The organism is Sphingopyxis sp. C-1 (genome assembly GCF_001047015.1).
GTDB lineage: Bacteria > Pseudomonadota > Alphaproteobacteria > Sphingomonadales > Sphingomonadaceae > Sphingopyxis.
This window is the reverse complement of record NZ_BBRO01000001.1, coordinates 1,047,264-1,277,949: the sequence shown is the minus strand read 5'-3', so window position 1 is coordinate 1,277,949 and position 230,686 is coordinate 1,047,264. Positions and strand designations below refer to the sequence as shown.

The window sequence follows — 230,686 nt, the reverse complement described above, 5'->3', positions numbered from 1 at the left end:
CGGTATTGGATCGGCCGCGCCGGGCGGATCGAGCCTTGTGGTCTTTGCCGGGACAGCGGACAGCGATGCGGCGTGGGGCGTGCTGACGCGCCTCCTCGCTCCCGCTGCGCAATTGCGGTTCCACGAACTGACCGGCAGCCTGCCCGCACGGCGGTCGGTATGGCGCGAAGCGGGTCTGGCCACAAATCCGCTCGTTGCGCCCTTCGCGACGCAGCTCGATCGCGCGACGGCGTTGCCGAAGGTGCCTGAGTGGGAACGCATCGTTACCGAGATGCAGGTCGTCGCCGAACGCATGGTGCGCGGGCAATATAGCATCGACGCCGCAGCAGCCGAGATCGACCGGCGTGCCGACCGATTGCTCGAAAAGCGGCGCTGGATGCTCGGCAAGGGGAAGGCGCTATGAGCGCGGCGTGGCGCCCCGGCGAAGCGCGTGCCGGCTGGGCGATGAGCGCGCCCGCGCTAGTCGCCATAACGGTATTTTTCGCCCTCCCGGCCGCCGCATCCCTGTTTCTGAGCTTCACCGATTTCGATATCTATGCGCTCGCCGATATCGGTAATCTGCGCTTCGTCGGATTCGAAAATTACGAAAGACTGGTCGACAACCCTCTGTTCTGGAAAGCGATGACGAATACGTTGCTGTTCGTCGCGGTCGGCACGCCCTTCATCGTCATGCTGTCGCTGTTCGCGGCCATGCTGGTCAACTCGCGCTGGCTGGCGTGGCGCCCCGTCTGGCGCGTCGCGCTGTTCGCGCCCTATGTGACGACGCTTGTCGCGACCGCCGTGGTATGGCGCTATCTGCTCGATACGCGTTACGGGCTCGTCAATTATCTCCTCTCGCTCTTTGGGATGGCGCCGATCGACTGGCTCGGCAGCCCGCACGCGTCGCTGCCCGCGATCCTGATATTCGTCGGCTGGAAGACCTTCGGCTATAATATGATCATCTTCCTCGCGGCTTTGCAGACGGTGCCGCGCGAACTCGATGAGGCCGCACGGATCGACGGCGCGAGCTGGCTCACGCGGCTGCGCCATGTAACCTTGCCCGCCATCGCGCCGACGGTGCTGCTCGTCTCGGTCCTGACCGTGGCGGCGATGTTCCAGCTGTTCGCCGAACCCTATGTGATGACGCAGGGCGGCCCCGCGCAGTCGACCGTCACCATCCTCTATTTCATGTATGAGGAGGGTTTCAAATGGTGGAACCTCGGGTCGGGCGCGGCTGTCGCCTTTCTGCTGTTCCTCTGCATCCTTGCCGTCACGCTGGTGCAGCTGCGACTGGCGCGGCGGAGCGGCGCGATATGAGCCTGCGCCGCTGGCCCGTCACCCTGCTGGCCGCGCTCGTCGCGCTGCTGACGATCATGCCGCTGTTGTGGATGGTCTCGGTCAGTTTCATGGCGCGGGGCGAGGCGTCGCAATTTCCGCCGCCGTTGCTACCCAGCGATCCCAGCCTCGACAATTACCGCATGTTGTTCGGCACCTTCGGCATCGGAAAGTTCCTCGCCAACAGCCTGCTCGTCTCGACACTCGCAACCGCGCTCGCGCTCCTTTTTACGATTCCAGCGGGCTATGCCTTTGCCAAGCTGCGCTTCCGGGGACGCGACGCGACCTTCGGCCTGCTCGTCGCGGCGCTGGTCGTTCCGGGGCAGATCGGAATGCTGCCGCTGTTCCTCGAACTGAAGGCGCTGGGACTGGTCAACAGCTATGCGGGCGCTCTCGTGCCCTGGCTCGCAGGCATTTTCGGCATCTTCCTCGTCCGACAATATTGCCTGTCGATCCCCGACGAGATGCTTGAGGCGGCGCGCATCGACGGCGCGAGCGAGGGGCAGATATTGCGCCACGTCGTTCTGCCGATCCTGACCCCCATCATCGTCACGCTTGCGCTGTTCGTCTTCCTCGGCAGCTGGAACGATTTCATGTGGCCGCTGATCATTTTCGCCGATCAGGACCTCTACACGCTGCCCGTCGCGCTCGCCGCGATGAGCCGCGAACATGTGCAGGACAATGAGTTGATGATGGCCGGCGCCGTCGTCACCACCCTCCCCGTTCTCATCCTTTTCCTCGCGCTCCAACGCTTTTACCTGAGCGGGCTTCTGGCGGGGAGCGTCAAGGGATGAACCCATCCAGCAAGGACAGACGAATGACATATTGGACCGCGGCGCTGCTCGGGCTTGCACTCGCCGCATCGCCCGTCGCCGCAAAGACGAAAACCCTCGCTCCCGTCGAAGGACAGACACCGCAGCAGCCGATCGAGGCGGGCAATTATCCTTATCAGCTATTCGTGCCCAAAGGCTATTTGGCCGACACCACGAAACAATATCCGCTGCTCATCTTTCTCCACGGGTCGGGCGAGCGCGGCGACGATCTCGCGAAAGTGAAGGTCCATGGTCCGCCGAAGATCGCCGATCGCGACCCTTCTTTTCCTTTCCTGACTGTCTCGCCCCTGCTCGGCGCCGATCAGGACTGGGATATCGACAGGCTCGACCGGCTGGTCGACCATGTTGCGAAGACCTACCGCGTCGATCCTGCGCGCATCTACCTCACCGGCCTTAGCCGCGGCGGCCATGCGAGCTGGCGCTGGGCGATCGCCGAGCCGAAACGCTTCGCCGCGGTCGCGGCAGTCGCGGGGCGCGGCAATCCCGGCGAGGCGTGCCGCCTGATGGACCTGCCCGTCTGGGCCTTTCACGGTGACCGCGACGATGTGGTCGTGCCCGAAGGCAGCTTTAACATGGCGCGTTCGATCCGCGCCTGCGGCGGGCGCAAAGTGCGCCTGACCATCTATCCCGATCTTGGCCATAATGCCTGGGATCCCGCCTATGACGATCCGGCGCTTTACGCCTGGTTGCTCGAACAGAAACTTTCCTCCCCAACGATTGCCGACAAGGACAAAAAATGACGCAGACTGTTTTCCCCGACGATTTCCTGTGGGGCGCCGCGACGGCCGCCTATCAGGTCGAAGGGTCGCCACTCGCCGACGGCGCGGGCGCGAGCATCTGGCAGCGGTTCAGCCACGATCCGCGGCTGATGGCGGTAAAGGGCGACACGGGCGACGTCGCGTGCGACCATTATAACCGCATGCCGGCCGACGTCGCGCTCATGAAGGAGCTGGGGCTCAAGGCTTATCGCTTCAGCGTCAACTGGGGCCGTGTGTTGCCCGAGGGGATCGGGCGCGTGAACGAGCCGGGGCTCGATTTCTACGAGCGGCTGGTCGACGAACTGCTGAAGAATGATATCGAACCCTTGCTCACATTGCATCACTGGGACCTGCCCGCGGCGCTCGACGACAAGGGCGGCTGGCTCAACCGGGACATCGCCGACTGGTTCGCCGACTATGGTTCGGTGATGTACCGCCGCCTCGACGGGCGCGTGAAGAAGTGGGTAACGCTAAACGAGCCGTGGGTAATCACCGACGGCGGCTATCTCCATGGCGCGCTGGCCCCCGGACATCGCAACCTGTTCGAGACGCCGATCGCGAGCCACAATCTGATGCGCGCGCACGGTGCGGCCGTGCAGGCCTATCGCGGCGAGGGCGCGCACGAAATCGGCCTCGTCGTCAACATCGAGCCCAAATATCCTGCGAGCGACAGCCCCGAAGACGTCGCCGCGACCGCGCGCGCGCACGCTTACATGAATCGCCAGTATCTCGATCCGGCGCTGAAGGGCAGCTATCCCGCCGAACTCGCCGAAGTGTTCGGCGAGGCTTGGCCCGAATGGTCAGCCCAGGATTTACGGGACATCTGCCAGCCCGTCGACTTCATCGGGATCAACTATTACACGCGCAACGTCGTAAAGAACGACCCGAACCAGTGGCCCGTCGGCGCGTCACCGGTGCGGCAGAACGCAACGCATACGACGACCGACTGGGAGGTCTATCCGCCCGCGCTCACCGACATGCTCGTCTGGTTCCGCGACACTTATGGCAATATCCCCGTCTATATCACCGAGAATGGCGCCGCCTTCTACGACCCGCCGACGGCCGGCCCCGACGGAATCGACGATCCCCTGCGCTGCGATTATCTGCGCACGCACATCTCCGCGATCGGCGACGCGATCAAGCAGGGCGTCGACGTGCGCGGCTATATGGCCTGGTCGCTGCTCGACAATCTCGAATGGTCGCTGGGCTTCTCGAAGCGTTTCGGGATCGTCCATGTCGACTATGAGACGCAGGTCCGCACGCCGAAACGAAGCGCACGCTTCTACAGCAGCGTGATCGCGTCGAACGGAGGCAACCTCGGATGAAAAGGATCCTGATCCTCGCCGCCGCAGCGCTGCTTGCTCTTCCCGCGGCAGCGAAAGAACGCGCCGACCACTATCAGGCGATGACCTACAATATCCGGCTCGACCTCGCGTCGGACGGCGACAATGCCTGGCCGCACCGGCGGCAGGCGCTGACCGCGCTGGTCGCTTATCAGGCACCCGATTTCGTCGGGATGCAGGAGGTGTTGCAGCATCAGAAGCAGGCGGTCGAAGCCGACTTGCCCGGTTATCAATTCGTCGGCGTCGCACGCGACGATGGCAAGGAAAAGGGCGAATATTCGACGCTCGGCTTCCGCCGCGACCGCTTCACGCTGGTCGAATCGGGCACGTTCTGGCTGTCGCCGACCCCGGCACTTCCAAGCAAGGGCTGGGATGCCGCGCTGCCGCGGATTGCGACTTGGGCGCGGCTGCGCGATCGCGCGGCGAAGCGCATCCTGCTCGTCGTGAACACCCATTTCGACCATATCGGAGAGGTTGCGCGGCAGGAAAGCGCCCGCCTGATCCGCCACTGGATCGACGGCCAGCGTAAAGCCGGCGAGACCGCCGTGCTGATGGGCGATTTCAACAGTCCTGCGACCAGCAATGCCTATGCGGCGATCGTCGAGCCCGGCAAGGGCGCGCTCAAGGACAGTCGCATCATCAGCCACACGCCGCATTACGGCCCGCTCGGTACATTTACCGGCTTCAAGATCGCGCAGATGGAGCCGAGCCCGATCGACCATATCTTCGTCAGCGACGATGTGATCATTCTGCGCCACGCGACGCTGACCGACCAAAATGGCGGCAAGCTGCCATCCGATCATTATCCCGTGCTCGCCGATCTGTGCATCGGCAAGGGTTGCTAAAAGCGCTAACGGCCATCCCGGCAAGGGCCGGGGTGGCCCGAGGCTTATTCCGATTTTGCCTTGTCCAGCCAGCCGCCGGTGAAGCCGATGCGTTTAAGCCCGCGCGCGATATGCGGGTTCTTCCGCATCACCTTCCACACGAAGCCGCTGCGGTGATTTTCCATCATCGCAAGGATGGGGCCCTGATCGATGCCAAGATAGTCGTTCGCGACCCAGCCGTGAACGGGATCGACCTCGCCCGAGTGCGAACCCACATCAGTGAAGGTGAAGCTGGGGTTGAAGGCGTCCTTGAAGCCGTAGCGGGCATAAAGCCGCGTTCCATATTGCTTGCGCATCGCCATCAGCGCGGGAATGGCGACTTCGGGTGCGAAGGCGACCGAACCGCCCGCCGCGGTCGGCACGACGGTGCCGTCGTCGACGACGCGGATCGCGCTGACGCCGCGCGCCATGTACGTATTGAAGTTCCGCGGCGTGCCGTTCACGACGAGCTTACCCTCGGAATAGGTTGGCCCGTCCGATGCGGTCCAGCCCCAGATATCGGCGCTGTAGCCCGTCCATTTGTTCGGATTGTCGGCGCCATAGGCGCGCTGCGCCAGCGTCGCGCGGCGGCTGTTCTCGAAATAGTCGATGCCCTTGCCGCGCATGAAATCATCCCGGATACCGCGGAAATCGACCCAGACATGGCTATATTGGTGCCCGAACATCGGTTCGAACTGCAGGTGCTGCTGTCCGTAGAAGCTGCCCCAATCCTTTTCGAGATCGGCGGCCCAGCCCTTGTCCCAAGCGTCCTTCCCGACAGGATGCGTCGGCGAACCCAGCGCGAGGATATAGACGAGCATGCCTTCGTTATAGCCCACCCAGTCGTGCGTCTCGAAGCCCTTCTCCGGCTTCCATCCCATCGTGATGCCGTGCGAGCCCGGCAGGTTCTGCGCCTCGGTCCCGGTGTTGGTGCGCTGAACGAAGGTCCAGTCGACGCGTGTGTAGATCTTCTCGGCAAGCTCGCGAATCTCGGCCTCGATCGGATCGTTCCGGTCATAATAGCTTTGCGCGAACAGCGCGCCGCCAAGGAACAGGCTGGTGTCGACGGTCGAAAGCTCGTTCGTCCTGTACCGCGTGCCGTCGTCATTCTTCAGAAAGTGATAGAAAAAGCCCTTGTAGCCGGTGGTGCCCGCCGCTGCGGGCCCCTGCGGCGCGTTCCAGTAGAAACGCAGGCAATCGCGCGTGCGCATCGCCGCCTCGGCGCGCGTCACATAGCCGCGCTCTGCACCGATGCCATAGGCGGTGAGCGCAAAACCCGTCGCCGCGATCGACGAGAAGGGCTTGCTCGGCCAGCGATCGGGCGCAAGGCAGCGCTCGGTGTCCGTCGTATCCCAAAAATAGCGGAAGGTGCGTTCGGTCAGCTCTTCCGAAAAGGCCGCCTCGGTGATCGGCGGCAGGCTGGTCGTCGCGGGAGTAGCGGTGGACGGCGCCGGGTTGGCGGCACAAGCGGCGGTCAGCGCGACCAGGGGCAGAATAAAAGCCCCGCTGCGGAACGACATTTTATACTCCAAAAGTGAGGCGCCCGGCCCGCGGGAGGGGGGTGCAGGCCGGGCGCCTTGTCAGCCGGTCAGAATTGGAAACCGGCCGATAGCTTAATCGTCCGCGGAGGACCATCCAAACCCAGATCATTCTGGTTACGCAGCCCGGTGATGGCGCTGAAGCCGCTGTAGTTGCGATCGTTGAACAGGTTGATGATGTCGACGCGGAAGCGCAGCCGCGATTCCTCGGTCAGGAAACGCAACGGGACATATTTGGTGATCGACAGGTCCATCTGGCGATAGCCCCAGCGATCTCCGTTGCCCTCGGTCTCGATCGAGGTCACCGTCCGGCTGGGCGGGACGCCGCCGACACCCGGCGTGCCGACGAGCTGCGCGAGATATTTCGGCGACGCGATCTGGAACTTGCCCGACAGCGTGATGCCGAACGGAACGTCGACCGAACCCGCCATCACGAAGCGGTGCTTGCGCGTACCGGTCGCGGCGATGAATGGATAGTCTTCGATGCCAGGGAAATCGAGCGCGAACACTTCGCCGAGCTGCCGGTTCTCCTCGGCATCGGTGAAGGTGTATGTTGCGTCGAGGCTCCACGGCGAGAATTGGGTATAGCGCTTCGTCAGCTTGAAATAGGCCGTGTTCGCGCGCGTTTCGATCCCGTTGGTGCCGAGAATGATGCTGCCGAACGGCGCCGGTGCGAAACCGAAGGGCGAATCCGGATTTCCACTCGGCGGGAAGAAGCTGCCGTCGGGACGGCGGTTGCCGAGCACATAGGCGAAACCGTCGTGGCTTTCGACATAGCTGTAGCCCGCTTCAAGATCGAGCAGATTGAAGCGGCCACGAACCCCCAGGCTGAACTGGTCCGAATAGGGGGTCTTGAGATCATTCTTGATGAACCGCAATTCGCGCCCGGCCCCAGCCGGCAGACCCGCAATCAGCGCGTCGCGGCCCGCCTGCGTCAGATAGACCGGATTCCACGCGATACAGGTTGCGCTGGGCGCGCAAACATTGGTCGTGTCGCCGGGATTATTGAAATTGAAGGTGCGGCCCGCGAACAGGCCCTGCGCCAGTTCCTGCTGGATGAAATCGAACTGGGTGCGGTCATAGGAGCGGCCGTAACCGCCGAAGATCGAGAAGCGCTTCTCGTCATCGAGCGCATATGTGAAGCCGAGCCGCGGCTGCCATGCGCCCTTGAATGCCTTCCGTTCGTTGCCCGTCGAGATGAAGTCGTCGATGTCGAAATTTGCGTTGCGCAGGTTCGCATAGGGCGGCGTGACCGTCCCGTTGGCAGCAGTGTAGGATGCACGACCCGCGACGAATTCCGCAATCGCCGGGTCATGCTTATAATTGAGGAACGCAGGCGTCCGTTCATAATCCCAACGGAGGCCGATATTGAGCGTCAAACGATCGTCGATTTCCCAATCGTCCTGCGCATAGAGGCCGAGCTGAAAGTTTTTCGACCTGATGTCGGGATCACCCCCGTCCACCGGCGCACTGAACGTCATGCGGTAGGGAATCGTATCATTGAACGCGCCACCAGGTGCATATAGCGCGTTATAGGTGAAGACCGGATTCACGCCATTTTGCGTGTTGGTGTTAAGTTCGATCCACTTCGCCTTCACGCCAACCTTGAACGTATGGCTGTCGAGCCCGGTCCAGGTGAAATCGTTCGAGACCTGCCAACCCTTCTGACCCTTGTCCTGGAAATTGGTGCCCGCACCGACGCGGAGAATATCGCCGCGACGGGTTCCCGTAACCGGCGGTGTGTTCGGCACCGTCACGTTGAACAGCGACACATTGCCGAAGTTGAGCGGACGAGGATTCCAGGTCACATCCTCATAGGCAACTTTGAAGTCGTTCACCCACGTGTCCGCTGTATGCTCCCAGCGAGCAAGGCCGCGCCATTCCTTGACCTTCGTTATCGTCGCCGTCTCTTCGGCGGCGAAACCATTGTTGAGTTCCTCGCCGCTCTCGTCGCGATATTTGAGCGAGAATTCGAACAGGTCGTTCGAGGTCGGGGTGAAATTGATCTTCCCGAAATAGAGGTCTTCGTTAAACGCCGAGGTCCGGGCGCCAAAAGCGCTCTGATATCGATCGGGGAAAAAGCTCGTCGGCAGGTCGAGACCTGGCTTGATCTCGCGCGGCTCAACCCGGCGCTTGCCCTCATAGGTCACGAAGAAGTGCAGCACGTCCTTGATGATCGGGCCGCCCAGCGCGCCACCGAATTGCGTGTCCTTGGTCCGCACCTTGGGAATATAGGTCGGGAAATTCTCGCGCGGCAGCCGGTCGCGAAGGCTCTGGTTGGTGAAGTCGTAGAAACCTTCGCCGTGGAATTCGTTGGTGCCCGATTTGGTCACCGCGGTGATGGCAACAGAGCTGACCTGGTCGAACTCCGCCTTATAGTTCGACGAGATGACGCGATATTCGCCGATCGCAAGCTGCGGGAACGGGTTGCCCTGCGTCGAATCCTGTCCGCTGATACCGCCCTTCAGCACATAGTCCTTCTGCCCGATGCCATCGATGAAGATGTTGATCGCATTGGCGCCCTGCGCACCGCCGCGCAGGCTTGTCTGGCCTGCACTGTTGGTGAGGAACTGAACGCCCGGGGCAAGGTCGGCAAAGGCAAGGAAGTTGCGATTGTTCTGCGGCAAAACTTCGATCAAGCGCTGCGAAATATTGCTGCCGACTTCGCCGCCTTCCATCGAACGGAGACGGCTGCCCGTGACGATGATCGCATCGTCGCCGCCTTCGGCGATGTCGGGCTGCGAGAAGTCGAAGTCGAGCACCGCATTCTGCGCGACATTCAGCGCGAACTCGTCGGTCTGACGCTTGCCCTGTGGGGTCGTCAGTTCGAGGCGATACGTGCCGACGGGCAGCGAGGAAAAGCTGTAGCCGCCGCTTGCCGTAACGGTCGAGGTGCGCGTCAGCCCGGTGTTGACGTTGACGGCGGTGACTTCCGACACGCCGCCCTCGGCCTTGACCGTGCCGCGAAGCGATGCGCCGGCGACCTGTGCATGCGCGGGGGCAGCGACGGCAACCGCCAGCGCCGCAGCGGCACTGCTCCATGCGAGCGCAGCCGCAAGCGAACGGGCGCGCGACTGGCGCGCGGAAACGGTCTGAAAATCACGCGAAAACTTCACAGCATCCTCCCTAATTGCGAACCCCGACATTTTCCGCGCTCGCCTCATCCGCTGACCGGCCTTGCCTCCGGTGCAGCGACGAGTCGCGGGAAACCGCGCCGTTGTTTTTTTGATTTGTAACCGGTTTCACGATCACTGTATAGGGGGAAGCGACACAGACGGATGCGATCGGGGACCAGCCCGTTTTTGGCCGAAATTCGGCCAATCCGCGTGACAATGTATAAGCAGACCCGACCGGGAAGGACGAATCATGCCGCCGATGACGCGCAACCTCACACGCCTGACGCTGGCCACCTTGATGGTGGCTGGAACACTCACCTCCGCCCCGCTCTTCGCGAAGCCCACAGCGAGCACGAGCGAGAAAGTCGCCGCGGATTCAGCAGGCTGGATGCGCCCCGATCCGAAGATGGATCGCTTCATCGCCGACCTGATGGCGAAGATGACCCTCGACGAGAAAGTCGGGCAGTTGTCGCTGCTGACGAGTGACTGGGATTCGACCGGCCCGACGATCCGCCAAGGCTATCAGGACGATATTCGCAAGGGGCGGATCGGTTCGATCTTCAACGCCTTCACCGCCAAATATACGCGCGAACTGCAGCGGCTGGCGGTCGAAGAGACGCGACTGAAAATCCCACTGCTTTTCGGTTATGACGTCGTCCACGGCCACCGCACCATCTTTCCGATCTCGCTCGGCGAATCGGCTAGTTGGGACTTGAAAGCCATTGAAAAAGCAGCACGAATCTCTGCCACCGAGGCGTCTGCAGAGGGCATTCACTGGACCTTCGCACCTATGGTCGACGTTGCTCGCGATCCGCGATGGGGCCGCATGTCGGAAGGCGCTGGCGAGGATGTCTACCTCGGCAGCAAGATCGCGGTTGCGCGCGTGCGCGGATTTCAGGGCGACGATCTGAAGCGCGTCGATACGGTGCTCGCGACCGCCAAGCATTTCGCCGCCTATGGTGCAGCACAGGCAGGCCGCGATTATCATACGGTCGACATCTCCGAACGCACGCTTCGCGATATCTATTTGCCGCCATTCAAGGCGGCGGCCGACGCCGGCGCGGCGACTTTCATGACCTCGTTCAACGAATATGATGGCGTACCTGCTTCGGGCAGCCATTATCTGCTGACCGACGTGCTGCGGAAGAAATGGGGATTCAAGGGCTTTGTCGTAACCGATTACACGTCGATCAACGAAATGGTCCCTCACGGCTATTCGCGCGACCTGAAACAGGCGGGCGAACAGGCGATCAACGCCGGGGTCGACATGGATTTGCAAGGCGCGGTGTTCATGGATCACCTCGCGAAATCGGTCGCCGAGGGCAAGGTCGACGTCAAACGCGTCGACGAGGCCGTGAAAGCGATCCTCGAAATGAAATATCGCCTCGGGCTGTTCGACGACCCCTATCGCTATTCTGACGAAGCGCGAGAAAAAGCGACCATCTATCGTCCCGACTTCCTCGAAGCGGCACGCGACGTCGCGCGCAAGTCGATCGTATTGCTGAAGAACAAGAGCAATGCCCTGCCCCTTGCCGCGACGGCGAAATCGATCGCGGTGATCGGCCCGCTCGGCAACAGCAAGGAAGATATGATCGGCAGTTGGTCCGCCGCAGGCGACCGCAAGGAACGGCCGGTAACCCTGCTCGAAGGCATGCAGAAGCGCGCGCCCAAGGGCACGACCGTCGCTTATGCAAAGGGCGCCGGCTATGAGTTCGCAGATGCGGGTAAAAGCGACGGTTTCGCCGAGGCGATTGCGCTCGCGCAGAAATCGGACGTCATCGTCGCCGCTATGGGCGAGCATTGGAATATGACCGGCGAAGCAGCGAGCCGCACCTCGCTCGACCTGCCGGGGAACCAGCAGGCCCTACTCGAAGAGCTGAAGAAGACCGGAAAGCCGATCATCCTCGTGCTGATGAGCGGCCGTCCGAACAGCATCGAGTGGGCCGACGCCAATGTCGATGCGATCCTTGAGGCTTGGTATCCGGGCACGATGGGCGGGCATGCGATCGCCGATGTCCTCTATGGCGACTATAACCCGTCGGGCAAATTGCCCGTCACCTTCCCGCGCAACGTCGGGCAGGTACCGATCTATTACGACATGAAAAACACCGGGCGGCCGATCAAGCCCGAGGACCCGAACGCGAAATATGTCTCACGCTATCTCGATACGCCGAACACGCCGCTCTATCCCTTCGGCTACGGGCTCAGCTACACAAGCTTCGCCTATTCGCCGGTGACGCTGGACAAGGCGAAAATCCGGCCAGGCGAGACGCTGACCGCAACGGTGACGGTCACCAACAGCGGCGCGCGTGACGGCGAAGAGGTGGTGCAGCTTTATGTTCGCGATCTCGTCGGGTCGGTGACGCGGCCGGTCAAGGAGCTGAAAGGCTTCGAGAAGATCAGTCTCAAAAGGGGCGAGAAGCGGACGGTGCGCTTCACGCTGACCGACGCCGACCTCGCCTTTACGCGGCAGGACATGAGCTGGGGTAGCGAGCCCGGCCAGTTCACGCTGTGGGTCGGCCCCTCTTCGGCGGAGGGATCCGAGGCATCGTTCGAGCTGACCGACTAGCCGGCCTTGCCGAGGGTGGCGAGGCGGGTTACCCGCATCTGAGTGAGTCCCGACACACCGCCCCCACCCTCCGCGCTCGCGCCGTTCCGCTATCCGGCGTTTCGCGCGATCTGGATCGCGAACCTTGCGTCGAACATGGGGTCGATGATCCAGTCGGTCGCCGCCGCCTGGCTGATGACCGAGCTGACCCAATCGCACTTGCTGATCGCGCTGGTGCAGGCGGGCGCGACGATCCCGATCATGCTGCTCGGCATCTTTGCGGGAGCGATCGCCGACAATTTCGACCGGCGGCGCGTCATGTTGGCGGCGCAGACCGGGATGCTGGTGGTATCGGCATTGCTGACGCTGACCACATATCTCGATGCGATCTCGCCGTTGACCTTGCTCTTCTTCACCCTTGCGGTCGGATGCGGGACTGCGCTCAACGGTCCCGCCTGGCAGGCATCGGTACGGTTGCAGGTCGGGCCCAAGGATCTGCCGCAGGCCATCGCGCTCAACACCATCGCCTTCAACCTCGCGCGTAGCGCCGGCCCCGCGCTTGGCGGGATGCTCGTCGCGATTGTCGGCACCGCCGCGGCCTTTGGCCTCAACGCGCTGAGCTATCTCGCGCTGATCGTCGTGCTGCTGCGCTGGCATCCCGAAACCGTTCCGCCGCGCCGAACGCCGATGCTGACGGCGATTGCCGCAGGCCTCCGTTTCTGCGCACAATCGGACCCGGTACGACGTGTGCTGATCCGTGGTTTTGCTTTCGGGTTCGGCGCGGCGGGGTTTCAGGCGCTGTTACCATCGCTCGTCCGCGACCGGCTGCACGGAACCGAGATTATCTATGGCCTGTGCCTAGCCGCGTTCGGCGCGGGGTCGATCTTTGGCGCATTATGGGTGGGTGCAGCGCGCCGCCGCTGGGGCAGCGACCGCGTGGTCACCGCTGCATCGCTCGTCTTCGCTGCTGCCATGCTCCCCGTGGCCCTGACCACCAGCCTGACGCCTGTGATGATGGCGGCATTCGTCGCGGGCGCCGCATGGGTGTCGACGCTGACGACGCTCAACGTCGCGATGCAGCTCCGCTCGCCCGAGGAAATCCTGGGCCGCTGTCTATCGATCTATCAGGCGGTCACGTTCGGCGCGATGGCGCTCGGCGCCTATACGCTGGGCCTGGTCGCGGACCTCAGTTCGCTGCCTGCGGCGATCCTCGGGTCGGCGGGCTGGCTTTTGCTGTCGGCGATCGTCCTGCGCTTCATCGCGCCGATGCCGCACCGCGACGAAGGCCGGCTGCTGCCCTGATCGTCAACCGGCATCGTCGATCGTGAAGCGGCTGTTCGACAGTTGCAGTTCGTCGCCGCAATGGCTGCAAGCCGCAACCATTTCGAGGTCGTGACCGCAAGGGCGATGGGTGAGCAGCAACGGCGGTCCCCGCTCGTCCGAAAACCATTTGTCGCCCCACTGCAGCAACGCGAGCAGCACTGGATAGAGGTCGCGTCCCTTTGCGGTCAGGCGATATTCGACGCGGTCGGCGTGGGCGGAATAGGGAACCGTCTTCAATATCCCCTGCCGCACCAGCCGCTCAAGCCGCCCCGTCAGGATATTCGTCGCCATCAGCGTGTCGCGCTGGATATCGTCGAAGCGGTTGATGCTCGTGAACATCGCGCGGACGACGAGCGTCGCCCAGCGGTCGCCGAACAACTCGATCATCGTGTCGACAAGCGGACGGCCACCGGGCCGGCGCGCGCCGACCTCACCGTTGAAGCGGCGGCGTTCGTAATGCGGGACGACCTGCGCCAGTCCCGGCCCTTCGCGCCAGTCGACGTCGCGCGGATCGATTTCGGCGTGGCAATGCTGGCACGCGGGCACCGGCTCGGTCGCATGGCCGCAGGTCGCGTGATGGAGCTGCACACGAAAATCGCGGCTGTCGGCTTCCCAGCGATGCTGCCAGCGCAGCATCATCAGTGCGTTGGGAAATTGGTCGCGGCCCTTTTGGGTCAGCACATAATGAAAGCCGCGGCCGCTCTTCTTCGGGACTTTGGCGAGGCAATCTTCTTCGACGAGTTTCTTGAGGCGGCCGTTGACGACCGAGCGTGCGAGGCCGGTGCGCGCGACAAATTCATCGAAACTATGGGTGCCGAGGAACGCCTGTTCCATGAGCAGCAGCACCGGGACGTCGCCGACGACGTCGAGCGCGCGCCAGATCGAACAGGCCCTGATCGTGCGGTCATGTTTCAAATCAGCCGTCCTCACCTCTCCCCGCCCCTAAACGAAGCCCGGATGACCGGCAAGGCTGGCACCTGCGACGGGAGGGCGGCTCAGAACCGCCCTCCCCCGCATCAGAAGCGCCCGGTCAGTTGCACCGCAATCGTGCGCGGGCGATCGACGATGCCATTATAGGCATTGCCGGCGTTGCGCGTGATCGTGGTGGCCAGCGGCATAGAGCTCGCAGTCTGCAGGATCCGCTGATTGGTAAGATTGCGGCCAATCAGCGCCACTTCCCAGCGGTCGTCGACCTGCGCCAGCGCAAGCCGCGCGCCGAGCTTCACATATCCGTCCTGATGCGTGCGGGGGTCGAGGTTTGCCGCGGCGATATAGGATGAGGAGAAGTCGGCATTCACGTTGAACGCCACCTTCATGCTGCTCGTCACCGGGGTCGTATAATCCAGGTTCAAATTGCCCGACCATTTGGGGCTGAGCGCATTGCGCTTGCCCGAATAATCGCAAAAGCCGTTCGCACCCGGCGTCTGCAGATAATAGCATTGCCCGTCGGTGAAATTGGTGAATTTAAAGTCGAGATAGGCAACCGCACCGCTGACCGTCAGCCCTTCGGCGAGCGCCGCGCGGAAGTCGGCCTCGACGCCTTGCGTGCGCGCTTCGGCTGCGTTGCGAACGTTGAAGTTCAGCGTACCGTCGAAGATATTGACCTGAAGATCCTTATAATCTGTGCGATAAACCGACAGGTTAAAGGCGATATTGCGCCCCTTGTATTTCAGGCCGGCTTCGAAATTATCTGCGCTTTCATCCTCGAACTCGAACGCGCCGGGCTTCGCGACGGTGGTCGAGGTCGGGAGCGAGTTCGACCGGATGTCAAAGCCCCCGGCCTTCGTTCCCTTGGCATAGGAAGCGTAGAGCATCAGATCGTCGGAGGCGTCGAACTGTACGTTGACCATCGGATTGAAACTGTCTTCGCTGATCTTGCCCGAGATGCTGTGAGCCTCGATATTGAGGGCGCGGAACACCGCCGCGACGACGGCGGCCGGCGCGGTACTAAGCGGCCCCTGTACCACGGCGAGTGTACGGCTGCCGCTCTTCTTCTCGTGATTGAAGCGCGCGCCCGCGGTGATGCGAAGCTGATCGGTGACCGCCAATTCGCCCTGCGCAAAGCCCGAGATCAGGTCCGACTTCTGCGCATAATCGCGGTCGTTGCGCGTGTCGCCCAGCGCATTGAACGGTGCGCCCAGAGCGAGGAAGGTCGGGTTGAACAGCGTGAAATCCTGCACGTCGAGTTTTGCATGCTGGTAATAGATGCCCGCAATATAGTTGAACGCCTCGCCCCCTGGCGAAGTCAGGCGGAGTTCCTGGCTGAACTGCCGATAATCCTCACGCAGATTTGTGCCGTCGAGGAAGCTGATGCCGGAGAAGTCGACGTCGACAATCTCTCGCGTCTTGTAGTCGAGCAGTGAACTGACAGAGGTCAACGTGTGATCGCCTAGTTCAAGATCGGCGTTAAGTGTCGCGCCGAACACCTTGTTCTTGCTTTCATAGCCATTGTCTTCGCGGACATAGTCGGGGTCGGTGCTGACGAAAAACGGCCCCTGGAACACCGTGTTGTAATTGCCGACCGCGCCGAACACATCGCGCGGCTGGCCCTTCATTTCGAAATCGGCATATTCAAGCTTCAATTCGGCAGCAAGCGGCCCGCCCTTGTCGAACTCCAGCTTGCCGCGGAAATAATATTCGTCGACGTTCGGTTCATCGCGATCGAGCTTTTGGTTATAGAAATAACCGTCCATCGAACGGTGGTAGCCGACGACGCGGGCCTCGATGCCCTCGGAGAGCGGGCCCGACAGCACGCCGGTAAGCTGGAATTCCTTGTGGTTGAATTCGTAGAGCCCGCTGACCGAGCCTTCGAACTCGTCGGTCGGGCTACGCGTCGTGATGTTCACCGCACCGGCGATCGCATTTTTCCCGAACAAGGTCGGCTGCGGCCCACGCAGCACCTCGACGCGCTCCATGTCGACGAGCGGCAGGCGCGAAAGCTGGTCGCGGCCGTAATAGACGCCGTCGACGAACATCGCGACCGACTGTTCAAAACCCTTGTTGTCGCCCGACGCGATGCCGCGGATCGCGATGCGATTGGCGATCGCCGTCTGCGTGATCTTGAGGTTCGGGACCGATGAAGAGATTTGCTCTAGGTTCGTCTGGCCATAGCTTTCGACCTGCTTGCCGCTGACCGCCGAGATCGAGATCGGCACGTCGGAAAGCCCCTCGGCGCGCTTCTGCGCAGTGACGATGATTTCCTCGAGACCGCCCTGCTCCTCTGCCGGAGCGGCGTCCTGCGCGAATGCGGTAACCGGGCTGGCGAGCGCCGATGCAGCGAGCAGCGCAACAAAATTTCTGTTCATAGGGTCCTCCCACGCGTCATCGTCTTGGCGACCACCGCCCGCGATGTTTTTCTTGCCTTGCGACTCATAACGGCTTTAAGTATCGTTATGCAAGTCAGATAATTTGAGAGAGGATTAGCCTTGCCGGGACACGGCCTTCCACCTGCACTGACGCGCAATTTGCGCCTGCCCGCAATCGCGGCTCCGATGTTTCTGGTGTCGGGTCCCGAGATGGTGATCGCCGCATCGCGATCGGGCGTGATTGGTAGCTTCCCTGCCCCCAATGCGCGCACTTCGGCCGATCTGGAGGATTGGGTCGGCCGGATCGATGCCGCGCTGTCGAACGATCCTGAAGCCGCGCCATGGGCGGTCAATCTGGTCGTCCATCCGTCGAACAGCCGGCTTCCCGAAGATCTGGCGTGCGTCGTGCGCCACAAGGTGCCGCTCGTCATCACCGCGCTCGGCAGTCCGGCGCGCGTGGTCGAGGATATCCATAGCTATGGCGGGCTGGTATTCGCCGATGTCAATTCGGTCGGCTTCGCCCGCAAGGCTGCTGCCGCCGGGGTCGACGGGCTCGTCCTTGTCGCCGCGGGTGCGGGCGGCCACACCGGCGCGACGGCCGGTTTCGCCTTTGTCGAGGAGGTTCGGCAATTCTGGGATGGTCCGCTCGTGCTTGGCGGGGCGATCTCGACCGGCCAAGCCATTCGCGCGGCCGAGATTCTCGGCGCCGACTTCGCCTATCTCGGCACCTCGCTGATCGCCTGCACCGAAAGCATGGCGGTTCCGGATTACAAGGATATGATCGTCGCCGCGGGCGCCGAGGATATCGTGCCTTCGAAGGGCATCACCGGTGTGACCGCCAACTGGTTGAAATCGAGCCTGATCGCTGCGGGCTATGACCCCGCCAACATGCCCGAGGACAAGCGCCCGAACTTCTCGGACGCCCAGGATGACGCAAAGGCGTGGAAGAATGTCTGGTCCGCCGGACAAGGCGTCGGCGCGGTGCGCGGCGTCGAACCGGTCGCCGATATCGTCGACCGCCTTGTGAAAGAATATGACGCGGCCGTAGCGCGCCCGCGCTTTGCACCTGCCGAAGGAGCCATCGCATGACTGCCGAGTTAGTCGAAACGATCCAGTCGACGATCCAGCCAAACGACCACCCCTATATGAAGGGCGCTTGGCGGCCGACGTTCAACGAATGGAATGCGATTTTCGCCAATGGCGATGCCGAAGTGATCGGGACGATCCCGACCGACATCGACGGGGTCTATGTGCGCACGGGCGAAAACCAGGTCCACGAGCCGATCGGCCGCTATCACCCCTTCGACGGTGACGGGTTCATCCATTCGATCAGCTTCAAGGACGGCCGCGCAAGCTATCGCAGCCGCTTCGTACGCACCAAGGGGTTCGAAGCCGAAAAGGAAGCCGGCCGCTCGCTGTGGGCCGGGCTGATGGAGCCGCCGCATAAATCGACGCGCCACGGCTGGGGCGCGCAGGAATGGCTGAAGGATTCATCCTCGACCGACGTCGCGATCCACGCGGGCAAGATCATTTCGACCTTCTATCAGTGCGGCGAGGCCTATCGGCTCGACCCGTTCACGCTCGAACAGTTTGGCACCGAAAGCTGGGTGCCGCTCGACGGCATATCGGCGCATTGCAAGGTCGACCTCGCGACGGGCGAGCTGATGTTCTTCAACTATTCGAAGCACGCGCCATTCATGCATTATGGCGTCGTCGGGGCGGACAATAAGCTCAAACATTATATCCCCGTCCCGCTCGCGGGGCCGCGCCTGCCGCACGATATGGCGTTCACGCAAAATTACACGATCCTCAATGACATGCCGCTCTATTGGAACGAGGAGTTGCTCGAAAAGCGGCTGCATGTCGTGCAATTCCACCCCGATGAGAAGACGCGCTTCGCGATCATTCCGCGGCACGGCCAGCCCGAAGATATCCGCTGGTTCGAAGCCGAGCCGACCTACACGCTCCACTGGCTGAACGCGTGGGAGGAAGGCGACGAGATCATCCTCGACGGCTATTATCAGGAAGAGCCGATGCCCAAATCCTATCCGAACGCGCCTGATGGGCTCGAACGGATGATGGCCTATCTCGATCAGGGCCTGCTCAAGCCGCGTCTCCACCGCTGGCGTTTCAACCTCGTCACCGGCGAAACGGTCGAGGAACGGCTCGACGATCGCGATCTTGAGTTTGGCATGTTCAACCACCGCTATGCAGGCAAGCCGTACCGCTATGCCTATAGCGCGATCCCCGAGCCCGGCTGGTTCCTGTTCCGCGGGCTGGTGAAGCATGACCTCAACGCGCGGACGAGCGAATCCTATGAATTCGGACCCGGCCGCTTCGGCAGCGAAGCCCCCTTCGCGCCGCGGATCAATGCGAAGGACGAGGACGACGGCTATCTCGTCTCCTTCATCGCCGACCTCGAAACCGATCGCTCCGAATGCGTGTTGATCGACGCCAAGAATATCGCGGCGGGTCCGGTGTGCCGGATCATTCTGCCCGAGCGTATCTGTTCGGGAACGCACACGGTCTGGGCGAGCGGTGACGATATCGGCATCGGCGAAAACAGCGTGCTGGCCGCCTGAGATGATCGCAGCGGGAGAGGATAAAAGGCAGCAGCACCGCGCCAGCGGCTGGTGGGGCGACAAGAGTTTCGCCGATCTGTTTTTCGCCAACGCCGTCGCGCATCCCGACCGGCTGGCATTGGTCGATGCGCCCAATCGCGCCGATTTCGCATTCGGCGCGCCGCAGCGGCTGACCTATGCCGCGCTGGAAGCCGAGGTCGACCGGCTTGCCGGCGCGCTCGTCGCGGCGGGGATCGCGAAGGACGATGTCCTGCTCGTCCAGCTTCCGAACATCAGCGAGTTTGTCGCGCTCTATTTCGCCGCCGCACAAATTGGTGCGATCGTCAGCCCGGCGGCGGTGCAATATCGCAGCCACGAATTGAAGGCGATGATCGGAGTCGTCGAACCCAAAGCCTTTGTCTGCGCGACGACGGTCAAGGGATGCGACCATGTCGAGGTCGCGGCACCGTTACTCGGCGGCATCCGGTTGATGACTTTCGGTCCCAATCCGCCCGAGGACGCGTTCGACCTGTCGACGGCCGCAGGCGACGAAGCCGCGCTCGCGGCGCATGTCGCGGCGAACCCGGTCGATGCCGACGACATCTTCACGATCTGCTGGACGTCGGGCACTACGGGCGTGCCCAAGGGCGTCCCGCGCAGCCACAATCACTGGATCGCGGTCGCGGGCGCCGGTTATGAGGCGATGAAGGTCGGTCCGGGCGACATATTGCTCAACCCCTTCCCGCTCATCAACATGGCGAGCATCGGCGGCATTACCATGTGCTGGCTCACCAGCGCGGGCACGATGATACTCCACCACCCGTTCGACCCCGCCATCTATCTGAAACAGATCGCAACCGAGCGCCCCAGCCTGACGATCGCGCCGCCCGCGGTGCTCAACATGCTGTTGCAGAATGACGCTTTGCTCGCGTCGGTCGACCTCTCCAGCCTGCGCGTCATCGCGTCGGGATCGGCGCCGCTGGCCCCCGCAATGGTGCGCGGTTTTCAGGAAAAGCTCGGCATCATCATCGTCAATGTCTTCGGGTCGAACGAGGGGATGAGCTTCATCACCGGCGAGGGCGACATGCCCGACCCCGACAAGCGCGCGAGCCTGTTCCCGCGACGCGGCACCTATCAGCGCCCCTATGGCGAGGGCCGCGCGCCCAATATCGAAAGCCGCCTCGTCCCGCCCGGCGGCGGCGATCCGATCGAGCAGGACGGCCTCTCGGGCGAGTTGCAGATCCGCGGCCCGACCTTGTTCGAAGGCTATCACAACGCCCCCGAACGCACCGCCGAAGCCTTCACCGACGACGGCTGGTTTCGCACCGGCGACCTGTTCGAAATCGCCGAGGGCGGCGACTTCTATCGCTTCGTCGGGCGCTGCAAGGATCTGATCATCCGCGGCGGCGTGAATATTTCGCCCGAGGAAATCGACCAGCTGCTCGGCGGCCATCCGCTGCTCGCCGAAGCTTGCGTTTTCTCGCTCCCCGACGCGACGATGGGCGAGCGGATCGGCCTCGCCTATGTCCCGCGTGGCCCCGATGATGTCGGGATCGGCGAAGTCACCGACTATCTCCGCGAAAAGGATCTCGCGGTGTTCAAGCTGCCCGAGCGACTTTTCCGCTTCGACGCGCTGCCGCGCAACGTCACGAACAAAGTGATGCGCAGCGAGGTCCGCGAAATGGCGCTCGCGACTTTGGAAAAGGAAGCCTGACATGGCAAAGGACGTCTTCATTCTCGGCGGCGCGCAGAGCGATTTCGCGCGCAATATGGAACGCGAGGGCGGCGGGCTGTTCGAGTTGTTCCGCGACGTTGCCGAGGCCGCCTTCGCGGCAACGGGCATCGAACCCAAAGAGGTCGAAACCGCGCATGTCGGCAATTTCGTCGGCGAACTGTTCGCGGGTCAGGGCCAGCTCGGCGGATTCTTCGGCCATGTCCATCCCGACCTCGCGGGCGTCCCCGCGTCGCGCCACGAAGCCGCCTGCGCCTCGGGCAGCATCGCGATCCTTGCCGCGGCGGCGGAGATCGAGGCCGAGCGTTACGGCCTCGCGCTCGTGCTCGGCATCGAATTGATGCGCAACGTCCCCGGCCAGCGCGCCGCCGAATATCTGGGCGCCGCCGCATGGGCGGGCCGCGAGGCGCAGGAAGCGCGCTATCTGTGGCCGTATATGTTCGCGCGCGTCGCCGAAGAATATGACGAGCGCTTCGGGCTCGACCGCGCGCATCTGCGCGGCATTTCGGCGAATAATTTCGCCAATGCCAAGAAGAACCCGAATTCGCAGACGCGCGGCTGGGCGGTCACCGACGATCATCTCGGCGAAAATGACGAGGTCAATCCGCTGATCGAGGGCAGCTTGCGCAAGTCCGATTGCGGGCAGGTCACCGATGGCGCTGCGGCGATTTTCCTCGCATCGCGCGAGGTCGCGGAGGCTTATGCGAAACGGCGCGGTATCTCGGTCGACAGCCTGCCACGGATCAAGGGCTGGGGTCATTCAACTGCACCGCTGCTCTACTCGACCAAGGTCGCGGGTAGCCGCGGCGAGCCCTATGTCTTCCCGAGCGTTCGCAAGGCGATGATGGACGCGCTGCGTCGCGCCGAGATGCCCGACGTCTATGCGTGCGACGGGGTCGAGGTGCATGATTGCTTCTCGATCACCGAATATATGGCGATCGATCATTTCGGTATCACGCCGCCGGGTGAAAGCTGGCGCGCGATCGAGGATGGCACGATCGCGCTCGGCGGCAAGCTGCCGGTCAATCCGTCGGGCGGGCTGATCGGTCTGGGTCATCCCGTGGGCGCGACTGGGGTTCGCATGCTGCTCGATAGCTGGCGGCAAGTGACCGGCAATGCGGGCGATTATCAGGTCGAGGGCGCGCGCAACTTCGCGACCTTCAACGTCGGCGGGAGCGCGACCACCGCGGTCAGCTTCGTCGTCGGCGTCTGACGCGTTGAACGTCTATCTGTACGACGCGGTTCGCACCCCGCGCGGCAAGGCGCGACCCGACGGCGGGCTCGCGGGGCTGAGCCCGCAGGAACTGGTCCGCCAGCAGGCCGCGGCGTTGGCCGAACGCTGCGGCGACGTCGCAGCATCCCCCGATGCGTTGCTGCTCGGCTGCGTCACGCAGAGCGGCGCGCAGGGCGGGCATATCGCAATGCTGGCGAAACTGCATGCGGGACTGCCCGACACGGTCGCGGCGCACAGCATCAACAATTATTGCGCATCAGGCCTGTCGGCGATCGGCCAGGCGGTCGCCAAGGTCGCGAGCGGCGAAGCCTCGCACATCCTTGCGGGCGGGGTCGAGTCGATGAGCGGCGCGCCATTCCTCGGCGACCGCGCGGCTTTCTACACCAATGACGAGCTGCCGCCCCGCGCGCGCTTCGTGCCCCCGGTGCTCGCGGCCGACCGCCTCGCCAATGCCGAAGGCCTGACCCGCACCGATCTCGACGCCGTCGCCCTCGCCTCGCAGCAAAAGGCGGCCGCGACGGAACAGGACATAGCGCTGCAAAAATCGCGCATCGCGACCGGGCCGCTGACGGGCGAGGAATGTATCCGGCCGCAAACGACGGCCGAATCGCTTGCCGCCGCATCGCCGGCCTTTGGCGAACTGCAGCAACATTATGCAGGCGCGCTCAAAGGCGCGACCTTCGAACCGCTGCACGGCATGGCGCACGCGCCGCCGATCTGCGACGGCGCGGGGCTCGCGCTCGTCGGCGGCGAAGGGCTCGGCCCCGCGCCGCGTGCGCGCGTGATCGCCTTTGCCGAAAGCGGCGGCGATCCGGCCGCGTCGCTGACCGCGGGTTTTGCCGCGATGGACAGTGTGCTGACGCGTGCGGGGCTGGCGCTTTGCGACATCGACCGCATCGAATTCATGGAGGCCTTTGCCGTCACGATCGCCAAATTCCTGCGCGACCGCGACCCTGACCCGGCGCGCGTCAATGTCAGCGGCGGGCATCTGGCGAAGGGGCATCCGATGGGCGCGAGCGGTGCGATCCTCACCTCGACGCTGCTCGATGCGCTCGATGCATGCGGCGGCCGATACGGGCTGGTCGTGCTGACCGGCGCGATGGGCGTCGGCGCCGCGATGATCGTCGAGCGGCAATAGGCATTGCGAAAAAGCGCGGCTGCGCTATGGGCGGCGCGTGCAGGGCTTGCCCTGCGCATGATCGCGCCGGTGCCCGAAAGGGCTTAAAATGGGAACGCGGTAACGGGGTTCGTCCTGAACCCCCGAAGCCGAGGCTGTCCCTGCAACTGTAAGCGGCGAGCGCGATGCACCGTTCGGATTTCGATCCGGACAGCCACTGGGGTCAACCTGGGAAGGCGTGCATCAAGCCCTGACCCGCGAGCCAGGAGACCTGCCGGCGTGGGTCGCTCAATGCCAAGGCCCAGGGAAAGGCCGCGGCACGGAGGTTTCCGTCGAGCGACGACCAAGCGGCTGGAGCCGCTTCGGTGCCGGGGCCGCAGGCTTTACGCCACTTGCGACGCCAGCGCCGGTCGATCGCGCCCCGCGTATCGGCAGGCTCCGCCTTCGTTGTCGGCGTTCGGGGGCTTCCCATGTTGAAATTCACGACCATTTCCCTGTTGGCTTTGACGGCGGCAACGCCCGCGCTTGCCGAAACCGCCGAGAGCGAGCGCCCCGGCGACGAGATTGTCGTGACGGCGTCGGGTATCGAGCAACCGCGCGACGAAGTCGGTCAGGCGATCACGATCATCGATGCCGCCACGATCGAAAAGCGCCAGACGGTCGATGTCGTCGACCTGCTCGCCACAACACCCGGGGTTAGATTCAGCCGGACCGGCAGCACCGGCTCGGTCGCCGGCATATCGCTGCGCGGCGCCGAAACGACGCAGACTTTGGTCCTGATCGACGGCGTGAAAGTGAATGATCCCAGCGGCATCGGCGATGCCTATGATTTCGGCCACCTGCTCACCGGCAACATCAGCCGGATCGAGATACTGCGCGGTTCGAACTCGGTGGTCCATGGCAGCCAGGCAATCGGCGGCGTCGTCAGCCTGACGACCGCGACCCCGGCCGATGGCTTTGCCGCGGGCGCCTCGGCCGAATATGGATATAGCGACACGCTCAACGCCAAAGCCGACGTGTCGGGCACCGCGGGCGCAATTTCGGGCGGAATTGGCGGCGCCTATTTTCGCACCGACGGTATCTCGTCGGCCGGGGTCGGCACCGAAAAGGACGGATACAAGAATTTTGCAGGAAATGCGCGGCTGAAGATCGCGTTCAGCGATGCGCTGAGTCTCGACCTGCGCGGCTATTACATCAACTCGGACCTCGATTATGACAGCTTCTTCGGCGCCCCCGCCGACAGCCCCGACGTCGCGAAGCTCGACCAATATGTCGGCTATGCAGGGCTGAACCTCGGCCTGTTCGGCGGCCGCTTCACCAGCCGTGCGGCGGTGACCTGGCTGCGCAACGATCGCGACTATTATTTCGTCCGCGGGACAGCCCCCGATTATGGCTATTCGGGCACCAATCTCCGCTTCGAATATCAGGGTGTCGTGACGCCGGTGGATCAGGCCAAGCTGATCTTCGGATATGAGCATGAGCGCCCCGATTATGATTTCTTCGGCTTCGGATCGACCGACAGCCAGCGCGCCAACATCGACAGCGTCTATGCGCTGGGGATCGTCCAGCCCTTCACGGGCCTGTCGGTAACGGGCGGCATCCGCCACGACGACCATAGCCAGTTCGGGGGCGCGACGACGCTGGGCGCCAACGCGAATTATTCGCCCAACGACGGCGCGACGAGTTTCCGGCTGAGCTATGGCGAAGGCTTCAAGGCGCCGTCGCTCTATCAGCTTTACGACAGCTTCAGCGGCAACAGCGCGTTGCGCCCCGAACGGTCGAAAAGCTATGATTTCGGGATCGATCAGAGCCTTGCCGAGGGGCGCGCGCAGATTTCGCTGACCGCCTTTCTGCGCAACACGACCAACCAGATCAACTATGACAACGCCACCTTCACCTATGGCAATATCGATCGCACGCGCGCCAAGGGTGTCGAAGCGACGCTCGCGCTGCGGCCGGTCGACGCGCTGAACGTCACCGCGTCGTACAGCTATATCGATGCCCGCGACCGGTCGGGACGCCCGGCGTTCGACGGCAACCGCCTGCCACGTCGAGCCGCGCACGCGGTCAGCCTGTCGGCCGACTATGACTGGTCGTTCGGCCTGTCGACCGGCGCGACGCTGACCATGGTCGGCGACAGCTTCGACGATGCCGCGAACGCTGTGCGGCTCGATGGCTATGCGCTCGCGGGCATCCGCGCATCGCTGCCCGTCGGCCGGAATTTCGAGGTTTACGGCCGCGTCGATAATCTGTTCGACGCCGATTATGCGACCGCCTCGGGCTATGGCGTCTATGGGCGCGCCGCCTATGGCGGCGTACGGGCGCGCTTCTGATGAAAGCCCGCACCGACGCCGAACATGCGGCGAAGATGAAGAAGATCCAGGCGGCGCAGAACAAGAAGGTCGCGGCAAAGACGGTCGAAAAGGGGCTGGTGATCGTCCACACCGGCCCCGGCAAGGGCAAGACGTCAGCCGCGCTCGGCATGGCGATCCGCGCGATTGGGCACGACATGAAAGTCGGGGTCGTGCAATTTGTGAAGGGCGCGATGACGACGGGCGAGAAAGCGGTGTTCGATCGCTTTCCCGACCTGATCGAATTCAAGCCAATGGGCGAAGGCTTTACCTGGGACACGCAGGACCGAACGCGTGACATCGCGGTCGCGCGCGAAGCGTGGGAGGAGGTCAAGCGCATGATCGCCGACCCCTCCTATGCCATGGTGATCGCCGACGAACTCAACATCGTGCTGCGCTATGATTATCTGCCGGTGGATGAGGTGCTGGAGGCGCTGGGTGCGAAACCGCATATGACCCATGTGATCATCACCGGGCGCAATGCGCCGCAGGAACTGATCGACGCCGCCGACCTCGTCACTGAAATGGCGCAGGTAAAGCACCCGTTCCGCGAGCAGAATGTGAAGGCGCAGAAAGGGATCGAGTTCTGATGCGTCGGGAATTCGCACTTTTCCGGCGTTTTTCCGTCATTGCGAGCGGAGCGAAACAATGACGATAGGCTTTCCGATGTGATGCCCTCGCGCGCTCCCTTTGTCTTCGCTGCCCTTATCGGCGGCGCCGGGCTGCTTTGGGCCGCCTCCCCCGCCCCGCGCGCCAAGGCGCCCGCCATCCCGCAGCGCATCGTTTCGATCAATCTCTGCGCCGACCAGCTCGTGCTCGCGCTCGCGGACCGGGCACAGATCGCAGGGCTGACGAAAAACGCGACCGATATCGAAATGTCGGGCGAGGCGTCCAAGGCCAGGGGCATTCCGCTGCTCAGCAATTCGGCCGAGCAGATATTGGCGATCGAGCCCGACCTGATCGTCGGCATGCCCGCAAGCCGCAGCGCGGCGCTCCGCGCATTGCCGCGGCAGGATTATCCGTTGCTCGACCTCGCGACCGCCAACACGCTGGGTGAAATCTACACCTCGATCCGCGAGACGGCGGCGGCTGTCGGCCATCCCGAACGGGGCAGCGCGCTGATCGCGCGGATGCAGGCCGAGCTGGCCGGGCTGCCCAAGCCAGGCAAGGGCCGCGTTGCCGCCTATTATCAGCGGCGCGGCTATATGACCGGAACGGGGACGCTCATCGACGAACTGATGGGGCGTGTCGGTCTGGTCAACCTCGCCGGCAAGCTCGGGAAGCCGCCGCTGTCGCAATTGAGCCTTGAGGAAATGGTCGCGGCGAAACCCGATTTCCTGATCGTCGAAAGCGCGACCGACGTGGTGACCGACCAGGGAAGCGAAATGCTGCACCATCCGGCAATCAAGGATATTCCGCGCATCAGCATTCCGCAGGCGTGGACCGTGTGCGGCAGCCCTGCCTACACACAGGCGGCACGCAGCATGACCGCGCAGATCGCGCGCATCGACGGGGACCGATCATGAACCGCTTTGCCCTGCCCCGCTGGTCACTGATCGCGGTGCTGCTCTTGCTTACGCTCGTCGCCGGGACCGGATCGCTGCTTTTCGGCGCGGTCGATCTGTCGGTCGCGCGGCTGATCGCTGCTGCGACGGGCGACGGCGACCGGGTGGCATCGGTCATCCTCTTCGACCTTCGCCTGCCGCGCACGATCCTCGCGCTTGGCGTCGGCGCGATACTCGGGCTCGCGGGTGCGGCGTTGCAGGGTTATCTGCGCAATCCGCTCGCCGAACCATCGGTGCTCGGCACCTCCAACGCCGCTGCGCTCGGCGGCGTCGCGGCGCTCTATTTCGGGATAGCCGAGCTGCATCCGGTGATGTTGCCCTTGCTCGCGACCGGCGGCGCGCTCCTCTCGCTGGTCCTTCTCTTCGTCCTGTCGGGCAAAGCCGAAAGCCCGCTGACCCTGATCCTCGCGGGGATCGCCGTCGGCACGCTCGCGATCGCCGGGACCAGTCTCGCACTTAACCTGTCGCCCAATCCGTTCGCGGCGATGGAAATCATGACCTGGCTGCTCGGCAGCCTGGAAAACCGGTCGTTCGATCATGTGTGGATCGCGCTGCCGTGCATCGCGATCGGCGGCGCGATGCTGCTGTGGAACGGCCGCGCGCTGGATGCGCTGACACTGGGCGAGGATGCCGCCCAGGCGCTTGGCACCGACCTTCGCCGTACCCGGCTGCGGCTGCTGATCGGTACCGCGATCGGCGTTGGCGGCGCGGTCGCGGTGTCGGGGGCGATCGGTTTCGTCGGGCTGATCGTGCCGCATCTGATCCGTCCGCTGACCGACCGCAGCCCGTCGGCTATCCTGCTGCCCTCGGCGATCGGTGGCGCGGCGCTGCTGACGCTTGCCGACCTTGGCGTGCGGATCATTCCGACGACGAACGAGCTGAAGCTGGGGGTCGTCACCGCCTTTCTGGGCGTGCCGATCTTCCTGCTCCACCTGATGCGGGAGCGACGGATATGGTGAGCATCACGCTGAACGAGATCGGTGTCACGCTTGGGCGGCGGACCGTCGTGCACGGCGTCACTGCGGCCTTCAGCCTGGGCACGCTGACCGGCATCGTCGGCCCCAATGGCGCGGGCAAATCGACGCTGGCGCGCGCGATGCTGGCGCTGGTGCCGGCCAGCGGGCGCGCCGAGATCGACGGCGTCGATGTGGCGGCGATGCCGCGCGGCGACCTTGCGCGGCGCATCGCTTATGTGCCGCAGGGGCAAACCTTGCATTGGCCGCTGACCGTCGAGCGCCTTGTCGGGCTTGGGCGCCTGCCGCACCTGGCGCCGATGTCGCGGATTTCCGATGCCGATACAGCCGCGATCGAACGCGCGATGGCGCGCGCCGACGTACTGGAACTTCGCGATCGGATCGCGACCGAGCTGTCGGGCGGCGAACGCGCGCGCGTACTGTTCGCACGGGCGCTGGCGGTCGAGGCGCCGGCGCTGATCGCCGACGAACCGCTCGCCAGCCTCGACCCCGGGCATCAGATCGACGTGATGGATATGCTACGCGCCGAGGCGGTGGGCGGCGGGCTCGTCATAGCGGTGCTGCACGACCTGACGCTTGCGGCGCGATATTGCGACCGGCTGATGCTGATCGACGAAGGGCGGATCGTCGCCGATGGCACGCCTGCCGACGTCCTGACCGCCGAGCGGCTGCGCGCGGTCTACGGAATTGACGCGGCAGTCGAGACCGGCGGCGAATGGCCGACGATCACGCTGTTCGGGCGCGCACGGTGAACGCCGCGACGCAGTTCGCCGAAAAAGGCTATGCGGCATTGCCGCTGTTCGATGCCGAACAGATCCGCGCCGCGGCGGACGACATCGCCGACCATATCGACCGCGTATCGCGGGCGCTCTACCTGCCCTTCGAGCAGAGCTGTCCCGGGGCACCGCTGAGCGAGCGGATCGACCAAGTCTATGCAAAGGAACGCAGCGTCGCCAACTTGCTGCGGGTCGCCGTCTGCACCGATGCGCATCGCGGCGCGCGGCTGCAGGAACTGGCGAATGATCCGCGACTGATCGGCGCTGCCGAAGAATTGAGCGGCCGCGCGCTGGCCGGAAAGATCGTGCGCGTGCGCGCCAGCATCGCCTGCTTTCCCGAACACCGCCACGCCTGGCACAGCGACGTCGCGCGCGACGACGGCACCGGATGCGGCAAGGTCCTAGTTACCGCATGGATTCCGCTCAGCGATGCGGGGCCCGCAAGCGGAGGGCTGGAGGTCGTGTCGGGGCGTCAGCCGGCGCCGTTGGCCAGCGAGGGCAATGAAGGGTTCGAAATCCCCGAATGGCGGCTCGCCGGATTGCCGCGCGTGCGGCCCGAATGCCCGGCGGGAACAGCCCTGTTCCTTGACCGTTTTACGCCGCACCGCACGCTTTCAGCGCGCGCGACGCGCTTCGCGCTCGTCGTCTGGATGAAGGCCGCCTAGCGGGCGGGCTCGACGCGGACGATGCGGCTGGCGCGCTTGCCATCGGCGGATCGGCTGCGCAGATCGGCCGCACCGCTAACGGCCACCGGCCCCGAATAGCGCGTCCAAGCGCCGCCTTCGATGCGATATTCGATGGCTGTTCCGGGGAACATGCTGTTCGCCTCCAGCCTGCCATTCACGATGCGCGCGCCCGGCGGGGCGACGCGATAGGCCACCCCCATACGCTCCAGCATAGGCCATTGCCTCGCCACCCGCCCCCCAAAGTCCCCCCAGCCCGCCTTCAGCTTCGCGGCGTCAACGCGCTTGTCGCCCCATTCATAGCTGACGCCGGCCTGATACGCCGGAGTCCACGGCGCGGGGCTCCACGCGCGTTCGGCCAGCGCGAGCAAGCGCGGGAAGAGCATATAGTCGACCTGCGCGTCGGTACGGATCGTCTCGCTCCACAATTGCGCCTGCAGCCCCGCGACGCGGTGCCCGGGTTGCAGCACAGGCTTGTCCTCGATCGCCTTACCCTCTGCCTGGATGTTGCGGATCGTCGCCGCGTTGGCGGGAAGATTGTCGGGCATGAAGCCGAAGACCTGATACGGATCCACGCCGCGCGACGCCCAATTGTAACCACCCTCTTCGGGATGCGGCGCGTACGGCATGTCGAAATAGCCAAGGTCGGGGATCGACAGCACCGCGTCCCAGCCGCGGTTCATCTGGTCATGCGCCTCGCGGATCGCACCCGCGTGCAGCACGCCCCAGATATTCGTTTGCACCTTTTGGGGCATCGCGGCGGTCTCAGTGTGCCCCATGCCGTCACTCCAGCCACCGACTTTTAGTCCCCGTGCGGCAAGGCTTTTGCTCACTCGCTCGATGAAACGCGGGGTAAGCTTACCCGCATCGCCGCCATTTTCGGCGATCATCGCCTTGCATACCGGCGATTTCACCCAGGCTCCCGCGGTTTCGTCGGCACCGAGGTGGAAGGTCTTGAGCGGCACGCCGGCTTGCCTGTGCATATCTGCAAGCGCGTCGACCACGGTATCGACGAAGTGGTAGGTTGCAGGAAGGCAGACGTTCAGTGTGTTGTCGCTGTAATTCTGGATGCTGCGATATTCGGTCGTGTCGGCGGGGTCGACAAGCCGGTACTCCCCGGCCTCCACCTTCTTTCCTTCCGCAGCGAGACGCGCATGGCGCGCTTCCATCGCCCTGATCGCGGCGCGCGAATGGCCGGGCATATCGATCGATGGGATCACTTCGATCTGCCGCGCCGCGGCCGCCTTCACGATCGCCACATAATCGGGGACGCTCAGATAACCATTGACGCTGCCCGCCCCGTCGGGCCCAGCGCCGAGTTGCGGCAGCAGGCAGATTTTCTCGTCAAGGTCATGGCAACGCCTCGATCCGATCACCGCCAGTTCGGGCAGCGCGGGAATCTCGATCCGCCACCCCTCATCGTCGGCAAGATGAAGGTGGAGCTTGTTGAGCTTATATGCCGCCATCGCTTCGACAAGCTTCAATATCTCGTCACGGCTGTGGAAGTTACGGCCGAGGTCGATGTGCAGACCGCGAAAGCCATATTCGGGCGCATCCTCGACATGGAGCGGTCTCAATTTGCCTTTGTCGAACATCGCCTGCTGCGCCAGCGAACGCAGCGCGTGACTTGCGCCCGCGGTATCATGCGCCGTGATGGCGATGCCAGACGCCTTCGCATCGAGGACATAGGCTTCGGGCTTGCCGACCGCCGCGGGATCGACGTCGATCGTCAGTGGCAGCGTGCCGCCCGCGGCGACACCCAGCGCGGCGAGTGCCGGCGCAATATCGCCGCGCTCGACACCTTTCAACGTCACCGCCAAACCGCGGCCAAGATCGATTGAGGCCCCCTCACCCTGCACCGCTTTCACGGGCTTCGGCAGAATTGCGATTCCCGTTGCTGCGGGCGCCTGCCGTTCAGCCTGCAAGACAAAGGCGCGTTCGGGGGTCAGCCAGCGTGTGCGGTCGACCCCACCCTTGGTCGCGAGTCTTGCCTCATCAGTCATCGGGCTGACGAAAGGCAGGGTTTCGAGCCCCGTTTCGGCGTCGATCACCGGCCGCGTCGCTGCGATCGTGCGCGGTTTCAGCCCGTCGGCGACCAGATAGGCGTTGGGCATTCCAAACGCCTTCGAGAAATTGGACCCAACACCCCACAGCCTGACTTCATGCTTTGCGCCAGGGCGCAGCCTGGCACCGGGCTTCAAAGTCAATTGCTGCACATCGCCGTTGATCAGCCGATGCGAAAAAATGTCGCTTTCGACCAGCGGCAGGCGATTGACGAAGCTGAAATAGAGAGCAAACCCTTCGGTCGGGACGTCGGCGGGCACATCATCGGGGACCGTCAATATGATCGTGGACAGGAAGCAGCCATCGATCCCCGCGGGGCATGCAGGCCCGTTGTCGACGACCCTATATTGGTAGTCCAGCGTATCGGCGAGACGGTCGAGCGCGGCCTGCGACGGCGCTTCGGCAGCCTGTGCGGCCGACGCTGCCAGCGCAACCATCGCGATTCCCGTCAACGCTTCGACCCGCATCCATAGTCTCCCATTCAAAATTTGTATCTAATTTGTCATGTACGATCGCGACGGTCAACGCTTATCAGATTTGGCTGTTTTGACGATAATCATCGACAATTTCCAGAAAAGATCGACGGACAGCCTCGACGCGAGATGCCGATTGGTTTCATATTAGTATTATATTCGGGGTCCGCCGACCAAGCACCCGCAGCGCGCGGATCAACCACCACCTCACGGCACTTAGGGGTCAGGGCGACCATCCTTCCGGACCCATGCTCTGCGCCGGGCGGTGCGAATAGCTCGCAGCAGGATTGACGCGACGATACCAATGCAACACATGGGACAGAGACACCGGCCCTGTCGGCCGTGTCCGTCGCAACGGTGGAGCAACATTCTTGTCACTGATCGCACGCGTGGGCCCGCTTCAGAAGGATGATCCGACTCCGCTGTACCTGCAATTGCAGAAGATCTTGCGCGACGCCATCGAAGGACAGGTGGTCAAAGCCGAAGAGGCGATCCCGACCGAACGCGACCTTGCCGAAGAATTCGAAGTGTCGCGCATCACCGTGCGCAAGGCGATCGACGGACTGGTCGCCGACGGGATAGTGACACGGCGCCGTGGTGCAGGAACCTTCGTCACCCGGCCGCGCGTCGAGAAAAGCTTTTCGAAGCTCACATCCTTTTCGGAAGACATGGTGTCTCGCGGGCGCAAACCGCACAGCAAATGGGTAAGCAAGACCACAGGAGCCGTGACGCCCGAGGAGGCGCTGTCGCTTGGTCTTTCGCCGGGGTCGCTCGTCTATCGCTTCCACCGCATCCGCTATGCCGACGACACATCGATGGCACTCGAATATGCGACGATCCCAGCCTATTGCCTGCCGTCGGTCGAGGCAGTGGGCACGTCGCTCTATGAAGCGCTCGAAGCCGCAGGCCATCTGCCCGTCCGCGCGCTCCAGCGGTTGCGCGCAGTCGCCTTCTCCGCCGAACAGGCCGAAGTGCTCGGGATCGAAACGGGCGCACCGGGACTGTTCATCGAACGGCGCGGTTTCCTGTCCGACGGTCGGACCGCCGAGTTCACGCAGAGCTATTATCGCGGCGACGCTTATGACGTCGTTGCAGAGCTTAACGGCTAGGCCTCAAAAAAACCTCCACGAGAGATACCGGCAAGCCGCGCCCGACGCGCGACCGAATCCGTTCTTCCTCCGGGATATTCACAAGACCAATACCGGCCGATTCTTATTACCAATACGCTACAGGCTTCCCCGTCGCTTGTCGCTAAGCGGCATCCGGGCCGCCCGTAATCAATCGCCGCTACTTAGCCAAAACGCCCACATAGCCTGGACTGGGCGCCCAAAATCCGCGCGTAGCAAACATATATCTTGCTGGAATGGATATAACCTATATAGTACCAATATATCGGATGGTCACACACCACCGGCCGGGAGACAGAATATTATGACGCCGAACGCCGCATCGGACGGACGACAGACGCTGATGGAGCAGGAAGCGGGCGAGGCAGCGGACGCCGTCGCAAATATGCTGGAAGCGAATCGCGATGCGTTCGGCGCGATCGGCCGGCGCCTTCGCGCCTCCCCCCCGGCCGCCGTCGTGACCTGCGCACGCGGATCTTCGGACCATGCCGCGACCTATGCCAAATATCTGATCGAGACGATGACGGGAACGCCGACCGCATCCGCAGCGCTGTCGATCGCATCGCTCTACGATGCGCCCGCGGTGGCCGGAAACCGGCTGTGCCTTGCGATATCACAGTCGGGCAAGAGCCCCGACCTGCTCGCCGCAGTCGAACAGCAGCGCGATGCGGGGGCGTTTGTCGTCGCGCTCGTCAATGCGGAAGACTCGCCGCTCGCAGCCCTTGCCGACGTCGTGATCCCGCTGTCCGCCGGGGTCGAACGGTCGGTGGCGGCGACAAAATCCTATATCGCCTCGCTTGCGGCGATCGCAGCGCTGGTGGCGGCATGGACCGAGGATGCCGCGCTCGAAAACGCGCTGACCGCCCTCCCCGGTCAGCTTGCAGAGGCGTTCGCGCTCGACTGGTCGCCCGCGATCGGCGCCTTTAAGGGCGCGACAAATCTGTTCGTTCTCGGGCGCGGTTATGGCCTGGGCGCCGCGCAGGAGGCAGCGCTCAAATTCAAGGAAACGTCGGGACTGCATGCCGAAAGCTTCAGCGCCGCCGAAGTGCGCCACGGCCCGATGGCGATCGTCGGCGATAGCTTTCATGTCCTCGCGCTGGGCGGCACCGACCGCGCCGCAGCCGGTGTTCGCAGTGTCGCCGACGAGTTCCGCGGGCGCGGTGCAACCGTCTTGCTGGCCGACCCCGCTGGCGGCGACCTCCCCGCGATCGCAGCGCACCCGGCGATCGAACCGATCCTGCTGATCCAGAGCTTTTACCGCATGGCGAGCGCGCTGGCGCTGACACGCGGGCGCAACCCCGACTCGCCTCCGCATCTCAACAAGGTTACCGAGACTTTATGATCTTTCGTTTCCATAACGGCCAGGTCGTGTTGCCAGGCGATGCCGTCGGCGCCGTGGACATCGCCGTCACCGACGGCACCGTCACCGCGGTCACCCCCGCCGCCGACGCGCCCGCGGACCGCGAGTTAGATTTGGGCGGCGGCTGGTTACTTCCCGGTTTCGTCGACACGCAGGTCAATGGCGGCGGCGGGGTGCTCTTCAACGACCAGGTCGATGTCGAGGCGATCGCAGCGATCGGCGCCGCGCATGCGCGTTTCGGCACGACTGCTTTTCTGCCGACGTTGATCAGCGACACACCCGCGCAGATCGCCGCGGCACTCGCGGCGGTCGACGCCTCGATTGAGCAAGGCGTTCCCGGTGTCGTCGGTATCCATATCGAAGGCCCTTTCATCAACGAGGTGAAGCGCGGCATTCACGAGGCGCACCGTATCCGCCGTCTCGACAACGATATTCTCGCGACGCTTACCGCGCCGCACCGCGGGCGCGTGATGCTGACGCTCGCGCCAGAGCTTTGCGACGAGGAGGACATCCGCACCCTCGTTCGTCATGGCGTGATCGTCAGCGCGGGGCACAGCGACGCGACCTATGACGAGGCGCAGCGCGCGGTCGGCGCGGGCCTCTCGGGCTTCACCCATTTGTTCAATGCGATGTCGCCGTTGCACCACCGTCATCCGGGCGCGGTTGGCGCGGCGTTTGATTCCGATGTTTATTGCGGACTCATCGTCGATGATGTCCATCTCCATCCTGCGGTCGTGCGACTGGCGGTTCATGCGAAAGGCATGGACCGCATCATGCTGGTCACCGACGCGATGCCGAGCGTCGGCACCGACGTCAGCGAATTCACGCTGCAGGGTAAGCGCATCGCCGTGAAGGATGGTGTTTGCATTTTCGAGGATGGCACGCTGGCGGGGACACATCTCGACATGGCGTCGGCGCTGCGCAAGACAGTCGAGGTGACCGGCTTGTCGGTACCCGACGTGTCGGCGATGGCGAGCGCAACTCCGGCGACCTTCCTATCGCTGCGGGACCGCATTGGTTTGATCGCGGCCGGACAGCGGGCAGACTGGGTCTGGCTGGACGCGGACCTGGCTCCGCGCGCGACATGGATCGGTGGGCGGCCCGTTTCCGAAACCGCCTAGATTCCTGTTCAAATACACAATGATAGAAGCCGTGCGACAACAAGCGGCGAAAGTTTTGGGGAATGAACCGATGAGCCTGATCATCACCTCTCCGCTCAGAGGATGGGCGACGACGCTGGACAGCGTTCCGGACCCGGTCTTTGCGCAGCGCATGATGGGCGACGGCGTTGCGATCCAGCCGCTCGGCGACACCGTCGTCGCGCCGTTCGACGGCGAGGTGGTGACGCTTCACGACGCGGGCCACGCCATTTCATTGCGCAGCGCCGAGGGCGCCGAAGTGCTGATCCATATCGGGCTCGATACGGTGATGCTGAAGGGCGAAGGCTTTACCCCGCTCGTTGCAATCGGCGACAAGGTGTCGCGCGGCGATCCGTTGATCCGCTTCGATCTGGACGCCGTCGCTCTCGCGGCCACCAGCCTGATCACCCCGGTCATCGTGACCAACGCCGACGCCTTTGCAATCAGCCGCCGCACCGTCGATTGTTCGGTCGGCGCATGCGAGGCGCTGATGACGCTCGTTCCGGTGCAGGCCGAGGCGAGGCGCCGGTCGGATGACGGAACCGTGGTCGAGCAGGCGGTGACGCTGTCGCTGCCGCACGGCATCCATGCCCGCCCTGCCGCGCGGATCGGCGAAACCGCGCGTGGCTTTGAAGCCGACATACATCTGCTGAACGGCGACAAGCGCGGCGATGCGCGGAGCACCGTGGCGCTGCTCGCACTTGGCACCCGTCTGGGCGACGAAGTCCTCGTGCAGGCGCGCGGCGCCGATGCCGAAGCGGCGCTTGCCGCCATCGTCGCGTTGCTGGCAACCGATATGGGTGAAAGCGCGCCTGCAGCCCTCGTCGCGACGGCCGGATCGGTTGAAGCATCGTTGCTGCGCGCAGGACAGATCGGCGGTGTGATCGCCTCGCCCGGCCTTGCCAAGGGGCCGGCGGCGCGGCTGCGGCAGGTCGCCATTGCCGTCGCGCGCGACGGCAATGGCGCCTCCGCGGAACGAAGCGCCCTGCGCGCCGCACGCGACGATGTCCGCGGCCGGATCGCCGCGCGAGCCGACGACGCGGAGGGCAGCGTCGCGGCGGTCATGCACGCGCATGTCGCGCTGCTTGACGATCCTGAACTGCTCGCGGGCGCGGAAAAGCGCATAGCTGAGGGACGTAGCGCGGGCTTCGCATGGCGCGGCGCAATCCACGATCAGATCGACGCGATCCGCGCCACGGGCAATGCGCATCTGATCGAACGCGCCGACGACCTTGTCGACATCGAGCGGCAATTGCTGGCGGCGCTGACCGGCACGTCGCTCGACGGTACTGCGGTTCCGGCCGGGGCGATCGTCGTTGCCGAGGATTTACTGCCGTCGCAGCTGCTCACTCTTGCCGCCGCGAAACCGGCGGGCCTGTGCCTCGTTCGCGGCGGCCCGACCTCGCATGTCGCAATCCTGTGCGCGGGGCTCGGCTTGCCCGCACTCGTCGCGATGGGCGATGCGCTGGACAATATCGAAGACGGCACGCCGTTGCTGCTCGATGCCGAACTCGGCCATCTGACTGCAAATCCGGGGACAGTGGACGACGAGGCCTTTACCTCACGGCTCGCAAAGCGCTATGCGAGGCGCGCGGCGGCGCAGGCGGCGGCAAGCGACGCCTGCCAGACTGCCGATGGCGCGCGCATCGAAATCTTCGCGAATATCGGCACGGTCGAGGACGCCGCGGTCGCCGCCGCGCAGGGCGCCGAGGGATCGGGGCTCGTCCGCAGCGAATTCCTGTTCCTGGACCGCGACACCGCGCCGTCGGAGGAGGAGCAATACGCCGCCTATCAGGGCATCGCGGACGCGCTCGCGGGCAAACCGGTGATCATCCGCCTGCTCGACATCGGCGGCGACAAGCCAGCCGGCTATATTCCGTTCGCCCACGAGGAGAACCCCGCGCTCGGCCAGCGCGGCATCCGCGTTGCGCTTGCGCAGCCCATACTGTTGGAAACGCAGCTCCGCGCGATCCTGCGCGTGGCGCCCGTCGGTCAGTGCAGGATCATGATCCCGATGGTCGCAAGCGTCGATGAACTGCGGCAGGTCCGGGCAATCGTCGACCGCCTCCGCGGCGAAATGGGAATCGCGTCGCCGGTCGAAGTGGGCGTGATGGTCGAAACCCCGGCCGCTGCGATGACCGCCGACCTGCTCGCCACCGAGGCCGACTTTCTGTCGATCGGCACCAACGACCTCACCCAATATGTGCTCGCGATGGATCGCGGCAATCCTGCGGTCGCTGCCGGGGTCGACGCGATGCACCCGGCGGTGCTGCGCATGATCGGCGAGACCTGTCGCCTCGCGGCCCCGCGCGGGCGCTGGGTCGGGGTGTGCGGCGGGCTCGCTTCCGATCCCGCGGCACTGCCGATCCTGATCGGGCTCGGCGTCACCGAATTGTCGGCCGTCCCCGGTTTCGTCGCAGAGGCGAAGCAGATTGTGCGCGGGCTGACCCGGATCGAAGCGCGTGCGCATGCCGAGCTCGCGTTGCAATGCAAGTCGGCAGCCGAGGTTCGTGCGCTCGCCCGCGCTTTCGAGGAGACACGTCGATGAGAAAGACGCTCGAAACGCTCCAGCCGCTTGGCCGCGCGCTGATGCTGCCGATCGCGGTGCTGCCGATCGCGGGTCTGCTGCTGCGCATCGGTCAGCCCGACCTGCTCGACATTGCCTTCATCTCGGCTGCGGGCGCCGCGATCTTCGAGAATCTGGGCATCCTCTTCGCGATCGGCGTGGCGGTCGGTTTCGCGCGCGACGGCAATGGCGCCGCAGCGCTTGCGGGCGTCGTCTGCTATCTGGTCACCACCACCGGCGCCCAAACCTTTCTGACCGCGCCGCTCGACGTGGGCGCAGGCTTGCCCGAGGCGGCAGCGGCCTTGGCCGCGAAAAATTGGGCGCTGACACAGATCGACAAGCTGGAGGTCCCGATCGGCATATTGTCGGGGCTGATCGGCGGCAATTTCTACAACCGCTTCGCGACCATTGCGCTGCCCGAATACCTCGCCTTCTTCGGCGGCCGGCGCTTCGTGCCGATCGCAAGCGGTGTCGCGGGGCTGCTGCTCGCGGCCGTGCTGGGCTATGGCTATGCGCATATCAGCGGCGCGATCGATGCCGCGAGCCGTACGGTCGTCGAAAGCGGCGGCGCCGGCCTGTTCGTCTATGGCGTGCTGAACCGGCTGCTCATCGTCACCGGTCTCCACCACATCATCAACAATGCCGCCTGGTTCGTCGTCGGCGATTTCCAGGGAGCGACTGGGGATTTGCGCCGCTTCTTCGCCGGCGACCCCAATGCCGGCGCGTTCATGTCGGGGTTTTTCCCGGTGATGATGTTTGGCCTGCCGGCCGCGTGCCTCGCGATGTATCATGAAGCGCGGCCCGAACGACGCAAGGCGGTTGGCGGCATGCTCTTCAGCCTTGCCTTTACCAGCTTTCTGACCGGCGTGACCGAACCGATCGAATTCACCTTCATGTTCGTCGCGCCGTTGCTCTACGCGATCCACGCGCTGCTGACCGGAGTCGCAATGGCGCTGATGAACGCGCTCGACGTAAAGCTCGGTTTCGGATTCTCGGCGGGGCTGTTCGACTATGTGCTGAACTTCAGCCTCGCGACGCGGCCGTGGATGCTGCTGCCGGTGGGGGCCGTATATGCAGTGCTTTATTACGGCCTGTTCCGCTTCTTCATCCGCCGTTTCGACCTCGCGACGCCCGGACGCGAAAAGGGCGTGGTCGCCGAAACCGCCACTGCATCGGCGGGCGGCGCGCGGGGCGAAGCCTTTGTCGCGGCGCTCGGCGGCGCGGCCAACCTGGTCAGCGTCGATGCCTGTACCACGCGCCTCCGCCTGATCGTCGCCGACCAACAAGCGATCGACGACGCCGCGCTGTCCTCGCTCGGCGCGCGCGGCATCATCCGCCCGTCGGAAAAGGCGGCGCAGGTGGTGCTCGGACCGATTGCCGACCTGGTCGCCGAAGAGATCCGCGGCGCGCTGGCGTGGAGCGGCGCCGCGGTCGCTGCCACACATCGGCCGGTGATCGCCGGCAGCACCGATGCTTCCGGGCTGCCCGCCGAAGTCGTTGGCGCGCTCGGCGGCGACGCCAACCTCCGCACCGTTCACGCGCTTCACGGCCGCTTCCGCGTCGAGCTCGCCGACCCCGCGCGCGTCGACGAGGGCGCTCTCGTACGGATCACGCACGGGATCGCCCGCCCGCAAACCGACGTCTGCCACATCCTGCTATGACTTAGCGCGGTCGCCTTCGGCCCTGGCTAGTCCCAATCGAGCGCGCCCTTTTTCCATTCGTAGATGAAACCTACCGTCAAGATGCCCAAAAAGACCATCATGGCGCCCCATGCTTCCCAGCCGAGATCGTCGACGACGATGGCCCAGGGAAAGAGGAAGGCAGCCTCAAGGTCGAAAATGATAAACAGGATCGCGACCAGATAGAAACGGACGTCGAACGGCTTGCGCGGTGCTTCGAAGGCGGGAAAGCCGCACTCATATTCGGAGAGTTTCTCACTGTCCGGCGCGTGAGCGCCGGTGACGCGCGACACCGCCATCGGCAAGAAGACGAACAGGAGCGACAGCGCCAGCGCGACGCCCATGAAGATCAGGATCGGAAGATAGTCGAGCAACAGCGTGGACGACGACGCCAGATTGGCGCCGGATACGGATTGGGACGGCATGGCGGCCTCCTTCGAAGTCGCCGGGCCGTCCCGGACCTGATGCCGACGCACCCGCCCATGCCAGAGCCGAACGCGCCGGGGAGGACGTGGCCTCGCTGATTTTGGTCAACGCCGGTCAGACGGACGATGAAAGCTTCATCATCACCAGTCCGCTGACGATCAGAAGCGCGGCGGCGATCCGCATCGCATTCGCCTGTTCACCGAGGACGAAGATGCCGACAAGAAACGCCCCGACCGCGCCGATCCCGGTCCAGATCGTGTAAGCGGTGCCGAGTGGCAGCGACTTCATGGATAAGGAGAGCAATGCGAAGCTTATAATCATCGCGCCGATCGTGATGGCGGTCGCGCCAGGGCGCGTGAAACCCTCGGACTGCTTCATCGAATAGGCCCACACGATTTCGAAAATTCCGGCGATCGTCAGATAAATCCAGGCCATGACAGCCTCCTTCAAAGGCTGCCGGGCCGTCCCGGACTTGGGAAACCCGCATCATGTGCAGGCGAGGACGTGGCCTCTGGAAGGCGGCCTGGCAGGGGCAGCAGGACTCGAACCCGCGACCCTCGGTTTTGGAGACCGATGCTCTACCAACTGAGCTATACCCCTAGGCCGGAGTGCGCCACTAGCCGGATTGCAGGGGCGGGGCAAGAGGGATGACGGGTTGCGCGTGCGGGCGGGGCTGATATGCGCAATTTTGCATGAGCGCAGCGCCGTCCCCCGCCCGGTCCCCGTCCCCGGCCCCCGCCCCGCCCGACGGGCCTCCGCAAAATTATCTGGGCGGAATCGGATTGCGCCTGCTCGCGATGGTCAGCCTGTCGCTGATGTTCGTGCTCGTCAAAATGATCGACGCTGCCGATATCCATATCGTCGAGAGCCTGTTCTGGCGCCAGGCGCTCGTCCTGCCCTTCCTGCTGGTCTGGGTACAGGCGACCGGTGGCCTGTCGTCACTGAAGACGCAGCGCATCGGCGCGCATGCACGGCGGATGCTGATGGGCCTGACCGGCATGGCTTGCAATTTCGGCGCCATGATCCTGCTGCCGATGGCGGAAGCGACGACGATCAGCCTGTCGGTGCCGATTTTCGCGGTGATCTTTGCGGCGATCCTGCTGGGCGAGGCGACAGGGTGGCAGCGATGGAGCGCGGTGATCATCGGCTTTGTCGGCGTCCTCGTCGTGCTCGACCCGATTTCGGGCTTTGCCGGCGGCTTCGGCGGAACGCATGGCGTCGGCACGCTGATTGCGCTCACCGGCGCGGTCATGACGGCGCTGATCACGATTGCGGTACGCGACCTTGGCCGAACAGAAAATGCGGGGACGATCGTTTTCTGGTTCAGCCTCTTGTCCATGATCCCGCTCGGGATCGCCCTGCCCTTTGTCTTCACGCCGCATGACGGCCGCGAATGGCTGCTCCTGGTCGGCCTCGGCTTTCTTGGCGCCGTCGTCCAGATGTCGCTGACCGGCGCGCTGCGCCTCGCCCCCGTGTCGGTCGTCATCCCCATGGATTATTCAAGCCTGCTATGGGCGATCGCCGCCGGCTGGTGGTTCTTTGGCACGCTGCCCGCCGACACGACCTGGGTCGGTGCCCCCTTGATCATCGCGTCGGGCCTGTTCATCGCCTGGCGCGAGCATCGCCGCCATATCGACCGGCCCAAGGAGGTTGCTGCATGACATTACCGATCCTCTATCACTGCCCCGACGCCCGCTCGCTGCGCTGCCTGTGGGCGGTCGAGGAAGCCGGGATCGACGTGGACCTGCGCCTGCTGAAATTCCCCCCGCGCGCGTTCGAGCCCGATTATCGCGCCGTCAATCCGTTGATGACGATCCCCGGCTGGGTCGAGAACGGCCAGTTGATGACCGAGTCCGCCGCGATCTGCGAACGCATCGCCGAAGGAACTCCGCTGGAGGTTCACCGCGACGAGAATGATTATTGGGCGTGGCGCAACTGGCTGCACCGCAGCGATGCGACGCTGACCTTCCCGCTCGCGATCATGATCCGCTACACGCGCGTCGAACCCGAGGAGCGCCGGCTTGCCCAGGCGGTCGAGGACTATAAGGCGTTCTTTGGCGGCCGCGCGAAGAGCATCGAGGCAGCGCTGGCCGACGGCCGCGAGTGGCTCGTCGCGGATCGCTTTACCATTGCCGACATCGTGATCGGCTATGCAGCCTTCCTCGCGACGACATTGCGTGCTGACGATGTACTTGGCGATGCGACGAAGGCGTGGCTCGGCCGCTGTATGGCGCGCGAGGGGTTTCAGCGCGCGCGGCAGCGCCAGAAAGCAGCCGAATAACGAAAAAGGGCTCCACCATTTGGTGGAGCCCTTCGTGCCCCCCGTGCATGGCAAAGCCAACGAGGAAAACGCATCGGCCTTTCGGGGTGTAGGTCGCGTGAAAGGCCGTATGTGGGGCCAATTTATGGTGCGCCGCAGAAGTTGGCTTTCACATTCTCCCGCGCTTAAAGCGACAAAAGATACGGACGTGCGCGTCGAAAATGTTTCCTTTGTCGCTTTAGGGGCGGATGGCGAAGGCCGACGATGTCTAAGAGCGTGCTGGCGGCTGGCACGACGGGACGATGTAGGACAGCGGCTTCTGGTATCGGGGTGGCGGCGACTTTGGGGTACCCTCTTTGGACATCGCCCGGCTGGATCCGGATCGGATCGGCGCAACAGCCGCGCAATATTCCAAAGTTCAGGAAAGTTCAGCCCTGTGAGCGCCCCGATTTGCAAGTCGCGGAATGCTGGATGTCCGCGGCACGTCCGATCATGGCTGCACTCGCAAGCGGGGCAGCGACCATCTTTTTGTTCACCGAATGAAAGAGCCGGATGAAGGCTGGCACAGCCGAATAATGTAGGAAAGACCTATTTGAAGGCGATGTCTGTTTTGGCGTGGGAGCAGGCGTTTGCTACTATGTTGTACCCCGGCGAAGGCCGGGGCCCAGGGCTTTCGAAAGCCGAGCTGTGCGGATTGCCGCCCTGGACCCCGGCCTTCGCCGGGGCACACATTACCGTCGTTAGTGTCCGGTCGTTTCTTCGCCTTGTCATCCCGGGCTTGACCCGGGATCCCGCTTTTTGACGCACTCACCGACTTCTAGCGGGACCCCGGATCAAGTCCGGGGTGACGAGGATGTGGAGGGCAGCTTAAGCCACTCTCTTTCTCCGTTCGTGTCGAGCGAAGTCGAGACATCCATCGACGTCGAGCCTGGCCCGAGGGGCATCTCGACTTCGCTCGATGCGAGCGGGCCGATAAGCCAGAGCGCAGCAATCGGTCGCTACCCGTCGCCTTGCTCCGATCCGCGTGCGCGTTGGAAACCGTCCGGGCGTGCCCGGCGCCAGCGTAGCCCGACCATCAGGACGAACGGCCAGAATATCGTATTGAGGACATCGAACGCGCTGTCGGGCATTCGCCAGGCACCATGTGCGATGCGATCGGCGACCTCCTTTGCGATGGCCGCAGCCAGGACGAACAGAAACGGCGTCCATGTCGCAAGCGAACGCCGTGTCACGATTCGCGCAAGAAACAGGACGACCATGCCGCCGTGGACGTGCAGCAGGCTGTCCGACGCACCGGTGCTCATGCCCAGCGCGGAGCTCAGCGGGCGGTAGAAATCGATGAGGTTTTCCATCGCGACGCGCTAAAGCATCAGGCAAATGAACCTGCCGTTACCGACGACATGTGCGCCAAAGAAACGTCAGGCGTTCAATTCACCATCCGCTCATAGCCCTCCCAATAGGGAGCGCGCAGGTCTTTTCTCAAAATCTTGCCGCTGGCGTTCCGGGGCAGCGCATCGATCACGTCGATGCTGCGCGGGCATTTGAAGGGAGCAATGCGTTCGCGCGCCCAGGCGATGATGTCGGCTTCTTCGACGCTCGTTCCGGGTTTGGCGACGACGACCGCCTTCACCGTCTCCCCCCACTTCTGGTCGGGAATGCCGATCACAGCGACTTCCTGCACCGCCGGATGGCCGAAGATCGCGCTTTCGACTTCGGCCGGATAGACATTCTCGCCGCCGGTGATGATCATGTCCTTCATCCGGTCGTGGATGAAGAGATAGCCGTCGGCGTCGAGATAGCCCGCATCGCCGGTACGGATCCAGCCCTCGTCCGTCATCGTATTTGCCGTCGCGTCGGGCAGATTCCAATATCCCAGCATATTGTTCGAAGAGCGGGTGACCACCTCACCCACTTCGCCCGTCGGAACGGATTGACCGTCGGGTCCGAGGATGACGATTTCGACGCCGGGAAGCGCCTTGCCCGCCGACCGCATCCGCACATTGCCTTCCGGGTCGTGATCCTCGGGCGGCAGCATCGAGATCGTGCCCGTCGTCTCGGTCATCCCATAAGCTTGGATGAACTGCGCGCCGAAGACCGCGATGCACTGGCGCAGCAGTTCGAGCGGGATCGGCGCGGCGCCATAGAGGATATATTTGAGGCGGCTGTAATCGACGCTGGCGCAGCGCGGGTGCATCAGCAGCATCTGGAGCGCCGCGGGAACCATGAAGAAGCGGGTGACGCCGTGCTGCTCGACCGCGTCGAACACCCCGTCGGGGTTGAACTCCGCGAGCACGACGCCCGGCAATCCAGCGGCAAGCGCCATGATGCCGAGCCCGGTGCCGCCGATATGCGCGCACGGCATCGCGACCAGCACCGCCTCATCATCTTCCCATTTCGTGTACGGCAGATCGAGCGTGTTCGAATGTTTGCGCAGCGCGAAGAGATTGCGGTTCGACAGCACCGCACCCTTGGGGTTGCCGGTGGTGCCCGAGGTATAGAGCTGAAGCACCGCGTCGTTGGTACCCGACGGATCGAAGGACAGGCGCTCGGCCCCGTCGATCATCGACCATGCGTCGGCGGCGCCGACGATCTTGGGATCGTTCTGAAGCTTTCCCGCTAGCTGTTCGGCGAGCGCATCGAACCCCGGGCCAGCAAAGACCATTTTCGCCTTCGTATCATTGACGATGAAGGCCCATTCGGTCGGCGAGAGGCGCCAGCCGATCGGTGCCATCACGATCCCCGCGCGCGCCGCGCCGTAGAAAAGGGTGAAATAGAGGTCGCTATTCTTGCCGATCCACGCGATGCGGTCGCCCTTCCGGAGCCCCGCCGCGATCAGCGCCGACGCCGCCCGCGCAGTGCGGTCATCGAGTTCGGCATAGGTATAGACGCGGTCCTCTTCGCGCAGCGCCACCCGATCGGGGCGCTCGCTGGCCCAATGGGTCAAGAATTCGTCAAATGTGAAAAGGTCCGAAACGTCGCGGCCCATCGCCTCTCTCTCCTCGAATCGCATCTCTTTCGTGCAATTGGTGAGAGGCTAGCGCCTGCGGGGGCCGCGTAAAGCGCCGATCGCCCATACTGTCAGGTCCGTCAGGTGCGGCGGAACAACAGCATCAGGTTATTTGCAGGCATCGCGCGGCGTTCAGCGAAGGCGAGACCGGCATCGACGGCGGCTGCTTTTACGGCGTCGGTATCGCGAAGCCCCCACGCAGGATTACGGCTGCGCAGGCTGGCATCGAAGGCTAGATTGCTCTCCGCCGTCGGGGCATCGGGCTCAAAATAGGGGCCGTAAAGGATCAACGGCGCGCCGCGGGCAAGCAGCCGGACTGCGCCAGCGAGCAGGCCCGTCGTCGCCTCCCACGGGCTGATATGCACCATATTGATGCAGAGGATCGCATCGGCGCGGTCCAACGGCCATACATCGGACGCCGCATCGAGGGCGATCGGCGGAGCAATATTCGCCAGCCCGGCGTCAACGCGATAGGCCGCGATCGACGTCAGCCCGGCGGGGTCGGGATCGGTTGGTTGCCAATCCAGATCCGGAAAAGCAGCGGCGAAATGCACCGCATGTTCGCCCGATCCGCTCGCGACTTCCAGCACTGACCCGGTCGCAGGGAGCCAATCGCGCAGAACCGCAACGATCGCGTCGCGATTGCGCAGCGTTGCCGGTGCATGGCGCTTGTCACCCGGCGCGCCCTCCCCCGGCGTCCAGGGTTGCGGCGTCACTTGGTCGCCTGTGCCCGCGCGCGGCGTTCACGCACGATCAGCCAGCCGAACAAGCCCACCGGGCCGGCCATCAGCGTCAGAAACAGGAAGGGAAATTGCACGATGCGGCTGAAGCCCTTCTGATCGGCGTCGCGCGCGATCCACATGCCGGTAAAAAGGTCGAAGGCCAGGTAATGGATCCACCCCATCGTCGCGCCGCCCGGGCTGTCGAACAGCTTCATCACGCCCTTCAGCGTGGTGAAGTCCGCCCCGCTCGCTCCGCCGGGGTCGATGCCGCCGGTCAGGAAACCGACGATCAATATCGTATAGGCAAGGCAGAGCAGGAAGACGCCCGCATAGAGGATCGCCGCGAGGATTTTCGGGCTGCGCGGCAGAAAGGCGAGTGCGATCCAGCCCGCGAAAGCCCAGTAATTGGCCAACAGAAAGATATTGTCCCAGCTCATCGCGCGCTCCCCCGCCCTGTCAGATCAGTCCGCCGAGCCCGAACAGCACGACGCCCGCCAGCAAAGCAATGGCGCCGGTGACGGTGATCAGCAAGGTCATTCGCGCGGCCGACGCGCGGCGCGAGATGAAGAAGGCCGTCGCGAGGCCGAGCCCGATCGCGAAAAGCGGTGCGTAGACGAACGCCCAGTCATAGCTGAACTCGCGGCGAACCCGGACCATCTCCCATTGCTCGACGACAAGACCATAGGCAGTGATCGCGATCAGCCAGCCGAGAAGCGCGACGATCGCGAACAACGCACCGGCCGCGATGCACCCCGCGCCGGAGCGCGGCTGGGGACGTTCGGGGCCGGGCGCCGGTTCGGTCATCAGCCCTCCCAGGCGAGGACGGGCTTGCGTGCCGCGAGCGTCTCGTCGAGGCGCGCGCGCGGTGCGAAGTGCGGCGCGGTCTTCAGCGCCGGGTCGCCGTTCTTCGCGCGCATTGCGATGCTGCGGAGGGCGCCGATGAACTGGTCGAGCACGGCCTTGCTCTCGGTCTCGGTCGGCTCGACGAGCATCGCGCCATGGACGACGAGCGGGAAATAGACCGTCATCGGGTGATAGCCCTCGTCGATCAGCCCCTTGGCGATGTCGAGCGTCGAGAAACCCTCGGCGAGGCCTTTATCGCTGAACAGTGCTTCGTGCATGCACGGCCCCGAGCGGCCGAAGGGCGCGTCGAGCACATCCTCGAGGCTGCGCAGCACATAGTTCGCGTTGAGCACCGCATCTTCGGCAACCTGCTTGAGGCCGTCGGCTCCGTGGCTGAGGATATAGGTCAGCGCACGGGTGAACATGCCCATCTGACCGTGGAAGGCGGTCATGCGGCCGAAGGTCTGCGGATGATCCTCGCCCGCATTTTCCTCTTCGATCAGGCGGAAGCTGTCGCCTTGCCGGGTCACGAAAGGCAGGGGTGCGAAGGGCGCGAGCGCCTCGGACAGCACGACCGGACCCGAGCCAGGACCGCCGCCGCCGTGCGGGGTCGAGAAGGTCTTGTGCAGGTTGATATGCATAGCATCGACGCCAAGGTCGCCGGGGCGCACGCGCCCGACGATGGCGTTGAAGTTCGCGCCGTCGCAATAGACATAGCCGCCCGCAGCATGGACCGCATCCGAGATCGCCTTCATGTCGCGCTCGAACAGGCCGCAGGTGTTAGGGTTGGTGATCATCACCCCGGCGACGTCGGGGCCAAGGCGTGCCTTCAACGCTTCAAGGTTGACGCGGCCGGCCTCGGTCGCCGGGATATCCTCGACGGTAAAGCCCGCAAAGGCCGCAGTCGCGGGGTTGGTGCCGTGCGCGCTTTCGGGGACGAGGATGACACGGCGGTCTTCGCCGCGCGCCTCGAGCGCCGCCTTGATGCAGAGGATACCGCAGAGTTCGCCATGCGCGCCGGCCTTGGGCGACATCGCGACGCTGTGCATGCCGGTGAGCGTGATCAGCCATTCGGCGAGCTCGTGGATCACCGCATAGGCACCCTGCACCGTTTCCTGCGGCTGCAGCGGGTGGACGTCGGCAAAGCCGGGCATCCGCGCCACCTTTTCGTTGAGGCGCGGGTTATGCTTCATCGTGCAGCTACCGAGCGGGAAGAGACCGAGATCGATCGCATAATTCTGGCGGCTGAGGCGCGTATAGTGACGCACCGTTTCGGACTCGCTGAGGCCCGGCAGGCCGATGGGCGCGGTGCGCGCAAGGCCGCCGAGGTCAAAGGCAGGTGCCGTTTCGTCGAAATCGACCCCGGTCGTCTCGCTGCCGCCAATCTCGAAGATCAGCGGTTCTTCGAGCATCAGCGCGCGGTTTCCTGTAAAGGTGACATTGTCGTCGGCACCGCCGGCAACATTCATTTCGGGGCGCCAGCCGGCGCGGTTGAGCGCGGTCATGCCAGCACCTCCTTCAGGGCAGCGGCGAAGGCGGCGATATCCGCCTCGGTCACGGTTTCGGTCACGGCGACGACGAGGCCGTTTTCAAGGCCTTCATTGTCGGGATAGAGGCGGCCGAGCGAGACGCCGCCGAGGATATCCCGCTCCGCAAGCTTGTGGATCACCGGGCGTGCCGCGGTGGGAAGCAGCAGCGTGAATTCGTTGAAGAAGCTGTTGTTCAGCACCGACACGCCCGGCAGCTTCGCGAGTTCGGCGGCAGCAGCCTGCGCGCGGCCGTGATTGATCGCGGCGAGTTGACGAAGGCCCGCTTCACCGAGCAACGTCATATGGATGCTGAAGGCCAGCGCACAGAGCCCTGAATTGGTGCAGATATTGCTCGTCGCCTTTTCGCGGCGAATATGCTGTTCGCGCGTCGAGAGCGTCAGCACGAAACCGCGCTTGCCATTGGCGTCGACGGTTTCGCCGCACAGGCGACCCGGCATCTGGCGGACATATTTGGTCTTGCACGCGAACAAGCCGACATAGGGTCCGCCGAACTGCAGCCCGACACCAAGCGATTGGCCCTCACCCACGACGATATCCGCGCCCATTTCGCCCGGCGACTTGATGAGACCGAGCGCGACGGGTTCGGTCACGACCGCGATCAACAGCGCACCCGCCGCCTGGCAGGCCTCGGCCAGCTTCGTCATATCATCGATGCGGCCAAGGATATCGGGATATTGGACGACGACGCAGCTTGTGTCCTTGTCGATCGCCGAGGCCAGCGCCGCCCAGTCGGTCCCAGCCTCGAGACTGGGGTCGCCGTCGACGAGCGTATCGCCGGTATATTTCGCCATCGTGCGCGCAACGCTGCGATAATGCGGGTGAAGCCCGGTCGAGAGCAAGGCCTTGGCGCGCTTGGTGATGCGGCGCGCCATGACGATTGCTTCCCAGCACGCGGTCGAGCCGTCGTACATCGACGCATTGGCAACGTCGGTGCCGAGCAGCCGCGCGACCTGCGACTGGAATTCGAACAGCATCTGCAGCGTGCCCTGCGCGATTTCGGGCTGATAGGGCGTGTAGGCGGTCAGGAACTCGCCGCGCTGGATCAGATGATCGACGCTTGCCGGCACATGATGGCGATAGGCGCCGGCGCCGAGGAAAAAGGGTCCCTCGCCCGCGGCGCGGCTGCGGCGTGCGAGCGCGCCCATATGACGTTCGACCGCAAGCTCGCTCGCATGGTTCGGCAGGCCGGCGATCGGGCCGTCCAGTCGCGCTTCGGCGGGGACGTCGACGAACAGATCGTCGATCGACGACGCGCCAACGCTGGCGAGCATCGCCGCGCGATCATCGGAAGTCAGAGGGAGATAACGCATGAACTACTCCGGGGAAGAGGCTGGATTGACGGAATAAAGCCGGGCGGTGTCGGCAAGTGTGCCGGTGAAAACGGTCGGTCCCGCATGGGTCGTATGGACCCATGGCGCGAGCCAGATACGAAAGCCGGCGTCGCGGACGCGGCGGCAGAAGGCATAGTCGTCCGAGAGCAAAGCCTGGCTTTCGGGGTCGATGAGCGGGCAGAAGAAAGCAGTCTCGGTTTCGCCAACGCGGTGCGCCTGCCGCTCCGCCGGGTCGGGACGGAAGACCAGGTCGGGAAGAGATGTGCGCAGCCCCTCCAGCACCTCGCGGCGGATGAGCATCATCGCGGTGCCGAGCCGCGACAGCTCGACCAGATCGGTCAGCTTGAAATTCTGCTCGGGATGCAGAAAGTGCAGCGCAAATTCGCCAGCATAACGTGCAAGCTCGGCCGGATTCTCCTTCGCGAGGCCAAGCTCTGCCGCGCGCGCGACATTGCTCCAGTTGACCATTCGCCGCGGATAGGCCGCGCCGAGGACGCCGACTTCCGGGTTGGCGTCCATCGCGCGGACCATCGAGAATATGTCGTCGGGCGAAAAATCAATATCCGCATCGATGAACAACATATGCGTGCAGTCGCTGGCGAGGAACATCGCCGCCAGCATGTTTCGCGCGCGCGAGATCGACGGCTGATAGAGGATGAATTCGAACCGGACCGGCACGCCCATCGCCTGCGCGCGGAGCGCAAGATCGAGCGCCGCGCGGACATAAGTGCCCTGCGCGCCCTCATAGATGGGCGTCGCCACCATCAGGCGGCAATTGGCTGGCGCGGCGTCGGTCATCTTGTCCCTCCCCCTCCCGCCCGCGGGAGGGGCTATCGGTTACAGGCCAGGTTTACAGGGCGTCGCAGAAGACCTTGTACGCAGCAGCGTCCATCAGGCCGTCGAGCTGGCTCTTGTCGCCGAGTGTCATGCGGAAGAACCAGCCTTCGCCTTCGGGATCCGAATTGACGAGCGAGGGATCTTCCTCGAGCTGGCCATTGCCTTCGGTCACGGTGCCGTCGACCGGCGCATAGACGTCGCTTGCCGCCTTCACCGACTCAACGACCGCGGCATCGCCGCCCTTGCTGAGTTCGGCGCCGGTGTCGGGAACTTCGACGAACACGATGTCGCCAAGCTGGCCCTGCGCGAAGTCGGTAATGCCGACGGTCGCGACATCGCCGTCGACATCGATCCACTCATGCTCTTCGGTAAAATAACGCGGCATCACTCAACCTCCTGTTTTACGAACATATCGATGCGGAACGAACGGCATCGCCGCGACCGTGCAATGGACGAGCTTGCCGCGCACCTCGGCGGCAACCGCGGTTCCGGGCACGGCATGGTCGCGCGGGACATAGCCCATCGCGATGGGCGCGCCGACGCTGGGGGCAAAGCCGCCCGACGTCACGACGCCGATCTCATCCTCGCCGTCGAAAAGCTTGGCACCCTCGCGCACCGGAAGCTTGCCGTCGACGAGCAGGCCGACGCGTTTGCGCGGTGGGCCATCCTCAAGATGACCGAGAATGCGCGCGGCGCCGGGAAAATTCTCTTCTTCGCGGCGGCGTTTGCTCACCGCAAAGCCAAGGTCGGCTTCGGCGGGATCGGTCGCGGGAGTCAGGTCGTGGCCGTAGAGCGGCAGGCCGGCTTCGAGCCGCAGCGAGTCGCGGGCGCCGAGACCTATCGGCTTCACTTCCTCCATTGCGCAGAGCGCATCGGCGAAGGCTTCAAGCGCTTCGTTCGGGAGCGAAATCTCGAAGCCATCTTCACCGGTATAGCCCGAGCGGCTGAGCGCGATCGCATGGCCCTGCCAGATTGTACGCGCCGCCTGCATGAAAACGAGATTTGCGGCCTCGGGGACCAACCGCGCGAGCGCATCGACTGCCTTTGGCCCTTGCAGCGCGAGGAGGCCATAATCCTCATTATGGTTGAGCGTGATGTCGTCGGGCAGATTTTCGCGGAGGTGGCCGATATCTTCCCATTTGACCGCGCCGTTGACGACGATGCCGAACTGGTCGCCTTCGTTGGTGATCATCAGATCGTCCAGAATGCCGCCATCTTCATCGAGCAGCAGCGAATAGCGCATCCGGCCGGGCTTGAGCCCCGAGATGTCGCCCGGAACAAGTGCCTCCAGCGCCTCGGCAACGCGATCGCCCGACAGCGATAGCTGGCCCATATGGCTTACGTCGAACAGGCCGGCGCTTTCGCGCGTCCAGAGATGTTCGGCCATAATGCCTTCATATTGGATCGGCATCCAGTAGCCGGCGAATTCGACCATTCGGCCGCCCTTCGCCCGGTGCCAGCCGTCGAGCGGCAGGGTGGCTGTTTCGATCGGAACTTCTTCATCTTCGCGCATGTCGCACTCCCGTCGTCGTTGACACGGCAAGGCGCGGCCCGGTGCCGCCCTGTTGCCATGCCCCCTCTGTCACGGGAACCTGAGAGTTTTCCTCCATATATTATGGAGTTACCCCTTCGGTGGTTCCGGCAATGAACAGCCGGAACGCTTTCCAGAGTGTCCGTTCCAGCCTGCGCGGTCCTGCTGACCTGAGAGTTTCCGGGGCGGTTGCTCCTTCGGTGGTGGGGTTTCCCCCACGCTCTCCCGCGCGGCCGGTCGAATCTCTTGCGAGGCCCGACAGACGTTGCGAGCCTTGGCGCTGCCCCTTTAAGGAGTCAATCGGCGAGCGCGCGGATTTCGTCGTTTTCGTGGATATGCACGCCCGAACCATCCTGCGCGGCAAGCGCCACGATCGCGGCGGCGACGCAATTGCCCGAAATCGAACGGTAGCGGCGGAAGCTGCCGTGCAGCAATGCGTCGGTGAACGGCGCGGCGATCGTCGCCAGCCCCTCGCCCAGACGCTGCGGCCCCGGCCGATCGCCGCGGAGCAGGCCCGGACGGATCAGGTCGAGCCGCGCGAAGCCGAGCGCTGCGAGATCATCCTCGGTCTCACCCTTGGTGCGGAGATAGAAGTTGGCGCTCTTCGCCGCGGCGCCGACCGAGCTGACCGCGATCATGTGCGGCGTGCCGCCCGCCCTTGCTCCGCGTGCGGCAACGAGGACAAGGTCGTGATCGACGGCACGGAATGCCTCTTGCGAGCCCGCGACCCGGATCGTCGTGCCGAGACAGGAAATGAGAAGCTTCGGTTTTTCGGCGGCGATGACATCGCCCCAGCGTTCTGATGGAGCAATAAGTGCCTTGTGCTGCAGTGCCAGCCCCTCCACCTCGCGTCGGGCCAGGACAGTGAGGGGCGCCGATCCGAAGCGTTCGATCACCGCGCGTCCGACGAGCCCCGTCGCGCCGACGATCAGCGCGTCAGGCATGCGCGAGAGCCTGTGGCACGGCGTCGCGCCCAAAGATTTCGGCATAGCGGTCGATGGCGAAGCGGTCGGTCATGCCGGCGATATAATCACCGATATGCCGGTTTGTCGCGCATTCTTCGCAGGGCAGACGCCCGGACCAGTCCTCGCCCATCAGTCGCGGGTCGCCAGCATAAGCGATGAAGAGGTCGCCGACGACCTTGTTCGCGGCCTCGGCGGCGGCGAGTTGTTCGGGATGGTGATAGAGGTTCGTGTACATGAACCGCTTGAGTTCGCGTTCCTGCACCGCGAGTTCGGGCGAAAAGCCGCCGAGCATCTGGCCTGCGGCGCGCACCTCTTCGACGCTCGCGACCCCGGCTGCGGCGACATTGGCGGCCGTCGCGGCGATCACGTCGTTGACCATCACGCCGATCTGGTCGCGGACGAGCTCGCGTAACAAACGGTCGCGCGGGGCGCCGGGGAAACGATCCTCCACTGCGCGGTAATTGGCGGCAACGAAGGGTTGCTCCATCAGCTGGTCGAGATCGAGCAGCCCGGCGCGCAGGCCATCGTCGATATCGTGATTGTCATAGGCGATATCGTCGGCGATCGCCGCAATCTGTGCCTCAAGGCTCGCGTGGCTTTCAAGTTCGAGCCCGAAATCGGCGTCAATCTCGGCAAGTGCCCAGCCGGGGTTCCTGACGGGGCCATTATGCTTGGCGAGCCCTTCGAGCGTTTCCCACGTCAGGTTGAGGCCGTCGAAGCGCGGATAAGGGCATTCGAGTCGCGCGAGCGTGCGCAGCGTATGGCCGTTATGGTCGAAACCGCCATGGCCGGCCATCGCCGCCTTCAACGCATCCTCGCCCGCATGGCCGAAAGGCGGATGACCGATGTCGTGCGCAAGACACAGCGCCTCGGTCAGATCTTCGTTGAGCCCGAGCGCGCGGGCGATGCCGCGGCCGATCTGCGCAACCTCGATGCTGTGGGTCAGGCGGACGCGATAATGGTCGCCGTCGGGGGCGACGAACACCTGCGTCTTGTGACGCAGGCGCCGGAAGGCGATCGAATGGATGATGCGGTCGCGGTCGCGCTGAAAGTCGTCGCGCGGGCCGCGGACGACGCGGCCAAGCTCCGCATGACGGCGCCCGCGGCTGGATGCGGGGTCGCTGGCGCAGGCTGCTACGCTCACTTGACCGGATCGACGGACTGGCCCGCCTCGCTGTTGAAAAGGAAGCCGTCGCCGCCGGCCTTTTTATAGTCGGCCAGCCAGTCCTGCGCCGCCTTGCGGTCCTTGAACGGGCCGACGAGCAGGCGGCGGGTCTTGCCCCATTCGGTCGTGGCGCCCGACTTGCCCTTGAACACTGCCGGGCTCTTTTTGGCGAACTTGCCAAAGTCGGTTGCAAGAGCCTTGGCATTTGCGCCGGTCGCGACCTGGATCCAGATGCGCGCGGGATTGGCCTTTTTCTCTGCGGCTTCTTCCTTTGCCTTGGCATCGGCCTCGGCCTTGGCTTTCGCGGCGGCCGCGTCTTTTTCGCGCTTCACCGCCTCGGCGGCTTCGGCCTTGCGCTTGTCATCCATCAATTTGGCGAGCGTGTCGGCGCCAACCGCATTTCCCGATTGCGCGAGTTCCTCGGCCGGAATCTCGATCGACCCGACGATATCGGCGAGCGAGGCGAGCGGCGCGGCCGAAGCGGGTGCCGGTGTAACGGTTGCCGCGGGTGCAATTGTGCTGGAAGGTGCCGACGCCGTAGCTTGGGGAACAGCGGCCGTCGAACGGCCCATTTCCGAGATTGAAAAGCCCGGACCGATCGGCCCCTTGTCGGCTTCGACGCTGGCGCCGATGGGCGCGGATGCCGCAGCCATCGCCGTGGGAACCGATGCTGGCGTTGCCGATTGCGACTGCGCCGCGACGGGTGCGGGCGATGATTCGACGGGCTGGCGAATGGTCTGCCGAAACGGCGACTGCAGCACGGGCGCACCCGTCGCCGGAGCGGCGGCCGGAGCGGACGTCGCTGGTGCCGCGGCCGACGGTGTCGCCGAAGCGGGCGGCGTCGCCACAGACGCAGATGCAAGTTTCCGCGGGGCTGGCGCGGGCGTCGGGGTCGAAGCGACAGACGTGCTCGGCTGGCGCTTGTCGCTGATCGGAGTGCGCTTCGCGGCCGGAGCCGCAGCCGGAAGGACCGGAGCAGGCGCCGCCGCGGCGACCTGTACCGGCTTGCGCTTGGGCCCGAGCTGACCATTCGGGAAACGACCGAAATGCGCGGCAGCCGCCTGCTGCGCGGGATTGAGCCGGTCCATCTGCGTCAGATAGGGCTGAATATTCTGCGCCATCGCGGGCGGCATCGTTGCATTGAGAATCTCGGTCGCTTCCTTGTCGCGCCCGTTCATTGCGAGGATCATCGCGCGCAGGCGCCATGCCCCGCGGTCCTGCGCCCGCAATTGCGGCGTGAGCAGTTGGATCGCGCGGTCGGCATCGCCGCTGATCCCGAGCGAGAGCGCATAGCGCCGCGTCAGTTCATCGTTCGGCGCGATCGACAGCGCGAGTTGATAGTCGCGCTGCGCCGCGTCCTGCTGGCCGAGAAGATCGCGCGCCAGACCGCGGTCGGCAAGGAACAAGCGTTCGGGCGCACCGAGCAACTGCGCCTCGCCGAAATAGTCGAGTGCGCGCGTCGGATTTTCGGAATGAACCATCGCCGAACCGAGCGCCGCCTTGACCGCGCCGTCGCGCGGGCTGGCCTGTTCGGCGCGGACGAGGAAACCGAGCGCGGCGCGATAATCCTCCAGCTCTATCGACGCACGGCCGGCGTCGAGCAGCGCGGAAGTGTCGCTGTTGTTCGAACCGATGCGGGCAAGCGCCGACGACAGGAGCGCGCGCGCGGTACTGCGCTTTTCCATCGCGGCCTTCGTCGCCGCATCGGGCGGCGTCACCTGTGCATATGCGGACGACAAAGCCGCCGTCCCAAGCAACAGCGCACCGAGCGCGCGAACATAATGATGCGCGCGCACCGGCTTCGCCGTCAATTTCACTTGCCGCATGGGCACAATCATCCCGATCTCCGGCCTGCCGTGCCCGGCGGGCGGCCGCGCGACAGCCCTGTTACTGGTTGTTCTGGCGTCCGAGGAAGCGCGGGATATCGACCCCGTCTTCCTTGCCGCCATCTTCGCTTTCGGGGGCGGAAGCCCCGCGCGAGAGACGCGACATCCGTTCGAACAAGGTGCCGCCGCCAACGGAGCGAGCCGGCGATTCGGCGGGAGCTTCGGCAGCAGTCGACGGGCGATATTCGGCCGGCGCTTCGGGCGCTTCGAGTATCAGCTCGTCGGCGGTATCGTCATAGGTCGCGGCGACCTGCGACAACTCCATCGGCTCTTCTTCGGCCGCTGCAGGCGCAGGTTCAGCGGTATCGCCGAGCGAGAAACCGGGCGCCGGGTCATTGTCCTGGCTGATTGGCGCTTCGACGACGGGCTCTTCCTGAACCACCGGCTCAACGACCTCTTCGGCAACCGGCGCAGGCGTCGCTGCGCGTGCCGGAGCGAAGGAGAAGCTGCGCGTCGCGGGTGCGGCCTGCGCCGCTTCGCCCGTGCCATCGATGCCGGTCGCGACGACCGAGACGCGGATCTTGCCGTCGAGGTTGTCGTTGAAGGCGCTGCCCCAGATGATGTTCGCGTCGGGATCGACCAGTTCGCGAATATGGTTCGCGGCCTCGTCGACTTCCATCAGGCGCATGTCTTCACCGCCGGTGATCGAGATGATGACGCCCTTCGCGCCCGCCATCGACACGCCGTCGAGCAGCGGATTGGCGATCGCTTTCTGAGCAGCTTCAAGCGCGCGGCCGTCGCCTTCGGCTTCGCCGGTGCCCATCATCGCCTTGCCCATCTCACGCATCACGCTGCGCACGTCGGCGAAGTCGAGGTTGATGAGGCCGGGCATGACCATCAGGTCGGTGATACCGCGCACGCCCTGTTGAAGCACTTCGTCGGCCATCGTGAACGCTTCCTTGAAGGTCGTGTTCGGATTGGCGACGAGGAAGAGATTCTGGTTCGGGATGACGATCAGGGTGTCGACATGATCCTGAAGCTCGGCAATGCCGGCCTCGGCCGAGCGCATGCGACGATTGCCTTCGAACGTGAAGGGCTTGGTCACGACGCCGACGGTCAGAATGCCACGGTCGCGCGCCGCCTTGGCGATCACCGGTGCCGCACCGGTGCCGGTGCCGCCGCCCATGCCCGCCGCAACGAAGCACATATGCGCACCGTTCAGCGCCTCTTCGACCTGCGCGATGCTTTCCTCGGCGGCTGCGCGTCCGACCTCGGGCCGCGAACCTGCGCCCAGCCCCTGGGTGATCTGCGTCCCCAGCTGGATGCGCCGTTCGGCCGGCGAAGCGTTCAGCGCCTGCGCATCGGTGTTGGCGACGACGAAATCGACACCCTCGACGCGCGCTGCGATCATGTTTGCGATGGCATTGCCGCCCGCGCCGCCGACGCCGATCACCGCGATGCGCGGCTTCAGCTCATCGACCTGCGGCGGGCCAATATTGATGCTCATCAAATAGTCTCCCTGCAGCGGCGGACAGGTGCCGCTTCCCCAACCTTGCGACCCGACCGGGCGGTAGTCCGACCGTCCGGTTTTCTGTTACCGCATTGCACTATTGTGACGTGGGAATCACCCAAAAAATTAACCTTTTCGACGCGTATCATTCAAAAACTGCTTTTCAGTGCCGCCATGAGGCGGTGGAGGATCGAAGTCCCCGCCGGCTTGTACACATCCTGTGCCATCATCGGCAGGTCGCGAAGATCGACGGGGTCCGATGCGGCATAGAGAACCAGACCCGCGAGCGTCGCGAAAGCGGGGCCACTATGCGCATCGGGCAGGCCGTGCAAGCCGCGCGGCCGCCCGACGCGCGCCGCACGCCCGAGCGCACTTTGCGTGTAGTCGGCGATGCCTTTCAGGTCGGCGCCGCCGCCGACGAGAACCACCTGACGGCCGATCGGGCCGACGAAATGCAGGTCCTTCAGCGTCCGGCCGATCTCGCCCATCATCGCATCGAGCCGCTGGCGGATCACCGTGACAAGCTGAGCGCGCGTGATGCGCGGGGAATCGCTGCCCGACGGGGCGCCGGGTTCGAGTTCGATGATCTCGTTATTATCGCGCGGACTGGCCGAAGCCGAACCGTAGAAGCTTTGCAGCCGCTGTGCCTGGCTGCGGCGAATGCCGAAGGCCGAGGCGATATCATCGGTGATGTCGCTCGCGCCGAAGGGCAGCGACACCATCTCGACGAGCATGCCGCCCGCGTAGAGCGACACCGTCGTAACCGCGGCGCCGAGTTCGACCAGCGCAACGCCGAGGTCGCGTTCCTCGTCGGACAGGCAGGCGAGCCCTGCAGCGATCGGCGACGCCACGACCGCGTTGACGTCGAGATGCGCCTGCCGCACCGCGGCTTCGAGGTTTCGTACCGGCGCACCGTCGGCCATGATGATGTGAATATCGACGCCGAGGCGATCGGCGTGGAGACCGATCGGGTTCTTGACCCCGGTGAGGCCGTCGAGCGTGTAGAGCGCGGGCTGCGCATGCAGGATCATGCGGCCCTCGGGATCGATGCCCGCGCGGCCTGCGGCGAGGAGGTCGTCGATATCTTCCTGCTCGATGCGGTGGCCGCCGAGTTCGCTTTCGATCGGCGCGACGTCGCTGAGCAGCCCGCCCGCCGAGAAACTGACCCAGACGTCGTCGATATTGAGCCCAGCGATGCGTTCGGCCTGTTCGATCGCCTCACGCACGATATGCTCGGTCTGTTCCATGTCGGCGACATAGCCACGCTGGACGCCACGGCTTTCGCGCTGGCCGGTGCCGAGCACATGGAGTTGGCCGTCGGCGGTCTGTCCCGCGATCAGCGCGCAGACTTTCCACGACCCGACATCGAGCGCGGTGATGATCTTTTCGATGCGCGGCGGCGCCATCGCCCTATCCTTCGTTCGACTGGGCGACGGCGACCGCGTCGACGGCTGCGCGCGCATCCTCTAGCTTCGCGGGAGCGACCTGCCCCTCGTGCGGCAGACGGAGCACGAAGCGCGCGGGGTCGCGCATGTCGAAACGCAATATGCCGCGACCGAGCAGACGGTTGGCGCCGTCCATATGTGCGAATTTCGCAAGCGCGGCCTTGGCCTCGGCCTCGCCCTCGGGAAGCGAAAGCGTCTCGCCGCTGCGGAAGCGCAGGTCCCATCGGCGGTTGCCGACCCATGTCGCGCCCGCGAGCAATTCCTTGAGGCTGCTCGCCTCCGAAAGCAGACGATCGAGGTCCTGCGAGCGCTGGTTCGCCCGCGGCCCGATGACCAGCGGCAGGTCAGGCATCGTCGCGACGGTGACGGGTTCGAGCACGACGCCCTTTTCGTCGATCAGCGACAGGCGATTATTATGCTGCCAGATCGCCGCGGGCGTACGCTCGACGATATCGACGACGAGCGTGTCCGGAAGGCGGCGGGATACGCGCGCATCCTTGATCCAGCCATATTTCATAAGGTCGCCGCGGACATCTTCCAGATCGACCGCCGCCATCGAGCGGTCCTTCTGCGCAAGCGCGATGTCATAGACTTTGAGCCGGTCGATGCGATCGGCGCCGACGACCTCGACCTTCTTGACCTGAAATCCCGCGCGGCCGACCAACTGCGCATATTCCTCATGAACCTTTGCGGTCACGCCTGTGGCATGGGCGGCGATGGCGGCAACCGCGCACAGGCTGAGCCCGACGGTCCAGTTGGCGATCTTCTGCAGCCGTTGCGGGCTGATCGGCAGCGCGTTGATAATCGCATTGAGGCGCGAGGTCTGTACCCTCCGCCGCTTTTTCGGCGCACGCGCCGGCCGGCGCGGCGGCGCCTTCCCCCGCTTGATCTGTGTCTTGCTCATGATAACGCTTCCCCCACGATGCGTTCGACGAGTTCGGCATAATCCATGCCGACGGCGCGCCCCTGTTCGGGCACAAGGCTGAGCGGCGTCATGCCGGGCTGGGTGTTGACCTCGAGCAGGAAAATCCCCGCAAGGCCATGTTCGTCGTCCCAGCGGAAATCCGAGCGGGATGCGCCCTTGCAGCCGAGCAGGCGGTGCGATTGCAACGCCAGATCTTTCATCCGCTGCGCGACGTCATCGGGGACGTCGGCGGGACAGACATGTTCGGTCAGGCCGTCGGTATATTTGGCGTCATAGTCGTAGAAGCCCGACTTGACGCGGAGTTCGGTGACCGCAAGCGGCGTGTCGCCGAGCACGGCGACGGTCAGTTCGCGACCCTTGATGAAGGGCTCGGCCAGCAGCCGTTCAAATTCCTGCCAAGGGCCCACGGCTTCGCGCGCGATCGGGTTGCCGTAATTGCTGTCGTCCTTGACGATCGCGACGCCGACCGACGAGCCCTCATTCACGGGTTTCAGGACATAGGGGCGCGGCAAGGGGTCGACTGTGAAGAGGCTTTCGCTGTCAACCATCGTCCCCGTCGGCATGGGGATACCATGCGGCACCAGCGCCTGTTTCGTCAATTCCTTGTCGATCGCGATGACCGAGGTGACGAGCCCGCTGTGGGTGTATTTGAGACCCATCAGGTCAAGCATGCCCTGCACCGTCCCGTCCTCGCCAGGGACGCCGTGGAGCGCGTTGAACACGACGTCGGGTTTTGCCTCGGCAAGCCGCTGCGCGACATTGCGGTCCATGTCGATGCGCGTGACCTTGTGCCCACGGCTTTCGAGCGCGTCGGCGACGCCATTGCCGCTCATCAGCGACACTTCGCGCTCGGCCGACCAGCCGCCCATCAGGACGGCGACATGCCACGGACCCCGGCTCACTTCATGACTCCCACGCGCTGTATTTCCCATTGCAATTCCACGCCGCTCTTCGCTTTCACGCGGCGGCGGACTTCCTCACCGAGCTCTTCGATATCGGCGCTGCTCGCCTCACCGGTGTTGATCAGGAAATTGGTGTGCTTTTCGCTGACCTGCGCCCCGCCGACCATGAAGCCACGGCAGCCGGCTTCGTCGACGAGCTGCCATGCCTTGTGTCCGTCGGGGTTCTTGAAGGTCGAACCGCCGGTTTTCGAACGCAGCGGCTGCGAGGCTTCGCGGCTTGCCGAGATGCGGTCCATTTCGGCCTGGATCGCGCCGGGTTCGCCGGGTCGGCCGCGAAAGGTCGCGCCGATCACGACCGCGCCCTCGGGCAACTCACTGTGCCGATAGGTGTAGCCGAGTTCGGCGAGCGGCAGGGTCTTGCGCTCGCCCGAGCGCAGCACGACGTCGCAATCGATCAATATGTCCTTGACCTCGCCGCCGTAGGCGCCGCCGTTCATGCGCACGAAACCTCCTACGGTGCCCGGGATCGAGCGCAGGAATTCCATGCCGGCGATGCCCGCGTCGCGCGCGGTCGAAGAAACAAGAATGCCCGACGCGCCGCCGCCGCAACGCAGCGTCGTCGCATCGACCGCTTCGACCTTCGCGAACGCCTTGCCAAGCCGGACGACGACGCCCGGGAAGCCGCCATCGCGGACGATGAGGTTCGACCCGAGGCCGAGCGCCATCACCGACACGGCAGGATCGAGATCGCGGAGGAAATCGGCGAGGTCGTCGGCGTCCTTCGGCTCGAAAAGCCAGTCGGCGGGGCCGCCCGACTTGAACCAGACGAGCGGCGCGAGCGGCGCCTTTGCCGTCAGTTTGCCGCGTACGGCAGGAAGCGTGTCGGCACTGCTCATGCCGCTTCCACCGCCGCGGCGAGGCCCGCAGCCATCTTGGTGATATCGCCCGCGCCGAGGCAGATGACCTTGTCGCCCGGCCCGAGATCGCCGGCAGCGATGCTGGCGGCGATAGCAGTGGCCAGCGCGCCGGCGTCGGCCACGACATTGGCCTGACGGTGACCCCGGTCGCGCAGACCCGCGACCAGGACATCCGACGACACGCCGTCGATCGGCGCTTCGCCCGCGGTATAGACGGGCAGCGCAAGCACGATGTCGGCGTCGTTAAACGCCTGCTGGAAATCGTCCATATGATCGCGCAGGCGCGTAAAGCGATGCGGCTGGACCACCGCGACAACGCGCCCCGCCCCCACGCCTTCGCGCGCAGCCGACAGCACGGCACGGATCTCGACGGGGTGATGGGCATAATCGTCGATCACAGTGACGACGCCCTCGCCCACCGCAATCTCGCCGACCTTGGTAAAGCGGCGCTTCACCCCGGCAAAACCGTTGAAGCCCGACACGATCTTGTCGTCCGAAACGCCCATGTGCAGCGCGACGGCAATCGCCGCGAGCGAATTCTGGACATTGTGGCGGCCCGACATTGGGAGGTGAATGCCCTCAATCGTCCGGCTGTTTCCGTCGCGGTCGCGCACGACGACGTCGAAGCGATTGCCGTCGGGGCCGGGCGTCACATTGGTGCCGCGAACGTCGGCTTGGGCAGAGAAGCCATAGGTCACGATCCGGCGGTCGCGGATGCGCGGGATGATCGCCTGGACCTCCGGATGGTCGAGGCAGAGCATCGCCGCGCCGTAAAAGGGTACATTCTCGATAAATTCGACGAAGGCGTCCTTGATCGCGTCAAAGCTGCCATAATGGTCGAGATGTTCGGGATCGATGTTGGTGACGACCGCGATCGTGCCGTCGAGGCGCAGGAAGCTGCCGTCGCTCTCGTCGGCCTCGACGACCATCCAGTCGCTGGCGCCGAGGCGCGCGTTCGAGCCATAGTTGTTGATGATTCCGCCGTTGATCACCGTCGGGTCGATCCCGCCCGCGTCGAGCAGCGCGGCGACGAGGCTGGTCGTCGTCGTCTTGCCATGCGTGCCTGCAATCGCGACGGTCGATTTCAGCCGCATCAGTTCGGCAAGCATTTCGGCGCGGCGGACGAGCGGGATGCGGTTCGCGAGCGCGGCCTCGACTTCGGGATTGCCGCGCTTGACTGCGGTCGATGTGACGACGACCGCCACCCCGTCGACGTTCGAGGCTTCGTGCCCGATCGCGACCTTGATCCCGCGTTTGCGCAATCCCTCGACGACGTAAGAGTCGGCGATGTCGCTGCCCTGCACCTGATAGCCCAGATTGTGCATGACCTCGGCGATGCCCGACATGCCGATGCCGCCGATGCCGATGAAATGGATGGTGCCGATATCCGTCGCAACGCCGCGCATCATTTATCTCCCGCGCGGGTGGCGGCAATGCCGCCGGCTACCGCAGCCGAGCGCGACGCGGCGCCGACGCGGATGACATCCATCATCGGCGGGGCTGCGAGCGATTCGACCAAATCGGCAAGATCGCGCGTCGCGTTCGGCAGGCCGCAGCTTGCCGCACGTTCGGCGGCTTCTTCGAGCGCGCCGGGTTCGAGCGCCATGCGCTGGATATGTTTGGCGACCTCGGCAGCGGTGAAGTCGGGCTGCTGGAACGAAATCGCACCGCCCGCCTGGACCAGGTCGACGACATTATAGGTCTGATGGTCGTCCATCGCGCTGGGATAGGGAACGAAGATCGCCGGGCGCCCGGCACAGGCGAGTTCGGCGACCGTCGATGCGCCCGCGCGCGCGATGACCATATGCGCCCAACGCAGCCGCTCGGGAAAGTCCTTGATGTAGGATGCGCATTCTGCGGCGACGCCGAGTTCGGCATATTTGGCGCGGACCGCTTCGATATCATCCTCGCGGCACTGCTGCACGACCTGCAAGCGGTCGAGCAGAGCACGCGGCAACATCGCAACAGCGGCAGGTACGACGTCGCTGAGCACCGTTGCACCCAAGCTTCCCCCAACCACGAGCAAGCGGAAAATGCCATCTTCGGGCAGCGGCGGGAAACCGTCGTCACGGATCGCGATGATCTCCTCGCGCACCGGATTGCCCGTGATATGGAGCTTCGCTTCCTGCCCCGCGGGATAGCGCTGGATATTATGATAGGCGACCGCCACCGCGTCGACGCGCGGCGCCATCATGCGGTTGACGCGGCCGAGCACGGCATTTTGTTCGTGGAGCACGCGCGGCCGCTTCGTGGCGCCGGCAGCGAGCAGACTGGGGAGCGAGGGATAGCCGCCGAAACCGACGACGACGGCGGGGTCGAATTCATCGATCAGGTCGATCGCCATGCGGCGCCCCTTGCGGATCGCGAGAGCAGCCTTGACCCAGCCGGCGGGGCCTCCCGATACGCGGCCCGCGGGCAGCACATGCGTGTCCATCTCCGCCGGAGCACCGGGAATTCTGAGGCCGCGGTCGTCGCTGACAAGCGCGACGCGGTGTCCGCGCGCGATCAGTTCGCCGGCGAGGGCGTAGGCGGGCAGCATATGTCCTCCCGTCCCGCCGGCGGCGAGAAGGAAGTGGCGGGTGGCAGTCATTTCTTGTTCCAGTTCCGGGTCATCGATACCCGAGCCGCATAGGGGTTTCGCCGGGTCAGCGACAAGAGCAAACCCATGCCGATCGACAGAGCGATGAAGGACGAGCCACCATAGGAGATGAAAGGCAAGGTCATCCCCTTCGACGGGAATATCTGCGTGTTCACGGCCATGTTGATCACTGCCTGCCCACCGAACTGCGCGATCAGGCCCGCGACGGCGAGAATCAGGAAGCTGTCTTCCTCATCGAGCAGGCGGACAAGAACACGCACGATGATCGCGAGATAGAGCACCGCGATCGCCATGCACGCGATCATCCCGAACTCCTCGCCGATTACCGAGAAGATATAGTCGGTATGCGCTTCGGGTAGCTGGAACTTGGCGAGTCCCGCGCCGGGGCCGGTGCCGATGAGGCCGCCCGCGGTCAGCGTCGCATGCGCCTTGTCGACCTGAAAACTGTCACCCTCGGCAAAGAGCCAGATGTTGATGCGCTGCTGCGCGACCGGATAGAAGAAATAGGCGAGCACGATGCCCACGACACCCGCACCCGCGAGTGCGCCCATAATCCGCATCGACAGCCCCGCAACGAGGACGAGGACGAACCAGGTCGCCGCAAAGATGATCGTCTGCCCAAGGTCGGGCTGGCCCATGAGCAGCAGCGCGATGACGCCGGTGAGCGCCGCCGCGAGCGGCACGACGGGCAGGCTCTGGTCGTGGAGGCGCAGCGACAGCACCCACGCGAGCGACACCGCGAAGAAGGGCTTCAGGAACTCCGACGGCTGCAGCCGGAACACACCGCTGCCGATCCAGCGCTGCGCGCCGTTCACCGAGGTGCCGATCAGCGGCACCATGAAGAGCAGGAAGAGAAAGGCGATGGTGCCATAGATGGCGAAGCGCCGCGCCTGCGGCTTTGGCAGCATCGACACCATCAGCATCACCGGCACGCCGACCATCACCCACATAAGCTGGCGATAGAAATAATAGAGCGGATCGAGCGACGCGGTCGAGGTCGAGAGTTTCTGTGCCGCAACAGGCGACGCCGCCGCAACTGCGACTAGCCCGACCGCGACGAGGATCGATACCAGCAGTAATAGAACCCGGTCGATTTCCCAAAACCAAAGGCCGAGCGGTGTGCGGTCGGCACGGCTGAGGCGCGGGCCGCGGCGTTTCGTCGTTCGCGTGGCGGCAATCACCGGGCGTTCGGTTGTGTCCAAATTATCCCCCCCGCTCATGCCCCGAGCGCCTGTACCGCAGCGCGGAACACATCGCCGCGCTGCTCATAATCCTTGAACTGGTCGAACGACGCGCAGGCGGGCGACAACAGCACGATATCGCCCGGCTTCGCCATGGCCGCCGCCTGCTTCACCGCCGCAGCCAGATCCCCCGACCGCTCGACCGGGATCGCGTCGCCAATCTCGTCCGCGAAGGGCTCCATCGCCTCGCCGATCAGATAGGCGCGTTGGACATGGCCGAACCAGGGACGGCACGCCGCCAGCCCGTCGCCCTTGGCCTTGCCGCCCGCAATCCAGTGCAAACGCTGGTCCGGCGCCGGCGGAAAAGCCGCCAGCGCCGGTGCAGCGGAAGCCGCGTTGGTAGCCTTGCTGTCATTGAACCAGCTGACCCCCCCGACTTCGCCGACCAATTCCATCCGGTGCGGCAGCGACTTGTAGGTCGCAAGGCCGCGTTCGATCTGTTCGTCGTTCAGCCCCAGCACGCGGCACACGGCGATCGCGCAGACGGCGTTCTGCGCGTTGTGCGGCCCCTGCAATGCGGGCCAGCGCGCCTGATCGACCGGATCGACATCCTTTGCCGACACGCGGTGGAGGCGGTGGTTGATGCGGCTTGCGATCATCTTCGACGGATCGTCATCGACCGCGACGATCGCCACCTGATCGCGATGTTGCAGGCCGAACAGCCGCGCCTTCGACGCCGCATAGCCGGCGAAGCCGTCGTAGCGGTCGAGATGATCGGGGCTGAGGTTGGTCAGCACCGCAACGTCGCAGGCAAGGCTGTGCGAAAGGTCGATCTGGTAGCTTGAAAGTTCGAGCACATAGACGCCGCCTTCGGCAAGCGGATCGCGGCTGAGGATCGGCAGCCCGATGTTGCCGCCCATCAGCGTCGGCACGCCAGCACTTTCGAGCATATGCGTGATCAGCGCTGTAACGGTCGATTTGCCGTTGGTGCCGGTGATGCCGACGACTTTATGCGCGGGCAGTTCGTCACGAGCCTCGGCAAAGAGTTCGATGTCGCCGATTACCGGCACATGCGCCTCGCGCGCGTGCGCCGCGATCGGATGGCGGTTAAGCGGGACGCCCGGCGACACGACGACGCCCGCGAAGCCGATGAGATCGATGTCGAGCGGATTGCCGATGTCGGCGCCAAGCGCCATCGCATCGTCGCGCGCTTCCTCGCGGTCGTCCCACGCGGTCACGCCCGCGCCACTGGCAACGAGCGCCTCAACCGTCGCGAGGCCCGAGCGCGCCAGTCCCAGCACCGCATAGCGGCGACCGGCAAAGACGCGCGAGGAGATCAACGGAGTTTCAAGGTCGCGAGCCCTGCGAGCGCGAGGACGATCGAGACGATCCAGAAACGGATGACGACGGTGGATTCGGGCCAGCCGAGCTGCTCGAAATGATGGTGGATCGGCGCCATGCGGAAGACGCGCTTGCCGGTGCGCTTGTACCAGAAGACCTGGATGATCACCGACAGCGCCTCGACCACGAACAGCCCGCCAACGAGGACGAGGACAAGCTCATGCTGCGCGGTTACAGCGATCGTCGCGAGCGCGCCACCAAGCGCGAGGCTGCCCGTGTCGCCCATGAACACTGCCGCGGGGGGCGCGTTGAACCACAGGAAAGCAAGGCAGGCGCCGATGATCCCCGCGGCAAAAACCGCGAGTTCGCCCGCACCGGGGACGTGCGGAATGCCGAGGTAGCCGGCGAACTTCACGTTGCCCGACAGATAGACGATGACGAGGAAAGTCAGGCTGGCGATGATCACCGGGAAGGTTGCGAGCCCGTCGAGACCGTCGGTGAGGTTCACAGCGTTGCCGAAACCGACAATCAGCACCATCGCAAAGACATAGTAGAGCGGGCCGAGTTCGAGCACGACGCCGCTGAAAAATGGCAGATACAGGTCGGTGCCGGTGCGCGACACGATCAGGAACACCGCAACGCCAGCGATCAAAAATTCGATCAACAGGCGCACGCGCCCCGGAATTCCGCGATGGCTGGCCTTGGTCACCTTGTCGAGATCATCGAGGAAGCCGACCGCTGCAAAGCCGCCGGTCACGAATATGCACGCCCAGACGAAGCGGTTGGAAAGGTCCATCCACAGGAGCGCCGAGATCATCAGCGAAATGAGTATCATCAGCCCGCCCATCGTCGGCGTGCCCTTTTTCGCCAGGTGGCTCTGCGGCCCGTCCTCGCGGATCGGCTGCCCCTTGCCCTGCCGCATCCGCAACATCAGGATGAAGCGAGGGCCGATCCACAGCCCGATGATCAGCGCGGTCGCGACCGCGGCCCCCGAACGAAAGCTCAGGTAGCGAATGAGGTTGAGAGCCCCCGGAAAGCCAAGCCATTCCGCCAGCCAATAAAGCATCAATAGTCCCCGTTGGTCAGAGCCGCCACGACATGCGACAACCCGACGCTGTTTGACCCCTTAACCAGCACGGCGTCGCCCGGACGGATCAGGTCCTTCAGCCGCCCTACCGCGGCCGAGTGGGCGGCCACATGCTCGAAATCGACGCGTCCCTCAAGCGCTTTGGCAAGCGGCGCCATCTCTTCGCCGACAAGCAGGGCGAATTGCACCCCCGCCGCGACGAGCGGAGCCGCCAGACCCGCGTGATATGCCTCTCCGCCCGGTCCAAGCTCCTTCATCGCGCCGAGAATCGCGAGCTTGCGATCGGCGGATTCGGTGCCGAACTGGTTGATCGTCGCGGCCATCGAGGCCGGATTGGCGTTATAGCTTTCGTCGATGACGAGGATGTGGCCGCCGGGCACCGCGACGCGGTGACGCGCGCCGCGTCCGACGAGACCGCCCATTTCGGCGAAGGCGAGGCCCGCGGCGGGCAGGTCGCCGCCGACGGCCTTGATCGCCGCCAGCACCGCAAGCGAATTGGCGACCCAATGTGCGCCAGCCTGCGCGATGTTGAAGCAGAGCAGCGAGTCCTGCACCTGCGCGGTGACGAGCGAACCGCCCTTCCCGTCCGACAGCCAGTCGACCGCGCGGACGTCGGCTCCTTCACCAAGCCCAAAGCTCACGACGTGCGCGGCGTGCTGCTCGGCTTTCGCACGAAGGCGCGCATAATGAGGGCTGTCGAACGGAACGATCGCCGTACCGCCGGGCTCCAGCCCCTCGAAAATCTCACCCTTTGCATCCGCAATCGCTTCCTCGCCGCTGAAGAATTCCATGTGGGCGGGGGCGATGGTGGTGACGATGGCGACATGCGGGCGGACCATCCGCGTCAGCTCGGCGAGTTCGCCCGCGTGGTTCATCCCCATTTCGAATACGCCGAAATCGGCGGTCGAGGGCATGCGCGCGAGGCTGAGTGGGACGCCTACGTGGTTGTTGTAGCTTTTAACCGAGCGATGTGCCCTTCCCGGGCGGAAACGGTCGAGTGCGGCGAACAATGCCTCTTTCGTCCCCGTCTTGCCCGCCGAGCCGGTGACGCCGATGATGCGGCCGTGGCTGCGCGCGCGCGACGTGGTTCCGAGCGCGTTCAAAGCCGCCGCGCTGTCGGCGACGCGGACATGCGGATGATCGATCGCGGTTTCGCAGACGATACCGGCGGCGCCCGCGGCGATCGCCTTGTCGATGAAGGCGTGGCCGTCGGCAAATTCGCCCTTCATGGCGACAAAGAGGTCGCCCGCCGTGACCTCACGCGAGTCGAAGGCCACGCCCTGCACGGTGAAATCGGCGCTGGCGGTACCGCCCGTAGCAGCGGCGATGGCGCGCGCGGTCCAGAGCGGATTCATGCCGCCACCTCGCGTGCGACGGTCACATCGTCGAAGGGAATGACACGCATGTCGTCACCGCGACCGACAATCTGGCCCTGCTCGTGCCCCTTGCCCGCGATGCAGACGATATCGTCGGAGCGCGCTTCGGCGATGGCGGCGGCAATCGCGGCACGGCGGTCGCCGATGACCCGCGCGTCGGGTGCCGCGGCCGCGATCGCATCGCGGATGACGGCGGGATCTTCGCCGCGTGGATTGTCGTCGGTGATGATCAGCACGTCGGCCTTGGCTGCGGCAACTTTGCCCATTTCCGGGCGCTTCGCCTGGTCGCGGTCGCCGCCGGCCCCGAAAACGAGGATCAGGCGGCCGTTCGCATGCGGGCGCAGCGCGTCGAGCGCCGCTTCGATCGCGTCGGGCGTGTGGGCATAGTCGACATAGACCGGGGCACCGGTTCGGGCGATCGCGGCGCGTTCGAGGCGGCCGCGCACCGGCTGGAGCCGGGCGAGATTGCCGAGCGTCTGCGCAGCGTCGCCGCCGGTCGCGATCACGAGGGCCGCCGACACGAGCGCGTTCGCAACCTGATAGGCTCCAATCAGCGGCAGATCGACCTTTTGCGTCAGATCGCCCGCCGCGATGACGAGCGCCTGGCCGAGCTGCGTCGGCTCGCGCGAGACAAGGCGAAGTGTTTCGCCCTTTGTACCGACGGTCAGCAGACGGACGCCGCGCGCTTTCGCAGCCGCGATCACCGGCGCCGAATATTCGTCGTCGGCCCACACCACCGCCGCACCACCGGGCTCGACGACTTCGGAGAAGAGCCGCAACTTGGCCGCGAGATAGGCGTCCATCGTGCCGTGATAGTCGAGATGGTCGTGGCTGAGGTTGGTGAAAGCAGCCGCCTTCACCGGCAGACCCTCGGTGCGATACTGGTCGAGACCGTGACTCGACGCCTCGAACGCGGCGTGGGTGACCCCCTCGACCGCGAGACCCGACATGTTCGAGAGGAAAGTGACGATGTCTGGGGTCGTCAGCCCGGTGGATGCGCTGTCCTGTGACGTCGTGATGCCAAGCGTGCCAATCGACGCGGCGTTGAACCCCGCCATCCGCCAGAGCTGGCGCGTCATCTCGACGGTCGAGGTCTTTCCGTTCGTGCCCGTCACCGCGACGCAGGTCGCGGGAAAACGATGGAAGAAGCGCGCCGCGATATGCGCGAAGGCCCGGCGCGGGTTGGCATCGGCGATATGCACCGCACCCTCGACCTGCGCCTCGGGACGACCAACGATTGCCACCGCCCCGGCGTCAACGGCGGCTGCAATAAAGTCCTCGCCATTGAATTTTTCGCCGACGAATGCGCCGAAGACCGTGCCCGGCGCGACCTTGCGATGGTCGATGGCGAGCCCCGTAACGACGGGATCGCTGCCCTCCAGCGACTGATCTTCGAGCAGCGCGGCGAGACGCATCAGTGCGCTTCCTCGCCTCTCCGCAGCAGCGGGGTCAGTTCGGAAACATCGACATCGCGGCTTTCGTCAGGAAACACGCCGAGCATCGGGCCAGCGCGCGTCACGACCTTGCGCACCACCGGTGCCGCGGTCCAGCCGGCGGTCCGCTGGCCGGAACTGAAGGCATTGCCCTTGGGCTCGTCGATCATCACCAGCACCACATAGCGCGGATTGTCCATCGGGAAAGCCGCCGCGAAGGTCGAGACGAGCGAATGCCGGCGATAGCCGCCTGCGCCAGGCTTTTCAGCCGAACCGGTCTTGCCGCCGACGCGGAAGCCCGGCGCCTCCGCCTGTTTGCCGGTGCCGTCGGAGACGATGAGACGGAGCAACTGGCGCATCCGCGCACTGGTCGACGCCTTGAACACGCGGCGCCCCTGCGGCGGCGCCTTGTCGCCGAGCTTGAGCATCGTCGCAGGGCGATAGATACCGCCGTTGACGAGCGCGGCATAGGCGCTGGCGAGATGGAGCGGGGTCACCGCGATGCCATGGCCATAGCTGGTCGTCATCGTCGTCAGGCGGCCCCAATCCTTGGGCCACAGCGGGAAAGCGCGCTCCTTGAGCTCGATCTGCGGTCGCTTGTCGAAATCGAGATTGCGGAACAATTTTTCCATATTCTCGCGGCCGAGTTCGTCGGCGATGCGCGCGGTTGCGATGTTCGAGCTTTCGATCAGCGTTTCGGGCACATTGTACCAGCGGCCGGGATGGCTGTCGCGGATACGGAAACCCGCGATCGCGAGCGGTGCCGAGGCATCGTAGCGGCGCGCCATATTGGTCACCACGCCATCGTCGATGGCAGCGCCGATCGACAGCGGCTTGAAGGTCGACCCCAGCTCATAAAGATTATAGGTCACCGCGTTGCGGCGTGTCGCCGGATCGCTGCCGGTCAGCTTGTTCGGGTTAAAGGTCGGGAGCGAAGTCATCGCCGCGACTTCGCCGGTGTGGACGTCGAGAATGATCCCCGCCCCGCCGATTGCCTCAAGGTTCGCGACCGCCGAACTCAGCTCGCTTTCGAGTACACCCTGTACGCGCGCGTCGATCGACAGCGCGAGCGGCTGCCCGCGCGTCGCCTTGTCGATTAGCCGCTGGTCGAAGGCACCTTCGACGCCGGTCACGCCATGCCCCTCGGCGTTGGTGAAGCCGAGGACGTGGGCAGCAAGCGTCAGCTGCGGATAAAGGCGTTCCTTTTCGCGCGGAAAGTCGAAGCCGACGTCGCCGATTGCGTTCACCGCCGCGACCTGATCGGGCAGCGCGCGGCGGCGAATGTAGGTCGGCCGCGACCCGCTGACCTTTGCCAGCAATTCCTCGCGCGGCGTGTCCGGGAATATCTTGTGGAGCTCGTCGGCGAGATATTGCCGGTTGTTGAGCAGCTTCGACGGAACGACGCGGATCGAATAGCCGTCGATGGTACGCGCCAACGGCACGCCGTTGCGGTCGACGATGTCGGCGCGCGCCGGAACAAAGGCCGTCGCCGCGCCGCGGTTCGACGCGGTATCGAACAGCGCGAAATAAAGGAGCCGCACCGATACAACCAAAAATGCCGCCATGAACAGCAGCATCAGGATCATCAAACGCTGTTGTGCGGTCAGCAATATCTGCTGCCGCACCCCAGCGGTTCGGACCCGGGTCGGACGGACGACCAGCGTGTTCATCGGCCGGACTTACCCCCTGCAGCCTCGACCGCCGCCGCACGCTTGAGGTCTGCGAGCGTCGATTCGGCGAGGAGTTGGTCCTCGATCATCTTAAGCTGTTCACGGCGACGTGTCGGCGCCATCCGCGGCGTCACGTCGCTGCGGATGGCCGTTTCAGCCTGCGCGAGCACCACAGGCTTGATCGCCGCCGGCTTGGCTGCGACCGGGCTTTCCTTCGTGGCCGTATTGGCCGAAGCGGGCGGCGTCCCGACGGGCGAAACCATCGCCATCAGCACAGGCGCGACTTCGTTGGCGCCGCGCGCGCGCGGCAAGCGGTCGAGCGAAGCGAGCTGGCGCTCACTTTCCAGATACTGACCCGCATCGGGCGCCGAATAGCCGAAGGTATCGGCGTTCCACTGTTCGAGCTGGCGCATCGAGGCCCGCACCGCGAGTTCGGATTCAAGGTAGCGGATATTGTCGCGCGTGCGGTCGATCTGCCGCTCTATCCGCGTCAATTCGCTGCGCGTCGCCGCAACCTTCAGCGACACGGGATAGAGCATCATCGCGAAGATGAGCACGAGCAGAACCAGGCCAATCCCCTGGACCTTGCGGGCCGCCATCAGCATGACATCGCCTCCTTCCCTGAATTTCCCTGGACCGAATGCGCCGGAGCGGCCGTCCGGATCGCGCTGCGCAATGTCGCCGAACGAGCACGCGGATTGCGTGCCTCTTCGGCCTTGCCCGGACGCACTTTGCGCGCCGGGGTTTCGAAAGTTGCGGCCCGCGCCAGAGGGATCGGCGCGGGCCGGTGGCGCGAACCCGCGGCATCGCCACCGCTGCGTTCGCGCAGGAAGTTCTTCACGATCCGGTCTTCGGTGCTGTGAAAGCTGACGACCGCGAGCCGGCCACCGGGGCGCAGCAGACGCTCGGCCGCGTTGAGGCCGGCCATCAACTCGTCGAGCTCGCCGTTCACATGGATGCGGATCGCCTGAAAGCTCTTGGTCGACGGATCCTTGGGCGCGCCGGGCGGATGGCGCAGCGCTTTACGGATCACCGTCGCAAGCTCGCCGGTACGGGTCAGCGGGCGCGCCGCGACGATCGCGCGCGCTACGCGGCGCGACTGACGTTCATCGCCATAATGGAAAAGCACGTCGGCGATTTCGCCCTCGTCGGCGCTGTTCAGCCAATCGGCCGCGCTTTCGCCTTCCTGCGCCATACGCATGTCGAGCGGCCCATCCTTCTGGAACGAAAACCCGCGCTCATCGCGGTCGAGCTGCATCGAGGAAACGCCGATATCGAAAGTGATGCCGTCGACCGCCTCGATCCCGCGCTCGGCGAGCAATCGGTCGATCTCGCCGAAGCGGCCGTGGATCAGCGTCAGCTTGCCGCCGGCTTCCTCGACCAGCGCCTGCCCTTCGGCAATCGCATCGGGATCGCGGTCGCAAGCGATGACCTCGGCACCCGCGGCGAGCATCGCGCGGGTGTAGCCGCCGGCGCCGAAGGTCGCATCGACATGGCGCTCACCGGGGGCGATGGCGAGTGCTGCGAGGACTTCTTCACGGAGGACCGGATCGTGGCGAGGATCCCTGGGGAGCTCGGGAAGGACGTCGGTCACTTGCGCCCCTTCCCTTTGGTCGCATCCCACGACGCCGCGAGCCGCTGAAGCACCGGATCGGCCTCGGCACATTCGGCCAAGGTCGGCAGCCACCAGATTTCCAGACGGCGGCCCGAGCCCACAAAAGCCGTCGCGCCGGCATCGCCGACGCGGTCGCGGTGGATGAAGCTGGGAAGGAAGCGACCGCTGTCGTCGAGCGTATATGGCTCGGTATAGCTGAAGCGCTTCTTGAACTCGCTGTCTTCGTCGAAGTCGAGGTCGCGCAGCCGCGCTGTTTCGCGGTCGCGCTCGATCTCGCCGTTCAGTCGGTCATACTGGTCCTGGCCATAGGCGACGAGGCACGGCAGCTTTTCATGAAAGCCGACCCAGAGCACGCGCTGACCGTCCGCAGTGAGGGGCACATTGTTGCGGAACTGTGAGGGGACAGCGATGCGCCCCTTGCCATCGATCGCGGCGAAATTGGTGCCCGCATACTGGCCGGGCGTCACAATCGCCATCGCTCTGCCCCCCGTATTCGCGCCACCGGGCAAAACTTCCCCGTCTCCGAAATCACGCGATTTCAGCTGGTTCGGCACGGGTGGAGAATGCCCCTCTCCGATTGCTTGAGTACCAACTATAGATCGGGGTGAAAAGGGGTAATTTAGGGTGAAATAGGGAATCTAAGCCCTATTCGCCGCAAAAAGCGCTCCAAATTGGGTAAATACCGGTGCCACGGCGCGCGAAGGCACCGGGCATGTTGTTTCGATACGGGTGAAAAGGGGCGAAAACCCCGACTCAATCGGGGCGGCTGCGAATCCAGAGCGGATGCAATGCGGCACGTCCGGCGCCCGGCCAAAGGCGGGCCGAAAGCCATTCCATCGTGTCGGCTTGCCGCAGATGGTCGGCGCCCGGCACAAGCGGCTGCCATAGCGGCGCAAACAGCAGGTCGGCATCGCCCACCAGCCATATCTCGCCCCGCCCTATCCGGCAGCGCGCGGCGCGGCGATCGGCAAAGGCGCGGCAAGTTCCGGGCAGACGCTCCAGCCGCCCCGCGCTGAACAAGCGAAGCCGAGCCCCCTCGACATCAGCAGCCAGCGCCCTGCCCCCGTGCTCGGGGGCAGCACCCAGAGTCACGCCCCAATGGTCCAGCAGCGGCGTGAGCAGGCTCGTTACCGGCGGATTGCGCGGATCGCCGAGCGGGTGGCGCGCCGGCCAGCCCGACAGCGCATCGGCGAGCACGACTGCGTGTCCGCCGCCGCGCACGAACGCATCGATCGCGACCAACTCCCGCGGTGCCAGTGCGCGCGTGTGGGCTATGAGAAGCGTTCCGCTTGGTGGCGGGACATGGTCGGCGATACTGTCGACCAGCAAGAGTGGTCCGGTCGCGGTCAGCCGTGCGAGCGCCGGATCGTCATTTGCGCCTTCGGCGATCATCGCGGCGATGTCGCCGCCGCCTGACCATCGCAGCGGCAGGCCAGTGAGCATGGTGACGGCCGGCGCCCCCGCCGCTGCCGGTGTCGGGCGATAGAGCGCGGCCAGCAACATATGCCCTGCCCCGAACCAAGCGGCCGCGAGCAACAGTGCCGCAGCCCATGGCAAGAGCCGGAATCGCGGGCGCCAGCGAACGAGCGCGTCGGCGATCAGAGCCGCGAGTCCACCCGCCAGGATCACGAGAAGGAGCTGCCACGGGCCGGAAGACCCGGCGAGGGTCAAGCCAAGCAACGCTTGCCCGGCGACCAGAAACAACAGCGAGAGGAACAGCGTCTGCAGCCGGTCCCGGGTGGGCTTGCCGCGCTCGCTCCAGGCGAGAAGCATCATCGGCGGCGCAAGCAACGGAACGGCAAGCGCGGGGTCGATACGGCCGAGCGCCGACTGCCCGCCCGCAACCCACGTCAGCGCGGTGATCGCGATGGCGGCGACAAGGGCGCGCAGCATCGAGCCGCGCGAGACCGCCGTCACTGTTTCGACTGGCGCGCGCGCTGGAGGGCGGGGTCGGGTTCTAGGTCGGGGACGGTCGACGGCGGCGCCGCCTGCGGCACCTTTACCGGCGTAGCGGCATTTTCGTCCTTCGACGAAGGCTGAACCGCCTGAACCCCCAGTTCCTCGAGCGGAGCGCCGCTGGTCTTCTGTTCATCGCCAGGCATCTTAACTTCGGCGGTGGCGGTCACATCGTCCCCTGCGCGCTCGCGCGCTCGTTCGCCGATCAGCCCGGCCATTCCCACGAGCAGCAATACCGTGAGCACGCCCGCTATGCCGATCTGCAAGCGGCGTACCGTATCGTTGATCGGCGCGGGCGGCGGCGGCACGGGTTGCGGCTTGGGCGTCGACGGGATTTCGATGCGGACGCTCATGCCGCAGCCTCCTGTGGTGTCTCCAGTCCTTTGCTCGCCAGCCATTCGGGGTTGTAGAGCGTCGAGAGATAGCGAAACCCGCTGTCACACAGCATGGTTGCAATGCGCTTCCCCGGCCCGAGGTGCCGCGCGAGCGCCATCGCCCCAGCGACGTTGATCCCCGATGAGAGGCCGAGGCACAGCCCCTCTTCGTCGAGCAGTTGGCGGACCACCGCGAGCCCCTCGGCATCCGAGATGCGGAACTGCGTGTCGATCGGCGCACCGTCGAGGTTTGCGGTGATGCGGTTCTGGCCGATCCCCTCGGCAACGCTGCTGCCTTCGGCCTTCAACTCGCCGCACTGGTAATAATTATAGAGCCCCGCACCATGCGGGTCGGTGAGTGCGATGACGATGTCGGCACTCTTCGCCTTTAGGCCCAGCCCGGTGCCCGCGATCGTGCCGCCGGTCCCCGCCGCGCAGGTAAAGCCGTCGATACGCCCGTCCATCTGCTCCCAGATTTCCTCGGCGGTACCGAAGATGTGCGATTTGCGGTTGGCGATATTGTCGAACTGGTTCGCCCAGATCGCATTGTCGGTCTCCTCGGCGATGCGGCGCGAGGTGTGGACGAAATGGCCGGGGTTGGCGAAAGGCGCGGGCGGGACAAGCACAAGTTCGGCGCCGAGTGCGCGAATCGTCGCCATCTTCTCGGCACTCTGGTTATCAGGCATGACGATGATCGTCTTGTAGCCGAGCGCATTGCCCACCAGCGCGAGGCCGATACCGGTGTTGCCCGCCGTCCCCTCGACGATCGTGCCGCCGGGTTTCAGGCTGCCGTTCGCCTCTGCATCACGGACGATATAGAGCGCGGCGCGGTCCTTCACCGACCCGCCGGGATTGGCATATTCGCACTTGCCCCAGATTTCGCAGCCGGTGGCTTCGCTCGGCCCTTTGAGCAGCACCAGCGGAGTGTTGCCGATGAGGTCGAGGCTGTTTGCAGCAATAGTCATGCACATGATCTAGGGCGCCGCCCGCGGCCTCGCAAGACAGCTTCGCTTGCCCCGCCAATCTTCGGGCTTTGTCGACCAACGGGCAATGAGGTCCGACGAACGACAGTCCCGGCGAACCTCAGGGGTTGCGATTGTAACAGTATATCATTACTGCCGCGCCGACAGGTCGCCATAAAACAGGACTCTCCCCTTATGCGTTTGCTTTGCTCTGCCGGTTTCACTTTTGCCATGTTCCTCGCCGCTCCGGCTTTTGCGCAGGACCGCGCCGCCACGGGCAGCGAGGACGATGTGCACGCAGGCGGGCCGATCGTCGTCACCGCACCCTATGTCCGCAGCCTGGACATCCTTGGCAATGTATCGGTGCTTGAGGGCGACGAGCTGGCGCGCGACATTCGCGGGCAGATCGGCGACACGCTCACGCGCCAGCCGGGTGTATCGGCGACCAGCTTTTCCCCCGGCGCATCGCGTCCCGTCCTTCGCGGTTTTTCGGGCGAGCGCGTACGCGTGCTGACCGACGGCATCGGGTCGATCGACGCCTCGAACACATCCGCCGACCACGCGGTCACCATCGACCCGCTGACCGTCGAACGCATCGAAATCCTGCGCGGCCCCGCGGTGCTGCTGTTCGGCAGCCAGGCGATCGGCGGCGCGGTGAATATGTTCGACCGCCGGATTCCCCGGAAAGTCCCCGCCGACCATGTCCATATCGACGCGATCGGTGGCTATGCGACCGCGGCGAACGACCGCAACATCGGCAGCTCGATCGACGTCGCGCTGAGCCCGCAGATCGTCGCGCACCTCGACGGTAGCTGGCGCAAGACGGGCGACACGCGCAGCGGCGGCTTTGTCTATGCACCCAACATCCGCGGCGACCTGCTCCATCTTGCCGAGCATGAAACCGAAGAGGGGCACCTCGACGAAGCGGCCGAATTGACCGCGCAGGCGGGCAAGCGCGGCAAGATCGACAATACGCAAAGCGAGACCTGGACCGCAGGCGGCGGGATTTCGCTGATCAACGACGGCGGACAGCTCGGCATTTCGGTCGGCTATTTCGACACCAACTATGGCGTCCCCGACCGTCCCGACACCGCGCACGACCATGGCGGCGAGGAAGGTGAAGGCGGTCATGATCATGGCGAAGGCCCCGTTACCATCGGCATGAAGCAATGGCGCGCGGACCTGCGCGGCGAGGTGGAACTGGGCGACGGCTTTTTCGACAAGCTGCGCATCCGTGCCGGCTTTGCCGATTACAAGCACACCGAGTTCGAGGGCGACGAGGTGGGCACCGTCTTTACCAACCAGGGCGTCGAAGGCCGGATCGAACTGGCGCAGAACGACCGTGGCGGCTGGCGCGGCGCGAGCGGCGTGCAGTATAGCCACCGCGATTTCGACGCGATCGGTGCCGAGGCATTCGTACCGCGCAACCTGACCGATCAGTTCGCGCTTTTCACGCTGCAGGAATATACGATGGGCCCGCTCGGCCTGGAAGCCGCGGCGCGCTACGAAAAGACCAATGTGCGCGCGCAGACGCTTGGCTTTGACCGCAGCTTCGACAGCTTCTCGGGCGCGCTCGGCGCGACCTATGATCTGTTCGAGGGCGCGAAGTTCGGCATCTCCGTGTCGCGCGCGGTCCGTGCGCCGTCGGCCGAGGAATTGCTGTCGAACGGCCCGCATATCGCGACGCAGAGCTTCGAGCTGGGCGATCCGAATTTGAAGCGCGAATCCAACTGGGGTGCCGAGGCATCTTTCAAGATCAAGACCGACGCCTTCAACCTCAGCCTGACCGGCTATTCGAACTGGTTCGACAATTTCATCTATTCGGCGGCGACCGGCGCGGAAGAGGATGAGCTTCCCGTCTTCCAATATTTCCAGCGCGACGCGCGCGTCTATGGCTTCGAAGCCGAGGCGAGTGCCCGGCTGGCGCAAATCGGCGGGTTCAACATCGTCGGCGACGTCACCGCCGACATGACCCGAGCGAAGATCAAGAATGCCGGGCTCGACCGCAATGTGCCGCGCATCCCGCCGCTGCGCATCCTCAGCGGGCTCGAAGCGCAGGGCGAACGCGTCGATGCGCGCGTGGAAGTCGAATGGACCGACGACCAGACGCGCACCGCGCAGTTCGAGACGCCGACCGACGGCTTCACGCTGGTCAACGCCTCGCTGAGCTGGCGCCCGCTGCCCGACACGAAAAATCTGACGCTGAGCCTGTCGGCGAACAATATCTTCGACGTCGAAGCGCGCCGTCACGCCAGCTTTACCAAGGATTATGTGCCGCTGGCCGGACGCGATTTCCGTCTGACGGCGCGGGCGAGCTTCTAAGAAATTCGTCGCCCCCGCCATTGCGGGGGCGACGGATCTTAATCAGAAGGCGAGCTGCTTGCGCTTGTTCCAGTAGATTGAGGTCGCAGCGGCATAGGCGCCCACCTTTTCCCAGACTGCACCGTCGATCTTTTCGATATCGACGCCCGCATCGATATAGGCCTGGACGATCTTCATGATCTGCTCCTCGGTCATATCGCCCGACAGATCGGGGTTCGCGCCATTGGGACCGAAATCGAGCGCCTTGTCGACGGTCACGTTCGACAGCCCCAGCGCCGCGATATCGCCGATCAGCCATTCGCGCGAAATGCGCGCAAGGCTGTAGTCGAAATAGGTCGGCTTTTGTTCATCCGTGATGCCGTGACGCGTCACGCAATCGTCGGTGACAGCGCCAAGCTGCTTGAACAACGCCTCGCGCGATGCCGCGTCGCCGCCGCCGGCCATTGCGGAACCGATCGAACTTTTGGTGCCGGCCGGAATCGACGTGACGACGCAATCGAACTTCTCGCCCTCCTGCGCCAGGGCCACGCCCGGCAACACGGCCAATGCAAGCATCGCGCTTGCCATCAAACCCTTCGACATCGGCGAATCCTTCATACGCAAGAGAGATCGACCCTCAGGACAGCATGGCCATCCCGCCGTTCACATGCAACGTCTGCCCGGTGACGTAGCCCGCCTCTTTCGACGCGAGATAGACGACCGCTGCGGCGATATCGCTCCCCTCGCCCATCCGGCCGGCGGGGATACGCTGGTTCAGCGCCTCCTTCTGCGCATCGGGCAGATCGGCGGTCATCGCCGTGGCGATAAAGCCGGGCGCGACGCAATTCGCGGTGACGCCGCGGCTCGCGAGTTCCTGTGCCAGCGCCTTGGTCATGCCGGTGACGCCTGCTTTCGAAGCGGCATAATTGGCCTGCCCCGGATTGCCGGTCGCGCCGACGACGCTGGTAATCGAAATGATGCGGCCGAAGCGCGCCTTCATCATCGGCTTCGCGGCAGCACGCGCCAGGCGGAAATTGGCCTCGAGATTGATGCGAATGACGTCCATCCACTCGTCGTCCTTCATGCGCATGATCAGGTTGTCGCGCGTCACACCGGCATTATTGACGAGGATGTCGAGCTGGCCGAGCGCATCGACCGCCGACGGGACGAGCGCGTCGACCGCAGCCGCATCGCCGAGATTGCAGGGCAATGCGATATGATCGCCGCCGAGCGTATCGCGAAAGGCATTGAGCTTGTCGGCGTTGGAACCCGACACCGCGAGCCGAGCCCCCTGCGCGGCAAGCGCCTGCGCGACGGCCGAACCGATGCCGCCCGAGGCGCCGGTGACAAGGGCGGTCATGCCGGTGAGATCGAACATTTTATTCTCCTGATGATTGCCGGTTCACGCGGAGACGCGGAGACGCGGAGGGTTTATGATCGTTGACGATGCGACGCACACCTTCCTTGAGTGTAGCGCCGCCAAAATTGATAAGGAGACCAACAGACTGGCCAGTAAGACGAAGATAGGTCAGCAACTGTTTGCCATGCGCCGGGTTCAGCCGTTCAACCGATTTAATCTCCACCAGCAAACGGTTGTCGACGAGCAAATCAATACGAAAAGCAGCATCGAAGCGAGAGCCTTCGAAATATATATCGATCGGCATTTGCCGATCGACGCGATAGCCCAGCGCCACCAGTTTTCCGGCAAGAACGGTTTCATAGACGCTTTCCAATAGCCCCGGCCCCAGTTCCCGATGCAAGCGAAGGGACAAGTCGAGCACATCGCCGCTCACCACGTCTATGTCCCGCACAATCCCTCCGCGCCTCCGCGTCTCCGCGTGAACTTCTTTCGTCGCTACCTCTGCGCCTCTGCGCGAATCTTCTAAAGCGTTTTCAACAGCGCTTCGATGTCGTCCATTGAAATCACGCTCATCGTCTCGACTTCGCCCGATGCGCTGCGCTTGACCATCGGTGAGAGGACTTTGCCGCCGAATTCGACGAAGTGCGTCACACCGATATCCTCCATCGACGCGACGCTTTCGCGCCAACGGACGCGGCCGGTCACCTGCTGGACGAGGAGGTCGCGGATCGTGTCAGGGTCGCTCACAGGGCTCGCGGTGACATTGGCGACGACCGGGATGAGCGGCGCGACGGGCGGGTTGGCGCCCAGGGCCTCGGCCATCGCGTCGGCAGCGGGCTGCATCAGCGGGCAGTGGAAGGGCGCCGAGACGGGCAGCAGCACGCCGCGCTTGATTCCATAATCCTTGACCAGCGCGACCGCGCGTTCGACGGCGCCCTTGTGGCCCGAGATCACGACTTGCGACGGGTCATTGTCGTTGGCGACGGTGCACACTTCGCCCTCTGCCGCTGCGTCGGCGAGCTTCTGTGCCGTCTCGATATCAGCCCCGAGCAGCGCCGCCATCGCGCCGACGCCGACGGGCACCGCTGCCTGCATCGCCTGCCCGCGCGTCTTCAAAAGCCGCGCAGTGGTCGCGAGGTCGAACGCGCCGGCGGCGCAAAGCGCGCTATATTCGCCGAGGCTGTGGCCCGCGACATAGTCGGCCTTGGCTGACAGCGTCACGCCACCTTCCTTTTCGAGCACGCGCAACGTGGCAATTGCGTTGGCCATGATCGCCGGCTGGGCGTTTTCGGTGAGGGTGAGCTGGTCCTCGGGACCTTCGCTCATCAACTGGAACAGCTTCTGGCCGAGCGCGTCATCGACCTCCTGAAACACTTCGCGCGCGACTGGCGACGCTTCGGAAAGCGCCTTGCCCATGCCGACCGCCTGGCTGCCCTGACCCGGAAAAATAAATGCACGCATGATGCGTCCCTTCGCATGTTCTTGAATGGGCTCGCGCCTATTCCTTCACCCCGCGCGATGCAAGCCGAAGGGCACGACCTTGTTCGCCGCGTCGTGGCCGATGTCCGCCCGGCCGAGCCACGAGATCCCGGTGCGCGCGCACCAGCCCTGCGCGATCTCCTCGGCCTCCATGCCGAACGGGCGGTCGTTTTCAGGGACGTCGCTGACACGCCCCAACCGCAACCCGGCAAGCCCGCGCGGGCCCAGATAGCTCGCGATATGGAAGAAGGCGCGGTCGAAGGCGTAGAGATATTCGCTGACTTCTTCGACGAGCAGGACATGCCCGGAAAGGTCAGGTTCGAGCGGGGTGCCGAGCAGCATCGACAGCGTCATCAGGTTGAACGCCGCGTGCCGCGCGCCGTGCTGGAGGCCGGGCTCGCACGCAGCCGGGTCACGCGCAACGAGCCAATCGAGAGCGCGCAGCACCGCGGCATCGCCCCCGTCGCGGCGGATATCGGCGACCATAGGACCGTGCGCGACATGGTCGAAGCCGTCCCGATACAGCGCGCCGAGCAGATTGCCCTGATCCGAATAGCCGAGGAATGCCTTGCCGCGCGCGACATCGGTCATCGCCGCGACCGCATCCTCGGCGATGCGGCATGCGCCATAGCCCCCGCGCGCAAACCAGACCGCGTCGATATCGGGCCGGTTCGCCATCTCGACCAACGCGGCGAAGCGGTGGCCGTCCTCGCCCGCAAAATGGCCGTGGGTGGCAAAGCATTGCGGGTCGAAGACGAGTTCGACGTCGGGGTAACCAAGGCTTGCCAGCGCGCGCACCGCCTCGGCATCGTCGGGCAGGATCGGGGTGGATGGGGCAACAATTCCGATGCGCATGGAGCGACCTATAAATCCGTTCGTGTCGAGCGAAGTCGAGACACCCATCGTCGACGCACAAGGTCGAGGGGTATCTCGACTTCGCTCGATGCGAACGGGAAAGAGTATGCCGCTCTGGTTGCAAACCCTTCGTCAAAGCCATATCGCGCCGCGATGGCCGAAAACAAATCCTATTTCTTCTGCGGCATCGGCGGGTCGGGAATGCTGCCGCTGGCGATGATAGTCGCAGCGCGCGGCGCGGCGGTCTCGGGATCGGACCGCAGCCGCGATCAGGGCCGGACGCCCCAGAAATTCACTTGGCTCGAAAGCCAGGGCATCGCCTTTTATCCGCAGGACGGCAGCGGGCCACGCGCGGGACAAATTCTGGTCGCGTCGGCGGCGATCGAGGATAGCGTTCCCGATATCGCCGCCGCCAATGCGCTCGGCCTTGCGCGGATGACGCGCGCCGACCTCAACGCCGCGCTGTTCAACGACGCCGACACCGCGATCGGTGTCGGCGGGACGAGCGGCAAATCGACCGTCACCGGGATGATCGGCTGGATCCTCGAAAATACGGGTCGCAAGCCGACGGTCATGAACGGGGCCGTGATGCGCAATTTCTCGGGCGACGACCGCCCCTTTGCCAGCGCACTCGTGGGCGAAGCCGCCATTTACGTCAGCGAGGTCGATGAAAGCGACGGTTCGATCGCGCTCTATCGCCCCGACGTCGCGGTCGTCACCAACATCAGCCTCGATCACAAGAGCCTTGAAGAGTTGCACCGTTTGTTCGGCGATTTTGCCGCAAAGGCGCGCGTCGCGGTGGTCAATGCCGACGACCCCGAATCCGCGCCCCTCATCGGCGGCGACAATGTCCTGAGCTTTGGCTTCAGCGACGCTGCAACAGTGCGCGGCGGCGATTTCGAGGCATTGCCCGACGGGTGCCGCTTTTCGGCGAATGTCGACGGTTACCCGTATAAGGTCCATCTTCGCATGCCGGGGCGCCACAATGCCGCCAACGCCCTGGCCGCGATCGCCGCGGCACGCGCGGCCGATATCCCGGTTGCCGAGGCCGTCAACGCACTGGCGAGCTTCGCGGGCCTCGCGCGGCGATACGAGGTCCTCGGACAAGCAAGCGGCGTCACCGTCATCGACGATTTCGCGCACAATCCCGACAAGGTGGCCGCGACGCTGGCGGCGGTCGCCGAGCTGCCGGGCCGCGCCTTGCTCTTCTTCCAGCCGCATGGCTATGGCCCGCTGCGCCAGATGGGCAAGGAACTCGCCGCAAGTTTCGCCGCGGGAATGCGCCCCGACGACAGGCTGTTCGTGTGCGACCCCGTCTATTTCGGCGGCACCGTCGACCGCAGCATCGGCAGCGAGGCGCTGGTCGCGGACATCGTCGCGGGAGGGGCCGACGCGGTGCATATGACGACCCGTGCGGCTTGCGGGGCGGCGATGCTGGATGAAGCGAAGGCGGGCGACCGTATCCTGATCCTTGGCGCGCGCGATGATACGCTTACGGAATTCGGCCGCGAACTGCTGGAAAAGCTGGCCATCCGCGCTTGATTTCTCCCCGCGAATCTGTATAGGCGCGCTCATTCGGGGCGAGGCCACGTTGCCATCGCCCCGTTTGCTTTGCACTTATTCGCAGAGCGAGACGACAGCCGGAGGGGTTTCGCGATTGGCGCGAAATCAGCGATCGGCCAAATCGAAGGAAGCGCGACCATGCCGTTTTACGAGCATGTCTTTATCGCGCGTCAGGACCTGAGCCAGGCTCAGGTCGACGCGCTGGCGGAAACCGTCACCAACGTCATTGGCGAGTATAAGGGCACGGTCCACAAGACCGAGACCTGGGGCCTCAAGCAGCTCGCTTACAAGATCCAGAAGAACCGCAAGGGTCACTATGTGATGCTGTCGGCCGAAGTGTCGGGCGAAGCGATCGCAGAGATCGAGCGTCAGGCTGCGATCAACGAAGATATCATCCGCTGGCTCACCATCAAGGTCGACGAACTCGAAAAGGGTCCGTCGGTGATGATGCGCAAGCAGGAACGCCGCGGCGGCCGTGGCCGTGACCGCGACGGCGAAGAATAAGGAACAGTAGCATGGCACGACCCTTTTTCCGCCGCCGCAAGACCTGCCCCTTCAGCCAGAAGGACGCACCGGTCATCGATTATAAGGACGTCCGTCTGCTCCAGGGTTACCTGTCGGAGCGTGGCAAGATCGTCCCGTCGCGGATCACCGCGGTGTCCACCAAGAAGCAGCGTGAGCTGGCAAAAGCGATCAAGCGCTCGCGCCACATCGGCCTGCTCCCCTACATTGTGAAGTAAGGAGGGCGGACCGATGGAAATCATCCTGCTCGAACGCATCGAGAAACTGGGCGGTATCGGCGACGTCGTCACCGTCAAGAACGGCTTTGCCCGTAACTACCTGTTGCCGAACAACAAGGCGCTTCGTGCAAACGACGCCAACCGCAAGCTGTTCGAAGCCAATCGTTCGAAGATCGAGGCCGACAACGCCGAGCGTCGCACCGACGCCGAAGGTCGCGCCAAGGACATCGACGGCAAGCAGATCGTCCTGATCCGTCAGGCATCGAACACCGGCCAGCTTTACGGTTCGGTTTCGGTTCGCGACATCGTCGACGCGCTGATCGAAGACGGCGTCGAGGGCGTTACCAAGTCGATGGTCGAACTCGAGCGTCCGATCAAGTCGCTCGGCTTGGTCGACGTCAAGGTCAAGCTGCACCCCGAAGTCGCCCTGACCGTCGGCGTCAACGTCGCGCGTTCGCCGGACGAAGCCGAAATGCAGAAGCAGGGCATCGACGTCATCGCGGCGATGTTCGAGGAAGAACAGGCCGAAGCCGTCGCTTCGGCGCTGGAACCCGACAGCGAAGACGAATTCGAAGACGTGGGCGCCGCTCCTTCGGAACTCGCTGCCGAAGCTCCGGCTGCAGACGAGGAAGAAGAGGCCTAAGCCCCTTCGATCTCGCACGAGACAGAAAAGGCTCCGGAACCCAGCGTTCCGGAGCCTTTTTCTTTTGGTTTGATCCGACGTCTGTTTTGGGGTGGTGAGCGGGCGTTTGCTACTAGGTTGTACCCCGGCGAAGGCCGGGGCCCAGGGCTTTAGAAAGCCGAGTTATGCGGATTGCCGCCCTGGACCCCGGCCTTCGCCGGGGAACTCATTACCCGCGTTAGTGTCCGGTCGTTTCTTCGCTCTCGTCATCCCGGGTTTGACCCGGGATCCCGCTTTTTGACGGCACCGGCACGCTTCACGAAATAGCGGGACCCCGGATCAAGTCCGGGGTGACGATATGGAGAGTCCGCACTCGGTCGTTAGCCGATGACTTCGTCATTCCCGCGAAAGCGGGAACCCAGCGAGGCGGCGTTGTCATTGGGTTCCCGTTTTCGCGGGAATGACGAAATGTGGGGATGGCAACTTCCGGCCGAAAGCCCCTTCTCAATAACCCATCAAACTCAGCACTTCCTTGCGGCTGCTCTGGTCGTTGAGGAAGCAGCCGAGCAGGCGGCTCGTTACCATGCCTACGCCCGGGGTGCGTACGCCGCGCCCCGTCATACAGCCGTGCTGCGCATCGATGACCACCGCGACGCCTTGCGGTTGGAGATTATCCCAAATGCACTTAGCGACCTCGGCCGTCAGACGTTCCTGCACCTGCAGCCGCCGCGCATAACCGTTGAGCACGCGCGCAAGCTTGGAAATGCCAACGACGCGGTCGCGCGGCAGATAGGCGATCGACGCCTTGCCGGTGATCGGCGCCATATGATGTTCGCAGTGCGACTGGAACGGGATGTCGCGCAGCAGCACGATCTCGTCATAGCCGCCCACTTCCTGGAACGTGCGCGACAGATGGGTCGACGGATCCTCGTTATAGCCCTGGCAATATTCCTTCCACGCGCGCGCAACGCGGCGCGGCGTATCGAGCAGCCCCTCGCGCTCCGGATCGTCGCCCGCCCACTCGATCAGCGTGCGCACGGCCTCTGCGACATGGTCGGGGACAACCACCTTGCCGTCGGGTCCCAATTCGGTCTTGCTGTCGCTCATCGCCGCGCTTTCACTGTTGCCATCATGTCGCACATTTCGGCTCCCAAGAGCCGATAAGCAAGGCCCGGACAAGAAGAATTTATGCCAGCCGTGCAAGTTTACGTTGCGGAATCTTGGCTTTTTACCTGTTCGAAGAGGCGCGGTTTCGCGTCCTTTTTTGGGCCAAACAAGTTACTTGACGCTTTCGTCAACTCGGCGCACCTTTGTGCCCATACAGAACTCGCTCAAGCGGGTCGTATTCCGGAGAGGCCGGCGTTTTCCCCGACGCCGGCGGGAGAGGACGATGACCAGCACAGCTGGCAGGTGGGATTTACAAGGGCACATGGCCGCTTTGGCCCGGTGCCCTTTGCCATGTCTGGTCGTTTCCCCTCCCCTTACAACAATTTGACGTTGGGCGGCCCCGCATCGCGCGGGATCGAAAAAGGGAGGCTATAGATGAAGTTCAAGGCACTGATCGGAACCTCGATCCTTGCGATGTCGGTGGCGACACCCGCATTTGCGCAGGATGCGGCGGATGAAGTGGAACGCGATGCTTTCGGCGGCGAAATCGTCGTCACGGCGCAGCGCCAATCGGAACGCCTGCAGGACGTGCCGATCGCGGTCAGCGCCTTCTCGACCGAGGCGCTGGAAGCACAGCAGATCAAGACACCGTCGGATCTTCAGCTAACCCTGCCCAACGTCACCTTTACCAAAACCAACTTTACCGGCGCGAGCTTCACGATCCGCGGCATCGGCGACCTTTGCGTCGGTACGACCTGCGACAGCGCGACCGCGATCCACCTGAACGGCGACCCGCTGTTTTCGACGCGCCTGTTCGAAACCGAATTCTTCGACCTTGAGCGCATCGAAGTGCTGCGCGGGCCGCAGGGCACATTGTTCGGCCGCAACGCAACCTCCGGCGTGGTCAATGTGATCACCGCCAAGCCGAAGCTTGGAGCGTTCGAAGCAGCCGCCGAAGCCGAATATGGAAATTATGATTCCATGAAGGGCAAGGCGATGGTCAACATCCCGCTCGGTGACACCGCGGGCATCCGTGTCGCCGGCATTTACCTCAACCGCGACGGCTATACGAAGAACGAGTTCCTCGACACGCGCATCGATGACCGCGACCTTTATTCGGTCCGCGGCTCGTTCCGCTGGGAACCGTCGCCCGACACGACGATCGACCTGCTCGCGTCCTATTTCCGTGAAAAGGATCAGCGTACGCGCATCCAAAAGCAGCTCTGCCAACGCGACCCGACCGGCATTCTCGGCTGCTTGAACAGCCGCCTCGACAATTCGCCTTTCAACGGCAATGCGACCTTCACCGCCGCGCTGACATCACGCGAATTCCTGGCGACGCAGGGAATTCCGACCGCCTTCGCCCTGGGCAGCCTCTATGGCCCCGACGTCTATGCCAATACGACCATTCCGTCGGACCCGCGCACGGTGAATACGGCTTATACGCCGAGCTATTTCACCAGCGAACTGACACTGCAGGGCCAGATCGAACATAATTTCGGCCCCGTGGCTTTGCAGGTTTCGGGCCAATATCAGAAGGTCAAGCTCGACGCGTCGCAGGACTATAACAGCAATGTCGGCAACCGCGCGCTCTATGCCGGCGGTCTTGCCACGCTGGCGGCGGCAGCAGGCGGCGCGCTTGGTCCGGCACTCCAGGGTTATTTCGCGCCTGTTGCCGCGGCGCTGATCCCCAACGGCCCGACCGGCCAGCTCTGCACCTCGCTGGCCGAGGAAAGCGGCACCGGATCCTTTGGCGGCAACAAGATCTGTAGCGACCAGTCGCTGCAGTTCGACCGGTCGAACCAGTATAACAGCAGCTGGTCGGCGGAAGCGATCCTGACCAGCGACTTCGACGGTCCGTTCAACTTCCTCGTCGGCGGCATCTATGCCGACTATCATCTGACCGAGAACAGCTATTATGTGAACGCCTTCCCGATCGACTATCTGACGGGCGTTCTCGGGGCTTTTTCGTCCGTCGCGAACGTGAACAAGACTCCGGCGGGCGTGATCACAGGAGCAAATCCGCTGGCCCCGGGCTATCTCGGAACGCCCTTCTTCCGCAACAACACGGCCGACCTCTCGATTAAATCCTATGGCCTGTTCGGCGAAGCCTATTTTGAAATCAGCGACCGGCTGAAACTGACCGCTGGCCTGCGCTACAACAACGACAAGAAGAGCGTGGTCGCCCGTTCGACGCTGGCAAGCTTCCTTGTCCCGCACGGTTCGACCGACGCGTTCGCTTCGCCGACGGCGGCCGGCTTCGACGCCGACCCGGGTACGCCCTGCCCCGTCCACAGCAGCGAGACGTCAAGCACGGTGGGGCCGATCGGATCGATCGCGGGCTGCGAAGCCTTTCAGGAGCGTTCGGTCAAGTTCAACAAGCTGACCGGCCGTTTCGTGATCGACTTCAAGGTCACCGACGACAACCTGATCTATGCCTCTTATTCGCGTGGCTATAAATCGGGCGGTATCAATCCGCCGCTGCAGCCGATCTTCGAAGTGCCCGAAAGCTTCCGTCCCGAACAGGTCGATGCGTTCGAAATCGGTTCGAAGAACAGCTTTGACAATGGCGCGCTGCAGCTCAACCTCACGGCCTTCTATTACAAATATAAGGACCTGCAGCTCAGCAAGATCGTCGCCCGCACCGCGGTCAACGACAATGTCAGCGCCGACGTCTATGGGTTTGAGGCCGAAGCGATCGTCCGCCCCGACCCGGCTGTCGTCATCAACCTGGGCTTCAGCTACCTGCACAGCAAGGTCACCGATGACAAGCTGACCAGCAACCCGCGCGACTTCGGCGGCGGCCGCAGCGATGCGGTGATCATCAAGGACATCACGAACGCCGCCAACTGCGCCGTTGCCTCGCGCTCGGGTAATGTCGCAGGGGTCAACGCCTTCGTGAACGGGGTCCAGCAGGTCATCAACGGGGGCTTCGTCCCCGGTGTGGCTGCCGGCGCCGGCCTGCGGCCGACAACGACGTTCCCGGCAGATGGCGGCATCGCTTCGACCGGCGCCTTTAGCATCTGCGCCGTCATGAGCGCGGCGGCATCCGGCGCTTTCGCAGCGGCGGGGCTGAATCCGACGGCGTTCGGCGGGATCGAATATTTCTCCGCCGGCGTTCCGGTCAACCTGAAGGGCAACCAACTGCCGCAGGCGCCGAATTACAAGTTCAGCGCAGGCGTGCAATATACGGCGCAGATGGGTGAAATGTCGCTCGTTCCGCGCGTTGACGTCGCTTATACCGGCGAAAGCTATGGCAGCATCTTCAACGGCAATGTGAACCGCATCAAGGGCTATGCCCAGGTCAATGCCCAGCTGCAGCTGAACGGCCGCGACGACAAATGGTATGTGAAGGGGTTCATCCAGAACGTCTTCGACGCCAACAGCGTCACCGGCCTGTACATTACCGACCAGTCGTCGGGGAACTACACCAACATCTTCACCCTCGAACCGCGCCGCTATGGCATCGCGGCTGGCGTGAAGTTCTAAACATAACGGCGGCAACGCCAAAAAAGCCCCGGCCTCTCAAACGAGAGGCCGGGGTTTCTTTTTGACCGGGACGAAAGAAAAAGGCCGGACCATCATCGATGGCCCGGCCCTTTCTATTGATCCGGCGGATCAGTGCCGAAATCAGAATTTCGCGCGCAGCTTCACCCCATAGAGACGCGGCGGAGCGGGATAGACCGCAAAGCTCGCGCTCTGTTCGGGGATCGGGAACGAGGTGATGTTGTAATATTTGTTGAACAGGTTCTCGACGTAGAATTCGATGGCGTAATTCTGGTCGGGGCCGAAGTTGAGGCCGGCCCGGGCGTTGACGATCGAATGGCCGTCATTCGCCGTGAACGGCACCGCGACGGGGTCGTTGATCGTGTTGGCGTCGCTGTTCATCCGCCAATCGACATGCACGAGACCGCCGACATTGCTGCTGATCTGCGGGGTCCAGGTGACCGCGCCGGTGACGACATGCTTCGGCGAATTGGTGAGCGGCAGTCCGTTATCGTCGCCAGCCGCCACGTCCTTCACCTCGGTATCGATATAGGAATAGCCGAGCGTGAAGTTGAGGTTCGGGGCCGGACGGATGACCGATTCAAGCTCGACGCCCTGCGCCACGACCTTGTCGAAGTTCTGGACGACGAAGTTATTCCCCATGAACGCAAGGTTCTGATAGCCCTTGAGTTCGGTGTAGAAAACGTTCGCGTTGAACTGGAACGCCGAGCTGAAGTCGGTCTTCACGCCGACTTCAAACGAGTCGACGTCTTCGTTGCCGAATTCGAGATCGGATGCCTGCGCGCCGTTGCCACCAAGGAAGGCGGTGTCGAACGAGCCACGATCGAGGTTGTAGCCGCCCGATTTGTAGCCGCGGTCATAACCACCATAGACCATGATGCGGTCGTCGAGCTTGATCGACAGCTTGGCCGTGCCGGTCAGCTTGCTCTCACTGCGCTTGTCGCGATAAATCCCGTTGAATTCGGGATTGACCACGGGGTTGCAGACGAGGTTGAAGATCGCGTTGCCGAGGCCAGACGGCAGTCCCTGCAGAGCCTGGCGATAGAGCGCGTAGCGGGGACCCTGCAGCGTCGAGCAACCGGGCAGGTTCGACTGCAGGTTGGCGTTGAGCTTCTTCGATTCATGATTGTAGCGCAGACCGAGGGTCAGCGAGACATTGTCGTTGAAGTCGATGATGTTGTGCGTGAACAACGCAAAGGCTTCGGTGTTGACGCGGTACGCATCGCCGATCTGTCCCTGCCCTGCCTGCGGCGCCGGAAGCGGCGTCAGGAAGGTGTCGAGCACACCCGCCTGCGCGGCCGCAGCCGCGAGCTGCGGGTTCGATGCGAGCAGCACCTGGCCCACCAGCGGCGAATTCGGGATCGACTGGAAAATCTGGAAGCCGGTCGGTCCGGGCACCGCGGCATCGGTCAGCGCGTTGATGAAGGCGTCGACATATTGCGCGCCCTGCGTGCCGAAACGGGTCCGTTCGGTATATTTCAGCTTCTCGTTCAAATAGAAGCCGCCGATCAGCCAGTCGACATGATCGTCGAAGGCCGTGCCCTTGAGCCGGATTTCCTGCGTGAAGTCGCGCATGCCGATCGGCATATTCTCACGATAGGCGCGGTCGATTCCGGAGAAATCGACGTCCATGCCACGCGTCGCTTTCCAGTCGCGCCATGCGGTGATCGAGGTCAGTTCGACGCCGCCCAGATCCCAGTCAAGCTGGCCCGAGACGCCCCATTCGCGCATCTTTTCGGTGAGGTCGCGATTGGGCGAATAGGCAACTTCGCGATCCTTGGGGTTATAGGGCCGCACGATGCCGGTCAGGCCATTGGCGGCGGCCAGCCCCTGAATCACCGAGCTTGCGGCAAAGGCAGGCGTGCCCGGCTGCGCAAAGCCCGAATTGGTATTGAGCGCGCCGCAGCATTGTTCATCGGTCTTGGCATAGTCCGCGATCAGGCGGAACGAGACGTCGTCCTTCTCGAACAAGGCCTGTCCGCGCACCGACCAGCGGTCGAGGTTGTTGAAGCGGCGGTCGCTGTTCACGTCTTTGATATAGCCGTCACGCTTGTGATATCCGCCGTCGAGGCGCAGCGCGATCGTTTCGGAAACCGGCCCCGTAATCCCTGCCTTCAGCTCGATTTCGTCGAGATTGCCATAGCTTGCCTCGGCATAGCCACCAAGTTTGAAGCTCGGCTTTTGCGTGACGATGTTGAGCGCACCCGCCGACGTGTTGCGGCCGAACAGCGTACCTTGCGGCCCGCGCAGCACTTCGACGCGATCGATCGGCGGCAGGTCGGCAAGGGCAAGGCCCGCACGCGCACGGAAAACGCCGTCGACGAACACGCCGACCGACGGTTCGAAACCGGGGTTGTCGCCCGCCGTGCCGATGCCGCGGATGCGAAGCACGACGCCGGTAGCCGACGACTGGCCGGTCGTTGCCTGAAAGCTCGGCGCAATCTGGCGAAGACCGCGGATATCGCTGATGCCCGAATTTTCGAGCTGTTCACCGCCCACGACGTTGACCGCGATCGGAATATCCTGCGAACGCTGCGCACGGCCCGTCGCGGTGACGATGATGTCATTGCCATAGTCGGTATCGTCGGCCGCGGTTGCCGCATCGCCGGCGGGCGCGGTGTCCTGGGCGAAGGCGATGGTGGGGGTGGTTGCGGCGCACAACATGGTGGCGCCCAACAAAATGTTGCGCAAAGTCATGGTTCTCTCTCTCCAAACCCACCGAAGCGCAGCCAAAGGCTTATCGGGAGATGCCCGGTGGTAGGTTTCCGGTCTAACGCGCCGCCCGTCCGCGTCAACGCGCGCGCGATCCAAACGGCCGATTTTCCGCAAATTCGTGACTAAATAGCAACAGTTTACGTTACGGCAGACAGTTGCGTCCGTTGCAGAATAAAATTAGCACCGTTGTGGAGCAGACGCGGCGCCGATTTGCCAAAAATTCAGAAAGGCGCATTATCGGCGCTGGATGCTCCGGTCCTTGCCTTATTGGCCCGGTGCCGAATTTCCGGTCGTGAAGGATGGTTGATGCGGGCGCAGAGTTTGCCGAGCCCAGGAACGTTGACCAAGACAATCCTGCTCGTCATCGGCCTGGCCTTCGAACTTCCCGACATTGCCGCTCGTGTGGCCACGCTGGGGCTCTCGTTCTCGCTCCTGCTCTACGCAAGCCTTTATTGCGGGCTTGCCGCCTGCCTATGGGGTGCGGCCTTTATCCGCCGACCGATATTGCGTTGGGGCTGGGCCCTGCTGTTCGCTCTCGCCGCTATTCTCATCGGCAGCTTTCAAGGCGCCATCGGCGATGCGATGAGCTATGATGCGTTCGTCACCATGATCTATTCGGCGGGCTTCGCCGATGATGCCGCAGCGCAATACAGCGCGGCGATCGCCTGGTCTTCCGCTGCTGCATTCTTCCTGTTGCTTGGCGTCGGACTGAAGCCCCGCGGGCGGGCGCCCATACCGGGCATCGTCGCCATGCTTGCGCCCGTTCTGGGGCTGGCAATGCTGACCCTCCTGCTCTTCGTCCGGGGCGGCGAAGGCGGCCGCGGCCTGCCGAACGCATGGGTCGGGATGGCCTATTCGGCGCTTGCGGCCTTCGAAGCCGCGACCCAGCCATCGGCGGCACGTCAGTCCGTGACGATCGCGCATGGGCCGAGCAAGCAGCAAGGCGATATCGTCCTGATCATCGACGAGAGCATCGCCGGCCGCTACCTCGATATCAACGATCCCGCAGGCGTCCGGTCGGGCCTTTTGTCGCCGCCGACGGGCGTCACCGTCAGCAATTTCGGTCTCGCGGCGTCGATCACCCATTGCAGCTTCGGAAGCAATCTGACGCTCCGGCACGGGGGCACACGAGACGCCTATCACCGGATTAATGCGACGATGCCGTCGATCTTCGCTTATGCGAAGCAAGCGGGGTTCGCGACCACCTATATCGACGCGCAGCGGACCGGCGGCGCCTATCAGAACGGCATGGATGATAGCGAGCGGCGACAGATCGATCACTTCGTGCAGTTCGGCGACACGGCCGTCGTCGATCGCGATATGGCCGCGGCGGATGCGCTGATCGCGGCGCTGGGCAATGAACGGCGTGACTTCGTCCTGATAAACAAGATGGGCGCGCATTTTCCCGTCGCCGACAAATACCCCGACAGCGCCCGCATTTTCGCGCCGACGCTGCCACGCAACGAAGCCGCGGCCGTGACCGAAACACAGCTTCCGGAAAATCTGTACAGCGGCGCCGAAAGCTGGCGGCTTTATCGCAACAGCTATCGCAACACGGTGGCGTGGACGGTGGGCGATTTCTTCGACCGCCTGTTCGCCCGCGCGCGGCTCGATGGAGCGCTGATCATCTACACGTCCGACCATGGACAAAATCTGCACGAACGCGGCGATGCGGGAACGACCACGCATTGCAGCCCGTCGCCGGCCAGCGAAGAGGGATCGGTCCCGCTAGCGATCATCGACACATCGGGACGCTGGGATGATGCCGCAAGGCGAAGCTTCGATGCGTCGAGCCACTATCGCATCTTCCCGACCCTGCTGAACGCGATGGGCTATGATCCAGCGGCGGTGCGCCGTCAGTATGGCGAAGCACTCGATTCCCCGCTGGCCGACCCGGCGACGTTCAACAGCCTTTTCAACGCGCGGCTGGGACGCAAGCCGATATGGATCGAGGTGAAACGCAGTAAGGTTTCCCGACCTCCGGCCAGCGACTATGCGCCGCGCAAATATGGCATTGCACCACGATGACGCGCGCGTGCAATGCTTTGCCAACGAATAGTTGCTAGGCTGCTCGCCATGTCAGGTCGCGCACTGCCCCCGGAAACCACGCTTGGCCCCGACAGCCCGATTGCGCCCGATTTCGGCCAGCAAGTACGCCGTGCGGTCATCTGGCGTTCGGGGTCGCAAATCGCAGGGCAAATCGTCGCCTGGGCCTCCACTTTCCTCGTCATCCGCATCCTGACGCCCGAAGATTATGGCCTGTTCGCACTGACGCAGGTGATGCTGATGCTCTTCACCCTGCTCAATGGCTATGGTCTTGCGAGCGCGGCGATCCAGCGGGACGAGATCGCCCCGCACGAGCTGCGACAGATTTTCGGATTGATGCTGCTGCTCAACGGCGCGCTCGCGATCGCGCAAATCCTCTGCGCCCCGCTTGCCGCCGCTTATTATCGCCAGCCGATGGTTGCCGACCTGCTGCGGGTACAGTCGCTGATCTACCTTACCATCCCCTTCTCCGCGCTCGCCTATGCGCAATTGGCGCGTTCGATGGAGTTCCAGCGTCAGGCGCAGGTCAATCTGGTCTCCGCACTGATCGGTGCAGGCGTCGCGCTCGGCGGCGCGCTGGCGGGATGGGGGGTGTGGGCACTGGTCTGGGCGCCGATCGCCATGTTCGCGGCGCGCGCGCTTGGCCTAACGATCGCGGCGCGCAGCTGGATGTGGCCAAGCTTCGATTTCCGCGGCGCGGGTTCGATCGCACGTTACGGCGGGCTGATGGCGGTCGGGCAATTGTTCGGCTTTGTCCAAAGCCAGGCGGACATATTGGTCGCCGGTCGCTGGTTCGATGCGCATCTGGTCGGCATCTATACGACAGCGTTGCTGTTGACGCAGATCTTCAACAACAAGGTCGTCCCGCCGCTCAACGAAGTGGCCTTTGCCGCCTATGCCCGGATGCAGAACGACCGGCCCGCGCTGGCCGCCGGTTTCACTCGCTCCACGCGCGCGATCATGGTCGCTGCGATGCCTTTCTTCTTCGGGCTCGCCGCAGTCGCGGAACCCCTCGTTCTCACTTTGCTCGGCGAAAAATGGCGCGAGATTGTGCCGTTGCTCCTGCCGCTGGCGCTCGCCATGCCCTTCTGGACGCTGTTCACGCTGCTTCGACCCGCGACCGATGCCCTCGGCCGCCCTGGCATTGCTTCGGGCAACGCCATCGCCGGCGCGCTGCTGATGCCCGTCGTGTTTCTTGTCGGCGCACAGTGGGGCATCATCGGCATCGCATGGGCATGGCTGATCGCCTATCCCTTGCTCCTCGCCTTTGCCGCTACCCGGTCGCTGCCCGTCATCGGAGTCGGGGCAAGCGAATTGCTCCGCGCGGTCGCGACGCCAGTGCTCGCCGCCGCTGCGATGGCGGCAGTGGTGCTATTGGTCGACCGCCTGCTGCCAGCAATGCCCGAACCGCTTCGGCTCGCGATACTCGTCGCGACCGGAGGACCGATTTATTGCCTGTGGCTGATATTGTTCGCGCGCGAGACGGTGCGCGACCTCATCGGGATGGTCCGAGGCCGGCGTATGCCGACAAGCCCCGACACTGCCGTCTAGGCTTGGCCCAAAGCCGCTACGGCCGCGCGCGTGGCGTCGATATAGGCGGTACCGCTGAAACGATAGCTGCCGATGAAATGGACGAAGCGCGCGTCGTCCGGCACGCCTTCGTCCCAGAAATTGAGATAATGGTCATATGGCAGCAGCAACGCATCGGGCTCGTTCGCGATGACCATGTTCGAGGTCACCTGTTCGCTCCCCCAGCGCGCCCAGCGCTCGGCGCCGAGCAACCGTTCCGCTTCGCGGGAAAAGGCTTCGGCAAGCATGCGCCCATTGCCGCCCCGCGCGAACCCGGCAAATCCCGAGCATCCCCGCACATAGAGCGGGTGGGCAAGCATCGGCAGTTCTACGCGATCGAGGCCACTCTCGATCGCGCCCTGCACATGCGCGTCGGGATTGAACAGGAAGGCGTCGTCATCGGTGCGGCTCGCCAACTCGGCAAAGGACAAAAGCTGCGAATCAGGATCGCCGCGCAAGGTGAAGCTGCGATTCCCGGCGATCGCTTCCGCGATCTCGGGCACGGCGCCCAGCGTCACCGTGTCGGAATCGAGCTGGATCACATAATCACCGGCACGAATGTCGAGGATGGTGAGCAGCCGTTCCCACGTTCCGCCGCGCGGGCACGGGCCGGTATCGACATCGGCAATCGAAATGACGCGCGGATTTCCAAGATGTGCGGCGAGTATCGCGCGGTCGGTGTCGGTCAACGTGCCATCGTCGAGGATTGCGATACGACCCCGGCGAAGCTGCGCGTGCAGCGATTTGACCGCTACCAGATAAGGCAGCAGCACGCGCGTGCCGATCATCGAAAACAGGACCACGCCATCGTCGGCCGGCACCACCGCGGGCGTATCCAGCACCGCGCGGGCGGCGGCGCGATGCGTGCGCTCTTTCCACAAACGGTTGAGTTTGTTTACGATCCTGTTCATCGCGCGGCCGTAACACGCGCGACCACCCTTGGGTAGAGGCGATAATCCCAGCATTTGCGCCCTTTCAGGACGTTTTGTGCCACAGATATCCGGGGCGCTCGCGGGCGCCGATGACCTTGCATCACCGAACCTTCAACGCGCGCGGTTGCACACGCAAGGCCCGGCATGGTTTTCGGTGAAGGAAGTGGTGCCTGGGGACGGGATCGAACCGCCGACACTGCGATTTTCAATCGCATGCTCTACCAACTGAGCTACCCAGGCGAGCCGCTGCGGCCGGTCGGCCGCGCTGGCGAGCGGCGGCTATAGGCAGGGCTTTGCGTCCTGTCCAGCACCTTTCTTCGCGATTTATCCCTCGTCGAAACGATCCTCGTCGGCGGTGCCGTCGGGCGCCTGATCGACCGGAACGCGATAGCCTTCGCCGAACCAGTTCAGCAGGTCGCGATCGCGGCAACCACGACTGCAAAAGGGTTTGAATTCGGGATCACGCGGCTTGCCGCAGAGCGGACAGCGCGGGGGTTTACTGGGCATGGCCCACTCCTTTCACGGCGGAATCCGCGGCAAGGCGGACAGTGCGCCCGGTACGATTCTGCAGCGCCTCCACCCAATGATGATGCGCGGCAATATGATCGATCACGGCGCCCCGCGCGGTCAGCGTCAAAACGCCGGTTCCGACGGTGCGTTCCGCCTGCCGCAGCAGGAGCGCGGCATCGGTCGCGACGGGATCGAGCCGGACCTGTTCGATCAGCGAGGGACGGTCGCGGCGGCGGATGATCTGCATGAAGCCGAAGCCGTTGACCGCAGTCCGCTCGAACGGCTGCGGAAGTGCGGCATCGACCGCGGCGTCGATCGCCTGTCGTCCGGCGCGATCGGGCAGCGACGGAAAGTCGATCCCGATCGATCCTCCAACATCGCAGCGACGGATCACCGACGCCGCCGCCCCCGCGCCAGCCTTGGCGAGCGCCAGTGCCTCGCCCTCGCCGTCGATATCGATCAGCAGCATCGCAGGCGTGGCATCGACCCAGAGCGCACCGCCCGCGAACGGCCAATGGCCGGTGCGGACGCAGTCGATCAGTTCGGACCAACCCGCCTGCTCAAGTCGGTCGCCGTCGGTGGGACGCAGGTCGACGACGGGAAGGCCGCTGGCCGCGATACGCGCGCGCAGATCGGGTCCGTCGGCAAGGGCTGCGCCTGCCTCGGCAATCCGCGCGCGTGCCGGTTTGTCGCGGCCGCGTTCGCGCAGCGCCATTCGCGTGATTTCGACGGTCAGCCGGGCGCCCACAGAGGTCGACGGCGGCAAGCCGGCAAGCGTCGCCGGCGGTTCGCCGGGCAAGTCCAGCGCGACGAGTGCGCCCTTGGCGCCCCTGCCCGCCTCGATCAGTTTCGCGCCGACGACCGCACCAAGGCGCGGCCCTTCGTCCTCGCGCTCGATCCGGGCTTCGACGATTTCGCCATTCTCGATCAGCGCCGCGCGCGCCTCGCCGATGCCGGCTTCATATATCCACTCAGCCAAGCGGGATACCGACGCTGGTCAGAAGGGCCCGCGTCTCGAAGAGCGGCAGGCCGACGACGTTCGAGTGGCTGCCCGACAGGAAACGCACGAACGTCTCGGCGCGTCCCTGGATCGCATAGCCGCCCGCTTTGCCCATCCCCTCGCCCGATTCGACATAGGCATCGATCTCGGTGGCACTCAGCGCCTTGAACGCGACGATCGTGTCGACGACGCGCACGCGCGCCTTTCCGTCGGTACCGACGACGCAGATCCCCGAATAGACATGGTGCCGCCGCCCGGACAGCAGACCCAGCATGCGGCGCAGATCGGCCTCGTCGGCCGGCTTTTCGAGGATGCGGCGTCCGACCGCCACCGTCGTGTCGCCCGCGAGCACGACCTCTTCCGCCGCGCGTTCGACGGCGAGCGCCTTGCCCTTCGCAAGCCGCGCGACATAATCGCGCGGCAGCTCTGCCTTCAGCGGCGTTTCATCGATTTCTGGCGCGGCAATGCGCGCCGGCACAAGCCCGATCCGCGCCAGCAATTCGCGCCGACGCGGTGAGGTCGAAGCCAGTACAAGTGCCGGCATTGGCGCGGGGGAGTTCGCCGCGCCGCTCACTTGAAGCGATAGGTGATCCGACCCTTGGTCAGGTCATAGGGGGTAAGTTCGACGAGCACTTCGTCGCCCACGAGAACGCGGATGCGGTTCTTGCGCATCTTGCCGGCCGTGTGACCCAGAATTTCGTGGTCGTTTTCCAGTTTGACGCGAAACATCGCGTTGGGCAGCAGTTCGACCACTTGGCCGCGCATTTCCAGAAGTTCTTCTTTCGCCATCAGTCCTCTATGGGTCGAAAATTCAAGGATGCGCGCCCATAACCGCAATTTGCGCCAATTGAAAGCAATCTGTCATCTGTGTTTTGAGAAGGCGTCGGCCCGCTCTGGCCAAGCCGATTTCAGGAGACGAGTTTCAGCCTGCGCGCGATGCGCCAGCCGATTGTTTTCGCCCAGGCATAGCTCGGCCAGCGCGGCGGCATCGCCGGGTCGAGGCCCATGCGGCGGAGCGTCGCATTGGCGGCATGCGCCTCGGACTCGCGATAGCTCCATTCGCTGCGCCAGGTGATCGACAGAGAGATCGACGGCGCATCGCCATTGGCGACGAAATGCGGGGCCATCACCGGCATCAGCACCGCATCACCGGGCCCGAGCGGCACTTGCTGGGCGTCGCCATGATATTCGTCCTGCCAGGGCAGATTCCGGTGACCGCCGGTGTGATAGCGTTCATGCTCGCGGCGATGCGCAAAGCGCTCATCACCGGCGGGCCAGACGTTCATCACCTTCCTGCCGCGCAGTTGCAGCAGGATATTATGTTCGGGGTCGAAGTGGAACGGCGTGATCGAACCGGGCGACGAGATGAAGATAAAGCCCTGCGGCGTCAGCATCGCGCCGGTGCGCGGTTCGACCACCGCTTCCAGTTCCCCGAGCAGACCCATCAGCAGGGTGCGATAGGCGTCCACATTCTCGATATTCTTGAGAACCGCCCAACTGCCGTTGCTGTCGATCGTTCGAATCGTCTCGCCGATCGACAGGCCGTTCGACGGGACATCCTCGGGGCGGATACCGATCGGCACATTGCCCGGGTTATACTCGACCTCGCTCGCGGGCAGATTTTCGCCGAGCGTTGCGAGCGCTTCGAGCGACAGCAAAGGATGATCGGGCAGATGATGATGCAGCAGCCCCGCCTGCTGCGGATAGAGCATCGCCATCCGCTCAAGCGTTTCGATAGGGAATACGGGCCGGGTGATCGGCTGATGCACGGTCATGACGGGCTTTCTACTTCATTTTCGGGCGCGGCGGCGCCCCTCCAGCGGCGCCACAGCCGTTCGGTCTTCGTCAGCATGGCGAAGCGAAGACGGTCGGGCGCCGACGACAGGGCCACATTGACCCAAATCAGGGCGCGGCGTTCGCGCCAGACGCTGTCGATCATCGGATGGCCAGGCGCGGCACAACTGTCGACCCACTTGACCTGCCTATTGTCGAGCAAATCGAGATTCGCCTGTTGAAGCAGCACGCCGGGCGAAAAACGGGCATAATCCTCATCGAACGCGGTCTTGAACGAAAAGCCGCCGGGCGGGCAAAGGAAGTTGACGAGCATCGCAAGCGGACGCCCGTCGAGATCGAGCGAGCGCATGTCGAGCCGTCCCGCGTCTCCCGCCGCAAGGAGGATCGCGTGGAACCACGCCTGCGTGTCGCTCTGGCTCGCGAGCGCCGATTTGGCGCGCCCTTTCCAGCCACGCGCCTCGAGATCGAGGAAGGCCTCGATCCACGGATCGATTGCCTCACCCGGCTGCCAGCGACGAAACTGCACCGCGCCATGCTCGGACAGCCGGTTTGCCTGTCGCCGCAGTTCCTTGCGCTTTTTCGCGCGCACGGCGGCATCCCAATATTCTTCTGGCGACAGGCTGCTTTCGAGCAGCGCGCGCTCCTCGCGGTGCACCACCTCGGCCTCGCTGCCGCGCTGCCGCGCCACATCGACGAGCGCGCGGTGCAGCGGCCCGCCTTCGGTAAGGCGCGGAAAATGCACCAGCGTGCGTGCCCAGGGCGCGGCGTCGCACCAACCGAGCAGGATCGACCAGAACATCCTTTCGAAACCCGCGCGAACGAGCGGGAGCCCGAGAAAATGATTGGGATGCGCCCATCCCGCAACATGGCGCAGCGGCACGCGGCCATAGTGCGTCGCGGGGGCAAGCGGCATGATCCCGATCATCGGGCCATCGCTGCCGTCGCGTACGACGACAAGCCGCGCTTGGCGATCAGGGTCGAGCAGATGCAGCGCCGATTGCAGGCACCAGCGCTCAGCGAAGGGGTTGGGCTCGCTCGCTTCGTCCGCGAGCCGATCCCAGGCAGCGGCAAGCCCGGGCGACAGCGCCAGCGGGTCGACGACACGCACGGTCAATGGCGCCGCTTCGGTGGTGCTTGCCGGAAAGGCGGGATAAACCGTCATGGGCCGCGAGCCTAGCACCCAAGCGTTAAGGATGGGTGGCAATTTGACGCCGCACGGCTCGAAGGGGCCTGACGGCTAACGACCGGGTTGCTGCCGTTGCAGGTGTGTGCCCCGGCGAAGGCCGGGGTCCAGAGCGCAACGAGCAGAGGTCGGCTCTCTGAAGCCCTGGGCCCCGGCCTTCGCCGGGGTGCGCAAATGGGAAACGACCGGTTGCCGACCAATCCTTTTTCGTCACCCCGGACTTGATCCGGGGTCCCGCTTGAGGCCGAAGCCAGTGAGTGCGTCAAAAAGCGGGATCCCGGGTCAAGCCCGGGATGACGGAAGTGGGTGACGGAATGTCAGCTCACCACCCCAAAACAGACATCGCCTCCAAAAAGGTCTTTCCTACATTATCCGGCCGTGCCAGCCTTCATCCGGCTCTTTCATTCGGTGAACAAAAAGATGGTCGCTGCCTGGCTTTCGGGTGCGACCATGATCGGACATGCCGCGCACATCCAGCAGTCCGCGACTTGCAAATCGGGGCGCTCATAGGGCTGAACTTTCCTGAACTTTGGAATATTGCGCGGCCCTTGCTCCGACCCGATCCCGGATCCAGCCGGGCGATATCCAAAGAGGGTAACGACAGCTCTCACCCCAATATCCGCCGTTCACCGCCAATCTGGATGGAATGGCCGGAAACGAATGATTTTTGTCGATCGCCGTCTTGGTGCGGCTTGCGGAAAGCGGACGGTCAGGACAATCTCGGGCAACATCCTGCAGGCCGGAGTTCATATGACATTTGCGGATAGCTACCTCGGAAGGCTCAGGTCGTTGGTAGGGAGCCGATGTCTGCTTGTTCCTGGCGCGCGCGTCATCATCGCCAGGGAGGATGGGTCGATCCTCTTGCAGCATCGAAGTGACTTTTCGGTCTGGGGATTGCCCGGAGGAAATGCGGAAGAAGGCGAGGATCTGACGGAGGTGGCGATCCGCGAGACTTTCGAAGAAACCGGGCTCAGAATACGAAATCCCAGACCTTTTGGCTTTGGCAGCGATCCGCAATTTGAAACCGTTCGGTTTCCGAACGGAGACGTCTGTCAGTTCTTCGTTATGATGTTCTACGCGACAGAATATGAGGGCCATATTGCGGCGGATAGTTCGGAAACTTTGGATTTACAGTGGTTTAATGCGAATGAACTACCGACAATGCTGGAGAATATGCGTCGAAGTGTCGAGGCATATACCGCGTTTTCAAATACCGGGACATTTCAGATGATATAGGGATGGAATTTCTATATTTTCTGCCCAGCCCGCGTCCAGTTCGAGCGGATTTTTCTCGATAAACGCCAGTCTGTTTCCGATCCCAACGCCGTCGCCGCGCATCAAATTCCGAACAGCTTGGCCAGCGACTTTTCAAGCATGAAAAATTGCCAGATCAGCCGCCCATGGTCGCGCCGCCCCGATTGGTGCGCGGCAACGATGCGCTCGATTTCGGCCATGTCGAACCAGCCCGAGCGCGCGAGCGTCGACGACGTCGCGAGCGCCTTCGCATGCTGGGCGAGCGGGCCGCGGAACCAGTGCGAAACCGGCGTCACGAACCCCATTTTGGGCCGATAGAGAATGTCGTGCGGCAGATAGCGTTCCATCGCCTGTTTCATGATCGCCTTACCCGTCCCGCGCTTGACGCGCATCGATGCGGGCAGGCTCGCGGCGAATTCGATCAACCGGTAGTCGAGGAGCGGCTCGCGCGCCTCCAGGCTGACGGCCATGCTCATCCGGTCGGTCTTGGTCAGGATATCGCCTGGCAGCCAGATCATCAGATCGGCATATTGCGCGCGATCGAGCGCCTCGCGCGCGGGCGCCTCGGCCATGGCCTTCCAATAGCGCGCCTCGGCGACATGGTCGCCGAGTGCGTGATGGGCCGCATCGTTGAACAGCCGCGAGCGTTGCGCCTGTCCCGTCACGCCGACCGCTTCGGCGTAGCCCTCTGCCCCGCTCTTCGACAGGCTGGCCAGCGTGGCGCGGGCGCGGAGCGGACGCGGCGCCCAGTCCATCTGCGGCCAGACGTGCGACAGCGGACCGAGCACGCCGCGGCGCAGGAAGCGTGGAATCAGGCCGCGCAACCTTTCTTCCTGATGCTGAAAGACCAGACGGCGATAGCCGGCGAACGCCTCGTCGGCGCCGTCGCCCGACAAGGCAACCGTCACCTCTTCACGCGCGAGTTCGCACACGCGGTAAGTCGGCAGCGCGCTTGCATCGGCGAAGGGTTCGTCGAAATGATCGGCGATCCTGTCGACGAGCGCGAAGTCGCCCGACGACACGGTGCGCGTGCGGTGATCGGTCGCGAAGCGCTCGGCGATTTGCTGGGCGTAAGCCGTTTCGTCGAGCGCGGCCTGATCAAAACCGATCGTACAGGTCTTGACCGCCTTCGCGCTCGCCTCAGCCATCAGCGCGACGACCGCGCTGCTGTCGACGCCGCCCGAGAGGAAGGCGCCGAGCGGGACGTCCGATACCATGCGGTCGGTCACCGCCGCGCGCATCAAATGGACGAGATGCTCTGCCGCCTCGCCTTCCGAAGCCCGGACGCGCTTCGAGAAATCGGGAGCCCACCAGCGCGTCGGCGCAGGCACCGGCTTGCCGCGTTCGAGCATCAGATAATGGCCGGCGGGCAGCTTCTCTACGCCTGCGACGATGCAATTGTCGTCGGGCACATATCCGAAGGCCAGGAAATCCTCGATCGCGGTCAGGTTCGCTTCCTGCCGCAGCAGCGGATTGCGCAGCAGGCCCTTCAACTCCGACGCAAAGGCCACCGACCCATCCGAGAGACGGACATAGTGGAGCGGTTTTACCCCGAGCCGGTCGCGCGCGAGAAACAGGCAGCCACGCTGATGATCGTGGATCGCAAAGGCGAACATGCCGTTGAGCCGCGACAGGCAGTCGGGACCCCATTGGCGCCACGCCGCGATGATGACCTCGGTATCGCCGCTGGTGCGGAAGCGGTGGCCGCGATCCTCAAGCTCGGCGCGGAGCTCGCGGAAATTATAGATTTCGCCGTTATAGGTGAGCGTGACGATCTCGTCGTCGCTCGCCATCGGTTGCGGGCTGCCTGCGATATCGATGATCGAGAGGCGCAGGTGGCCAAGGCCGACGCCGGGGGCGGTCCACTCGCCCGATCCGTCGGGTCCGCGGTGCTGCATCGGCTGGAGCATGGCGCGGAGGCGCGCGGGATCAACGGGCTTGGCCGTTTCAAGATGATAGATACCCGCGATGCCGCACATATTCTGACGCTTAGCTGCTTTTCAGCGCGCGGTCAGCCATCGCTTTGGCTCCGCCGGACGCGGAAAGGAAATCCTCTATCGCATTGCGGCCCCCGCGCCGCTCCTCGCTCGATATAATCAGCGACAATGCGCGCGGGTCGCCGCCGAGCAGCCGCGCCCTCAGACCCGCGAGTTTCGCCGCGCGCGAGCTACCCGTGATCTTGCCATCGACGAGATACCAGGTCGCCGCGTCGCGTAGCACCGGTCCCGGATGTAACAGTCGTTCGGTCTTCGCACCATCGATCGCGGGCAGCGAGGCGCTCCACGCCCATTTGCTGTCGGGATCGACCGCGCCCTGCCCGAAAGCGACGACCTCGCGCCCTTCGGCCTGCCGTTCATAGCCGCCGATCGCAACTGTTACGACTTGCCCCTTTTCATTGGAAAAATGGTGTAGCTGCCGCCGATCGGCGCCGTCGAAGCGTGGCACCCACGGCATTCCCTCCACGCGAACATCGCGCCATCCCGGCGGCGCGCCGATCGCGATCGTCGCGGGCAAGGCTGCGCTGCGGGAGCCCACCAAATTGCCCCAGCCGACGAACAGCAACGGAACAGCCAACGCCGCGGGGAGCACCAGTTTGGCGGGCCCGGCAAAGCGCGGCACGCCGTCCAGCCCGCGCACATCGACCGCGGCGTCATTTGCCGGCCGGTCGAACCAACGGCGCGCAACAAGCATGACGAGCAGGATCACGGCGCCAAAGAAGAACCAGCCATAAAAGATATGGTCGATCCCGCCAGCGGCCTCGATCCCCCAGATTTCTGCCGCGACCATCGTGCCATAGGCGCGCAACGCGTTGGCGAGGATCGTTGTCGCGAGCGCCGCCACGACAAAGACGATCCGCCGCGTCCAACTGCGGAAACAGAGATGCGCCGCGGATATCGCATAGGCCAGCATCGCGATCAGGAAATTGACGCCCGAGCAGGCTTCGGCAACCTCGAAGAAACCGGCAGGCGTGGTAATGAACACGCCCTCCATCTCCGCCGTTATGCCCGAGAGGTGGAGGAGGACCATGCTGATATGCGCAGTGAGCGTCTGGAGCAGCGGCACCAACTCCTCGCCGAACGGCACCAGCAGCAGCGCATAGCCGAGCGGGAAGAGCAGAGCGCGTACGAGCTTTTCGCCCAGTGTCGCCGCGACGGCCCCTTGCAGCATCAGAATGAGGCCAAGCTGACGGAACAAACCGACGCCCGCCGCCTCACCGACGAGCCATACCAGTCCCGCGCCAGCCATCCATATCAGCGCCGGCCACCAATAGGCCGGCGTCAGCGGTCGCAGCAGCGACACGCGTTGCGACACCAGCCAGCCGATCATCGGCACGATCAGCAGGCAATGGGTAAAGGTCGAACTGTTCCACCAGATTCCCGCTACATCGGCTGCTTCGCGCCAGAAGATCGCAAGGATCGCCGCCGATAGCAGCGCCAGCGCGGCAAGATGGCGTTGCCAGATCGTCATGCCGGCAGCCCGAGCAACTTACCGAGCGGCGCCAAGCGCGCGTTCCACCCGTAACGCGCGATCATCTGCGCACGCGCCGCCTGCCCCATCGCCCGCGCAGCCGCCGGATCGTCGAAGAGAGAAACGACGGCGCCCGCCATCGCGCCCGCGCCGTCAGCGACGAGCAGATGCTGGCCCGGCGCTGCATCGATCCCTTCGGCAGCCGCGACGCTCGCAACCACGGGCCGCGCCATCGCCATCGCTTCGAGCAGCTTGTTCTGGACGCCGCGTGCGAGCAGCAACGGCGCGACGACCACGTCGGCGGCGGCGAGCCAGGGGCGAACGTCGGACACTTCGCCGGTGACAGTGACGCCAGGGAGCGCCGCGAGCGAGCGCACCTCTTCGGTCGGCGCGCGGCCCACGATCGCGAAGCGCGCTTGACTATGGCGCTGGCGGATCAATGGCAGGATGTCATTTGCGAACCACCGGACCGCATCGATATTGGGACGATAATCCATCTGGCCGGTGAAGACGGCCAGCGGCCCAGCGCCCCGCCCGACCGTTTCCAGCGCGGTTTCCGGATCGAAGCGATCGGTATCAATGCCATTCTCGACCGCGCGGACCTTGTCCGCGTTAAGTCCGCTATGGTCGCGAAACAATGCCGCCTCGGCCTCGCTGACGAACAGGCTAGCGCCGACGTGGCGCGCCACCTCAACCTCATAGGCCCCCAGCACGCGCGCCTCGCGCTTATGAACCCAGTTCAGCGGCTGACCTTTATCCTGTTCGGCATAGGTCGCAAATTTGGCGGAATCGACGTCGACGAAATCCATCAGCACCGGCCCGTCAAAGCCAGACGGAATATATTGCGCCATCTGGCCCGAAAAGGCGACGATATGCGTGACATTGCCTCGACCGACGAGGTCATCGACGTGGCGGGCCAGCGCAGCGTTGCGGAACAAATGGTTCGACACGGGCTCGCCGCGCAATATGGCCCGCGCCAGCGCTACGGGACGCGAGCCCTTGCGCACTTCGATCGTCAAGCTCTTGCAAAGCGGCGCCATCTTCGTGCGCGCGGCGGCAGCGTCGGCGTCATTGTCGGCGAGCGCCGCGACATGCATCGGCCCGAGCTTCGAGAGCGCCTCAAACATATGCCAGCTGCGGATCCGGTCGCCGCGGTCGGGGGGCCAGGGCGCGCGGTGAACAAGGAACAGGATCTCGGGCATTAGCCGAGCCCGCGGGCGATCAGCGGGCCGATCCGGTTTGCCGCCCACAGCGGCAGCTTTTTCCACAGGTCGACCTGCAGGCGATATTTAGCGCTGTTCGGATTGGTATCGCGCGGAGCCTCACCCGGAGCGAGCCAGCGGCCGTAGAATAGCGGCTGCGGTTCGAAACCCCAGTTCTTCTTATAGGCGAAGGGACCCGTGCCGGCCTTTGAGCGGCCGAAATCAAAGCGCGTGCAGCCCCGCGCGCGGGCGTGGCGCATGAGGGCAAAGTACATCAGCTCATTGGCGCGGAGGCGGCGGGCGTCGGTTGTGCCGCCGCCCCAATAGGGCATCACCGTGCCACGCCAAAAGAGGCTGAGGACGCTGGCGACCGGGCGCCCGTGTTCGCGGACGGTCAGGATGTCGGCAGCGTCGCCAAAGGCATCGAGGACGGCATCGAAAAGCGCTTTCGGAAAAACCGGAGTACCGAGATTGCGGACGCTTGTCGCATAGATGCGATAATGATCGCGGCGTTCGGCCGGATCGCGACCCGTCGTGACCGTCAGCGTGCTTTCGAGAACTTTGCGGACCTCGGCACGCTGCTTGCGCGGGATGGCAAGAAGCTCGGCGTCGTCATCGGCGGCAAGGTCGCGGGCAAAGCCTGCGTAAACGTCGCCCTCGCTGGTCCAGCCCTCGCCCGCGGGCAGCCCGCCGCCGCGCAATTCGACCGACGGAACGCCGAGCGAACGAGCCATATCCGCCGCGCCCTGCCCGAGCGTCGCGGCCACTGCGGCATTGTCGGCAAGAATGCCGCCATCGACCGCGAAACCGCTGCCGACCAGCGCCTGACCGAACAGCGGCGAGCGGATGTGGTGGAGCGGCAGAATACCAGTCAGCGCGCCGGAGGCATCACGCGCCGTGATGAGATGGCAGCGATGGCCCGTGGCCTTCGTGATCGCCTCGCACCATACACGGCTATGGAACGGCGTCGCGTCGGGATGCGCGGCGACATAGGCATCCCATTCGCCCGCGTCCGAAAGCGGCGCGCCGGAAAAACCCTCCTTCACGGCAAGCGTCGGCGCGTTCACGCCGCGATGCGCCATGGCTGCGCGCGCTGCTGCTGCGCCGAGAGCAGCGCGTCGGCGCGAGTCCACTCGAAGTCGGCGAGCAATTTCCTGAGCTTGCCGGCCATGGCCGATAAGCCGCTGTAATGGCGTATCTTCGACCGGATAGGCGCATCGGCGACCCGCGGCTGGCCGGGATCGATTTCCCATGGGTGAAAATAGAGGATCGCCGGATGCCCCTCCGCGTTCATCCGCGCTATCGCCCAGCGCGTGAAGCCATAGGGCAGAATCCGCATGAACCCGCCGCCGCCGGCTGCCAATGTCCGCCCGGCGAAGCGCGCGGTCGTGACCGGCCATTCGACGAGATCGCTGTCAGGAAGCGGCCGCCATGCGTGGCGCGGGCTTTGCGGCCAGCCATAATGGTCGTGGACCACCGGCGCGACGCTCGACGAATAGGCATAGCCCTGTTCGGCAAGTACGGAATGCGCCCACGGCGTGCGCGTATCGACCGAAAAGCTCGGCGCCCGATAACCGCGGATAGCCAACCCGCCCAAATCCTCAAGGATCGCCTGCGTCTTCTTGAGGTCCGCTGCGAATTCGTCGGCGGTCATGTTGAAGACGCGCTTATGGTCATAGCCGTGGCTGGCAAGTTCGTGCCCGGCCGCGACGATGCGCTTGATCAGCGCGGGATAGCGTTCGGCAACCCAGCCCAGGGTGAAGAAAGTGCCCTTGGCGTTTGCATCGGCAAAAATCTGCAACACCGCGTCGCAATTCGCCTCGACGCGACATTCGAGCGCCGGCCAGTCGGCACGGTCGATCGTGCGCTCAAAGGCGCCGACCTGGAACCAGTCCTCGACATCGACCGACAAGCCGTTCTGCATTTTTGCTCACCTTCATCAGCGGGATAGCCGATTTTGGCTGGGTTGTCAGGCCGCCCAGGTCCGCGAATTCGCCGGATTGGGGGCATTGTCCGGATCGCGTTCAACCCATTCGATCAAGAGGTCGAGCACGCGGCGCAGTGCGGCGTCCTGTTCGACGAGGCGTTCCTCGAGCGACGCGATCTGTTTTTCGAGCGTTGCGAGTTGTTCGGGGTCGATGGTCGGCGCGGCAGGCGCGGCGTCGGATGGGGTCGGCGTGACGACCGGCGCGGGTTCGGTAGGCGCGGCGAAGGGCGCGGTCGCGGCGGCCACGGGTGCTGCTGCCACACGCTGCGGCCATTCACGTGCCGTTTCGTTCGCCGCGGTCGGCGCGACAAAGGGCGCGGGCGTGGGTGCGACCGCAGTCGCGGCCGCCGCAACGATCTCGTCCACCGGCAGCGGCGCGAGCGTCGATGCATCGATGCCGCGATCGGCCTCGATCTCGGCGATGACCGAGCGCACATTCTGCGCGGTGATACGGTTCATCTGCTCAACGGCGCCATAGAGCAGCAGGCGGCTGACCAGCACGTTCAATTTGCGCGGCACGCCTTCGCTATAATCAAAGATTTCCTCGAACGCGTCGGGGCTGAAACTGGGATTGCCCGTCCAACCAACCTTGCCGAGACGGTGGAGGATATAGGGCTCGACCTCCTCGGGCTCCATCGGATCGAGGTGGTGCGTCGCGATCACGCGCTGACGTAGCTGTTCGAGCGTCGGCGAATGGAAAAGCGTCTGACGAAATTCTGGCTGGCCGAGCAGGAAGATTTGCAGCAGCGAATGACCTCCAAGCTGGAAGTTCGAGAGCATGCGCAGCTCTTCGAGCGCCGAGATGGCAAGATTCTGCCCTTCGTCGACGATCAGCAAGGTGCGGCGACCGGCGCGCGCCTGTTCGCGCAGATACTCTTCCATCGAGCGCAGCATTTCGGCCTTGCTCTGCCCTTCCCACTCGATGCCGAACTGTTCGGCGACGAGGCGGAGCAGATCGTCGCCCTCGACCTGCGTCGACACCAGCTTGACCGCAGTCAGCCGGTTGGGGTCGATCGTGTTCATCAGATGGCCGACGAGCGTCGTCTTGCCCGCCCCGACATCGCCGGTGATGACGATGAAGCCTTCGCCTTGGGCTAGGCCGTAACCGAGGTAGGACATCGCCTTTCGGTGGGTGCCGCTTTCGAAATAGAAATGCGGGTCTGGCGTCAACTGGAACGGACGTCCGGTGAAACCATAGAACTGATCGTACATCGCAAAAAATCCCGTTGCTTGGTCAGAAGTTGTAACGGAGTCCCACCAAGGCCGAACCGATAAGCTGACTGTTGAAGCCTTCTTGGTCGAAGGCGTTGATGCTGGCCGCCGCGGTCCCCGTGAGACCGCGCCAGAAGCGCCGCGAATAGGATGTGGTCAGGCCCGCCGACTGAACGTCGCTGGCGCCCGGCGCGCCATTGTCGAAATAATTGACGTAACCCGACAGGGTGAGGTCGGAATCAACGTCGAGCTGACGGCCCGCCGACAGGAAGAGATAATAATTCTCGTCCTTGATCCCGTTGAGATTGCCGATCGGCGACAGCAAGGGCGCGAGCAATTTGCGCCGGTCGTAACCGATGCCGACGCCATAATGCCAACCGCCGAAGCGTGACGACAGTGTCGCTTGCACGCCGCGGCTGCGATATTGCGCCGAGGTCGCGTTACCGAGCTGGTTGCTCAAACAGCCGCCGCCCTGCTGGCCGAACACGCACGGATTGATGTCGCCGCTGATGGGATTGCGCGTGGGGTCGAACTGCGTCGGCAGCGCGGCAAGTCCGCCCGACAGGCCGCGGCCGAAGCTCGAAAGCCCGTCATAGACCCCGACCTGGATCGAGGTCGCATGATCGGCGCGATAGGAGAAGCTACCGGTGTAGATGGTGTCACCGTAACGGCGCCCGACGCGGGCGGTCAGCGAGGTGCGGCGGCTCGGCTGCCACATCACGCCAGCGTCCCAGATCAGCCCGTCGGTGTCGAACGAAAGCTGGCGCGGCGTCGATTTGTCGGTGACGAAGCGGCCATTGGAATCGCGCACCGGTATGCCGTTGGAGTCCACGACCGGATTGCGCTGGCCGATTTCGATATCCTCATAACCGACGCCCCCGAGCAGAGCGACAGTCGGGCCGATCGGCACCGTCACATCGGCGCGGGCGAATTTGCCTTCGTAGCGCTGGTCGAGCTGGCTCGCATCCTCACGCTCATATCCGCCCGACACCTGCCATCCGAACGGCAGGTCGCCCGGCCGCGCACCGACGCTGGCCCATGCGACATGGTTCGTCGAGCTGTCGAAAATATCCTGCGGCTGCGTGCCCGGCGACAGGATCGCGGGTTCGTCGACGTCGACCTTGGTATAGCCGAAACGATAGCCCGCCCCGACGTCGAGCCCGCCGATGCGGCGCGCAAAGGTCGGACCGGCGTAGACCGAATAGAGGTTCGCAACATTGCTGGCGTCGCCGATGAACAGGCCGCTCGCCGCGCCCTGCCCGTCCGCGCGCGTGCGCGTCGCGAGCGCGCCAGCTTCGAGATTGAGGCCACGCGCGGCCTCAATCCGGCCACGGAGAAGGCCGCTGATCGTGTCGGAATCTCCAAGGCCGCCATTCCATCCGATGCGATGTTCATAGCGCACGGTCCCGGCGAGTTCGGCGCGGTTCGTCGCGATCGACGCATCGACGCCGACCGCGAGGTTCGTGTAGGTGAGGACGTCGCCGCCGTTTTTGAGGTCGGCTGTCAGCACCTGATCGATTTCGAGATAGGGGCTGACGTCTACCGTCCGCTGGGTACGGCGCCGTTCAGCGCGCTTTTCGGCGCGCCCTTTTTCGGGAGCAGCCGCGCCGGCCGAGGTCGCGTTACCGCCGCCCGAGGCGGGATCACCCGAAAATTGCGCGTGCGCGCCCGTCGCCGTCCCGGCGAGCAAGAGGGCCGCCAGCGCCGCGCCGCGACGCATGGGGGTGGTGCGCATCACGCGCCTCCTTGTCCGTAATAAGTGCCAAAGCGGCGACCGCCCGGCGAATATTTCACTCCATTGAGGAGCAACTGCATATGCGGACATGCACCCATCAGACCGATTGCGTCACGCAGCGCCGATTCGAGCGTTTCGTCGGCACGCACGACCATGATCGTCTGTCCGACATGTCCCGCGAGCACCGCGGCGGGTGAAGCCGCGAGCACCGGCGGCGAATCGATGATAAGAATGCGCCCCGGCGCGCCCGCTTCGAGCTGCGCGAGGAGCGCCTCGGTCCGCGCCGAGGCGAGGAGTTCGGTGTCGTGCATATGCCCAGTGCCAGCAGGCATCACTTTTAAACCCGGAATGTCGGTCTGGATCAGGCAGTCGCTGAGCGGCAGATGTGGATCGGCGAGCGCGTCCATCAGGCCGGGGCCGTCTTCGAGGCCCAAGGCTTCGAGAACGCTCGGCTTCGCGATGTCGGCGTCGATCAGCAGGACATCATGGTCGGCCTCGACCGCGAGGCTCAAGGCGAGGTTGACGGCCGAGAAGGTCTTGCCCTCGCCCGGGTTCGCCGAAGCGATCAACACGCGGTGGCCGCGCGGCAGGATCGGACGATTGCCGACGCCACCGAAATTGCGGATCAGCTCGCGCTTCACGATGCGATATTCTTCGGAAATGCCTGTAACAGGCGTACCGGGAACGATCATGCCGCGCGACGCGAGGCGTGCACGATCGATGGTGCCCTGCCGCGATGGCACGATCGCGGGAGCTGCCTTTGCGACGACCTTGCGCGGCGACGGCTTCGGCGCGGCGGGCGCGGCTTCGGCGGCCGGCGCCGTCTCGACGACAGGCTCCAGGATTTCAGGCTGCGGCGTTTCCGCCACGGGATCCACCTTGGCCGTCTTCGCCTTTTTGGGCGCTTCGGGCGGCAGCTTTGATACGTCGATCGTCGGCGCATTCGCGACGGGGTCAAGGCCGAACATGTCGGCTGCGCGTTCGAGGAGCGAGGGCGGGCGCTTGACTTTGCGTTGGTCGTTCATGTCATCGTCCCCCGTCACGCAACCATGCCGCGCTGGATGAATTCCGCGACCAGCAGCAAGGCATAGAGACCGACCAGCGCCCCGCCGCCGCCAGCGAGCCACACGAGCTTCTTGCGCCGGTCGAGGTGGCGTTCGGGCGTCACCACTTCGGTGATCGATCCGATAACGGGCAGCCCGCTCGCGCGTTCGAGCTTGGCGGCGGTCGCATAGCTGGCGCGCACCTGACCGAGGCCGAAGGCGACCCCGATGCCGCCGCCGATGCCGGCGAGCAGAACGAGCGTCAGGAACAGCGGCCGGTTGGGCGCTGCGGGGCTGGTCGGTTTCGACGGCGGATCGAGCAGTTCGATCTTGATCGCGTCGGTTTCGGTCTGCACTTCGCCGCGCAGGCGGACCTGCTCACGCTGGCCTAGCAGCTTATCGTACTGAGCCTTGAGCGCGGTATATTCACCGTTGATCCGGTCATACTCGGCGGCGATGCCGGGGTTCTGGATCTGCTGCGTCGTGATTTTCGATATGTCGCCCATAAGCTGGCTCTTGCGGGCCGACAGCGCGCTGACCGTCGCCTGACGTTCGGCACGCATCGCGGCGAGCGAGGCATAGGCAGGGTTCTGCATTCCGCCGCCGCCCGTGCCTTCGCGGTCGGCCATGGCCTTGAGCGACGCGATCTGGCTCTTCAATGCGATAATGTCGGGGTGCGCATCGGTCAGGCCCCGCGCGCGCATCGACGACAGTTCATTCTGCGCGCCCGCAAGCTGCTGGCGCGCCACGCCGCCGCCAACGCCACCGCCTGCGCCGGGGATCGATTGCGGCGTGGAAGCGAGCTGGCCGTTTGCTGCGGCGAGTTGCGCCTGCGCTGACACGAGCTGCGAATCGATCTGGCTGAGCTCGGCGCGCGCCGCGTCGACACGCTGCGCCGGTGACCCACTGCCGCCGGGGATCAGGCCGATGTTCTGCGCCTCGAACGCTCCGCGGCGCGCCTCGACCTCGCGCAGCGCCTTTTCGCGATCGGCGATCTGGGCGTCGAGGAACTTCAGGCCCTCGCGCGCATTCATCCGGCCGCCGCGCAGCTGGTCATCGCGGAACACGGTGATGAGGCTGTCGAGCACGCCCGATGCGAGCTTGGCATTGTCGGCGTCGGACAAGCTGCCAACCGCGACGCTCGAGGTGATTTCGAAGATATTGTCTTGCTGCGGAACGACCTTGATACTCTTTTGCAGCATCGCGACCGCGCCGGCCTTGTCGCGCTCGCTTGCTCCCGGGGGAAGCAGGCCCGTCGTTGCCGCGACCTTTTCCATATTGCGTGCGCTGGTCAGCGTTTCGCGGATCTGGTCGAGTTGCGGACGTCCGCCGCCCTGCGCGTCGTCGGGCAGGATTTCGTTGACGTCGACCAGCAGCCGCGCACGGCTGTCGTAGCGATTGGGGATCGACGCGATCGCGAGCCAGCCGAGGATGCAGATACCCCACGCCACCGCCAGCACGAGCCACCGGCGCGTCCAGACGCTGTGCAGCGCCACCCGGAATTCGTCGTAAAGGCTATTCATCGCTCGCAATCTATCCTTGGGAGATGGGTGGAAGGCGGTCGCTCGATATCAGAACATGCTTTCGGGGATGATGATCACATCGCCGGGCTGAAGCCGCACATTCGCCTTGATATCGCCGCGCTTGATCAGGTCGTTCAGGCGCAGGCCGAACTCCTGCTGCTTCCCGCTGCCCTTGTCGAAACGGACGAGTCGCGCTTTGTTTCCAGCGGCATATTCGCCAAGCCCGCCGACTGCAATCATTGCATCGAGCACGGTCATATTGGCGCGGAACGGGATCGACGCGGGCTTCTCGGTCGCGCCCACAACGCGCACCTGCTGCGAGAAGGTGCTGTTGAAGCTGGTGACGATAACGCTGACGATCGGGTCGGTGATATATTGGCTGAGCTGGAGCTTGATGTCCTGTTGCAGCATGGTCGGTGTCTTACCGACCGCAGGCATGTCGGTGATCAGCGGCGTCGTGATACGGCCGTCGGGGCGGACCTGGACCTTGCCGCCGAGTTCGGGGTTGCGCCACACAAAGATCTGGAGCTCGTCGAGCGGGCCGATGATATATTCCTCGCCCGGCCCTTCCTGGTTCGCGACGAAGTTCGCGCTGGGCAGTTGTGGTGCGCTGCCCCCGGCGCCCATGCAACCCGTCAGCGCGGTCGCAGCGATGCCCGAAACCAGCGCGATGCGCGCGACACGAAGCGAGGAGAACGAAGCCATAATCCAATCAACCTTTCGAGCCGTCAGGGGAACCGCGGTCCGGAAACCCGCGGCGACAGCCATTGCGTCAGCCTAGCCATTGCTCGAAAAGGGTGAACATAATGTTAGTATTGAACTAAGTTTGGACCACGCTTGTCGGAAGATGTCCCGATAAGGAACAAAATCAGGCGTGTCACACGAGCATTTCCCGCGCCGGTCCCTGCCCCAGGAAGCTCGCCGGGCTCGCGCTCGCCCCATAGGCGCCCGCAAGGAAGATCGCGATGATGTCGCCGACCTCGGCGCGCGGTAGCGCGACCTGATCGCCAAGGCGGTCGAGCGGGGTGCAGAGGCAGCCAACGACCGACACGGTTTCGACAGGCTCCCGGCCAAAGGCGCCCGCCACCGCGATCGGATAGTTACGGCGGATCACCGTGCCGAAATTGCCGCTGGCGGCAAGCTGGTGGTGGAGGCCACCGTCGGTGACGAGGAAGGTTTCGCCATGGCTGACCTTCCGATCGACGACGCGGGTCAGATAGACGCCCGCTTCGGCGACGAGCCAGCGGCCCAGTTCCATCGCGAAATGGCTTTTGGCGAGCACCGGATCGCGCGCCGCCAGCGTCTCGCCAAGCGCAGCCCCGACCGCCCGCACATCGACCGCCTTGTCGCCGGGAAAATAGGGCACGCCCATGCCGCCGCCGAGATTGACGAGGGGCGGTGTCTCCCCGATCTCGTTCGCGAGCCGCGCTGCGAGTGCAACGGTCTGCGCCTGTGTTTCGGCGATGGCCGCGGCGTCAAGCGCCTGCGATCCTGCGAAAATATGGAAACCCTGCCAGTCGGCACCGGCATTGATCAGGCGTCCGACGAGCGCCGGAACTTCGGCGGCATCGACGCCAAAGGGCTTGGCGCCCCCACCCATCTTCATGCCCGACCCTTTGAGGTCGAAGTCGGGATTGACCCGCACGGCAAGACTGGGAGTAAGGCCAAGATGCTCGGCGATCGACAGTGCCCGTTCGGCCTCGCCAACGGATTCAAGATTGAGCGTCGCTCCGGCAGTGATCGTCGCTTCGAGTTCGCGGTCGCGCTTGCCGGGGCCGGCAAAACTGATGTCGCCCGCCGGCATCCCGCTAGCGAGCGCGGCTTTGAGTTCGCCGCCTGAGGCGACGTCGAAACCGTCGACCAGCCGCGCCATGAAAGCGAGCACAGGCGCATAGGGGTTCGCCTTCATCGCATAATGAAGCTGCACCCCGCCGGGCATCGCGGCGCGCCATTCGGCGATGCGCGCGGTCAGCATCGCGCTGTCATAGGCGAACAGCGGGGTGTCGCCCGCGACGTCTGCAAGCGCCTCGGCGCGGTCGCCGCCGATGAGCAACATACCGCTAGTGTCGGCACGGAAGCCGGGCGGGATCGGACCGTGCGGTTTCATGCCGCCACCTCCTGCGTCCAGTCAGCGGCGATTGCCACGCGGTCGAGCTTGCCATTGGGATTGCGCGGCAAGGCATCGCGCCATTCGATCGCCTGCGGCTGCATGAAATTGGGAAGATTCTGGCGGAGCCAGGCGGAAAGCCCCTCTTCGTCGGCGACGCCGTCTTTCCCGCGCACGATCAGGACGATCGCGGCGCCAAGCCGCTGGTCGGGAACGCCGAAAGCGACGGCTTCGTAGATCAGCCCCGATGCCACCGCGACATCCTCAACCTCGGTCGGGCTAACGCGGTTGCCCGCGGTCTTGATCATCGCGTCGTCGCGGCCGACGAAATAGAGCAGGCCATCGGCGTCGCGGCGAACCGTATCGCCCGACCATACCGCCGTCCCACCATAGTGCGATGCGGGCGGTGCCGGTTTGAAGCGATGCGCGGTGCGCTCTTCGTCCTGCCAATAGCCCCGCGCCACCAAGGGCCCGACATGGACCAGTTCCCCGGGTTCATCGTCGAGGACAACGCTGCCGTCGGGACGGCAGACGAGGATTTCGGCATGCGGGATCGCGCGACCCATCGACGTTGGGTGGTCGGCGACGAGCGCCGGATCGAGATAGGTCGAGCGAAACGCCTCGGTCAGCCCGTACATTGGATAGATGTCGGCCTTAGGAAAGGTCCGGCGCATCGCGTCGATCAGCGAGGGCGTCAGCGCGCCGCCGCTGTTGGTCAGCCGCTTGAGCCACACCGCCGTTTCGGCAGGCCATTCTGCCTCGACGACTTGTACCCAAAGCGGCGGCACTCCGGCGAGCGTCGTTATTTTGTGGCGCGCCACCGCCTTCACGACGTCGCGCGCGGTCAGATAATCCAGCGGTGCGACTGCCGCGCCGGCGTACCAGCTCGAAAACAGTTGGTTCTGTCCATAATCGAAACTGAGCGGCAGCACGCCGAGTACCCGGTCGTCGGGTGCGATCTTCAAATAGGAAGCAACGCTTTCAGCGCCCAGCCACAGGTTCGCGTGACTGAGCATTACGCCCTTGGGCCGACCGGTCGAGCCGCTGGTGTAGAGGATAGCGGCGAGATCGTCGGGTTCAGCGATCGATAGCGGAAGCCCCTGCCCGCCCGAATCAATGACCTCCTCACCGATCTTGAGATCCTGCACCACGCATTCGTCGGGCAGGCCGCCGCCGAGCATCTCGGCGCGCGCACCGTTGGTAACGAGCAATTTCGCCCCGCTGTCGGACAGAATATGCGCGACCTGCGGCCCCTTGAGCAGCGGATTGACCGGCACATGGATCAGCCCCGCGCGCGCTGCGGCAAGCGGCATCAGGCAGGCGAGCCGCGTCTTGGCGCTCCAGCTTGCGACGCGTTCGCCCGGACCGCCCGCCTGTTCGAGCAGCCAAGACGCCAGCCGTCCGACGCCGGCGTCGAGCTCAGCGTAAGTTGTGACCCGGTCGCCGATCAGCAGTGCGTCCGCGTCGGGCGCACCGCGAAGGGCGAGATGGTCGATCGGCCTTGAAGATGGGTTTTCGGCTTTGGTCATCGGCTGTTAGGACAGAAGTGATAGAGGGCGCCACCATGCAAGGGAACGGTGAACATCACGCTAATGATGAGCGATTGCCCGCCACAGCGCGCGCGGACGGATTTGCGTCGCCTTTCGACCGCGCGGCGTGGTACGACCTGCTCGCCGCGCATGGCTTTGCCGGTCGTGGCCGGATCGACGCATCGGGTAGCGCGGGTGCGATGCGTGCGTGGTTATCGCTGCGATTCGAGACGCCCGGCGACCTCGTCGGCCTCACCAACTGGTATAGTTTTTCGATCCGCCCGCTTTTCGAGGGTGACGGCGATCGCGGCGATGCCCTTCGCGCGCTCTTCGTCGACCTTCGCCAAAAGGCCGCGCGTCTTACACTCTACCCCGTCATGGAGCCCGACGCGCTGACGATGGCGCTGCGCGCCGCGGGTTGGTGGGTGAAGGCAACGCCGGTGGGCGATCGCCATTGGCTCGACCTCGGCGACATGGACCATGACAGGTGGTGGGCGAGCCGCCCCGGCGCGCTGCGCAATACCGTCCAGCGCAAGGCGAAGAAGGGCATCGTCGACATCCAACTGCTCACGACCTTCGATCCGGGAAGCTGGGCCGCCTATGAGCAAATCTACGCTGCGAGTTGGAAGCCCGAGGAAGGCGATCCCGCTCTGCTGCGCACCTTTGCCGAGATGGAAAGCGAGCGTGGCACATTCCGCATGGGCATTGCACGGATCGACGGCATCCCTGTCGCCGCGCAGTTCTGGACGGTCGAGGACGGCACCGCCTTCATCCATAAGCTGGCGCATGTGGAGGATAGTCTGAAAGCCTCGCCGGGGACTTTGCTGTCGGCCGCGCTATTCCGCCATGTGATCGAGATCGATGGCGTGGAGCGCGTCGATTTCGGCACCGGCAACGATGGTTACAAGCGCGACTGGATGAACCGGCACGACCCGCTGTGGCGCATCGAGGCTTTCAATCCGTCGCGCGTCGCGGCATGGGGTCCGGCATTGAAGGCATTCGCCCGTTCGCTGCGCAGGAAAGATTCATGACCGAAGCCAAGACCGTCGACGCCACTCTTCGCGCATTGCTCGCCGATGTGCTAGGCCTCGGCGAAGCACGCGCGGCCGCGCTCAGCGAAGGCAGTGGCTTGTTCGGCGAACTGCCCGAGTTCGATTCGATGGCGGTCGCGACGGTGCTGACCGAGATGGAAGACCGGCTCGGTATCCTGATCGACGATGATGAGATCGACGGGGAAATCTTTGAAACCTACGGTAATTTGCTGGCCTTTTCGCTGCGCAAAGTGACCGACTGACCCCGGATGCGCGCATGAGCGAACATCGGCTGCGCATCGATCCCGCGGGCACACCCCGCGCCACCATCCTGATCGTCCCGCCGCTGTTCGAGGAAGCGAACCGCACGCGCCGCACGCTGGTGCTCGCGATGCGCGCGCTTGCGGCCGAGGGGTTTGCGGCCGTGCTTCCCGACCTGCCGGGACAGAATGAGAGCCTTGTTCCGCTGGAGCGGGTCGATCTGGTTGGCTGGAAGGATGCGGTTGCCCAGATTGCAGTGGCGATCGAAGGGCCGGTCATTATAGCCTCGGTCCGCGGCGGCGCGTTGGTCGATCATCAGGCGAAGGCAGAAGCATGGTGGCGCCTTGCCCCCATCGGCGGAGCGTCGCTGCTCCGTACGTTGATGCGCGCCCGCGTAGGCGCCGACCGAGAAGCCGGCGTGGCGTCTTCACTCGACAGCCTGCAGGAAGAAGCGAAAACCGCGTCGCTGTTGCTTGCCGGCAATCGCCTGTCATCCGCCATGATCGCGCAGCTCGGTGTCAGCGAGGCGCAGGCGGTGGCGCCTTTGCGCAGCGTCGGGCTCGGCGCCGACGGAATCGCGGGAACGCCGTTATGGCTGCGCGCCGAGCCCGATGAGGATGCTGCGATGGCGGCGGCGATCGCTGCCGACATTTCCATATGGAGCAAGACGTGCGGCATCAGCTAAGCTTTAGCTGCAATGGCGCCAAGCTCGCCGCGACCCTTGACGAGGCGGCGGGAAGCACCGGCCTGTTGATCGTGTCGGGCGGCAACGAGATTCGTAGCGGCGCGCATCGCGGAATGGCGATGCTGGCAGCGCGGATCGCCGACGCGGGTTATCCGGTGTTCCGTTTCGACCGGCGCGGGATCGGCGATAGCGAGGGCACGAACGGCGGCTTCGAAAGCAGCGGCCCCGACATCGTCGCGGCGATTGGGACGTTCCGGGAGGCAGCGCCGCATGTGACACGCATCGTCGGCTTCGGCAATTGCGATGCGGCAAGCGCGTTGTTGCTTCACCAGCCGCTGGCACTTGACGGGCTGATCGTCGCCAACCCATGGACATATGACAACGACACGGACGAAGCCGAAGAACCTGCGCTGCCGCCGGCCTCGGCTATCCGCGCGCGGTATCTGGCGCGGCTGAAGGACCCCAAGAGCCTGTTCAGATTGCTCAAGGGCGAAGTCGATTTCCGGAAGCTGTTTCGTGGACTGTCGGCGCTCAAGACGCCATCGCCGCCTGCGGCACCCGACAGTCTTGCGGGGCGGATCGATAGCGCGATCTGCGCGGTCGGGTTGCCTGCGACGATCCTGCTAGCGACGGGCGACCGGACCGCGCAGGCCTTCATGGAGAATTGCCCGGCGGCGCTGGATCGCGTCCCTGTCGAGCGCCTCGCCAGCCCATCGCATAGCTTTGCGGGGGACGATGGGGAGTGGCTGGCGGCACATATTCTCGCAATATTGAAATAGTCGTGTCGCCGTACGGGATGCCGATGTCGGTTTTGGGGTGGGGGGCTGCCGTTACCCTCTTTCGACATTGCCCGGCTGGATCGGGATCGGATCGGCGCAAGAGCCGCGCAATATTCCAAAGTTCAGGAAAGTTCAGCCCTATGCGCGCCCCGATTGGGAAGCCGCGGGGTGCCGGATGTGCGCGGCACGTCCGATCATGGTCGTACCCGTAAGCCGGGCAGCGACAGCCTTTTTGTTCACCGAATGAAAGAGCCGGATGAAGGCTGGCACAGCCGGATAATGTAGGAAAGACCTATTTGAAGGCGATGTCGGCTTGGGGGTGGTGAGCGGACATCCCGTCCCCCACTTCCGTCATCCCGGGCTTGACCCGGGATCCCGCTTTTCGACGCATTCGCTGGCTTCGGCCTCAAGCGGGACCCCGGATCAAGTCCGGGGTGACGAGGATGTGGAGGGCGGCTCCCGGTCGTTTGCTGACGCCGGTCGCGACTTAGGCCGTCGCCATCGCGTGATATTCAGCCTCGGCCAAGAAGCGTTCCGCGTCGAGGGCGGCCATGCATCCCATGCCCGCGGCGGTTACCGCCTGGCGGTACACCTTGTCGGCGACGTCGCCCGCTGCGAAGACGCCGGGGATCGAGGTAAGCGAGGTACCCGGCGTGATCTGAAGATAGCCATCGTCGTCCAGCGGCAGCTTGCCCTTGAACAGTTCGGTCGACGGGCTGTGGCCGATCGCGACGAAGCCGCCGTCGGTTGGTTCATGGCTCGCCTCGCCAGTGACGGTGTCGATCAGGTCGACGCCGACAAGGCCGGTCAGCCCTTCGCCCGCCACGAAACGCTCGACGCGCTTGTTCCACAGCGTCTTGATTTTCGGGTTCACCGCCAGCCGGTCCTGAAGGATCTTTTCAGCGCGAAGCGTATCGCGGCGGTGGATCAGGGTCACGTCGTCGCTGTGATTGGTTAGGTAAAGCGCCTCTTCAACCGCAGTATTGCCGCCGCCGATCACCACAACCTTTTTGCCGCGATAGAAGAAGCCGTCGCAGGTCGCACATGCCGAGACACCCTTGCCGCCGAGTTCCTGCTCGCCCGGAACGCCGAGCCATTTGGCCTGCGCGCCCGTCGCGATGACGAGCGTTTCGGCCATATAGACGTCGCCGCCGTCGCCCGTCAGCTTGAACGGACGGCGCGAGAAATCGACGTCGACGATCGTATCCCAGATCATGCTGGTGCCGACATGCATCGCCTGCGCGGTCATCTGTTCCATCAGCCAGGGGCCCTGCACGACTTCGGCGAAGCCGGGGTAATTTTCGACGTCGGTGGTGATCGTGAGCTGCCCGCCGGGCTGCAGCCCCTGAACAACGATCGGCATCATGCCCGCACGCGCCGCGTAAATAGCGGCCGACAGGCCGGCGGGGCCGGAACCGAGGATGAGCATCTTGGTGTGGTGAACGCTGGGCATGACGGTCTTTCTTGGGCTGTGCGGACACGCACAGATGGGTGTTGCCAACCGCGCTAGCAAGGGTCACCTTCCGCGCCAAGGGGAGACTGGCGAATGGCAAGCTGGTGGGAACGTCATGGGGTGCCGCGACTGATCAAATGCGCCTGTTCGCAAGGGCAGATCATGAAGGTGCGCAGCAAGGTGGTGCCGCATGCGCGCGGCCATGTGCTCGAGCTCGGCTGCGGCGGTGGAATCAACATGGAATTTTATCGACCGGGGCAGATCGAGAGCTTTAGCGGGCTCGATCCCTCGCCGGAGTTACTCACGATGAGCGTCGCGGCGGCGGCGGCGCGCGGGATCGACGCCGATATCCGCGAAGGTGTCGGCGAGGCGATGCCGTTCGAGAGCGCGGCGTTCGACACCGTCGTCACCACTTTCACTCTGTGCTCGGTGAGCGATCAGGCGGCGGTGCTGGGGGAAATCCGCCGTGTACTGAAGCCCGGTGGGACCGCGCTGTTCCTTGAGCATGGCGGCGCGCCCGATACCGGCGTCGCGACGTGGCAGCGGCGGATCGAGCCGGTGTGGAAGCGCATCGGCGGCAATTGCCACCTGACCCGCCCGATCAGCGATGCGTATGAAAAGGCTGGATTTTCGGTCGATCGACAAGGCGCCGACTATTTGCCCAAGACGCCGCGCCCATTCGGCTGGGTCGAATTTGGCGCGGCGCGCCTCGCCTAGAGAAAGGATTGCGAGATGATGCGATTCTGGCTTGTCACCCTCACCGCGGCGTTGTTTTTTGCGCCATCGGCCGCCGATGCGCGCAAGGTCGCGCTGATCATCGGCAATAGCGATTATGCGAACACCAGCCGGCTGGTGAACCCGACGAACGACATCAAGATCATCGCCGCGTCGGCGAAGCAGGCCGGATTCGACGACGTCACCGTCGCCGCGGACCTCGCGGTCAACGATTTCCAGAAGGCGATGCGCGATTTCCGCGCCAAGGCCGACGGGGCGGAGGTCGCAATGGTCTATTATGCAGGGCACGGGATCGAGGCGCAGGGCAAGAACTGGCTGATCCCGACGGACGCGCAGCTCAAATCCGACCTCGACCTGCCCTATGAGGCGATCAACCTCGACCGGTTGATGGAGTCGGTTTCGGGGGCACAGATTCGAATGGTCGTGCTCGATTCGTGCCGGAACAATCCGTTCGGGCGGTCGTGGCGATCGGGGACGCGCGCCGTGGTGAATGGCCTCGCGGGGGTCGAAGCCGACGATGTGCTGGTGATCTTTGCCGCGGCACCAGGACAGACCGCAGCCGATGGAACGAGCGGCAATTCGCCATTTGCAACTTCGCTCGCAAAGCGCCTGCCGCAGCCCGACATGCCCGTGCAGTTGCTGGGCGGGCTGATCCGCGACGATGTGCTGCAGGCGACCGCCGGCAGCCAGCGCCCATTTGTCAGCGCCAGCATTACGGGAACCCCCGTCTATCTGGTCCCGCGCACAGCGCCCGCTGGCGCGCCCCCGACTTCGGGCAACCGCTCTGCGCTAGAGGATCTGCTGTGGAAGGGCGCGGTAACAGAGAACAGCATCAGCGCCTTCAAAGCCTATCTCGCCGAATTTCCCTCGGGTAAATATGCGGCGCAGGCGGGCGAAAGCATGGCTCGGCTGAACGGAAATCCGGCCGCTGCAACCGTGATGGCGAGCGCGCCCATGACGAGGAAATATATCCTGTCGAACATCCGCATCGAGGCGGTGAAGCTGACCGGGCGGCTTGGCCTCGGCCTGCCCGACCAGCTTTTCCTGCGCTTCAACACCGGCGAACGTTTTCCCGAGGGTTCGCGCGAAATCTTTTCGATCAAGCGCGGCGAAAGCTGGGTCGTGGACCGGAATTTCGCGTTCGAACAGCCGGTGAGCTTCCAGCTCCGCGAATTCGACGACATCGGGGGCAGCGACAATATCGGGACGATCGACCTTGGCGATGCGCCGGGGACCTTCACGAAAACGCTCGACGGCGACGCCAGCGATTATCGGGTGACCTATACGATGACGGTCGGCTGATGGCCCTAAAGCGACAAAAGACACGGACGAACGCCTCCGGAATGTGTCCTTTGTTGCTTTAAGGCGATGGTAGGCACTGGACTTGAGGAGGCGCTCTGCCGGGCAATCAGTGCGGTCATCCACGAGGATAGATCATCGCCCGATTTATTAGGAAAGCGGTTTTTTGTCGTGCGGGGTTCTGGCTGGTTTCGACCGATTGCGGACCTCTCTCCTTTCGTCACCCCGGACTTGACCCGGGGTCCCGCTTGAGGTCCAGGCCGGTCGATGCGCAAAGAAGCGGGATCCCGGGTCAAGCCCGGGATGACGAAGGTAGGAAAATGCCGATAGAGATGTGCACCCCGGCGAAAGCCGGGGCCCAGAATTCCAACGCTGACTTTGCGCTTTTCCGCACTGGGCCCCGGCTTTCGCCGGGGTGCACAAAGGGCAGCTCACCACCCCAATGCAGCAGCAACCGCCAGCCTATTCCTTCTCGCCGACCTCGACGAGGCGATGCCCGACACTCACCCGCTCATCGAAGACGAAGCAACTGCCGTGCCAGCGGCTTTCCGCCTCGGGCACCTGTTCGAGATAGGCAAGAATGCCGCCCTTCAGATGGACGACATCCTCGACGCCTTCGTGGCGGAGGAATGCGGTCGATTTTTCGCAGCGGATGCCCCCGGTGCAGAACATCGCGACACGCTTGCCCGCGAAGCGTTCTGCATTCGCGCGCCACCAGTCGGGGAAGTCGCCGAAGCTCTTCGTTTCGGGATCGATCGCGCCCGCGAAGCTGCCATAGCCAACCTCGAAGCCGTTGCGCGTATCGATGAGCACCGTATCGGGGTCGTCCACAAGCGCATTCCAGTTGGCGGGATCGACATAAGGAGCGGCCTCGCGCGCGGGGTCGAGCCCCGGCACTTTCATCGTGACGATCTCTTTCTTCAAGCGCACCTTCATCCGCTGGAACGGCATATCGGCGGCGGTTGAATATTTGACGTCGAGTTCGGCGCAATCGGGCAAAGCGCGGATATGATCGAGAACGGCCGCAATCCCGGCCTCGGTCCCCGCGATCGTGCCGTTGATCCCTTCGCGCGCAAGAAGCAGCGTCCCCTTCACGCCCTCTGCGGCGCAAAGGTCGATCAAGGGCTGACGCAGCGCGGCGGGCTCGTCGAACGACGCGAAGCGATATAGAGCGGCAACGGTGAAGGTCATAACGGCGGCCGCCTTAGACAAAAGCTTTCGTCATTGCGAGCGGAGCGAAGCAATCCAGGGCGGCTTACACACGCGCTGGATTGCCGCGTCGCCTTCGGCTCCTCGCAATGACGCAGCTTTTACCCGAAAGGATCGTGCCGCCCGGTCGCGTAATGCGCCATCGCCATCGTCGTCCATTGCGCGTTGACGCGGATGCAGCTCGGAAAGACGCTGGCGTCGGTCACGAAGACATTGGTCGTGCCGTGAACGCGGCATTCGGGATCGACAACGCCATATTGCGGGTCTTCGTTGATCGCATTGCCGCCGTGCGGGTGGCTGCTGGAAAGCGTCACATCGTCCTGCTCGCGGATCGCCGCCTCGAAGAAGGCGTCGACGTCGATGTCGGACGTGATCTTTTGCCCCTTCGCAAGCGCCGGATAGCATTCGAGCGCGCCAGCGGCGAAATGGACTTTGGTCAGCGTTGCCATCGCGCGGCGGAGCATCGGGAGGTCGTCGTCGACGTCGAGGCGGAATTTAAGCTTGCCGTCGACGATCTGTCCGCGCCGGTCGGCCGGAAAGAGGATGCCGGCCGAATGGATGCGGCCGAAATTCTTCATCCGCTCCGAATGGTCGGCGAACCAGCCGGGCATCAACGAGGCCATCGACATCGGTGGCTGGAAATGGCTTTCGAGAAGGAAATCGCCGCAGTCGACATAGCTCGACATCTGATCCTCGTCCCACGCATCGCCGCCGACGCCATCGGGCATGAGCGCGACCACGGGCGACGCGACGTTGAGCGAAACCTGATAGCCAGTGCCGTCGATATCGCTGCGATCGAGCAGCTTCGACGAGGCGATCGTGCCCGCCGCGACAACGACGCCGACGCGCGCACGGACAAGGCGGTTCGAACCGTCGGGCAGGATGAGCTTCACCGCCTCCGCCTCGCGCCGGCCGTCGGCGGCGGTCTGCCACATGATCTGCTGCGCCTTGGTATTCGGCAGGATGCGCGCGTGCCGATCATGGCACGCCTTGGGCAGGTAGGTCTGCGCCACCCCCATGCGGCGGCCGTAAGCGCAGCCCGAATTGCAATAGCCGCAATAAGCGCAAGCCGTCGGCGTGTTCGGCGGACCGAAATTCTTGTCGAACCAATCGGTGACCGCACGCTTGTCCATCGCATTGTCCGAGGCGTCGGCATAGGCGTGCCAGCCGTTGATCAGATGCGGGCCGTTGTGGCGGCCGCTACGCGGCTCGATCCGCGCGATACCGAGCATGTCCTTCACCGCGTCATAGCTGTCGTGAAAGGCCGCGGCGTCGACGGGTGCGCCGATGCTCGCCCATTTCGCTAGGACGTCCTTTGCATCGGGGTGCGTCCGCCCGGGCTCGTTGACGCGCAAACATATCCCATTGTTGATCGTCGAAGATCCGCCGACGCAGCGGCCCTGGAAAACGACGAAATCGCGGTTGGTCGTCGTCTGGACCGCGCCATGTTTGTAAAGCTTTGCGATCATGTCGAGTTCGTGATGCGTAATCGCGTGGCTGGGATAAAAGGGGCCCGCCTCGACGATCAGCACCTTATAGTCCCAGCCCGCGATATTATAGGCCGCGACCGCCCCACCCGCGCCCGAGCCGACGACGATCACGTCATATTCGTCCTCGAGACTGGCGGCATCGAGGATATAGGCAGGATCGATCTCGCGCCCGCGGATCGGCGCGAGCGGCATGTCCTGGCTACCCCGCTGGCGGAATTTTGGCAGCGTGAAGCCGATCTGCCGGTGAACGGGATTGGCGGCGTTCGCATCCTGATCCCCAGGTTCGAGCCCCGGCTGCCAATGGCCATAATAGCAGGCGTAGATGATGCCGCGCAGCCGGCCCATGTCCTGAAACAAATCGATGCTGCTGTCGCGCAATCGGTCGTCGATGCGCTCGACGCGGGTTTCGACATCGACCGCGGCGAACATGGGGCCGAGCACGATTTCGGTCGCGGTCAGCGACAGCCGAATCTCGTCGAGCTTGGTGCCGCCGACCTTCCCAAACAGTTCGGCGACATTGGCGACGACCTGATCGGGCGTGATGGCCATTTCGGCGCCGTGAAACAGCGCCTCGGTCAATGCCTTCAAAAATTTGAGCTGCCCGAAATTAAACGGTGCCGTCATCGCCCTGCCCCCCCGATTGCGCACGCATCAAAATGCCGGATTATAGTGGGCCTGGGCAAGCTGTATTGTATCGAAACGGCGGGAATGGGGTGGGGAGCGGACATTCCGTCACCCACTTCCGTCATCCCGGGCTTGACCCGGGATCCCGCTTTTTGACGCACTCACTGGCTTCGACCTCAAGCGGGACCCCGGGTCAAGCCCGGGGTGACGAGGATGTGGAGGGCAGCAACCGGTCGTCAGCAGTCACTCTGTTCCGGCTCATGCTTCAACCAGCTACACCGCGCCCTCGAACACATCCTCAACCCAATGCGCGCGCGCCGCATCGTCGCGCGGCGAAGCGAGGTAGCGGATAGTGGCGATAGGCGGCGTCGACGGCGGTGGACATAGGTGGCCCCTTTGATTTGTTCCACTTATGTTCTAGTCGCCATCGACAGCCCCGGCAATCCTCTTTTGCGTCAGCCCGCCTTTTTCGCTTGCCGATATTTGTGGAGCAGCGGTTCGGTGTAGCCCGACGGCTGGGTCACACCCTCGAAGATCAGCGCGCGCGCAGCTTGCCAGGCGATGCCGTCGGGAGTCAGCTTTTCGTAGAGCGCGTCGCCCGCATTCTGCGCATCGACCTTTGCCGCCATGCGCGCCAGCGCGGCGTCGACCTGTTCGGGGGTGCAGACGCCGTGGAGCAGCCAGTTGGCAAGTGCCTGGCTGGCGATGCGCAATGTCGCGCGGTCCTCCATCAGGCCGACGTCGTCGATATCGGGGACCTTCGAGCAACCGACGCCCTGATCGATCCAGCGCACGACATAGCCGAGAATGCCCTGGCAATTATTGTCGAGCTCGCGGGTGATTTCCGTCTCGCTCCAATTGCGGCCGGTGGCGACGGGGATGTTGAGCAGGCGGTCGAGCGAGGGCACCGCCTCGCCGGCGATTTCCTTCTGACGCGCGAAGACGTCGACTTGGTGATAATGCAGCGCGTGGAGCGTCGCGGCGGTCGGCGACGGCACCCATGCGGTGTTCGCGCCGCTCTTCGGATGGCCGATCTTGGCGTCGAGCATCGCTTTCATGAGATCGGGCATCGCCCACATGCCCTTACCGATCTGCGCCTTGCCGCTGAGGCCGCACGCAAGGCCGATGCGGACGTTGCGGTCCTCATAGGACGCGATCCAGTCGCTCGCCTTCATCTCGCCCTTGGGGATCATCGGTCCCGCGCGCATCGAGGTGTGGATTTCGTCGCCGGTGCGATCGAGGAATCCCGTGTTGATGAAGACGATGCGGTCCTTCACCGCATGGATGCAGGCGGCGAGGTTCGCGCTGGTGCGGCGCTCCTCATCCATCACGCCGACCTTCATCGTGTGGCGCGACAGGCCGAGCATGTCCTCGACGGCGTCGAACAGCCGGTCGGTGAAACCGCATTCCTCGGGCCCATGCTGCTTGGGCTTCACGATATAGATGCTGCCCGCGCGGCTGTTCTTCAGCGTGCCGAGACCCTTGAGGTCATGGAGCGAGCAGAGGCCGGTGATGACCGCGTCGCAGAGCCCCTCGGGCGCTTCGGCGCCGCCGGCGAGCTTGATCATCGGGGAGGTCATGAGATGGCCGACGTTGCGCACGAACATCACGCTGCGGCCGTGGAGCGTGATGGCCTCGCCCGACGGCGAGGTCCATTCGCGGTCGGCCTCCATCGCGCGCGTCACCGTCTGCCCGCCCTTGGCGAAGCTTTCGACGAGGTCGCCGCGCATCAGGCCGAGCCAGTTGGTATAGCCGAGCGTCTTATCCTCACCGTCGACCGCGGCGACCGAGTCTTCGAGGTCGATGATCGTGGTCAGCGCCGCTTCGAGGATGACATCGGCGATGCCCGCGGGGTCGGTCTGTCCGATCGCGCTGCTGGGATCGATCGCCAATTCGATGTGCAAGCCATTGTGCTTGAGCAGAATACCGCCGGGCTTGCTGGCGACCCATTGCGCGGGGTCGGCGAGCGCGGGCTGTCCGCCCTGCCAGTCGGCCCAACTGCCCGAGGCGAGCGGTACGGCTTCGTCGAGGAACGCCTTGGCACGCGCGATCACCGCCGCGCCGCGGGCGGCGTCGTAGCCGCCGGGCTTTGCCGGCGGCGCGTCGAGCGCGTCGGTGCCGTAGAGCGCGTCGTAGAGGCTGCCCCAGCGCGCATTCGCCGCGTTGAGCGCGAAACGCGCGTTGAGCGCGGGCACGACAAGTTGCGGGCCCGCCATCGTCGCAATCTCGGGATCGACATTCTGCGTGCCAATCTGGAACGTAGCGGGTTCGGGGACGAGATAGCCGATCTCGCGAAGGAACGCCTGATAGGCCGCGGGGTCGTGCGCCTGTCCCGCACGCGCTTCGTGCCAGGCGTCGATCTGCGCCTGCAAATCTTCGCGCTTCGCCAGCAAGGCCGCATTTTCGGGTGCAAATTTGCCGAGCAAGGCCGCGAAATCGTTCCAGAATTTGGCGACGTCGAGCCCGGTCCCCGGCAGCGCGCGCTGCTCGATGAATTCAGCGAGACGCGAATCGACGGACAGTCCGGAACGATCGAGATATTCAGTCATGTAGCACCCTCTGGTCGGCGCGCCTGCGCCAGTGAATCCGGGGAGGAAAGGGCCGCCGCGCTATGCCGCGATTGGTTTCAATTGGCAATGGAGCTTTCCAAACCTGTTCGTATATATTATGCTGCAACGCACAACATAATAAACTCCTCCCCAAGAACGATCCTGGAAACCATGGACGACACACGACTTAAACTGATGGAAGCCATCGCCCGCAAACGGCTGGTGACGGCGCATTATAATGGCCAGGTTCTGACGCTGGCGCCCCACCTGTTGTTCGAGCGCCGCGGCGACCTGTTCATCAGCGCACTGAACCTCAACAAGAGCTGGCGATCGGACGAAGAGCCGCGGCTTGGCCATTTCAAGCTCGGCGGCCTCGCGTCGATCGAGCTTAGCGAAGACGAATTCGCTCCCCTGCCCGGCTTCGAACCCGCGCCGCCGCGCGAGGAAGACACGCCGCTGCTCGCAGTCTGAAATTCAGGCAGCGCCGAGGGCGGCGGCGGGCGCGAGCTCGCCGATCGCGACCCGCACCTGATTCCGCCCGCCGGCTTTCGCGCGATAAAGCGCTGCATCGGCGCGGCGTGACAGATCGAACAGCGAATCGTCGGACGTGCGCTGGGCGACGCCGAACGATGCCGTAAAACCGCGGTCGACTCCGAGCACGGGTAGCTGCGCCGAGGCAAAATGTTTGCGCACCGTCTCTGCATAGAGGCGGCCGTCGGATAGCAACGCATCGGGGAGCAGAACGGCAAACTCCTCGCCCCCGATCCGGCCGACGATTGCACCTGCCGGCGCCGCGTCGACGAGCATCGCCGCGAAATGCGCGATCACCCCATCGCCGGCGGCATGACCGAAGCTGTCGTTGATCTTCTTGAAATCGTCGAGGTCCGCCGCGACCAGCACCGCAGCGTCGCTGCCGCGGAGCAACGCCAGTTCGGCATGATGTTCGAAACCGCGACGGTTGAGCACGCTCGACAGCGGATCGGTTTCCGATCGTGCGACCATCTCGGCCGTCGTGTCGCGCATCATGACGAGCAGCATGACGAGCGCGATCGCCATCAGCGTGACGACGCTCCCGCTCTGCGAGATGGCAGCATAGGTCGTCGCCATATAGCCCTGCGGCGCGCTTGCCGTGCCGATCGCCGCGGCGATGAAAGGCTTGGCGACATAGATGGCCGCCGCGACGATCTGGAGCGCGATCAGCAACAGGTCGAGCGCCTGACGACGGCGCGATCGCCAGATCACCAGCCCGAGCAGCACCTGCATGGCGAAGTAAGGAATCTGATAAAGGGTCAGCCGCGGCGTCGAGCCATAGGTCAGGCTGAAGATCGCGGGCACCGCAAGGATCGTCGCAACCCAGATCGCGGCCATCGCCGTCCACGGCGGCGGCGCGCGGTAATGACGGGCGACGCCGATCAGGGCGAAGCTCAGAGCGAGCAGGAATACCAGGAATATGCCGATCCCCACCGGGGTAGGATCGACCTGCCGCGGCAGAAGAAATTCAAGACCGACATAGACGATCCCCATGCCATAGCCCGCCGCGAGCCACCCGGCGCCGCGCGCGGTCCGGTTCGTCGCCGCAACCACGGCGAACGCAACGGCGAAAATGCCGGCGACAGACATGTTGATGCCAAGCACAAAGGCGGCGGTCATTGATCCACTCATCATCTGTCCGGCCAGCGTAGGAAGCGGGTCCCGAACTTTCGGTTAATATATTGCGATTCGGGATAATAAACGCGTCCCTCTAGCCGGATATGACGCCGGTCACAGTGACATACCGTATCGCATCGACAAAATAGCCGGCCCGGGGGTGCAAAAGGCGTTCGCCGCTCGCTATAGCCACAAGATGGTCAGTCTTACCGCAACTGAAAATGCCGCACTGGAGCGTGCCGCCGACGCGCCGATGCTGGCACAGGTCGAGAAATGGGCGGCGATCAACAGCGGCACCGGCAATCTGGCGGGATTGAAAACCGTCGCGGGCGAGCTGGCCGATGCCTTTGCGATACTCCCGGGCGATGTCCGGCTCGTCGCCGCCGATCCGGTCGAGAGCGTCGACAGCGCCGGCACCGTCAATACCATCCGACGCGGCGACCATCTGCACGTGCGCGTACGGCCCGAGGCGCCGGTGCAACTGCTGCTTACCGGGCATATGGACACGGTATTCGCCGCCGACCATCCGTTCCAGACGTTGAAATGGCTCGAAGACGGTGTGCTCAACGGTCCCGGCACCGCCGATATGAAGGCGGGCATTTCGGTGATCCTCGCGGCGCTCACCGCACTCGAAGCGTCGCCGCTCGCCAGCCGCGTCGGCTATGATGTGATGATCAACAGCGACGAGGAAACGGGGAGCCAGGCGTCGGCACGGCTGATCGCCGAACTCGCGAAGGGCAAGACTGCGGCGCTGACTTATGAACCCGCCCTGCCCGACGGCACGCTCGCCGGTGCGCGGCCGGGAAGCGGCAATTTTTCGGTCATCGTCCACGGCCGCGCCGCGCATGCCGGGCGCAATCCGCAGGACGGGCGCAACGCGCTGCTCGCTGCCGCCGACCTCGCGCTGCGGCTCGGGGCGCTCAAGTCCGATACTCTGAAGGTCAATCCGGCGAAGATCGATGGCGGCGGGCCGAACAATATCGTTCCCGACAGCGCTATCCTGCGGGTCAATATGCGCCCGTCGACGCCCGATGCGATGGCGGCGGCCGAGGCAGCGATGCGCGACGCGATCGCCGCCGTCTCGCGCGAACATGATGTGCATTGCCATGTCCATGGCGGCTTCAACCGTCCGCCCAAGCCGCTCGATGCGGCGGCGACGCGCCTGTTCGAACTGGTGCGCGATTGCGGCGCCGCGCTCGGCCTGCCCCCGATAAGCTGGAACGCGACCGGCGGCGTGTGCGACGGCAACAATATCGCCGCGTGCGGCGTGCCGGTGGTCGACACCATGGGCCCGCGCGGCGGCGCGATCCATTCGTCGGACGAATTTCTGATCGTCGACAGCCTCGCCGAACGCGCGAAGCTGTCGGCACTAACCATGACAAGAATAGCGGAACGGGGGACTGTGTGAATTATGTGATCCGGGCGGCCAAGCCGGGCGACCTGCAGAGCATTTACGAAATGGCGAAGCTGACCGGTGGTGGCTTTACCAATCTGCCCCCTGACAAAAAGGCGCTGTCCGCCAAGCTTGAACGCACCGAAGCGTCGTTCGCGAGCGACAAGGAATATCCGTCGGACGAGCTGTACCTGCTCGTTCTCGAAGATATGGATAGCGGCGAAGTACGCGGCACTTGCCAGATTTTCGGGCAGGTCGGCCAGCGCTGGCCTTTCTATTCCTATCGCATCGGCACCGACAGCAAGCATAGCGAACAGCTCGACCGGACCTTTCACGCGCAGGTGCTGATGTTGAGCAACGACCTTAACGGTGCGAGCGAGGTGGGCGGACTGTTCCTGCACCCCGCGGCGCGTGCCGGCGGGCTTGGGCTGCTGCTCGCGCGTTCGCGCTATCTGTTCATCGCGCGCCACCGCGCGCGCTTTGGCGACCGTATCCTCGCCGAACTGCGCGGGGTGATCGACGAGGCGGGCGGATCGCCGTTCTGGGATGGGGTCGCAGGCAAATTCTTCGGGATGAATTTCCAGGAAGCCGACCAGTTCAACGCGGTCCACGGCAACCAGTTCATCGCCGATCTGATGCCCAAGCATCCCGTCTATATCGCGATGCTGAGCGACCATGCACGCAGCGTCATCGGGGTGCCGCACCCGACCGGGCGCGCCGCGATGCGCATGCTGGAGAACGAAGGCTTTGCGTTCGAAAATTATGTCGACATCTTTGACGGCGGCCCGACGATGACAGCGCGCACCGATCAGGTCGCGAGCATCCGTGACGCGAAGCATATCGAGATATCGGCGATCGCCGGCGCCGACGACCTTGGGGGCGAAGATGCTCTGGTCGCGACGGGACAGCTCGCCGATTTCCGCTGCTGTTTCGGCAAGGTCGGCGGGGGTTCGACGATCGATAGCGAGTCCGCAAAATTGCTGGGCGTCGGCAAGGGCGGCGAGATTAGCTGGATCGGCCGCTGAACCATGCTCACTGAAATCAACTTCGACGGCATCATCGGCCCCAGCCACAATTATGCCGGGCTCAGCCGCGGCAATATCGCATCGGCAAGCAATGCCGGCGACGTGTCGCAGCCGCGCGCCGCGGCGCTGCAAGGCATCGAGAAGATGCGCCACAATCTGGCGCTTGGCCTGCCCCAAGGTTTCTTCATGCCGCTGGATCGCCCCGACGCGCCTTGGCTGCAGACGCTTGGCACGACGCCCGAAGGCGCCGAGGAGCATTTGCGTGCGCAGGCCTGGTCGGCCTCGTCGATGTGGGCGGCAAACGCAGCAACCGTTTCCCCCGCTCCCGACAGCGCCGACGGCAAATGCCACCTGACCGTCGCGAACCTCGTCACCATGCCGCACCGCAGCCACGAATGGCCGGGCACGCTGGCGCAGCTTCGCCTTGCCTTCGCGCACCCCGCCTTTGCAGTGCATACGCCGATCCCCGCGCCGTTCGGCGACGAGGGCGCGGCGAACCATATGCGGCTGTGCAGCGGACATGATGGTGAGGGTGTCGAAATCTTCGTCTATGGCGTCGGTGGCGGCCGCTTTCCAGCGCGCCAGCATCTCGACGCGTCGAAGGCGATCGCGCGCAACCACCGGCTCGACCCGGCGCGCACGCTGTTCATCCGTCAGTCGGATACGGCGATCCAGGGCGGCGCGTTCCACAACGACGTCGTCGCGGTCGCGAACGAGCATGTGCTCTTCACCCATGAAACGGCGTTCGAGGATCGCGACGCCGCACATGCCGAAATTCGCGCGGCCTTCCCCGCAGTCGAGATCGTCGAGGTTCCCGCGAGCGCGGTGAGCCTGCCCGATGCGATCAAATCCTATCTGTTCAACGCACAGCTCGTCAGCCTGCCCGACGGGGGCGGCATGGGCCTGGTGCTGCCGACCGAGGCGCAGGATACGCCCGCGGTTTGGAACTGGCTGGAGGCGCATGTCGCGGGCAACGGTCCGATCCGCCGCCTGCTGCCGGTCAACGTCCGCCAGTCGATGGCGAATGGTGGCGGGCCCGCATGCCTTCGTTTGCGGGTCGTTGCCGATCCTGCAACGGTCGACCCGCGTTTCATTGCCGACGATGCGAAGCTCGACCGGATCGCCGATGTTGTGGCGAAGCACTGGCCCGAAGCGATCGCGCCCGGCGACCTCGCCTCGGCGACGCTGGCGGGCGACGTGCGCGCGGCGCGCGCGGCGCTGCTCGAAACGCTCGACCTCGGCGAGTTGGGCTGAAGCCGCTTGCAGGTTCGCGAACTAGTCGACACGGCGCAAATCCCGGGAGGCGACGAACTGCGCCTGTACCGGCGCGGCGGTGATTTCATCATCGCAATCGGCGGCAACGAGCTGATGAACAGCCGGATGAGCGGGTCCGAGGAGGCGCTCGCCGTGATGAGCTGCGAGCGGCTGCGGAGCCCGGACGACGCGCATCTGCTGATCGGCGGCTATGGCATGGGCTTTACCCTGCGCGCGGCGTTGGCGGCGCTTGGTCCGTCGGCGCGCATCACGGTGGCCGAGTTGGTCCCCGCGATCATCGACTGGGCGCGCGGACCGATGGCGGAGCTGGCCGCGGGATGCCTGGACGATCGCCGCGTCGAACTCGTCGTCGGCGACGTCGCGGCCGCGATCGCCGAAGGGCGCAGCCGCTATGACGCGATCCTGCTCGATGTCGACAATGGCCCCGACGGGCTGGTCCGGCAGGCGAACGACGGCATATATTCGGCCGCGGGGCTCGCGTCGGCAAAGGCGGCGCTACGCCCCGGCGGCATATTGGCGATATGGTCGGCGGCGCCCGACCCGCGTTTCATGCGGCGTCTTATGGCGGCGGGGTTCCGGGTCGACGAGGTCACGGTGCGCGCGCGCAGCAACGGCAAGGGCGCGCGCCACACCATCTGGTTTGCGAAAGTGTAGGTCGGGCGGTTCGCCCGATTGCTGACATACTCTGTCATCGTCACCCCGGACTTGATCCGGGGTCTCGCTTGATGTCGAAGCTAGTGCGCGCGCAAAAAGCGGGATCCCGGGTCAAGCCCGGGATGACGGGCGTGGGTGAGTGAACATCAGCTCTCCACCCCAAACCGACATCGGTAAATCCCGCCACTGGCCCATCACGTGCCAAGCCGCTAAGCATCTTGGCAAGGGCGGGACTCTAATCCTTTGGCGAGGAGAGCCGAGATGTCATCGAGCGAGGGACCCGCGATCTGGCCCGATCTGTGCTGGGCCGACTGGCGCGACACGGCGATCACGCTGCAGCTATGGACGCAGATCGTCGGCAAGATCCGCCTGTCGCTGACGCCCTGGCTCAACCACGGCTGGCAGGTCCCGCTCTATGTCAGCGCGCGCGGGCTGACGACATCGCCGATCCCCGTCGAGCATGAACTGCTCGAGATCGAATTCGACTTCATCGTCCATCGGCTGATCTGCCGCACCAGCACGGGGCAGGAACGCGAACTCGTCCTCGAACCGCGCAGCGTTGCCGATTTTCACGACCGGCTGCTCGGGCTGCTCGCCGACCTGGGCATCGCGGTACGCATATATGGCGTACCCAATGAAGTGCCCGACCCCATCCCCTTCGCGCGCGACGAAAGCCACGCGAGCTATGACGCCGATGCAGCGCATCGTTTCTGGCGCGCGCTGGTACAAGTCGACCGCGTGTTCAGGCTGTTCCGCAGCGGCTTCCTTGGCAAGGCGAGCCCGGTGCATTTCTTCTGGGGCAGCTTCGACCTTGCGGTCACGCACTTTTCGGGCCGCGCGGCGCCGCCGCATCCGGGCGGTGTACCGGGGCTTCCCGACGCAGTGACGCGCGAGGCCTATTCGCACGAAGTCAGCAGCGCGGGCTTCTGGCCGGGCGGCGATACGTTCCCCGAGCCGGCCTTTTATTCCTATGCCTATCCCGAACCGTCCGGGTTTCGGGACTATCCGGTGCCCGCCGCGGCACGCTTCGATGCCGGCATGGGCGAATATATTCTGCCCTATGAAGCGGTGCGGACGGCGGCGTCGCCGGATGCACTGCTCCTCGATTTTCTGGAAAGCACCTATGGTGCGGCCGCCGATGCCGCGCGCTGGGACCGCGCCGCGCTAGAATGTCCGATGGGAGCACCGGCGCGGGTGCGCGAGACAAAGGAGGATGCATGACGGGCTGTTCGCACGAAAACGCGATCCAAGAGGTCGTCCCGAGCGCCAAGGGGTGCGAGGAATGCCTGCGTACGGGCGGCATCTGGGTGCATCTGCGCCTGTGCCGCACCTGCGGCCATGTCGGCTGCTGCGACGATTCGCCCGCACGCCACGCCCGCGCGCATTTCCACGAGACGGCGCATCCGATCATCGAGGGCTATGATCCGCCAGAGGGGTGGGGCTGGTGCTATGTCGACGACGTCGTCGTCGCGCTTCCCGGCCAGACGCCGCAGATCGGACCGATCCCGCGCTATTTTTAGGCACCCTTCCCTGTTCTGTCGGATTAACTTACAATTTACCATAAGCCCGGCGCGCCGAATCACGCATTTGCGCCAGTGGCACGACGCTTGCTTAGGCTATGGTGATGCTGAAAAAGATCGGACGCCTGTTCGTCATCAAGACACGCTTCGAAGCGTGCCTCATCATTTATGCGCTTGCCGTCGGGGCGATGGCGCGCGGCGCGAACTATATCCACGAATATCCCGGCACCGGCGGCAAGCTGCTGCTGCTCGCATGCACCGGATCGGTGTTCCTTGCGGGCGCAAAGATTTTCGACTGCCTGCGCTATGAGCAAGCCGCGGAGGCGGCGCGACAAGCGGAGTAGATCAGCGGTCTTTCGCCGGTCATCCAGATATGCGAAGGCATCGGCCATGAGCAGGATCAGCGGCCGGCCGGCCATCCGCAGCGAGCATGTTTACGGCCTCAGCCTGCGCGTCGCGCGCTGGCGCGAAGGCGCGCCTGGTACGCCCTTGCTATTCCTCAATGGCATCGGTGCCGACCTGGTCGCCGCCGCACCGCTGCTCGCGCAGATTACCGGTCGCGAAATATGGACGCTCGATATGCCCGGCGTCGGCGGCTCGCCTGACGCGCTGCTGCCTTATGCCGCGCCGACGATCGCGGCGGTGGTGATGGAGATTGCCGATCGCCTTGGCCACAGGACAATCGACGTCGCCGGTTTCAGTTGGGGCGGCGCGCTGGCGCAACAGGTCGCGATCCAGTTCCCAGGACGCGTGCGCCGGCTGGTGCTGATGGCCACAACACCGGTCATGGGTGCGCCTGGAATCGGATGGGCGGCTATGTTCGATCACGACATGCTCGCGAGCGGGCTCAAGATCCAGACCGCTACTCCGCTAGGCATCGCATATCAGAGTGCCGCAATGATCGGATGGAGCAGCATGGCGTTTCTGTCGGGGCTGAACAAGATTCCGACGCTGGTGCTGATGGGCGAACAGGACGGCGTAATGCCCGCCTGTTATGGCGAGATGCTTGCCGAGCACATCGACGGCGCGGTGCTGGAAGTCGTGCCGGGTTCGCACCTCTTCCCCTTCACCCACGCCGCAGCCATCTCGGCGCGAATCAGCGCGTTTCTGGATCAGGCGCCGACGGGGCAACAAGCCGCCGCGTAAGAAAGTCTGCGATCGCATTCGCGGTCGCGTCGGGCGCCTCTTCCATCGGCAGATGGCCGATGCCGGGCAGGATCACGACTTCCGACCCCGCGATGCGCTCGTTGAACGTCTTTGCGGCGCTGGGGTTGATCAACCGGTCCTTGTCGCCAAACAGGATCAAGGTGGGCGCCTTGATCTCACCTACCCGCGCCGCCATCGCCGGTTCACGGTCCATCCGCGCCCGCAGCACGGTTGCCGCCCGATTGCCTGGAAAACGCAGCAATTCCCAATAGCGGTCGATCATCGCGTCATCGACGATCTCCTGCTTCTCGACCGACCCGCGCAGCGACTGTTCGACGAGCATCCGTGGCGTCACCCGCGTCGCGAGCCAGCGCCCGAAGGGATATTCGAGAACCCGGAAGCCGACATTCGATTCGGGCCGTTTCTCACCCGGCCGCAGCGGCATCCCCGCGGCATCGATCAGCAACAGCGCATCGACGCGTGCGGGCTGCGCAAGTGCGTAGCGCCAGGCGACCCAGCCGCCCATCGAATTGCCGCCGAGGATGAAATGATCGAGCCCAAGCTTTGCCGCGACGACATCGACCGCATCCATCATCCCCTGCGCCGAATAATCGGTGTCGGGAATCGCGCCGGTCAGGCCGTGCCCGGGCAGATCGAGCGTGACCACGCGATAGGTCTCGCCGAGCCGCTTCACCAGCGGTTCCCACGTATGCAGGCTGGCGTTGGCGCCATGGATCAGGATGATCGCCCGATCGCCGCGCTTGCCCTGATCGCGGTAGTGGATGCGCTGTCCCGCCGGGCCGGCCACGAAAGCGCCAGCGGGCCCGCTATATTTGGCGATCATCGCATCACGGTCGGTGTCGGGCGTCAGGAGCAATAGGAAACCGACGACGATCGTAACGAGCAGCGCGAGTGGGATCAGTACCCGCTTGCGGCGGAAGAACGGGCGCCGCGGTGGCGGCGGCGGGTCGAAATCCATGTCGTCAGCGATCATCACGCCCCCCTCTAGGCTCGAGCGCGAACCTAACGAACAAGTCGGGTGGGTCAATCTATCCTAAGGATGAAGCGACCGGCGGAAGGTTTCGGGCAGGAAGAGTAGCCCGATGACCAGGGTTATCACCGCGACGATCACCGGATACCACAGGCCATAATAGATATTGCCTGTCGCGGCGACCATCGCGAACGCCGTCGTCGGCAGGAAGCCGCCGAACCAGCCATTGCCGATGTGATAGGGCAGCGACATCGCGGTGTAGCGGATGCGGCTGGGAAACAGTTCGACCAGCAGCGCCGCGATCGGACCGTAAACCATCGTCACGAGCAGCACGAGGTAGAAGAGAATCGCAACGACCAGCGGCTTGTTCATCGCATCGAGATCGGCCTTGGCAGGATAGCCCGCAGCGGCGGTCGCGGCGGAAAGCTCCTTGCGGAACGCTTCGGCCGCGGCGGCGCGGTCTTCCTCTGCGAGCCGCCAAGGCTCAGGCGCGACGAGCACACGATTGCCGACCCAAACGTCTGCGGCCTCGCCGGTGCGACGCGGGCGCGTCACGCTGGTGTAGCTGACGCCAGCCTTGGCGAGCGCCGACTTGGCGATATCGCAGCCGGTGCTTTCGAATTTTTCCTTGCCGATCGGATCGAACTGGAACGCGCAGGCGCCGGGGTCGGCGTTGACCTTTACCGCAGCGGTCGCCTGCGCCTTTGCCATCGCGGGATTGGCGGCTTCGGTCAGCATATGGAACGCCGGGAAATAGGTGATCGCGGCGAGCGCGCAGCCCGCGAGGATGATCGGCTTGCGTCCGATCTTGTCGCTGAGCCAGCCGAAGAAGATGAAGAAAGGCGTACCGAGCGCGAGCGCAATGGCGATCAGGATGTTCGCGGTCGCGCCATCGACCTTCAGCGTCTTTTCGAGAAAGAAGAGCGCATAGAATTGCCCCGAGTACCAGACCACCGCCTGCCCCGCGACCGCCCCGAAGAGCGCGACGACGACCCATTTCAGGTTTTCCCAGCGACCGAATGCCTCGGTCAGCGGAGCTTTGGAGGTCGTGCCCTCCTCCTTCATCTGCTTGAAGACCGGGCTTTCCTCGAGCTGGAGGCGGATCCACAGCGACACGCCGAGCAGAATGACCGAGATCAGGAAGGGAATACGCCAGCCCCAGTCGGCGAAGGCTGCCTCGCCCATTGCCGAGCGAATGACGATCACGACGCCGAGCGCCGCGAACAGCCCGAGCGTCGCGGTTGTCTGGATAAAGCTGGTGAAGAGGCCGCGTTTGCCGTCGGGGGCATGTTCGGCGACATAAGTGGCGGCGCCGCCATATTCACCGCCGAGCGCGAGCCCCTGAACGAGGCGCAGCAGCACAAGCAGGATCGGCGCCGCAACCCCGATCGAGGTATAGCTGGGCAGCACGCCGACGAGGAAGGTCGAGGCGCCCATCAGGCCCATGGTGACCAGAAAGGTGTTCTTGCGCCCGACGAGATCGCCGATGCGCCCGAAGACGAGCGCACCGAATGGCCTTACGGCAAAACCCGCGGCAAAGGCCGCGAGTGCGAAAATGAAACCGGTGGTTTCGTTGACGCCCGAAAAAAATTGCGCCGAGATGATCGTCGCGAGCAAGCCGTAGAGGTAGAAGTCATACCATTCGAACACCGTGCCAAGCGACGAGGCCAGGATGACCTTTCGTTCGCTCTGCCGGGCATCGACCGTAACTGCTGCTCCGCCTTCGGCCATCCTTCACCCCTCTCATACGCCCCGCCATTTTGCCGGGCTTTTGTTTGAGCGAGGAATAGCGAAGCTGGCTTGCACCGAGCTTTCGTCCCCCTCTCAAAGAGAGGGGGAACCTAGCGGCGCGGTTGCTCGCGTCAACCGACGCGCTTCACCGCACCCTTATGCGCTCCGACGCTTTTGTTGCGCGGGCGAAAACGGCGCTTGCGCTGACCTTCGGCGCCTTCGCCGGCGGGCGCATTGTCGCGGCGCGGACCGCGATCGCCGCGCGGCTTGTTGCCGTCGCGGCCGCGCAGCGCGTCTTCGCGCTGGCGCTGCGGGTTGCGGCCCTGGCTGCCAGTGTCGCGCGGCGGCTGAGCCGGCTTTGGCAGGTTACGCACCAGCTCGTTGAAATTCTCCGGCAGCGGCATCGGCTCGGACTTGCTCCGCGTCACGCGCTCGATGTCGCGCATATAGGGACGCTCATCGGGCGCGATGAAGCTGATCGCCTTGCCCTCGGCGCCGGCGCGCGCGGTGCGGCCGATGCGGTGGACATATTGTTCGGGAACGTTCGGGATCTCGAAGTTGATCACATGGCTGACGCCCGATACGTCGATGCCGCGTGCGGCGATGTCGGTCGCGACGAGCAGCTTGATGTCGCCCGAACGGAACGCCTGCAGCGCGTGGGTGCGCTGCGACTGGCTCTTGTTGCCATGGATCGCCATCGCCTTGATGCCTGCACCCGCGAGATGGCGCACGACGCGGTCGGCGCCATGCTTGGTGCGGGTAAAGATCAATGCGCGGTCGATATCTTCGCTGGCGATGACCGAGTGCAGCAGCGCCTGCTTTTCCTTCTGTTCGACGAAGGTCGAATATTGGCTGATCTTTTCGACCGTGGTCGCCGCGGGGGTGACCGACACGGTGACCGGATCTTCGAGGAACTGTTCGGCCAGATGCGCAATCTCCTTCGGCATCGTCGCCGAGAAGAAGAGGTTCTGGCGGCGCGAAGGCAGCAGCTTGGCGATGCGGCGCAGCGAGTGGATGAAGCCCATGTCCATCATCTGGTCGGCTTCGTCGAGGACGAAGATTTCGACGTCGTCGAGACGCAGGGCGCGCTGGTCGATCAGGTCGAGTAGACGGCCGGGAGTGGCGACGAGAATGTCGACGCCGCCCGAAAGGTCACGGATCTGCTTGTTGATCGGTACGCCGCCAAAGACGGTCGAGACGCTGAGCTTGGTAAAGCGGCCATAGTCGCGGCAGCTCTGCGCGATCTGCGCAGCAAGTTCGCGCGTCGGCGCGAGAACGAGCATGCGGCAGCTCCGCGGATTGGCGCGGTGCGGATAGGTCAGGAGGTGATGGATCGAGGGCAGCGAGAAGCCGGCGGTCTTGCCGGTACCGGTCTGCGCGATGCCGCACAGGTCGCGGCCCTTCATCAGCGGCGGGATCGCCTGCGTCTGGATCGGGGTCGGCTGGGTATAATCCTTGGCGGCAAGCGCGCGATTAATGTCGGCGTGCAGGCCAAAGTCGTTAAAAGTCGTCATAAGATACTCACATAGGGCGACGCGCAGGCGCATCCGTTCGCATCGAACGGACGGCGCACGGCCGCGGGTTCGAAACGACCCGCGTGAAAGGGTGCCTCTGGGGACAAAGCGCTGGTCCGGCTCGTCCCGCGCCTGATTTGGACGGGAAAATCACGCTGCCGGTGGTTGCGGCGGGTGGCCCCGCCATGCTGCGCTGCACAATATATGGCATATGGCGCGCAGTTTTGCAAGCGCCGACAAGCTGCTTACCTATTCCGTTCGCCCTGAGCTTGTCGAAGGGCCGTTCTTTCTGCATCGTAGATGGAAGAAAAGGACGGTGCTTCGACAAGCTCAGCACGAACGGATGAGGGGATAGTGCTTTGACAGAGAAGATCATCGTCATCGACGAAGGCACGACGTCGACGCGAACGATGCTATTCGACGCCGACGGCACTCCGCTCGGCAGCGCGCAACGCGAAATCCGGCAGCATTATCCCGGTCCCGGACTTGTCGAACATGACGCCGCCGAAATCTGGGAGGCCACGCTCGCTTGCACACGCGAGATGATCGCACAGGCGGGCGGCGCCGATCATATCGCCGCGATCGGGATCACCAACCAGCGCGAGACGGTAGTATTCTGGGACCGCACGACTGGCGAGCCGCTCGCGCACGCAATGGTGTGGCAGGACCGGCGCTCGGCGGCGGATTGCGCGGCACTGAAAGAGGCGGGCCATGAGCCCATGGCACAAGCGAAGAGCGGCCTGCTGCTCGATCCCTATTTCTCGGGGACCAAGATCGGCTGGGCGCTGAAGCATTGGCCGCAGCTCAAGGAAGCTGGCGACCGGCTTGCCGTCGGGACGGTCGAATCCTACCTCATCTATCGGCTGACCGGCGGCGTACATGTCAGCGATGCAAGCAACGCATCGCGCACGCTGCTGATGGACATCAACGGTCAGGGCGGCTGGGACGAAGAACTCTGCGGCCTGCTCGGCGTACCGATGGGACTCCTTCCCGAAATCGCCGGCTGCACGACGCGCGTGGGCACGACCGATCCGACGCTGTTCGGTGGTGCCATCCCGATCTGCGGCATGGCGGGCGACCAGCAGGCGGCGACGATCGGCCAGGCATGCCTGTCGCCGGGACAGACGAAAGCGACCTTCGGCACCGGTGCCTTCATCCTGTCGGCGAGTGGAACGGCGCGGCCGCAATCGAAAAACCGACTGCTTGCGACGGTGCTGGTGCAGGAAGGCGACGTCCGCTCCTATGCGCTCGAAGGATCGGTATTCGTCGCCGGAAGCCTGATCAAATGGCTACGCGACGGCCTAGGCCTGCTCGCCAGCGCGAGCGAGAGCGAGGGCCTTGCACGGTCGGTCGCCGACAATGGCGGCGTCTATCTTGTCCCTGCCCTCACCGGGCTTGGCGCGCCGCACTGGCGCCCCGATGCCCTTGCCGCCCTGTCGGGGCTGAATTTTGCGACAACGAAGGCCCATGTCGCGCGCGCGGCGCTCGAAGCGCAGGCCTATCAGGCGCATGACCTGAAGTCGGCGTTCGCGGCCGACGGCGTCGACTGGGCCGAGGTTCGGATCGACGGCGGCATGGCGGCGAACGACTGGATGGCGCAGGATCTGGCCGACATGCTCGACATCGCGGTCGAGCGGCCCGATTTCGTCGAGAGCACTGCGCTTGGCGCCGCGATGCTCGCCGCGACCGGTGCGGGGCTCTATGCGGACCTCGCGAGCGCCGCCGGGGCGATGCGCGGCACCGCGACCCGCTTTACACCGGCGATCGAGGCCCAGAAACGCAAAACGCGCCTTGCCGGCTGGCAAAGCGCGCTTGCAAAAGTCCTGGGCTGACCCCCGCAATCGCGGAGGTTCGCACCATCAACGCTTGAGCGACAGACCGCCGAAACGCTTGTTGAACTTCGCGACCTGACCACCCGCATCGAGCAGACGTCCGGTGCCGCCGGTCCACGCCGGGTGCGCGGTGGGGTCGATTTCGAGCGTCATCGTGTCGCCCTCTTTGCCCCAGGTCGAGCGCGTCTGATATTCGGTGCCATCGGTCATCTTGACCGTGATCATGTGATAGTCGGGATGCGTATCTTTTTTCATGTCTCAAGCTCCTGTGCCGCTGGTTTCCGACCAGCCGCGTGAGTCGTTGCTTCCCCGTCCGGGGCCGCGAAGCGGCGTCCCCTAACGGCGAAAGCCTAAATTTGCAAGGGTTGGTTAGTTGCTCGGCGGATCGGCGATCATTGCGGTGAATTGGCATTCCGCAGCGAGTGCGCCGTTCAGCATCGCGTTGCCCTCGAACTTGCAGATATTCCGCTTTGCCTGGAGGATGGTGACGTGCAGGTCGAGCAGAACGCCGGGTTCCACGGGCTTGCGGAACTTCACCCCGTCGATACCCATGAAATAGACCAGCTTGCCCGAACCGCCAAGGCCGAGAGACTCAACCGCAAGGATGCCGCCCGCCTGCGCCAGCGCCTCGACGATGAGGACGCCGGGCATGATCGGCCGGCCGGGGAAATGGCCCTGGAAAAAGGGCTCGTTCATCGTCACCGCCTTGACCGCGTGGATCGAGGTGTCCTTCACCATCGATTCCACCCGGTCGACGAGCAGCATCGGATAACGATGCGGCAGCAGCGTCAGGATCCGGCGGATATCCACCGGACCCATTGCGCCGTCCGAAATTTCCCCGTCAGCCATCGATCTTAGCGGGTCGTCGGAGCGGTGCCCGTCGGCGCCGGAGCCGGCGTCGCGGGACGCGTGCCCTGGGCGGCGCGTGCCTGATCCATCAACTGCTGGTTGCGCTGCTGAACCAGCTGGCCGGGCTGATAGCCGGCCGGAACCGCAGTCGACACGGTCGGCAGGATGCGGTTGAGTTCGGCAACCACAGCGTCGGTGATGTCGACATTGTTTTCGCGCGCAATCACCGCTTCGGGATTGATCAGCAGGTCGACCTTTTTCGCGGTCATCGCCGCCTTGATCGCTTCGTTCATGCGAACGCTGATCTGATCCTCGACATAAGAAATGGCGAGGTCGACGGGCGCGCCGATCTGGCTGAGTTCAGTCTGCGCGGCCTGACGCTTGTCCTGAATGGCCTTACCTGCCGCCTGCGCCGCGGCCTGGTTAACCGGGGTTTTCTTCGCCTCTTCGTTATATTTGGCGATCAGGACGTTGATTTCAGCCTGCAGCGTCTGGCTGCGCGACTGCTGCTGGTCGATCTGCGCCTTGTACGTCGTTTCGATCTGCGTCGAGGCAGCCTGGAAAGCGTTCGAACGCGCGGCGGCGATGCGGACGTCGGCGACGGCGACGCCCTTTGCCTGCGCGATGGCGGGGGCCGACAGGATGGGCGAAACCGACAGCGTGGCCATCGCCAGCGCCGACGCGACAAGAATTTTCTTCATTAGAATTGGGTTCCTACATTGAATGAGAAGCGTTTGGTATCATCGCCCTCTTCTTTGCGAAGGGCGTAAGCGAAATCGATCCGGAACGGACCAAACGGAGAATTCCAGTTGACGCCGGCACCGATCGACACGCGCGGCATCCAAGTGTCGCCGAAGAAGCGTTCCTCGAACGGCGCGAGGTTAGACGTGAAGCCGTTCGCGGTGGCGCAAGTCGTATACTGACCCGACGGCGTACCGTCGCCATTCGGAGTATTGGTCGCGAAAACCTGCTGGCCGGTGTCGGGGTTACGGCACAGATTTTTTGTGAGCCCGTCGGCGGAGTCGAAGAAGTTTGCCAGCGTCGTCAACGCTGGCTTGCGTACGCTGAACACCGAACCGACATCGAGGAAGATCGACGGCCGCAGCCCCAGTTCCTTCGCGCCGGTCCCCAGCGGAATATCGAGTTCGAGCCGGCCCTGATAATAAGCGCGCCCACCGAGCGCGTCGTCGATCTGCCCCCGATCGCCATTGGCGTCCGTGACGACAATGGGGTTGACAGGATCGCTATTGTTGACCGAATAACGAATGACGCGCGGACCGACGCCGCGAATGTCGAAGCCGCGCATCTGCGGTTCGCCGAGGAAGAAGCGATCGGTCAGGCGGACCTTGTCGCTCGTCGGCGTCGGACGGCTACCGAACGGATAGATATAGCCGCCTTCAGCCGAGAGATTGAGAATGAAGCGGCTGCCGAGATTGAAGTGCTTCGAACCCGAGAGGCGGGTGCGGACATATTTTACGCTGCCGCCGAGGCCCGCGAAATCCTGGCTGAGCGACAGCGACTGGCCGCGCGTCGGGCGCAGGCGGTTATCGCGGTCGTCATAGGCAAGCGTGTAGCCAAGCAGCGACGTCGTGCGGTTGCCGATCGCATCGCAAAGATAGCGGCCGGCCACGAGCGGATCGCACTCGTTGCCGAAATAATAGATCCCTTTGTCGAGCGTCACATCGTCGAAGTTGATGCTGTACCGCGCGAAGAATGACATGAACTCGGTCAGCGGCACGCCGGCGTTGATCTGCGCCCCGGTCGTAACCTGCTGGAAGGTCGTCCGGCGGTCATTGTTGATGAAGTTGAACGAGTTCAAATCGCGGCGATAGATGCTGCCACCCACCGAGATGTTGCGGTCGAACAGATAGGGCTCGGTGAAACCGAGTTCGATCGACTTTGAATAGCTCGAATAGTTGACCGACGCCTGGAGCTGCTGGCCGAGGCCGCGGAAGTTGCGCTGGCGGATCGACGCCTGGAGCAGGAAATTCTCGATCGACGAGAAACCGGCCGACAGCGACAGTTCGCCCGTCGGCTTTTCCTCGACATTGGTTTCGAGAATGATGCGGTCGGGCGTGGTGCCTTCCTTGCGCTCGATTTCCAGATTTTCCTGGAAATAGCCAAGGCTGTTGATGCGGCTTTCGGTGCGTTTGATGCCGAAGCTGTTGAACGCGTCGCCTTCGTTCAGACGGAATTCGCGGCGCACGACCTTGTCGTGGGTCAGCGTGTTGCCGTTGACGTCGATACGCTCGACGTAGGTACGCGGGCTTTCAGCGACGTTGAAAGTGATCGCCATCGTCCGCGTTTCGGGATCGCGGCGGAATTCGGGATTGATATCGGCAAAGGCATAGCCGAACAGGCCTGCGGTTTCGCTGAGGCTTTCGACCGTGTCCTCGACCAGCTTTGCATCATACCAGTCGCCGGTGTGCATCGGCAGCAGCTTTTTCAGCATTTCGGGCTGGAAGTCGCGGATTTCGCTCTTCACATCGACGTCGCTGAATTTGTAGCGCTCGCCTTCCTCGACCACATAGGTGATGATGAAGTCCTGCTTGTTGCTCGTCAGCTCCGCAACCGCCGAAATCACGCGGAAATCAGCGTAACCGTTGGAAAGGTAAAAGAGGCGCAGCTTTTGCTGGTCATAGGCCAGGCGATCGGGGTCGTAGCTGGTGTTCGACGACAGGATCGTCATCAGGCTCGACTGCTTCGTCGCCATCTCGCCCTTAAGCTCACCATCGCTGAACTTCTCGTTGCCGATGATGTTGATCTGGCGGACCTTCGATTTCGGTCCTTCGTTGATTTCGAAGACGACATCGACGCGGTTCTGGTCGAGCGAGACCATCTTGGGCTCGACCGTCGCGGCAAAGCGGCCCTGACGCTTGTAGAGTTCGATGATGCGCGCGACGTCCGCGCGGACTTTCGAACGCGTGAATATCTGGCGCGGCGCGAGCTTGATCTCGGGGCGGATCTTGTCTTCCTTCAGGCGCTTGTTGCCTTCAAGGATGACGCGGTTGATGACCGGATTTTCGGTAACCTGAATCTGCAGCGCGCCGGCGTTGTCGGTGATCTGGAAATCCTTGAACAACTCGGTCGCGGCAAGGTCCTTCAGCGCCTGGTCGAGCACCGAGCGGTCATATTGCTGACCGACGCGCAAACGCAGGTACGACAGGATCGTCTGCGCCTCGAGCCGCTGATTACCGACGACCGTGATCGACTTGACCGTCGTCGCAGCCGGAGCTGCTTCGGGTGCCGGAGCCGGTACGGTCGGCGGCGCGACTTCCTGCGCCATCACCGGCGTCGCCAGCATCGTACCTGCCATGAGGAGGGCCGACAGCTGTGTCCGCGCCGAGAGTTTGTGTGAAGCCACGCTGTTCATCCCGAAAAAATAACTCAAAAGCGACAAACCCGCCTGACCGCGGGTTCGCGCGCCACTCCCTGCCCCAGACTCGCTAGCCAATCAAGCGCGCGATCCCGTCCCACAAGCCCAATGAGCCCAAATCATTGAAAGTCACGACCAGCATCAGCGTAACGACCGCCGCAAAGCCGAATCGAAACGCCCATTCCTGGACCTGCGGCGGCGCTGGGCGCCGGCGGACCGCTTCATAGGCGAAGAAGAGCAAATGACCACCATCAAGCATGGGCAATGGCAAGAGATTGATGAACCCCAGATTGATGGAAATCAGGGCGATGAAGAATATCAGCGACGCGAGACCGAGCGTCGCAGCCTGCCCGGAAATCTCGGCAATCTTGACCGGTCCGTTCATGTCCTTGATCGACCGGCGCCCGGTCAGGAACTGGCCGAGCACCTCGCCCGTCTGCCGGACGATCTGCCAGGTCTGATGGAGCCCGACCGCGGGCGCCTCGATCAGCGAAACCGGCTGCAATTCCTGCGCGGGAGGCGCGAGGCCGAGGATCGCGCGCTCATATTCCTTGCCGAACGGGTCCTTATCCTTGACCAGTCGCGGGGTCAGTTCGACCGAACGCTCGCTTCCGCTACGCAGAATACGCACCTGCAACGCCTCGCCGGGGCGATGCGCAACCGCCATCGGGATGTCGCCAAAGGTCTCGATCGAACGGCCCTCGATCGACACGATCCGGTCGCCGATGCGCAGTCCCGCGGCATCCGCCGCCGATCCCGCCTCGATCCCGCCCGCGACGGGCGGGGTCACCGGCTTGCCGCCCATCCACGCGAACCCCGCGAGGATCAGGATCGCAAAGAGGAAATTGGTCACCGGGCCCGCCGCAACGATCAGCGAGCGCTTCCACACCGGCTGCGCGGGGAACGTGTGCGACTTTTCCTCGGTGGGTAAGGATTGCCAGTTCGCGTCGGGCTGGCTGACCGCGTCGCGGTCGCCCGCGAACTGGACATAGCCGCCGAGCGGCAGCCAGCCGATTTTCCATTCGGTGCCGCGCTTGTCGGTCCAGCCAAGAATCTTGCGTCCGAAACCGATCGAAAAGGCATCCGCCTTCACCCCACACCAGCGGCCGACAATATAATGCCCATATTCGTGCACGAACACGAGCGGCCCGAGTACGAGCAGGAAAGCGAGAACCGTGAAGGCGAAACCCGGGGTCTCAAGCATGTTCTAATTGGTCCACAAATTGTTGGGCAGCCGCCCGGGATGCCGCATCGACGCTGAATATGTCCTGAAGCGACGTGGGCACGGCGGGCGCTTCGGCGTCGATCACGCGGCGCACTGTGTCGACGATTGCGGGGAAGGAAATGCGTCCCGCGAGGAAAGCGGCGACCGCCACCTCGTTGGCGGCGTTGAGCTGTGCCGGACGTGCCCCGCCCTCCGCAATCGCGGCGCGGCAGAGCGCGGTCGCGGGAAAGCGAACTTCGTCGGGCGCCTCGAAATCGAGCCGTGCGATACTCGCAAGGTCCAGCGGCGCACATGGGGTAGCCATGCGTTGCGGCCAGGCAAGCGCGCTGCTGATCGGGATCCGCATGTCGGGCGAGCCGAGCTGCGCGAGCGTGGAGCAGTCGATATATTCGACGAGGCTGTGGATTACCGATTGGGGGTGGACGAGTATCTCGATCCGATCGAGCCCCACCGGGAACAGATGATGCGCCTCGATCAGTTCCAGGCCCTTGTTCATCATGGTGGCCGAATCGACGCTGATCTTGGCGCCCATCGACCAATTGGGGTGCGCAACGGCCTGTGCCGGGGTCACGCGCGCCATGTCTTCGGCACTCATCGTCCGAAAGGGGCCACCGCTTGCGGTCAGGATGATACGCCGCACCTGATCGATGCGCCCGCCCGCAAGGCACTGGAAGATCGCATTATGCTCGCTGTCGACGGGCAGGATCGTTGCGCCCGACTTGCGTGCCGCCGCAGTCATCAATTCGCCCGACGAAACGAGCGCTTCCTTGTTGGCAAGCGCGACATCGGTTCCGGCTTCAAGCGCGGCCATGGTCGGCGCGAGCCCGGCAGTTCCCACAATCGCGGCCATTACGAGGTCGGTCGGGCGCTGCGCCGCTTCAACGAGCGCTTCGGCGCCAGCAGCGATTTCGATGCCCGTACCGGCGAGTGCATCGCGGAGTTCGCCATAACGGTCTTCGTCGGCGATCACCGCGATGTCGGGGCGGAACTCCTTTGCAAGCTTGGCCAGTTCCGCGACGTCGCTATGGGCTGTCAGCACCCCCATCTGCCAAGCCTCGCCATCGCGCCGCACAAGATCGAGGGTCGATTGCCCGACCGATCCCGTCGCGCCGAACAGCGAAAGGCGGCGCATCATATCAGGCCGCCGCCCGCACGGCGATCTGGCCCGCGAAAGCGAGCAGTCCGAGCAGAAGCGCAACCGGCAGCACGCCATCGACGCGGTCGAAGAGGCCGCCATGCCCGGGGATCAGCCTACCCGAATCCTTGACGCCCGCGCGGCGCTTCATCCAGCTTTCGCCAAGGTCGCCGAGTTGCGCGAGCAGTCCCATGAACAGGCCGATCCACAGCGGAACGCCGATGATGCCAGCACGGTCGCCGATCGTTGCGCTGGCAATGAGCGCCGCGACCATGCCGCCGATCAGCCCCGACCAGGTCTTCGACGGGCTGATTTTCGGCGCTAGGCGTGCGCCGCCAAAGGAGCGACCGGCGAAATAGGCGCCGATATCGGTTGCCCACACCATGCCGAACACCCAGAGCGCGGCCGTCATGCCGAGCGCATCGCGAATGAACCATAGTCCCGCCATGGCGCCGAGGACGAGGAGAGGACCGAGGATATTGAATCCGATCCTGGCACCCCCGCCAAGCGTCATCGCCTTTACGAGTTGGAACCATTCGACGAGGACGAGCGCGCCGCCGACGAGCAGCAGCAAGCCGAATGCGAGGCCGCCGAACCAGAGCGCGGCGCCCGCGATCACGAACAGGACGAGCGCCGATCCGATCCGTACCCAAAGATCCGATTTAACCGCTGCCGCCATGCCCTAAAGTCCCCCGTAACGGCGGTCGCGCCGCGCAAATTGGTCGAGCGCTGCCTTGAGATCGGCCGGTTTGAAGTCCGGCCACAAGGTATCGGTGAAATAGAGTTCTGCATAGGCCGACTGCCAGAGCAGGAAATTCGAGAGCCGCACCTCGCCCGACGTTCGGATGAGCAGGTCGAGCGGCGGCATGTCGGCTGTATCGAGATGCGCGGCAATCGCTTCCTCGGTGATCGCGCCTTCCGCGGCGGCGGCCGTGGCGGCGCGGACCAGTTCGTCCTGTGCGCCATAGTTGAGCGCAACGGCGAGCGTCGTGCGCTTGTTGCCCGCCGTGCGTTCGAGCGCATTCTCGATCAGTTTGACGACATCGGGCGCAAGCGCGCGCCAGTTGCCGATCACCTTCAGCTTCACGTCGTTCGCGGCGAATTCGTCGAGGTCGGACAGGATGAAGCGCTTCATCAGCCCCATCAGGTCGCTGACCTCTTCCTCGGGCCGCTTCCAGTTCTCCGACGAGAAGGCGTACAGCGTCATCGCCTCGATGCCGAGGTCGCCCGCCGCGCGGACGATCGTGCGCACCGCCTCGACCCCGGCCTTGTGCCCGGCGACGCGCGGCAGAAAGCGCTTCTTGGCCCAGCGGCCATTGCCGTCCATGATGATAGCGACATGGCGTGCGCCGTGATCGGGAACAGTCACAGGCAGAACCTAAAAGCCCGCTCGCCCTGAGCTTGTCGAAGGACCGTTCTTTCTTTCAGAAGAAAAGGACGGGGCTTCGACAGGCTCAGCCCGAACAGAAGAGAGGTAAGCGCGGATAAGCACTAGCCCAGGATTTCCTTTTCCTTGGCGGTCGCGGCAGCGTCGATTTCGGCGATCGTCGCGTCGGTCAGCTTCTGGACCTCGGTCTCCGAACGCTTGCGATCGTCCTCGCTGATTTCCTTCTTATTCTCGTCGGCTTTCAGATTGTCCATGCCATCGCGGCGAACGTTGCGGACCGCGACGCGCGCCTTTTCGGCGTATTGGCCCGCGAGCTTGGACAGTTCCTTGCGGCGTTCCTGCGTCATTTCGGGGATCGGCAGGCGCAGCACCTGACCGTCGACGATCGGATTGAGGCCAAGCCCCGCCGAGCGGATCGCTTTGTCGACCGGGCCGACGTTCGACTTGTCCCACACCTGCACCGACAACATGCGCGGTTCGGGCGCGCTGACCGAGGCGACCTGGTTCAGCGGCATGTGGCTGCCATAGACCTCGACCGTCACCGGATCGAGCAGCGCGGTGTGCGCGCGGCCGGTACGCAGGCCCGAAAGGTCGCTCTTCAGCGATTCGACCGCGCCGTGCATGCGGCGTTCGAGGTCGGCCTTGTCATATTTCGCCATCTGTCTTTCCTCTCTTGATTTGGTCAGGCCGCGTCGCCGGGCGTAATTTCGTTAATCGGCATCGCCGACGACGGTCGAAACACCCTCGCCCGCCAGCACGCGTGCCAGATTGCCTGGCTCGCGAATATTGAACACCACGATCGGGATATGATTGTCGCGGCAGAGCGCCACCGCGCTCGCGTCCATCACCTTCAGATTGTCGGCGAGTACGCGGTCATAGCTCAGCGTGTCGTATCGGACCGCGCTCGCATCCTTCTTGGGATCGGCGTTGTAAACGCCGTCGACGCTGGTGCCCTTGAGCAGCGCATCGCACTTCATTTCGGCGGCACGGAGCGCGGCACCGCTGTCGGTCGTAAAATAGGGAGCGCCGACGCCGGCGGCGAAAATCACTACGCGGCCCTTTTCCATATGACGCTCGGCGCGGCGGCGGATCACCGGCTCGCACACCTTGTCCATCTCGATCGCCGACTGGACGCGCGTTTCGACGCCGAGCTGCTCGAGCGCATTCTGCATCGCGAGCGCATTCATCACGGTCGCCAGCATGCCCATATAGTCGGCCTGCGCGCGGTCCATGCCCTTCGCGGCGCCCGCCATGCCGCGGAAGATATTGCCGCCGCCGATGACGAGGCAGATTTCGAGGCCGCGATCCTTGGCTTCCTTAACCTCGGCCGCCATGCTCGCGACGGTTTCGGGGTCGATGCCGAAGGGACTGGAGCCCATCAGCGCCTCGCCCGACAATTTCAGCAGGATGCGTTTCATGCCGGGCAATGCCATGGGGGAACCTCTTGCAAACTCAATATATGCGAATGGCGCGCACCCTAGAGCGGGCACGCGCCATTGCCAAGCGGACTACCGCGACGAACGCAGCAATCCGGATCTTCTTTTATCAGACGCCAGCGACGGCCGCGACTTCCGCCGCGAAATCGCTTTCTTCCTTCTCGATGCCTTCACCGAGCTGGAAGCGGACGAAGCTCTTGAGCGTGATCGTCGCGCCGACATCCTTGCCGGCTGCGGCAACGACTTCGGCGACCGGCGTCTTGCCGTCCATCACGAAGAGCTGCGACAGGAGCGCGTTTTCCTTGCGGAACTTCGCGATCGCACCGTCGACCATCTTCGACACGATTTCGGCGGGCTTGCCCGACTGAGCAGCCTTTTCTTCGGCGATCGCGCGTTCGCGGGCAACCATGTCGGCGTCAAGATCATCGCCGTTCAGCGCCAGCGGGTTCGCAGCAGCGACGTGCATCGCGAGCTGCTTGCCGAGCGGTTCGAGAACGTCGGCGCCAGCGGTCGATTCGAGCGCGACGAGCACGCCGATCTTGCCCATGCCGGGCGCGGCGGCGTTGTGGACATAGCCCGTGACGACGCCCGAGTTCACCGAGACGATCACCGAACGGCGCAGCGACTGGTTTTCACCGATCGTCGCGATGTTGCTGGTCAGCTTTTCCGCGACCGTGCCGCCCGACGGGTAAGCAGCAGCGCCGAGCGCTTCGATGTCCGAGATGTTGCCGGCGAGCGCGACCTGCGTCACGTCGCGGACGAATTCCTGGAACTGCTCGTTCTTGCCGACGAAGTCGGTTTCGCTGTTCACTTCGACCATCGCACCGCGGGTGCCGTCGGTGGCGACGCCAACGAGGCCTTCGGCGGCAACGCGGCCAGCCTTTTTGGCGGCGGCGGCGAGGCCCTTTGTACGGAGCCAGTCGATCGACGCTTCGATGTCACCGTTGTTTTCGGCGAGCGCCTTTTTGCAGTCCATCATGCCTGCGCCCGTGCGGTCGCGCAGTTCCTTGACGAGAGCGGCCGTAATTTCAGCCATGGGATAATCCTTTCAAAAGGGGCGAGCCCATCTGGCCCGCGAGACGCCCGCGCGCATGGCGGGGCGATAAGTCAAAGGGATGACAGGGACAGCGTGGGCGTTACCCGCACTGTCCCGTCATACCCGAGCGTTATGCGTCGCTCTGACGTTCGGTTTCGGCAGCAGCTTCGGCCGGGACCTGTTCGTCCTCGGTCACCGGAGCGGCGGCTTCTTCGGCCAGAACGGGCTCAGCGGTCGGCTCGACAGCGGCGCCAAGATCTTCGCCGCGGTTTGCACGGGCCTGCTGACCACCACGCGTCGCTGCCTGGGCAACGGCATCGCAATAGAGGCGGATGGCGCGCGCGGCGTCATCGTTCGCGGGAACCGGGAACGCGATGCCGTCGGGCGAGACGTTCGAATCGAGGATCGCGACGACGGGGATGCCAAGAACGTTGGCTTCCTTGATCGCCAGCTCTTCCTTGTTCGCGTCGATCACGAACATCACGTCGGGAATGCCGCCCATGTCGCGGATGCCGCCCAGGCTCAGTTCGAGCTTGTCGCGTTCGCGCGTCTTGTTGAGCACTTCCTTCTTGGTGAGGCCCGAGGTGTCGCCCGAAAGCTGCTCTTCGAGCGTCTTGAGGCGCTTGATCGAACCCGAGATCGTCTTCCAGTTGGTGAGCATGCCGCCCAGCCAGCGGTGGTTGACGAAGTGCTGACCCGAAGCGCGGGCCGCATCGGCGATCGCACCCTGCGCCTGGCGCTTGGTGCCGACGAACAGCACCTTGCCGCCAGCGGCCGAGGTCGAGGCGATGAAGTCGAGGGCGCGCGCGAAGAGCGGCACGGTCTGCGACAGGTCAAGAATGTGGATGCCGTTGCGCGCGCCGAAGATGTACGGCTTCATGCGCGGATTCCAACGGTGGGTCTGGTGGCCGAAGTGGGCGCCAGCTTCGATAAGATTCTGCATCGTGACGACAGGTGCCGCCATAGTCTTTCTCCTTCCGGTTGGTCCTCTGGAAAGCAAGAACCGAAGATCCGCAAGCGGACGATCCGGCACCGGTTTATGTGCGCCTTCCATGTGGAATGGGCGGGCCGTTAGCCGCCTTGGCCGTCAAAAGCAAGGGGCGCGCGCCCCTTTTCGCGTTCAACCGATGGCACACGCCGGACTCGGTTCGGCGACAAAGCGACTCCGTTCGTCGCAAAATGCTTGAGAACAAAACGAGAACATGGAACGAAAAGCCCCACGAAACCGTCGCTGGTTAACAAAAGGTTTCGCACATAGAAGCCGAAAGGACAAGATCATGGTTCAGGTCGCAGCCGCTCTCCTCTTCGCCCTCGCCGCCGGCCTCGGCGTGACGGTGATCCTGGCCATGCTCAAGAATAACGAGAATGCGATTCTCTCGGCGCTGATCGGCGAAGGCGCCTTCCCTGCCGAAATGGCACCGCAGTCGGGTCCGCTACCGCAAAAGATCACGCTGCGCCGCTCGCCGGCGCGCCGCGATGCTCCGCGTCCGGTACGCGCAGCCACCCGCATGCAGCCGGCGCTCAGCCGCGCCGCTTGACCTTCGCATAGCTTGCGATGCCGAAAGGCAGCATCGTCAGATAAAGCGCGCAAACCGCAAGCAATGTGTGCCAGGGCGCCGTGACAAGCGCTGCGCCGAGCAGGCCGACGCCAGCCAGCGCGAACAGGCGCCACGATCGGCGAAGCCGGATCGATGACCAGCTATAGGTCGGAATCGCCGAAATCATCAGCATCGCGATGGCAAGCGCCCAGGGCATCACGACATACCATTCACGGAACAGGTCGTTGCCCGTCACCAACCACAGATAGACGGGGACGAACGACAGCCCCGCCCCAGCGGGCGCCGGGATGCCGGTCATGAAGCCCGCCGATTTGTGCGGCTGGAAATCGGCATCCATACGCGAATTGAAGCGCGCGAGACGCAGCGCGCAGCAAACCGCGAGCGCCAGCGCGGCGGTCCAGCCGAATTTGGGAGCATTGGCAAGCGACCAGAGGAACAGGATCATCGCCGGGGCAACACCGAACGCGATCACGTCGGACAGCGAATCGAGTTCGGCGCCGAACTTGCTTTGCGCACGGAGCAGCCGCGCGATGCGCCCGTCCATGCCGTCGAGCACGCCGGCAACGATGATCATCGTCACCGCCGCAGTCCATTCGCCTCCGATCGCAAAGCGTACCCCGGTAAGCCCCGAACAGAGCGCAAGGATCGTGATCGCATTGGGCGCGAAGGCGCGCAGACTGAGCCCGGCGATACGACGCCCCGCGGCGTCAGGCACGATATGATCCTCGTCCGCCACTTATTGCCCGATGCCGTCGATCGTCGCGGCGGTGCCGATGCGCGCGACGACGGTCTCGCCGGCAAGCGTGCGCTGACCGAGCAGCACCTGCGGCGTCGTCCCCGCGGGCAGATAAACGTCGACGCGGCTGCCAAAACGGATCAGGCCAACGCGCTGCCCCGTCGTCAGTTCGTTGCCCATCGTCACGAACGGCATGATGCGCCGCGCGACGAGGCCCGCGATCTGGGTAAAGCCGATGCGCACGCCGTCGGCGCGTTCGACGACGAAATGCTGGCGTTCATTCTCTTCGCTCGCCTTGTCAAGGTCGGCGTTCACGAACTTGCCCGGAATATAGACGAGCTTCCGTAGCGTTCCGGCTACGGGCGTTCGGTTGATGTGGACGTCGAAGACGCTCATGAAAATCGACACGCGCAGCATCGGCGCGGCGCCGAGGCCGTCGGGCCCGGAAATTTCGGGCGGTGGCGGGACTTCGGCAATCTGGGTGACGAGCCCGTCGGCGGGCGCGATGATCACATCGCTGCCGACCGGGGTGACGCGCACCGGATCGCGGAAGAAGGCGCCGACCCAGATCGTCACGCCGAGCATCAGCCAGCCGAGGATTTCCCACCCGAGCAGCCAGAAGCAAAGCGTCACGATTCCAGCGATTAACAGGAACTTGCGCCCTTCGGGATGGACCGAGGGCCAGTGCCATTTGATACCGCCGCCGGGGCGGTTCGAGGATATGATATTCGACATGCCCAGTCTTCTAGGGTCCCACTTCTATACTGACAATGGATAAGGCACGGGCTTTGTTGCCGGCTAGGGTCAGGACCCCAGGTACGACGCAGGTCGCGACGGGGCGGTTGATCAATCGCGCCGCTTTGCCTAAGGCCCGCAGCAACTCCGACTCCCCAAGGAAAAAGGCTGAAAGCATGGGCAAGATCAAGGTAGCCAACCCGGTCGTCGAACTCGACGGCGACGAAATGACCCGGATCATCTGGCAGTGGATCCGCGAGCGACTGATCCTCCCCTATCTCGACGTCGACCTTCATTATTACGACCTCGGCATCGAGGAACGCGACCGCACCGACGACAAGATCACCGTCGAAGCCGCGAACGCGATCAAGAAATATGGCGTCGGCGTGAAGTGCGCGACGATCACCCCCGACGAAGCACGTGTCGAGGAATTCGGCCTCAAGAAGATGTGGAAGTCGCCGAACGGCACGATCCGCAACATCCTGGGCGGCGTGGTGTTCCGCGAACCGATCGTGATGAAGAATGTTCCCCGCCTCGTCCCGGGCTGGACCGACCCGATCGTCGTCGGCCGCCACGCTTTCGGCGACCAGTATAAGGCAACCGATTTCCGCGTTCCCGGCCCCGGCAAGCTCCGCCTGGTTTTCGAAGGCGAAGACGGCACGCTGATCGACGAGGAAGTGTTCCAATTCCCTTCGTCGGGCGTCGCGATGGGGATGTACAATCTCGACGATTCGATCCGCGACTTCGCGCGCGCCAGCCTGAATTATGGCCTAGCCCGCCAGTGGCCGGTGTATCTGTCGACGAAGAACACGATCCTGAAAGCCTATGATGGCCGCTTCAAGGACCTGTTCGAAGAAGTGTTCCAGGCCGAATTCAAGGCGAAGTTCGACGAACTGGGCATCGTGTACGAACACCGCCTGATCGACGACATGGTCGCATCGGCGCTCAAGTGGAGCGGCAAGTTCGTCTGGGCCTGCAAGAATTACGACGGCGACGTCCAGTCGGACACCGTCGCGCAGGGCTTCGGCTCGCTCGGCCTGATGACCAGCGTGCTGATGACCCCCGACGGCCAGACCGTGGAATCGGAAGCTGCGCACGGCACCGTCACCCGCCACTATCGCATGCACCAGCAGGGCAAGGCGACGTCGACCAACCCGATCGCGTCGATCTTTGCGTGGACCGGCGGGCTCAAGCACCGCGGTAAGCTGGACGACAATGCCGCGCTCGTGAAGTTCGCCGACGACCTCGAAAAGGTCTGCGTCGCAACCGTCGAAAGCGGCAAGATGACCAAGGACCTCGCGCTGCTGATCGGTCCCGACCAGAACTGGTTGACCACCGAAGGTTTCTTCGAGGCGATCGTGGAAAACCTCGAAGCCAAAATGGGCAGCTGATAACAACCAAAAAGGTTGGGTTAGACGTCTAGCCAATCGGGGCCGGCCTGCATAAGGTCGGCCCTTATGGTATCGGAAACAGAAACCTCTGCCATCGGCAACGCGCTGGTGGTCCTCGGCGCCGCGGGCATCGTGATCCCGGCCTTCGCGCGCTTTCGATTGCCGCCCGTCATCGGTTTCATTCTGGTCGGGTTGCTCGTCGGGCCGTCGGGGCTCGGCGCGCTCGCCGCCGATTATCCCTGGCTCAAGCACATCACGATCGCTTCGACCGAAGATATCGCGCTGTTCGGCGAGTTCGGGATCATCCTGCTTCTCTTCTCGATCGGGCTCGAACTATCGTTCCGGCGCCTCTGGCAATTGCGCAAGCTTGTGTTCGGGATTGGCGCGGCAGAGCTGTTGCTGGCGGGCGGGATCCTTGGCACCGCGTTGCTCTTCGCCGGCAATCTTTCGGTCGCCGCCGCTTATGGGCTCGGCATCGCGCTGGCATTGTCATCGACGGCGCTGGTGTTACCGATAGCGGGCACCAAATCCGCCGTCGGCCGCGCGTCCTTTTCGATGCTGCTGTTCGAGGATCTGGCGCTCGTCCCGATCATCTTTGTCCTCGCCGCCCTGTCGCCGGCCGCGTCGGGCGACAGCGCCGAGCTTTTGCTGACCACGCTCTGGCAAGGGGCGCTCGTCGTGGCAGCGCTCGCGATCGGCGGCTGGTTCCTGCTGCCGAAAATCTTCGCACAAGCTGCGCGCGCCAAGGATCCCGAGTTGTTCCTTGCGGCCAGCCTGCTCGTCGTCATCGTCGCCGCACTGGCGACCGCCGCGGTCGGCCTGTCCCCGATCGTCGGCGCGCTGCTCGCGGGCCTGATGATCGCCGAGACCGAATATCATGGCGAAGTCGAGGCGATCACCGCGCCGTTCAAGGGGCTCGCGCTCGGGGTGTTCCTGATCAGCGTGGGCATGGGGCTCAACCTCAAGACGATCGCCGAGCAATGGTCCGCGCTGGCGATTGCGGTCGTCGGCGTCGTCCTCGTCAAGGCGTTCGTGACCGCCGCGTTGCTGCGTTTTTCGGGCGCCGCGCGGCGCGGGACCGCCGCCGAGGTCGGGCTGCTCATGGCCAGCCCGTCGGAAACAACCCTGATCGTGCTGACGACGGCATTGCAGGCACAGCTCATCAGCCGCAGTACTGCCGAATTCTGGCAGCTCGTCACCGCGATCGGGCTGACGATCACACCGTTGCTCGCGCGCATCGGCCATGACATCGCGCGGCGGATCGAAATGCGCACCGGCGACGCGCAGGCCGAGGAAACGCCCGAAGGCCGCACCGTCATCGTCGGTTTCGGCCGCGTCGGCCATACCGTCGCCGAGTTGCTGCGCGAACATGGCCGGCCCTATGTGGCGGTCGATGCGGATATCGATACTGTCGCAGCCGCGCGGCGCGACGGCTTCAGCGTCCGCTTCGCCGACGTTGCGCGGCCGGGTAGCCTCGACAAGCTGGACATCGAACATGCGCAGGCGATCGTGCTGACGATGGACGATCCGGTCCAGCAGCTACGTATGACGCGCCAGCTTCGCCAGAAATACCCCGACCTGCCCATCATCAGCCGCGCGCGCGACGCGGACCATGCCGGCGCGCTCTATCAGGCGGGGGCGAGCGATGCCGTGCCCGAAACGCTCGAAAGCTCGCTGCAACTTGCCGAAGCGGTGCTGATCGACCTCGGCGTCGCGATGGGGCCGGTGATCGCGTCGATCCATGACGTCCGCGCCAAGATGCGCCACGACATCATGGCGAAAGGCAAGCTGGAGCAGGAGCCGCGTATCCGACGGACACGGCGGCCGCCTGCAGGCGGCGAAACCGCCTAGCGCCCGCCCGCCGCCGGTGCCGCGCCGAGCGCTGCCGCATCGGCCAGCGTCATCCCCTTCGGCAGGATCGCCAGCGACCATTGGCGCGCAGGGTTCAGATATTGCTGGGCCAGCCGCTGCACGTCGGCTGCGGAAACCGCCGAAATATCGTCCTGCATCGACAGCGCGGCCGCAGTAACACGCGGGTCGCGCGTCGCGCCTTCGAGCAGGAACATCCAATAGACATTGCCCGTCGATGCGCGCGCCACCTGTTCGCGGATCGGCCCGGCATTGCGCGAAAGTTCGTCGGCGGTGACCGGTTTGGCCACGAGATCGGCAGCGATATCCTTTGCGATGCCATAGAAGCGATCGAGGTCCTTCGGCGCGAGCAGGCTGCCGACGAGCAGATAGCCCCCGGTATCGAAGCCCGTCGGCCAATGGCTGTCGACCACGGGGCCGTAGCTTGCCCCCTGTTCGGCGCGGAGGCGGTCGAAGAGGCGGTCGTTGAAAATCGCCGCCAGCACTTCGAGCCCGCGCGCATCGCGCGGATTGGCAAGGCCGCCGCTGGTCGGCCATGCTGTCATCGCCGCTGCCTGCCCCTGTTCGCCGCGATGATAGGCAACCTCGGGAACGGCGACATGTTTGGCGAAGTCGACGCGCTGCCCAGCAGGCGGCGCCAGCGTCTGACGCGGCGCCAGCGCGCCGAGCGTTTCAGCGAGGATCTTCTTGTAATCGACGGTTTCGAGGTCGCCGAAAATCTGTATCTCGATCGGTCCGCTGGCGAGCCGCGGTTCCCAAAAGGCGCGGAAGGCCGCTGGGGTCAGCGCCTCGATCTGCGCTTTGTCGGGCGCCGCCCAGCGCGCATCATTGTTCGTCAGCCAGCCCCGCAAATTTCGGTCGAGCACCGCGTTGGGCGTCGCGTCGTTGAGGTCATAGCCGGTGAGGAAGCCGATGCGCAGCCGTTCGATCGGCTGCGGATCCCAACGTGGCTGCGCCAGCTTACCGGCGATCAGCCGCATCTGGTCGGCAAGGTCGGCGGGATTGCTTTCAGCCGACAGTTCGAACGCATCGTCGTCGATCGCAAAGTTCATCTGGATCTGTCGGCCATTGGTCAACTGGTCGATCTCGTTCTGACCCCAGGGGCCGATCCCGCTTGCGACCAGCGCATAATCGCCGGTCCAGAGGAGGTTGGGTGCGTCGGCAGCGACGCTGCGGTTGCCGGTACCAAAGCGCACATTGACGCGAACCTTGCCCGGTTCGACCTTGTTATTCGACACCAAAGCCGTCACGCCATTGGCGAATTCGAGCCGTTCGGCGCGCAGACCGAGAAGGCTGCTGGTCGACGAGATCGCGCCCGCAGGACCGAATGAGGGAAGCTGCTTAAAATCGGCCTTCACGGTCGCCAACCGGTCGTCGCGCGCGGTGACGGGCGCCTTCAGCGCCGCAAGGACAGCGGCATCGCCGCCCGCCGCGGTTGGCGTGGTCAGTACGACGCGGGTGACCGGCGCGGCAAAAATCGCCTTGCTGATATCGAGCATCACCTTCGGCGTTGCCGAGGCGCGGATCGCCTTGAACATGTCGACCTGTCCCTGCGGGCTGGTCACCGTTTCGTTGATATCGACCGCGCGCACCATGTCGTCGGCAAGCCGCGCGCCGGGCTCGTTGCGCGCATTCTCCAGCTCCTTGACCAGAAACGCCTGAATCTCGTTTGCTTCGCGGTCGATATCGGCCTGCGAGGGCGGATTCTTCACGGCGTCGGCGATGACCCCACGCACATCGGCAAGCGCGGCCTTCCAGTCGCTGAGCGGGACGATCGAGGCCATCGTTACATCGGCGCTGCGGCTGACATATTGCTGCTCGACCGTCGCGACCAGATAACTGCCGCCGCTGCGCGCCCGGTTTTCAAGCCGCCGGTTGACGAGCGCCTGCGCGATAAATTCGAGATAGAGCCGCCGCGTATTTTCGACCGTATCGACGCGTTTTTTCCAGGGGCGCACCATCGCCAGCGTGAGCGCGAGCGGCTGGTTGGCCTCGACGATCTCGCGGGCTGCGGGCTCCTTTGGATCGGGTTTGCCGAAATCGGGGGCGGCGGGGTTCGGACCGTCGGCTTTCCAATCGCCGTAATATTTCGCGACTAATCCCGCGAGGACCGCCGGATCGGCATCCCCGACGATGACCACGACCGCCCGGTCGGGGCGATACCAGCGATTGTGGAAGGCGGCGACCGAGGTCGCGCTCGCCTTGCCCAGCGAAGCCGTCGTGCCGATGGGCGAGCGGTCGCCGAGCAATTGCCCCGCGAACAGATGCGCGTTGGTGGCGTCGGCGATCCGTTTTTGCGGCCCATCCGATTCGCGTAGTTCGGACATTACGACGCCGCGCTCGGCAGCGACGGCGAGTTCGGAGATGCGCGGCTCACGCACCATGCCCGATAGCAATTTCATGCTTTCGTCGAGATTGGCCGGCGTTACGCTAGGCAAGTCAAGCTGATACACCGTCTGCGTCGGCGTCGTCTGAGCGTTCGAATCGCTACCGAAGGTGACGCCGAACCGCTGCCAGATACGCTTGGCTTCACCGTCGGGAATATGCTCCGATCCGCGGAAGGTCAGATGCTCGAGCAGATGCGCATAGCCGCGTTCGTCCTCGGTTTCGAACATCGAGCCGACGTCCATGCGGACACGGATCGAGACCTGCCCGGGCGGGACTCCATTGTTGCGCACCGCATAGCGTACGCCGTTGGGAAGCATGCCGAACTGCCAGGCAGTATCGCGCGGTATGTCGCTGCCGACATAGAGCCAGTCGCTGTTCTTCGCCTGATTTTGCGCGGCCGTCGTCGAAGCGCTACCCTGCGCGCCCGCAGCGAGCGGCGTCAGAAGCAGTGCGGCGGCACCGGCGAGAAGGAGAGAACGGGCGAAACGAAGCGGCTGGCGCGCGGGAGAATAAGACATTGGCCCATCTTATCGCCTTCGAACCTTGCTGGCCACTGAACTGTCACCTGGCTTGTCCTGAGACTGCGACACGCCTAGCCAGACAGGATGAACGAACAAGCTGCCCCGCTCGCCGCGCTGATCCAGATGACAAGCGGCATCGACCCCGACGACAATCTCGCGGTGATCGATCGCGCAATGGGCGAAGCCGCGGCGCGGGGCGCGGCGATGGCCTTTCTGCCCGAAATGTCGCTGCTGCTCGACCGCGACCGTGCGCGGTCAGGCGTGCATATAGCGCGCGAGGCCGACAGCCCCTGGCCCGCCGCCTTGCAGGCAATGGCGCAAAGGCACGCGATATGGCTGCATACGGGATCGATTCCCCTGCTCGCCGACATGGACGAACGACGCGTCAACCGCAGCCATGTCATCGCCGCCGACGGCAGCATCCGCGCGCGCTACGACAAAATTCACATGTTCGATGTCACGCTGCCTTCGGGCGAGAACTGGCAAGAATCGGCAGCCTATGAAGGCGGCAGCACCGTCGTCGTCGTTGAAACCCCGCTCGGACAGTTGGGACTCAGCGTCTGTTACGACCTGCGGTTCCCCGAACTTTATCGCGCGCTTGTCGACCGTGGCGCCACCATTATCGTGATCCCCGCCGCCTTTACCGTATCGACCGGCGAGGCACATTGGCATGTACTTATGCGTGCAAGAGCGATCGAAACCGCCTGCCACGTGCTGGCGGCGGCCCAGAACGGCTCGCATGCCGACGGGCGGGAGACTTTTGGTCACAGCATCGCTGTCGACCCATGGGGTGCCGTCCTCGCCGACGCGGGGACCGGAATCAGTGACAAGGGCTATACGCTGACCTTGGCCCCAGTGGACCCAAATGCCGGCATCAGGGCCCGGCAGGCCATACCGCTTGCGCGGTCACGGGCAAATCGGAACATCAGCCTCTGATCGCCATGCCGTGATCGGCATAACCCGATTGGCGGGGCCTGATTGGCGGGGCCTGATTGGTATCGCCAACGACCCGACGACTTCGGCAAAAATCCGACCCGAACGAACATCCGACCCGAACGAACATCCGACCCGAACGAACAAAGGGCCCCGAGCGAAGCTCGGAGCCCTTTGCGAAACTCTGGCTAGCCAGATCAGCCGATATTACGGGCTGGTCGGCGAATCGTCGTCGTTGTCCGACGCGATGATGATGCCACCAACGACGGCAACGAGAGCGAGGACTGCGATGATCCAGCTCGTGCTGCCTTCGAGTTCGCTCTGACCGTCAACGGCCGAAGCTGCGCGTACTGCGGGAGCAGCCGACGCGGCAACCGGTGCCGCAATCATCGAGGTAGCTGCGAGAGAGATCGCGGCTTTCTTAAGCAGGTTCATCTTATTCTCCGTCCACTGGATTACTCTTGTCGAATCACACCGGAGAGAGTTCCCCGATCTGCTTCTGCAGGGCCCTCTTAGGCACCGCACTCTGCAATTGCAACGACGTTTTGCCCTACCCCAGCAAATGTTAGTAAATAATAAATATGGAAAAAGTTGTTGCGAACTACCCGATTTACCCGCGCCGCACGCGGTCGAAGGATTCGCTCGTGACGGGATAGCCAAGATGGTCCGGAATGCAGAGGAGGGTGCGCCCGTCGCGTTCCTCGATCCATGGCGTGATAAGTTCCACCGGAAACTGGCAGGAATGCGCCGAAAATCCGGAAAAATCCCTAGCCAGAGCGAGCCGTTCAAGATTGCGGCGGGTCGGGAAGATCACTGACACGTCGCCGCGATCGGCCATCGCCAGCGTATCCTTCGCGCTCGCCCAGAAGATATGACTATGCTCGGCCTCTTCGACCGTCAGTTCATGATTGTGTTGCGGCGCTGCAACAGCGAAGAAGCGAGTGTCGAAGGTCCGCGCCTCTTTGAAATTGGGGCACCACCGCGCAAAAGGCACAAAGGATTCCAATGCGATTCGGTCACCCCGAGCCGCCAATATGTCCGAAAGCAGCGTTCCGGCGAGCAGCGCCTGCCTCACCTCCGCCACATCCTCCTCGGCCAGCCCCGGCCAACCGACCGCAAGCCCCGTTTCCTCCAGCGTCTCGCGCAGCGCCGCGACCCGCGCTGCACCGTCGGCCTCGTCGAGGCCCAGCCCATAGAGACGCGCTACCCGATAATCGTCGGGGTCGACGCGGCCGCCGGGGAACACGACCGCTCCGGCCGCAAAGGCCATCGTGGTCGACCGCTTTACCATCAATATCTCGTCGGGACCCCCGCCTTCAGCCGGCCGCATGATGACCAGCGTCGCCGCCGGAATGGCGCCATCGGGCAAGGTTTCAGGCAGCGGGTTCGGGGGCGTATCGATCATGCAGCAAGCGATAACCGCGCCGAACCCCCTTGTCATCCCGGCATTGCGGGCACGCGCCGACGGGTGCAAGATGACGCACGACCAGCGGATCCGGGACGGGGAGCAGGACATTGGGCATCGTCGAGATTTTGGGCGTCGCGGGGAGTCTGAGCCTCCTTGCCGGCTGGCGGCTCTACCTCACCATATTGGCGACCGGGATCGCGATGCATTTCGGCTGGCTGCCGCTACCCGAGCATCTCGCCGCCTTACAGGTGCTCGCCAATCCGTGGGTCCTCGGCGTCGCCGCGATCGGCACCATCGCCGAATTCCTCGCCGACAAGATCGCGTGGGTCGATTCCGTCTGGGATACGATCCACAGCATCATCCGCCCACTTGGCGGTGCGCTTCTCGCGCTGGCGCTCGTCGATTCATCGGATCCCGCATGGCAAGTCGTTGCCTTCCTGCTCGGCGGCGGCGGTGCCTTGTTGAGCCACGGGGCAAAGGCGACGACGCGCGCTGTCGTAAACGTGAGCCCCGAACCGTTCAGCAACGCCGCGGTTTCGACCGGCGAAGATGTCGCAACGGGCGGCCTGCTGGCGCTCGCGATTGCCTATCCGCCGCTAGCCATCGTTATCGCCATCCTGCTCGCGGTGGCCGCTGTCATCGTCATCATCGCGCTGCGCCGACTGCTGCGTAACATCAAGGCAACGCTCAAGCGCGCATTGGGCGACGATCCGTCGATTACTTTCGATGCTTAACAATTTGGCAACATTCACTTTATAGTTTTCCGGGAAAGGGGGCTGTCGACCTGAAAGGGATGTTCTGTGCCCTTGAAAATTACCTCGAATCCCGTTCTTTTGTCGTCGGTCGCGTTCCTCGCGCTCGGACAAGCCGCCCCCGCCCGTGCCCAGTGCGTGTTCACACCTACCGCAGGCAACGACAGCCATATCTGTAGCAGCGGGACGTCGCCCGGCGGGCTGACCGATACCGGCGGAAACAACCAACTCACTCTCCCGGCCGCGGGGACCGGTACGGTCGCCGGCAATATCGTCTTTGGCGGCGGGGCCGATGCGATCGAGATAGCCTCGGGCCGCATCGAAGGCGCAGTCGATCAGGGCAATGGAGACGACCGTTTCCGGATCAGCGGCGGGACGGTCACCGGACAGGTCCAGCAAGGCGAAGGCATCGACGATTTCGTCATGACGGGCGGCGAGATCAACACGCTCAACCAGGGCGGGTCGATGGACACATTCCTGATGACCGGCGGGCGCATCGTCGACGCGTTCGACGATGGGGATACGGCGCGAATGACAGGAGGCCGAATCGGGCGCGTCAACATGAAGCTCGCCGACAATCTGTTCGACATGTCCGGCGGGATTATCGACCGCAATCTGGTCGCGGGTTTCGGGAATGACACGATCATCCTGTCGGGCGGAACGATCGGCGGTAATATCAGCGTGTCGGGCGGGACGGACAACGTGACGATCACCGGCGGATCGGTCGGCGGCGACGTGCTGTTGAGCGTCGGCGCCGACCGCTTCGTCTGGGATGGCGGCGGCGTGGTCCACGGGACGATCGACCTCGGCGGCGACAATGATAGCGCACTGCTCGCCGACCTGACAGCCGGGCATCTAGGCCGGTCGCCGCGGATCACCGGCGGCGAAGGCAGCGACACGCTCGTCTTCGACAATGTCACTACGGGCGGGATCGCACGTTTCGACGGTTGGGAAGTCATCCGCGCGACCGACGACAGCGAACTGACCTTCGACGGGTTTCTGACTCTCGGCGATGCAGGGACGGGCACGGGCCGTTTAGAGATCGACGCATCGAGCACGATTTTCGGCGGCGGCCTTCGCGGCGGCGTTGCTCCCTTCACCGCGGGCCAACACGCGACCCTCGTCAACGCGGGGCGGATCGACCTAACGAACGGCGGCAATGCGCCGGGAGACAGCTTCACCGTCCGCGGCGATTATGTCGGCGATCATGGACTGCTGCTCATCGACACCGCGCTCGGAAGCGATAGCTCGGTCTCCGACAAGCTGGTGATCGACGGCGGCAATGCGTCCGGAACCACTGGCGTCACGGTGCTTAACGTGGGCGGCAGTGGCGCCGCGACGATGCAGAACGGCATTCTGGTCGTTGAGGCGATCAACGGTGCGACGACCGCGAGCGGCGCCTTTGCACTCAATCGCCGCGTTGCGGTCGGCGCTTATGAATATTTCCTGTTCCGCGGCGGCACCACCGCCGGAACGGGTCAGAATTGGTATCTACGATCGACCTTACCGCCCCCGCCGGCGCCAGCAGCACCGCCGCCGCCCGAACCTGCGCCCGCGCCTCCGGTGCTGACCCCGCCGCCGCCCGTCCCGGCCCCCGAGCCAGCGCCGCCCGAACCGCCGGCACCGCCACCGCCCCCGGTACCCGACCCTCCCCCGCCGCCGCCCGAAGCGACGCCGGGCAACCCCGATCCGGTCGATCCCGCGCCGCCGGTGATCGGCACCGACCCACCGCCGGCACCCACGCCCGAACCACCCCATGCGCCCGAGCCAGCGGCGCCGGCGCCGCCCCCTGAGCCGCCGACCGAACCGGCCCCGCTTCCCCCGCCCACCCCCGATCCGGCGGCCGAACCACCGACGCCGGGGGCGACGCCTGCCGTTGCCGAGGCCGGCGATGTCATACCGCTGTTCCGGCCCGAGGTTGCCGCCTTTGTTGCGGCCGTTCCCGTCGCGCATCATCTGGTGTCGGCAACACTCGGCACCTTCCATGAACGCCGCGGCGAGCAGGCGTTGCTGCGCGGCGGCGGGGTGCTACCCGCGACATGGGGCCGCGTCTTTGCCGAGAACAGCAAGCTAAAATGGGCTGGTGACGTCGCGCCTTCGCTCGACGGCGACCTCTCAGGCTTCCAGATCGGGCAGGATTTTGCAGGCTGGGGCGAGGATGGCGGAACGAACATCCGCCTCGGCGCTTTCGTCGGCCGCTCATCAACCGACGGCACCGTCCGTGGCGATGCGCTTGGCTGGAACGACCTCACCGTCGGCCAGATCGACGTCAAAGCCACCAGCCTGGCCGGCTACGCGACACTGGTCGGCGAAAGCGGCTGGTATCTCGATTTGGTGGCGATGCACAGTTGGTTCGATGGCAAAGCAGCCGCCAGTTCCGGCATGGCCATCGACGTCGATGGCCGCGGCTGGACCGCATCGCTCGAAGCCGGATATCCGATCGCTCTCTCGGCCCACTGGACGATCGAGCCGCAGGCGCAGATTCTGTGGCAGCAGATCAAGCTGGACGATCGCGCCGACGAATTTTCCGCGATCGATTTCGCGACGGGCGACGTGCTGACCGGGCGCGCCGGTTTACGGCTGCAGGGAGAATATGGGGGCTTGCAGCCGTATCTGCACGCCAGCCTGTGGCACGGCTTTTCGGGCGACCAGTCGACGCGCTTCGGCACCGATCCGATCCGCACCGACCTTGGGCGGACAGAGGCCGAGGTTGGGGCCGGCCTGATCGCGCAACTTGGCCAGCGCATCGCGGTGCATGTGAAGGGCGATTACGCCTTCGATGCCGACGGCCCGCGAAGCCGGCGCTATGGCGGCACGGTCGGTGTGACGATCCGCTGGTAGCGATCAGGCGGGAAGCAGCGTCTTCAGCGGCGTTTCGGTATCGGCAAGCTGCTCGGCCGTCGCACGAAGACCCGCCGTGACGATCATGCGGCCCTGCACATAGTCCTTCGTCGCGTTGACGCAGTCGAGCGCGATGACCTTCCCGGCCTTGAGGTAGACGACCGAGAAGCTGCGCGTCGCCGGATCGCCGCGCAGCACCGCCTGATCGTGCCCGGTCGACAGGCCGGCGGTCTGGAGCTTCAGGTCATACTGGTTCGACCAGAACCAGGGGATCGCATGATAGGGCGCCTCGTCACCGACGATGCCCTTGGCGACGACATTCGCCTGGTCATTGGCATTCTGCACCGATTCTAACCGGATTTCAGCGCCCTCAGCAAATTCGTTCACATGCGATGCGCAGTCGCCGATCGCATAGACGTCGGGCAGGCTCGTCTTGCACAGGCGGTCGACGCGCACGCCGTTAGCGCAATCGGCCCCCGCCGCGATCAGCGGCTCGACCGCAGGCACGATGCCGATGCCGACGATGACGAGATCGGCGGGAATGACCTCGCCGTCCGAGAGACGGACGCCCGTCACATGATCGTCGCCCTCGATCGCATCGACGCAAACGCCTAGATGCAGCTCGACGCCATGATCGCGGTGCTCCTTCTCGTAAAAGCGCGACAGCTCTTCACCCGCGACACGCGCGAGCACGCGGTTCTGCGCCTCGAGAAGCACGACCTTCTTGCCCGCCTTGTTGAGCACCGCGGCAGCCTCGAGCCCGATATAGCCGCCACCGATCACGACGATCTGTCCGGCGGTTTCGGATGCGGCTTTCATCGCGTCGGCGTCGGCGCGCGTACGCACGCCCTGGACGCCGGGAAGGTCACCGCCGGGGATCGGCAGCATGCGCGGATGCCCACCCGTGGCCCAGACGAGCTTGCCATAGCCGATCGTCTCGCCGCCGTCGGTCGTGACGGTGTGCGCCGCCGGATCGACGCCCGCGACGCGCTTGCCAAGCAGCATCGTCACCTGGCGTTCGTCCCAATATTTGGCGGGACGCAGTTGGATGCGTTCGAATTCCTTTTCGCCGGCGAAATATTCTTTCGACAGGGGTGGACGTTCATATGGGAGTTCGGGCTCCTCGCCGATGATCGCGATGCTGCCCTCAAACTTTTGCGTGCGCAGCATCACCGCCACCTGCGCGCCGCCATGGCCCGCGCCCACAATCACCACGTCGAACTGCATCGCCTTCGTCTCCTGCCGCCGCCCGTGGGGCGCCACTTGCACGCGGGTGCGCGCGAGGCAAGCGGGTGCTTGATTGCGATCGCGAAAGAAAAGCTGCGGATCAGGACAGGCCAGCGAGCCATTCGGCGATCATTGCGCGGCCTGCATCGACCGCGCCAGGGCCGAACCGGCTATGCTGATCGCGCATTCCCTCGACGCTCGCACCCGTTTCGACGATCGCGTCGGGCCATTGCCGCAGCCATTCCTCGAAACGCGGATCGAACCCCATTTCCCCGTGAAATTGCAGCGCCAGAATATTGTTGCCGCGGCGAAATGCCTGATGCGGATAAGCGGCGGTCGACGCCAGCAGTTCGACATCGGCGGGCAGATCAAAAGTGTCGCCGTGCCAGTGGAGGACGGGCACCTCGGCCAAATGGCGCAAAGGTGAAGACAGGTCGACGAAGCTGAGCGAGTGGAAGCCGACCTCCTTCGCCGGTCCCGGATAGACATTTGCGCCCATCGCCGCCGCGATCATTTGCGCGCCGAAACATACGCCAAGCGTCGGCCGGCCGGCATCGATCCGCCGGGCGAGGCGGCGGAGCTGGCATGCGATCCACGGATGCGTATCGCCCTCATACACACCCATCGGGCCGCCCATCATGATGAGCAGATCGGGCTCGGTCAGATCGACCGCGCCAAAGCCGGCATCACTCACGTCGATCCGGTCGAGCGCATATCCCGCGGTCCCTCGTGGGGAACATGGCGGATGATAAGGCCATTTTTTCGTGTCGGCTGAACGGTCATTTCGGACGATGAATCGAGTGGTTGCTGCGCTGTTTCGAACGGCAGCAGTCTAGCCAAACAATCAGTCCGATGTCACTCTACCAAAGCAGTAGAGATACTGTTGCGGCCCGTAGCTGAGCTTGGCTCCGTTCGCTACGGGCCGCCATCAGGCGGCCGCCACCAACTCCGCCCCAAGATCGTCAAGTTCGGACCCGATCACCGCGACCACCTGGCCAAGCTTCGCGGCAATGATCGACGCCTGCAACGGCGCGAGCCCCACAACCGTGACCTCGATCCGCATATGCGTCGGCAAAACCTGCATCGTCATCGCGCAGGGTGTGATCGACCGCTGCGCGAAATAATTGGCGACGCGCGGAAGCGATTGCGGGTCGAGGATCGCATCGACGTGGAAGCGATGCATCAGGCCGCCTCGCGCTGCGCGCCCGCGATCACCTCTTCGGCCATCTCGTCGGCGACCAGCGCGGGCGAGCGGCCTTCGCGCGCCGCGCGTTCGAGCAGCGCACCAACGCGCGGTGCGATCTGTGCGACGCGCAGTTCCACGTCCCGTTCATCCTCGCCAAGATATTCGGCCGACACATTGATGATCCCGCCCGCGTTGACGACATAGTCGGGCGCATAGACGATCCCGCGATCAAGCAGCAGCGCCGCGACATCGGGCGTCGCAAGCTGGTTGTTCGCGGCGCCGCAAACGAGCTTTGCCTTGAGCTTGCCGGCCGTCTCGCGATCGAGCGCGCCGCCGAGCGCGCAGGGCGCGAAGATGTCGGCATCGACCGCGGCGATGTCCGCCACATCGACCACCTCGGCACCATGGACTGCCTGCAACCGGTCGCGGCGCGCCGGATTTACGTCGGCGATAATCAGCCGAGCGCCTGCATCGGCGAGGCGGCGGCAGAGGTCGGCACCGACATTGCCGGTGCCCTGCACTGCAACGGTCAGTCCCGCGAGATCGCGGCCCAGTGCGAACTCGGCGGCCACCTGCATCGATTCGAACACTCCTCTCGCAGTCCACGGCGACGGATCGCCGCCCGCACGCCCGGCGACCGCGGGCAGTCCCGCGACATGGCGCGAGACCGACGCGACTTCCTGCATATCCTCGACCGAAGTGCCGACATCCTCGGCGGTGACATATGTGCCGCCCATATTTTCGACCGCGCGGCCGAAGGCGCGGAACAAGGCGACGCGATCGAACTCGCCTTCGGGACGCCGCAGGACTGCCTTCGCTCCGCCGAGCGGCAACCCGGCGAGAGCATTTTTGTAACTCATGCCCTCGGCGAGCCGTACGGCATCGCCCAGCGCCTGTTTCATGTCGGGGTAGGACCACAGGCGGCAGCCCCCTGCCCCCGGACCCAATGCGGTCGAGTGAATCGCAATGAACCCGTCGAGCCCCGCTTCGAGATCATAGAGGCGCACGCATTCGAGCGGCGGCGCCAAACGGGCAAGACGGACAACCATGTAAAAACCCTCCTTTGATTGAAGGCGAGTTGTCGCATTTTCGCCTTGGACAATCTTGCTCGATTATCGGCCGCCGACGCTCATTTTTGCATATCGTGATCCAAAAATTGACGATATGAGGTCAAAATGACCGATCTTGATCCATTTGAGATAAAGATTCTCCGCGAATTGCAGCGCGACGCGAATCAAACGACGGCCGAGATCGCCGAACGCGTCGGCCTGTCGGTCTCGCCATGCTGGCGCCGCATCGACCGGCTTGAGCGCGAGGGCTTCATCAGGAAGCGTGTCGCGATCATCGACCGGCGCAAGGTCGGCCTCAACGCGCATGTTTTCGCGCAGGTGAAGCTCAACGCGCATGGCCGCGCCAACCTCGACGAGTTCAGCGCGGCGCTCCGTGGGTTCCCCGAGGTGCTCGACGCCTATGTGCTGATGGGGACGACCGATTTCATGCTGCGCATCGTCGCAAGGGACATCGACGCCTATGAACGGTTTTTCTTCGATCAGTTGAGCAAATTGCCGGGGGTGCAGGAAATCAACTCGACGGTGGCGCTATCCGAAATCAAGGCGACGACCGAACTGCCGCTGGGTCAGGATTAGGCTTTGGCCCGCCCCCGCAGCGTCGGTGTCGAAAAGGAACGCCGAATCCTGCGCAAGGATGCTTGTGTTCGTCCCAAGGCGCTGCTAGTGGCGCCCCTCGTTGCCGCTTTAGCTCAGTTGGTAGAGCACATCATTCGTAATGATGGGGTCACAGGTTCGAGTCCTGTAAGCGGCACCACTACTTCCAGAAGGCAAACCCCAGACATGCGGCCAAAGTGGCATCCGCGTGGGAGTTTCTTTGGGTCCCGTTTGGGTGGCTTTGGGTAAGGAAAACAGACTTACCCAATCCAGAGCCGCGTTCAGAACGGCCCCGACCCGAGGTAGGAGTTTCTCAATCGCGGCCGGGATTGAAGGGTCTAATCGGCCAGTGGCAGTATCGATCGATAAACGTCGGGTCGCTGCTCGCATTCCTCACGCACTCGATTGAGCCAAGTTTCATACCAGCACCACTGATTGCCCACAGCGATCGCGCCGTAGCTCTTGGCAGGGTCTTTAGCGCCAAGGCGCTTCCACAGTTTGGTGTGACTATCCATGGTGAAGCGATCAAAGCCCTCGTCCTTCATGGCCTTCACAATGGCGGCGGGGAGATACTTCTTCTTCTCCACCTCTTTCAGCGCCATGTTGAATTTCTGGTCGACGTCCGATCCCGGCGGCACGATTTCCACGGCAAGATCAGCACCGGGCGCACGGTTGGCGGTCTTGTGGACCATGAATACCCGGAAGGCGAACCGAGGGTCTGCCTGCTGCTCCGCCGTCAATTTCTGCTCGAAATTGTCCATGGTAGTTTCGACGTGTCGGGGCAGCGTGCCCGCCTTTTTCAGGATCGCGCGCTGATCCGGGCTGAAGGTCACGAATTGCAGCGCGATGGGCAGGCGGCGTTCCAACGCATATTGCGCGCCGAACATGCTCTTGATGGCATCATTAAAGTTGATGCAGCAGGCTTGCAGCTTCGCGCTCAGCGCATCATCAATCCTGCTGGTCGAGCGATGTTCGATTTCGTGCCGGATTTCCAGCAGCAGGTTCAGGTTGTCCTTCGCCCCTTGCTCGATCGGTGAGCGGGCATGTTTTAGGCACTGGCCCAATTCCCAATATTTTTCGGCACCGCTCGGTGTTTTTATCACGATCTTTTCGCCATTCACGTTCTTGGTGTGACGATAGTCGATCCCTTCGCGCTTGAACCAAGCGTGCATCAGGTAAGTCCACGCGATCACGGCGGTGACGATGAACAGTTCGGCGCGGAAGGTCAGGCCCGCACTGTTGAAGGTATGGACGGCGCTGATCATCGCTTCTCGCGCCTTGATCAGCAGTTCGTCGCCACGCAGGCTGAGGCCTGTTTCCGGGTCCACCTCCGGCCACGATGCGATGAACGCTTCAAGCTCGTCGGCGGTCGTTGCCTTTATGGCCGCGTGTTTGGCATTGCTACGGATTTCGCTGATAGCGCGGTGATTGATCGAGCGCGTCGGCCGCGTGAAATAGGCGAGAATGTCCTGATCGTTCGGCCATCGCCCGTCCGCTACCATGGCCTTGATCAGGGCGATTTCCCAGCGTTCAAGTTTGTTGCCACGGCGGCGGACTGGCATGGTCAGACAGGCTCCAAGGCGTTGTGGAGGACGGCTTCCAGCAAGCGGGAGCGGATGTGTTCGCCCGTGGTTATGCTGGCTTCGAGTTGGTCGCACAGTGCCATCAGCGCATCGACTTTGGCGACGATGCGGTGCTGTTCGGCAAGGGGCGGCAGCGGAACCGACAAAGACCGGATGTTGTCCAAGTTCAGGCCGGGCTTACCGGCTCCATATGCCCGCATGGTCAGTTCTGACCGCCCGCCAGCATCTGCCATCAGGCAGAGCAACAACCACGGCGACAGCCCTGTATCGCATGGCCGGACAAGTCCAACGTGCTGACTGACGTATGCTTCGCCAAGATCGACATCCAGCAGCGCCGGGTTAGTAACGCCTGCGCCCGTGATAACGATAAGGAGGTCGCCTTTCGCAACTTGAGTGCGAGCGCCTTCTGACTTGGCAGGCGGATTGACGCAAGCAAGCCCATCGAGCCGCATTTCCCCAAATCGAATGTTCTGGGCGCGGATGAAGCCGGGGCCGCTTTCGGCGTAATATTCACCCCAGCCGCGCGAACCGCTGGTGACAAGGTTGCAGACATCCCCCAACGCGATGGGGAGCCATGCAGCAGGCAACGCCTCGGCCAAAAAGTCCAGATCACGGGCACTTTCCTTGGGGCGAGGAATGATGCCAGCTTTTGCCAGACGTGCCTTCTCAGACTGCAACCGCTGGAACAATTTTGCAGCAGGTTCATCCGCCGCATCCTGCTCCATCAGTTTGCCGCGCACGCCGAGGTTGAGGATGGTTTGGCGCAGTTGCTTGATTTGGTCGGGGCGGGTGGTGAGTGGGGCGAGGTTGGCCAGCGCGAAGCGGGCGTCTTGGCCGAAGGTTTCGGGATCGGGGGTGTTGAGTTTGGCCAAGGTGGACAGCGTGAACCTGTCCCGCGCCGCCTCACGCTCTGCCCGCGCCGCCTCAAGCTGATCGCACAGGGCCATCAACTCATCGACCTTGGCGACGATGCGGCGCTGCTCTGCGAGCGGGGGAAGGCAAAATGTTCGGCCAAGCGTCTCGCGCACCTTCACGAAAGGTTGCGCCCCGCCATTTCGCACCCAGAAGTCTTCATTGTTGAGATGCAGCATAGCGAATGCTGGCACGGTGATTTCCGGCATCAGCCAAACGATGTGAGTATTCGCTACGGCGCTCCACCGGCCTTGCGCGAGAAAGGCTTTTCCGCACCTCGCGCCCACCGCAGAAAGGATGATTGCCGTTCCTTCGTGCTCCCAATGGTCCAGCCAAACATCCTGCCCCGCAGCCGAGTAGCCGGGGAATCGGCTCTCGCCCGGCTCCGCGTGAAGCTTGCCTTTGATGAGCTTTGAATTGCCGCTCCGCGTTGGAAAAAGTTCAGCAGCTTCGACTTTCACCCATCCCACTCGTGCATCTACTTCATGCGGTGGTGCATTAAGGCTTTTGCCGAGCGACCTGCTCGCCTTCCCCTCATCAAGCAGGCGAGCCTTTCCCGCAGCAACCCGCTTCAACAGTACAGATGCAGGTTCATCCCCAGCATCCTGCTCCACCACGTTTCCGCGCACGGCTAGGTCCAGCACTAACCGACGCAAGCGCGCTATGGCATCCGGCGCGTCGGCGAAGCGCTCGTAGTGTTCCAGCAATAGCGCAGGGTTCATCGTGCCAGCGCCTCGGCCAGAATTGCCTTGAGCTGGTCGCGCAAGTCCGTCGTCTTTGCTTCGGTCTGATTTAGTGCCACCAGCAACTCGGCTGGATCGCCGTGGTCGGCTTCCTCTCTGTGCGGGTTCTTGAAATCGAGGTTATAGCCGCGCGCCTTCACCTCAACGGCACTGACTTTCCATGCTTGCGGGCCTACCTCGCGATCCTTGCGTTCCGCGCCGCCCCACCATTCTACGCAAGAGGCGAAATGCTCCTGCCGGATGGGCTTGGTCATCGAATAGGCCTTCTGCCCCGCTGGCACCTGATGTTCGTAGAACCAGATGTCCTTGGTCGGCTCGCCCTTTTCAAAAAACAGCAGGTTGGTGCCGATGGAGGCGTAGGGCTTGAACACGGAGTTAGGCAGACGGACGATGGTGTGTAGGTTGCATTCTTCGAGCAGCGCCTCCTTCAGCCGGGTCTTCACGCCTTCGCCAAACAAGCTGCCATCTGGCAAAACGATGGCGGCCACGCCGCCCTTGCGCAGCAGGCGGATGAACAGGGCCAGGAACAGGTCCGCCGTCTCGCGCGTACGGAAATGCTGGGGAAAGTTGCTTTCGATGCCGTCCTCTTCCTTGCCACCGAACGGCGGATTGGTGAGAATGACATCGACGCGGTCCTTTTGCTCCCAAGAGATATAGGGCCGGGCAAGCGTATTATCATGGCGGACGAAGCTGGGGTCTTCCACGCCGTGCAGCAGCATATTAGTGACGCAGAGCATGTGCGGCAGCGGTTTCTTTTCCACGGCGCGGAGTGACGCTTGCATGAGCGCCTCATCCTCGGGTCGCTTTACATATCGGTCGCGCATATGCTTCATCGCGCAGGTGAGGAAGCCACCTGTGCCGCAGGAGGGATCGAAGATAATCTCGCCGGGCTTGGGGTCGATGCGGCCTACCATGAACGCGGTGACTGCCCGGGGGGTGTAATATTCCCCCGCGTTCCCCGCAGATTGCAGGTCATTGAGCAATTGTTCGTAAACGTCGCCGAAGTGCTGACGCTCGGACAGGTTATTGAAATCGATGTCGTTGATCTTGTTGACCACCTGCCGCAGCAACTGGCCAGATTTCATGTAGTTGTAGGCGTCCTCGAACACGTCGCGCACGACACGGCGGCGATCTCCGGGCAGGCCAGTGGGCTTCAAGCCCTTCATCGCCGGAAACAAATCTTCGTTGACGAAAGCGAGCAGCGCTTCGCCAGTCAGCCCTTCGGGATCGGCCGCCCAATGGCGCCATTGGAATTGTTCAGGCACAGGCGACCGATAGCCGTCGCGCATCAGTTCCAGTTCCTGATCCTGATCGTCGATGATCTTCAGGAAGAAAAGCCAGCAAAGCTGACTGATGCGCTGGGCGTCACCGTCGACGCCGCTGTCCTTGCGCATAATGTCTTGAACGGATTTGACGAGAGTGCGAACCGACATTGATTAAGCAACTTCCTGATAAAGTTCGTATTGCAAGGCGTGGACGGCATCTTCGAACCCGGTCTTGCCGCCGAAAGCCTTGATGAGTTCGACCGGGGTTCCGAGCGTGTTCAGCGGGGGGATACGCAGCACGTTGGTATCGTCAAGATTGAGCATCCCCTCGTCGGCATACTTGTCGAGCAGCGCGCGCAGCACTGCGCGGGCCTGCTCACCATATTTGACGAACACATCGCGTTTCTGCACATTTTCCGCACGTTCGCGCCGGGTCAGCGGCTTGCGGTCAAACGCAACGTGGCAAATGAGGTCGAACGGATCGAGGTCTTTGCCCATTTCATCAGCGATGACATCGAGCGCTAGGCCTTCGGCCGATAATTCATCGATCAACGCCTGTTTGCGTTCGGCACCATTCCAACGGTTCAGGAATTCGTCCAAGCTGGCGAAGTGCCTGCGCAGCGCCTTTTTTGTGAAGTCTCGCAGGCTCTCGGTGACCAGCTTGCCGTTCTCGTCAAGATATTCCACGCGCTCAGCCACGATCTGCACGGCCACGCCATCGACATAGACCTTGCCGCTCTTGCCGTCACCATTAGTGATGGTGATGTCAGGATTATCGCCGCCGTCGATGATCGTTTCAACATCGCCGGGAGCATCGCCACCGTCGGTGTCATCGTCGCGGATATAATCACCATCATCGGGGGGCGTGACAGGATCATCCGCGCCCGGCTCGTAAATCTGCTCGGGTTTGCCATCGAAGTCCGGGTCGGCGAAATGGTTTGTCGCCCCTCGGAAATCCATCAGTGTGAAGAAAAACTTGCGGCTATCCTCATGCACGCGGGTGCCCCGCCCAACGATCTGCTTAAACTCGGTCATCGACCCAACATCGCGGTCCAAGACGATCAGCCGGCATGTCTGCGCATCAACGCCGGTCGACAGCAGCCGTGATGTCGTGACCAACACCGGGTAACGGCTTTCGGGGTCGATGAAATTTCCGAGCTGCGCCTGACCCTCAGGATCGTTGCCGGTGATCCGCATGACATAGCGAGAATTCTCCGCCACGAGGTCGGCGTTCTCATTGATCAAAGCCTGCCGCATACGTGCCGCGTGCTCCTGATCGACGCAGAACACGATGGTCTTCTGGTAACGGTCGCCGCTTTCTTTCAGGAATTCCGTGACTTTGCGCGCCACGAGCTTAGTCCGGTCATCCAGCACCAGCGTCCGGTCGAAATCGTGCGTGTTGTAAATGCGATCCTCGACCTCATTGCCTTCGCGATCAAGCTGGCCCTTTTCGGGCCGATAGCCCTGAATGTCGCGGTCAACATGGACCTTGATGACCTTGTAGGGCGCGAGGAAGCCGTCGCCGATACCTTGTTTCAGGGTGTAGCTGTAAACTGGTTCGCCGAAGTAATGGATGTTGGACGCGTAGCGAGTTTCCTTGGGTGTCGCGGTCAAGCCGATCTGCGTGGCCTCGGAGAAATGCTCGAGGATTTCTCGCCATGCGCTGTCTTCAGCAGCGCTTCCCCGGTGGCATTCGTCAATCACGATGAGGTCGAAGAAGCCCGGTGAGAACTCCTTGAACAGCTTCTGCCGTTCCTCTGGCCCGGTGATTGCCTGATAAAGGCCAAGGTAAATCTCATAGGCCGTATCGACACGCCGCTTCTTGTCCATCGCGATTGTCAGGTCGATGCTGGTGCCGTCATCGCGTTCGATGGTTTTCGCGTTGGCAGATAGCTTCGCCATAGCCGGGCCAAACGGTCGAAAGTCATTGACCATGGTCTGATCTACCAGCACGTTACGATCAGCGAGGAACAGGATGCGCTTCTTGTGCCCGCCCTTCCACAACCGCCATATGATCTGGAATGCGGTGTAAGTCTTGCCGGTGCCAGTCGCCATGACCAGCAATATCCGGTTCCGACCGGTAGCGATCGCTTCCATGGCCGCGTTGACGGCATTGACCTGATAATAGCGCGGCTGCTTACCGCTGCCGTCGTCATAATAATCTTCGAGAACAATCTCCTCGCCTTCCGGCGTCAGGCCCTTCCACACGGCATATCGCTGCCAGAGCTCACCAGGTGACGGGAATGTATCAAGGGTCAGTGTGATTTCGCGCGTATCGCCTGTGCCGGTGCGGTCATGGAAAATGAAACCATCACCATTCGACGCGAACACAAAGGGAATTTCTAGGGTTTCGGCGTATTCCAACGCTTGCTGCATACCCGCGCCTATGGGCTGGGTGTTGTCTTTGGCCTCGATCAGCGCGAGCGGGATATTGGGCTTGTAATAGAGCACGTAGTCAGCACGCTTGCCTTGACCACGGCTGACCATCTTGCCGCGAACGATGATGCGACCTTTTGTGAAGCTAACCTCTTCCCTGATCTGGGTCATTTCATCCCAGCCAGCCTTTTTGACGGCGGGTGTAATAAACTTCGTGCAAATGTCGCGTTCGCTAAGAGTCTTCTTATCGATCATTGATGCCCGCCCTTCGACGAATGCGTAGAGCCTGATCGCGCCGATAGCCAGTCTTAGAGAAGTAGAAAAAACTGGTCATTCAGTGAACGCGCAAAATCACCCACCTTATATAGGAACAGGATGCAGGCTGATTTAAATCAATGATGGGTCGGTTCTGACTAGCAGGATATGTGGCTCGATCCCGAGCGCATCTGCAATCCTGCCAAGCGCAGCAACAGACGGATTCCGCCTACCTCTTTCAAGGTCGCTGACATAGCTGCGTTCCATTTCCGCCGCCGCCGCTAACTGCTCTTGGGTCATCCCCTTCAGCCTGCGTTGGTGCCGGACATTGACGCCGAGAAGCCGAACCACATCCATACGCCGATGTGGACGGGTGACGCATAGCGCGTCTGTATACCAATCGTGTCATTTTTACTGGCCTCGGCGAGACGTTCCGATAAATTGGTTCGGGACGTGGATGCCTCAACGCGCCGCGTTTGCGGCCAACTCCATGAAAGGAACAATGTGATGAAAAAATGGAAGCCGATCATTCTCGGCGTGGTGGTCATCGTCACTGCCGAGGCCGCCTTGGCACAATCCACGCCCAATTATGATGAAGCAGCTCGGCACGCTGACCGGGCGATACAATCGTACAAGGATTTGCAGCATGAAAAGCAGCTGGAACAGGGACGGGAGGCAATGGCCGGTGCGATGATAGGCCTCCACATTTGCAAGCCGATGCACGATCAAACAGCACTGAGCCGCCGCCAGTATATTGCCTCCGTTGTGAAGGGGCGCGGAAGGCAGAAAGCTGTGGCCAAAGAATGTGCAGGACGTGAGCTTTGGTATCATAGCACCTGCCAACCACGGACGGGCCTCGACGCGCAATATAATGACATTACGGTCACGGAGCCGTCGTGCCCGACGAACTGGGCCGACTGGCCGCCGCCGCCTCCCGTTTTTTCCACAGAATATTATCAGCGGATTGCCGATATAGAGCGTCTATATCAATGAGTGGGAGGGCAATAGGCCTTCTCGCCGCCACCCATGTCGCCGCGCTGGGCGTCGGGTATGCAGTCGCGCCGAAACAGCCTCTCGATACCGAAGCAAAGCAAACCGGCCTGTTCACCCTCGACACCAACAAGGTTCTCGCCACGACCGTCGAAAGTTTGCGCGAGGAAAACAGGCTGCTGGTGTTCAGCTACAAGGGCACGGCCAAAGTTCAGGCTGGGCGAACTGTGCTTTGGCTGTTCGGCGGTGAACAGGAACTCAGCGTCCCGGCCGTGGTGTCCTACTACCTCGACCTGTCCGATCTCAGCCTCGCCGACGTCAGCTATAACGAAAAGGCCAAGCTGGTGACGGTGAAGCTGCCGAAGGTGACGTTGGGCGACATCGCCTTCCAACCGGAGAACGCGACCACGATCAACGGCGGCGTACTGACTTTCAGTGACGAACAGGTCGAGGCGCTGAGGAAAGCCAACTACGCGAATGCCCGCCGCGCGATGGTGGCGCAGGCGCAACACCCCGGACTGCTCAACGCGGCGAAGCGGCAGGCCAAAACCAATGTCGAAAGCTACTTCGCCATACCGCTGCGGATCGCCGGAATGCCGGACGTGAAGGTAGCGGCGACCTTCGACTAGAATCCACAACAGCAACATCAACCCAAGGGCTCCGAGAGAAATCTCGGGGCCTTTTTTGCATTTCAGGAGACCGACATGATTTCCATGACTGACGACGCATCCATCGCGTCCGCACTGCAGCAAAATTACCATCCCGACCTGCTGGATCTGATCCGCCGTCGCCGCGCGATCCTAGGCGAAGATCTGCCATTCTCAGAGATGGCCCACTTTGTCATCGTCGAACCCGGTGACACGATCGACGCTATCGAAGCTGTCATCCGTTGGCCCATTCGGCCGGACCCGGACTGCGGTATTCCGCAATGGGAATGGGTCTTGGTCCATGAAGGCGTCTGTTGGGAGACTGTCTTCGTCCTTTCAGATGACGGCTACGCGGTCGTCCTGTTTGTTCAGGCTGCCGACGGCATGGACCCCGAACTCATCGGTATGCTGAAAGCCTTCTGCACGTAATCTCCGATTGCCGGACTCGACCGCATCTAAAGGGGCCGCCGCTATGCGGCCCTTTTCGTATATACGCAGCGCGCGTCATGCGCATTGCAGATATTGGGAATGTGTAGACGCTATGCCCGAGGGCTTGAAGCCCGGCACTGCCACTCCCACCTTCGATGTCGCGCTGTCTATCGGCTCGCTTCTGCGACCTGCACTTTTGACAACACCTACGGCATTAGCCCCCAGCGCATATCGATCTCTGATCGTTTGGCTTCGAGCGTCAGTCTCGAAAATTAGGTGTAACACATGCGCAAAAACTACATCGATTACGTGCAGCGACGCTTGCCTGCTGCATCGGGCGCTATCGAATTTGAACCCGATGTCATAATGGACTTAAGGGATCTTGAGTTTGAATCGCTTCCCGTTGTCTTGGCCGCCCTGATAGGTCGCGGACACCAAGACAAAGATAGCATCCGGGATTTCTTCGACATTCGGGGTTGTCCCTACGACTGGGAAATCACCGAGTTTGTTATCGATCAGTTCGAAGGCAAAAATCCAAATGTCAGCCTTTGGGCGGCAGACAAGGATGGGGTCTACAATCTGATCGTTAAGCTGCGGACCAAATTTGACTGAGGGCTCGATTGTGCGGTGTCGCGCGAGGCACCGGCGAGCTGAATTCTGAGAATCTGCGCCGTCGATCGGACGACCACTGATCGGCGGCGCGGTCACTATCCACTCACGCGGCGGTCGGACCGGGCCTGAACTTTGCGTGTGCGACCTCCTCTCTACGACTTTCTCTCGGCCGCTTGGGCCAATCGGTCATAACGGTATACGATGGAGAAATGTATGAGCGATCCCAGCGCCAAAAGACCGGTGCCGTCTCTCAAAAAGAAAAACCCCCTTCTTAGATTCACGTTGAAGGGACAAGCGGCCAAGCTCGAAGAAATGGCCATCGAACAGAAACCCTTGCTCGGTTCATTCTGCCTGACCGGTCAGGGGACCGTGCTGTGCGCACCGCCCAATGCGGGCAAGACCCTAATCACACTGGCCATGTTGATCGAGGCGATCGAGGCTGGACGCATAGCAGGCAGCGATGTCTTCTACGTGGATGCCGACGACACGACACAAGGTGTTGCGGACAAAGTGCGCGTCCTGGATGAATACGGCGTCCACGTCGTTGCGGAAGGTTATCAGGGCTTCAAGGCCCGGCTGCTCACACCCGCGATCGAAGAAATGATCCAAGAGGAAACCGCTCACGGGAAACTCATAATCCTCGACACCTTCAAGAAATTCACGCAGCCGATGAGCAAGAGCGAAACCAGCGGGTTTACGGAAGTCATCCGTCGCTTCGTTCTCGCAGGCGGCGCGCTGCTCGCTCTGGCGCACACCAACAAGCATACCGACGCGAACGGCAAGAACGTCTTTGCTGGCGTTAGCGACATCATTGATGACCTCGACTGCGCCTATGTGATCGACGTCCAAGATGGCAGGGACGGAAATCGCATTGCTCAATTGACTAATAAGAAGCGGCGCGGGAACGTCCCGGACAAGCTCGCTTACGCCTACTCCCCCGATCCCGAACTCACGTACATCCAGCGGTTAACGTCCGTCCACGAAACCGATGGCTACGACGGCGGAGCCGACGACGTACTGGATTATAAAACGCCAGATAATGAAATCCTTCAAACGCTGGCGCTGACCATCCATCATGGCGGCGAGACCGGAAAGATGGAAATCGTCCGCAGCGTTGCGGCTCAGGATAAAGTCTCGAAGCGACGCGTCCTGAAGCTTCTGGAGCGATATGTCGGTGAGGATCCGCAAAAGCACTACTGGCGTTATGTCGTGCGCGCTCGCGGCATCCACGTATTCGAACTAATCCGGCCGATTGACGAATTAGTCGAGTTGCTGTCCTCCCCTCGATCAGCCGGGTGAGGGGCAGGCCTCAGTTTCTCAGTCCACCGCCGCATCGCGCGCGCCACTGGCTCCAGCCAACGGCGATCGAATTGCTAGCCCTTCCTTCGACTTAGACCTCGAACAGCGACCACAGCCGACCGCCGAGGAGCAACTGGGTTAGCCTGTATCGGAACCAACGCGAAGTTGCGTCCCCGATACCGGTATCCCTACGTCAACGATCATCTTACCGACGATCTGCGACACCTCGGCGGCGCGGCATAGCCTTCGCCTTCGGCACTTTCCAAACGGCCATTTTCCCAAAGGCCACAGCGCTATCTCGGCCGTCCGGCCACCCCATCCCTCACCGCGACCCGGCGGCGCCCTGTGGCGCTGAGCGATCGCGCGTTCAAAAAGGAAGTTCCTCATGCCTGTCGTAAAACTCGACAATCATTTCTGCCTCAACGCTCGGTGCGAACCCGGCAAAGGCAAGACCGTGTACCGCGACACCGTGATAACGGGGTTCGCCTTCGAGGTCCGCAGCTCCGGCGGCGCGACCTACTACTTCATTTATTCCGACGCCTACGGGAAGTTGCAGACGACCAAGATCGCCCGCTTCGGCGACATCACCTTTGAACAGGCCCGCAAAGTGGCCAAGCGTCGCCTGTCCGAAGTCACCTTGGGCGGCGATCCGGCCGCGAAGAAGAAAGAGGTAAAAAGCATTCCGACCTATGCGGACTTGGCCGCGCAGCACCTCGACCACGCGAAAACCTATCAACGCCGCCCCAGCAACACGGAATCGGTGTTGCGCGTCCATCTAATCCCGAAATGGGGAACATACCGCCTGCATGAAATCACGACGCAGGCGATATCGAAATGGTTCGCCGACAAGATCGCCGAAGGGCTTGCCCCCGCGACGATCGAAAAAATCCGCGTCATTTTCAGCCGATCATTCGAGCTGGGGCGGCAGTGGAACATTGCCGGTGCCGATCCTAACCCCGTTCGTAACGTTCCGCGTCGGCGCTTCAAGAATGCGCGGACGAAGTTCCTGTCGGCGGTCGAAGCTAAGCGGCTGCTTGCCGAGGCGGAGAAATCCGCGAACCCACAACTCAAGAACATCATCGGCCTATTGCTGCTGACCGGCGCACGAAAGACCGAACTGCTGACCGCACAGTGGCAGCATATCGATCTGGAGCGGCGGACTTGGCACATTCCGACGACGAAGACCGGGGTGCCGCGTTACGTGCCCCTGTCACAGGCGGCGATGGACATCATCGAAGCCCTGCCGAAGTTTGACGGATGCCCCTGGCTGCTGCCGAACCCCGCCAAGCTAAAGCCCTACTATGATCTGAAACGGCCGTGGGACACGGCGCGGGATGCGGCCGGGCTCGCCGACCTGCACATTCATGATCTGCGCCATTCGGCGGCGTCTTTCATGATCAATGCGGGAATAGACCTGTTCGCCGTAGGCCGGATTCTTGGCCACGCCGACCATCAATCGACAATGCGCTATAGCCACCTCGCCAACGACACGTTGATGGCGGCGGTGGAAGCGGGCGCAAAGCAGATGCAGCTCTGACTGCTACCCCGTCCATGTGCTGGCCTGTCGGCTGGTGCGTGGACGGGGATCGGGCTCCGGCCCATTTTTTTTCGGCGCGCTGCCGCCGGAAAACATAACTGTCGCCGGTATCGACCGGCACAACGAAAGACAACATCATGAGTATCAAACCCCCGGCTGACCCGAAAAAGACATCAGCCGCGCACATCAAAATTCGTCCGGTATCGGCCGCCACGAAATCGGAAACCGACGCCATGTTCAGTCGTTTGAGCACCCTTCTTCGCAACATCGCGCCGGGCATTAACAAGAACGATCAGGTCACCGCGCTGATCGCTGCCTGCATTGGCGAAGGTGTCGTTACTGGAAAGAAGATCATTGGTTTGGTGAGCTATTTCGGCTTCAACCCCATCCACGTTGCCAAAATGCTAGAACACGGGATCGGCAACGATCCGACCAGCGGCCACTGGCATCGCAACCACGATAGCAGTTTCAGTCTTTTCGAATAGCTCTCAAGGCCCCCGTTCGCTGCTGTTCGCACCAGCATGGGAACGGGGGTAACGATCCTGCCGCTCAGACGCTTCCAAATTTGCCTTTTGCACAAGCGCACGGCCGCTCGCACACCCCCAAACGCACCGCACCTTCGTCGCGACCCTATTCCGCTTTCCGCGAGCTAGGCTAACTCGCCCCCACAAGGGTCAATTTCATCACTGTTGTTAAGCGCGACAATATCAGAGGTTCGCGGCTCGGGCTGGGTCGCATTGCAATCTGCCTTCAGCTACCGCTATGTTAAGCGAAAAGCATAGGAGGATACATGCCCATTTTTTCGGAACAGCTGCACTTTTCAGCAAAAGGTTCGCATAACCAAACCGAAGACTGGTGGAGCCTTTGCTACGACAGCGATGTTGCCGAATTTTATGTAGAGCATGAGTGGGACCACATGGACCCTTACAATATCGGTAAACAGCCTTCGGACAGCGGCAAGGTCCGCATCGCGATCGAAGGATATACTGGCCCTGGCCATGAAAAGATTGATCGTGCGATGCAGTCCCTTTTGAAACAGGCTAATGCCTAGTGGATCCGTGGTCAGCACTGGCAACGGCATCTATCCCGCAGATTGATCCACATCGCGCGGAGCCTTAGCCTAACGGCGCGGGCTAGCTTGGCTGCCGCGCTTTCAAGGCGGCGTCAAACCAGAGGATGGCCGCTTCGCCTTCTTTGCGCGCCACGTCAGTTACGGTCCTACTGTGGCGAATGCTGTTCCGTAGCTCGCCTAGTTGCTCATACTTCCCGATCAGAACAGTCTTGTTGGGAAAGGTGCCCGCGAACTCAGCAGCGGTTGCGCCTGCCTCCATCACACCCCGCAATTCCATCAGGTCGGCAAATTCCAAAGCGCCTGTTAATGTATCGTAACGCCCGCCATCTTCTCCAACAAGCTTGCGCCGTGCACCGGCGACACGTTGATCGATCTTGACCCGGATATGATCGGGCAGTCGGCTGGGTTCATCGTTGAGACGAGATGCCACGAGCTCGCGCAATGCAAGTTCGATCCGCTCAATGTCTTCATCGAGTAGCCGCAGATCGGGTGGCAGGTCGGCTCGACCGCCGATCAGCAACGTCTGAATAGCAGCGGTTATGGTCCGCTGACGTTCTCGGACAAACGCTTCAAAATCGTCTGGCCCAAATGGTTTGCGCAGTAATATGTCGAGCGCCGCAGGGCTGATGAAATGCGTCGCCATCAATGCTTCGATTTTTGGGCGGCCGTTGGTGCGGATCAGCTCCGGCAGGTATTCATTGGGCAGCGAATCATGGATGACTTCGCGATTGGTTTTCCCGGTCAATGGAGTGCGATTAAGAATTGTGTCAATTGCGTTGCCGACGTGATTTTCATTACCCCAAGATTTTGGGACAATGTGGTGGTCATCAAGATCGTTCGGCTTGGGGATCGATCCATCTACCCAGTCACGCGCGCCGGCAATGACAAGCAGATTGAAAATCGCGTTATAGATCGCGAACCCTTTTTTTGTTTCGTTACGAAGGTCGAGAGCTGGCGCTTTGGTTCGAAACTCGGCAATCAGTGCGGGTTCATCTGCCTCGTTCTCAAACCAGCTTCGTAAATCCTGGATGTCCCGCGCTGCGGTCGTTTCGCTCGACGCCGAATATCGATTTGTGAAAATAGATGCCCAGTACCAGAGCCGAAAGCGCCCATCGGCCGCCAATCGGTTCGAAGAAGGCTGTTCATTGACCTCAGCTAACGCGGCCGCGAAGATGGGAAGAATAGCGTAGTAGGGCAGATATGTGGATTTGCTGACGCCGAACTCATGCGGGTGCTTTAGTCGCTCGATTGCATCTTCCAACGCGGCCACGGCGCTTTGCCATCGAGCACGGAAATCATCGGCGTCCGGCACCATCGTCTGTCGTTCGAAGCTGCCGTCTTCCCGTCGGGTCTTCCGTTCCACACCGGGGAGAAGATAGTAGAGATATTTGGGGGAGCAGTATGTCTGCCGCAAGATCGACATGACTTGCAAAATGTAGACGTTCAGCTTGCCGTTATCGACAAAATCCAGCCTTGGTTGGGCATCGTGCCAAAGGGCTTTCAATTGAACGCCTTTGGGCTTGAGCAAGGCGTTCAACAGATCGAATACGTCCAGCCTTACGCCCTTGCTGTTGATCTGTGTAAAAATATCACAGACCTTGTCGATAGGCAGTTCCTTATCCAATTCAATATAACTGACTTGGAAAGTCTCGGTAATACTCTTCAGATGCTCCCCGAATTTTACCGCGTTTTCAGCATGGCGTTTTGCAATTTCTCGGTCGGTCGGATCCTCTGCCTTATCGGCCCTTTCCGACCAATAGGCTGCATAACCTTGAACCCAGTTTGGCAAGACCCAACCGCCGGAGCCGACAACCGCAAGAGGGAAAATGTGGTTATGAAACTGCTTCTCTATATTTCCGTATATTTTCGCGAAGCCGTTAACGCCGTCACCTTTCCCAGGGCTAGTGTACCAAAAGTCGAACGCGTCATCATACTCTTCCGCCATAAATCGATCTACGCGAACGAAGTATAGGGCTCGGTTGACCCGAGTAGGTAACTTTTTATCGGGCGCGATGAAGGCGTAATTGATCGCGGTCAGCCGCTGCTGCCCGTCAAGGACGATATATTCTGGGCTTCCCTCTGCCCTGCCATAAAGGGGCGTACAGGACAGATTCTTGTAGTTGTCTGATGTCCCTTTCCACAGCAGCAGGCTTCCAATGTAGTAATCGAGAAATATGGATCGAGTGAGGTCGCGAATGTCTCGCGCCTTCCATTCAAAATCGCGCTGGAAGTCCGGTACCATGAAGCGTCCATCTTTCAGGCGGCTTATCAGCGACGTCAGGCTCACATGATCGGGCTTCTGGGCTTCACGCATGCTGGGCTCCGGTTCTTTGGTGAATCACGTTTTAGCGTAGGGCGCAACGCTGAGGATGCAATGGCCCGGCAGTAAAAACGGAAGACCTTTCCGGAAAGCGTGGTGGCGTTGATTGCGATGCACCGGCTAGCGCTTCGCACGATTTCAACTTTTCTTCACCGGCGTGTGTCATGCCCACTTCATGACGACCACAACAGAACATCTCGCCAAGCTGGCAGTGCTTATCGATGCCGAGAATATGTCGCCAAAGATCGTGAGCGGCCTGTTTAAAGAGATCGCGACGATCGGCGAGGCAAGCGTCCGCCGCATCTACGGAGACTTTTCCGGAACCCGTCTAAAGGGGTGGGCGGAAGTGCTCGCGGCCCACGCCATTATGCCGCACCAGAATTTCGCCAATGTTGGCGGCAAGAATGCGTCCGACATCGCGCTGGTTATCGACGCGATGGACCTCATGCACTCCGGCCGCTTCGACGGTTTTTGCCTTGTGTCGTCCGACAGCGACTTCACGAGGCTTGCTGCCCGCATTCGCGAGCAGGGCATCGCCGTGTACGGGTTCGGCGAGCAAAAAACGCCGCAGAGTTTCCGGCACGCCTGCAAGCGGTTCGTTTATACTGAAAATCTGACGCACAGCGACGCCAAGGCGGCCGAGGCTACGTCTGACGCTGTAGCCGTCCCAACCGCCCCAAAGCTCCCTCCGGCGGAGGCTGTACCGATCATCAAGGCCGCGCTGAATCGGCTTGACGATCTCGACGGCTGGTACGCGCTCGGCGCTGTGGGGCTACAGCTTCTCTCCGAAATGCCCGACTTCGACCCCCGCAGTTACGGCTGCCCGAAGCTCAGCCAGCTCGTCGAAAAATCCGGGGCATTCGATGTTCGACGCGACAACCTTCTGGTTTATATTCGCCCGAAATGATCTCGGGCATGCGACGAGCCGGGCTGGGCTCCAACTTTTTGATACCTTTCAAACGGGTCCGCATCGGGTCACTTTTGCGAACCTGGTTGAGCCAAAGTTCGTCCGAAAGGAAAGCGCCGAATCCGGAACTCGCTTGCTTTTAGGAATCGATTAGGTGCTTCCCAAAGCGCGGGGCTCTTTCGGCCGGAACCCTTGGTTTTCCTCGGGCCGCATGCGCTGCTGGCCTGTGTTCGTAATGATGGGGTCAGGTGTTCGAGTCACCTAAGCGGCACCATTTTTCTCCAAAATCGCTATAGCTAACGGCGGGGTTCGGACGCGCGCTTTCGGCTCGACCGGAACGTGGTCGCAGCGCGCCAGAGGCGTATCGGCCGGTCCGGACAGCCTTGGCTACCCGGACCGGTTCGCGGTCAGAAGGATGCGGTCAGGCTCGCCACGACTGCGGCATCCGCGATCGATCCGCTTCCATCGCCGCCCGTGCTGAAATTGGGCTGGAGCCGGGCCGCTTCTGCCTTGCCGATGTCGGTGTCGACATAGGAAATATTCAGCGTCAGGTTGCGCCAGGTCGCATCCATACCCAGCGACCAGTCCCAATAACGCCCCGTCGGCGCAACGCTTGTGCCATTGGGGCCCAGTCCCGGATTGCCGTCCGAATAGCCGATATGCGCCTTCGCCGTCAGCGGCGTGCCGCCGATCGCCAGTGCGCCGTCGCCCCATAGATAGAGGTTGTCCTCGCTCTGCCCGCGGCTGTTCGGCGCGGCCGATATGTTGGCGAGCGCATATTGTTTGGGCGCATAAGCGACCCCTGCGGTCAGCGTTGCCGGGCCGGTCGTGCCGGTCAGCTTGACATAGGGTTCGGCGAAATCCGATTCATCGGCGCCGCCCGGATACATGTACCAGATAAGGCCGAGGTCGAGCGTCGCATTGTCCGCGACGGGAAGCTTGTAGCCGCCGATGAGGTCGAGCTCCATATTGGCGCCGCCGAAGGTCCCCCAGCCCGCAAGGTTCGACCCCCACACCCCGGCATAGAGGCCGCTTTCGTGGCTCAGCGTCAGCCCGCCCTGTACGGCCATCCCCTTGTCGGATTGCGACACGCCGCGAAAACGATAATCCGACGCAATCGTCGCCGAGCCCGAAATAGTGACGGCCGGCTTTTGTTCTTCCTGTGCGAAAGCGGCGACAGGCATCAGCGCTGCCGCGAGAACGGCTGCGGATATATAGCTTTTCATATTGTCCTCATGGGTTCGCCCGGCCGGAATGGCGAAGGGCTCGTGAGGCCGTCCGACTAGAGCAGGCGCGCGTTGGAAATCGAGAGGAGCGAAGCGCCGATCGCATAGTGTTTTCACTATGCGGAGCGGGTTTACCGACGGCTGTTTTCGGTATGTGCCGATGCTTCGAAACCGCGTGCCGGCAAACGCCGCCAACGCTCGGACACCTCAACGCTTTCCCAAAGCCCGGGACCGACGAAGAGTAGCGCGCTTCCCGCGCTGCCGCAAAGGAACACGATCGCCGCGAGCAGCAGCATCAGCGACGACATGTGCTCGCGGCCCGGCATCGCGAGCGCGATGTGATGGAGCCGTACCGCACCCGACCAGCCGACGGCGATCAACGCGATCCCGCTCGTCCGCAGGCCGATGTTGGCGGCAGGGCTTTGATGCCATTGTTTCATAGAGACCTCCGAAGGAGGCCATTCACCTACGCATGACCGCGTAGGAATTCGAGAGCGGGAAACGGCCTGGCGCATTGAGATTGCATATGACCGGGCGAAAAACGCTGCGTTTGAACCGGCATCGCAGGTCGGATCAGATCTTGCTCGCCACGTCTGCCAGGAAAGCAAAGAGCGCGATGATGGCGCACATATAGATGGTCAGGAACAGCGGGCCTTGCGCGCCCAGCCAGTCGACGATGCGATGCTGCGCGCGCGAGGATCGGGTGGCGCGGGGTTCGATTTCATGTCCGGTCATGCACCTCATCTAGTGGCATGCACCGTTTGAATTCGAGAGCGACCGGCGGCATTCTCCATAGCATTTGCATATGATCGGGCCGCCCGGGCTGCTCAGTTCACCCGCTCATTGTCCTCCGCCCCGACGCGCAGCCGATAGCCGATGCCGAGTTCGTTGCAGATGATCTGCGGTTGCTGCGGATCGGTTTCGAGCTTCTGGCGCAGCGTGCGGATGAGGACGCGCAGATATTCGACATGATGTTCATGCTCATGCGGCCACACTTCATTCATGATCTGGTTGTGCGTGATCACGCGACCCGGGAAGCGCGCGAGTTGCGCGAGCACGGCATATTCCTTGGGCGTCAGATGCACTTCCCTGCCGCCCTTGGTGACCGTGCGCGCGATCAGGTCCATCGTCACGTCGCCAACCGTGAGGGCGAGATTGCCGCCGTCGCGCGTCAGCCGATTGCGCAGCGCGACGCGCACGCGCGCGAGCAGTTCGTCGGTGTCGAAGGGCTTGGTCAGATAATCGTCGGCGCCGAGGTCGAGCGCCGTGACCTTTTCCTCGGTCGCGTCGCGCGCGGACACGACGATCAGCGTCGTCCCCGATTGCTGCTTGAACAGCGGCACCAGTTCGAGCCCGTCGCGGTCGGGGAGCCCCAAATCTAGCAACGTTATGTCGGGGCGTTCCTCGCGCAGCCGCTCGGTCGCCTCGCGCGCATTCTCCGCCTCTACGATCGCATAGTCGGCGCGTTCCAGGGCCGCGCGGATCAGGCGGCGGATATGGAGTTCGTCATCGACGATGAGAACCTTGTGACGCACTTTCATGGGATGTCCTTGTCGGTGAGATGGGTAATGATCAGCGCTTCGGGGATACGGATGGTGAAACAGGCGCCGTGTGGCTCCTTGTTGTTGCTCGCTTCGACCGACAGCCCCATCGCCTCGGCAAACCCCTTGACGATTGCAAGACCGAGCCCGGTGCCATGCTTCACCCGGTCGCTTCCCTCCAGACGCGTGAAGGTTTCGAACACGCGCTTTTCGTTGCCCGGGGCGATGCCGGGCCCCTGATCGATCACCGACAGCAGGATCGCGTCGGCGGTGCGGCTTGCGCGGATCGTGATCGGCGTATCGGGATCGGCATAGCGCCCCGCATTGTCGAGCAGATTGATAAGACAATGGTGAAGAAGCACAGGATCGACGCGCACGAAGGGAATGTTGGAGGCGATGTCGATCCTGACCTCATGCCCCGCCAGCGATGCGCGCGTGTCATGCGCCGCGCTCGCCGCGGCATCGAACAATTCGGTGGCCTCGGCCTTCATCGGCAGCGCCCCAGCCTCTACGCGCACCATGTCGAGCAGATTCGAGACGAAACGGTTGAGCCGAAGCGCCTCGGTCTCGACCGTCTCGGCAAGCTCGGCCGAGGGATGGCGCCGCATCTCCTGCGCTGCCGACAGGATCGTCGTCAGCGGGGTGCGCAGGTCGTGGCTGACCGACGAGAGCAGGGCTGAGCGCAGCCGGTCGCGCTCGTCGACCTGCCGCGCACGCAGCGACGCTTCTTCGAGTTCCATCCGGTCGAGCGCGATCGACGCCTGATCGAGCAAGCTCATCAGGAGCGGCACCTGGTCCGAACGCACCGGCTCGCGCGCATCGTCGCGCGTCAGTCCGAGCACGCCGAGCACCCCGCGCGTCGTGCGCAGCGGATGGAACAACCAGTCCGAAGCGGTCAGCGTCGATGAACCGCGTCCGGCCGGCTGCTCATTGTCCATCGCCCACTGGGCGGCGGCGCGCTCGATCTGTTCGAGCTTGTCCTCTGGCGGGACGGCCGCGCGCAGCATCGGTCCGTCAGCCGATGGGAGCAGCAGCACCGTGCGGACGTCGAGCAGTCGGCCGACCTCGGCGCAGATCGCCTGCATCAGCGTATCCTGATCGGGCGCCGCGGTGAGCTGCCGCGAGAAGCTGGCCAGCGCGGCATTCTGGCGCGCGCTCGACTGAGCCAGGTCGGCCTGCGCACGCACGCGCGCGGCAAATTGGCTGGTCACCACCGCGACGCCGAGCAGCACGAGGATGCTCACGACATTTTCGGGATTGTTGACCGTCAGCGTTCCCGTGGGCGGCAGGAAAAAGAAATTATAGGCGAGGCTCGATGCGAGTCCCGCGAACAGTCCCGCGCGCAGGCCGAACGTTGCCGCGGCGAACATGACGGGCACTAGATAGAGCAGCGAGATATTGCCGAGATCGATGACCTCGATGAGCAGGCGCCCGAGCGCGGTCATCACCGCGACCATCGCCAGCGACCAGATATAATCGGTGGGTTTGCCCCAGCGTCCGGCAACGACAATCGTGCCCCGCTGAACGGTCTTGGCATCGGGCTCGCCGGGCAGGACATGAACCGCGACATCGTCGATCGTCCGCACCAGTTGATCGACGACCGAACCGTGGCGCATCTCGAACCACCAGGGCCGCGCCGATTTGCCGATCACGATCTGCGTCGCCCGTGCGTCGCCGGCAAACGCCCTCAGCCCCTCCACCACACTGGCGGCGGGGACGGTCGCGGTCGACGCGCCGAGGCGTGATGCTAGCGCGAGCGTGTCGGCGAGCTGGCGGCGGTCGTCGTCCGACATCTGCCGGCTGCGCCGCGTCTCGATATAGACGGCGGTCCACGGGGCCTTCAGCGCGTCGGCCAGACGCTTGCCCGCGCGGACAAGTTCGGCCGACACCGGCAGCTCGCTGACCGCGACCACAATCCGCTCGCCGACCGCGAAACTGCCCGCAAGAGCATGACTGCGCACATGGTCGAGCATTTGCGCGTCGACCGCCTGCGCCGCGCGCCGCAGCGCCAGTTCGCGCAGCGCCGTAAGGTTCGACTTCGAAAAGAAATGGGTTAGCGCCCGCGTCGCTTCCTGCGGGATATAGACCTTGCCGTCGCGCAGTCGTTCGATCAGCTCGTCGGGGGGGATGTCGACGACCTCGATCTCGGCATTTTCGAGGATCGAGTCCGGCACCGTCTCGCGCACGCGCACGCGGGTGAAGGACGCCACGACGTCGTTGAGGCTCTCGACATGCTGGATATTGATCGTCGAATAGACGTCGATTCCGGCATCCAGCAATTCCTCGACATCCTGATAGCGTTTGGGATGACGGCTGCCGGGTGCATTGGTGTGCGCAAGCTCGTCGACGAGTACCAACTGCGGCCGCCGTTCGAGGATCGCGTCGATATCCATTTCGCCAAGGCTATGGCCCTGGTGGTCGACATCGCGGCGCGGGATGATCTCGTGACCATGGACCAACGCCTCGGTCTCGCGCCGGCCGTGCGTCTCGACCACTCCGATCACGACATCGACCCCGGCCTCGCGCCGTTGCCGTCCGTCGGTGAGCATTTCCCACGTCTTGCCGACGCCCGGCGCGGCGCCGAGAAACACCTTTAAACGGCCACGGCCTTCCTGCGCCGCCTGGCGCAGGAAGGCCTCGGGTGATGGTCGATCCTTGTCTGTCACGCGGCCGGTTTAACCCCAAAAGCATCGAGCCGTCGATTGAGCTTGAACACATTGACGCGCGGCTCGCCAAGGAAGCCGAGAAGCGGCGTTTCCACGCTCTGATCGACGAGCCCCCGAACCGCCGCCGGAGCGAGCCCGCGAGCCTTCGCGACGCGATCGACCTGATAGAAGGCAGCCTCTGGCGTGATATCGGGGTCCAACCCCGATCCCGATGTGGTCACCATGTCGGTGGGGACCGCCTTGCCAGGTTCCCCCGCCTTCATCTTCGCGACATCGCCTTTCACCCGGTCGGCAAGCACCTGCGAGGTCGGCCCGAGGTTCGATCCTGACGAGGCGAGCCCATCATAACCGTCGCCCGCCGCCGACGGGCGTGTGTTGAAATAGCGTTCGGAGGCGAAGGCCTGACCGACGACGGTCGAACCGACGACCTTGCCATTGTCGCGGACGAGGCTGCCGTTCGCCTGGTTCGGGAACAGCGCTTGCCCGATGCCGGTAAGCGCGAGCGGGTAAGCAAGCCCCAGAAGCAGCGCGAAGAGCAGCGTCATGACAAGCGCTGGGCGCAGCGAGGTGATGAGATCCTTGTTCATATATATGTCCTCAGACCAGACCGAGGCCGCCAACGGCCAGGTCGATGAGTTTGATACCGACAAACGGCGCGACAAGACCGCCAAGGGCATAGACGGCAAGGTTGCGTGCCAGCAGCGGCCCCGCGCCCATCGGACGATAAGTGACGCCCTTCAGTGCGAGCGGCACGAGCAGCGGGATGATCAGCGCATTGAAGATGATCGCCGACAGGATCGCGCTCTCGGGGCTGGTCAGACCCATGACGTTGAGCACGCCCAATCCGGGATACAGCACGATGAACATCGCCGGGATGATCGCGAAATATTTGGCGACGTCGTTCGCGACCGAAAAGGTCGTCAGCGCGCCGCGGGTCATCAGCAACTGCTTGCCGAGCCCGACAACCTCGATCAGCTTCGTCGGATCGCTGTCGAGGTCGACCATATTGCCCGCTTCGCGCGCCGCCTGCGTCCCCGTGTTCATCGCGACCCCGACGTCGGCCTGCGCCAGCGCCGGCGCGTCGTTGGTGCCGTCGCCGCACATCGCGACAAGTCGCCCGCCCTGCTGTTCCTTGCGGATCAGTTCGAGCTTGTCCTCGGGCGTCGCCTGCGCAAGAAAATCGTCGACCCCGGCCTCAGCGGCAATCGCGGCGGCGGTGAGCGGGTTGTCGCCGGTGATCATCACCGTGCGGATGCCCATCGCGCGCAACTCGCCGAAGCGCTCGCGGATGCCCGCCTTGACGATGTCCTTGAGGAAGATTGCGCCGAGCAGTTGGCCGTCCTTCGCGACCGCGAGCGGTGTGGCGCCTGCGCGCGCGATCTCGTCGGTGATACGGCGCAGTTCGGTTGCGGCGGCGGTTGCCCCCGCGCCGGGATTGGCCCTCAGGACCGAATCCACCGCGCCCTTCTGGATCACGCTGTCGCCGAGCTTGATGCCCGAGATGCGCGTCTGCGCGGTGAACGGGATGATCTCCGCACCCGCCGGCAATTCGCTCATCATCTGGCCGAACTTTTCACGCGCGAGCGCGACGATCGAGCGGCCTTCGGGCGTCTCATCGGCCAGGCTCGCAAGCAGCGCGGCCTCCGACAATACGGCCATCGATTGCCCGCCAACGGGGCGAAACTCGGTTGCCTGACGGTCGCCGATCGTGATCGTGCCGGTTTTGTCGAGCAGCAGCACGTCGACGTCACCCGCCGCCTCGACTGCACGGCCCGACTTCGCGAGCACGTTGAAACGGACGAGGCGGTCCATGCCGGCAATGCCGATGGCGGAGAGCAAGGCCGCGATCGTCGTCGGGATCAGCGTGATGAGCAGTGCCGCCAGGATCGCGACGGGAATGCTGCCGCCCGCATAATTTGCAAAGCTGGGGATCGTCCCGACCGCGATTAGGAAGATGATCGTCAGACCAACGAGCAGCAGCGTCAGCGCGATCTCGTTGGGCGTCTTCTGCCGCTCGGCGCCTTCGACGAGCGCGATCATCCGGTCGAGGAAGCCCTGCCCCGGATTGACGGTTACCTGAACGCGAATTTCGTCCGAAATCACGCGCGTCCCTGCCGTGACCGCCGACCGGTCGCCGCCTGCCTCGCGGATCACGGGCGCGCTTTCGCCCGTGATCGCCGCCTCGTTCACCGATGCAACGCCCGCGACGACTTCGCCGTCGGACGGAATCAGGTCGCCGGTTTCGACAAGCACGACGTCGCCGACGCGGAGCGCACTTGCCGGTACGCTTTCCCAAGCCTTGCCGTCGCCCTTGAGCCGCTTCGCGGTCAATTCGGCCTTGGTCGCGCGAAGCGAAGCCGCCTGCGCCTTGCCGCGCCCTTCGGCGAGCGCCTCGGCAAAGGTGCCGAAGAGCACCGTCAGCCAAAGCCAGATGACGAGCTGCAGCTTGAAGCCGGTCGCAAGGCTGTCGTGACCAACGACGAGCAACACAGTCAGCAGCGCCGCGACCACGGCCGTCGTGAACATCACCGGATTGCGGATCAGTTCCTTCGGATTGAGTTTGCGGAAAGCGTCGCCGATCGCCGGAACGATCAGGTCAGCCGTGAAGAGAGACTTGGTTTCAGACCGAGCCATTTGATGATTCCTTAGAAAAGCTGGCCATTGATCATCGCGAGATGATCGGCGATCGGGCCAAGCGCTAGGCTGGGTAGGAAAGTCAGGCCGCCGACGATAAGCACGATGCCGACAAGCAGGCCCGTCCATAGCGGCCCGGTGGTCGGGAAGCTGCCCGCCGTCGCCGGCGTATATTTCTTTGCCGCCAGGCCGCCCGCGATCGCCAGCATGGGCACGATGATGAAGAAGCGGCCGATCCACATCGCGGCACCCAGCATGCCATTATAAAAGGGTGTGTTGGCGGTAAGACCCGCAAAGGCCGAACCGTTGTTCGCGACCGCGCTGGTGAAGGCGTAGAGAATTTCGGAGAAGCCGTGCGGCCCCTTGTTGAGCGGCCCGGCAAGTCCTGCCTCGGTCACCGAAGCGATAGCCGTAAAGCCGAGGATGACGAGCGGCAGGACCGCGATCGCCAGCACCGCCAGCTTGACCTCGCGCGCCTCGATCTTCTTGCCGACATATTCGGGGGTGCGACCGACCATCAATCCGGCGACGAAGATCGCGAGGATCGCAAAAAGCAGGAAGCCATAGATACCCGCACCGACGCCGCCGATGACGACTTCGCCGAGCTGCATGTTGAACAGCGGAATCAGGCCGCCAAGCGCGGTGAAGCTGTCGTGCATACCGTTGACCGCGCCGCACGAGGCGGCCGTCGTAACCACGGCGAACAGTGCGGTCTGCGCGATACCGAAGCGCACCTCCTTGCCTTCCATATTACCGCCCATGGCGCCAAGCTGGTGCAGCACGGGATTGCCCACGGCTTCCTGCCAATAAGTGATCGCGGTGCCCGCAACGAACAGCGTCATCATCGCGGCAAGGATGGCCCAGCCCTGGCGCGGGTTGCCGACCGCCTTGCCAAAGGTCCAGGTCAGGCCCACGCCGATCGCGAAGATCGAAAGCATCTGGACGAAGTTGGTGAGCGCGGTCGGATTTTCGAACGGATGCGCCGAGTTGGCGTTGAAAAAGCCGCCGCCGTTGGTGCCGAGCATCTTGATCGCTTCCTGCGAAGCGACCGGACCCAGTGCAAGGGTCTGTTTGACACCCTCCAGCGTCGTGACATCGACCGACCCCGCCAGCGTCTGCGGGACGCCGCTCGCGATATAGAAGATCGCGATGACGACGCAGAGCGGCAGCAGCAGGTACAGTGTCACCCGCGTCATATCGGCCCAGAAATTGCCGATCGTCTTCATCTCGCGCCGCGCGAAACCCCGGAACAGAGCGAACGCAAGCGCAATGCCCGTCGCCGCCGAAAGGAAATTGTGGATCGTCAGGCCGAGCATCTGGCTGAGGTTCGACATCGTCGACTCGCCGCCATAGCTTTGCCAGTTGGTGTTCGCCGTGAAGCTGATCGCGGTGTTGAACGCGAGATCCGCGCTCGTGCCGTCATAGCCAAGCGGATTGAGCGGCAGCACGCCCTGCAGGCGCAGGATCGCATAGGTGAAGAGCGCGAGCACCGCATTGAAGATCAGCATATGCACCGCGTAGCGGCGCCAGCCCTGCTCTTCGGCGGGGTCGATGCCCGACAGGCGGTAAAAGCCCGTTTCGACGGGCCCGAGCACCCGATGAAGCGGCGTGCGGCGCCCCTCATAGAGCGCGAAGAGCCATTGCCCCATCGGCTTTGCAAGCAACAGCAGGATACCGATGAACGCGGCGATCAGAAGCCATCCCTGAAATGTCATGGCATGCCTCCTTTAGAAGCGTTCGGGCCGCGCGAGCACGGCGACGAGATAGAAAAGAAGGCCGAGCGCGGTGAGACCGGCGAGCCAAAGGTCGAGTGTCATGACATCATTCCTTATGCGTCGTCGCAAAGGCGCGCGTAGCCGAGGCTGGCGGCTAGCAAGGCGAAGATGATGCCGACCCAGATGAGATCCTGCATGGTTTTGCTCCAGCAAGGCGCTGGCCACGGGAGGTGGCACGAGTCGTCTGCGGACTTCCAAATAGGTGAGCCCAGCGTTTGAATTCGAGAGAATGAAAACGCCTCCCGCATAGTATTCTCATATGATTTTGCCGATTTCGCCGGCCCGCCGCGCGGCGACCGCAGTTCACCGCGCGAAAGACATTTCCATCGCGGCCGCACGCCCAAGCCAGCGCCTCGCGGAAATAATGAAAATACAATGGCTAACGCCCCCGCTCGATCTCGAATCCCTATGCGCGGCCCAATAGGTTGCGGGCATCGGACCCCGATTTCCGGGCTCCGGTTTGAGTAGCCAAGGAGCATCTCACCATGATTTCTGCGATTTCCGCGGAGCCCGACCCAGCGAGCCTGACGATCATCGTCGGCCGCGACGCCTTCGGTCACTGGCTGGTTCAGGGCTGTAAAGGACAGCTTGAGGGCCGCTTCATCTCGCGCGATGCGGCCTGGGCCTTCGCTCGTTCCGAATGCCGCGGCGTTCCGGGCGCCAGGGCCATCGCGGCCCCGCAACCGCTGACCCCAACCGTTTCCTTCGCCCCGTTGCGGGCGGACGAGACGGCGATCGCGCACGCGGCATGAGGAGGATGACCATGCATCATTCTCCGATGACCCCCGCCGGCATATTGTGGATGTCTCCCGCCGCGGCCGTGCGGTCGGCCGCGACGCAGGGTGCGCGCAGCCATGCTGAAAAGGACCGTCGCTGGCCCGCCATGTTGCGCAAGCTCAGGGGCCTGCGCAAGCGCGGGCGGCGCAGCATCCGCATCGTCGATGCCGATTGCGGCGCGGGCGAATTGCTCATGCACGCCGTCCGCCGCGCCCGCGAACTCGGCTTCGTCGCGATCGAGGGCCGCGGGATCGACAGCGATCCGCGGCTCATCGCGAGCGCGCGGCAGGCCGCCGCCCGGCAGGCAGACCCCGCCATCGGCCTCATTTTCGAGGAGGCCGATATGAAGCGCGCGATGCGCGAGGAAGCGGAATTCCCCGCCGACCTGCTGCTCTGCCCATCATCTGGCGAGAATGAGCGCGAGCTTGCCGAGCTGGCGAAGGCGGCGGGCGAAACGGTCCTTTGGGACCGTCATGCCGCGCGCCGGGAGGAAAACGCATGACCCGGCGCGACCTTTTCTGGCGCGCAGCAGGGGCGACACTCATCGCTGCCGGGGCACTCGCGACCCGCGCCGCCGCGTCGGCCGCCGCAGGCAGCGCCGACATCGCCGGCCTCCTCGGCGTGCTGCTGGCAGCCTGGGGCCTGCTGCTCCTGATCGGCGGAAAAAGGGTCGCACTCGCGCTGCGCGTCGAGCGAAGCCGACACCGCGAACTGCCCGGCGCGATACGAAGCGCACGGCAAGCCCGGCGCCGCGCCCCCTGACCCTTCATGCTAGGATATCATTGATGAACAGCTTTCCCACGCGTGGCGGCGAGATACACGCCGAGGCAGTGTCGCTCGAGACAATCGCCGCGACCGTCGGCACGCCCGCCTATGTCTATTCCGCCGAGGCGCTTCGGCGCTCGGCACAGCGCTTCCGCGCAGCGCTCGCGGGGGTGCCGCGCAAGCAGCTTATGTTCGCGGTAAAGGCCAATCCCTCGCTCGCCGTGCTCCGCATCCTCGCCGATCAGAATTATGGTGCCGACATCGTTTCCGGCGGCGAGCTCGATTGCGCGCTGGCCGCCGGGATCACCGCGAACCACATCGTCTTCTCGGGCGTCGGCAAGACGGCGCCCGAACTCATCGCCGGGCTCGATGCCGGTATCGGCCGCTTCAACCTCGAACTCGAGCGCGAGGGGCAGTTGCTCTCGGCGCTCGCAGCTCAGCGCGGCAAACGCGCGCCCACCCTGCTCCGCATCAACCCCGACGTCGACGCGAGCACGCACGCAAAGATCACGACGGGCCGCTGCGACAGCAAGTTCGGCGTCGCCATCAACGAAGCCTCCGCGATGTACGACCGGCTTGCGGCGCTTCCGGGCCTAGATCTTCACGGGCTTGCCGTTCACATCGGAAGCCAGATCACCGACCTTGCGCCGCTGGAGGCCGCCTATCGCAAGATCGGTGAGTTGATCCGCGCGCTGCGGGCAAAGGGCCACCGCGTCTATCATGTCGATCTCGGTGGCGGGCTCGGCGTATCATACCGGCCCGATCAGACGGAGGCGGACGTCGAAGCTTATGGCGCGATGGTCGCGGCGGTCACGCGCGATTGGGACGCGACCCTCCTCTTCGAACCCGGCCGCCTTATCGCCGCGCAGGCCGGCATCCTCCTTACACGTGTCTTGTGGGTAAAGCCGGGGTCGGAGCATCCATTCGTGGTGGTCGACGCCGCAATGAACGACCTCGCCCGTCCCGCGCTATATGACGCATGGCATGAATTTGCCGCCGTCCGGCCCACGGGTGACCGCTTCGTCGCCCATATCGTCGGCCCGATCTGCGAGACCGGCGACACTTTTGCAAAGGCGCGGGCGATCGACCGGGTCGGCGAAGGCGACCTCGCGCTCTTCCGATCGGCCGGGGCGTATGGCGCGGCGATGGCATCGACTTATAATTGCCGGGCGCTCGTCCCCGAGGTGCTGGTCGACGGCAACCGCCATGCAGTCATTGCCGAACGCACGCCGGCGCATGCGGTACGAAAGCAGCACTTGGCGCCGTGGATGCAGGGCGCCCCGTCGATCCGCGCCGCCTGACGTGCTGCAAAAAGGGCCGGCGCGTTCCGCGCGGCGGCCCTTTCGCTCGATTCTGTGCTCGATGTTGCACGACGACATCGCGCGGTAGAAAGAGAGCCTGGCCCGTATAGCGACGCCGTTCGCTGCCCAAAGAAATTTCAATGATCGCGGCGACCCTTGCGGCGATTCGCGGCACGCCGATCTTCGCATTTTTCGGGGAACCTTGCCGACCACCCCTGAGGGGGAGAAATGGTGCCCAGAAGAGGACTCGAACCTCCACGACCTTGCGATCGCCAGCACCTGAAGCTGGTGCGTCTACCAATTCCGCCATCTGGGCACGGGGTAGGAGCGGGCGCTTAGCGGGGCGTCTGGCGACTTGTCAACCGCATCGCACGGGCCAGGGTGCATTTTATCGCAAAGCCGCCGGTTTTACGTCGCAAAGCCGCCTTCGCCCCTTGCTCCCCTTCCCGCTTCGCGGCATGGGGAAGGCCGTCGGCGCGACCTGCGCCATCCAGAGAATCGATACAGGCGGACGCAAATGCAGAAACTCGACGGGCAATTGATCACGGTGCTGGGCGGCGGTGGCTTCCTCGGCCGCTATGTCGTGCAGCGGCTCCTTGCGCGCGGCGCCCGCGTCCGTATCGCACAACGGACCCCGCGCGCCGCGACCTTCCTGAAACCGCTCGGCGGCCTCGGTCAGACGCAGTTCGTCGCCGTCGACGTCCGCGACGCGGCAAGCGTCGCGCGTGCCGTGCAAGGCAGCGATGCGGTCATCAACCTCGTCGGCGCATTCGGCGACATGCAGGCAGTCCAGGCCGACGGCGCTGGCCATGTTGCCGCGGCTGCCAAGGCGGCGGGTGTCGGCGCGCTGGTTCATGTGTCGGCGATCGGCGCCGATCCTGAAAGCGCATCGGCCTATGGCCGCAGCAAGGGCGCTGGCGAGGCCGCGGTCCGCGCCGCTTTTGCTGACGCCGCGATCCTGCGCCCCTCGATCCTGTTCGGCCGCGAAGATCATTTCATCAACCGCTTCGCCACGATGATGCGTATGACGCCGGTCGTCCCGGTGATCGCCCCGAATGCGAAGTTCCAGCCCGTCTATGTCGGCGACGTCGCCGATGCAGTCGTCGCGGCGCTCAGCAATAACGCTTCCGGCAAGATTTTCGAGCTCGGCGGGCCGCAGGTGCTGACGATGGGCGAACTGCTGCGCTGGATCGCCGACGCGACCGGCCGTTCGCCGCTGTTCGTCGATGTTCCCGATTTTGTCGCCTCGGCGCTCGCGACGGGCTTCGGCTGGGCACCCGGCGCGCCGATCACCAAGGATCAGTGGCTGATGCTCCAGCATGACAATGTCGTCGCGAGCGGCGCCGCCGGCCTCGCCGAGCTTGGCGTCACACCGACCTCGCTCGCCTCGGTCGCCGACGGCTGGCTCGTCCAATATCGCCGTAACGGCCGCTTCGCCGAGCTTGCTTCGCGATAATGTCTATCTGGCTGACCGCAATCATCCTCGGCATCGTCGAGGGTCTGACCGAGTTTTTGCCCGTCTCCTCGACAGGGCATCTCATCCTCGCAACCGAATTGCTCGGCTATGATGCCGCGCGATGGGCGATCTTCAACATCGCGATCCAGCCCGGCGCCATCCTTGCGATCGTCGTCCTGTACCGGAAGCTGTTCTGGGACATGTTCACCGGCTTCTTCCGCCGCGATCCGGTCGCCATCGCTTTCGTGCGCAATCTGCTGCTCGCATTTTTCCCGGCAGTCGTCCTTGGTCTCGCCTTTGGCGACTATATCGAGCTGCTGCTCGAAAATGCGGTCGTCGTCGCATGGGCGCTGATCATCGGCGGCTTTGCGATCCTGCTTGTCGAACGCTTCGCCAAGACGAAGGATGTCGGGGGCGTCGCCAATGTGTCGACGCGACAATCGATCCTCGTCGGGCTGGTCCAGTGCATCGCGATGATCCCCGGCGTCAGCCGGTCGGGCGCGACGATCCTCGGCGCGATGTCGTTCGGTGTCGACCGCAAGACCGCGGCCGAGTTCAGCTTCTTCCTCGCCCTCCCCACGCTGACCGGCGCGACGGTGCTTCAGCTTTTCAAGCATCGCGACGCGATCACGTCGAACGATCTCGGCCTGATCGCGGTCGGCTCGCTCGTCTCCTTCGTCGTCGCCTGGGCGGTGATCAAGGCGTTCCTGGCGGTCGTCACGCGCTATGGCTTTGCGCCTTTCGCCTGGTATCGAATCATCGCAGGCGTCGCCGCGCTGATCTGGCTCGGCATGAGATAGGTCCGAAACGGTATTAATTGGCGAAAGATAATTGCGCAAACCCATTTTGAGGTAAATTCACCCTCCAATTTAGGTTATCAATACTGTCCTAACTCGATATTCGCCCGTGACAGGGCTTTTCCAGCCATGCATTTCGCCTTCCAACGAAGGGGATACTGCATGGCTTCCGATCGCATGCTCCAGTTTGTGGAGCGTGAACAATCCTATCCGGACAAGCGCTCCGCCGAAGAGCGCGCACGCGATTTTCGCGAGATCGCCGAGCGCTATGCCGCGCCCGATGCAGACGCGCAGGCTGCGCGCTGTTCGCAGTGCGGCGTGCCTTATTGCTCGGTGCACTGCCCGCTCCACAATCATATTCCCGACTGGCTGCGCCTGACGGCCGAGGGGCGCCTTCGCGAAGCCTATGAGCTCAGCAACGCGACTTCGACGATGCCAGAGATCTGCGGCCGCATCTGTCCGCAGGACCGCCTGTGCGAAGGCAATTGCGTGATCGAATTTTCGGGCCATGGCGCGGTGACGATCGGCAGCGTCGAAAAATATATCACCGACACCGCATGGGCCGAAGGCTGGGTCGAGCCGCTGCATCCCGGCGCCGCAACCGGCCAGTCGGTCGGCATCATCGGCGCCGGCCCCGCAGGGCTGACCGCGGCTGAATATCTGCGTGCCGCGGGGCATGAAGTGCATGTCTATGACCGGCACGACCGAGCGGGCGGCCTCCTCACTTATGGCATCCCCGGCTTCAAGCTGGAGAAGGATGTCGTGATGCGCCGCGTCGATCGGCTGGTCGAGGGCGGTATCCAGTTTCACCTCGGCTTCGCGGTTGGCGAGGATGCGACGCTCGACGCGCTGCGCCAGAAGCATGATGCGATCCTGATCGCGACGGGCGTCTACAAGGCGCGTGAGATCAACGTGCCGGGCAACACGGCCGGCGGTGTGATCGCCGCGCTCGATTATCTGATCGCGTCGAACCGCAAGAGCTTTGGCGACACCGTGCCTGCTTTCGACGACGGCAGCCTCGACGCAAAGGGCAAGCATGTCGTTGTCATCGGCGGCGGCGACACCGCGATGGACTGCGTCCGTACCGCCGTCCGTCAGGGCGCGAAGTCGGTGAAATGCCTCTATCGCCGCGACCGCGAGAATATGCCGGGGTCGCAGCGCGAGGTCGCCAATGCCGAGGAGGAAGGCGTCGAGTTCGTGTGGCTGTCAGCGCCCGAAAGCTTCACCGCCGACAAGCATGTGAAGGAAGTCGCGGTTGCGGGGATGCGCCTCGGCGCGCCCGACGCGAGCGGCCGCCGCAGCCCCGAGGTCGACCCCGGCCGCAAGTTCGACGTGCCCGCCGATATGGTGATCAAGGCGCTGGGCTTCGATCCCGAAGAACTGCCGCACCTGTTCGGCTCGCCCGATCTCAGCGTTACCCGCTGGGGTACTTTGCGCGTCGATCACCAGACGATGATGACCAGCCTGCCCGGCGTTTTTGCCGCGGGAGACATTGTGCGCGGCGCCAGCCTGGTCGTCTGGGGCATCCGCGACGGGCGCGATGTGAGCGATCAGATGGCAAAGTGGTTGAAAGCCAAGGCCAAAAGCGAAAAGAAGGCAGCATGACCAACAGGGAAGGAAGTTTCATGATGCCGTCGTTCCAATCGATTCTGCTTGCCGGTGCCGCCGCGATGCTGCCGCTGGGCGCATCCGCCCACGCCGCACCGAAGAAAGATGCGAAGGAAGCGCCGGTCGCCGAGGTCGTACTGGCCGAGCCGGCGCAGGTCGAGGAAGAGACCAGCGAGCCCTTCGACAGCGAAGCCTATGCCGAAGAGGCGAAGGCCAAGATGCAGAAGGAAATGGACGAGGCGATCGCGCTCGTCGAAAAAATCTTCGACACGAGCAGCCTGCCGCCGATCGACCCGGCGCGCCTGACGCTCGCGCAGCAGACCACCGCCGCGCTGATCCCGACGGGCAGCATCGAGAAGATGGTCGACAACCTCTACGGCAAGATGTTCAAGACGCTGATGGGCGAATTCGGCGGCCAGTCGGACCTGATGCTGTCGATCAAGACCGGCGTCGAAAGCGAGCAGATCGCGAAGCTCGACGAGCCGACCAAGGTCAAGGTCGCCGACATGTTCGACCCGCATCGCAAGGAGCGTGAAGACCAGATCACAAAGGTGATCAAGCCGCTCATCAGCGAAGCGCTCGCCGACATGGAACCGCCGATGCGGAACGGTCTTGCCAAAGCCTATGCACGCAAGTTCACCGGCGCGCAGCTCACCGACATCAACGGCTTTCTCGCGACGCCGACGGGCAAGCTTTACGCAAGCGAATGGATGGCGCTTCAGGCCGACCCCGAAGTGATGCTTGCGGTGATCAAGGCGGTGCCGCCGCTGATCAACAAATTCATCGACCGCGCCCCCGAGATCGAAAAGGATTTCAAGGAGCTGCCGAAGGAAAAGCAGCTTTCGGACTTCAGCGACAAGGAGCTCTCATCGCTTGCCAAGCTGATGAAGGTCGACGTGAAGGTGCTGAAGGAACAGCGCGACATGTGGAAGACCGACGCGGTGGAAGCCACCGACGCAGTCGCAGTCGACGCCGCTGACGACTATGCCGTCGACGCCGCTGCCGATGCCGCGACCGCGGCGGCAGACGCAGCCGACTATGCGGCCGATGCCGTCGCCGATCCCGCCTATGACCGCAGCAACTGGTCGGCCGCCGACCTGAAGCGCGTCGAGGACCTTGAGACCGCGTACGAAAACGCTTCGCTCGCCGCGCAGCAGGCCGCTGAAGAAGCTGCCGAAAACGCGCGCAAGAAGCTGCCCGACTAAACACCCGTCAGGACGAAGATGATGACCCACTACCCCACCCCCGATCACGCGCGGCTCGAAGCCGAAGGCATGTATCGCCCCGACATGGAATCCGATGCCTGCGGCGTCGGAATGGTCGCGGCGACCGACGGCAAGCCGTCGCGCCGCGTCGTCGAGGCGGCGATCGAAGCCCTGCGTGCCGTGTGGCACCGCGGCGCGGTCGACGCCGACGGCAAGACCGGGGATGGGGCGGGCATTCATGTCGACCTGCCCGTCCGCTTCTTCGACGATGCGATCGCGGCATCGGGGCACAAGGTGCGGCCGAACCGCCTCGCCGTCGGCATGGTCTTCCTGCCGCGCACCGATCTGGGCGCGCAGGAGGAATGCCGCACGATCGTCGAGGCCGAGATCATCGACGCGGGCTTCACCATCTATGGCTGGCGCCAGGTACCCGTCGACGTGTCGGTGATCGGCGACAAGGCACAGCGCACGCGCCCCGAGATCGAGCAGATCATGATCGCCGGGCCGCTGCCCGACGAGCAATCGATCGCCGAGTTCGAAAAGCAGCTCTATCTCGTCCGCCGCCGGATCGAGAAAAAGGTCATCGCGGCGCAGATCGCCGACTTTTATATCTGCAGCCTGTCGGCACGCTCGATCATCTATAAGGGCCTGTTCCTCGCCGAAAGCCTCGCGGACTTCTATCCAGACCTCACGAACAAGCTGTTCGAAAGCCGGGTCGCGATCTTTCACCAGCGCTATTCGACCAACACCTTCCCGCAATGGTGGCTGGCGCAGCCGTTCCGCTGCCTCGCGCACAATGGCGAAATCAATACGATCCGCGGCAACAAGAATTGGATGAAGAGCCACGAGATCAAGATGGCGAGCCTCGCTTTCGGCGAGCATAGCGAAGATATCAAGCCCGTGATCCCGGCGGGCGCGTCGGACACCGCCGCGCTCGACGCGGTGTTCGAGGCGCTGTGCCGCGCCGGCCGCGACGCGCCGACCGCAAAGCTGATCCTCGTTCCCGAGGCGTGGACGACCGAATGCGACGTCCCCGACAACCACCGCGCGATGTACTCCTACCTCGCCAGCGTCATGGAGCCGTGGGACGGCCCCGCGGCGCTCGCGATGACCGATGGCCGCTGGGCGGTCGCGGGCATGGACCGCAACGCGCTGCGCCCGCTCCGCTACACGCTGACCGCCGACAACCTGCTCGTCGTCGGCTCGGAAAGCGGGATGGTGCTGCTGCCCGAGGCGAGCATCCGCAAGAAGGGCCGCCTGGGCCCGGGTCAGATGATCGCGGTCGATCTCGACGACGGCACGCTCTACGAAGATCTCGCGATCAAGGACAAGATCGCAGACGCCGCCGACTATGCCTCGCGGGTCAAGGGCTTCCGCACGATGGCCGACCTCCCCAAGGGCGGCAAGTCGAGCCTGCCGACCTTCGAACGCAGCGAATTGCTGCGCCGCCAGGTCGCCGCGGGCCTCACCATGGAAGATATGGAACTGATCCTGTCGCCAATGGTCGAGGATGCGAAGGAAGCGATCGGGTCGATGGGCGACGACACGCCGCTCGCGGTCATCTCCGACAAGCCGCGCCACGTCGCGCAATTCTTCCGCCAGAATTTCAGCCAGGTCACCAACCCGCCGATCGACAGCTTGCGCGAACGGCATGTGATGAGCCTGAAGACGCGCTTTGCCAACCTCGCGAACATCCTCGACGAAAAGGGGCAGAGCGACCACGTTCTCGTGATCGACAGCCCCGTACTCGTCGGCGACGACTGGGATCGCCTGCGCGCCTATTTCGGCGATGCTGTCGCCGACATCGACTGCACTTTCGCTGCGGGTGGCGACGCCTCGACGTTGCGCGAAGCGATTGCGCGCGTTCGCCGCGAGGCCGAAGACGCCGTGCGGGCCGGACGCTCCGAACTCTTCCTCACCGACCAGTCGATCGGCGAAGGCCGCGTCGGGGTCGCGATGGTGCTCGCCGCCGCGGCCGTCCACACGCATCTCGTGCGCAAGGGCCTGCGCAGCTACGCCTCGATCAACGTCCGCTCGGCCGAAGTGCTCGACACGCATGCCTTTGCGGTGCTCGTTGGCGTCGGTGCGACGACCGTCCACGCCTATCTGGCCGAAGCCGCGATCGCCGACCGCTGGGCGCGCGGTCTGTTCGGCGGCGAACTGAGCCTGGACGATTGCCGCCTGCGCTTCCGCAAGGCGATCGACGACGGCCTGCTCAAGATCCTCGCCAAGATGGGGATCGCGGTGATCTCCTCCTATCGCGGCGGCTATAATTTCGAGGCGGTCGGGCTCAGCCGCGCGCTCGTCAACGACCTGTTCCCCGGAATGCCTGCCAAGATTTCCGGCGAAGGCTATCAGTCGCTCTTCATCAACGCGACCGACAAGCATACCGCCGCGTTCGACAGCCGCGTCACCACCCTGCCGATCGGCGGTTTCTATCGTCAGCGCGCGGGCGGCGAAGCACATGCCTATTCGGCGCAACTGATGCACCTGCTGCAGACCGCGGTCGCGACCGACAGCTATTCGACCTATCTGCAATTTGCGCGCGGGGTCGCCGACCTGCCGCCGATCTATCTGCGCGATCTGATGGAGTTCAACTATCCGGCGCAGGGCGTCCTGCTCGACAGCGTCGAGGCGATCACCGAAATCCGCAAGCGCTTCGTCACCCCGGGCATGTCCCTCGGTGCGCTGTCGCCCGAGGCGCATGAGACGCTGGCGATCGCAATGAACCGCATCGGCGCGAAAGCGGTGTCGGGCGAAGGCGGCGAAGCCAGCGAACGCTATCGCCCCTATGCCAATGGCGACAACGCCAACAGCAACATCAAACAGATCGCCAGCGGCCGTTTCGGCGTCACCGCCGAATATCTCGGCGCGTGCGACGAGATCGAAATCAAGGTCGCGCAGGGAGCCAAGCCCGGCGAAGGCGGCCAGCTTCCGGGCTTCAAGGTGACCGAATTCATCGCGCGTCTGCGCCATGCGACGCCCGGCGTGACGCTCATCTCGCCGCCGCCGCATCACGACATCTATTCGATCGAGGATCTGGCGCAGCTCATCTATGACCTGAAGCAGATCAACCCGAAGGCGCGCGTCTGCGTGAAGCTCGTCAGTTCGGCGGGCATCGGCACCGTTGCGGCGGGCGTCGCCAAGGCGCACGCCGACGTCATCCTTGTCGCGGGCAACACCGGCGGCACTGGCGCGAGCCCCCAGACCAGCGTCAAATATGCCGGGACGCCGTGGGAAATGGGGCTTTCCGAAGTCAATCAGGTGCTGACGCTCAACGGCCTGCGCCATCGCATCCGCCTGCGCACCGACGGCGGCCTCAAGACCGGGCGCGACATCGTGATCGCCGCCATCTTGGGCGCCGAGGAATATGGCATCGGGACGCTCAGCCTCGTCGCGATGGGCTGCATCATGGTGCGCCAGTGCCACTCGAACACCTGCCCCGTCGGCGTCTGTACGCAGGATGAAAAGCTGCGCCAGAAGTTCACCGGCAGCCCCGAGAAGGTCATCAACCTGATGACCTTCATCGCCGAGGAAGTGCGCGAAATCCTCGCCAAGCTCGGCTGCCGCAGCCTCGACGAAGTGATCGGCCGCACCGAATTGCTGCGTCAGGTCAGCCGCGGCGCCGAACATCTCGACGACCTGGACCTCAACCCGATCCTTGCGAAGGTCGATGCACCCGACGATCAGCGTCGCTCGCAGGGGCCGAGCTTCCGCAACCCGGTGCCCGACAGCCTCGACGCGCAGATCCTCAATGACGCGAAGCCCTTGTTTGAACGCGGCGAGCGCATGCAGCTCACGTACAATGTCCGCAACACGCACCGCGCCGTCGGTACGCGCCTCTCGGCCGAAGTCACTGCGCGCTTTGGCATGAAAGGCCTCGCCGACGACCATGTGCAGGTCCGTCTGCGCGGGACCGCGGGCCAGTCGCTCGGCGCCTTCCTGTGTCAGGGCATCACGCTCGAGGTATTCGGCGACGCCAACGACTATGTCGGCAAGGGCCTGTCAGGCGGCCGCATCGTCGTGCGCCCGACCGTCTCCAGCCCGCTGGTCAGCCAGCACAACAGCATCATCGGCAACACCGTCCTTTACGGCGCGACCGCGGGCACATTGCTCGCGGCGGGTCAGGCGGGCGAGCGTTTCGCGGTCCGCAACTCGGGCGCACGCGTCGTCGTCGAGGGCTGCGGCGCGAACGGCTGCGAATATATGACCGGCGGCACCGCGGTGATCCTGGGCCCCGTCGGCTCGAATTTCGGTGCCGGCATGACCGGCGGCATGGCGTTCATCCTCGACACCGACGATCAGTTCGAGGGCCACGCCAACGGCGAATCGATCGTCTGGCAGCGGCTGGCGAGCAGCCACTGGGAAAATACTCTCAAGGAGCTGGTCGAGGAACATGCCAAGGCGACGGGAAGCAAATGGTCGGCCGAAGTGCTGGCCGATTGGGACCGCTGGCGCGAGCGCTTCTGGCAGGTGTGCCCGAAGGAAATGCTCAGCCGTCTCGCACATCCCCTCAGCGATGCTGAAGCCGAAGTGGTCGCAGCCGAGTAATGTACGTCGCCCCCGCGAAGGCGGGGGCCGCTATCGGCCTTGCGCTACCTTTCCGGCCGCCCCCGCCTTCGCGAGGGCGGCGGCTAGTCGCGTCATCGTATCAGCCTGCCGCAATCATCGAACGCGTTCACCGCAGCGAAAGCGTCCTTCCTTTAACAAAGCCACTTTGCTGACCCCCTCGTCCCTCGAAAGGATCGAGCCATGACCCGCCTCGCCCTCATAGCCCTCCCCCTGCTCGCGCTCGCCGCGCCGCTGCCTGCTGCTGCGAACGACATGCGGGGCGCTGTTGCGACGCTCAACGATCCGGTCGCGCAGGACCGCATGGCCGATACGATCACGGCCATGGTGGGCGCTCTGATGCAGATGCAGGTCGGCCCGCTCGCCAAGGCGGTGGCGCAGATCGATCCCGAATCCGACGCCGCCTATATCCCGCCCGATGCCACGCTTGGCGAAGTGACCGGCCGCGATCCCGAATATGCCGAGCGCATGGGCGCCGACGTCCGCGCGAGCACGCGCATGGCAGGCCACGCCGCGTCGGCGCTCGCGGCCTATGCCCCGGTCCTCAAGGACATGGCGCGCGACCTTGCCGCGCAGTGGGAAAGAGAGCGCGAGGCATCGCGCCGCTAGCGTGTGATGACATCGAATGGACTCGTCATTGCGAGCGACGAAGCCGCGCGGCAATCCAGGACGTGCGCAAACCGCTCTGGATTGGTTGACCTTCGGTCGCCTGCGGCCCGCTCCGCTCGCAATGACGGAGTGGGTCAATACAAAGTCATCAGACTCTAACCTCCCCATCTTGGCCACCCCGGCGCAGGCCGGAATGACGACTAAACTGGTGACATGTTCCCATAGCCGTTGCGCGCGGCGCCTTGCTGCCGCTATGCCGGGGGTATGTGGCAACTCTATCAATTCCCGCTCTGTCCCTTTTCGCGCAAGGTTCGCCTTTTGCTGGGCGAAAAGGGCATTGGATATGAATTGGTGCGCGAATCGCCGTGGGAACGCCGCGACGAATTCATCGACCTGAACCCCGCCGGGCGCACTCCGGTAATGGTCGATCAGTCGCGCGGTCAGGTGCTGATGGACAGCATGGCGATCGCCGAATATTTCGAGGAAACGGTCGAGGGCAAGGCGATGATCAACGGCACGGCGGCAAACCGCGCCGAGATCCGCCGGCTGACGTCATGGTTCGATCATGACTTCTATTATGAAGTCACCGGCCCACTACTCTTCGAACGGATGCAGAAGCGTATCGTCCACCGCCAGCCGCCCGATGGCGGCGCGCTGCGCGAGGCGATGAAGGCCGCGAACAACCATCTCGACTATGTCGATTATCTGATCGATCACCGCACCTGGCTCGCAGGCGCGACGATGAGCTTGGCCGACCTGACCGCCGCCGCACATATCTCGGTCGCCGACTATCTGGGCGGGATCGACTGGACCGGGCATGAGCAGACTAAGGGCTGGTATTCGGGCCTGAAATCGCGGCCGAGCTTCCGCCCATTGCTCGCCGAACGGATGGAGATTGTGACGCCGCCGAAATATTATGAGGATGTGGATTTTTGACGCCGCGCTGAATGCCAAGCGTTCCGAAACATCGACATGAAGAAAGCTGGAGACCTGTGATGATAGGGGCATGGATCGCGATCATCATTGGTGTCGCCACCGCTTTGATCCTCGCATTTTACAGCGTATTTTCTTCAACCAAGGATCCCGAGGCCTGACGGGAACGCGTTCAGCAGTTCTTGTATTTCCAGTTCCGGTCCTTGCCTTCAGCCACCTGCGCAACGATTGTTTCGATCCGCTTGGCCCGCGTTTCCTCGCGCTTCGCCTCGATCACCCATTCGATATAGTCGCGCCGCTTGCCGGGCGAAAAGGCGTCCCAATGACCTTGCGCAGCGGCATTGACCTTCAGCGCCGCTCCCAGGTCGGCGGGCAGATCGAGCGCCGCCTTGGGCTTTGGTGCCGCGCGCTTGGGCCTGCCCTCGGCACACAGCGCAGCCGCCTTTCCTATATAATCCGCCATCTGCTTGTCGGATGGCAGGTCGGCGAGCGACGCCAACCGTCCCATGCTCCCCATCGCGCCGGTATCGCGCGGCGATCCAGTCACCTCCTCGTCGCGCCAGAAGCCAAAGGTCGCATGCTCCTTGAACGCCGCCATTCCTGCAAGATTCTGTCCGCCCAGCACGAAATGCGGCACGCCCCATTTCAGCGTCTCTTCGGCGTCCGGCGCATATTTGTGCACCAGTTCGCGCAAATGGGTCAGGATCGGCTGCGCAAAGGGCTGCGCCTTCGCGATATAGTCGTCGACGCGGGGGTCGCGGGTCAGCCCGGCCACCTTGCTGCAACCAGATAGTTGAGCGCCTCGCTGCCGCCGAGTTTGAAGCCTTTTGCCGCCGACGGCGACAGGCCGGTACGGTCGATAACTTCCAGCCCCGCGCCTTCGAGCAATTTCGTCAATTCCTCGGGCTTCAGAAACTGGTCCCAATCGTGCGTGCCGCGCGGCACCGCGCCGACACGCTCGGCCGCCTCGACGAGGAGCAGCTTCGACAACATCGTCCGGTTCGGGGTCGACAGGATCATCAGCCCACCGGGCGCAAGCCGCGCCGCCAGTTCACCGATGAAGGCCGCGGGATCGGTCACATGCTCGACAACCTCCATCGAGGTCACGAGATCGAAGGTCGCGGGCGGCAGCGCGGCCAGTTCACCGGCAAAATAGGTGATCGGCAGCCCCTGCCCAGCCGCATGATCGCGGGCGGCGGCAATATTTTCCGGCGCCGCATCGACGCCGGTAACCGTGGCGCCCATCCGTGCTAGCGGCTCGGCGAGCAGCCCGGCGCCGCAGCCGACATCGATCGCGCTCCGTCCTGCCAGCGCATGGCGCTCGCGCGCATCGACGTGCCAATGCGCGTCAATCTGTTCGCGGATATAGGCAAGGCGAACCGGATTGAGCTTATGCAGCATTGCCGAAGAACCGTGCGGATCCCACCAGTCGGCGGCAAGCGCACCAAAATGGGCGGCTTCATTCGGATTGATCGTCGCGGCGCTCATAAGGGTGCGATGTGGCACTCCGCCATCATCGGCGCAAGAAATTCTATCGTGCGCATAGGTTCTCACGCTTGCCATCGCCCTCCCCCTTCCGTAACGACGCGGGCGCCGCGGAAATGCTCGGAAAAGTTGCGGCGGAAACCAGATCAGGAAAGCGGGGCGAGATGGCGCGGATCGTGATGAAATTCGGGGGCACGTCGATGGCGGGCACCGAGCGGATTCGCACCGTGGCGAAACTCGTCGCGCGCGAAGTCGCCAATGGCAACGAAGTCGCCGTCGTCGTTTCCGCCATGGCGGGCGAGACCGACCGGCTCGTCAATTTCTGCCGCGAAGCCAATCCGCGCTATGACCCCGCCGAATATGACGTCGTCGTCGCGGCGGGCGAACAGATCACTTCGGGCCTGCTGGCGCTGACGCTGCAGGCGATGGGCACGCCCGCGCGCAGCTGGCTCGGTTGGCAGCTCCCGATCCGCACCGAAGAGGCGCATGCCCGCGCGCGCATCGCCGACATCGACACCGGCGCGCTCGCCGCCGCGATGGCAAAGGGCGAAGTCGCCGTGATCCCCGGCTTCCAGGGCATGATGGACGACGGCCGCGTCTCGACGCTTGGCCGCGGCGGTTCGGATACCAGCGCGGTCGCGGTCGCGGCAGCGCTGAAGGCCGATCGCTGCGACATCTATACCGACGTCGACGGCGTCTACACCACCGACCCACGCATCGTCGCGCGTGCGCGCAAGCTCGACTATGTCACCTATGAGGAAATGCTCGAACTCGCGAGTGTCGGCGCCAAGGTGCTCCAGACCCGTTCGGTCGGGCTCGCGATGAAGGAGGGCGTGCGCGTGCAGGTGCTCTCGAGCTTCGTCGAGGGCGACGAGGCTCCGAAAAAAGGCACGATGATCGTCAGCGACGAGGAAATAGAGGAACATCAGATGGAACGGCAGCTGATCACCGGCATCGCCCACGACAAGAATGAAGCGAAGATCATCGTTACCCGCGTGCCCGACAAGCCGGGCGCGGTCGCGAACATCTTCGGCCCGCTCGCCGCGGCCGGGATCAACGTCGACATGATCATCCAGAATGTCGGCCGCGAAAAGGGTGAGACCGACGTGACCTTTACCGTTCCGGCCACCGACCTGCTCCGCTCGATCGACCTGCTGGAAGCCGCGAAGGAAAAGATCGGCTTCAACCGCATCATCAGCGATGACAAGGTCGCAAAGATCAGCGTCGTCGGCGTCGGCATGAAGAGCCACGCAGGCGTCGCGAGCACGATGTTCCGCGCGCTCGCCGATCGCGGCATCAACATCCAGGCGATCTCGACCAGCGAGATCAAGGTCAGCGTGCTGATCGACGAGGATGAAACCGAACTCGCGGTGCGTGTGCTGCACACCGCCTATGGGCTGGACGCCGACTAGGCTTTATTCGGCCGCGAGCGGCTGCAGTTCGCCGCCCGCGCGGCGGCGCAGCCGTGCCTGCCCGATGAAGTGCACGACCGCGACGTGGACCGCGAAAAGGCCGAATTTCGACGCCAGCGGGAAAATCCCGATAAACAGCGGCCACCATGCGGTAAAGAACAGCGCGACGACGAGGTTCAGCCCCGCGCTCGCGAACATCAGCGCCGCCCAGAGCATCCCGAACCGGTCCATGACATCGCCGACGAGTTCTAGCTGTTCAGGCAATATATAGCGATTGAGCCAGCCGCGACGGAGCATCACCGACCCGACGATCAGGTAGACAATCGTCGGCTTGGCCATCACGAAGCGCGGATCGCCGGTAAAGAGGGTCGCGGCGGCGGTGAGCAATACCGACGCCAGGCTGATCCATTGCAGCGCCGCGACCTTCTTGCCGCGCGCCAATTCATAACCGACGACGCCAAGCGCAACGACGGTCCCGGCGATCGTCGCAGGGACGATCCCCGCGCCGGCAACGAGCAGCACCGCAAAAACGAGCACGCCGAGCGAGTCGAACAGCATCGGTCCGAGAGCGTAGAGCAAGGTTTTCATCCGCCTGTCCTTTCCGACTCAATGTTATCGACGTAAACATTGATCGCGGACGGGCGCGAGGTCAAGGATAAATTGACGCTGTTAACATGATATGCGGTGAAGCGCGCCTGGGCGGCGATCAGCTACGAAGCCGGACCTTCGCCGTCACCGACAGGCCCGGGCGCAGTTCGGCGAGCGCCGCCTGCCCCGGATCGAGCCGGATGCGCACCCCTACGCGCTGGACGATCTTGGTGAAATTGCCCGATCCGGGCTCAAACGGCAGCAAGGTGAACTCGCTGCCCGATCCCGGGGCGAGACTTTCGACCGTGCCGCGCAGCGTTTCGCCCAGCGCATCGACATAGACATCGGCCTTTTGCCCCGGGCGCATCTCGCGCGTTTGCGTTTCCTTGAAATTGGCGACGACATAGATCGAGCGCACCGGCACGACCGAAAGCAGCCGCGATCCCGGCTGGACATAGTCGCCGACCTGGATGCGCCGGTTGCCGACGACGCCGTCGATCGGCGCTGCGACGAGCGTATGTCCGCGATCGAGCTTCGCCAGTGCGAGCGCGGCGCGCGCCTTCGCCGCCTCGGCTTCGGCCGCCCTGACCTGCGCCGACAGGATCGGCCCCTTGGCGCGCGTCACCGCCGCCGCCTCGACACTCGCGCCCAGATCGGCGCGCGAGCGCTGTGCTGCCGACGCCGCGCCGACCGCGGTCGCCGACACCTGCTCGGCATCGCGCTTCGTCACGAAGCCGTCGACGAGCAGCGCATTGTAACGCCGCCGGTCCTCGGCCGCGCGCGCAAATTCGGCATCGGCGGCGGCGATCTGCGTATTCACCGAACGGATCTGCGCCGCCGCAAGCTTCTGCTCGGCGCCCAGCGAGGCGAGCGTCGCGCGCGCCGTCGCGACCTGTGCATCGGCATCGGCGACCGCGGCCTCGGCCGCCATCAACCGCGAGTCATAATCGCGCACGTCGATGCGGACGAGCGGATCGCCCGCCTTCACCGCCTGATTGTCCTTCACCAGCACCGCGGTAACCAGCCCGCCGACGCGCGGCGCCACCTCGCTGGCGTCCGCCTGCAGATAGGCGTTGTCGGTCGACTCCGCGCTGCGCGGCGACAATATCCACCATGTACCGAGCGCGGCGATGACGAGCGCAACAAGCCCGACCTTCCACGCCTTTTTCGGCAGCGCGATCCCGCGGCGCCCGATTTCCTTGGCCGGCGCTTCGGCCTCGATCGTCATCGGCGCGTTCATGGCTGGATCACCAACAGGGTCGATGTCGCCGTCGCAAGGATACGCCCTGCCTCGTCGGTGATCTTCGCCTCGGTATAGGCGACCCGGCGGCCGATCGAGATCACCCGCCCCTCGGCGCGCACCTTGCCGGTCTTTTCGGTCATGGCCTTCAGATAGGAGGTCTTGAGCTCGAGCGTCGTCATCGACTGCCCCTCCTCAAGCTTGGTCACGACCGCGATCCCGCATGCGGAATCGAGCAAGGTCGCTGCATAACCGCCGTGGACAGTCCCCTGCGGATTATAATGTTCGGGGCCCGGCACGCCTTCGAACGCCGCCCAGCCATCGCCGGCATCGACCAGCTGAAAACCCAGCGTATGCCCGATCGGTGGGCGGCCGCCCGATGCAATCAGTCCCTGCACCCGCGCGAGCGTCATTGTGCGACCTCCAGCCCATAGCGTGCCACGATGCTGGCGTGGGTATCGGCGAGCATCGCGTCGGAAAGCGCCGGATCGCCAACCGCCCGCGCGAGCGCGACACCGCCAACGAGCTGCGCAAGCAGCGCGTGCGATTCGGCCCGCGCGTCCGCAAAGCCCAGCTTCGCGAGCGGTCCGGCCAGCCGGCTCGCAATCCCCTCGACCCCGGCGCCGAAACGATTGCGCGTCGCGGGCTGCGACCGTGCGAAATCGCCCGACAGCGTCGGCAGCGGGCAGCCCCGGTCGCGCCCGTCGCGATGCGCGGGCGACAGGTAGAAATCGATATAGGCACGCAGGACGCCGCGCGGTTCGCCGTCATGGTCGATCCGGTCGCTGCGCACGCGCGCATCGGCGAACATCGTACCGATCGCCTCCTTCACCAGCGCGTCCTTCGACGGAAAATGGGCATAGAAGCCGCCATGGGTCAGCCCCGCGCGCGCCATGATTCCCGCCACGGCGACATTGTCCGGTCCCTTCGCGCGAATCTCCTTCGCCGCCTCTTTCAGCACCCGTTCGCGGGTCTCTGCCTTGTGCTCGGTTGAATAGCGCACTTGCGTCTCCTTTTATATGACGCATATAATATAAAGACGACAGGACACAAGACCCATGGCCTCCATCCCGCTTTCTCCCGCCGCCGGCGCCGCTTCGGACGACGCACCGTTCAACCCGGCGGCGATGCCCGACGCACGGAAATATCTGATCTTTGCCGTGATGGCGTTCGGCCAGTTCATGGCGCTGATCGACATCCAGATCGTCGCTGCTTCCCTGAACGAGGTGCAGGCGGGGCTCAGCGCCGGACCCGACGAAATAAGCTGGGTACAGACTGCCTATCTGATGGCCGAACTGGTGATGATCCCCTTCTCTGCCTTCCTCGCGCAGGCGCTCTCGACGCGCTGGCTGTTCGCGGCGTCGGCGGGGCTGTTCACGATCGCAAGCATACTGTGCGGCCTCGCGTGGAGCATCGAATCGATGATCCTTTTCCGCGCCGTGCAGGGCTTTGTCGGCGGCGCGATGATCCCGACCGTCTTCGCGACGGGATATATGCTGTTCGAGGGCAAGCAGCGCGCAATGATCCCCGCGATCCTCGGCATGGTGTCGGTGCTGGCCCCGACGCTTGGCCCGACGGTCGGCGGCTGGATCACCGATGCGATGGGCTGGCGCTGGGTCTTTTTCATCAACGTCCTGCCCGGCGCGATGGTGACGCTCGCGATCCTGGCGCTCGTCCGCATCGACAAGCCGAACCTGCCGATGCTGCGCCGTATCGACTGGGTGCATCTCGCCTCGATGGCGGTGTTCCTCGCGGGACTGGAGTTCGTGCTGGAGGAGGGACCGAAGCACGACTGGTTCAGCGAGCCCGAAATCGCGATCGGCGCCTGGATGTCATTCGTCGCCTTTGGCCTCTTCCTCGAACGCTCCTTCCGTTCGGACGGGCCGATCGTCAGGCTCACGCCATTCCGCAAACCGACCTTTGTCTTCGCCTGCGTCTTCAATCTCGTGATCGGCTTCGGCCTCTATGCCAGCACCTATCTCGTTCCGATCTTCCTCGGCCGCGTGCAGGGCTATAACGCCTCCGAAATCGGGACGACGGTCTTCGTTTCGGGCCTCGCCCAACTCCTCGGCGTCCCGATCGCCGCGGCATTGTCGCAAAAGGTCGACCAGCGCATCGTCATCACCTTCGGGCTCAGCCTCTTCGCGCTCGGCCTCTGGATGTTCAGCTTCATGACCCCCGAATGGGGTTTCGCCGCACTCTTCTGGCCCCAGGTCGTGCGCAGCTTCGCGATCATGCTGTGCATCGTGCCCTCGGTCGGCCTTGCGCTGGGCAATTTCGAGGGGCCCGAACTCCGCTACGCCTCGGGCCTGTTCAACCTGATGCGCAACCTTGGCGGCGCGATCGGCATCGCGCTCGTCAACACCTGGCTCAGCGACAATCTGCGCATCCATATGCTGCGCCTGTCGGAAGCATTGGGCCGCTCGGCCGACGCCGCGAACGAAGCCGCGGCGGGGCTGGCGCAGCATATTGGCCGTTATGTGTCCGACCCCGCGCTCGCGCAGCAGATGGCAGAGGGCACGCTCGGCCGCATCGTCGGCCGCGAGGCGCTGACGCTGGCTTTCGACGACGTCTTTCGCCTGATGGCATATCTGTTCCTGGCGGCGCTGGTGATGGTCCCCTTTTGCAAGCCGCCCCCGATCGGCGGCCCCGCGCCGAAGGACGCGCATTAGCCGAAAAAATCGGGAAGTTCATCGAAAACAACTGGTTGCAAACAAGCGTTTGCGCTGCAAAACCGCGCATCGAATGCCGGGGGCCTCGGGACCAGCCCAATACCAAACAGAGGATAAAATGCGAATAGAAGGCAATTATGCGGACGATGGTTATGCGACAATCAGGGGCCTGATCCCTCCAGAGGTTGCCACGAATCTCTTCAAGCAATTGCAGATGGACCTTCAGGGTGCGGGAAAATCTTTCGACACCTTTGCCAAGTCGCACCAGCTGTCGAAGCAGCGGACGGTCGATATCTCGGGCCATTTCTACCGCCCGCTGACCACCTTCCTCTGGGGTCTTACGCCGATCGTCAGCGAACTGACCGGGGCCGACCTGCTGCCAAGCTACGACTATTTTCGTATCTATCAGAAGGACGATATCTGCCGCGTCCATTCGGACCGCCCTTCGTGCGAGCACAGCGTCTCACTCACGCTTGCCTATAGCGACGATGTGCCGTGGCCGCTCGAAGTCGGCTCCGTGCCGGTCGAAGGCGAAGGCCCGTGCGTCGATGATTTCGGCGACGAGCCCTATACCGCGGTGGCGATGCAGCCCGGCGACGCGGTGCTATACCGCGGCATCGACCTGCGCCACGGCCGGACGATGCCCAACCCCAACCGATGGTCCGCACACCTCTTCCTGTTCTGGGTCGAGCGCAACGGCGATTTCGCGCAACATGCCTTCGACGAACAGCGCCTGAAGTCGGAACTGCAGCGGGTCGGCAATCTGCAACCCCGCGCAGACCCGATCACGGCCAGAGCCTGATCAGGGTCCGGTAGCGACCGGAAGCGGACACTCCACCCAATCTAAACCGTTCGCATCGAGCGCAGTCGAGATGCCCATTGGGCTGGGCGTTTCGTCGATGGGTGTCTCGACTTCGCTCGACACGAACGGAGAAAGGGCGGAGCTCAAAGCGACCGGTTGCAGACCTCCCCATCATCGTCACCCTCGAACGCGACACGTGGCTCGTTCGACTTGATCCGGGGTCCCGCTTGAAGTCGAAGCCAGTGGGCGCCTCAAAGAAGCGGGATCCCGGGTCAAGCCCGGGATGACGGAGGGGGGCGACAAAACGACCGCTCACCACCCCCCAGCAGCCACACCGCCCTGTCCGCGCCGCGAATAATCAGTAGGGGCTTGGTTTCCCATTTCCGAAACACCATCTGAACGACATGGGGCCCGCGCAGCCGCCCGAACGCCCGTTTCCGCCAAAAGCGCAGCGGGTTACGCAGGGAAGGTTCGGCTTAGGTTCATCTCGGCGCGCCAATCTGCGCCGCAGGGGATATGGGGCCTGGGAACGCGATTGATAATGAAGACGACAGCCCGCCTCCTCATCCCCCTCTCCGCGATGCTCGCGCTCGCCGCGCCCGCGCTTGCGCAGGATGACGGCAGCCTCGCCCAGTCGGGCCATCCGCCGGAGCGCACCTCGGTGCTCTATACCTATGGCGACGAACCCTGCCCCGAACCGCAGGGCGACGAGATTGTGGTCTGCGCGCAGCAGCCCGAAACCGAACGCTACCGCGTCCCCAAGGAACTGCGCGAGGAGCTCAAGGAAGATGTTCCCGTCGGCGGCGGCAGTTGGGCCTCGGCGGTCGAGGGTTATGACAATGTCGCTCGCGCTACGCGCCCGAACAGTTGCTCGCCCGTCGGTTCCTACGGCTTCACCGGCTGCGCCGCCGCCGCGATGCGTCAGTGGTTCGAGGCGCGCCGCGCGCCCTGACTTTCGACTCGTCGCAAATACCCCGCACGGGGTATGACCCCCGTCTACATCGCTGATATCGGGCCGCTCAGAGGGACTTGATTGTGTGGGGCAATCGAAAACCGGGCGCGGTCACACCCGTGGCGCTGGCGTTCGGCTGGGGGATATCGGCGGCTAGCGACCCGCCGTCGGTATCCTTTCCAGGCCGCCGCGGCATCCGCCCCGTCTCAACGCATCAGCCGGTTCACCAATGCCGTCAGTTCGGCCTCGCGGCCGACATCGCTCTTGCGCAGGATTGATTTGATCTGCGTGCCCAGCGTCAGCGCGCTCGTCCCGCGCCCTGCAGCGATTTCCTCGCGCGCTTCACCATTCGCCAGCCGCAGCGCGATCTCGGCCTCGGCCGCCGTCAGTCCCAGCGCATCGCGCAGCGGCGCCGTCCGCATTGCCGGGATATCGGCCGCACGGCGCGCCACGACCAGCACGCGCGGGTCGAAACCGAAATCCCATTGGCGCCGGGGCAGGCGGAACAATTCGCACAATATACCCGGCGCGCCGTTGCGCGGGGACGCGATCCAATATTGCTGCATCGCCCCCTCGGCTCCGGCGCCGTTCAACGCACGGGCAAGCGCCGTCTGCAGCACCGGATCGGCATCGCGTCGCCCCGCGCCCAGCCGCCCGCGGCGCAGGCAGAGTGCGCCATCCGCGCGCTCGCCGACGATCGCTTCGGCCGCCGCCGACAACGCCGCAACCGTGCCATGCCGGTCGATCAGAAAGGCCGCGACGCCGATCGCATCGAACGCGCCGACGGTCATCGCGGTGCCGCGCTGCGCCATCGCCTGCTGCATCCGCACCGCCGCAAGCGCATAGGTCGCGCCCGCCGCGAACAGCTTGCGGTCGCGCCCTGCCGTCCGGCCATCGCGCTCCGAACGAAGCGCCGCCAGCCCGACCATCAGCCCCTCGCCCTCGACCAGCACCGTCTGGCATCCGTGAACGCCGTCCCACTTGCGCACATGCTCTTCATAATCGTCGGTGCCGCTGTGTTGCCGGACGATATCGTAATGCGCCTCGCTCAGCACCTCCATCGGTCGCCCGCCAGCGGCGACACGCCAGTTCACCTCGGGCCACCATCCTTCGATTTCCATGAATTCGCGCTGATAGGCGGGGTCGATGTCGGGCATGAAGTTGAACAGCGTCGCGTCGTCGCCCAGCCCCAGCAATTGCGCACGCGACGACCCTGTCCGCCGCGCGAACAGGCGCAGCGCCGCGTTCCAGCCGTCGTCCTCGAACGGCGCCGCCAGAAAGGCGTTTTCGATCTCGCCCGCCTCGCGAACGAACAGACTATCCATCGACGTCGGCCCCCCAGCCTTCGTACGCAGCTTCTGCTGATGATGCTGCGTTGCAGCATGAAATTGCAGGCAGCACAAGCGACTTGCGACGATATGTTTGTCGGTGCCCGCGGCGAAACGCTGTGTTTCGCCGCCGCTTATTGACGCCGTCCGGTGGCTTCGCATAGCTTCGCGCCTTCCCCAACAGGAGACTGTCCCATGCGTCGCATCCTCCCCTATGCCGCTCTCGCTTTCGCCGCCGTTGTCGCAACCCCGATCGTCCTCGCGCAGGGCGGTTCGGCCCCCGGCGCCCCCGACAAATCGCGCGTCACCGCCGGCACCTACGCCGCCGATCCGCTCCACACGATGGTCGTATGGGAAGTCGATCACCTCGGCTTCAGCAAATATACCGGCATCTTCGGCGACGTGTCCGGCACGCTCGTCATCGATCCCAAGAATCCCGCCGCGGCCAAGGTCGACGTCATCATCCCCGTGTCGAAGGTCACGACCGCCAACGCCGGCCTGACCAGCCACCTGCTGCGCCCCGGCAAGGACGGCGGCAAGCCCGACTTCTTTGGCGCCGCCCCCGCCGACGCCAAATTCGTCTCGACCAGCGTCGTCCTAGACGACGACGGCGACGAAGCGAAGGTTACCGGCAATTTGACGCTGAACGGCGTGACCAAGCCCGTCACTCTCGACGTCGATTTCCACGGCGCGGGCGTCGGCATGAACAAGAAGGAAACTGTCGGCTTCCAGGCCGAAACCACGATCAAGCGCAGCGATTTCGGCATCAACATGGGCATTCCCTACGTCAGCGACGCCGTCGAACTCGAAATCCACGCCGCTTTCGAAAAGCAGTAAGCGCACCCAATCTGTCACAAGCGCCGGTTACAAACGGGGCGGAGCCAACATTGGCCCCGCCCCTTTTCGTACAGGAGCCGTGTGATGAGCGAACTGGTACGCGAAATTGTCGAAGTGAACGCCTCGATCGACGGCGACGAGGAAAATCCGCTGCTGATCGTCGAGGTCGAGGGCCTCGCCTCCACCGCGGGCTGGACCAACGTCCGGCTCGAACCGCATGTCACGATCACCCCGCCCGAAGACGGCGTGCAGGATTTCGACCTTGTCGGCGACCGCCCCGCCGATGCCGCCGAGGTGCTCAGCGAAGTCGAGGCCGCATGGGAAGGCTCGCTCGAGGACTGGTGCATCGGCGTCCGCGTCCACGCCATCGACAATCTGATCGAGGACGAAATTTTCGAACCCTGGGATGAGGACGACGAGAGCGAAGCCGCCTGACGCTCGCTTTCCTACGATCCCCTGCACTGCGCCGGGCCGCAAGGCCGTCTTTGATCAGCAAGGCGGCCCGGCGACATTTTTCGGTTCATCGAAGGGCCAGCATGCCCGGCGTAGCCTTCCTTGCATTCAAGGGAGGATCACCATGCACCGCAGCCTGCTTCTCGCGTTTGCCCTCGCCGCCACCCCCGCGCTGGCGCAAGCCAATCCGCAGATCGACTATCCCGGATTCCAGGCGCTCACCGCCAGCGTCGCCCCCGAACGCGCGACGCGCCTCATCGCCTTCGATGCCTTCAAGGCGGAGGCCGCCAAACCCGGCACCCTCCTGCTCGACGCGCGCTCGAAGGACGCCTTCGCGCGCGGCCATATCAAGGGCGCGGTCAATCTGCCGCTCACCGACTTCACCGCCGAAAGCCTCGCCGCGGTGGTGGGCGCCAACCCCGGCCGCCCCATCCTCATCTATTGCAACAATAATTTCTCGAACCACCGCAGCCCCGTGCCGCTGAAATCGGCACCGCTCGCGCTCAACATCCAGACCTTCATCAACCTTGTCGGCTATGGCTATCCGAACATCCTCGAACTCGCCGACGTCGTCGATTTCAACGATCCCAAGGTGGAGTGGGTGACGGGGAATAAGATCTGGCTCCCCGGCTCTTTTTGACCTCTCCGCCTCGCGATCGGGCGATGATCGCTTTTGAAAAACAGCCGTTCCCCGGCGAAGGCCGGGGCCCAGAGCGGCCGCTTGTTTTGTACGCCTTGCGTCCGGCTTTCGCCGGGGGAACACGAGCGGCAAGAAACGACCGGGAGCGGACACTCCACCCAATCTAAACCGTTCGCATCGAGCGCAGTCGAGATGCCCATCGGGCTGGGCGTTTCGTCGATGGGTGTCTCGACTTCGCTCGACACGAACGGAGAAAGGGCGGAGCTCAAAGCGACCGGTTGCAGACCTCCCCATCATCGTCACCCTCGAACGCGACACGTGGCTCGTTCGACTTGATCCGGGGTCCCGCTATTTCGTGAAGCGTGCCGATGCCGTAAAAAAGCGGGATCCCGGGTCAAGCCCGGGATGACGGAAGTGGGGGACGGGATGTCCGCTTCCCACCCCAAAACAGACATCGCCTCCAAAAAGGTCTTTCCTACATTATCCGGCCGTGCCAGCCTTCATCCGGCTCTTTCATTCGGTGAACAAAA

The 230,686-nt window shown here is 63.9% G+C and carries 200 protein-coding genes, 4 tRNA genes, 1 pseudogene and 3 riboswitches (1 of these 208 running past the window's edge); of the genes and pseudogenes, 86 read left to right on the top strand and 119 right to left on the bottom strand.

The annotated features are described in order from the left end of the window. The 6 genes in view from SC1_RS05805 to SC1_RS05780 are tightly spaced (at most 23 nt apart) and all read left to right on the top strand, a layout consistent with a single transcriptional unit that may run on beyond the window. Window positions 1-403: the final stretch of an extracellular solute-binding protein gene (locus tag SC1_RS05805; protein WP_238586586.1), read on the top strand. The gene continues 845 nt to the left of window position 1, outside the view; the window shows 403 of its 1,248 coding nt (coding positions 846-1,248); its start codon lies off the left edge, out of view; its stop codon occupies window positions 401-403. Then, window positions 400-1,296 carry a carbohydrate ABC transporter permease gene (locus SC1_RS05800; RefSeq protein ID WP_062178797.1) on the top strand — a complete coding sequence of 299 codons (897 nt, stop codon included), beginning with the start codon at window positions 400-402 and terminating at the stop codon, window positions 1,294-1,296. Before SC1_RS05805 ends, SC1_RS05800 begins: the two co-directional genes overlap by 4 nt. Continuing rightward, a complete protein-coding gene (locus tag SC1_RS05795; RefSeq protein ID WP_062178794.1) occupies window positions 1,293-2,108 on the top strand; it encodes a carbohydrate ABC transporter permease in 816 nt (271 codons plus the stop codon). The genes SC1_RS05800 and SC1_RS05795 overlap by 4 nt, the downstream gene beginning before the upstream one ends. Window positions 2,109-2,131: 23 nt before the next feature. After that, complete coding sequence (locus tag SC1_RS05790) at window positions 2,132-2,887, top strand: alpha/beta hydrolase-fold protein (protein WP_062178791.1); 756 nt, start codon at window positions 2,132-2,134, stop codon at window positions 2,885-2,887. Then, a complete protein-coding gene (locus SC1_RS05785) occupies window positions 2,884-4,230 on the top strand; it encodes a GH1 family beta-glucosidase (protein WP_062178789.1) in 1,347 nt (448 codons plus the stop codon). Before SC1_RS05790 ends, SC1_RS05785 begins: the two co-directional genes overlap by 4 nt. After that, window positions 4,227-5,093 (top strand): endonuclease/exonuclease/phosphatase family protein, encoded by an 867-nt coding sequence (locus SC1_RS05780; protein ID WP_062178787.1) that lies wholly within the window; start codon window positions 4,227-4,229, stop codon window positions 5,091-5,093. The genes SC1_RS05785 and SC1_RS05780 overlap by 4 nt, the downstream gene beginning before the upstream one ends. Before the next feature lie 44 nt (window positions 5,094-5,137). On the opposite strand, the gene SC1_RS05775 is transcribed toward SC1_RS05780, so the two are convergent. Both SC1_RS05775 and SC1_RS05770 read right to left on the bottom strand, forming a co-directional pair. Further along, window positions 5,138-6,631, bottom strand: coding sequence for a glucoamylase family protein (locus SC1_RS05775; protein WP_062178786.1), 1,494 nt, complete (start codon window positions 6,629-6,631; stop codon window positions 5,138-5,140). A 68-nt stretch (window positions 6,632-6,699) separates the two neighbouring features. Further along, complete coding sequence (locus SC1_RS05770) at window positions 6,700-9,765, bottom strand: TonB-dependent receptor (protein ID WP_062178784.1); 3,066 nt, start codon at window positions 9,763-9,765, stop codon at window positions 6,700-6,702. Between the two features lie 250 nt (window positions 9,766-10,015). Here SC1_RS05770 and bglX point away from each other — a divergent pair, with 250 nt between their 5' ends. Then, on the top strand, window positions 10,016-12,334 hold the full coding sequence (gene bglX / locus SC1_RS05765; protein WP_062178782.1) for a beta-glucosidase BglX: 2,319 nt from the start codon (window positions 10,016-10,018) through the stop codon (window positions 12,332-12,334). A 42-nt stretch (window positions 12,335-12,376) separates the two neighbouring features. Further along, entirely contained in the window at window positions 12,377-13,615 is a 1,239-nt protein-coding gene (locus tag SC1_RS05760; protein ID WP_062178779.1) for an MFS transporter, read from the top strand. A gap of 3 nt (window positions 13,616-13,618) precedes the next feature. On the opposite strand, the gene SC1_RS05755 is transcribed toward SC1_RS05760, so the two are convergent. Together SC1_RS05755 and SC1_RS05750 are read right to left on the bottom strand one after the other, a co-directional pair. Further along, window positions 13,619-14,551 (bottom strand): helix-turn-helix domain-containing protein, encoded by a 933-nt coding sequence (locus SC1_RS05755; protein ID WP_062178776.1) that lies wholly within the window; start codon window positions 14,549-14,551, stop codon window positions 13,619-13,621. Between the two features lie 101 nt (window positions 14,552-14,652). Next, window positions 14,653-16,941: a TonB-dependent receptor gene (locus SC1_RS05750; RefSeq protein WP_062178774.1), complete on the bottom strand. Its 2,289-nt coding sequence runs from the start codon at window positions 16,939-16,941 to the stop codon at window positions 14,653-14,655. 120 nt (window positions 16,942-17,061) lie between these two features. On the opposite strand from SC1_RS05750, the gene SC1_RS05745 reads away from it, so the two are divergent. The 11 genes from SC1_RS05745 (at window position 17,062) to SC1_RS05695 (ending at window position 29,916) form a co-directional block, all read left to right on the top strand. Continuing rightward, on the top strand, window positions 17,062-18,030 hold the full coding sequence (locus SC1_RS05745) for a nitronate monooxygenase family protein (protein ID WP_083435699.1): 969 nt from the start codon (window positions 17,062-17,064) through the stop codon (window positions 18,028-18,030). After that, on the top strand, window positions 18,027-19,523 hold the full coding sequence (locus tag SC1_RS05740) for a carotenoid oxygenase family protein (protein WP_062178768.1): 1,497 nt from the start codon (window positions 18,027-18,029) through the stop codon (window positions 19,521-19,523). Before SC1_RS05745 ends, SC1_RS05740 begins: the two co-directional genes overlap by 4 nt. Before the next feature lies 1 nt (window position 19,524). Continuing rightward, window positions 19,525-21,216: a class I adenylate-forming enzyme family protein gene (locus SC1_RS05735; RefSeq protein WP_062178765.1), complete on the top strand. Its 1,692-nt coding sequence runs from the start codon at window positions 19,525-19,527 to the stop codon at window positions 21,214-21,216. Between the two features lies 1 nt (window position 21,217). Next, entirely contained in the window at window positions 21,218-22,447 is a 1,230-nt protein-coding gene (locus SC1_RS05730) for an acetyl-CoA acetyltransferase (RefSeq protein ID WP_062178762.1), read from the top strand. A gap of 4 nt (window positions 22,448-22,451) precedes the next feature. Continuing rightward, entirely contained in the window at window positions 22,452-23,606 is a 1,155-nt protein-coding gene (locus SC1_RS05725; RefSeq protein WP_062178759.1) for an acetyl-CoA C-acyltransferase, read from the top strand. A 50-nt stretch (window positions 23,607-23,656) separates the two neighbouring features. Beyond that, window positions 23,657-23,879, top strand: a riboswitch (cobalamin riboswitch). Between the two features lie 176 nt (window positions 23,880-24,055). Next, window positions 24,056-25,918, top strand: a complete 1,863-nt coding sequence (locus SC1_RS05720; RefSeq protein WP_062178756.1) for a TonB-dependent siderophore receptor — start codon at window positions 24,056-24,058, stop codon at window positions 25,916-25,918. Next, window positions 25,918-26,526 (top strand): cob(I)yrinic acid a,c-diamide adenosyltransferase, encoded by a 609-nt coding sequence (gene cobO, locus SC1_RS05715; RefSeq protein ID WP_062178753.1) that lies wholly within the window; start codon window positions 25,918-25,920, stop codon window positions 26,524-26,526. The genes SC1_RS05720 and cobO overlap by 1 nt, the downstream gene beginning before the upstream one ends. 81 nt (window positions 26,527-26,607) lie before the next feature. Further along, window positions 26,608-27,462, top strand: coding sequence for an ABC transporter substrate-binding protein (locus SC1_RS05710; RefSeq protein WP_062178750.1), 855 nt, complete (start codon window positions 26,608-26,610; stop codon window positions 27,460-27,462). Further along, entirely contained in the window at window positions 27,459-28,460 is a 1,002-nt protein-coding gene (locus SC1_RS05705) for an iron ABC transporter permease (protein ID WP_062178747.1), read from the top strand. Before SC1_RS05710 ends, SC1_RS05705 begins: the two co-directional genes overlap by 4 nt. After that, window positions 28,454-29,227, top strand: coding sequence for an ABC transporter ATP-binding protein (locus SC1_RS05700; RefSeq protein ID WP_062178744.1), 774 nt, complete (start codon window positions 28,454-28,456; stop codon window positions 29,225-29,227). Before SC1_RS05705 ends, SC1_RS05700 begins: the two co-directional genes overlap by 7 nt. Then, on the top strand, window positions 29,191-29,916 hold the full coding sequence (locus SC1_RS05695; RefSeq protein WP_062178741.1) for a hypothetical protein: 726 nt from the start codon (window positions 29,191-29,193) through the stop codon (window positions 29,914-29,916). Before SC1_RS05700 ends, SC1_RS05695 begins: the two co-directional genes overlap by 37 nt. Here SC1_RS05695 and SC1_RS05690 read toward each other — a convergent pair. Further along, window positions 29,913-32,465 (bottom strand): family 20 glycosylhydrolase, encoded by a 2,553-nt coding sequence (locus tag SC1_RS05690; RefSeq protein WP_238586585.1) that lies wholly within the window; start codon window positions 32,463-32,465, stop codon window positions 29,913-29,915. The genes SC1_RS05695 and SC1_RS05690 overlap by 4 nt on opposite strands. Window positions 32,466-32,842: 377 nt before the next feature. On the opposite strand from SC1_RS05690, the gene SC1_RS05685 reads away from it, so the two are divergent. From SC1_RS05685 to nagE, 5 genes are all read left to right on the top strand, one after another. Continuing rightward, window positions 32,843-33,580, top strand: a complete 738-nt coding sequence (locus SC1_RS05685) for a GntR family transcriptional regulator (RefSeq protein WP_062178739.1) — start codon at window positions 32,843-32,845, stop codon at window positions 33,578-33,580. A 322-nt stretch (window positions 33,581-33,902) separates the two neighbouring features. After that, complete coding sequence (locus SC1_RS05680; protein ID WP_062178736.1) at window positions 33,903-34,940, top strand: SIS domain-containing protein; 1,038 nt, start codon at window positions 33,903-33,905, stop codon at window positions 34,938-34,940. Beyond that, window positions 34,937-36,079, top strand: a complete 1,143-nt coding sequence (gene nagA, locus SC1_RS05675; RefSeq protein ID WP_062178722.1) for an N-acetylglucosamine-6-phosphate deacetylase — start codon at window positions 34,937-34,939, stop codon at window positions 36,077-36,079. Before SC1_RS05680 ends, nagA begins: the two co-directional genes overlap by 4 nt. A 70-nt stretch (window positions 36,080-36,149) precedes the next feature. Further along, window positions 36,150-38,645, top strand: a complete 2,496-nt coding sequence (gene ptsP, locus SC1_RS05670; protein WP_083435697.1) for a phosphoenolpyruvate--protein phosphotransferase — start codon at window positions 36,150-36,152, stop codon at window positions 38,643-38,645. Continuing rightward, entirely contained in the window at window positions 38,642-40,324 is a 1,683-nt protein-coding gene (gene nagE / locus SC1_RS05665; RefSeq protein WP_062178718.1) for an N-acetylglucosamine-specific PTS transporter subunit IIBC, read from the top strand. The genes ptsP and nagE overlap by 4 nt, the downstream gene beginning before the upstream one ends. Window positions 40,325-40,350: 26 nt before the next feature. Here nagE and ndhC read toward each other — a convergent pair whose 3' ends face one another. The 3 genes from ndhC to SC1_RS05650 form a co-directional block, all read right to left on the bottom strand. After that, window positions 40,351-40,767 (bottom strand): NADH-quinone oxidoreductase subunit A, encoded by a 417-nt coding sequence (gene ndhC, locus SC1_RS05660; RefSeq protein ID WP_062178716.1) that lies wholly within the window; start codon window positions 40,765-40,767, stop codon window positions 40,351-40,353. A 115-nt stretch (window positions 40,768-40,882) separates the two neighbouring features. Then, a complete protein-coding gene (locus tag SC1_RS05655) occupies window positions 40,883-41,203 on the bottom strand; it encodes a multidrug efflux SMR transporter (protein ID WP_062178715.1) in 321 nt (106 codons plus the stop codon). An 89-nt stretch (window positions 41,204-41,292) separates the two neighbouring features. Then, window positions 41,293-41,368 (bottom strand) — tRNA-Trp (locus SC1_RS05650). 92 nt (window positions 41,369-41,460) lie between these two features. Between SC1_RS05650 and SC1_RS05645 the strand changes: the two genes are divergently transcribed. Together SC1_RS05645 and SC1_RS05640 are read left to right on the top strand one after the other, a co-directional pair. After that, the gene (locus SC1_RS05645) at window positions 41,461-42,429 is read left to right on the top strand and encodes a DMT family transporter (protein ID WP_062178713.1); all 969 of its coding nucleotides are present in this window, start codon (window positions 41,461-41,463) and stop codon (window positions 42,427-42,429) included. Continuing rightward, the gene (locus tag SC1_RS05640; protein WP_062178710.1) at window positions 42,426-43,049 is read left to right on the top strand and encodes a glutathione S-transferase family protein; all 624 of its coding nucleotides are present in this window, start codon (window positions 42,426-42,428) and stop codon (window positions 43,047-43,049) included. The genes SC1_RS05645 and SC1_RS05640 overlap by 4 nt, the downstream gene beginning before the upstream one ends. A gap of 977 nt (window positions 43,050-44,026) precedes the next feature. On the opposite strand, the gene SC1_RS05630 is transcribed toward SC1_RS05640, so the two are convergent. The 32 genes from SC1_RS05630 to SC1_RS05475 form a co-directional block, all read right to left on the bottom strand. Continuing rightward, the gene (locus SC1_RS05630) at window positions 44,027-44,380 is read right to left on the bottom strand and encodes a hypothetical protein (protein WP_062178704.1); all 354 of its coding nucleotides are present in this window, start codon (window positions 44,378-44,380) and stop codon (window positions 44,027-44,029) included. A 74-nt stretch (window positions 44,381-44,454) separates the two neighbouring features. Continuing rightward, window positions 44,455-46,014, bottom strand: coding sequence for a fatty acid--CoA ligase (locus SC1_RS05625; RefSeq protein ID WP_062178702.1), 1,560 nt, complete (start codon window positions 46,012-46,014; stop codon window positions 44,455-44,457). 101 nt (window positions 46,015-46,115) lie between these two features. Further along, window positions 46,116-46,751, bottom strand: coding sequence for a DUF938 domain-containing protein (locus SC1_RS05620; protein ID WP_062178700.1), 636 nt, complete (start codon window positions 46,749-46,751; stop codon window positions 46,116-46,118). Next, window positions 46,748-47,194: an ABA4-like family protein gene (locus tag SC1_RS05615; RefSeq protein ID WP_062178697.1), complete on the bottom strand. Its 447-nt coding sequence runs from the start codon at window positions 47,192-47,194 to the stop codon at window positions 46,748-46,750. The genes SC1_RS05620 and SC1_RS05615 overlap by 4 nt, the downstream gene beginning before the upstream one ends. 19 nt (window positions 47,195-47,213) lie before the next feature. Further along, complete coding sequence (locus SC1_RS05610; RefSeq protein ID WP_062178694.1) at window positions 47,214-47,561, bottom strand: hypothetical protein; 348 nt, start codon at window positions 47,559-47,561, stop codon at window positions 47,214-47,216. Continuing rightward, on the bottom strand, window positions 47,561-49,069 hold the full coding sequence (gene gcvPB / locus SC1_RS05605) for an aminomethyl-transferring glycine dehydrogenase subunit GcvPB (RefSeq protein WP_083435897.1): 1,509 nt from the start codon (window positions 49,067-49,069) through the stop codon (window positions 47,561-47,563). The genes SC1_RS05610 and gcvPB overlap by 1 nt, the downstream gene beginning before the upstream one ends. 32 nt (window positions 49,070-49,101) lie before the next feature. Then, entirely contained in the window at window positions 49,102-50,460 is a 1,359-nt protein-coding gene (gcvPA, locus tag SC1_RS05600) for an aminomethyl-transferring glycine dehydrogenase subunit GcvPA (RefSeq protein WP_062178687.1), read from the bottom strand. Between the two features lie 3 nt (window positions 50,461-50,463). Further along, on the bottom strand, window positions 50,464-51,279 hold the full coding sequence (locus tag SC1_RS05595) for a glycosyltransferase (protein ID WP_062178684.1): 816 nt from the start codon (window positions 51,277-51,279) through the stop codon (window positions 50,464-50,466). Window positions 51,280-51,331: 52 nt separating this feature from the next. Continuing rightward, window positions 51,332-51,703, bottom strand: coding sequence for a glycine cleavage system protein GcvH (gcvH, locus tag SC1_RS05590; RefSeq protein ID WP_062178681.1), 372 nt, complete (start codon window positions 51,701-51,703; stop codon window positions 51,332-51,334). A 3-nt stretch (window positions 51,704-51,706) separates the two neighbouring features. Continuing rightward, window positions 51,707-52,831, bottom strand: coding sequence for a glycine cleavage system aminomethyltransferase GcvT (gene gcvT / locus SC1_RS05585; RefSeq protein ID WP_083435696.1), 1,125 nt, complete (start codon window positions 52,829-52,831; stop codon window positions 51,707-51,709). Window positions 52,832-52,887: 56 nt separating this feature from the next. After that, window positions 52,888-52,996: riboswitch (glycine riboswitch) on the bottom strand. Next, window positions 52,997-53,087: riboswitch (glycine riboswitch) on the bottom strand. It abuts the riboswitch before it with no gap. A 58-nt stretch (window positions 53,088-53,145) separates the two neighbouring features. Next, on the bottom strand, window positions 53,146-53,793 hold the full coding sequence (locus tag SC1_RS05580; RefSeq protein ID WP_062178678.1) for an NAD-dependent dehydratase: 648 nt from the start codon (window positions 53,791-53,793) through the stop codon (window positions 53,146-53,148). Next, a complete protein-coding gene (locus SC1_RS05575; RefSeq protein WP_062178675.1) occupies window positions 53,786-54,958 on the bottom strand; it encodes a deoxyguanosinetriphosphate triphosphohydrolase in 1,173 nt (390 codons plus the stop codon). Before SC1_RS05575 ends, SC1_RS05580 begins: the two co-directional genes overlap by 8 nt. Beyond that, entirely contained in the window at window positions 54,955-56,805 is a 1,851-nt protein-coding gene (locus SC1_RS05570) for a tetratricopeptide repeat protein (protein WP_062183641.1), read from the bottom strand. Before SC1_RS05570 ends, SC1_RS05575 begins: the two co-directional genes overlap by 4 nt. Window positions 56,806-56,866: 61 nt before the next feature. Beyond that, on the bottom strand, window positions 56,867-58,312 hold the full coding sequence (gene ftsZ / locus SC1_RS05565) for a cell division protein FtsZ (RefSeq protein WP_062178672.1): 1,446 nt from the start codon (window positions 58,310-58,312) through the stop codon (window positions 56,867-56,869). A 152-nt stretch (window positions 58,313-58,464) separates the two neighbouring features. Continuing rightward, window positions 58,465-59,721: a cell division protein FtsA gene (gene ftsA, locus SC1_RS05560; protein WP_062178669.1), complete on the bottom strand. Its 1,257-nt coding sequence runs from the start codon at window positions 59,719-59,721 to the stop codon at window positions 58,465-58,467. A 4-nt stretch (window positions 59,722-59,725) separates the two neighbouring features. After that, a complete protein-coding gene (locus SC1_RS05555) occupies window positions 59,726-60,664 on the bottom strand; it encodes a cell division protein FtsQ/DivIB (RefSeq protein ID WP_062178665.1) in 939 nt (312 codons plus the stop codon). Continuing rightward, a complete protein-coding gene (locus tag SC1_RS05550) occupies window positions 60,661-61,587 on the bottom strand; it encodes a D-alanine--D-alanine ligase (protein WP_062178662.1) in 927 nt (308 codons plus the stop codon). The genes SC1_RS05555 and SC1_RS05550 overlap by 4 nt, the downstream gene beginning before the upstream one ends. Beyond that, complete coding sequence (murB, locus tag SC1_RS05545; protein ID WP_062178659.1) at window positions 61,584-62,483, bottom strand: UDP-N-acetylmuramate dehydrogenase; 900 nt, start codon at window positions 62,481-62,483, stop codon at window positions 61,584-61,586. The genes SC1_RS05550 and murB overlap by 4 nt, the downstream gene beginning before the upstream one ends. Next, window positions 62,480-63,910 carry a UDP-N-acetylmuramate--L-alanine ligase gene (gene murC / locus SC1_RS05540; protein ID WP_062178656.1) on the bottom strand — a complete coding sequence of 477 codons (1,431 nt, stop codon included), beginning with the start codon at window positions 63,908-63,910 and terminating at the stop codon, window positions 62,480-62,482. Before murC ends, murB begins: the two co-directional genes overlap by 4 nt. Beyond that, a complete protein-coding gene (murG, locus tag SC1_RS05535; protein WP_062178653.1) occupies window positions 63,910-65,094 on the bottom strand; it encodes an undecaprenyldiphospho-muramoylpentapeptide beta-N-acetylglucosaminyltransferase in 1,185 nt (394 codons plus the stop codon). Before murG ends, murC begins: the two co-directional genes overlap by 1 nt. After that, window positions 65,091-66,323, bottom strand: a complete 1,233-nt coding sequence (locus SC1_RS05530) for an FtsW/RodA/SpoVE family cell cycle protein (RefSeq protein ID WP_193749114.1) — start codon at window positions 66,321-66,323, stop codon at window positions 65,091-65,093. The genes murG and SC1_RS05530 overlap by 4 nt, the downstream gene beginning before the upstream one ends. After that, on the bottom strand, window positions 66,320-67,624 hold the full coding sequence (gene murD, locus SC1_RS05525; RefSeq protein ID WP_062178650.1) for a UDP-N-acetylmuramoyl-L-alanine--D-glutamate ligase: 1,305 nt from the start codon (window positions 67,622-67,624) through the stop codon (window positions 66,320-66,322). The genes SC1_RS05530 and murD overlap by 4 nt, the downstream gene beginning before the upstream one ends. Beyond that, window positions 67,621-68,691 carry a phospho-N-acetylmuramoyl-pentapeptide-transferase gene (gene mraY / locus SC1_RS05520; protein WP_062178647.1) on the bottom strand — a complete coding sequence of 357 codons (1,071 nt, stop codon included), beginning with the start codon at window positions 68,689-68,691 and terminating at the stop codon, window positions 67,621-67,623. Before mraY ends, murD begins: the two co-directional genes overlap by 4 nt. Then, window positions 68,691-70,067, bottom strand: a complete 1,377-nt coding sequence (gene murF, locus SC1_RS05515; RefSeq protein ID WP_062178644.1) for a UDP-N-acetylmuramoyl-tripeptide--D-alanyl-D-alanine ligase — start codon at window positions 70,065-70,067, stop codon at window positions 68,691-68,693. The genes mraY and murF overlap by 1 nt, the downstream gene beginning before the upstream one ends. Beyond that, complete coding sequence (locus tag SC1_RS05510; RefSeq protein ID WP_062178641.1) at window positions 70,064-71,503, bottom strand: UDP-N-acetylmuramoyl-L-alanyl-D-glutamate--2,6-diaminopimelate ligase; 1,440 nt, start codon at window positions 71,501-71,503, stop codon at window positions 70,064-70,066. The genes murF and SC1_RS05510 overlap by 4 nt, the downstream gene beginning before the upstream one ends. Continuing rightward, window positions 71,503-73,191 (bottom strand): penicillin-binding protein 2, encoded by a 1,689-nt coding sequence (locus SC1_RS05505; RefSeq protein WP_062178638.1) that lies wholly within the window; start codon window positions 73,189-73,191, stop codon window positions 71,503-71,505. The genes SC1_RS05510 and SC1_RS05505 overlap by 1 nt, the downstream gene beginning before the upstream one ends. Continuing rightward, window positions 73,188-73,796 carry a hypothetical protein gene (locus SC1_RS05500; RefSeq protein WP_062178635.1) on the bottom strand — a complete coding sequence of 203 codons (609 nt, stop codon included), beginning with the start codon at window positions 73,794-73,796 and terminating at the stop codon, window positions 73,188-73,190. The genes SC1_RS05505 and SC1_RS05500 overlap by 4 nt, the downstream gene beginning before the upstream one ends. After that, window positions 73,790-74,785 carry a 16S rRNA (cytosine(1402)-N(4))-methyltransferase RsmH gene (rsmH, locus tag SC1_RS05495; RefSeq protein ID WP_062178632.1) on the bottom strand — a complete coding sequence of 332 codons (996 nt, stop codon included), beginning with the start codon at window positions 74,783-74,785 and terminating at the stop codon, window positions 73,790-73,792. The genes SC1_RS05500 and rsmH overlap by 7 nt, the downstream gene beginning before the upstream one ends. Further along, window positions 74,782-75,282: a division/cell wall cluster transcriptional repressor MraZ gene (locus SC1_RS05490; RefSeq protein ID WP_062178629.1), complete on the bottom strand. Its 501-nt coding sequence runs from the start codon at window positions 75,280-75,282 to the stop codon at window positions 74,782-74,784. The genes rsmH and SC1_RS05490 overlap by 4 nt, the downstream gene beginning before the upstream one ends. 277 nt (window positions 75,283-75,559) lie before the next feature. Next, on the bottom strand, window positions 75,560-76,723 hold the full coding sequence (locus tag SC1_RS05485) for a GldG family protein (protein WP_238586584.1): 1,164 nt from the start codon (window positions 76,721-76,723) through the stop codon (window positions 75,560-75,562). Next, window positions 76,720-77,115, bottom strand: a complete 396-nt coding sequence (locus SC1_RS05480) for a hypothetical protein (RefSeq protein ID WP_062178626.1) — start codon at window positions 77,113-77,115, stop codon at window positions 76,720-76,722. Before SC1_RS05480 ends, SC1_RS05485 begins: the two co-directional genes overlap by 4 nt. Further along, window positions 77,112-78,101 carry a cysteine synthase A gene (locus SC1_RS05475; protein ID WP_062183631.1) on the bottom strand — a complete coding sequence of 330 codons (990 nt, stop codon included), beginning with the start codon at window positions 78,099-78,101 and terminating at the stop codon, window positions 77,112-77,114. The genes SC1_RS05480 and SC1_RS05475 overlap by 4 nt, the downstream gene beginning before the upstream one ends. A 192-nt stretch (window positions 78,102-78,293) precedes the next feature. On the opposite strand from SC1_RS05475, the gene SC1_RS05470 reads away from it, so the two are divergent. Beyond that, entirely contained in the window at window positions 78,294-80,420 is a 2,127-nt protein-coding gene (locus tag SC1_RS05470; RefSeq protein WP_062178623.1) for a TonB-dependent receptor, read from the top strand. A 42-nt stretch (window positions 80,421-80,462) separates the two neighbouring features. Here the strand turns inward: SC1_RS05470 and SC1_RS05465 are convergent, their stop codons facing one another. From SC1_RS05465 to SC1_RS05445, 5 genes are all read right to left on the bottom strand, one after another. Then, entirely contained in the window at window positions 80,463-81,002 is a 540-nt protein-coding gene (locus SC1_RS05465) for a hypothetical protein (protein WP_152682304.1), read from the bottom strand. Window positions 81,003-81,036: 34 nt separating this feature from the next. Beyond that, on the bottom strand, window positions 81,037-81,777 hold the full coding sequence (gene fabG / locus SC1_RS05460; RefSeq protein ID WP_062178617.1) for a 3-oxoacyl-[acyl-carrier-protein] reductase: 741 nt from the start codon (window positions 81,775-81,777) through the stop codon (window positions 81,037-81,039). A 1-nt stretch (window position 81,778) separates the two neighbouring features. Next, the gene (locus SC1_RS05455) at window positions 81,779-82,210 is read right to left on the bottom strand and encodes a GxxExxY protein (RefSeq protein WP_062178614.1); all 432 of its coding nucleotides are present in this window, start codon (window positions 82,208-82,210) and stop codon (window positions 81,779-81,781) included. A gap of 71 nt (window positions 82,211-82,281) precedes the next feature. Continuing rightward, the gene (gene fabD / locus SC1_RS05450; protein ID WP_062178611.1) at window positions 82,282-83,220 is read right to left on the bottom strand and encodes an ACP S-malonyltransferase; all 939 of its coding nucleotides are present in this window, start codon (window positions 83,218-83,220) and stop codon (window positions 82,282-82,284) included. Window positions 83,221-83,265: 45 nt separating this feature from the next. After that, a complete protein-coding gene (locus tag SC1_RS05445) occupies window positions 83,266-84,093 on the bottom strand; it encodes an LD-carboxypeptidase (protein ID WP_062178608.1) in 828 nt (275 codons plus the stop codon). Window positions 84,094-84,246: 153 nt separating this feature from the next. Here SC1_RS05445 and SC1_RS05440 point away from each other — a divergent pair, with 153 nt between their 5' ends. The 4 genes from SC1_RS05440 to rplI all read left to right on the top strand — a co-directional run bounded on the left by SC1_RS05440 (window position 84,247) and on the right by rplI (window position 87,039). Then, window positions 84,247-85,635, top strand: coding sequence for a Mur ligase family protein (locus SC1_RS05440; protein WP_062178605.1), 1,389 nt, complete (start codon window positions 84,247-84,249; stop codon window positions 85,633-85,635). A 159-nt stretch (window positions 85,636-85,794) separates the two neighbouring features. Next, window positions 85,795-86,160, top strand: coding sequence for a 30S ribosomal protein S6 (rpsF, locus tag SC1_RS05435; RefSeq protein ID WP_037517585.1), 366 nt, complete (start codon window positions 85,795-85,797; stop codon window positions 86,158-86,160). Between the two features lie 11 nt (window positions 86,161-86,171). Next, window positions 86,172-86,396: a 30S ribosomal protein S18 gene (rpsR, locus tag SC1_RS05430; RefSeq protein ID WP_037517582.1), complete on the top strand. Its 225-nt coding sequence runs from the start codon at window positions 86,172-86,174 to the stop codon at window positions 86,394-86,396. A gap of 13 nt (window positions 86,397-86,409) precedes the next feature. After that, entirely contained in the window at window positions 86,410-87,039 is a 630-nt protein-coding gene (gene rplI / locus SC1_RS05425) for a 50S ribosomal protein L9 (protein ID WP_062178602.1), read from the top strand. 483 nt (window positions 87,040-87,522) lie between these two features. Here rplI and folE read toward each other — a convergent pair whose 3' ends face one another. Continuing rightward, complete coding sequence (folE, locus tag SC1_RS05420) at window positions 87,523-88,125, bottom strand: GTP cyclohydrolase I FolE (protein ID WP_062178599.1); 603 nt, start codon at window positions 88,123-88,125, stop codon at window positions 87,523-87,525. 435 nt (window positions 88,126-88,560) lie between these two features. Between folE and SC1_RS05415 the strand changes: the two genes are divergently transcribed. Then, window positions 88,561-91,614 (top strand): TonB-dependent receptor, encoded by a 3,054-nt coding sequence (locus SC1_RS05415; protein ID WP_062178596.1) that lies wholly within the window; start codon window positions 88,561-88,563, stop codon window positions 91,612-91,614. A gap of 141 nt (window positions 91,615-91,755) precedes the next feature. Here the strand turns inward: SC1_RS05415 and SC1_RS05410 are convergent, their stop codons facing one another. Next, window positions 91,756-94,329 (bottom strand): TonB-dependent receptor, encoded by a 2,574-nt coding sequence (locus SC1_RS05410; RefSeq protein ID WP_062178593.1) that lies wholly within the window; start codon window positions 94,327-94,329, stop codon window positions 91,756-91,758. A 357-nt stretch (window positions 94,330-94,686) separates the two neighbouring features. Here SC1_RS05410 and SC1_RS05405 point away from each other — a divergent pair, with 357 nt between their 5' ends. Together SC1_RS05405 and SC1_RS05400 are read left to right on the top strand one after the other, a co-directional pair. Next, entirely contained in the window at window positions 94,687-96,375 is a 1,689-nt protein-coding gene (locus SC1_RS05405) for a sulfatase-like hydrolase/transferase (protein ID WP_062178589.1), read from the top strand. 48 nt (window positions 96,376-96,423) lie between these two features. Beyond that, window positions 96,424-97,944 carry a lipopolysaccharide biosynthesis protein gene (locus SC1_RS05400; protein ID WP_083435693.1) on the top strand — a complete coding sequence of 507 codons (1,521 nt, stop codon included), beginning with the start codon at window positions 96,424-96,426 and terminating at the stop codon, window positions 97,942-97,944. Here SC1_RS05400 and SC1_RS05395 read toward each other — a convergent pair. The 8 genes from SC1_RS05395 to SC1_RS05360 form a co-directional block, all read right to left on the bottom strand. Further along, complete coding sequence (locus SC1_RS05395) at window positions 97,941-98,873, bottom strand: hypothetical protein (protein WP_062178586.1); 933 nt, start codon at window positions 98,871-98,873, stop codon at window positions 97,941-97,943. The genes SC1_RS05400 and SC1_RS05395 overlap by 4 nt on opposite strands. 185 nt (window positions 98,874-99,058) lie before the next feature. Further along, window positions 99,059-99,134: transfer RNA gene (locus SC1_RS05390), tRNA-Phe, on the bottom strand. Window positions 99,135-99,218: 84 nt separating this feature from the next. Beyond that, entirely contained in the window at window positions 99,219-99,401 is a 183-nt protein-coding gene (locus tag SC1_RS05385) for a DNA gyrase inhibitor YacG (RefSeq protein ID WP_062178583.1), read from the bottom strand. Then, window positions 99,391-100,383 (bottom strand): ribonuclease, encoded by a 993-nt coding sequence (locus SC1_RS05380; protein ID WP_062178581.1) that lies wholly within the window; start codon window positions 100,381-100,383, stop codon window positions 99,391-99,393. Before SC1_RS05380 ends, SC1_RS05385 begins: the two co-directional genes overlap by 11 nt. Then, window positions 100,376-100,948, bottom strand: a complete 573-nt coding sequence (locus SC1_RS05375) for a nucleoside triphosphate pyrophosphatase (protein WP_062178578.1) — start codon at window positions 100,946-100,948, stop codon at window positions 100,376-100,378. The genes SC1_RS05380 and SC1_RS05375 overlap by 8 nt, the downstream gene beginning before the upstream one ends. A 26-nt stretch (window positions 100,949-100,974) precedes the next feature. Next, window positions 100,975-101,193: a translation initiation factor IF-1 gene (gene infA, locus SC1_RS05370; protein WP_010162480.1), complete on the bottom strand. Its 219-nt coding sequence runs from the start codon at window positions 101,191-101,193 to the stop codon at window positions 100,975-100,977. Window positions 101,194-101,312: 119 nt separating this feature from the next. Next, window positions 101,313-102,179, bottom strand: a complete 867-nt coding sequence (locus SC1_RS05365; RefSeq protein WP_062178575.1) for a cupin-like domain-containing protein — start codon at window positions 102,177-102,179, stop codon at window positions 101,313-101,315. Further along, window positions 102,176-103,360 (bottom strand): GNAT family N-acetyltransferase, encoded by a 1,185-nt coding sequence (locus SC1_RS05360; RefSeq protein ID WP_062178572.1) that lies wholly within the window; start codon window positions 103,358-103,360, stop codon window positions 102,176-102,178. The genes SC1_RS05365 and SC1_RS05360 overlap by 4 nt, the downstream gene beginning before the upstream one ends. 681 nt (window positions 103,361-104,041) lie before the next feature. Here SC1_RS05360 and SC1_RS05355 point away from each other — a divergent pair. Next, the gene (locus SC1_RS05355) at window positions 104,042-104,617 is read left to right on the top strand and encodes an NUDIX domain-containing protein (protein ID WP_062178569.1); all 576 of its coding nucleotides are present in this window, start codon (window positions 104,042-104,044) and stop codon (window positions 104,615-104,617) included. 101 nt (window positions 104,618-104,718) lie between these two features. Here SC1_RS05355 and SC1_RS05350 read toward each other — a convergent pair whose 3' ends face one another. The 12 genes from SC1_RS05350 to SC1_RS05295 all read right to left on the bottom strand — a co-directional run bounded on the left by SC1_RS05350 (window position 104,719) and on the right by SC1_RS05295 (window position 120,441). Further along, a complete protein-coding gene (locus SC1_RS05350; protein ID WP_062178566.1) occupies window positions 104,719-106,614 on the bottom strand; it encodes an XrtA/PEP-CTERM system amidotransferase in 1,896 nt (631 codons plus the stop codon). Between the two features lie 10 nt (window positions 106,615-106,624). Then, window positions 106,625-108,103, bottom strand: coding sequence for an EpsI domain-containing exosortase (locus SC1_RS05345; protein ID WP_062178563.1), 1,479 nt, complete (start codon window positions 108,101-108,103; stop codon window positions 106,625-106,627). After that, window positions 108,100-109,305, bottom strand: coding sequence for a TIGR03087 family PEP-CTERM/XrtA system glycosyltransferase (locus tag SC1_RS05340; protein WP_062178560.1), 1,206 nt, complete (start codon window positions 109,303-109,305; stop codon window positions 108,100-108,102). The genes SC1_RS05345 and SC1_RS05340 overlap by 4 nt, the downstream gene beginning before the upstream one ends. Then, window positions 109,305-110,387 carry a FemAB family XrtA/PEP-CTERM system-associated protein gene (locus tag SC1_RS05335; RefSeq protein ID WP_062183625.1) on the bottom strand — a complete coding sequence of 361 codons (1,083 nt, stop codon included), beginning with the start codon at window positions 110,385-110,387 and terminating at the stop codon, window positions 109,305-109,307. Before SC1_RS05335 ends, SC1_RS05340 begins: the two co-directional genes overlap by 1 nt. Continuing rightward, the gene (locus tag SC1_RS05330) at window positions 110,369-111,229 is read right to left on the bottom strand and encodes an XrtA system polysaccharide deacetylase (RefSeq protein WP_062178557.1); all 861 of its coding nucleotides are present in this window, start codon (window positions 111,227-111,229) and stop codon (window positions 110,369-110,371) included. Before SC1_RS05330 ends, SC1_RS05335 begins: the two co-directional genes overlap by 19 nt. Before the next feature lie 45 nt (window positions 111,230-111,274). Then, window positions 111,275-112,504, bottom strand: a complete 1,230-nt coding sequence (locus tag SC1_RS05325) for an XrtA/PEP-CTERM system-associated ATPase (protein WP_062178554.1) — start codon at window positions 112,502-112,504, stop codon at window positions 111,275-111,277. A 22-nt stretch (window positions 112,505-112,526) separates the two neighbouring features. After that, window positions 112,527-114,239 carry a hypothetical protein gene (locus SC1_RS05320; protein WP_062178550.1) on the bottom strand — a complete coding sequence of 571 codons (1,713 nt, stop codon included), beginning with the start codon at window positions 114,237-114,239 and terminating at the stop codon, window positions 112,527-112,529. Beyond that, a complete protein-coding gene (locus tag SC1_RS05315; RefSeq protein WP_062183620.1) occupies window positions 114,239-115,264 on the bottom strand; it encodes a P-loop NTPase in 1,026 nt (341 codons plus the stop codon). Before SC1_RS05315 ends, SC1_RS05320 begins: the two co-directional genes overlap by 1 nt. A gap of 14 nt (window positions 115,265-115,278) precedes the next feature. Then, on the bottom strand, window positions 115,279-116,805 hold the full coding sequence (locus SC1_RS05310; protein WP_062178547.1) for an XrtA system polysaccharide chain length determinant: 1,527 nt from the start codon (window positions 116,803-116,805) through the stop codon (window positions 115,279-115,281). Between the two features lie 48 nt (window positions 116,806-116,853). Continuing rightward, the gene (locus SC1_RS05305; protein WP_062183617.1) at window positions 116,854-117,510 is read right to left on the bottom strand and encodes an XrtA/PEP-CTERM system exopolysaccharide export protein; all 657 of its coding nucleotides are present in this window, start codon (window positions 117,508-117,510) and stop codon (window positions 116,854-116,856) included. Between the two features lie 172 nt (window positions 117,511-117,682). Beyond that, entirely contained in the window at window positions 117,683-118,912 is a 1,230-nt protein-coding gene (locus SC1_RS05300) for a pyridoxal-dependent decarboxylase, exosortase A system-associated (protein WP_062178544.1), read from the bottom strand. Beyond that, a complete protein-coding gene (locus SC1_RS05295) occupies window positions 118,909-120,441 on the bottom strand; it encodes an acyl-CoA ligase (AMP-forming), exosortase A system-associated (RefSeq protein WP_062178541.1) in 1,533 nt (510 codons plus the stop codon). The genes SC1_RS05300 and SC1_RS05295 overlap by 4 nt, the downstream gene beginning before the upstream one ends. Before the next feature lie 74 nt (window positions 120,442-120,515). Here SC1_RS05295 and SC1_RS05290 point away from each other — a divergent pair, with 74 nt between their 5' ends. From SC1_RS05290 to SC1_RS05275, 4 genes are read left to right on the top strand one after another with little or no spacing between them, the layout of a single operon-like run. Then, the gene (locus SC1_RS05290) at window positions 120,516-121,472 is read left to right on the top strand and encodes a GNAT family N-acetyltransferase (protein ID WP_238586583.1); all 957 of its coding nucleotides are present in this window, start codon (window positions 120,516-120,518) and stop codon (window positions 121,470-121,472) included. Beyond that, window positions 121,469-121,735 (top strand): phosphopantetheine-binding protein, encoded by a 267-nt coding sequence (locus SC1_RS05285; RefSeq protein ID WP_062178535.1) that lies wholly within the window; start codon window positions 121,469-121,471, stop codon window positions 121,733-121,735. The genes SC1_RS05290 and SC1_RS05285 overlap by 4 nt, the downstream gene beginning before the upstream one ends. Before the next feature lie 14 nt (window positions 121,736-121,749). Next, on the top strand, window positions 121,750-122,418 hold the full coding sequence (locus tag SC1_RS05280; protein WP_062178532.1) for a hypothetical protein: 669 nt from the start codon (window positions 121,750-121,752) through the stop codon (window positions 122,416-122,418). After that, window positions 122,403-123,197 carry a hydrolase 1, exosortase A system-associated gene (locus tag SC1_RS05275; RefSeq protein ID WP_062183614.1) on the top strand — a complete coding sequence of 265 codons (795 nt, stop codon included), beginning with the start codon at window positions 122,403-122,405 and terminating at the stop codon, window positions 123,195-123,197. Before SC1_RS05280 ends, SC1_RS05275 begins: the two co-directional genes overlap by 16 nt. A gap of 487 nt (window positions 123,198-123,684) precedes the next feature. Here SC1_RS05275 and trxB read toward each other — a convergent pair whose 3' ends face one another. Continuing rightward, on the bottom strand, window positions 123,685-124,650 hold the full coding sequence (gene trxB / locus SC1_RS05270) for a thioredoxin-disulfide reductase (RefSeq protein WP_062178529.1): 966 nt from the start codon (window positions 124,648-124,650) through the stop codon (window positions 123,685-123,687). A 93-nt stretch (window positions 124,651-124,743) separates the two neighbouring features. Between trxB and SC1_RS05265 the strand changes: the two genes are divergently transcribed. After that, entirely contained in the window at window positions 124,744-125,367 is a 624-nt protein-coding gene (locus SC1_RS05265; protein ID WP_062178526.1) for a class I SAM-dependent methyltransferase, read from the top strand. A 15-nt stretch (window positions 125,368-125,382) separates the two neighbouring features. Further along, window positions 125,383-126,687, top strand: coding sequence for a caspase family protein (locus SC1_RS05260; protein WP_062178523.1), 1,305 nt, complete (start codon window positions 125,383-125,385; stop codon window positions 126,685-126,687). Between the two features lie 459 nt (window positions 126,688-127,146). Here the strand turns inward: SC1_RS05260 and SC1_RS05255 are convergent, their stop codons facing one another. From SC1_RS05255 to SC1_RS05245, 3 genes are all read right to left on the bottom strand, one after another. After that, window positions 127,147-127,875, bottom strand: coding sequence for a rhodanese-related sulfurtransferase (locus tag SC1_RS05255; protein WP_083435692.1), 729 nt, complete (start codon window positions 127,873-127,875; stop codon window positions 127,147-127,149). Between the two features lie 119 nt (window positions 127,876-127,994). Then, window positions 127,995-130,007: a GMC family oxidoreductase N-terminal domain-containing protein gene (locus SC1_RS05250; RefSeq protein ID WP_062178520.1), complete on the bottom strand. Its 2,013-nt coding sequence runs from the start codon at window positions 130,005-130,007 to the stop codon at window positions 127,995-127,997. 455 nt (window positions 130,008-130,462) lie between these two features. Next, the gene (locus tag SC1_RS05245) at window positions 130,463-132,556 is read right to left on the bottom strand and encodes a malate synthase G (RefSeq protein ID WP_062178517.1); all 2,094 of its coding nucleotides are present in this window, start codon (window positions 132,554-132,556) and stop codon (window positions 130,463-130,465) included. A 195-nt stretch (window positions 132,557-132,751) separates the two neighbouring features. On the opposite strand from SC1_RS05245, the gene SC1_RS05240 reads away from it, so the two are divergent. After that, a complete protein-coding gene (locus tag SC1_RS05240; RefSeq protein ID WP_238586582.1) occupies window positions 132,752-133,027 on the top strand; it encodes a WYL domain-containing protein in 276 nt (91 codons plus the stop codon). A gap of 3 nt (window positions 133,028-133,030) precedes the next feature. On the opposite strand, the gene SC1_RS05235 is transcribed toward SC1_RS05240, so the two are convergent. Further along, window positions 133,031-134,206 carry a GGDEF domain-containing protein gene (locus tag SC1_RS05235; RefSeq protein WP_062183611.1) on the bottom strand — a complete coding sequence of 392 codons (1,176 nt, stop codon included), beginning with the start codon at window positions 134,204-134,206 and terminating at the stop codon, window positions 133,031-133,033. A gap of 193 nt (window positions 134,207-134,399) precedes the next feature. On the opposite strand from SC1_RS05235, the gene SC1_RS05230 reads away from it, so the two are divergent. The 8 genes from SC1_RS05230 to SC1_RS05195 all read left to right on the top strand — a co-directional run bounded on the left by SC1_RS05230 (window position 134,400) and on the right by SC1_RS05195 (window position 141,216). Beyond that, complete coding sequence (locus SC1_RS05230) at window positions 134,400-135,611, top strand: hydrolase (protein ID WP_062183607.1); 1,212 nt, start codon at window positions 134,400-134,402, stop codon at window positions 135,609-135,611. Further along, window positions 135,608-136,621: an arginine N-succinyltransferase gene (locus SC1_RS05225; protein WP_062178511.1), complete on the top strand. Its 1,014-nt coding sequence runs from the start codon at window positions 135,608-135,610 to the stop codon at window positions 136,619-136,621. The genes SC1_RS05230 and SC1_RS05225 overlap by 4 nt, the downstream gene beginning before the upstream one ends. Window positions 136,622-136,624: 3 nt before the next feature. Beyond that, complete coding sequence (locus SC1_RS05220; RefSeq protein WP_062178508.1) at window positions 136,625-137,875, top strand: N-succinylarginine dihydrolase; 1,251 nt, start codon at window positions 136,625-136,627, stop codon at window positions 137,873-137,875. Window positions 137,876-137,881: 6 nt separating this feature from the next. After that, window positions 137,882-138,550: a spermidine synthase gene (locus SC1_RS05215; RefSeq protein ID WP_062178503.1), complete on the top strand. Its 669-nt coding sequence runs from the start codon at window positions 137,882-137,884 to the stop codon at window positions 138,548-138,550. 261 nt (window positions 138,551-138,811) lie between these two features. After that, complete coding sequence (locus tag SC1_RS05210; protein ID WP_062178500.1) at window positions 138,812-139,771, top strand: DUF5996 family protein; 960 nt, start codon at window positions 138,812-138,814, stop codon at window positions 139,769-139,771. Next, complete coding sequence (locus SC1_RS05205) at window positions 139,768-140,070, top strand: UBP-type zinc finger domain-containing protein (RefSeq protein WP_062178497.1); 303 nt, start codon at window positions 139,768-139,770, stop codon at window positions 140,068-140,070. Before SC1_RS05210 ends, SC1_RS05205 begins: the two co-directional genes overlap by 4 nt. A gap of 98 nt (window positions 140,071-140,168) precedes the next feature. After that, complete coding sequence (locus tag SC1_RS05200; RefSeq protein ID WP_370568710.1) at window positions 140,169-140,414, top strand: hypothetical protein; 246 nt, start codon at window positions 140,169-140,171, stop codon at window positions 140,412-140,414. 46 nt (window positions 140,415-140,460) lie between these two features. Then, window positions 140,461-141,216, top strand: coding sequence for an alpha/beta fold hydrolase (locus SC1_RS05195; protein ID WP_062178494.1), 756 nt, complete (start codon window positions 140,461-140,463; stop codon window positions 141,214-141,216). Here SC1_RS05195 and SC1_RS05190 read toward each other — a convergent pair. The 3 genes from SC1_RS05190 to SC1_RS05180 form a co-directional block, all read right to left on the bottom strand. Next, window positions 141,167-142,210: an alpha/beta fold hydrolase gene (locus tag SC1_RS05190; RefSeq protein ID WP_062178491.1), complete on the bottom strand. Its 1,044-nt coding sequence runs from the start codon at window positions 142,208-142,210 to the stop codon at window positions 141,167-141,169. The genes SC1_RS05195 and SC1_RS05190 overlap by 50 nt on opposite strands. A gap of 60 nt (window positions 142,211-142,270) precedes the next feature. Next, window positions 142,271-143,938 (bottom strand): MFS transporter, encoded by a 1,668-nt coding sequence (locus tag SC1_RS05185; RefSeq protein ID WP_062178488.1) that lies wholly within the window; start codon window positions 143,936-143,938, stop codon window positions 142,271-142,273. Window positions 143,939-144,069: 131 nt separating this feature from the next. After that, window positions 144,070-145,452: a DEAD/DEAH box helicase gene (locus SC1_RS05180; RefSeq protein ID WP_062178485.1), complete on the bottom strand. Its 1,383-nt coding sequence runs from the start codon at window positions 145,450-145,452 to the stop codon at window positions 144,070-144,072. 359 nt (window positions 145,453-145,811) lie between these two features. Between SC1_RS05180 and SC1_RS05175 the strand changes: the two genes are divergently transcribed. Next, window positions 145,812-147,284 (top strand): glycerol kinase, encoded by a 1,473-nt coding sequence (locus SC1_RS05175; RefSeq protein ID WP_062178482.1) that lies wholly within the window; start codon window positions 145,812-145,814, stop codon window positions 147,282-147,284. A 27-nt stretch (window positions 147,285-147,311) separates the two neighbouring features. Here SC1_RS05175 and rpmE read toward each other — a convergent pair whose 3' ends face one another. The 12 genes from rpmE to rpsB form a co-directional block, all read right to left on the bottom strand. Then, window positions 147,312-147,539 (bottom strand): 50S ribosomal protein L31, encoded by a 228-nt coding sequence (rpmE, locus tag SC1_RS05170; RefSeq protein ID WP_062178479.1) that lies wholly within the window; start codon window positions 147,537-147,539, stop codon window positions 147,312-147,314. Between the two features lie 114 nt (window positions 147,540-147,653). After that, window positions 147,654-148,133, bottom strand: coding sequence for a 3-hydroxyacyl-ACP dehydratase FabZ (gene fabZ / locus SC1_RS05165; protein ID WP_062178476.1), 480 nt, complete (start codon window positions 148,131-148,133; stop codon window positions 147,654-147,656). Between the two features lie 5 nt (window positions 148,134-148,138). Beyond that, the gene (locus SC1_RS05160) at window positions 148,139-148,834 is read right to left on the bottom strand and encodes an OmpH family outer membrane protein (RefSeq protein WP_062178473.1); all 696 of its coding nucleotides are present in this window, start codon (window positions 148,832-148,834) and stop codon (window positions 148,139-148,141) included. Then, window positions 148,834-151,506, bottom strand: coding sequence for an outer membrane protein assembly factor BamA (gene bamA / locus SC1_RS05155; RefSeq protein WP_062178471.1), 2,673 nt, complete (start codon window positions 151,504-151,506; stop codon window positions 148,834-148,836). Before bamA ends, SC1_RS05160 begins: the two co-directional genes overlap by 1 nt. A gap of 73 nt (window positions 151,507-151,579) precedes the next feature. After that, window positions 151,580-152,713, bottom strand: coding sequence for an RIP metalloprotease RseP (rseP, locus tag SC1_RS05150; protein WP_062178468.1), 1,134 nt, complete (start codon window positions 152,711-152,713; stop codon window positions 151,580-151,582). Continuing rightward, a complete protein-coding gene (locus SC1_RS05145) occupies window positions 152,706-153,866 on the bottom strand; it encodes a 1-deoxy-D-xylulose-5-phosphate reductoisomerase (RefSeq protein WP_062183601.1) in 1,161 nt (386 codons plus the stop codon). The genes rseP and SC1_RS05145 overlap by 8 nt, the downstream gene beginning before the upstream one ends. A 4-nt stretch (window positions 153,867-153,870) precedes the next feature. Beyond that, a complete protein-coding gene (locus SC1_RS05140) occupies window positions 153,871-154,548 on the bottom strand; it encodes a phosphatidate cytidylyltransferase (RefSeq protein ID WP_062178467.1) in 678 nt (225 codons plus the stop codon). Between the two features lie 3 nt (window positions 154,549-154,551). After that, entirely contained in the window at window positions 154,552-155,238 is a 687-nt protein-coding gene (gene uppS / locus SC1_RS05135; RefSeq protein ID WP_083435691.1) for a polyprenyl diphosphate synthase, read from the bottom strand. A gap of 122 nt (window positions 155,239-155,360) precedes the next feature. After that, window positions 155,361-155,915, bottom strand: coding sequence for a ribosome recycling factor (frr, locus tag SC1_RS05130; protein ID WP_062178461.1), 555 nt, complete (start codon window positions 155,913-155,915; stop codon window positions 155,361-155,363). A 51-nt stretch (window positions 155,916-155,966) separates the two neighbouring features. Then, a complete protein-coding gene (gene pyrH / locus SC1_RS05125) occupies window positions 155,967-156,689 on the bottom strand; it encodes a UMP kinase (protein ID WP_062178459.1) in 723 nt (240 codons plus the stop codon). A gap of 112 nt (window positions 156,690-156,801) precedes the next feature. Further along, complete coding sequence (gene tsf / locus SC1_RS05120; RefSeq protein WP_062178456.1) at window positions 156,802-157,728, bottom strand: translation elongation factor Ts; 927 nt, start codon at window positions 157,726-157,728, stop codon at window positions 156,802-156,804. Between the two features lie 130 nt (window positions 157,729-157,858). After that, window positions 157,859-158,692, bottom strand: coding sequence for a 30S ribosomal protein S2 (rpsB, locus tag SC1_RS05115; protein WP_062178453.1), 834 nt, complete (start codon window positions 158,690-158,692; stop codon window positions 157,859-157,861). Window positions 158,693-159,005: 313 nt separating this feature from the next. Here rpsB and SC1_RS05110 point away from each other — a divergent pair, with 313 nt between their 5' ends. Next, window positions 159,006-159,266 carry a hypothetical protein gene (locus tag SC1_RS05110; RefSeq protein WP_062178451.1) on the top strand — a complete coding sequence of 87 codons (261 nt, stop codon included), beginning with the start codon at window positions 159,006-159,008 and terminating at the stop codon, window positions 159,264-159,266. Here the strand turns inward: SC1_RS05110 and SC1_RS05105 are convergent. Both SC1_RS05105 and SC1_RS05100 read right to left on the bottom strand, forming a co-directional pair. Next, entirely contained in the window at window positions 159,250-160,002 is a 753-nt protein-coding gene (locus SC1_RS05105; protein ID WP_238586581.1) for a phosphatidylcholine/phosphatidylserine synthase, read from the bottom strand. The genes SC1_RS05110 and SC1_RS05105 overlap by 17 nt on opposite strands. A 21-nt stretch (window positions 160,003-160,023) precedes the next feature. Further along, window positions 160,024-160,758 (bottom strand): phosphatidylserine decarboxylase, encoded by a 735-nt coding sequence (locus tag SC1_RS05100; protein ID WP_062178447.1) that lies wholly within the window; start codon window positions 160,756-160,758, stop codon window positions 160,024-160,026. 176 nt (window positions 160,759-160,934) lie between these two features. On the opposite strand from SC1_RS05100, the gene SC1_RS05095 reads away from it, so the two are divergent. Together SC1_RS05095 and SC1_RS05090 are read left to right on the top strand one after the other, a co-directional pair. Continuing rightward, window positions 160,935-162,149, top strand: coding sequence for an NADP-dependent isocitrate dehydrogenase (locus SC1_RS05095; RefSeq protein ID WP_062178444.1), 1,215 nt, complete (start codon window positions 160,935-160,937; stop codon window positions 162,147-162,149). Between the two features lie 66 nt (window positions 162,150-162,215). Further along, window positions 162,216-164,000: a cation:proton antiporter gene (locus SC1_RS05090; RefSeq protein ID WP_062178440.1), complete on the top strand. Its 1,785-nt coding sequence runs from the start codon at window positions 162,216-162,218 to the stop codon at window positions 163,998-164,000. Here SC1_RS05090 and SC1_RS05085 read toward each other — a convergent pair. After that, complete coding sequence (locus SC1_RS05085) at window positions 163,997-166,924, bottom strand: pitrilysin family protein (protein WP_083435689.1); 2,928 nt, start codon at window positions 166,922-166,924, stop codon at window positions 163,997-163,999. The two genes, SC1_RS05090 and SC1_RS05085, sit on opposite strands and share 4 nt — an antisense overlap. Before the next feature lie 87 nt (window positions 166,925-167,011). Between SC1_RS05085 and SC1_RS05080 the strand changes: the two genes are divergently transcribed. Continuing rightward, a complete protein-coding gene (locus SC1_RS05080) occupies window positions 167,012-167,863 on the top strand; it encodes a carbon-nitrogen hydrolase family protein (RefSeq protein WP_062178438.1) in 852 nt (283 codons plus the stop codon). Between the two features lie 204 nt (window positions 167,864-168,067). Here SC1_RS05080 and SC1_RS05075 read toward each other — a convergent pair whose 3' ends face one another. Together SC1_RS05075 and SC1_RS05070 are read right to left on the bottom strand one after the other, a co-directional pair. Next, window positions 168,068-168,295: a hypothetical protein gene (locus tag SC1_RS05075; RefSeq protein ID WP_062178434.1), complete on the bottom strand. Its 228-nt coding sequence runs from the start codon at window positions 168,293-168,295 to the stop codon at window positions 168,068-168,070. A 175-nt stretch (window positions 168,296-168,470) separates the two neighbouring features. Then, entirely contained in the window at window positions 168,471-169,265 is a 795-nt protein-coding gene (locus SC1_RS05070; protein ID WP_062178431.1) for an NUDIX domain-containing protein, read from the bottom strand. A 110-nt stretch (window positions 169,266-169,375) separates the two neighbouring features. On the opposite strand from SC1_RS05070, the gene SC1_RS05065 reads away from it, so the two are divergent. Together SC1_RS05065 and SC1_RS05060 are read left to right on the top strand one after the other, a co-directional pair. Further along, window positions 169,376-170,002 carry a DUF4126 domain-containing protein gene (locus SC1_RS05065; protein WP_062178428.1) on the top strand — a complete coding sequence of 209 codons (627 nt, stop codon included), beginning with the start codon at window positions 169,376-169,378 and terminating at the stop codon, window positions 170,000-170,002. A gap of 72 nt (window positions 170,003-170,074) precedes the next feature. Further along, window positions 170,075-172,861: an autotransporter outer membrane beta-barrel domain-containing protein gene (locus SC1_RS05060; protein ID WP_202966783.1), complete on the top strand. Its 2,787-nt coding sequence runs from the start codon at window positions 170,075-170,077 to the stop codon at window positions 172,859-172,861. Window positions 172,862-172,864: 3 nt separating this feature from the next. Here the strand turns inward: SC1_RS05060 and SC1_RS05055 are convergent, their stop codons facing one another. The 4 genes and pseudogenes from SC1_RS05055 to SC1_RS05040 all read right to left on the bottom strand — a co-directional run bounded on the left by SC1_RS05055 (window position 172,865) and on the right by SC1_RS05040 (window position 176,323). Further along, window positions 172,865-174,088: an NAD(P)/FAD-dependent oxidoreductase gene (locus SC1_RS05055; RefSeq protein WP_062178422.1), complete on the bottom strand. Its 1,224-nt coding sequence runs from the start codon at window positions 174,086-174,088 to the stop codon at window positions 172,865-172,867. A 100-nt stretch (window positions 174,089-174,188) separates the two neighbouring features. After that, a pseudogene (locus tag SC1_RS05050) lies at window positions 174,189-174,871 on the bottom strand (glutamine amidotransferase). A gap of 145 nt (window positions 174,872-175,016) precedes the next feature. Continuing rightward, entirely contained in the window at window positions 175,017-175,271 is a 255-nt protein-coding gene (locus SC1_RS05045; RefSeq protein WP_062178419.1) for a hypothetical protein, read from the bottom strand. After that, a complete protein-coding gene (locus SC1_RS05040; protein ID WP_062178416.1) occupies window positions 175,271-176,323 on the bottom strand; it encodes a Glu/Leu/Phe/Val dehydrogenase dimerization domain-containing protein in 1,053 nt (350 codons plus the stop codon). Before SC1_RS05040 ends, SC1_RS05045 begins: the two co-directional genes overlap by 1 nt. 126 nt (window positions 176,324-176,449) lie before the next feature. Between SC1_RS05040 and SC1_RS05035 the strand changes: the two genes are divergently transcribed. Then, window positions 176,450-176,920 (top strand): Lrp/AsnC family transcriptional regulator, encoded by a 471-nt coding sequence (locus SC1_RS05035; RefSeq protein WP_062178413.1) that lies wholly within the window; start codon window positions 176,450-176,452, stop codon window positions 176,918-176,920. A gap of 102 nt (window positions 176,921-177,022) precedes the next feature. Next, window positions 177,023-177,098, top strand: a tRNA-Thr gene (locus tag SC1_RS05030). Window positions 177,099-177,276: 178 nt separating this feature from the next. Here SC1_RS05030 and SC1_RS05025 read toward each other — a convergent pair. The 5 genes from SC1_RS05025 to SC1_RS05005 form a co-directional block, all read right to left on the bottom strand. Further along, on the bottom strand, window positions 177,277-178,500 hold the full coding sequence (locus SC1_RS05025) for a DUF3644 domain-containing protein (RefSeq protein WP_062178410.1): 1,224 nt from the start codon (window positions 178,498-178,500) through the stop codon (window positions 177,277-177,279). 2 nt (window positions 178,501-178,502) lie between these two features. Next, entirely contained in the window at window positions 178,503-180,155 is a 1,653-nt protein-coding gene (locus SC1_RS05020; protein ID WP_062178407.1) for a restriction endonuclease subunit S, read from the bottom strand. Further along, window positions 180,152-181,609, bottom strand: coding sequence for a class I SAM-dependent DNA methyltransferase (locus SC1_RS05015; protein WP_062178404.1), 1,458 nt, complete (start codon window positions 181,607-181,609; stop codon window positions 180,152-180,154). Before SC1_RS05015 ends, SC1_RS05020 begins: the two co-directional genes overlap by 4 nt. Window positions 181,610-181,612: 3 nt before the next feature. After that, window positions 181,613-184,072 carry an EcoAI/FtnUII family type I restriction enzme subunit R gene (hsdR, locus tag SC1_RS05010; protein WP_238586579.1) on the bottom strand — a complete coding sequence of 820 codons (2,460 nt, stop codon included), beginning with the start codon at window positions 184,070-184,072 and terminating at the stop codon, window positions 181,613-181,615. A gap of 132 nt (window positions 184,073-184,204) precedes the next feature. After that, window positions 184,205-184,429 carry a helix-turn-helix domain-containing protein gene (locus tag SC1_RS05005; protein WP_062178401.1) on the bottom strand — a complete coding sequence of 75 codons (225 nt, stop codon included), beginning with the start codon at window positions 184,427-184,429 and terminating at the stop codon, window positions 184,205-184,207. 150 nt (window positions 184,430-184,579) lie between these two features. Between SC1_RS05005 and SC1_RS05000 the strand changes: the two genes are divergently transcribed. From SC1_RS05000 to SC1_RS04965, 8 genes are all read left to right on the top strand, one after another. After that, window positions 184,580-185,065, top strand: a complete 486-nt coding sequence (locus SC1_RS05000; protein WP_062178399.1) for a hypothetical protein — start codon at window positions 184,580-184,582, stop codon at window positions 185,063-185,065. Further along, entirely contained in the window at window positions 185,062-185,691 is a 630-nt protein-coding gene (locus SC1_RS04995; RefSeq protein WP_062178396.1) for a DUF4230 domain-containing protein, read from the top strand. Before SC1_RS05000 ends, SC1_RS04995 begins: the two co-directional genes overlap by 4 nt. A 75-nt stretch (window positions 185,692-185,766) precedes the next feature. Continuing rightward, a complete protein-coding gene (locus SC1_RS04990) occupies window positions 185,767-186,138 on the top strand; it encodes a hypothetical protein (protein WP_062178392.1) in 372 nt (123 codons plus the stop codon). Between the two features lie 285 nt (window positions 186,139-186,423). Beyond that, a complete protein-coding gene (locus SC1_RS04985) occupies window positions 186,424-186,750 on the top strand; it encodes a hypothetical protein (protein ID WP_062178390.1) in 327 nt (108 codons plus the stop codon). A 213-nt stretch (window positions 186,751-186,963) separates the two neighbouring features. Then, window positions 186,964-188,049 (top strand): AAA family ATPase, encoded by a 1,086-nt coding sequence (locus tag SC1_RS04980; protein ID WP_193749113.1) that lies wholly within the window; start codon window positions 186,964-186,966, stop codon window positions 188,047-188,049. 385 nt (window positions 188,050-188,434) lie between these two features. Next, window positions 188,435-189,586 (top strand): site-specific integrase, encoded by a 1,152-nt coding sequence (locus tag SC1_RS04975; RefSeq protein ID WP_062178384.1) that lies wholly within the window; start codon window positions 188,435-188,437, stop codon window positions 189,584-189,586. A gap of 137 nt (window positions 189,587-189,723) precedes the next feature. After that, complete coding sequence (locus SC1_RS04970; RefSeq protein WP_062178381.1) at window positions 189,724-190,071, top strand: hypothetical protein; 348 nt, start codon at window positions 189,724-189,726, stop codon at window positions 190,069-190,071. A gap of 305 nt (window positions 190,072-190,376) precedes the next feature. Then, on the top strand, window positions 190,377-190,637 hold the full coding sequence (locus tag SC1_RS04965) for a hypothetical protein (protein WP_062178378.1): 261 nt from the start codon (window positions 190,377-190,379) through the stop codon (window positions 190,635-190,637). A gap of 82 nt (window positions 190,638-190,719) precedes the next feature. Here SC1_RS04965 and SC1_RS04960 read toward each other — a convergent pair whose 3' ends face one another. Then, window positions 190,720-192,972, bottom strand: a complete 2,253-nt coding sequence (locus SC1_RS04960) for a DUF262 domain-containing protein (RefSeq protein WP_062178375.1) — start codon at window positions 192,970-192,972, stop codon at window positions 190,720-190,722. A gap of 181 nt (window positions 192,973-193,153) precedes the next feature. On the opposite strand from SC1_RS04960, the gene SC1_RS04955 reads away from it, so the two are divergent. After that, on the top strand, window positions 193,154-193,885 hold the full coding sequence (locus SC1_RS04955; protein WP_062178372.1) for an NYN domain-containing protein: 732 nt from the start codon (window positions 193,154-193,156) through the stop codon (window positions 193,883-193,885). A 407-nt stretch (window positions 193,886-194,292) separates the two neighbouring features. On the opposite strand, the gene SC1_RS04950 is transcribed toward SC1_RS04955, so the two are convergent. From SC1_RS04950 to SC1_RS04915, 9 genes are all read right to left on the bottom strand, one after another. Continuing rightward, window positions 194,293-195,111 (bottom strand): TorF family putative porin, encoded by an 819-nt coding sequence (locus tag SC1_RS04950; protein ID WP_062178369.1) that lies wholly within the window; start codon window positions 195,109-195,111, stop codon window positions 194,293-194,295. A 131-nt stretch (window positions 195,112-195,242) separates the two neighbouring features. After that, entirely contained in the window at window positions 195,243-195,551 is a 309-nt protein-coding gene (locus SC1_RS04945; protein ID WP_062178365.1) for a hypothetical protein, read from the bottom strand. A gap of 133 nt (window positions 195,552-195,684) precedes the next feature. Next, window positions 195,685-195,846: a hypothetical protein gene (locus tag SC1_RS22095; protein WP_193749111.1), complete on the bottom strand. Its 162-nt coding sequence runs from the start codon at window positions 195,844-195,846 to the stop codon at window positions 195,685-195,687. 92 nt (window positions 195,847-195,938) lie between these two features. Further along, window positions 195,939-196,652, bottom strand: a complete 714-nt coding sequence (locus SC1_RS04940) for a response regulator (protein WP_062178362.1) — start codon at window positions 196,650-196,652, stop codon at window positions 195,939-195,941. After that, window positions 196,649-199,318: a sensor histidine kinase KdpD gene (locus SC1_RS04935; RefSeq protein ID WP_062178359.1), complete on the bottom strand. Its 2,670-nt coding sequence runs from the start codon at window positions 199,316-199,318 to the stop codon at window positions 196,649-196,651. The genes SC1_RS04940 and SC1_RS04935 overlap by 4 nt, the downstream gene beginning before the upstream one ends. After that, window positions 199,315-199,905 (bottom strand): potassium-transporting ATPase subunit KdpC, encoded by a 591-nt coding sequence (kdpC, locus tag SC1_RS04930; protein ID WP_062178356.1) that lies wholly within the window; start codon window positions 199,903-199,905, stop codon window positions 199,315-199,317. The genes SC1_RS04935 and kdpC overlap by 4 nt, the downstream gene beginning before the upstream one ends. Before the next feature lie 10 nt (window positions 199,906-199,915). Beyond that, a complete protein-coding gene (gene kdpB / locus SC1_RS04925; RefSeq protein ID WP_062178352.1) occupies window positions 199,916-201,952 on the bottom strand; it encodes a potassium-transporting ATPase subunit KdpB in 2,037 nt (678 codons plus the stop codon). Between the two features lie 11 nt (window positions 201,953-201,963). After that, the gene (kdpA, locus tag SC1_RS04920) at window positions 201,964-203,667 is read right to left on the bottom strand and encodes a potassium-transporting ATPase subunit KdpA (RefSeq protein ID WP_062178349.1); all 1,704 of its coding nucleotides are present in this window, start codon (window positions 203,665-203,667) and stop codon (window positions 201,964-201,966) included. Window positions 203,668-203,679: 12 nt separating this feature from the next. Further along, the gene (locus tag SC1_RS04915; protein WP_054588683.1) at window positions 203,680-203,769 is read right to left on the bottom strand and encodes a potassium-transporting ATPase subunit F; all 90 of its coding nucleotides are present in this window, start codon (window positions 203,767-203,769) and stop codon (window positions 203,680-203,682) included. Between the two features lie 443 nt (window positions 203,770-204,212). Here SC1_RS04915 and SC1_RS04910 point away from each other — a divergent pair, with 443 nt between their 5' ends. Genes SC1_RS04910 through lysA form a run of 4 tightly spaced genes read left to right on the top strand, consistent with a single transcriptional unit; the run spans window position 204,213 to window position 206,570 of the window. Then, a complete protein-coding gene (locus tag SC1_RS04910) occupies window positions 204,213-204,479 on the top strand; it encodes a hypothetical protein (RefSeq protein WP_062178346.1) in 267 nt (88 codons plus the stop codon). 11 nt (window positions 204,480-204,490) lie between these two features. Then, window positions 204,491-205,006, top strand: coding sequence for an SAM-dependent methyltransferase (locus SC1_RS04905; RefSeq protein ID WP_152682301.1), 516 nt, complete (start codon window positions 204,491-204,493; stop codon window positions 205,004-205,006). Next, window positions 205,003-205,266, top strand: a complete 264-nt coding sequence (locus SC1_RS04900) for a hypothetical protein (RefSeq protein WP_062178340.1) — start codon at window positions 205,003-205,005, stop codon at window positions 205,264-205,266. Before SC1_RS04905 ends, SC1_RS04900 begins: the two co-directional genes overlap by 4 nt. Window positions 205,267-205,289: 23 nt before the next feature. Then, window positions 205,290-206,570, top strand: coding sequence for a diaminopimelate decarboxylase (gene lysA, locus SC1_RS04895; RefSeq protein WP_062178337.1), 1,281 nt, complete (start codon window positions 205,290-205,292; stop codon window positions 206,568-206,570). A 229-nt stretch (window positions 206,571-206,799) separates the two neighbouring features. Here lysA and SC1_RS04890 read toward each other — a convergent pair. After that, window positions 206,800-206,886, bottom strand: a tRNA-Leu gene (locus SC1_RS04890). A 201-nt stretch (window positions 206,887-207,087) separates the two neighbouring features. On the opposite strand from SC1_RS04890, the gene SC1_RS04885 reads away from it, so the two are divergent. The 7 genes from SC1_RS04885 to SC1_RS04855 all read left to right on the top strand — a co-directional run bounded on the left by SC1_RS04885 (window position 207,088) and on the right by SC1_RS04855 (window position 217,750). Next, the gene (locus tag SC1_RS04885; protein WP_062178334.1) at window positions 207,088-208,026 is read left to right on the top strand and encodes a complex I NDUFA9 subunit family protein; all 939 of its coding nucleotides are present in this window, start codon (window positions 207,088-207,090) and stop codon (window positions 208,024-208,026) included. After that, the gene (locus SC1_RS04880) at window positions 208,026-208,826 is read left to right on the top strand and encodes an undecaprenyl-diphosphate phosphatase (RefSeq protein WP_062178331.1); all 801 of its coding nucleotides are present in this window, start codon (window positions 208,026-208,028) and stop codon (window positions 208,824-208,826) included. Before SC1_RS04885 ends, SC1_RS04880 begins: the two co-directional genes overlap by 1 nt. Before the next feature lie 159 nt (window positions 208,827-208,985). Then, entirely contained in the window at window positions 208,986-210,428 is a 1,443-nt protein-coding gene (locus SC1_RS04875) for an NAD(P)-dependent oxidoreductase (RefSeq protein WP_062178328.1), read from the top strand. Further along, window positions 210,425-211,636, top strand: a complete 1,212-nt coding sequence (locus SC1_RS04870) for a DUF2059 domain-containing protein (RefSeq protein WP_238586577.1) — start codon at window positions 210,425-210,427, stop codon at window positions 211,634-211,636. The genes SC1_RS04875 and SC1_RS04870 overlap by 4 nt, the downstream gene beginning before the upstream one ends. Window positions 211,637-211,654: 18 nt before the next feature. Further along, on the top strand, window positions 211,655-216,187 hold the full coding sequence (gene gltB / locus SC1_RS04865) for a glutamate synthase large subunit (protein ID WP_062178325.1): 4,533 nt from the start codon (window positions 211,655-211,657) through the stop codon (window positions 216,185-216,187). A gap of 201 nt (window positions 216,188-216,388) precedes the next feature. Beyond that, window positions 216,389-216,814 carry a hypothetical protein gene (locus SC1_RS04860; protein WP_062178323.1) on the top strand — a complete coding sequence of 142 codons (426 nt, stop codon included), beginning with the start codon at window positions 216,389-216,391 and terminating at the stop codon, window positions 216,812-216,814. 264 nt (window positions 216,815-217,078) lie between these two features. Next, the gene (locus SC1_RS04855) at window positions 217,079-217,750 is read left to right on the top strand and encodes a glutathione S-transferase family protein (RefSeq protein WP_062178320.1); all 672 of its coding nucleotides are present in this window, start codon (window positions 217,079-217,081) and stop codon (window positions 217,748-217,750) included. A 169-nt stretch (window positions 217,751-217,919) separates the two neighbouring features. Here the strand turns inward: SC1_RS04855 and SC1_RS04850 are convergent, their stop codons facing one another. Together SC1_RS04850 and ubiG are read right to left on the bottom strand one after the other, a co-directional pair. Then, window positions 217,920-218,522 carry a YdeI family protein gene (locus tag SC1_RS04850; RefSeq protein WP_238586576.1) on the bottom strand — a complete coding sequence of 201 codons (603 nt, stop codon included), beginning with the start codon at window positions 218,520-218,522 and terminating at the stop codon, window positions 217,920-217,922. Beyond that, window positions 218,510-219,235: a bifunctional 2-polyprenyl-6-hydroxyphenol methylase/3-demethylubiquinol 3-O-methyltransferase UbiG gene (ubiG, locus tag SC1_RS04845; RefSeq protein WP_062178317.1), complete on the bottom strand. Its 726-nt coding sequence runs from the start codon at window positions 219,233-219,235 to the stop codon at window positions 218,510-218,512. The genes SC1_RS04850 and ubiG overlap by 13 nt, the downstream gene beginning before the upstream one ends. 161 nt (window positions 219,236-219,396) lie before the next feature. Here ubiG and SC1_RS04840 point away from each other — a divergent pair, with 161 nt between their 5' ends. Then, window positions 219,397-220,644 (top strand): aspartate kinase, encoded by a 1,248-nt coding sequence (locus SC1_RS04840; protein ID WP_062178313.1) that lies wholly within the window; start codon window positions 219,397-219,399, stop codon window positions 220,642-220,644. Between the two features lie 3 nt (window positions 220,645-220,647). Here SC1_RS04840 and SC1_RS04835 read toward each other — a convergent pair whose 3' ends face one another. From SC1_RS04835 to SC1_RS04820, 4 genes are all read right to left on the bottom strand, one after another. Beyond that, window positions 220,648-221,232, bottom strand: coding sequence for an inner membrane-spanning protein YciB (locus tag SC1_RS04835; RefSeq protein WP_062178310.1), 585 nt, complete (start codon window positions 221,230-221,232; stop codon window positions 220,648-220,650). 118 nt (window positions 221,233-221,350) lie between these two features. After that, window positions 221,351-222,472, bottom strand: a complete 1,122-nt coding sequence (locus SC1_RS04830; RefSeq protein ID WP_062178308.1) for an HlyD family secretion protein — start codon at window positions 222,470-222,472, stop codon at window positions 221,351-221,353. Then, window positions 222,469-222,885 carry a PaaI family thioesterase gene (locus SC1_RS04825; protein ID WP_062178304.1) on the bottom strand — a complete coding sequence of 139 codons (417 nt, stop codon included), beginning with the start codon at window positions 222,883-222,885 and terminating at the stop codon, window positions 222,469-222,471. Before SC1_RS04825 ends, SC1_RS04830 begins: the two co-directional genes overlap by 4 nt. Then, window positions 222,882-223,475 (bottom strand): TetR/AcrR family transcriptional regulator, encoded by a 594-nt coding sequence (locus tag SC1_RS04820; protein WP_062178301.1) that lies wholly within the window; start codon window positions 223,473-223,475, stop codon window positions 222,882-222,884. The genes SC1_RS04825 and SC1_RS04820 overlap by 4 nt, the downstream gene beginning before the upstream one ends. A gap of 55 nt (window positions 223,476-223,530) precedes the next feature. Here SC1_RS04820 and SC1_RS04815 point away from each other — a divergent pair, with 55 nt between their 5' ends. The 3 genes from SC1_RS04815 (at window position 223,531) to SC1_RS04805 (ending at window position 226,898) form a co-directional block, all read left to right on the top strand. Further along, window positions 223,531-225,144, top strand: a complete 1,614-nt coding sequence (locus tag SC1_RS04815) for a DHA2 family efflux MFS transporter permease subunit (protein WP_062178298.1) — start codon at window positions 223,531-223,533, stop codon at window positions 225,142-225,144. Between the two features lie 118 nt (window positions 225,145-225,262). Beyond that, the gene (locus SC1_RS04810) at window positions 225,263-225,946 is read left to right on the top strand and encodes a hypothetical protein (RefSeq protein WP_062178295.1); all 684 of its coding nucleotides are present in this window, start codon (window positions 225,263-225,265) and stop codon (window positions 225,944-225,946) included. 541 nt (window positions 225,947-226,487) lie between these two features. After that, on the top strand, window positions 226,488-226,898 hold the full coding sequence (locus SC1_RS04805) for a hypothetical protein (RefSeq protein WP_062178292.1): 411 nt from the start codon (window positions 226,488-226,490) through the stop codon (window positions 226,896-226,898). Between the two features lie 206 nt (window positions 226,899-227,104). Here the strand turns inward: SC1_RS04805 and SC1_RS04800 are convergent, their stop codons facing one another. Next, window positions 227,105-228,223, bottom strand: a complete 1,119-nt coding sequence (locus tag SC1_RS04800; protein ID WP_152682300.1) for a helix-turn-helix transcriptional regulator — start codon at window positions 228,221-228,223, stop codon at window positions 227,105-227,107. A 198-nt stretch (window positions 228,224-228,421) separates the two neighbouring features. Here SC1_RS04800 and SC1_RS04795 point away from each other — a divergent pair, with 198 nt between their 5' ends. From SC1_RS04795 to SC1_RS04785, 3 genes are all read left to right on the top strand, one after another. Then, the gene (locus SC1_RS04795; protein ID WP_062178286.1) at window positions 228,422-229,063 is read left to right on the top strand and encodes a YceI family protein; all 642 of its coding nucleotides are present in this window, start codon (window positions 228,422-228,424) and stop codon (window positions 229,061-229,063) included. Between the two features lie 84 nt (window positions 229,064-229,147). Then, a complete protein-coding gene (locus SC1_RS04790; RefSeq protein ID WP_062178283.1) occupies window positions 229,148-229,498 on the top strand; it encodes a hypothetical protein in 351 nt (116 codons plus the stop codon). Between the two features lie 142 nt (window positions 229,499-229,640). Further along, window positions 229,641-230,156, top strand: a complete 516-nt coding sequence (locus tag SC1_RS04785) for a rhodanese-like domain-containing protein (RefSeq protein WP_062178280.1) — start codon at window positions 229,641-229,643, stop codon at window positions 230,154-230,156. Window positions 230,157-230,686 lie beyond the last annotated feature (530 nt).

Coding starts and splice junctions, on each gene's coding strand:
- lysA (WP_062178337.1), top strand. CDS start 205,290: ATGAACAGCTTTCCCACGCGTGGCGGCGAGATACACGCCGAGGCAGTG.
- SC1_RS04965 (WP_062178378.1), top strand. CDS start 190,377: ATGCCCATTTTTTCGGAACAGCTGCACTTTTCAGCAAAAGGTTCGCAT.
- SC1_RS05490 (WP_062178629.1), bottom strand. CDS start 75,282: ATGGCGATTGTGACGCCCGGCCAGTATGCGGGCACCAATTTCGCCGCG.
- SC1_RS04855 (WP_062178320.1), top strand. CDS start 217,079: ATGTGGCAACTCTATCAATTCCCGCTCTGTCCCTTTTCGCGCAAGGTT.
- SC1_RS04880 (WP_062178331.1), top strand. CDS start 208,026: ATGTCTATCTGGCTGACCGCAATCATCCTCGGCATCGTCGAGGGTCTG.
- SC1_RS05255 (WP_083435692.1), bottom strand. CDS start 127,875: ATGACCTTCACCGTTGCCGCTCTATATCGCTTCGCGTCGTTCGACGAG.
- SC1_RS05750 (WP_062178774.1), bottom strand. CDS start 16,941: ATGAACAGAAATTTTGTTGCGCTGCTCGCTGCATCGGCGCTCGCCAGC.
- SC1_RS05095 (WP_062178444.1), top strand. CDS start 160,935: ATGGGCAAGATCAAGGTAGCCAACCCGGTCGTCGAACTCGACGGCGAC.
- SC1_RS05035 (WP_062178413.1), top strand. CDS start 176,450: ATGACCGATCTTGATCCATTTGAGATAAAGATTCTCCGCGAATTGCAG.
- SC1_RS05300 (WP_062178544.1), bottom strand. CDS start 118,912: ATGAAACCGCACGGTCCGATCCCGCCCGGCTTCCGTGCCGACACTAGC.
- SC1_RS05210 (WP_062178500.1), top strand. CDS start 138,812: ATGTCATCGAGCGAGGGACCCGCGATCTGGCCCGATCTGTGCTGGGCC.
- SC1_RS05555 (WP_062178665.1), bottom strand. CDS start 60,664: ATGAGCAAGACACAGATCAAGCGGGGGAAGGCGCCGCCGCGCCGGCCG.
- SC1_RS05740 (WP_062178768.1), top strand. CDS start 18,027: ATGACTGCCGAGTTAGTCGAAACGATCCAGTCGACGATCCAGCCAAAC.
- SC1_RS04790 (WP_062178283.1), top strand. CDS start 229,148: ATGAGCGAACTGGTACGCGAAATTGTCGAAGTGAACGCCTCGATCGAC.
- SC1_RS04995 (WP_062178396.1), top strand. CDS start 185,062: ATGAGTGGGAGGGCAATAGGCCTTCTCGCCGCCACCCATGTCGCCGCG.
- SC1_RS05640 (WP_062178710.1), top strand. CDS start 42,426: ATGACATTACCGATCCTCTATCACTGCCCCGACGCCCGCTCGCTGCGC.
- SC1_RS04835 (WP_062178310.1), bottom strand. CDS start 221,232: ATGAAAACCTTGCTCTACGCTCTCGGACCGATGCTGTTCGACTCGCTC.
- SC1_RS05375 (WP_062178578.1), bottom strand. CDS start 100,948: ATGCCGGCACTTGTACTGGCTTCGACCTCACCGCGTCGGCGCGAATTG.
- rpsR (WP_037517582.1), top strand. CDS start 86,172: ATGGCACGACCCTTTTTCCGCCGCCGCAAGACCTGCCCCTTCAGCCAG.
- SC1_RS04825 (WP_062178304.1), bottom strand. CDS start 222,885: ATGACGCTCGCGCGGGTGCAGGGACTGATTGCATCGGGCGGCCGCCCA.
- SC1_RS05440 (WP_062178605.1), top strand. CDS start 84,247: ATGGCCGAAAACAAATCCTATTTCTTCTGCGGCATCGGCGGGTCGGGA.
- kdpC (WP_062178356.1), bottom strand. CDS start 199,905: ATGAACAAGGATCTCATCACCTCGCTGCGCCCAGCGCTTGTCATGACG.
- fabZ (WP_062178476.1), bottom strand. CDS start 148,133: ATGGCTGACGGGGAAATTTCGGACGGCGCAATGGGTCCGGTGGATATC.
- SC1_RS05775 (WP_062178786.1), bottom strand. CDS start 6,631: ATGTCGTTCCGCAGCGGGGCTTTTATTCTGCCCCTGGTCGCGCTGACC.
- SC1_RS04810 (WP_062178295.1), top strand. CDS start 225,263: ATGCGAATAGAAGGCAATTATGCGGACGATGGTTATGCGACAATCAGG.
- infA (WP_010162480.1), bottom strand. CDS start 101,193: ATGGCGAAAGAAGAACTTCTGGAAATGCGCGGCCAAGTGGTCGAACTG.
- SC1_RS05530 (WP_193749114.1), bottom strand. CDS start 66,323: ATGAGCGGGGGGGATAATTTGGACACAACCGAACGCCCGGTGATTGCC.
- SC1_RS05185 (WP_062178488.1), bottom strand. CDS start 143,938: ATGGCCGAAGGCGGAGCAGCAGTTACGGTCGATGCCCGGCAGAGCGAA.
- SC1_RS05000 (WP_062178399.1), top strand. CDS start 184,580: ATGAAAAAATGGAAGCCGATCATTCTCGGCGTGGTGGTCATCGTCACT.
- SC1_RS04945 (WP_062178365.1), bottom strand. CDS start 195,551: ATGAAACAATGGCATCAAAGCCCTGCCGCCAACATCGGCCTGCGGACG.
- frr (WP_062178461.1), bottom strand. CDS start 155,915: ATGGCGAAATATGACAAGGCCGACCTCGAACGCCGCATGCACGGCGCG.
- SC1_RS05220 (WP_062178508.1), top strand. CDS start 136,625: ATGCTCACTGAAATCAACTTCGACGGCATCATCGGCCCCAGCCACAAT.
- SC1_RS05630 (WP_062178704.1), bottom strand. CDS start 44,380: ATGGAAAACCTCATCGATTTCTACCGCCCGCTGAGCTCCGCGCTGGGC.
- SC1_RS05025 (WP_062178410.1), bottom strand. CDS start 178,500: ATGCCAGTCCGCCGCCGTGGCAACAAACTTGAACGCTGGGAAATCGCC.
- SC1_RS05470 (WP_062178623.1), top strand. CDS start 78,294: ATGCGTTTGCTTTGCTCTGCCGGTTTCACTTTTGCCATGTTCCTCGCC.
- SC1_RS04785 (WP_062178280.1), top strand. CDS start 229,641: ATGCACCGCAGCCTGCTTCTCGCGTTTGCCCTCGCCGCCACCCCCGCG.
- gcvT (WP_083435696.1), bottom strand. CDS start 52,831: ATGCGCGAAGATGAAGAAGTTCCGATCGAAACAGCCACCCTGCCGCTC.
- SC1_RS05195 (WP_062178494.1), top strand. CDS start 140,461: ATGAGCAGGATCAGCGGCCGGCCGGCCATCCGCAGCGAGCATGTTTAC.
- nagE (WP_062178718.1), top strand. CDS start 38,642: ATGAGAAAGACGCTCGAAACGCTCCAGCCGCTTGGCCGCGCGCTGATG.
- SC1_RS05720 (WP_062178756.1), top strand. CDS start 24,056: ATGTTGAAATTCACGACCATTTCCCTGTTGGCTTTGACGGCGGCAACG.
- murB (WP_062178659.1), bottom strand. CDS start 62,483: ATGAGCAGTGCCGACACGCTTCCTGCCGTACGCGGCAAACTGACGGCA.
- SC1_RS05140 (WP_062178467.1), bottom strand. CDS start 154,548: ATGGCGGCAGCGGTTAAATCGGATCTTTGGGTACGGATCGGATCGGCG.
- SC1_RS05085 (WP_083435689.1), bottom strand. CDS start 166,924: ATGTCTTATTCTCCCGCGCGCCAGCCGCTTCGTTTCGCCCGTTCTCTC.
- rseP (WP_062178468.1), bottom strand. CDS start 152,713: ATGCTTGAGACCCCGGGTTTCGCCTTCACGGTTCTCGCTTTCCTGCTC.
- SC1_RS05510 (WP_062178641.1), bottom strand. CDS start 71,503: ATGCGTCTCGCCGCGCTGCTCGAAGATCAGTCGCTGGAGGGCAGCGAT.
- nagA (WP_062178722.1), top strand. CDS start 34,937: ATGATCTTTCGTTTCCATAACGGCCAGGTCGTGTTGCCAGGCGATGCC.
- SC1_RS04800 (WP_152682300.1), bottom strand. CDS start 228,223: ATGGATAGTCTGTTCGTTCGCGAGGCGGGCGAGATCGAAAACGCCTTT.
- SC1_RS04915 (WP_054588683.1), bottom strand. CDS start 203,769: ATGACACTCGACCTTTGGCTCGCCGGTCTCACCGCGCTCGGCCTTCTT.
- SC1_RS04955 (WP_062178372.1), top strand. CDS start 193,154: ATGACGACCACAACAGAACATCTCGCCAAGCTGGCAGTGCTTATCGAT.
- ptsP (WP_083435697.1), top strand. CDS start 36,150: ATGAGCCTGATCATCACCTCTCCGCTCAGAGGATGGGCGACGACGCTG.
- SC1_RS05160 (WP_062178473.1), bottom strand. CDS start 148,834: ATGAAGAAAATTCTTGTCGCGTCGGCGCTGGCGATGGCCACGCTGTCG.
- SC1_RS05690 (WP_238586585.1), bottom strand. CDS start 32,465: ATGCGGGTCGAAGCGTTGACGGGAATCGCGATGGTTGCGCTGGCAGCG.
- SC1_RS04875 (WP_062178328.1), top strand. CDS start 208,986: ATGGCTTCCGATCGCATGCTCCAGTTTGTGGAGCGTGAACAATCCTAT.
- SC1_RS05795 (WP_062178794.1), top strand. CDS start 1,293: ATGAGCCTGCGCCGCTGGCCCGTCACCCTGCTGGCCGCGCTCGTCGCG.
- mraY (WP_062178647.1), bottom strand. CDS start 68,691: ATGCTTTATTGGCTGGCGGAATGGCTTGGCTTTCCGGGGGCTCTCAAC.
- fabD (WP_062178611.1), bottom strand. CDS start 83,220: ATGCGTGCATTTATTTTTCCGGGTCAGGGCAGCCAGGCGGTCGGCATG.
- SC1_RS05315 (WP_062183620.1), bottom strand. CDS start 115,264: ATGAACGACCAACGCAAAGTCAAGCGCCCGCCCTCGCTCCTCGAACGC.
- SC1_RS05475 (WP_062183631.1), bottom strand. CDS start 78,101: ATGACTATTGCTGCAAACAGCCTCGACCTCATCGGCAACACTCCGCTG.
- ftsZ (WP_062178672.1), bottom strand. CDS start 58,312: ATGAGCATCAATATTGGCCCGCCGCAGGTCGATGAGCTGAAGCCGCGC.
- SC1_RS05615 (WP_062178697.1), bottom strand. CDS start 47,194: ATGAGCTGGGACAATATCTTTCTGTTGGCCAATTACTGGGCTTTCGCG.
- SC1_RS05385 (WP_062178583.1), bottom strand. CDS start 99,401: ATGCCCAGTAAACCCCCGCGCTGTCCGCTCTGCGGCAAGCCGCGTGAT.
- SC1_RS05800 (WP_062178797.1), top strand. CDS start 400: ATGAGCGCGGCGTGGCGCCCCGGCGAAGCGCGTGCCGGCTGGGCGATG.
- SC1_RS05075 (WP_062178434.1), bottom strand. CDS start 168,295: ATGAACCTGCTTAAGAAAGCCGCGATCTCTCTCGCAGCTACCTCGATG.
- SC1_RS04815 (WP_062178298.1), top strand. CDS start 223,531: ATGGCCTCCATCCCGCTTTCTCCCGCCGCCGGCGCCGCTTCGGACGAC.
- SC1_RS04985 (WP_062178390.1), top strand. CDS start 186,424: ATGCGCAAAAACTACATCGATTACGTGCAGCGACGCTTGCCTGCTGCA.
- SC1_RS04990 (WP_062178392.1), top strand. CDS start 185,767: ATGATTTCCATGACTGACGACGCATCCATCGCGTCCGCACTGCAGCAA.
- SC1_RS04970 (WP_062178381.1), top strand. CDS start 189,724: ATGAGTATCAAACCCCCGGCTGACCCGAAAAAGACATCAGCCGCGCAC.
- SC1_RS05260 (WP_062178523.1), top strand. CDS start 125,383: ATGATGCGATTCTGGCTTGTCACCCTCACCGCGGCGTTGTTTTTTGCG.
- folE (WP_062178599.1), bottom strand. CDS start 88,125: ATGAGCGACAGCAAGACCGAATTGGGACCCGACGGCAAGGTGGTTGTC.
- cobO (WP_062178753.1), top strand. CDS start 25,918: ATGAAAGCCCGCACCGACGCCGAACATGCGGCGAAGATGAAGAAGATC.
- SC1_RS05100 (WP_062178447.1), bottom strand. CDS start 160,758: ATGTCGAATATCATATCCTCGAACCGCCCCGGCGGCGGTATCAAATGG.
- SC1_RS04795 (WP_062178286.1), top strand. CDS start 228,422: ATGCGTCGCATCCTCCCCTATGCCGCTCTCGCTTTCGCCGCCGTTGTC.
- rplI (WP_062178602.1), top strand. CDS start 86,410: ATGGAAATCATCCTGCTCGAACGCATCGAGAAACTGGGCGGTATCGGC.
- SC1_RS05345 (WP_062178563.1), bottom strand. CDS start 108,103: ATGACGATCTGGCAACGCCATCTTGCCGCGCTGGCGCTGCTATCGGCG.
- SC1_RS04905 (WP_152682301.1), top strand. CDS start 204,491: ATGCATCATTCTCCGATGACCCCCGCCGGCATATTGTGGATGTCTCCC.
- SC1_RS05305 (WP_062183617.1), bottom strand. CDS start 117,510: ATGGCTTCGTTCTCCTCGCTTCGTGTCGCGCGCATCGCGCTGGTTTCG.
- SC1_RS05480 (WP_062178626.1), bottom strand. CDS start 77,115: ATGAGCGTCCGCATCGAAATCCCGTCGACGCCCAAGCCGCAACCCGTG.
- tsf (WP_062178456.1), bottom strand. CDS start 157,728: ATGGCTGAAATTACGGCCGCTCTCGTCAAGGAACTGCGCGACCGCACG.
- SC1_RS05190 (WP_062178491.1), bottom strand. CDS start 142,210: ATGATCGCTGACGACATGGATTTCGACCCGCCGCCGCCACCGCGGCGC.
- SC1_RS05595 (WP_062178684.1), bottom strand. CDS start 51,279: ATGACCGACGCCGCGCCAGCCAATTGCCGCCTGATGGTGGCGACGCCC.
- SC1_RS04870 (WP_238586577.1), top strand. CDS start 210,425: ATGACCAACAGGGAAGGAAGTTTCATGATGCCGTCGTTCCAATCGATT.
- murF (WP_062178644.1), bottom strand. CDS start 70,067: ATGAATCCGCTCTGGACCGCGCGCGCCATCGCCGCTGCTACGGGCGGT.
- fabG (WP_062178617.1), bottom strand. CDS start 81,777: ATGTTCGATCTCACCGGCATGACCGCCCTTGTCACCGGCGCCTCGGGC.
- SC1_RS05005 (WP_062178401.1), bottom strand. CDS start 184,429: ATGGATGTGGTTCGGCTTCTCGGCGTCAATGTCCGGCACCAACGCAGG.
- SC1_RS05790 (WP_062178791.1), top strand. CDS start 2,132: ATGACATATTGGACCGCGGCGCTGCTCGGGCTTGCACTCGCCGCATCG.
- rpsB (WP_062178453.1), bottom strand. CDS start 158,692: ATGGCGGCACCTGTCGTCACGATGCAGAATCTTATCGAAGCTGGCGCC.
- SC1_RS05040 (WP_062178416.1), bottom strand. CDS start 176,323: ATGGTTGTCCGTCTTGCCCGTTTGGCGCCGCCGCTCGAATGCGTGCGC.
- SC1_RS04900 (WP_062178340.1), top strand. CDS start 205,003: ATGACCCGGCGCGACCTTTTCTGGCGCGCAGCAGGGGCGACACTCATC.
- SC1_RS04980 (WP_193749113.1), top strand. CDS start 186,964: ATGAGCGATCCCAGCGCCAAAAGACCGGTGCCGTCTCTCAAAAAGAAA.
- SC1_RS04975 (WP_062178384.1), top strand. CDS start 188,435: ATGCCTGTCGTAAAACTCGACAATCATTTCTGCCTCAACGCTCGGTGC.
- ndhC (WP_062178716.1), bottom strand. CDS start 40,767: ATGCCGTCCCAATCCGTATCCGGCGCCAATCTGGCGTCGTCGTCCACG.
- gcvPA (WP_062178687.1), bottom strand. CDS start 50,460: ATGCGTTATCTCCCTCTGACTTCCGATGATCGCGCGGCGATGCTCGCC.
- kdpB (WP_062178352.1), bottom strand. CDS start 201,952: ATGGCTCGGTCTGAAACCAAGTCTCTCTTCACGGCTGACCTGATCGTT.
- pyrH (WP_062178459.1), bottom strand. CDS start 156,689: ATGGCATTGCCCGGCATGAAACGCATCCTGCTGAAATTGTCGGGCGAG.
- SC1_RS05340 (WP_062178560.1), bottom strand. CDS start 109,305: ATGCCCGAGATCCTGTTCCTTGTTCACCGCGCGCCCTGGCCCCCCGAC.
- SC1_RS05335 (WP_062183625.1), bottom strand. CDS start 110,387: ATGGCGCATCGCGGCGTGAACGCGCCGACGCTTGCCGTGAAGGAGGGT.
- SC1_RS05465 (WP_152682304.1), bottom strand. CDS start 81,002: ATGTCGAAGGGTTTGATGGCAAGCGCGATGCTTGCATTGGCCGTGTTG.
- trxB (WP_062178529.1), bottom strand. CDS start 124,650: ATGCCCAGCGTTCACCACACCAAGATGCTCATCCTCGGTTCCGGCCCC.
- SC1_RS05145 (WP_062183601.1), bottom strand. CDS start 153,866: ATGCGCCGCCTTTCGCTGTTCGGCGCGACGGGATCGGTCGGGCAATCG.
- bamA (WP_062178471.1), bottom strand. CDS start 151,506: ATGAACAGCGTGGCTTCACACAAACTCTCGGCGCGGACACAGCTGTCG.
- ftsA (WP_062178669.1), bottom strand. CDS start 59,721: ATGGCGCCGCCGCGCATCGAAAAGATCATCACCGCGCTCGATGTCGGG.
- SC1_RS05610 (WP_062178694.1), bottom strand. CDS start 47,561: ATGACCGAACCGGCGCCCGGCCCCGAACGTCCCCAGCCGCGCTCCGGC.
- SC1_RS05350 (WP_062178566.1), bottom strand. CDS start 106,614: ATGTGCGGCATCGCGGGTATCTATCATCTTGAAACGGCCAAGCCCGTT.
- gcvPB (WP_083435897.1), bottom strand. CDS start 49,069: ATGAATGTTGCCGGCGGTGCCGACGACAATGTCACCTTTACAGGAAAC.
- SC1_RS04910 (WP_062178346.1), top strand. CDS start 204,213: ATGATTTCTGCGATTTCCGCGGAGCCCGACCCAGCGAGCCTGACGATC.
- SC1_RS05230 (WP_062183607.1), top strand. CDS start 134,400: ATGGTCAGTCTTACCGCAACTGAAAATGCCGCACTGGAGCGTGCCGCC.
- murC (WP_062178656.1), bottom strand. CDS start 63,910: ATGCGCGGCGTTGCGACGGATATCGGCACCATCCATTTCATCGGCATC.
- SC1_RS05780 (WP_062178787.1), top strand. CDS start 4,227: ATGAAAAGGATCCTGATCCTCGCCGCCGCAGCGCTGCTTGCTCTTCCC.
- SC1_RS04805 (WP_062178292.1), top strand. CDS start 226,488: ATGAAGACGACAGCCCGCCTCCTCATCCCCCTCTCCGCGATGCTCGCG.
- SC1_RS05625 (WP_062178702.1), bottom strand. CDS start 46,014: ATGGGCCGCGACGTTTCGGACCTTTTCACATTTGACGAATTCTTGACC.
- SC1_RS05240 (WP_238586582.1), top strand. CDS start 132,752: ATGGAAGCCATCGCCCGCAAACGGCTGGTGACGGCGCATTATAATGGC.
- SC1_RS04840 (WP_062178313.1), top strand. CDS start 219,397: ATGGCGCGGATCGTGATGAAATTCGGGGGCACGTCGATGGCGGGCACC.
- rpmE (WP_062178479.1), bottom strand. CDS start 147,539: ATGAAAAAAGATACGCATCCCGACTATCACATGATCACGGTCAAGATG.
- SC1_RS05020 (WP_062178407.1), bottom strand. CDS start 180,155: ATGAACCCTGCGCTATTGCTGGAACACTACGAGCGCTTCGCCGACGCG.
- SC1_RS05695 (WP_062178741.1), top strand. CDS start 29,191: ATGGCCGACGATCACGCTGTTCGGGCGCGCACGGTGAACGCCGCGACG.
- SC1_RS05730 (WP_062178762.1), top strand. CDS start 21,218: ATGGCAAAGGACGTCTTCATTCTCGGCGGCGCGCAGAGCGATTTCGCG.
- SC1_RS05570 (WP_062183641.1), bottom strand. CDS start 56,805: ATGCGGCAAGTGAAATTGACGGCGAAGCCGGTGCGCGCGCATCATTAT.
- SC1_RS05015 (WP_062178404.1), bottom strand. CDS start 181,609: ATGTCGGTTCGCACTCTCGTCAAATCCGTTCAAGACATTATGCGCAAG.
- SC1_RS05645 (WP_062178713.1), top strand. CDS start 41,461: ATGAGCGCAGCGCCGTCCCCCGCCCGGTCCCCGTCCCCGGCCCCCGCC.
- SC1_RS04950 (WP_062178369.1), bottom strand. CDS start 195,111: ATGAAAAGCTATATATCCGCAGCCGTTCTCGCGGCAGCGCTGATGCCT.
- SC1_RS05080 (WP_062178438.1), top strand. CDS start 167,012: ATGAACGAACAAGCTGCCCCGCTCGCCGCGCTGATCCAGATGACAAGC.
- SC1_RS05295 (WP_062178541.1), bottom strand. CDS start 120,441: ATGACCAAAGCCGAAAACCCATCTTCAAGGCCGATCGACCATCTCGCC.
- SC1_RS05320 (WP_062178550.1), bottom strand. CDS start 114,239: ATGCGCACCACCCCCATGCGTCGCGGCGCGGCGCTGGCGGCCCTCTTG.
- SC1_RS22095 (WP_193749111.1), bottom strand. CDS start 195,846: ATGACCGGACATGAAATCGAACCCCGCGCCACCCGATCCTCGCGCGCG.
- bglX (WP_062178782.1), top strand. CDS start 10,016: ATGCCGCCGATGACGCGCAACCTCACACGCCTGACGCTGGCCACCTTG.
- SC1_RS05785 (WP_062178789.1), top strand. CDS start 2,884: ATGACGCAGACTGTTTTCCCCGACGATTTCCTGTGGGGCGCCGCGACG.
- SC1_RS05710 (WP_062178750.1), top strand. CDS start 26,608: ATGCCCTCGCGCGCTCCCTTTGTCTTCGCTGCCCTTATCGGCGGCGCC.
- SC1_RS05090 (WP_062178440.1), top strand. CDS start 162,216: ATGGTATCGGAAACAGAAACCTCTGCCATCGGCAACGCGCTGGTGGTC.
- SC1_RS05580 (WP_062178678.1), bottom strand. CDS start 53,793: ATGCCTGACGCGCTGATCGTCGGCGCGACGGGGCTCGTCGGACGCGCG.
- SC1_RS04885 (WP_062178334.1), top strand. CDS start 207,088: ATGCAGAAACTCGACGGGCAATTGATCACGGTGCTGGGCGGCGGTGGC.
- SC1_RS05280 (WP_062178532.1), top strand. CDS start 121,750: ATGAGCGAACATCGGCTGCGCATCGATCCCGCGGGCACACCCCGCGCC.
- SC1_RS05110 (WP_062178451.1), top strand. CDS start 159,006: ATGGTTCAGGTCGCAGCCGCTCTCCTCTTCGCCCTCGCCGCCGGCCTC.
- ubiG (WP_062178317.1), bottom strand. CDS start 219,235: ATGAGCGCCGCGACGATCAATCCGAATGAAGCCGCCCATTTTGGTGCG.
- SC1_RS05265 (WP_062178526.1), top strand. CDS start 124,744: ATGGCAAGCTGGTGGGAACGTCATGGGGTGCCGCGACTGATCAAATGC.
- SC1_RS05055 (WP_062178422.1), bottom strand. CDS start 174,088: ATGCAGTTCGACGTGGTGATTGTGGGCGCGGGCCATGGCGGCGCGCAG.
- kdpA (WP_062178349.1), bottom strand. CDS start 203,667: ATGACATTTCAGGGATGGCTTCTGATCGCCGCGTTCATCGGTATCCTG.
- SC1_RS05445 (WP_062178608.1), bottom strand. CDS start 84,093: ATGCGCATCGGAATTGTTGCCCCATCCACCCCGATCCTGCCCGACGAT.
- SC1_RS05045 (WP_062178419.1), bottom strand. CDS start 175,271: ATGCATCGCTTCCACGTCGATGCGATCCTCGACCCGCAATCGCTTCCG.
- SC1_RS05070 (WP_062178431.1), bottom strand. CDS start 169,265: ATGATCGATACGCCCCCGAACCCGCTGCCTGAAACCTTGCCCGATGGC.
- SC1_RS05205 (WP_062178497.1), top strand. CDS start 139,768: ATGACGGGCTGTTCGCACGAAAACGCGATCCAAGAGGTCGTCCCGAGC.
- SC1_RS05180 (WP_062178485.1), bottom strand. CDS start 145,452: ATGACGACTTTTAACGACTTTGGCCTGCACGCCGACATTAATCGCGCG.
- SC1_RS05500 (WP_062178635.1), bottom strand. CDS start 73,796: ATGCTGATGGCGGCCCGCAAGGTCCAGGGGATTGGCCTGGTTCTGCTC.
- SC1_RS05235 (WP_062183611.1), bottom strand. CDS start 134,206: ATGACCGCCGCCTTTGTGCTTGGCATCAACATGTCTGTCGCCGGCATT.
- SC1_RS04830 (WP_062178308.1), bottom strand. CDS start 222,472: ATGAACGCGCCGATGACGATCGAGGCCGAAGCGCCGGCCAAGGAAATC.
- SC1_RS05365 (WP_062178575.1), bottom strand. CDS start 102,179: ATGACCGTGCATCAGCCGATCACCCGGCCCGTATTCCCTATCGAAACG.
- SC1_RS05250 (WP_062178520.1), bottom strand. CDS start 130,007: ATGACGGCACCGTTTAATTTCGGGCAGCTCAAATTTTTGAAGGCATTG.
- SC1_RS04940 (WP_062178362.1), bottom strand. CDS start 196,652: ATGAAAGTGCGTCACAAGGTTCTCATCGTCGATGACGAACTCCATATC.
- SC1_RS05680 (WP_062178736.1), top strand. CDS start 33,903: ATGACGCCGAACGCCGCATCGGACGGACGACAGACGCTGATGGAGCAG.
- SC1_RS05415 (WP_062178596.1), top strand. CDS start 88,561: ATGAAGTTCAAGGCACTGATCGGAACCTCGATCCTTGCGATGTCGGTG.
- SC1_RS05705 (WP_062178747.1), top strand. CDS start 27,459: ATGAACCGCTTTGCCCTGCCCCGCTGGTCACTGATCGCGGTGCTGCTC.
- gltB (WP_062178325.1), top strand. CDS start 211,655: ATGATGACCCACTACCCCACCCCCGATCACGCGCGGCTCGAAGCCGAA.
- SC1_RS04860 (WP_062178323.1), top strand. CDS start 216,389: ATGACCCGCCTCGCCCTCATAGCCCTCCCCCTGCTCGCGCTCGCCGCG.
- SC1_RS05330 (WP_062178557.1), bottom strand. CDS start 111,229: ATGCAGAACGGCTTGTCGGTCGATGTCGAGGACTGGTTCCAGGTCGGC.
- gcvH (WP_062178681.1), bottom strand. CDS start 51,703: ATGCCGCGTTATTTTACCGAAGAGCATGAGTGGATCGATGTCGACGGC.
- rpsF (WP_037517585.1), top strand. CDS start 85,795: ATGCCGTTTTACGAGCATGTCTTTATCGCGCGTCAGGACCTGAGCCAG.
- SC1_RS05325 (WP_062178554.1), bottom strand. CDS start 112,504: ATGTACGATCAGTTCTATGGTTTCACCGGACGTCCGTTCCAGTTGACG.
- SC1_RS05355 (WP_062178569.1), top strand. CDS start 104,042: ATGATTTTTGTCGATCGCCGTCTTGGTGCGGCTTGCGGAAAGCGGACG.
- SC1_RS05700 (WP_062178744.1), top strand. CDS start 28,454: ATGGTGAGCATCACGCTGAACGAGATCGGTGTCACGCTTGGGCGGCGG.
- hsdR (WP_238586579.1), bottom strand. CDS start 184,072: ATGATCGATAAGAAGACTCTTAGCGAACGCGACATTTGCACGAAGTTT.
- SC1_RS05245 (WP_062178517.1), bottom strand. CDS start 132,556: ATGACTGAATATCTCGATCGTTCCGGACTGTCCGTCGATTCGCGTCTC.
- SC1_RS05360 (WP_062178572.1), bottom strand. CDS start 103,360: ATGACGGTTTATCCCGCCTTTCCGGCAAGCACCACCGAAGCGGCGCCA.
- SC1_RS05400 (WP_083435693.1), top strand. CDS start 96,424: ATGTCAGGTCGCGCACTGCCCCCGGAAACCACGCTTGGCCCCGACAGC.
- SC1_RS05310 (WP_062178547.1), bottom strand. CDS start 116,805: ATGAATAGCCTTTACGACGAATTCCGGGTGGCGCTGCACAGCGTCTGG.
- SC1_RS05395 (WP_062178586.1), bottom strand. CDS start 98,873: ATGAACAGGATCGTAAACAAACTCAACCGTTTGTGGAAAGAGCGCACG.
- SC1_RS05655 (WP_062178715.1), bottom strand. CDS start 41,203: ATGGCCTGGATTTATCTGACGATCGCCGGAATTTTCGAAATCGTGTGG.
- SC1_RS04960 (WP_062178375.1), bottom strand. CDS start 192,972: ATGCGTGAAGCCCAGAAGCCCGATCATGTGAGCCTGACGTCGCTGATA.
- SC1_RS05735 (WP_062178765.1), top strand. CDS start 19,525: ATGATCGCAGCGGGAGAGGATAAAAGGCAGCAGCACCGCGCCAGCGGC.
- murG (WP_062178653.1), bottom strand. CDS start 65,094: ATGACTGCCACCCGCCACTTCCTTCTCGCCGCCGGCGGGACGGGAGGA.
- SC1_RS05285 (WP_062178535.1), top strand. CDS start 121,469: ATGACCGAAGCCAAGACCGTCGACGCCACTCTTCGCGCATTGCTCGCC.
- SC1_RS05200 (WP_370568710.1), top strand. CDS start 140,169: ATGGTGATGCTGAAAAAGATCGGACGCCTGTTCGTCATCAAGACACGC.
- SC1_RS05410 (WP_062178593.1), bottom strand. CDS start 94,329: ATGACTTTGCGCAACATTTTGTTGGGCGCCACCATGTTGTGCGCCGCA.
- SC1_RS05505 (WP_062178638.1), bottom strand. CDS start 73,191: ATGAACACGCTGGTCGTCCGTCCGACCCGGGTCCGAACCGCTGGGGTG.